216 protein-coding genes, 3 tRNA genes and 2 pseudogenes (2 of these 221 cut by a window edge) are annotated in these 230686 nt (G+C 34.2%); 99 read left to right on the top strand and 122 right to left on the bottom strand.

Annotation, left to right across the window (positions count from 1 at the left end):
* The 4 genes from MG290_RS04325 to MG290_RS04310 all read left to right on the top strand — a co-directional run.
* On the top strand, positions 1-838 hold the 3' portion of the coding sequence (locus MG290_RS04325) for an MbnP family protein (protein ID WP_264562672.1). 29 nt of this gene lie to the left of the window's left edge; 838 of the gene's 867 nt are visible here — the last part of the coding sequence; its start codon lies off the left edge, out of view; it ends in the stop codon at positions 836-838.
* A gap of 80 nt (positions 839-918) precedes the next feature.
* Positions 919-1983, top strand: coding sequence for a cytochrome-c peroxidase (locus tag MG290_RS04320; RefSeq protein ID WP_264562671.1), 1065 nt, complete (start codon positions 919-921; stop codon positions 1981-1983).
* A 4-nt stretch (positions 1984-1987) separates the two neighbouring features.
* On the top strand, positions 1988-2935 hold the full coding sequence (locus tag MG290_RS04315) for a transporter (protein WP_264562670.1): 948 nt from the start codon (positions 1988-1990) through the stop codon (positions 2933-2935).
* 46 nt (positions 2936-2981) lie between these two features.
* Positions 2982-3914, top strand: a complete 933-nt coding sequence (locus MG290_RS04310) for a peptidylprolyl isomerase (protein ID WP_264562669.1) — start codon at positions 2982-2984, stop codon at positions 3912-3914.
* Positions 3915-4053: 139 nt separating this feature from the next.
* Here the strand turns inward: MG290_RS04310 and MG290_RS04305 are convergent, their stop codons facing one another.
* Positions 4054-6462 carry an outer membrane beta-barrel protein gene (locus MG290_RS04305; RefSeq protein WP_264562668.1) on the bottom strand — a complete coding sequence of 803 codons (2409 nt, stop codon included), beginning with the start codon at positions 6460-6462 and terminating at the stop codon, positions 4054-4056.
* Positions 6463-6655: 193 nt separating this feature from the next.
* Here MG290_RS04305 and argS point away from each other — a divergent pair, with 193 nt between their 5' ends.
* Positions 6656-8443: an arginine--tRNA ligase gene (gene argS / locus MG290_RS04300; RefSeq protein WP_264562667.1), complete on the top strand. Its 1788-nt coding sequence runs from the start codon at positions 6656-6658 to the stop codon at positions 8441-8443.
* A gap of 173 nt (positions 8444-8616) precedes the next feature.
* Here the strand turns inward: argS and MG290_RS04295 are convergent, their stop codons facing one another.
* From MG290_RS04295 to MG290_RS04275, 5 genes are read right to left on the bottom strand one after another with little or no spacing between them, the layout of a single operon-like run.
* Positions 8617-9444, bottom strand: coding sequence for a DNA-methyltransferase (locus MG290_RS04295; protein WP_264562666.1), 828 nt, complete (start codon positions 9442-9444; stop codon positions 8617-8619).
* Between the two features lie 26 nt (positions 9445-9470).
* Positions 9471-9695: a hypothetical protein gene (locus MG290_RS04290; RefSeq protein ID WP_264562665.1), complete on the bottom strand. Its 225-nt coding sequence runs from the start codon at positions 9693-9695 to the stop codon at positions 9471-9473.
* A 12-nt stretch (positions 9696-9707) separates the two neighbouring features.
* The gene (locus tag MG290_RS04285) at positions 9708-10013 is read right to left on the bottom strand and encodes a DpnD/PcfM family protein (protein ID WP_264562664.1); all 306 of its coding nucleotides are present in this window, start codon (positions 10011-10013) and stop codon (positions 9708-9710) included.
* A complete protein-coding gene (locus MG290_RS04280) occupies positions 10000-10779 on the bottom strand; it encodes a DpnI domain-containing protein (RefSeq protein WP_264562663.1) in 780 nt (259 codons plus the stop codon). The genes MG290_RS04285 and MG290_RS04280 overlap by 14 nt, the downstream gene beginning before the upstream one ends.
* Before the next feature lies 1 nt (position 10780).
* Entirely contained in the window at positions 10781-11743 is a 963-nt protein-coding gene (locus tag MG290_RS04275; RefSeq protein ID WP_264562662.1) for a DNA adenine methylase, read from the bottom strand.
* A gap of 310 nt (positions 11744-12053) precedes the next feature.
* On the opposite strand from MG290_RS04275, the gene ffh reads away from it, so the two are divergent.
* Together ffh and MG290_RS04265 are read left to right on the top strand one after the other, a co-directional pair.
* Positions 12054-13397, top strand: a complete 1344-nt coding sequence (ffh, locus tag MG290_RS04270; RefSeq protein WP_264562661.1) for a signal recognition particle protein — start codon at positions 12054-12056, stop codon at positions 13395-13397.
* A gap of 106 nt (positions 13398-13503) precedes the next feature.
* Positions 13504-14391, top strand: a complete 888-nt coding sequence (locus tag MG290_RS04265) for a bifunctional 5,10-methylenetetrahydrofolate dehydrogenase/5,10-methenyltetrahydrofolate cyclohydrolase (protein WP_264562660.1) — start codon at positions 13504-13506, stop codon at positions 14389-14391.
* 281 nt (positions 14392-14672) lie between these two features.
* Here the strand turns inward: MG290_RS04265 and MG290_RS04260 are convergent, their stop codons facing one another.
* The 6 genes from MG290_RS04260 to MG290_RS04235 form a co-directional block, all read right to left on the bottom strand.
* A complete protein-coding gene (locus tag MG290_RS04260) occupies positions 14673-15170 on the bottom strand; it encodes a hypothetical protein (protein WP_264562659.1) in 498 nt (165 codons plus the stop codon).
* Positions 15171-15275: 105 nt separating this feature from the next.
* Positions 15276-16148 (bottom strand): ACP S-malonyltransferase, encoded by an 873-nt coding sequence (gene fabD, locus MG290_RS04255; protein ID WP_264562658.1) that lies wholly within the window; start codon positions 16146-16148, stop codon positions 15276-15278.
* Positions 16149-16241: 93 nt separating this feature from the next.
* Positions 16242-18359 carry a peptidylprolyl isomerase gene (locus MG290_RS04250; RefSeq protein ID WP_264562657.1) on the bottom strand — a complete coding sequence of 706 codons (2118 nt, stop codon included), beginning with the start codon at positions 18357-18359 and terminating at the stop codon, positions 16242-16244.
* A 400-nt stretch (positions 18360-18759) separates the two neighbouring features.
* Positions 18760-19311 (bottom strand): LPS export ABC transporter periplasmic protein LptC, encoded by a 552-nt coding sequence (gene lptC / locus MG290_RS04245; RefSeq protein ID WP_264562656.1) that lies wholly within the window; start codon positions 19309-19311, stop codon positions 18760-18762.
* Positions 19312-20583 carry a hypothetical protein gene (locus MG290_RS04240; protein WP_264562655.1) on the bottom strand — a complete coding sequence of 424 codons (1272 nt, stop codon included), beginning with the start codon at positions 20581-20583 and terminating at the stop codon, positions 19312-19314.
* Positions 20576-21310 (bottom strand): type III pantothenate kinase, encoded by a 735-nt coding sequence (locus MG290_RS04235; protein WP_264562654.1) that lies wholly within the window; start codon positions 21308-21310, stop codon positions 20576-20578. The genes MG290_RS04240 and MG290_RS04235 overlap by 8 nt, the downstream gene beginning before the upstream one ends.
* 119 nt (positions 21311-21429) lie before the next feature.
* Between MG290_RS04235 and MG290_RS04230 the strand changes: the two genes are divergently transcribed.
* From MG290_RS04230 to MG290_RS04220, 3 genes are all read left to right on the top strand, one after another.
* A tRNA-Phe gene (locus MG290_RS04230) sits at positions 21430-21502 on the top strand.
* Positions 21503-21525: 23 nt separating this feature from the next.
* Positions 21526-21598, top strand: a tRNA-Phe gene (locus MG290_RS04225).
* 23 nt (positions 21599-21621) lie between these two features.
* Positions 21622-21694: transfer RNA gene (locus tag MG290_RS04220), tRNA-Phe, on the top strand.
* 36 nt (positions 21695-21730) lie between these two features.
* On the opposite strand, the gene MG290_RS04215 is transcribed toward MG290_RS04220, so the two are convergent.
* From MG290_RS04215 to MG290_RS04170, 10 genes are all read right to left on the bottom strand, one after another.
* Positions 21731-22411 (bottom strand): hypothetical protein, encoded by a 681-nt coding sequence (locus tag MG290_RS04215; protein WP_264562653.1) that lies wholly within the window; start codon positions 22409-22411, stop codon positions 21731-21733.
* 53 nt (positions 22412-22464) lie between these two features.
* Positions 22465-23742 carry a rod shape-determining protein RodA gene (gene rodA / locus MG290_RS04210; protein ID WP_264562652.1) on the bottom strand — a complete coding sequence of 426 codons (1278 nt, stop codon included), beginning with the start codon at positions 23740-23742 and terminating at the stop codon, positions 22465-22467.
* A complete protein-coding gene (gene mrdA, locus MG290_RS04205) occupies positions 23729-25645 on the bottom strand; it encodes a penicillin-binding protein 2 (protein WP_264562651.1) in 1917 nt (638 codons plus the stop codon). The genes rodA and mrdA overlap by 14 nt, the downstream gene beginning before the upstream one ends.
* Entirely contained in the window at positions 25642-26148 is a 507-nt protein-coding gene (locus tag MG290_RS04200) for a rod shape-determining protein MreD (RefSeq protein ID WP_264562650.1), read from the bottom strand. The genes mrdA and MG290_RS04200 overlap by 4 nt, the downstream gene beginning before the upstream one ends.
* Positions 26141-26974, bottom strand: a complete 834-nt coding sequence (gene mreC, locus MG290_RS04195) for a rod shape-determining protein MreC (protein WP_264562649.1) — start codon at positions 26972-26974, stop codon at positions 26141-26143. The genes MG290_RS04200 and mreC overlap by 8 nt, the downstream gene beginning before the upstream one ends.
* A gap of 16 nt (positions 26975-26990) precedes the next feature.
* Positions 26991-28019 carry a rod shape-determining protein gene (locus tag MG290_RS04190; protein WP_150011300.1) on the bottom strand — a complete coding sequence of 343 codons (1029 nt, stop codon included), beginning with the start codon at positions 28017-28019 and terminating at the stop codon, positions 26991-26993.
* A 45-nt stretch (positions 28020-28064) separates the two neighbouring features.
* On the bottom strand, positions 28065-29597 hold the full coding sequence (gene purH, locus MG290_RS04185; protein ID WP_264562648.1) for a bifunctional phosphoribosylaminoimidazolecarboxamide formyltransferase/IMP cyclohydrolase: 1533 nt from the start codon (positions 29595-29597) through the stop codon (positions 28065-28067).
* Positions 29598-29745: 148 nt separating this feature from the next.
* On the bottom strand, positions 29746-30330 hold the full coding sequence (locus MG290_RS04180; RefSeq protein WP_264562647.1) for an HPP family protein: 585 nt from the start codon (positions 30328-30330) through the stop codon (positions 29746-29748).
* A gap of 69 nt (positions 30331-30399) precedes the next feature.
* Complete coding sequence (mutS, locus tag MG290_RS04175) at positions 30400-33006, bottom strand: DNA mismatch repair protein MutS (RefSeq protein WP_264562646.1); 2607 nt, start codon at positions 33004-33006, stop codon at positions 30400-30402.
* A gap of 95 nt (positions 33007-33101) precedes the next feature.
* Positions 33102-33512 carry an FUSC family protein gene (locus tag MG290_RS04170; protein ID WP_336297994.1) on the bottom strand — a complete coding sequence of 137 codons (411 nt, stop codon included), beginning with the start codon at positions 33510-33512 and terminating at the stop codon, positions 33102-33104.
* Between the two features lie 204 nt (positions 33513-33716).
* Here MG290_RS04170 and MG290_RS04165 point away from each other — a divergent pair, with 204 nt between their 5' ends.
* Entirely contained in the window at positions 33717-34253 is a 537-nt protein-coding gene (locus MG290_RS04165; RefSeq protein ID WP_264562644.1) for an RNA methyltransferase, read from the top strand.
* On the opposite strand, the gene folK is transcribed toward MG290_RS04165, so the two are convergent.
* Positions 34243-35391, bottom strand: a complete 1149-nt coding sequence (gene folK / locus MG290_RS04160) for a 2-amino-4-hydroxy-6-hydroxymethyldihydropteridine diphosphokinase (RefSeq protein ID WP_264562643.1) — start codon at positions 35389-35391, stop codon at positions 34243-34245. The genes MG290_RS04165 and folK overlap by 11 nt on opposite strands.
* A gap of 108 nt (positions 35392-35499) precedes the next feature.
* On the opposite strand from folK, the gene sppA reads away from it, so the two are divergent.
* Positions 35500-37275, top strand: a complete 1776-nt coding sequence (gene sppA, locus MG290_RS04155; protein WP_264562642.1) for a signal peptide peptidase SppA — start codon at positions 35500-35502, stop codon at positions 37273-37275.
* A gap of 1156 nt (positions 37276-38431) precedes the next feature.
* Complete coding sequence (gene rocD, locus MG290_RS04150) at positions 38432-39667, top strand: ornithine--oxo-acid transaminase (RefSeq protein ID WP_264562641.1); 1236 nt, start codon at positions 38432-38434, stop codon at positions 39665-39667.
* 443 nt (positions 39668-40110) lie between these two features.
* On the opposite strand, the gene MG290_RS04145 is transcribed toward rocD, so the two are convergent.
* Positions 40111-40518, bottom strand: coding sequence for a CCC motif membrane protein (locus tag MG290_RS04145; protein WP_264562640.1), 408 nt, complete (start codon positions 40516-40518; stop codon positions 40111-40113).
* Between the two features lie 21 nt (positions 40519-40539).
* A complete protein-coding gene (locus MG290_RS04140; RefSeq protein WP_257498998.1) occupies positions 40540-40812 on the bottom strand; it encodes a DUF2752 domain-containing protein in 273 nt (90 codons plus the stop codon).
* Between the two features lie 58 nt (positions 40813-40870).
* Between MG290_RS04140 and MG290_RS04135 the strand changes: the two genes are divergently transcribed.
* Together MG290_RS04135 and MG290_RS04130 are read left to right on the top strand one after the other, a co-directional pair.
* A complete protein-coding gene (locus MG290_RS04135) occupies positions 40871-41062 on the top strand; it encodes a hypothetical protein (RefSeq protein ID WP_257498997.1) in 192 nt (63 codons plus the stop codon).
* Entirely contained in the window at positions 41052-41615 is a 564-nt protein-coding gene (locus MG290_RS04130; RefSeq protein ID WP_264562639.1) for a Smr/MutS family protein, read from the top strand. Before MG290_RS04135 ends, MG290_RS04130 begins: the two co-directional genes overlap by 11 nt.
* A gap of 8 nt (positions 41616-41623) precedes the next feature.
* Here the strand turns inward: MG290_RS04130 and MG290_RS04125 are convergent, their stop codons facing one another.
* The gene (locus tag MG290_RS04125; protein WP_264562638.1) at positions 41624-42049 is read right to left on the bottom strand and encodes an NUDIX hydrolase; all 426 of its coding nucleotides are present in this window, start codon (positions 42047-42049) and stop codon (positions 41624-41626) included.
* A gap of 3 nt (positions 42050-42052) precedes the next feature.
* On the bottom strand, positions 42053-42910 hold the full coding sequence (locus MG290_RS04120) for an EamA/RhaT family transporter (RefSeq protein WP_264562637.1): 858 nt from the start codon (positions 42908-42910) through the stop codon (positions 42053-42055).
* Positions 42911-43054: 144 nt separating this feature from the next.
* On the opposite strand from MG290_RS04120, the gene MG290_RS04115 reads away from it, so the two are divergent.
* The 7 genes from MG290_RS04115 to MG290_RS04085 all read left to right on the top strand — a co-directional run bounded on the left by MG290_RS04115 (position 43055) and on the right by MG290_RS04085 (position 48952).
* Positions 43055-43411, top strand: coding sequence for a hypothetical protein (locus tag MG290_RS04115; protein WP_264562636.1), 357 nt, complete (start codon positions 43055-43057; stop codon positions 43409-43411).
* Positions 43412-43413: 2 nt separating this feature from the next.
* The gene (locus tag MG290_RS04110) at positions 43414-43695 is read left to right on the top strand and encodes a DUF3817 domain-containing protein (protein WP_264562635.1); all 282 of its coding nucleotides are present in this window, start codon (positions 43414-43416) and stop codon (positions 43693-43695) included.
* Positions 43696-43789: 94 nt separating this feature from the next.
* Complete coding sequence (locus MG290_RS04105) at positions 43790-45055, top strand: OmpA family protein (RefSeq protein ID WP_264562634.1); 1266 nt, start codon at positions 43790-43792, stop codon at positions 45053-45055.
* Between the two features lie 84 nt (positions 45056-45139).
* A complete protein-coding gene (gene uvrB / locus MG290_RS04100) occupies positions 45140-47134 on the top strand; it encodes an excinuclease ABC subunit UvrB (RefSeq protein ID WP_264562633.1) in 1995 nt (664 codons plus the stop codon).
* A 41-nt stretch (positions 47135-47175) separates the two neighbouring features.
* A complete protein-coding gene (locus MG290_RS04095) occupies positions 47176-47676 on the top strand; it encodes a hypothetical protein (protein WP_264562632.1) in 501 nt (166 codons plus the stop codon).
* A 7-nt stretch (positions 47677-47683) separates the two neighbouring features.
* Positions 47684-48436, top strand: a complete 753-nt coding sequence (locus tag MG290_RS04090; protein ID WP_264562631.1) for an LVIVD repeat-containing protein — start codon at positions 47684-47686, stop codon at positions 48434-48436.
* Positions 48437-48487: 51 nt separating this feature from the next.
* A complete protein-coding gene (locus tag MG290_RS04085; RefSeq protein ID WP_264562630.1) occupies positions 48488-48952 on the top strand; it encodes a DUF1456 family protein in 465 nt (154 codons plus the stop codon).
* Between the two features lie 9 nt (positions 48953-48961).
* Here MG290_RS04085 and MG290_RS04080 read toward each other — a convergent pair whose 3' ends face one another.
* The 6 genes from MG290_RS04080 to MG290_RS04055 all read right to left on the bottom strand — a co-directional run bounded on the left by MG290_RS04080 (position 48962) and on the right by MG290_RS04055 (position 54750).
* A complete protein-coding gene (locus tag MG290_RS04080) occupies positions 48962-49528 on the bottom strand; it encodes an anthranilate synthase component II (RefSeq protein ID WP_264562629.1) in 567 nt (188 codons plus the stop codon).
* Positions 49529-49542: 14 nt separating this feature from the next.
* Positions 49543-50958, bottom strand: a complete 1416-nt coding sequence (locus MG290_RS04075) for an alkaline phosphatase (RefSeq protein WP_264562628.1) — start codon at positions 50956-50958, stop codon at positions 49543-49545.
* An 81-nt stretch (positions 50959-51039) separates the two neighbouring features.
* Entirely contained in the window at positions 51040-52248 is a 1209-nt protein-coding gene (lysA, locus tag MG290_RS04070; protein WP_264562627.1) for a diaminopimelate decarboxylase, read from the bottom strand.
* Positions 52249-52412: 164 nt separating this feature from the next.
* Positions 52413-53150, bottom strand: coding sequence for a LytR/AlgR family response regulator transcription factor (locus MG290_RS04065; protein ID WP_264562626.1), 738 nt, complete (start codon positions 53148-53150; stop codon positions 52413-52415).
* 3 nt (positions 53151-53153) lie between these two features.
* Complete coding sequence (locus MG290_RS04060) at positions 53154-53450, bottom strand: 2TM domain-containing protein (protein WP_264562625.1); 297 nt, start codon at positions 53448-53450, stop codon at positions 53154-53156.
* Between the two features lies 1 nt (position 53451).
* Complete coding sequence (locus MG290_RS04055; RefSeq protein WP_264562624.1) at positions 53452-54750, bottom strand: histidine kinase; 1299 nt, start codon at positions 54748-54750, stop codon at positions 53452-53454.
* Positions 54751-54935: 185 nt separating this feature from the next.
* On the opposite strand from MG290_RS04055, the gene MG290_RS04050 reads away from it, so the two are divergent.
* Positions 54936-55481, top strand: coding sequence for a plasmid pRiA4b ORF-3 family protein (locus MG290_RS04050; protein ID WP_264562623.1), 546 nt, complete (start codon positions 54936-54938; stop codon positions 55479-55481).
* A 103-nt stretch (positions 55482-55584) separates the two neighbouring features.
* Positions 55585-56643, top strand: a complete 1059-nt coding sequence (locus MG290_RS04045; RefSeq protein WP_264562622.1) for a nucleoid-associated protein — start codon at positions 55585-55587, stop codon at positions 56641-56643.
* Between the two features lie 46 nt (positions 56644-56689).
* Here MG290_RS04045 and MG290_RS04040 read toward each other — a convergent pair whose 3' ends face one another.
* From MG290_RS04040 to MG290_RS04025, 4 genes are all read right to left on the bottom strand, one after another.
* Positions 56690-57040 carry a heavy-metal-associated domain-containing protein gene (locus MG290_RS04040; RefSeq protein ID WP_264562621.1) on the bottom strand — a complete coding sequence of 117 codons (351 nt, stop codon included), beginning with the start codon at positions 57038-57040 and terminating at the stop codon, positions 56690-56692.
* A 19-nt stretch (positions 57041-57059) separates the two neighbouring features.
* Positions 57060-57692, bottom strand: coding sequence for an NAD(P)H-dependent oxidoreductase (locus MG290_RS04035; protein ID WP_264562620.1), 633 nt, complete (start codon positions 57690-57692; stop codon positions 57060-57062).
* A gap of 74 nt (positions 57693-57766) precedes the next feature.
* Complete coding sequence (locus tag MG290_RS04030) at positions 57767-58726, bottom strand: phosphoribosylaminoimidazolesuccinocarboxamide synthase (RefSeq protein WP_264563177.1); 960 nt, start codon at positions 58724-58726, stop codon at positions 57767-57769.
* Between the two features lie 15 nt (positions 58727-58741).
* Entirely contained in the window at positions 58742-60718 is a 1977-nt protein-coding gene (locus MG290_RS04025; RefSeq protein ID WP_264562619.1) for an alpha-ketoacid dehydrogenase subunit alpha/beta, read from the bottom strand.
* Between the two features lie 255 nt (positions 60719-60973).
* On the opposite strand from MG290_RS04025, the gene MG290_RS04020 reads away from it, so the two are divergent.
* A complete protein-coding gene (locus MG290_RS04020; protein ID WP_264562618.1) occupies positions 60974-61633 on the top strand; it encodes a TetR/AcrR family transcriptional regulator in 660 nt (219 codons plus the stop codon).
* A 68-nt stretch (positions 61634-61701) separates the two neighbouring features.
* Entirely contained in the window at positions 61702-62652 is a 951-nt protein-coding gene (locus MG290_RS04015; RefSeq protein ID WP_264562617.1) for an isopenicillin N synthase family dioxygenase, read from the top strand.
* Positions 62653-62831: 179 nt separating this feature from the next.
* On the opposite strand, the gene MG290_RS04010 is transcribed toward MG290_RS04015, so the two are convergent.
* On the bottom strand, positions 62832-63503 hold the full coding sequence (locus MG290_RS04010; protein WP_264562616.1) for a TrmH family RNA methyltransferase: 672 nt from the start codon (positions 63501-63503) through the stop codon (positions 62832-62834).
* 95 nt (positions 63504-63598) lie between these two features.
* Between MG290_RS04010 and MG290_RS04005 the strand changes: the two genes are divergently transcribed.
* Complete coding sequence (locus MG290_RS04005; protein WP_264562615.1) at positions 63599-64282, top strand: SIR2 family NAD-dependent protein deacylase; 684 nt, start codon at positions 63599-63601, stop codon at positions 64280-64282.
* Here the strand turns inward: MG290_RS04005 and MG290_RS04000 are convergent.
* From MG290_RS04000 to MG290_RS03955, 10 genes are all read right to left on the bottom strand, one after another.
* On the bottom strand, positions 64279-64986 hold the full coding sequence (locus tag MG290_RS04000) for a glycerophosphodiester phosphodiesterase (RefSeq protein WP_264562614.1): 708 nt from the start codon (positions 64984-64986) through the stop codon (positions 64279-64281). The genes MG290_RS04005 and MG290_RS04000 overlap by 4 nt on opposite strands.
* Entirely contained in the window at positions 64976-65344 is a 369-nt protein-coding gene (gene mnhG / locus MG290_RS03995) for a monovalent cation/H(+) antiporter subunit G (protein WP_264562613.1), read from the bottom strand. Before mnhG ends, MG290_RS04000 begins: the two co-directional genes overlap by 11 nt.
* Positions 65337-65612 (bottom strand): monovalent cation/H+ antiporter complex subunit F, encoded by a 276-nt coding sequence (locus tag MG290_RS03990; RefSeq protein WP_264562612.1) that lies wholly within the window; start codon positions 65610-65612, stop codon positions 65337-65339. The genes mnhG and MG290_RS03990 overlap by 8 nt, the downstream gene beginning before the upstream one ends.
* Position 65613: 1 nt before the next feature.
* A complete protein-coding gene (locus tag MG290_RS03985; protein ID WP_264562611.1) occupies positions 65614-66093 on the bottom strand; it encodes a Na+/H+ antiporter subunit E in 480 nt (159 codons plus the stop codon).
* A 2-nt stretch (positions 66094-66095) separates the two neighbouring features.
* The gene (locus tag MG290_RS03980) at positions 66096-67607 is read right to left on the bottom strand and encodes a proton-conducting transporter transmembrane domain-containing protein (protein WP_264562610.1); all 1512 of its coding nucleotides are present in this window, start codon (positions 67605-67607) and stop codon (positions 66096-66098) included.
* A complete protein-coding gene (locus MG290_RS03975; protein ID WP_257498963.1) occupies positions 67604-67957 on the bottom strand; it encodes a Na+/H+ antiporter subunit C in 354 nt (117 codons plus the stop codon). The genes MG290_RS03980 and MG290_RS03975 overlap by 4 nt, the downstream gene beginning before the upstream one ends.
* A 6-nt stretch (positions 67958-67963) precedes the next feature.
* Positions 67964-68401: an MnhB domain-containing protein gene (locus MG290_RS03970; protein ID WP_257498962.1), complete on the bottom strand. Its 438-nt coding sequence runs from the start codon at positions 68399-68401 to the stop codon at positions 67964-67966.
* A complete protein-coding gene (gene mbhE, locus MG290_RS03965; RefSeq protein WP_272586119.1) occupies positions 68382-70703 on the bottom strand; it encodes a hydrogen gas-evolving membrane-bound hydrogenase subunit E in 2322 nt (773 codons plus the stop codon). Before mbhE ends, MG290_RS03970 begins: the two co-directional genes overlap by 20 nt.
* Positions 70704-70819: 116 nt before the next feature.
* Positions 70820-71059, bottom strand: a complete 240-nt coding sequence (locus MG290_RS03960; RefSeq protein WP_264562609.1) for a hypothetical protein — start codon at positions 71057-71059, stop codon at positions 70820-70822.
* The gene (locus tag MG290_RS03955) at positions 71052-72206 is read right to left on the bottom strand and encodes a THUMP domain-containing class I SAM-dependent RNA methyltransferase (RefSeq protein ID WP_397376472.1); all 1155 of its coding nucleotides are present in this window, start codon (positions 72204-72206) and stop codon (positions 71052-71054) included. The genes MG290_RS03960 and MG290_RS03955 overlap by 8 nt, the downstream gene beginning before the upstream one ends.
* Before the next feature lie 97 nt (positions 72207-72303).
* On the opposite strand from MG290_RS03955, the gene MG290_RS03950 reads away from it, so the two are divergent.
* Together MG290_RS03950 and MG290_RS03945 are read left to right on the top strand one after the other, a co-directional pair.
* Entirely contained in the window at positions 72304-73035 is a 732-nt protein-coding gene (locus MG290_RS03950; RefSeq protein WP_264562608.1) for an SAM-dependent methyltransferase, read from the top strand.
* Complete coding sequence (locus MG290_RS03945; protein ID WP_264562607.1) at positions 73035-73859, top strand: ZIP family metal transporter; 825 nt, start codon at positions 73035-73037, stop codon at positions 73857-73859. The genes MG290_RS03950 and MG290_RS03945 overlap by 1 nt, the downstream gene beginning before the upstream one ends.
* Positions 73860-73967: 108 nt before the next feature.
* On the opposite strand, the gene MG290_RS03940 is transcribed toward MG290_RS03945, so the two are convergent.
* The 3 genes from MG290_RS03940 to MG290_RS03930 are packed head-to-tail and all read right to left on the bottom strand — an operon-like array spanning position 73968 to position 76200.
* Positions 73968-74615, bottom strand: a complete 648-nt coding sequence (locus tag MG290_RS03940) for an alpha/beta hydrolase (RefSeq protein WP_264562606.1) — start codon at positions 74613-74615, stop codon at positions 73968-73970.
* Between the two features lie 2 nt (positions 74616-74617).
* Positions 74618-74950: a hypothetical protein gene (locus MG290_RS03935; protein ID WP_264562605.1), complete on the bottom strand. Its 333-nt coding sequence runs from the start codon at positions 74948-74950 to the stop codon at positions 74618-74620.
* On the bottom strand, positions 74950-76200 hold the full coding sequence (locus tag MG290_RS03930) for a dihydroorotase (RefSeq protein WP_264562604.1): 1251 nt from the start codon (positions 76198-76200) through the stop codon (positions 74950-74952). Before MG290_RS03930 ends, MG290_RS03935 begins: the two co-directional genes overlap by 1 nt.
* Before the next feature lie 232 nt (positions 76201-76432).
* On the opposite strand from MG290_RS03930, the gene gyrA reads away from it, so the two are divergent.
* Positions 76433-79015 carry a DNA gyrase subunit A gene (gyrA, locus tag MG290_RS03925; RefSeq protein ID WP_272586437.1) on the top strand — a complete coding sequence of 861 codons (2583 nt, stop codon included), beginning with the start codon at positions 76433-76435 and terminating at the stop codon, positions 79013-79015.
* Entirely contained in the window at positions 79005-80249 is a 1245-nt protein-coding gene (locus MG290_RS03920) for a tetratricopeptide repeat protein (RefSeq protein WP_264562602.1), read from the top strand. Before gyrA ends, MG290_RS03920 begins: the two co-directional genes overlap by 11 nt.
* 65 nt (positions 80250-80314) lie before the next feature.
* Here MG290_RS03920 and MG290_RS03915 read toward each other — a convergent pair whose 3' ends face one another.
* From MG290_RS03915 to MG290_RS03905, 3 genes are all read right to left on the bottom strand, one after another.
* Positions 80315-81439 (bottom strand): cysteine desulfurase family protein, encoded by a 1125-nt coding sequence (locus MG290_RS03915; protein ID WP_264562601.1) that lies wholly within the window; start codon positions 81437-81439, stop codon positions 80315-80317.
* The gene (locus MG290_RS03910; protein WP_264562600.1) at positions 81440-82339 is read right to left on the bottom strand and encodes an EamA family transporter; all 900 of its coding nucleotides are present in this window, start codon (positions 82337-82339) and stop codon (positions 81440-81442) included. It lies immediately after the preceding gene.
* A gap of 82 nt (positions 82340-82421) precedes the next feature.
* Positions 82422-84158 carry an MFS transporter gene (locus MG290_RS03905; RefSeq protein WP_264562599.1) on the bottom strand — a complete coding sequence of 579 codons (1737 nt, stop codon included), beginning with the start codon at positions 84156-84158 and terminating at the stop codon, positions 82422-82424.
* Between the two features lie 92 nt (positions 84159-84250).
* On the opposite strand from MG290_RS03905, the gene MG290_RS03900 reads away from it, so the two are divergent.
* Positions 84251-85180, top strand: coding sequence for a hypothetical protein (locus tag MG290_RS03900; protein ID WP_264562598.1), 930 nt, complete (start codon positions 84251-84253; stop codon positions 85178-85180).
* Positions 85181-85219: 39 nt separating this feature from the next.
* On the opposite strand, the gene MG290_RS03895 is transcribed toward MG290_RS03900, so the two are convergent.
* A complete protein-coding gene (locus tag MG290_RS03895; RefSeq protein ID WP_264562597.1) occupies positions 85220-85840 on the bottom strand; it encodes an L-threonylcarbamoyladenylate synthase in 621 nt (206 codons plus the stop codon).
* A 757-nt stretch (positions 85841-86597) separates the two neighbouring features.
* Positions 86598-88934 (bottom strand): ATP-dependent helicase, encoded by a 2337-nt coding sequence (locus tag MG290_RS03890; protein WP_264562596.1) that lies wholly within the window; start codon positions 88932-88934, stop codon positions 86598-86600.
* Positions 88935-89030: 96 nt separating this feature from the next.
* On the opposite strand from MG290_RS03890, the gene MG290_RS03885 reads away from it, so the two are divergent.
* The 3 genes from MG290_RS03885 to MG290_RS03875 all read left to right on the top strand — a co-directional run bounded on the left by MG290_RS03885 (position 89031) and on the right by MG290_RS03875 (position 91093).
* Positions 89031-89588, top strand: a complete 558-nt coding sequence (locus MG290_RS03885; RefSeq protein ID WP_264562595.1) for a DUF7935 family protein — start codon at positions 89031-89033, stop codon at positions 89586-89588.
* A gap of 42 nt (positions 89589-89630) precedes the next feature.
* Complete coding sequence (locus MG290_RS03880) at positions 89631-89828, top strand: hypothetical protein (protein WP_257498944.1); 198 nt, start codon at positions 89631-89633, stop codon at positions 89826-89828.
* A gap of 68 nt (positions 89829-89896) precedes the next feature.
* A complete protein-coding gene (locus tag MG290_RS03875) occupies positions 89897-91093 on the top strand; it encodes an NAD(P)-dependent oxidoreductase (protein WP_264562594.1) in 1197 nt (398 codons plus the stop codon).
* Between the two features lie 41 nt (positions 91094-91134).
* Here the strand turns inward: MG290_RS03875 and hemN are convergent, their stop codons facing one another.
* Entirely contained in the window at positions 91135-92493 is a 1359-nt protein-coding gene (gene hemN / locus MG290_RS03870) for an oxygen-independent coproporphyrinogen III oxidase (protein ID WP_264562593.1), read from the bottom strand.
* Between the two features lie 77 nt (positions 92494-92570).
* Between hemN and MG290_RS03865 the strand changes: the two genes are divergently transcribed.
* From MG290_RS03865 to MG290_RS03845, 5 genes are all read left to right on the top strand, one after another.
* Complete coding sequence (locus MG290_RS03865; protein WP_264562592.1) at positions 92571-92939, top strand: rhodanese-like domain-containing protein; 369 nt, start codon at positions 92571-92573, stop codon at positions 92937-92939.
* 76 nt (positions 92940-93015) lie between these two features.
* Positions 93016-93294 carry a DUF4834 family protein gene (locus tag MG290_RS03860; RefSeq protein ID WP_264562591.1) on the top strand — a complete coding sequence of 93 codons (279 nt, stop codon included), beginning with the start codon at positions 93016-93018 and terminating at the stop codon, positions 93292-93294.
* Between the two features lie 79 nt (positions 93295-93373).
* Entirely contained in the window at positions 93374-95818 is a 2445-nt protein-coding gene (locus MG290_RS03855) for a YfhO family protein (protein WP_264562590.1), read from the top strand.
* A gap of 48 nt (positions 95819-95866) precedes the next feature.
* On the top strand, positions 95867-97150 hold the full coding sequence (locus MG290_RS03850; RefSeq protein ID WP_264562589.1) for a glycosyltransferase family 4 protein: 1284 nt from the start codon (positions 95867-95869) through the stop codon (positions 97148-97150).
* Positions 97151-97528: 378 nt separating this feature from the next.
* Positions 97529-98014, top strand: coding sequence for a hypothetical protein (locus MG290_RS03845; protein ID WP_257498937.1), 486 nt, complete (start codon positions 97529-97531; stop codon positions 98012-98014).
* Between the two features lie 40 nt (positions 98015-98054).
* Here the strand turns inward: MG290_RS03845 and MG290_RS03840 are convergent, their stop codons facing one another.
* The 5 genes from MG290_RS03840 to MG290_RS03820 all read right to left on the bottom strand — a co-directional run bounded on the left by MG290_RS03840 (position 98055) and on the right by MG290_RS03820 (position 106181).
* Positions 98055-98900 (bottom strand): N-acetylglucosamine kinase, encoded by an 846-nt coding sequence (locus tag MG290_RS03840; protein WP_264562588.1) that lies wholly within the window; start codon positions 98898-98900, stop codon positions 98055-98057.
* A 248-nt stretch (positions 98901-99148) separates the two neighbouring features.
* Entirely contained in the window at positions 99149-100150 is a 1002-nt protein-coding gene (gene gap, locus MG290_RS03835) for a type I glyceraldehyde-3-phosphate dehydrogenase (protein ID WP_264562587.1), read from the bottom strand.
* Positions 100151-100153: 3 nt separating this feature from the next.
* Positions 100154-100675: a hypothetical protein gene (locus MG290_RS03830; RefSeq protein WP_264562586.1), complete on the bottom strand. Its 522-nt coding sequence runs from the start codon at positions 100673-100675 to the stop codon at positions 100154-100156.
* A 12-nt stretch (positions 100676-100687) separates the two neighbouring features.
* Positions 100688-101677 (bottom strand): 6-phosphofructokinase, encoded by a 990-nt coding sequence (pfkA, locus tag MG290_RS03825; protein ID WP_264562585.1) that lies wholly within the window; start codon positions 101675-101677, stop codon positions 100688-100690.
* A 49-nt stretch (positions 101678-101726) separates the two neighbouring features.
* Complete coding sequence (locus tag MG290_RS03820) at positions 101727-106181, bottom strand: translocation/assembly module TamB domain-containing protein (RefSeq protein WP_264562584.1); 4455 nt, start codon at positions 106179-106181, stop codon at positions 101727-101729.
* 155 nt (positions 106182-106336) lie between these two features.
* Between MG290_RS03820 and tsaD the strand changes: the two genes are divergently transcribed.
* The 3 genes from tsaD to MG290_RS03805 are packed head-to-tail and all read left to right on the top strand — an operon-like array spanning position 106337 to position 109243.
* Positions 106337-107356 carry a tRNA (adenosine(37)-N6)-threonylcarbamoyltransferase complex transferase subunit TsaD gene (gene tsaD / locus MG290_RS03815; RefSeq protein ID WP_264562583.1) on the top strand — a complete coding sequence of 340 codons (1020 nt, stop codon included), beginning with the start codon at positions 106337-106339 and terminating at the stop codon, positions 107354-107356.
* Positions 107357-107358: 2 nt separating this feature from the next.
* Positions 107359-108063 carry a 16S rRNA (uracil(1498)-N(3))-methyltransferase gene (locus MG290_RS03810; protein ID WP_264562582.1) on the top strand — a complete coding sequence of 235 codons (705 nt, stop codon included), beginning with the start codon at positions 107359-107361 and terminating at the stop codon, positions 108061-108063.
* Position 108064: 1 nt separating this feature from the next.
* Positions 108065-109243: a class I SAM-dependent methyltransferase gene (locus MG290_RS03805; RefSeq protein ID WP_264562581.1), complete on the top strand. Its 1179-nt coding sequence runs from the start codon at positions 108065-108067 to the stop codon at positions 109241-109243.
* A 102-nt stretch (positions 109244-109345) separates the two neighbouring features.
* On the opposite strand, the gene mqo is transcribed toward MG290_RS03805, so the two are convergent.
* The 5 genes from mqo to MG290_RS03780 form a co-directional block, all read right to left on the bottom strand.
* Positions 109346-110836, bottom strand: coding sequence for a malate dehydrogenase (quinone) (mqo, locus tag MG290_RS03800; RefSeq protein WP_264562580.1), 1491 nt, complete (start codon positions 110834-110836; stop codon positions 109346-109348).
* A gap of 42 nt (positions 110837-110878) precedes the next feature.
* Positions 110879-111280 carry a Holliday junction resolvase RuvX gene (gene ruvX, locus MG290_RS03795; protein ID WP_264562579.1) on the bottom strand — a complete coding sequence of 134 codons (402 nt, stop codon included), beginning with the start codon at positions 111278-111280 and terminating at the stop codon, positions 110879-110881.
* Positions 111281-111290: 10 nt separating this feature from the next.
* The gene (locus MG290_RS03790) at positions 111291-112475 is read right to left on the bottom strand and encodes an AIR synthase related protein (protein ID WP_264562578.1); all 1185 of its coding nucleotides are present in this window, start codon (positions 112473-112475) and stop codon (positions 111291-111293) included.
* A gap of 88 nt (positions 112476-112563) precedes the next feature.
* Complete coding sequence (locus MG290_RS03785) at positions 112564-113310, bottom strand: SDR family NAD(P)-dependent oxidoreductase (RefSeq protein ID WP_264562577.1); 747 nt, start codon at positions 113308-113310, stop codon at positions 112564-112566.
* Positions 113311-113346: 36 nt separating this feature from the next.
* Entirely contained in the window at positions 113347-115632 is a 2286-nt protein-coding gene (locus MG290_RS03780) for a DUF748 domain-containing protein (RefSeq protein ID WP_264562576.1), read from the bottom strand.
* Positions 115633-115866: 234 nt separating this feature from the next.
* On the opposite strand from MG290_RS03780, the gene MG290_RS03775 reads away from it, so the two are divergent.
* Positions 115867-116751, top strand: coding sequence for an AraC family transcriptional regulator (locus tag MG290_RS03775; RefSeq protein ID WP_264562575.1), 885 nt, complete (start codon positions 115867-115869; stop codon positions 116749-116751).
* 25 nt (positions 116752-116776) lie between these two features.
* Here MG290_RS03775 and MG290_RS03770 read toward each other — a convergent pair whose 3' ends face one another.
* Positions 116777-117136, bottom strand: a complete 360-nt coding sequence (locus MG290_RS03770) for a DUF983 domain-containing protein (RefSeq protein WP_257498918.1) — start codon at positions 117134-117136, stop codon at positions 116777-116779.
* 100 nt (positions 117137-117236) lie between these two features.
* Here MG290_RS03770 and MG290_RS03765 point away from each other — a divergent pair, with 100 nt between their 5' ends.
* The 4 genes and pseudogenes from MG290_RS03765 to MG290_RS14850 all read left to right on the top strand — a co-directional run.
* On the top strand, positions 117237-118931 hold the full coding sequence (locus MG290_RS03765) for a pseudouridine synthase (RefSeq protein ID WP_264562574.1): 1695 nt from the start codon (positions 117237-117239) through the stop codon (positions 118929-118931).
* 42 nt (positions 118932-118973) lie between these two features.
* A complete protein-coding gene (locus MG290_RS03760) occupies positions 118974-120131 on the top strand; it encodes a hypothetical protein (RefSeq protein WP_264562573.1) in 1158 nt (385 codons plus the stop codon).
* Between the two features lie 69 nt (positions 120132-120200).
* Positions 120201-120347, top strand: a complete 147-nt coding sequence (locus MG290_RS03755) for a hypothetical protein (RefSeq protein WP_264562572.1) — start codon at positions 120201-120203, stop codon at positions 120345-120347.
* Positions 120348-120362: 15 nt separating this feature from the next.
* Positions 120363-120479, top strand: a pseudogene (locus tag MG290_RS14850) (transposase); the annotation flags it as partial.
* A 568-nt stretch (positions 120480-121047) separates the two neighbouring features.
* Here the strand turns inward: MG290_RS14850 and MG290_RS03750 are convergent.
* Positions 121048-121830, bottom strand: coding sequence for a hypothetical protein (locus MG290_RS03750; protein ID WP_264562571.1), 783 nt, complete (start codon positions 121828-121830; stop codon positions 121048-121050).
* A gap of 111 nt (positions 121831-121941) precedes the next feature.
* On the opposite strand from MG290_RS03750, the gene MG290_RS03745 reads away from it, so the two are divergent.
* Positions 121942-123003, top strand: a complete 1062-nt coding sequence (locus MG290_RS03745; RefSeq protein WP_264562570.1) for an endonuclease — start codon at positions 121942-121944, stop codon at positions 123001-123003.
* A gap of 34 nt (positions 123004-123037) precedes the next feature.
* Here the strand turns inward: MG290_RS03745 and MG290_RS03740 are convergent, their stop codons facing one another.
* From MG290_RS03740 to MG290_RS03730, 3 genes are read right to left on the bottom strand one after another with little or no spacing between them, the layout of a single operon-like run.
* A complete protein-coding gene (locus MG290_RS03740) occupies positions 123038-124459 on the bottom strand; it encodes an RtcB family protein (protein ID WP_264562569.1) in 1422 nt (473 codons plus the stop codon).
* 2 nt (positions 124460-124461) lie between these two features.
* The gene (locus tag MG290_RS03735; RefSeq protein ID WP_319800354.1) at positions 124462-125520 is read right to left on the bottom strand and encodes a DNA polymerase beta superfamily protein; all 1059 of its coding nucleotides are present in this window, start codon (positions 125518-125520) and stop codon (positions 124462-124464) included.
* Complete coding sequence (locus MG290_RS03730) at positions 125474-126268, bottom strand: nucleotidyltransferase domain-containing protein (protein ID WP_264562568.1); 795 nt, start codon at positions 126266-126268, stop codon at positions 125474-125476. Before MG290_RS03730 ends, MG290_RS03735 begins: the two co-directional genes overlap by 47 nt.
* A 228-nt stretch (positions 126269-126496) precedes the next feature.
* Here MG290_RS03730 and MG290_RS03725 point away from each other — a divergent pair, with 228 nt between their 5' ends.
* Entirely contained in the window at positions 126497-127519 is a 1023-nt protein-coding gene (locus MG290_RS03725) for a helix-turn-helix transcriptional regulator (protein ID WP_264562567.1), read from the top strand.
* A gap of 40 nt (positions 127520-127559) precedes the next feature.
* On the opposite strand, the gene MG290_RS03720 is transcribed toward MG290_RS03725, so the two are convergent.
* From MG290_RS03720 to MG290_RS03685, 8 genes are all read right to left on the bottom strand, one after another.
* Positions 127560-128864 carry a dihydrolipoamide acetyltransferase family protein gene (locus MG290_RS03720; protein ID WP_264562566.1) on the bottom strand — a complete coding sequence of 435 codons (1305 nt, stop codon included), beginning with the start codon at positions 128862-128864 and terminating at the stop codon, positions 127560-127562.
* A gap of 90 nt (positions 128865-128954) precedes the next feature.
* Complete coding sequence (locus MG290_RS03715; protein WP_264562565.1) at positions 128955-130103, bottom strand: glycosyltransferase family 2 protein; 1149 nt, start codon at positions 130101-130103, stop codon at positions 128955-128957.
* A 6-nt stretch (positions 130104-130109) separates the two neighbouring features.
* The gene (locus tag MG290_RS03710; protein WP_264562564.1) at positions 130110-131150 is read right to left on the bottom strand and encodes a formimidoylglutamase; all 1041 of its coding nucleotides are present in this window, start codon (positions 131148-131150) and stop codon (positions 130110-130112) included.
* 214 nt (positions 131151-131364) lie between these two features.
* The gene (gene hutI, locus MG290_RS03705; RefSeq protein WP_264562563.1) at positions 131365-132597 is read right to left on the bottom strand and encodes an imidazolonepropionase; all 1233 of its coding nucleotides are present in this window, start codon (positions 132595-132597) and stop codon (positions 131365-131367) included.
* 87 nt (positions 132598-132684) lie between these two features.
* A complete protein-coding gene (locus MG290_RS03700) occupies positions 132685-133407 on the bottom strand; it encodes a TIGR00730 family Rossman fold protein (protein ID WP_264562562.1) in 723 nt (240 codons plus the stop codon).
* Positions 133408-133479: 72 nt separating this feature from the next.
* A complete protein-coding gene (gene uvrA, locus MG290_RS03695) occupies positions 133480-136311 on the bottom strand; it encodes an excinuclease ABC subunit UvrA (protein WP_264562561.1) in 2832 nt (943 codons plus the stop codon).
* A gap of 126 nt (positions 136312-136437) precedes the next feature.
* Positions 136438-138246: a chloride channel protein gene (locus tag MG290_RS03690; RefSeq protein ID WP_264562560.1), complete on the bottom strand. Its 1809-nt coding sequence runs from the start codon at positions 138244-138246 to the stop codon at positions 136438-136440.
* 35 nt (positions 138247-138281) lie between these two features.
* Positions 138282-138926: an acyl carrier protein phosphodiesterase gene (locus MG290_RS03685; RefSeq protein ID WP_264562559.1), complete on the bottom strand. Its 645-nt coding sequence runs from the start codon at positions 138924-138926 to the stop codon at positions 138282-138284.
* Between the two features lie 32 nt (positions 138927-138958).
* Here MG290_RS03685 and glmM point away from each other — a divergent pair, with 32 nt between their 5' ends.
* Positions 138959-140344, top strand: coding sequence for a phosphoglucosamine mutase (glmM, locus tag MG290_RS03680; RefSeq protein ID WP_264562558.1), 1386 nt, complete (start codon positions 138959-138961; stop codon positions 140342-140344).
* Positions 140345-140398: 54 nt separating this feature from the next.
* A complete protein-coding gene (locus MG290_RS03675; protein ID WP_264562557.1) occupies positions 140399-140761 on the top strand; it encodes a CoA-binding protein in 363 nt (120 codons plus the stop codon).
* A 58-nt stretch (positions 140762-140819) separates the two neighbouring features.
* On the opposite strand, the gene MG290_RS03670 is transcribed toward MG290_RS03675, so the two are convergent.
* A complete protein-coding gene (locus MG290_RS03670; protein WP_264562556.1) occupies positions 140820-141209 on the bottom strand; it encodes a DUF1398 domain-containing protein in 390 nt (129 codons plus the stop codon).
* A 222-nt stretch (positions 141210-141431) separates the two neighbouring features.
* Positions 141432-142946 carry a sodium:solute symporter gene (locus tag MG290_RS03665; RefSeq protein WP_264562555.1) on the bottom strand — a complete coding sequence of 505 codons (1515 nt, stop codon included), beginning with the start codon at positions 142944-142946 and terminating at the stop codon, positions 141432-141434.
* 91 nt (positions 142947-143037) lie between these two features.
* Between MG290_RS03665 and recR the strand changes: the two genes are divergently transcribed.
* Positions 143038-143655 carry a recombination mediator RecR gene (recR, locus tag MG290_RS03660; RefSeq protein ID WP_264563175.1) on the top strand — a complete coding sequence of 206 codons (618 nt, stop codon included), beginning with the start codon at positions 143038-143040 and terminating at the stop codon, positions 143653-143655.
* An 18-nt stretch (positions 143656-143673) separates the two neighbouring features.
* Here recR and MG290_RS03655 read toward each other — a convergent pair whose 3' ends face one another.
* Both MG290_RS03655 and MG290_RS03650 read right to left on the bottom strand, forming a co-directional pair.
* On the bottom strand, positions 143674-144390 hold the full coding sequence (locus MG290_RS03655) for a hypothetical protein (protein ID WP_264562554.1): 717 nt from the start codon (positions 144388-144390) through the stop codon (positions 143674-143676).
* Positions 144391-144453: 63 nt separating this feature from the next.
* Positions 144454-146046 carry a peptide chain release factor 3 gene (locus MG290_RS03650; protein ID WP_264562553.1) on the bottom strand — a complete coding sequence of 531 codons (1593 nt, stop codon included), beginning with the start codon at positions 146044-146046 and terminating at the stop codon, positions 144454-144456.
* A gap of 132 nt (positions 146047-146178) precedes the next feature.
* Between MG290_RS03650 and MG290_RS03645 the strand changes: the two genes are divergently transcribed.
* The 10 genes from MG290_RS03645 to MG290_RS03600 all read left to right on the top strand — a co-directional run bounded on the left by MG290_RS03645 (position 146179) and on the right by MG290_RS03600 (position 158787).
* The gene (locus MG290_RS03645; RefSeq protein WP_264562552.1) at positions 146179-148125 is read left to right on the top strand and encodes a peptidylprolyl isomerase; all 1947 of its coding nucleotides are present in this window, start codon (positions 146179-146181) and stop codon (positions 148123-148125) included.
* Between the two features lie 71 nt (positions 148126-148196).
* Positions 148197-149561: a peptidylprolyl isomerase gene (locus tag MG290_RS03640; RefSeq protein ID WP_264562551.1), complete on the top strand. Its 1365-nt coding sequence runs from the start codon at positions 148197-148199 to the stop codon at positions 149559-149561.
* Between the two features lie 271 nt (positions 149562-149832).
* A complete protein-coding gene (locus tag MG290_RS03635) occupies positions 149833-152094 on the top strand; it encodes an aconitate hydratase (RefSeq protein WP_264562550.1) in 2262 nt (753 codons plus the stop codon).
* 107 nt (positions 152095-152201) lie between these two features.
* Positions 152202-152531, top strand: a complete 330-nt coding sequence (locus MG290_RS03630; protein ID WP_257499026.1) for a hypothetical protein — start codon at positions 152202-152204, stop codon at positions 152529-152531.
* Between the two features lie 82 nt (positions 152532-152613).
* Positions 152614-153891 (top strand): kynureninase, encoded by a 1278-nt coding sequence (gene kynU, locus MG290_RS03625; protein ID WP_264562549.1) that lies wholly within the window; start codon positions 152614-152616, stop codon positions 153889-153891.
* A 62-nt stretch (positions 153892-153953) separates the two neighbouring features.
* Positions 153954-155030 carry an agmatinase family protein gene (locus tag MG290_RS03620; RefSeq protein ID WP_264562548.1) on the top strand — a complete coding sequence of 359 codons (1077 nt, stop codon included), beginning with the start codon at positions 153954-153956 and terminating at the stop codon, positions 155028-155030.
* Between the two features lie 24 nt (positions 155031-155054).
* Positions 155055-155624 (top strand): L-threonylcarbamoyladenylate synthase, encoded by a 570-nt coding sequence (locus MG290_RS03615; RefSeq protein ID WP_264562547.1) that lies wholly within the window; start codon positions 155055-155057, stop codon positions 155622-155624.
* Positions 155624-157063 (top strand): CCA tRNA nucleotidyltransferase, encoded by a 1440-nt coding sequence (locus tag MG290_RS03610; protein ID WP_264562546.1) that lies wholly within the window; start codon positions 155624-155626, stop codon positions 157061-157063. The genes MG290_RS03615 and MG290_RS03610 overlap by 1 nt, the downstream gene beginning before the upstream one ends.
* 2 nt (positions 157064-157065) lie before the next feature.
* Entirely contained in the window at positions 157066-158091 is a 1026-nt protein-coding gene (locus MG290_RS03605; protein WP_264562545.1) for a COX15/CtaA family protein, read from the top strand.
* 6 nt (positions 158092-158097) lie between these two features.
* A complete protein-coding gene (locus tag MG290_RS03600; RefSeq protein WP_264562544.1) occupies positions 158098-158787 on the top strand; it encodes a DUF2490 domain-containing protein in 690 nt (229 codons plus the stop codon).
* Positions 158788-158803: 16 nt separating this feature from the next.
* Here MG290_RS03600 and MG290_RS03595 read toward each other — a convergent pair whose 3' ends face one another.
* Together MG290_RS03595 and MG290_RS03590 are read right to left on the bottom strand one after the other, a co-directional pair.
* A complete protein-coding gene (locus MG290_RS03595) occupies positions 158804-159463 on the bottom strand; it encodes a DedA family protein (protein ID WP_264562543.1) in 660 nt (219 codons plus the stop codon).
* Positions 159464-159508: 45 nt separating this feature from the next.
* A complete protein-coding gene (locus MG290_RS03590; protein ID WP_264562542.1) occupies positions 159509-159814 on the bottom strand; it encodes a rhodanese-like domain-containing protein in 306 nt (101 codons plus the stop codon).
* 91 nt (positions 159815-159905) lie between these two features.
* Between MG290_RS03590 and MG290_RS03585 the strand changes: the two genes are divergently transcribed.
* Complete coding sequence (locus tag MG290_RS03585; protein WP_264562541.1) at positions 159906-160568, top strand: thiamine diphosphokinase; 663 nt, start codon at positions 159906-159908, stop codon at positions 160566-160568.
* Positions 160569-160621: 53 nt separating this feature from the next.
* Here MG290_RS03585 and aroC read toward each other — a convergent pair whose 3' ends face one another.
* Positions 160622-161665, bottom strand: coding sequence for a chorismate synthase (gene aroC / locus MG290_RS03580; protein ID WP_264562540.1), 1044 nt, complete (start codon positions 161663-161665; stop codon positions 160622-160624).
* Positions 161666-161864: 199 nt separating this feature from the next.
* Entirely contained in the window at positions 161865-162527 is a 663-nt protein-coding gene (gene ung / locus MG290_RS03575) for a uracil-DNA glycosylase (protein ID WP_264562539.1), read from the bottom strand.
* A gap of 87 nt (positions 162528-162614) precedes the next feature.
* Here ung and MG290_RS03570 point away from each other — a divergent pair, with 87 nt between their 5' ends.
* From MG290_RS03570 to pheT, 3 genes are all read left to right on the top strand, one after another.
* Positions 162615-164789 carry an endonuclease MutS2 gene (locus tag MG290_RS03570; RefSeq protein ID WP_264562538.1) on the top strand — a complete coding sequence of 725 codons (2175 nt, stop codon included), beginning with the start codon at positions 162615-162617 and terminating at the stop codon, positions 164787-164789.
* 5 nt (positions 164790-164794) lie between these two features.
* Positions 164795-165217 (top strand): thiol-disulfide oxidoreductase DCC family protein, encoded by a 423-nt coding sequence (locus MG290_RS03565; RefSeq protein WP_264562537.1) that lies wholly within the window; start codon positions 164795-164797, stop codon positions 165215-165217.
* A 66-nt stretch (positions 165218-165283) separates the two neighbouring features.
* Positions 165284-167719, top strand: a complete 2436-nt coding sequence (gene pheT, locus MG290_RS03560; protein ID WP_264562536.1) for a phenylalanine--tRNA ligase subunit beta — start codon at positions 165284-165286, stop codon at positions 167717-167719.
* Between the two features lie 32 nt (positions 167720-167751).
* Here pheT and MG290_RS03555 read toward each other — a convergent pair whose 3' ends face one another.
* The 3 genes from MG290_RS03555 to MG290_RS03545 form a co-directional block, all read right to left on the bottom strand.
* Complete coding sequence (locus MG290_RS03555) at positions 167752-168579, bottom strand: hypothetical protein (RefSeq protein WP_264562535.1); 828 nt, start codon at positions 168577-168579, stop codon at positions 167752-167754.
* 84 nt (positions 168580-168663) lie between these two features.
* Positions 168664-169035: a KTSC domain-containing protein gene (locus tag MG290_RS03550; RefSeq protein WP_264562534.1), complete on the bottom strand. Its 372-nt coding sequence runs from the start codon at positions 169033-169035 to the stop codon at positions 168664-168666.
* A gap of 67 nt (positions 169036-169102) precedes the next feature.
* Positions 169103-169930 carry a CvfB family protein gene (locus MG290_RS03545; protein ID WP_264562533.1) on the bottom strand — a complete coding sequence of 276 codons (828 nt, stop codon included), beginning with the start codon at positions 169928-169930 and terminating at the stop codon, positions 169103-169105.
* 107 nt (positions 169931-170037) lie between these two features.
* Between MG290_RS03545 and MG290_RS03540 the strand changes: the two genes are divergently transcribed.
* Positions 170038-170346: a hypothetical protein gene (locus MG290_RS03540; protein ID WP_264562532.1), complete on the top strand. Its 309-nt coding sequence runs from the start codon at positions 170038-170040 to the stop codon at positions 170344-170346.
* 15 nt (positions 170347-170361) lie between these two features.
* On the opposite strand, the gene MG290_RS03535 is transcribed toward MG290_RS03540, so the two are convergent.
* From MG290_RS03535 to MG290_RS03525, 3 genes are read right to left on the bottom strand one after another with little or no spacing between them, the layout of a single operon-like run.
* Positions 170362-170952 (bottom strand): hypothetical protein, encoded by a 591-nt coding sequence (locus MG290_RS03535; protein WP_264562531.1) that lies wholly within the window; start codon positions 170950-170952, stop codon positions 170362-170364.
* A 47-nt stretch (positions 170953-170999) separates the two neighbouring features.
* Positions 171000-172082, bottom strand: coding sequence for a DNA polymerase III subunit gamma/tau (gene dnaX / locus MG290_RS03530; protein ID WP_264562530.1), 1083 nt, complete (start codon positions 172080-172082; stop codon positions 171000-171002).
* Between the two features lie 39 nt (positions 172083-172121).
* Positions 172122-172814, bottom strand: coding sequence for a DUF4294 domain-containing protein (locus MG290_RS03525; protein WP_264562529.1), 693 nt, complete (start codon positions 172812-172814; stop codon positions 172122-172124).
* Between the two features lie 72 nt (positions 172815-172886).
* Here MG290_RS03525 and MG290_RS03520 point away from each other — a divergent pair, with 72 nt between their 5' ends.
* The gene (locus tag MG290_RS03520) at positions 172887-173981 is read left to right on the top strand and encodes a M42 family metallopeptidase (protein ID WP_264562528.1); all 1095 of its coding nucleotides are present in this window, start codon (positions 172887-172889) and stop codon (positions 173979-173981) included.
* 69 nt (positions 173982-174050) lie between these two features.
* Here the strand turns inward: MG290_RS03520 and MG290_RS03515 are convergent, their stop codons facing one another.
* The 3 genes from MG290_RS03515 to MG290_RS03505 form a co-directional block, all read right to left on the bottom strand.
* The gene (locus tag MG290_RS03515; protein ID WP_264562527.1) at positions 174051-174251 is read right to left on the bottom strand and encodes a CsbD family protein; all 201 of its coding nucleotides are present in this window, start codon (positions 174249-174251) and stop codon (positions 174051-174053) included.
* 65 nt (positions 174252-174316) lie between these two features.
* Complete coding sequence (locus tag MG290_RS03510; RefSeq protein ID WP_264562526.1) at positions 174317-174706, bottom strand: YtxH domain-containing protein; 390 nt, start codon at positions 174704-174706, stop codon at positions 174317-174319.
* Between the two features lie 78 nt (positions 174707-174784).
* The gene (locus MG290_RS03505; RefSeq protein ID WP_264562525.1) at positions 174785-175384 is read right to left on the bottom strand and encodes a cyanophycin synthetase family protein; all 600 of its coding nucleotides are present in this window, start codon (positions 175382-175384) and stop codon (positions 174785-174787) included.
* Positions 175385-176054: 670 nt separating this feature from the next.
* Here MG290_RS03505 and MG290_RS03500 point away from each other — a divergent pair.
* Positions 176055-176738, top strand: a complete 684-nt coding sequence (locus tag MG290_RS03500) for a potassium channel family protein (RefSeq protein WP_264562524.1) — start codon at positions 176055-176057, stop codon at positions 176736-176738.
* Positions 176739-176783: 45 nt separating this feature from the next.
* On the opposite strand, the gene MG290_RS03495 is transcribed toward MG290_RS03500, so the two are convergent.
* Genes MG290_RS03495 through MG290_RS03480 form a run of 4 tightly spaced genes read right to left on the bottom strand, consistent with a single transcriptional unit; the run spans position 176784 to position 180137 of the window.
* A complete protein-coding gene (locus MG290_RS03495) occupies positions 176784-177449 on the bottom strand; it encodes a DUF2461 domain-containing protein (protein WP_264562523.1) in 666 nt (221 codons plus the stop codon).
* A gap of 24 nt (positions 177450-177473) precedes the next feature.
* On the bottom strand, positions 177474-178364 hold the full coding sequence (locus MG290_RS03490; RefSeq protein ID WP_264562522.1) for a bestrophin family protein: 891 nt from the start codon (positions 178362-178364) through the stop codon (positions 177474-177476).
* 3 nt (positions 178365-178367) lie between these two features.
* Positions 178368-178862 carry a metallophosphoesterase family protein gene (locus tag MG290_RS03485; protein ID WP_264562521.1) on the bottom strand — a complete coding sequence of 165 codons (495 nt, stop codon included), beginning with the start codon at positions 178860-178862 and terminating at the stop codon, positions 178368-178370.
* Positions 178863-180137 carry an IgA Peptidase M64 gene (locus MG290_RS03480; protein WP_264562520.1) on the bottom strand — a complete coding sequence of 425 codons (1275 nt, stop codon included), beginning with the start codon at positions 180135-180137 and terminating at the stop codon, positions 178863-178865. It lies immediately after the preceding gene.
* 92 nt (positions 180138-180229) lie between these two features.
* On the opposite strand from MG290_RS03480, the gene truA reads away from it, so the two are divergent.
* From truA to MG290_RS03460, 4 genes are all read left to right on the top strand, one after another.
* Positions 180230-180976, top strand: a complete 747-nt coding sequence (truA, locus tag MG290_RS03475) for a tRNA pseudouridine(38-40) synthase TruA (RefSeq protein WP_264562519.1) — start codon at positions 180230-180232, stop codon at positions 180974-180976.
* The gene (locus MG290_RS03470; RefSeq protein ID WP_264562518.1) at positions 180963-182720 is read left to right on the top strand and encodes an ABC transporter ATP-binding protein; all 1758 of its coding nucleotides are present in this window, start codon (positions 180963-180965) and stop codon (positions 182718-182720) included. Before truA ends, MG290_RS03470 begins: the two co-directional genes overlap by 14 nt.
* 124 nt (positions 182721-182844) lie before the next feature.
* A complete protein-coding gene (gene lpdA, locus MG290_RS03465) occupies positions 182845-184236 on the top strand; it encodes a dihydrolipoyl dehydrogenase (protein WP_264562517.1) in 1392 nt (463 codons plus the stop codon).
* Positions 184237-184628: 392 nt separating this feature from the next.
* Complete coding sequence (locus tag MG290_RS03460) at positions 184629-185009, top strand: hypothetical protein (protein WP_264562516.1); 381 nt, start codon at positions 184629-184631, stop codon at positions 185007-185009.
* Positions 185010-185012: 3 nt separating this feature from the next.
* Here the strand turns inward: MG290_RS03460 and MG290_RS03455 are convergent, their stop codons facing one another.
* Both MG290_RS03455 and MG290_RS03450 read right to left on the bottom strand, forming a co-directional pair.
* Positions 185013-185852, bottom strand: coding sequence for a restriction endonuclease (locus tag MG290_RS03455; protein ID WP_264562515.1), 840 nt, complete (start codon positions 185850-185852; stop codon positions 185013-185015).
* Between the two features lie 119 nt (positions 185853-185971).
* Complete coding sequence (locus MG290_RS03450; RefSeq protein WP_264562514.1) at positions 185972-186496, bottom strand: hypothetical protein; 525 nt, start codon at positions 186494-186496, stop codon at positions 185972-185974.
* A 298-nt stretch (positions 186497-186794) separates the two neighbouring features.
* Between MG290_RS03450 and metK the strand changes: the two genes are divergently transcribed.
* From metK to MG290_RS03420, 6 genes are all read left to right on the top strand, one after another.
* On the top strand, positions 186795-188081 hold the full coding sequence (metK, locus tag MG290_RS03445; RefSeq protein WP_264562513.1) for a methionine adenosyltransferase: 1287 nt from the start codon (positions 186795-186797) through the stop codon (positions 188079-188081).
* A 126-nt stretch (positions 188082-188207) separates the two neighbouring features.
* Positions 188208-189581, top strand: coding sequence for a 30S ribosomal protein S6--L-glutamate ligase (gene rimK, locus MG290_RS03440; RefSeq protein WP_257498739.1), 1374 nt, complete (start codon positions 188208-188210; stop codon positions 189579-189581).
* Positions 189582-189602: 21 nt separating this feature from the next.
* Complete coding sequence (locus tag MG290_RS03435) at positions 189603-190295, top strand: SIMPL domain-containing protein (protein WP_264562512.1); 693 nt, start codon at positions 189603-189605, stop codon at positions 190293-190295.
* Positions 190296-190299: 4 nt separating this feature from the next.
* On the top strand, positions 190300-191484 hold the full coding sequence (locus MG290_RS03430) for an LETM1-related biofilm-associated protein (protein ID WP_264562511.1): 1185 nt from the start codon (positions 190300-190302) through the stop codon (positions 191482-191484).
* A 50-nt stretch (positions 191485-191534) separates the two neighbouring features.
* A complete protein-coding gene (locus MG290_RS03425; protein ID WP_264562510.1) occupies positions 191535-193490 on the top strand; it encodes a sensor histidine kinase in 1956 nt (651 codons plus the stop codon).
* A gap of 3 nt (positions 193491-193493) precedes the next feature.
* Positions 193494-195311: a hypothetical protein gene (locus MG290_RS03420; protein WP_264562509.1), complete on the top strand. Its 1818-nt coding sequence runs from the start codon at positions 193494-193496 to the stop codon at positions 195309-195311.
* A gap of 15 nt (positions 195312-195326) precedes the next feature.
* On the opposite strand, the gene MG290_RS03415 is transcribed toward MG290_RS03420, so the two are convergent.
* The 8 genes from MG290_RS03415 to MG290_RS03380 all read right to left on the bottom strand — a co-directional run bounded on the left by MG290_RS03415 (position 195327) and on the right by MG290_RS03380 (position 201913).
* Positions 195327-196385, bottom strand: coding sequence for an o-succinylbenzoate synthase (locus MG290_RS03415; RefSeq protein WP_264562508.1), 1059 nt, complete (start codon positions 196383-196385; stop codon positions 195327-195329).
* Positions 196386-196439: 54 nt separating this feature from the next.
* Positions 196440-197117 (bottom strand): metal-dependent hydrolase, encoded by a 678-nt coding sequence (locus tag MG290_RS03410; RefSeq protein ID WP_264562507.1) that lies wholly within the window; start codon positions 197115-197117, stop codon positions 196440-196442.
* Positions 197118-197121: 4 nt separating this feature from the next.
* Positions 197122-198027: a 1,4-dihydroxy-2-naphthoate polyprenyltransferase gene (locus tag MG290_RS03405; protein ID WP_264562506.1), complete on the bottom strand. Its 906-nt coding sequence runs from the start codon at positions 198025-198027 to the stop codon at positions 197122-197124.
* Positions 198011-198802 (bottom strand): alpha/beta fold hydrolase, encoded by a 792-nt coding sequence (locus MG290_RS03400; protein ID WP_264562505.1) that lies wholly within the window; start codon positions 198800-198802, stop codon positions 198011-198013. Before MG290_RS03400 ends, MG290_RS03405 begins: the two co-directional genes overlap by 17 nt.
* Positions 198793-200319 carry a PH domain-containing protein gene (locus tag MG290_RS03395; protein WP_264562504.1) on the bottom strand — a complete coding sequence of 509 codons (1527 nt, stop codon included), beginning with the start codon at positions 200317-200319 and terminating at the stop codon, positions 198793-198795. Before MG290_RS03395 ends, MG290_RS03400 begins: the two co-directional genes overlap by 10 nt.
* On the bottom strand, positions 200297-200821 hold the full coding sequence (locus MG290_RS03390; protein ID WP_264562503.1) for a PH domain-containing protein: 525 nt from the start codon (positions 200819-200821) through the stop codon (positions 200297-200299). Before MG290_RS03390 ends, MG290_RS03395 begins: the two co-directional genes overlap by 23 nt.
* 126 nt (positions 200822-200947) lie before the next feature.
* Complete coding sequence (locus MG290_RS03385; protein WP_264562502.1) at positions 200948-201406, bottom strand: META domain-containing protein; 459 nt, start codon at positions 201404-201406, stop codon at positions 200948-200950.
* A 21-nt stretch (positions 201407-201427) separates the two neighbouring features.
* Positions 201428-201913 carry a hypothetical protein gene (locus MG290_RS03380; RefSeq protein ID WP_264562501.1) on the bottom strand — a complete coding sequence of 162 codons (486 nt, stop codon included), beginning with the start codon at positions 201911-201913 and terminating at the stop codon, positions 201428-201430.
* Between the two features lie 74 nt (positions 201914-201987).
* Between MG290_RS03380 and MG290_RS03375 the strand changes: the two genes are divergently transcribed.
* The 3 genes and pseudogenes from MG290_RS03375 to MG290_RS03365 form a co-directional block, all read left to right on the top strand.
* The gene (locus tag MG290_RS03375; protein WP_264562500.1) at positions 201988-203370 is read left to right on the top strand and encodes an MATE family efflux transporter; all 1383 of its coding nucleotides are present in this window, start codon (positions 201988-201990) and stop codon (positions 203368-203370) included.
* A 3-nt stretch (positions 203371-203373) separates the two neighbouring features.
* Positions 203374-203607, top strand: coding sequence for a hypothetical protein (locus tag MG290_RS03370; RefSeq protein ID WP_264562499.1), 234 nt, complete (start codon positions 203374-203376; stop codon positions 203605-203607).
* A 91-nt stretch (positions 203608-203698) separates the two neighbouring features.
* Positions 203699-205210 (top strand): annotated as a pseudogene (locus MG290_RS03365) (IS1182 family transposase); the annotation flags it as partial.
* A gap of 192 nt (positions 205211-205402) precedes the next feature.
* Here the strand turns inward: MG290_RS03365 and MG290_RS03360 are convergent.
* Positions 205403-206275: a nucleoside phosphorylase gene (locus MG290_RS03360; RefSeq protein WP_264562498.1), complete on the bottom strand. Its 873-nt coding sequence runs from the start codon at positions 206273-206275 to the stop codon at positions 205403-205405.
* 1 nt (position 206276) lies between these two features.
* Positions 206277-206627, bottom strand: coding sequence for a translation initiation factor (locus MG290_RS03355; protein WP_264562497.1), 351 nt, complete (start codon positions 206625-206627; stop codon positions 206277-206279).
* An 80-nt stretch (positions 206628-206707) separates the two neighbouring features.
* On the opposite strand from MG290_RS03355, the gene MG290_RS03350 reads away from it, so the two are divergent.
* The 7 genes from MG290_RS03350 to MG290_RS03320 all read left to right on the top strand — a co-directional run bounded on the left by MG290_RS03350 (position 206708) and on the right by MG290_RS03320 (position 213835).
* Positions 206708-206911, top strand: coding sequence for a hypothetical protein (locus MG290_RS03350; protein ID WP_264562496.1), 204 nt, complete (start codon positions 206708-206710; stop codon positions 206909-206911).
* 33 nt (positions 206912-206944) lie between these two features.
* Positions 206945-207790: a substrate-binding domain-containing protein gene (locus MG290_RS03345; RefSeq protein ID WP_264562495.1), complete on the top strand. Its 846-nt coding sequence runs from the start codon at positions 206945-206947 to the stop codon at positions 207788-207790.
* A gap of 9 nt (positions 207791-207799) precedes the next feature.
* Positions 207800-208729 (top strand): transglutaminase domain-containing protein, encoded by a 930-nt coding sequence (locus MG290_RS03340; protein ID WP_257498717.1) that lies wholly within the window; start codon positions 207800-207802, stop codon positions 208727-208729.
* Positions 208729-209106, top strand: a complete 378-nt coding sequence (locus MG290_RS03335; RefSeq protein ID WP_264562494.1) for a DUF423 domain-containing protein — start codon at positions 208729-208731, stop codon at positions 209104-209106. The genes MG290_RS03340 and MG290_RS03335 overlap by 1 nt, the downstream gene beginning before the upstream one ends.
* Before the next feature lie 60 nt (positions 209107-209166).
* Entirely contained in the window at positions 209167-210315 is a 1149-nt protein-coding gene (locus MG290_RS03330; RefSeq protein WP_264562493.1) for a TlpA disulfide reductase family protein, read from the top strand.
* 484 nt (positions 210316-210799) lie between these two features.
* On the top strand, positions 210800-211951 hold the full coding sequence (locus tag MG290_RS03325; protein ID WP_264562492.1) for an ABC transporter ATP-binding protein: 1152 nt from the start codon (positions 210800-210802) through the stop codon (positions 211949-211951).
* A 12-nt stretch (positions 211952-211963) separates the two neighbouring features.
* The gene (locus tag MG290_RS03320; protein WP_264562491.1) at positions 211964-213835 is read left to right on the top strand and encodes a hypothetical protein; all 1872 of its coding nucleotides are present in this window, start codon (positions 211964-211966) and stop codon (positions 213833-213835) included.
* A gap of 62 nt (positions 213836-213897) precedes the next feature.
* Here the strand turns inward: MG290_RS03320 and MG290_RS03315 are convergent, their stop codons facing one another.
* The 4 genes from MG290_RS03315 to meaB all read right to left on the bottom strand — a co-directional run bounded on the left by MG290_RS03315 (position 213898) and on the right by meaB (position 217500).
* Positions 213898-214779, bottom strand: coding sequence for a hypothetical protein (locus MG290_RS03315; protein ID WP_264562490.1), 882 nt, complete (start codon positions 214777-214779; stop codon positions 213898-213900).
* Positions 214780-214844: 65 nt separating this feature from the next.
* Positions 214845-216005 (bottom strand): alanine racemase, encoded by a 1161-nt coding sequence (gene alr / locus MG290_RS03310; protein ID WP_264562489.1) that lies wholly within the window; start codon positions 216003-216005, stop codon positions 214845-214847.
* A gap of 3 nt (positions 216006-216008) precedes the next feature.
* Positions 216009-216143 (bottom strand): hypothetical protein, encoded by a 135-nt coding sequence (locus tag MG290_RS03305; protein ID WP_264562488.1) that lies wholly within the window; start codon positions 216141-216143, stop codon positions 216009-216011.
* A gap of 244 nt (positions 216144-216387) precedes the next feature.
* A complete protein-coding gene (meaB, locus tag MG290_RS03300; RefSeq protein WP_264562487.1) occupies positions 216388-217500 on the bottom strand; it encodes a methylmalonyl Co-A mutase-associated GTPase MeaB in 1113 nt (370 codons plus the stop codon).
* A 103-nt stretch (positions 217501-217603) separates the two neighbouring features.
* Between meaB and MG290_RS03295 the strand changes: the two genes are divergently transcribed.
* Genes MG290_RS03295 through MG290_RS03285 form a run of 3 tightly spaced genes read left to right on the top strand, consistent with a single transcriptional unit; the run spans position 217604 to position 220772 of the window.
* Positions 217604-218812 carry an MFS transporter gene (locus tag MG290_RS03295; RefSeq protein ID WP_264562486.1) on the top strand — a complete coding sequence of 403 codons (1209 nt, stop codon included), beginning with the start codon at positions 217604-217606 and terminating at the stop codon, positions 218810-218812.
* Positions 218812-220218 carry an FAD-binding oxidoreductase gene (locus MG290_RS03290; protein WP_264562485.1) on the top strand — a complete coding sequence of 469 codons (1407 nt, stop codon included), beginning with the start codon at positions 218812-218814 and terminating at the stop codon, positions 220216-220218. Before MG290_RS03295 ends, MG290_RS03290 begins: the two co-directional genes overlap by 1 nt.
* Positions 220218-220772, top strand: a complete 555-nt coding sequence (locus tag MG290_RS03285) for a pseudouridine synthase (protein WP_264562484.1) — start codon at positions 220218-220220, stop codon at positions 220770-220772. Before MG290_RS03290 ends, MG290_RS03285 begins: the two co-directional genes overlap by 1 nt.
* A 42-nt stretch (positions 220773-220814) precedes the next feature.
* On the opposite strand, the gene MG290_RS03280 is transcribed toward MG290_RS03285, so the two are convergent.
* Both MG290_RS03280 and MG290_RS03275 read right to left on the bottom strand, forming a co-directional pair.
* Positions 220815-222449 carry an ABC-F family ATP-binding cassette domain-containing protein gene (locus tag MG290_RS03280; protein ID WP_264562483.1) on the bottom strand — a complete coding sequence of 545 codons (1635 nt, stop codon included), beginning with the start codon at positions 222447-222449 and terminating at the stop codon, positions 220815-220817.
* A gap of 141 nt (positions 222450-222590) precedes the next feature.
* The gene (locus MG290_RS03275; RefSeq protein WP_264562482.1) at positions 222591-223298 is read right to left on the bottom strand and encodes a hypothetical protein; all 708 of its coding nucleotides are present in this window, start codon (positions 223296-223298) and stop codon (positions 222591-222593) included.
* A gap of 158 nt (positions 223299-223456) precedes the next feature.
* Between MG290_RS03275 and lipA the strand changes: the two genes are divergently transcribed.
* The 5 genes from lipA to MG290_RS03250 all read left to right on the top strand — a co-directional run bounded on the left by lipA (position 223457) and on the right by MG290_RS03250 (position 226817).
* Complete coding sequence (gene lipA / locus MG290_RS03270) at positions 223457-224329, top strand: lipoyl synthase (protein WP_264563174.1); 873 nt, start codon at positions 223457-223459, stop codon at positions 224327-224329.
* Between the two features lie 70 nt (positions 224330-224399).
* A complete protein-coding gene (locus MG290_RS03265) occupies positions 224400-224609 on the top strand; it encodes a GldL-related protein (protein ID WP_264562481.1) in 210 nt (69 codons plus the stop codon).
* Between the two features lie 13 nt (positions 224610-224622).
* Positions 224623-225642, top strand: coding sequence for a type I glyceraldehyde-3-phosphate dehydrogenase (gene gap, locus MG290_RS03260; protein WP_264562480.1), 1020 nt, complete (start codon positions 224623-224625; stop codon positions 225640-225642).
* 30 nt (positions 225643-225672) lie between these two features.
* Entirely contained in the window at positions 225673-226254 is a 582-nt protein-coding gene (locus MG290_RS03255; RefSeq protein WP_264562479.1) for a PhnA domain-containing protein, read from the top strand.
* A 128-nt stretch (positions 226255-226382) separates the two neighbouring features.
* The gene (locus tag MG290_RS03250; protein ID WP_264562478.1) at positions 226383-226817 is read left to right on the top strand and encodes a hypothetical protein; all 435 of its coding nucleotides are present in this window, start codon (positions 226383-226385) and stop codon (positions 226815-226817) included.
* Between the two features lie 88 nt (positions 226818-226905).
* On the opposite strand, the gene MG290_RS03245 is transcribed toward MG290_RS03250, so the two are convergent.
* Together MG290_RS03245 and MG290_RS03240 are read right to left on the bottom strand one after the other, a co-directional pair.
* Complete coding sequence (locus MG290_RS03245; protein WP_264562477.1) at positions 226906-229095, bottom strand: glutamine synthetase III family protein; 2190 nt, start codon at positions 229093-229095, stop codon at positions 226906-226908.
* A 103-nt stretch (positions 229096-229198) separates the two neighbouring features.
* Positions 229199-229717 carry a hypothetical protein gene (locus MG290_RS03240; RefSeq protein WP_264562476.1) on the bottom strand — a complete coding sequence of 173 codons (519 nt, stop codon included), beginning with the start codon at positions 229715-229717 and terminating at the stop codon, positions 229199-229201.
* A 118-nt stretch (positions 229718-229835) separates the two neighbouring features.
* Between MG290_RS03240 and MG290_RS03235 the strand changes: the two genes are divergently transcribed.
* On the top strand, positions 229836-230270 hold the full coding sequence (locus tag MG290_RS03235; RefSeq protein ID WP_264562475.1) for an acyl-CoA thioesterase: 435 nt from the start codon (positions 229836-229838) through the stop codon (positions 230268-230270).
* 34 nt (positions 230271-230304) lie between these two features.
* Here MG290_RS03235 and MG290_RS03230 read toward each other — a convergent pair whose 3' ends face one another.
* Positions 230305-230686: the 3' portion of a lipocalin family protein gene (locus MG290_RS03230; protein WP_264562474.1), read on the bottom strand. Its footprint extends 53 nt past the window's final position; only the last 382 of its 435 coding nucleotides appear in the window; its start codon lies beyond the right edge, outside the window; the stop codon is at positions 230305-230307.

The raw sequence follows: 230686 nt of genomic DNA, 5'->3' as shown, positions 1-230686 counted from the left end.
GTTTTTCGCATCTAGTTTATTTCTAACAGCATGTAACAGCGACGACAGTTCATCAATCATTGAAGAAAACACATTTGGCGATGCCGAGTTGTATTTTGATAATGGTGTGAACGGTGACAAACTTATTTTGGGCAATTCTTACAAAAATTCAAACGGCGAAACATTAACTATTAACCGTTTCAACTATATCATTAGTAATGTGATATTGATCAAGGCAGACGGAACCGAATATGTGTATCCAAAAGCAAAAAGCTATTTTGTGGTGAGCGAAGAAGCCGATTTGCACACAATTAGTTTAGAAAACATTCCAGCAGGCGACTACGTAAAAGTAAAATTTGGTTTGGGGGTTGATAACCAACGTTATTTAGAAGGCGAAACCGCTCAGCAAGAGTTTTGGAACTATGCTGCAAGTCATAACTTAACATGGACATGGAGCACTGGGTATCGTTTTATTAATTTTGAAGGAACATTTACCCCTGCAACTGCTGCAAAACATGAAGATCCAGCGCATGAAGAACCAGGTACTGGAACACCAGGAATGTATAACTTTCAAATTCACCAAGGCAGCAACACCGCTACCGATAATTACCGTGAAATTACGCTAAACTTACCAACCACAGCACGCGTGCGAAAAGGCGACAAACCAAGCATACACATTATAACCGATGCCAATAAAATTGCAGACGGAACCAATAAAATTGTTTTAAAAGACAATTTAAATGCAGCTGGAACCAATGCAAGCATCATGGGCGGTGAAAACCTAATTAAAATTGCAGAAAACACACTGCAAATGTTTACAGTAGATCACGTGCACAACGGCGGTGGTACACAGCATTAATAGTTTTTAGTTGTTAATTTAATGGTAGCTATTCCGGGTTTTTTAAAACAACCCGGAATGCTTCTATATAAACCATTCGTATGTTTTATAGTAAATTTTTCAAGAAAGCAGCTGGTGTTTTGTTGGTTTGTGTTTTTATGTCATGCAGTGCCGATGAGGCGTATGAAGATATTCCGGCAGACAGTTTATTTCCGTTAGAAATTCCGGCTAATTTTCCTTCGATAAAGCAAGATATTTCTAATAATATGCCCACACAAAACGGAGTGGCATTGGGGAGAAAATTGTTTTACGATTCGCGGTTGTCTCGCAACAATACCATTTCGTGTGCTTTTTGTCATGAACAGCAAAGTGCATTTACACATCACGGACACGATTTAAGTCATGGTATCGATAATTTAACCGGCACACGCAATGCACCATCGGTTCAAAACATGATTTTTCAAACCGAATATTTTTACGACGGTGCATCTAACAGTATCCAAATGCTGTCTATTGTTCCTATTCACAATCCGGTGGAGATGGACGAGAATTTTCCTGCCATTATTGAAAAGTTAAAGCAAGATCCAACGTATGTGAAAATGTTTCAATCGGCATTTTCTAATGGCGAAGTAAGCTCTGCAAATATGTTAAACGCCTTGGCACAATTCATGACCATTATGATTTCTGCCGATTCAAAATACGATAAATATGTTCGAAATGAACCGGGTGGAGATTTTACAAACCAAGAATTGCAAGGGTTGGCATTGTTTGAAAACAATTGTGCTTCGTGTCATGCAACCGATGTTTTTACCGATAATTCGTTTAGAAACAACGGTTTGCCGCCCAATCCCAAATTAGATGATTTAGGCAGAGAACTTGTTACGGGATTTCCTGAAGATCGATATAAATTTAAAGTGCCAAGTTTGCGAAACGTAGCCCTAACAGCACCTTATATGCACGATGGGCGTTTTGGATCGTTACAATCGGTGTTGAATTTTTATACCGATGGCGTTCAAAACACACCCAATTTGGATCCATTCATGCAGCAACATCAAAAATTAGGTATTCCGCTCACGGCTGAAGAAAAAGAAGCATTGATTGCCTTTTTAAAAACCTTGACCGATGAAGCGTTTATTACCAATCCACTTTTTTATCACAAAACTTAAACAAATGAAAAAAATAATTGTATTTCTGTTGCTTGTTCACCAAACGGTTTACAGTCAATTTACCGCTAATTTATTCACTGATTCACAGCAATCAAATACCTATTTTTTGGAAGATTGCGATGCTTGTGGCTGCTCTGCGAGCGGAGGTAGTATGGGGTTCAACTCCTTAATTGGCGAAAAATTTGTTGGTGTGCGTTATATGTTTCAAAGCTACAAAAGCAAAGACGGGGTTTTTAATAATTCTCCGTGGATTGATGAGAATTTCAACACAGTTCAACTCTGGGCACGTGTTCCCGTTACCCAAAATACCGAATTGATGGTTTTAGCTCCGTATCATTTTTTAAACCGTGTTAAAACTACTGAAAATCAAAGTCTAAGCGGTGTGGGCGATGTAACCATTATGGGGTTTTATAATGTATTGCAAACCAAGAACGATTCGGCAACCATTCAGCAAAAACTATTAATCGGTGCAGGAGTAAAAGCACCAACAGGAAGTTTTGATAATAAAAACAACGGCAGTATTAATCCTAGTTTTCAGTTAGGAACCGGAAGTTGGGATTACAGTTTGGCAACCGAACACATCATTCGTTTCAAAAAATACGGACTCAACACCAATTTAAGTTACATCTTTAAGACCGAAAATGAAAAAAATTATCAATTTGGAAATCAATTCAATTATGGCACCTCACTTTTCTTCAACACCAATTTTAATGATATAGCTTTTGTGCCGCAATTGGGTGTTGCCGGAGAAACTTATCAAGCCAACAAAGAATTTAGCGAAGAAGTACCAAGAACTGCAGGCGACATATTCTTTGGAAAAATAGGGGTAGAGGTAGGTTACAAAAAAATTTCTGCCGGGGTGAATGCCATGTTGCCAATCAGTCAAAATTTAACAGGAGGTAGGGTAGAAGCAAATTACCGTTTGGCGTTTAATATCAATTATGTGCTGTAATGCAGCTATAATTTTATACCTTTGTAAGTAACAATATTAATTTTTTATGGATAACGGTATATACGCAAAATTCACCACGCCAAAAGGTGAAATAGTAGTAAAATTAACACATGATAAAACGCCGGGTACAGTTGGAAACTTTGTAGCTTTGGCAGAAGGAAACTTAGAAAACACTGCTCGTTCACAAGGAAAACCGTATTACGACGGATTAACTTTTCACCGTGTAATCAGCGATTTTATGATTCAAGGGGGCGATCCAACAGGTACTGGTTCTGGTGGTCCGGGGTATAAGTTTGATGATGAGTTTCATCCGGAATTAAAACACGATAAGCCTGGAATTCTTTCTATGGCAAACGCAGGGCCTGGCACAAACGGTTCGCAGTTTTTCATTACACACATTGCAACGCCTTGGTTGGATAACAACCATACCGTTTTTGGTCATGTGGTTGAAGGACAAGATGTTGTAGATGCGGTGGAACCGGGCGATAAAATGGATAAAGTGGAAATTATTCGTGTGGGCAATGAAGCAGAAAAATGGAATGCAGTGGAAGCTTTCAGAACTTTTGAAGGATCTCGTTTAAAAAGATTGGCAGAAGAAAAAGCAAATGTCGAAGCAGAATTGGATAAAATTGCAGCAGGATTTCAAAAAACAGATAGCGGTTTGCGTTACCAATATATTCAAAGAGGATCAGGTAAACAAGCTGCAAAAGGAAGTAAAGTAGCGGTTCATTACAAAGGACAATTAACCAACGGACAAGTTTTTGATGATTCATACAAACGCAAACAACCAATTGAATTTAATGTAGGCGTTGGTCAAGTAATTGAAGGTTGGGATGAAGGAATTCTTTTGTTAAACGTTGGTGATAAAGCGCGTTTTGTAATTCCATCACATTTAGGATACGGTTCGCGTGGTGCAGGGGGCGTAATTCCACCAAATGCCACATTAATTTTTGATGTGGAGTTGGTTGATGTTAAATAACGCGCCACACCCTAAACAATAATAACTAAAAAGCGAGATTCTAGAAATCTCGCTTTTTGTTTATTTTTTTGGAAGGAGTAGTGCAATTTTTAGAATAAAAAAAAAACCGACTGAATTTTCAATCAATCGGTTGGTGTTTTTAAAAAAATCCTCCTGAGTTTTGCACCTCGTTTTTATCGCGGGCTTTACGTTGTAATGCTCGGTTTTTACCTGAACCAAACATGTATTGAAATCCTACGAATAGCGATTGGCTTTCCCAAGTAAATGTACCTGATTGGCGGTAAGGCGCATCGCTTTCAAACCTTGCTCTCATGTTGTTGAACACATCATTAAAACGCAAACTTACATTGGCTGTGTTTTCCCAGAAGCTGTAACGCACTCCGGCATCTATTTTATACATGGCTTTCATGGTTCCGTTTACACCCACTGCATCGCCACGGTAAAAACCAAACAGCGAAGCACGCAACTGGTTGGTTATCTTGAAGTTGTTGTTTAACCTACTGTTAAAAACACCGTTGTCCACCTCGCGTAATTGCAATTCTCCTTCGTTGGTGTCTGGGTTTAAAACGGTTACCACACCACGCTGTTTTCTGTAATAATATTCCACACTTGGTTGCACATCCCACCATTTAGTGATTTTGTAATTTGCAGAAATTTCTGCACCATAAGCAGTAGATTCATCAAAGTTCCCAAAACTCATAACCATTCTTCGGTCTGCAATTGCATCTTCCGATGAGGTATCTAAATAAAACGTACGTTCAATTGGATCGTTGATCATGCGGTAATACGTTCCTAAAGTAGCACTTCCTTTCACACCAAAAATTTTGGTATAGTTAAACTCTACTGAATTGGTAAACTGCGGACGCAACTCAGGGTTACCTATTTGCACCACGCGCGGAGTGCTGTAATCGCGAACCGGTCTGGTTTGCCAAACATTCGGACGATCTACACGGCGGCTGGCACTAATCTGGAAAAAATCTGTCTGTGTAGGCGTATAGCTTAAAAATGCCGATGGATAAATGGTTAAATAATCATCGTTGAAATTGGCAGCTTCTGCGGCAATTAAATAATTTGCCTCTACATTGTACTTTTCTAAACGCGCCCCAATCTGATACCCCCATTTATCGAATTTCGAACCAAAGGTAGCGTAAGCCGATGCTATATCCATTTTGTATTCAAAATCGGTTTGGTTGCCAATAACATTTGTTGTTCTGTAGGTATTGTCTATTGTTGTGGTACGATATTCTGCACCTAATTCTAACTTTGTTTTTTCACCAATAGGATGCACATAATCTAAGTTGGCTTGCACTGCATCTACTGTATTGTCGCTGTTATCATTGTATTGTGTTGGCGAATTTCCTGCAATTCCGAAATTTCCGCTTTGGTCGTTGTTTGTTTTGTTATAATTGACCTCAAAATCTAAAGTTTGCCCTTGTTTAGCAAATAATTTTTTCCAAGCAGCATTATAGATTTGCGATTCATTTGTACCATTGTATTGATCGGTTTGCAAAAACAATGGATTGTTTGGCGCCGAAATGGTATTTGCTACCGTTCCAATTCCGTCTGCATAGGTTTGATTGGTGTAAACAGAGAACGTGTTTTTATCGTTTGCATAAAAATCAAACCCCACTTTGAAAACATGGGTTTTGTTGTCGTTCACAATATCAAAAATTTGCTGACTGTTATCGTCTAATTGCGTCATTGTGCCCCCATTCAGCGTTTTTTGGTCGGAATAATTGTAATTTCCAAAAAAGTTGATTTTTCCTTTGCGAAAATTCAAATCTAAACCTTGATTGAATTTGGGAACTCTTGCAAAGGTAATGTTTCCGTTATAGCTTCCATTAAAACCGTCCTGCATGTTTTTCTTCAATACAAAATTAATCATACCGCTCATTCCTTCCGGGTTGTATTTTGCAGACGGGTTGGTAATCAACTCAATTTTATCGATTGAATTAGAAGGAATCTGTTTTAACAACGTTTTTGGATCTAAATGCGTAGGTTTTCCATCAATCAAAACACGAACATTTTCATTGCCGCGCATGGAGATATTTCCATCTTGATCCACGTTTACCGAAGGAATATTGTTCATAATATCCGATGCTGTGGCACCTGCGGTAGATAAATCTTTCCCCACACGAATCACTTTTCGGTCAACCAATTGTTCCATGGTGCTGCGTTCTGCGTTTATCACAACGGCATCTAAAACTTCCTCATCTACTTCTAACGAAATCATACCAAGATCAATCGTTTTTTGGGTCGATAAATCAATAGTGTTCTTGTAGGTTTTAAATCCGATATATTCTACCGAAACTTCCACTTGAGAATTTGGAAGATTGGTAATAGTGAACGATCCGTCTTCATCGGTTAAATCGCCCGAAATAATTTGTCCGTTTGCCGAAATAGCTACCGATGCAAAACCCACCGCATTTTTGGTCGATTTTTCGGAAACTTTTCCTTTTACGATTCCGTTACCAGTTGCTGGTTGCTGTGCCCAAGAGCTGACTGAAACAGCCAAAAACAACGACAGGGTTACGTACTTCTTTTTCATTTTTGTCTTTATTTTGTAAGAATTTTTAGCGTTCACCAAAACAGGTTGCGCTTAATTTTATTGTTTGATGAATTAGTGTGCGGTTGATTTAAAATGTTACACCAAAACAAAAAAAAATTCTGCACTGTGTTTTAGTAAATTAAAACCAGCCGAAAAGTTTTATCTTTGCACCTTAATTAAAAAATTTAAAACAATGTCTTTACAAGAAATTTTAACGCCGTACATTAAGCAAGCAGTTCAACAATTGTTCGATTTAACGATCGACCGAGTGGAATTTCAGGCTACGCGCAGGGATTTTGAAGGAGACGTTACCATGGTGGTTTTTCCTTTGGTGAAACAATTGAAAGGCAATCCTGCAGAAATAGGAAACAAAATAGGCGAGTACCTTGTAGAAAATGTTGATTTGGTAACAAAATTCAATGTTGTTCACGGGTTTTTAAATATTGTAATTAGCGACAGTTATTACAGCCAGTTTTTTAATGCTATTTTAGATAATAAAACCTACGGATACCAACCAACCAACGCCAATGCAAAAGCGGTAATGGTAGAATATGCGTCGCCAAACACCAACAAACCCTTGCATTTAGGGCATGTTCGTAATGTTTTGTTAGGATATTCTATAGCCGAAATTTTAAAAGCAGCCGGTAAAAAAGTATATAAAACACAGGTTATCAACGATCGTGGAATTCATATCTGTAAATCAATGTTGGCTTGGGAAAAATTCGGAAATAACGAAACACCAGAATCTACAGGTTTAAAAGGCGATAAGCTGGTTGGAAATTATTATGTAGAATTTGACAAAGCGTATAAAAACGAAATCAATCAATTAATAGAAAAAGGCTTAACGGAAGACGAAGCCAAAAAACAGGCGCCGCTTATTTTAGAAGCTCAGGAAATGCTTCGTAAATGGGAAGCAGGCGATGAGCAGGTTGTGGCACTTTGGGAGAAAATGAACCAATGGGTTTACGATGGTTTCGAAGCGACTTATAAAAATATCGGTGTAGATTTCGACTGTAATTATTACGAAAGCAATACCTATTTGTTGGGGAAAGATGTGGTGGAAGAAGGTTTGGCAAAAGGAATTTTCTATAAAAAAGAAGATCATTCGGTTTGGATTGATTTAACTGCTGAAGGTTTAGATGAGAAATTAGTGTTGCGTTCCGACGGAACTTCGGTTTATATGACCCAAGATATCGGAACAGCCATTCAGCGTGTAAAAGATTTTCCTGATGTTGGCGGAATGGTTTACACTGTTGGAAACGAGCAAGATTACCACTTTAAAGTATTGTTCCTGATCCTTAAAAAATTAGGGTACGATTGGGCAGAACATCTGTATCATTTATCGTACGGAATGGTTGATTTACCTTCGGGGAAAATGAAATCGCGTGAAGGAACCGTTGTTGATGCCGATGATTTAATGAACGATATGACCGTGACTGCCAAAGAAATTTCAGAAGAATTAGGTAAGTTAGAAGGTTTATCGAACACAGAAAAAGAAAGTTTGTACCAAACCATTGGTTTAGGTGCGTTGAAATATTACATTTTAAAAGTAGATCCTAAAAAACGAATTTTGTTCGATCCTAAAGAATCGGTAGATTTTGCAGGAAACACAGGTCCGTTTATTCAATATACCTACGCACGTATTCAGTCGATTCTTCGCAAAGCCGATTTTGATTACAGTTTGGTCATACTGAACGATAGCGAAGTAGCTCTTCACGAAAAAGAAAAAGAATTAATTAAAATAATAGCTCAGTTTCCCGAAGTGATTCAGCAAGCAGCCAAAACATACAGTCCGGCATTAATTGCAAATTACACCTACGATTTGGTTAAAGAATACAACTCGTTTTATCAGTCGGTTTCTATTTTAGGAGAATCAAATCACGATAAAAAAGTATTCCGTGTGCAATTATCCAACAAAGTAGGGCAAACCATTAAAAACGCCTTTGCTTTATTGGGAATTCACGTTCCGAATAGAATGTAAAAAATACGAAAACGCCTCTTTTAAAAGGGGCGTTTTTTGTTGTTTTTTTGTTGAATTTTCTTTTTTTAGTATATTTCGAAATAATATTCTTTCTTATTAATTACTTCATTATTATTTTTCCTAAATAGAGATCTTTTAGAGATAAATTATTGTTTTTTTATAATCACTAAAAATTATCGCTTATATAGTTTTAATTCTGTTTTATATTGATCTTTTGGTTCTTCTAAAATAAATAATTCAAGTTCATTTTTGTCATTGAAGCCATTAATTTTTTGTCTGTAAAGAACAGATGTTTTAGGATTCTCAATTTCAATTTTTCGATTCTTACTTATTGCTAAAAATTCTTCTTCTTGGTCAATTCCTAAATATCGTCTATTTGCCAAGTTAGCGGCTATTCCTGTTGTTGAACTTCCAGCAAACGGGTCTAAAATCCAAGCATTTGGCTTTGTTGAAGCCAAAATAAGTCTTGTTAAGACTGACAAAGGCTTTTGTGTTGGATGTTTTCCGCACGATTTTTCCCAAGGTGCAATTGCTGGCAATTTCCATACATCTTTCATCTGTTTGTCGCCGTTGAGTTTTTTCATTAATTCATAATTGAAATAATGAGGAACTTTTTCACTTTTTCTTGCCCAAATAATTTGTTCAGTCGAATAGGTAAAATATCTACATGAAAAATTTGGCGGTGGATTTGACTTTTCCCAAGTGATTACATTCAAAATTTTAAAACCCAATTCATTTAGAATTTGTCCAACCGAAAAAATGTTGTGCATTGTTCCGCTAATCCAAATTGTGGCATCGTCTTTCATTTTGTCACGAACTAATGAAAGCCATTTTCGATTGAAGTCGTTTATATATTCAAATCCTTCAGATTTGTCCCACTTTCCTTTGTTTACGCTTACAATTTTTCCGCTTTGTATTGAAAGTCCATTGTTTGATAAAAAATAGGGTGGATCTGCAAAGATCATATCAAACTTGTGGTCAAATTGAGGTAAAAGATCCATTGTATCTCCGTGAAGAAGATAAAATATTAATCTTCTATTTCAATATCTTCAAATAATTCTCCTGAATAGAACTTTTCAACTATATCAAGTGTCATTTTCTTTGTTATTTTTGAATATTGAAAATTATTTAAATATTCACTATTAACAGAAACTTGAGAACTTCCGGCATCTAATGCGATTACATTTGCATTAATTTCTGAAATACCAACTTTTATTAATTCTTGTTGTAAAATTACTCTTGGATCTTCCATTGTTATGTAAAATTAATCAATTAGTGTTTTTAACCTTTGTAATTTAAGAAAAATATGGTCATTAGGTTCATCTAATTCTTCAAAATGCTTTTTTTCTTCTCGATATAAATAACCAATAATTTCTTTTGTTAAATTAGCTTTTTCCTCCATTAATTCAAATGGGATGATTTCTCTTTTTTTAAAATCATCATAATCCAAAACTATTTCTTCTGAATTGTACATTCCAGTAACTTTCTCTATTGCTTCTTCAATGTTTTGTGCTTTAATATCAATAGTTCTTGATAATAATTCTTGAATTTCAACTTTAAATGTTTCCATAGTTTACTTTTTTATAATTTCCACGTCCCACAAACTCAATAATTCCTTTATCTCTTAAAAGTTGAAGTTGTTGTCTGATTTTGTCTTTGATAAAATTATTATTTGGATATTTGATTTTTAGCTTTTGCTCAAATTTGTAGATTTCATCAAGAGTAAAAGTTTCTTTTTTAATCAAATCAACACAATTCATAACATCTAAAATCCAACCTTTTGCATCTTTACTTTTTGTTCTTAAAAATAATGTTTTGTTGAAAGTTTCTTTTACAAATTCTTGATTAATTGTTTTTGCATTTTTAATCAAAAAGACTTTTCCAGCATCTGCTACTTTTGATATGTCAATATTACAACCAATCCAACCTGCTCTTCTCGCTGTTTCTGCTAATGGTGGTCGTTTGATAATTATTTCAGATGTAAAAAACTGCTTAGGAATGATTAGAAAATCATTTACAGTCCAATTTTTCGTATAAGTTAAAAAGAAAAAATTTGGATTATTATCTGAATTAATTCTTTCAATCATTGTAGAATAGGCTCCATCCGTTATTGTGTTTGATAGTTTACCACTTTTGCTTTTTAATTCAAATTCTTCACTACATTTTTTGCAATAAAAATCTGCAACTGGACGATTGTTTTCAAATTCATTCAATGGAATTTCGCCACAACTTGGACAATACGAATTATTCAAAACCCAATTTTCAGTTAGAAGTCTTGCTATTTGAGAATTACTCGTATATCCGTGAGCTAAATTTGTATTAAACGCTAAATTCATTTTATGCAGCCAATTGCGTTAGGGATTGTAGTGGAAATCCTTTTTGTGAGGAACGAACAAAAAGATTGGAACGGAAAGCCCGACCGAAGGGAACGCCCAAATAAAATTTTTCAGGATAAGCGTTAATGTTCCTTTTCGCATTTACTCTGGAAATCGAAAAATCTGAATATAAATCGTCAAAGAAATTATCATTTGCGTTTTTTCCTTTTACATCTGAATTACTTAAAATCCAAGTATGGTTTAATGCATCTAATTTTGTGCAAAACTCTTTTAAGCGAATTTGTTCGTTATCGTTAAACTCATCTTTTGCGTATGAATTAAAACTTGAAGTTTCGCTCAATGGCTTGTATGGTGGATCAAAATAAAATAATGATTTTTCACAAGTATAATTAAGAGTTTGTTCAAAATCTCCACATAAAATTTCTACTTTTTGTAATGCATTACTAACGGCTAAAATGTTTTCTCTATCACAAATTGTTGGTTTTTTATAACCGCCCATCGGAACATTATATTCATTCTTGCGATTTACTCTGTAAAGTCCATTAAAGCAAGTACGATTTAGAAATATAAACAAAGCGGCTTGTCCGCTTTGTTCTTCTTTTCTCAAATTGTACAACTCTCTTTTTTGGTAGTAATAGAGTTTTTTATTGTCTTCGTTTCCTTCTAAATTGTGGAATTCATTTTGTAGAATTTCAAGAATTGAAATCAATTCTTTTGGATTTGAAGCAATGGTTTTGTATGTATTTATTAAATCTTCATTGATGTCGTTTATTACAGCTTTTTCAAGTTTTGGAAAGTTGTTTAGCATCCAAAAAAGAACTGCACCGCTACCAACAAACGGCTCGATGTATGTGAAGTTTTCTTTTGTTATTTTTGTCGGTAAAGCTTTTTCAATGTCATTTATTAGCTGTGTTTTCCCACCTGCCCACTTTAAAAAAGGTTTTGCTATTTTTATATCTGTCATTGTAATTTAATTCAGTTAAGCGCTTATACGCCTCAAATTTACAATTTAATTTTTTTTAAGAATATAGTTTAGACTTTAATTTTAAGGCATTTGGCTGATAATAGTCCTAAATAATATATTTTACGAATCTTTGGGTTTTAAAAGACAAGATATTACATTAAAAATAATGCTATAAAACTAAAATTGATTATCTAGTTTTCATTCTCATTTGTTTTTTGCTTCATAGATAAAAAAATAGTAACTGAAACAAAATCTTGATACATCTTTTACTTTATTGTATATTTGCACTTTAGTTATAATACCAAAAAGTATGTTTGATAATTTAAGCGATAAATTAGACAAAGCCTTTCATATATTAAAAGGTCACGGAAAAATCACCGAAGTTAACGTTGCCGAGACTTTAAAAGAAGTGCGTCGTGCGTTGCTTGATGCCGATGTGAACTTTAAAATTGCCAAAGAGTTTACCAACAGAGTAAAAGAAAAAGCTATTGGTCAAGATGTTTTAACTACGTTGCAACCAGGTCAATTAATGGTTAAAATCGTTAAAGACGAATTAATCGAATTAATGGGTGGCGATGCTGTTGGGGTCAATCTTTCGGGCACGCCGAGCGTTATTTTAATGTCGGGTTTACAAGGTTCGGGTAAAACCACTTTCTCGGGCAAATTAGCAAACTATTTAAAAAACAAGAAAACCAAGAAACCTTTATTGGTTGCGTGTGATATTTACCGTCCGGCTGCTATTAATCAGTTGCATGTGGTGGGCGATCAAATTGGTGTGGAGGTTTATTCTGAACCAGAAAACAAAAATGCAGTTTCTATTGCAACAAACGCAATTGATTATGCAAAGAAAAACGGTTTTAACGTAGTAATTGTCGATACTGCTGGTCGTTTAGCCATTGATGAAGAAATGATGAACGAAATTGCAAACGTGCATGCGGCTATCAAACCACACGAAACCTTGTTTGTGGTAGATTCTATGACAGGGCAAGATGCTGTGAATACGGCAAAAGCCTTCAATGATCGTTTGAATTTCGATGGGGTAGTGCTTACCAAATTAGACGGTGATACGCGTGGGGGAGCTGCTATTTCTATTAAATCGATTGTAAATAAACCCATAAAATTTATTGGTACGGGCGAAAAAATGGACGCGATAGATGTGTTCTATCCAGACCGTATGGCAGACCGTATTTTAGGAATGGGCGATGTGATTTCGTTAGTAGAACGTGCACAAGCACAATACGACGAAGAAGAAGCTAGAAAAATTCAAAAGAAAATTGCTAAAAATGAATTTGGTTTCGATGATTTCTTAAGTCAAATCCAACAAGTAAAAAAAATGGGTTCGATGAAAGATTTAATGGGAATGATTCCAGGTGTGGGAAAAGCTTTAAAAGATGTAGAAATTGAAGACGATGCTTTTAAACATATCGAAGCAATTATCCATTCCATGACACCGATTGAGCGCAAAAGACCATCGCTTCTAGATGCCAAACGCAAACAACGAATTGCAAAAGGTTCTGGAACCGATATTCAGCAAGTAAACCAATTGTTGAAACAGTTTGAGCAAATGAGCAAAATGATGAAAATGATGCAAGGTGCTCAAGGCAAAAATTTAATGCGCATGATGGGGCAAATGAAAGGCATGGGCATGAAATAATGTGCACCCAAAAACTAAAAATCAGATTCATTGATATAAAATAAACCTGCAAGACGCATCTTGTAGGTTTTTAAATTCATACAATAACTACAAACAACAACACAACATGCAATTATTAGACGGTAAAAAAGTATCGGAAGAAATTAAAAACGAAATTGCAGCCGAAGTAGATCAAATGAAGCAACGTGGAGAAAAAGTGCCTCACTTAGCAGCTGTTTTGGTGGGAAGCAATGGGGCAAGTTTAACCTATGTGGGCAGCAAAGTAAAAACCTGCGAAAAAATTGGTTTTGATTCTACTTTGGTTTCGTTGCCCGAAGAAACAACTGAGGAAGAGCTATTGGCAAAAATCAACGAATTAAATGCCAATGATGCTATCGACGGGTTTATTGTTCAACTGCCTTTACCCAAACACATCGATGAACAAAAGGTTTTAAACGCGGTTGATCCCGATAAAGATGTAGATGGTTTCCACCCTGAAAATTTTGGTAGAATGGCATTGGAGTTAGAATCTTTTATACCAGCAACACCTTTTGGAATTTTACAATTGTTAGAACGCAATAAAATCGAAACTAAAGGTAAAAATGTGGTGGTGATTGGTCGATCTAATATCGTTGGTAAACCAATGAGTTTGTTAATGAGCCGCAAAGCGTATCCGGGAAATGCTACCGTTACTTTAACACACTCTGCAACACAAAACATAGAGGAGATTACACGTGAAGCGGATATTGTGATTACTGCTTTAGGAGTTCCTGAGTTTTTAAAAGCAGAAATGATTAAAGAAGGTGCTGTGATTGTTGATGTTGGAATTACCCGCGTTGCCGATGAAACCAATCCAAAAGGATACGTAATTAAAGGCGATGTAGCTTTTAACGAAGTTGCCGAAAAAGCTTCATGGATAACGCCTGTTCCAGGTGGCGTTGGCCCAATGACCATTGCGATGTTAATGAAAAACACGCTGATTGCAAGAGCGCGCAGAGCAAAGAAAAATAAGTAAATCATAAAAACCATCTTTTTTAAAAGTGGTTTTTTTATTTAAAGAATATTTTATCTTTATTGAAATATAATACTTTTTAAATGAGAAACTGTTTTTTTAATAATAGTCATTCTTTTGATAAATATCGGTTGTAATCGCTCTGAAAAGAATGTTTCAAATGATTATGTATTTAAAGACAACTCCTACAAACTTGAAAAGACTGGTGAAGTATTATAGGATAAATTTTGTCTAGATTGTCATGGTTCTAAAGGAGCTAACGATAATTTTCTAGCGGGAAATATTCAAAACGAAAAAGATTCAATAAACTTTTTATTATGACTTGATTTGGTGTTTTTTTTAATAATCTTTAAAAGCTCATAAACAGCACGTTGATTGTTGTAATCTATAATCAAAAAATCATCAGTAGAAAATTTAATGGTGTCTTTTGCAAAGCTGACTCTGTATCTTGTTTCTTCACCGTATTGGTAACTTAAAGTATCTTTATTTTTACGGAATTCGGTGTTTATTTTTTTAATTTCAGAAGCAAAGATCTTTCCAAACAATACCTTAGCATGATTGAAATCAGAGTCATTCAAATGAATATATTCAAAATCCACAGAAGGGTTTAGGGTTTCAAAGGCACAAGCACAATCTTCTGGAATAATGGTCATTTGTGTTAAATCGCTAAATGAAATAGATTTACTTTTAAAATCAAGTGTTATAGATGCTGGAATATGCTGTTGAATTGCTAAAATATCTATTTTTACAAAATCTAAACTCGTTGTATCTTCTTTAGGCACACAGCTTATGAATAGGAGCAGTGTAAGCAATTTAAAAAACTTCATCTCTATTTTTTGTTAAAGATAAAAAAAAACGACTTCTTTATCGGAAGTCGTTTGGAGTGATTATGCTTTTATAGTTTCCACCTCTTTGTTGATTTTATTGATTAAACCCATTAGCACTTTTCCTGGACCTACTTCGGTAAAAGATGTAGCACCATCGGCAATCATTTGTTGCACCGATTGCGTCCAACGAACAGGTGCAGTAAGCTGTGTGATTAAGTTTTTCTTGATTGCTGCTGCATCTGAAACGGCACTAGCAGTTACGTTTTGATACACCGGACAGATAGGCGTGTGAAAAGTAGTGGCTTCAATAGCTGCGGCTAATTCCTCACGAGCAGGCTCCATCATTGGTGAGTGAAATGCACCGCCAACCGGTAAAATCAATGCACGTTTTGCACCGGCTTCTTTCATTTTTTCACAAGCTAATTCAACCGCTTTTGCTTCGCCCGAAATAACCAACTGTCCTGGGCAATTGTAATTAGCTGCTACCACAACACCGTCAATAGAAGCGCAAATGTCTTCAACTACTTTGTCGTCTAAATTTAAAACGGCAGCCATTGTTGATGGTGTCATTTCGCAAGCTTTTTGCATAGCCATAGCACGTTTTGATACCAATTGCAAGGCATCTTCAAACGAAAGTGTTCCGTTTGCAACCAAGGCAGAAAATTCTCCTAAAGAATGCCCAGCAACCATCTCTGGTTTGAAATCGATTAAAGTTTTTGCTAAAATCACTGAATGTAAAAACACCGCTGGTTGTGTTACTTTGGTTTGCTTTAATTCTTCTTCGGTACCGTTAAACATAATTTCAGTTATATTAAACCCTAAAATTTCATTGGCCTTATCAAATAATTCTTTTGCTATTTCAGAAGATTCATATAAATCTTTTCCCATTCCTACAAATTGAGCTCCTTGCCCTGGAAATACGTATGCTTTCATTTTTAATTAGTTTGTTGGTACAAAAATAGCAAATTTACCCATAAAAAAAAGCCCGTTTTTTAAACGGACTTTTTCAAGAGTTTTTTGCTTTTATTATTGCAACAATACTTTCGCACGGTTGTCTTCTATTTTTGCATTTTGATACATAGCGCTAAACACCATGTTTTCTGCCATTTGGCGGTTGTTTGTACCTACTTTTTGTTTATAGGTTAAGTAGTTTGGCAAATCGGTAGCTTTTGTAATGTTTTTTGTTTTAATCATATAAACACCGTTGCGGCCATCGATTAATGGAGAAGTTTCGTTTGGTTTTCTTCCTAAAGCATTCCCCACAACCAAAGGTTCTTGGAAACCGTTTACCATTGGGTTTGCGCCTGTAACATCAATCGCATTTACCACACCCACTTTTGCATTTTTAGCAACTTCTTCTAACGTTTTACCGTTCATTTTTTCACGGATGATTGCTGCTTTTTTCTCGTTGATTAAGATTGGTTCTACCATTTGGCGTGCATCTTCAGCCAACATTAATTCGGTATCATTGATAGATGCCACTTTAATGATTAAAAAGCCATCTGCAGAATCAAATTTCTTAATATCACCCACGCTGGAGTTTTTGCTCGATGCCCAACGAACAGCTTCTGTTTGCGCTCCTTCAACGCCTGTTAATTGATCGTCAAAAGCATCTATTTTTGTAGCTGGGAAAGATACCAAACCTTGCTCAGTTGCTTCTTTAGCAAAGTCTTTTCCGTTTTGCACGCTTTCTAAGAACTTATTTGCTTGTGCATAAATAGCATCTTGTGTTTTGTTTGACGATTCAATTTTCTTAGCAATAGTTGCCAATTGTACGCCTTCTTTTTCGTTGATTTTATCAACTTTTAAAACATGGTAACCAAAGTCAGATTCTACAATCCCCAATTTCCCTACTGGATTATTAAAGATGTATTGGTCAAAGGTTGGAACCATTTGTCCTTTTTGAATATTTGGATATTTTCCACCTGTAGCTTTTGAGCCTGAATCGTTAGTGTTTTCTGAAGCCAATGCAGCAAAATCAGCACCGCCTTGTGCTTGTTTCAGCAATGCTTCTGCTTTTGCTTTTGCTTCGTCTTTTGTTAAAGTAACCGTTGCGTCGGCTCTTTGAGCACCTTTATATGCTATTAAAATATGCGATGCATCAACTGTTTCAGCTGTGTTTTTCTTTGCTACTACTTTAGAAACTGCATAGTAATCATTAAACACATAAGGTCCGTATATGGTACCAACTGGCGTGTTGAAGATTTTTTCAGCATGTTCCACCGGCAATTGTTCTTTTGCATAATAAGTAGAATCAAAAGGCACATCTGAATTTTGGTTTACAAAAGCTTTCACATCTGTTGCTTTTGCAAATCCAGAAATGGTATCATTTTTATTGGTATTTTTATTAAACACCACAGACGGCTTCAATAAATCTTCAATGATTTGTTTTGAAGCAGCTTCATCTTCTTTAGATGGTTTGTTGGCAATAAAAACATATTCTACTTTGCGCGACGGTGTAGCTTTGAATTGTTTTGGATATTTTTTAATGTATGCTTCAATCTCCGCATCCGTAACTTTAACTTGCTCGTCGTTTACAGAAGTGTAAGGAAGTGTTACATAGTCAAAAGAAACTTTTGTAGCCTCATTTTTATAAGCCATTTTAGCTTCTGCAGTAGTAGTTACAATTGCACCTTTAATCATGTTTAAGTACATTTGTTCTTTTGCAAAAATGCCCAATTGTTTTTCGTAATCTAACCAAGCGTTCCATTGTTGAGCGCCTGCTGCTTTCATTTGAGCCAAAAAGCTGTTGAATTTGTTCATATCGAATTGACCAGCTTCATTTAAAAACTGAGGGTTTTGCGAAAAACTTGGGTGTGTTTTAATTACATTGATCAATTGATCTTTGCCCAAACGCAATCCTGCTTGTTCTAATTGCTCGGTAAACAAAATGGTGCGCACTTCGTTGGTCCAAACTTGGTTGTATAATTGTGCGCCTTTTCCTTGACCATTTTTTTCAAGGTTTGCAACCTTATTACTATATTCCATTGCAGAAATATCAACTCCGTTAACTTCTCCCACATTGCGAGAATTAAAGCTTAATCCACCTGTTAATAAATCTCCAGCAACGAATGCTAGTAAACAAAATCCGATTACGCCAATAAGCAAACCTGATCTTTCTCTAATTTTCTGTAAAACTGCCATTTTTATGAATGTGTAATTTTTTCAATGAGCGAAAATACAATTATCTGTCTAATAAAAAAAGAGAATAAAAAAAAATGCACTTTTTTTAGTGCATTATTCTATTTTTGATTGTAAAATCGTTGTAATTCGGGTGTTTGTCGGTAAAAAAAAAAATTTTAGCTGCTATACTGATGATTTTTTTTGCAAAAGGAATCTGTAACTGCCAGCAAAATTGCTATACAAAGTGTGTTATTGTTTATTTTGAGGCAATTTACGCATGCTTCGCAACCTAAATATAAACATAAAAATGGCCATCCCTGCCAAGGCTAATTTTAACCAATAATTTTCGTTTAGAGTATAGGATCTGTATGCATCATAGATAAAAAAAACTCCAAACAACAGATAGATATAGGCAATAAATTTATAAACTTTCATCTTTAACTTCTTTTAATTCTGCACGATTTTGCTGTGCGTTTACAATTTTAAAATTTTGATCGAAATCTACACCAATTCCTTCAAAAAAGCTTTTGTTTTGATCGGTGACTTTAAAGTAATGTTCAGTAAAAAACCAATTATTTTTTTGGTCATAATACATTTGTTGCGTTTGCATTACTTTGCCGTCGTGCGAGGTTATTTTCACATCGCCCACCAAATTAATCATTCCTGTTTTGTTGTAAACCGTGGCTTGTTTGGCGGTGATGTAGTTTTTGTTTCGATTTTTGTCGTAAACAGTCACCTTAACACCTTTAGGAAAATGATTAAAAGGGTATTTTGCTTTGCTATAATCAAGCATTTTCACTGCATACATTTCGGCTTTGATTTTGGCTGAGTCGGTATATTTCACATTGATTGAATCGGCCTCGCCCGTTGCATACAATTGTTTTTTGTTTAGGTTTTGAATGTCTTTTAAATCGTTATTACATGCAACCAAAACAAAAGAAAAAGCGGCAATATGTGTAATTTTTTTTTTCAATTAATCGAATTTTCTGCGTTTAAACCAAACATCGTTAAAAGAAAGCCCAATATTTACGCCGTAATAATTTTCTTTTATCAAGCCCATGTTGGTATTTCCTTTTTGACCGTATTCAAATCCTAAGTTGATATTAGAATTGTATCTTCCCACAGGAAAACCTATACCGATATTTGCATTAATACCTTTAATTTCTTCTTGATTAATAACTAACCCGGTGTTTTCATAATTAAATCCTGCACGATAGGTCATTCGTTCTAAATAACTGGTAAACGAATTGTATTTTGGCGTGTAAAATCCACCAACGCCAATTTTCATATAATCGTTATACGTGGCGTTTTCATACTTGTAAAAGGTGTTGTATTTTGAAGTTTGGTTAGCTGTATATTCTGCTCCCACAAACCATTTTAAATGATTTCCAATACCTGCTCCAAAGGAATAGTTCATGGGCAAAAGCATTTCTTCATTACTATTTTGTGTGGTGGTAGCATCAATTTCTTGTAAGCCAGTCTGAGTGCTTAATCGAACAGTTGCTAGTGTTTTGGTTTGGTCGTTTTTTAATTGCATTTCCGGACTAAACGTGGCACTTGCATACAATTTAAGTTTATTCTTTAAAGGTTGTTCAAAATTCAATCCTCCGGTTACCGAAAACCCACTGTAATTGTTTAAGTTTCTAATACGGCTGCCACGGTCAAACGCTACACCTTCGCCATTATCTGCAATAAATTTGGTAAGGCTGGTTTCGGTATCTCCAAAAATATACGCTCCATTAACACCTATACTAAAGTTTTTGCTAATTTTATAACTAAGACCTAAAAATGTACGGTTTAAGCCCCCTTCACCCACATATTGGCGCGAAATGGTCATTCCATTATCGTTAATATTTGTGTTTTGTATATTGTATCCCACAAAAGAATACGGCATAATCCCCACAGCAACATTAAAATCCCCAGCCGGAAAAGCAAGTGCTAAATAATCGAAAGATCCACTTGTGGTTTTTTCTTTGCTGTTTGCATTTTGTAAGTTGTTTCCTTTGTATGAAGCACCCAATGAAAAAGTGGTGGTTTGCAATTTGGCATACGAAGCGGGGTTTAACGTATTTATGTGCAAGCTATCGCTATAAACCGCTAAGCTACCCATTGATTTTATTTCGTTTGCCCCTTTAAATTGTTGGTCACCAAAACCATAATAAGAATAAGGAGAAGCAGTACCTTGCTGCGCAAAAGTGTGGCATGTGCTTGCCAAAGCAACTCCTAATACAATTTTTCTAATCATTTGATACAATGTGTTGATATAACAAAAATAAACTTTCTAGCAGAAAGTTTGGATTTGCAAAGATGCTATTTTTTAAACGGTTTACCAAAAATTCAGAATTTCCGCCTGTTAAAATTACTGTTAAATTCTCATCTTGATGTTTAAAGTGTTCGATAAACGCCTCAATTTCAGCCACAACGCCGTTCAAAACACCTGAATGAATAGCAGTTGCTGTTGAATTTCCTACAAACGGGTGCAGTTCCGAAATTTTTTCCAAGGGAAGATGGGCGGTGTGATCGTTTAAACTTTTATAGCGAAGTCCGATACCTGGTGAAATGGCGCCTCCGTGGTATTGATCCAAACTATTAACAAAATCATATGTGATGCAAGTTCCGGCATCAATCACCAAACGGTTTTGCTTAGGATATTTCAAAACCGATCCGGCTGTTAGAACAATTCGGTCTATTCCCAAAGTGTTAGGAGTGGTATAAAAATTTTTAAAAGGAATAGGTGAATTATGGCTAACTGTGATTAAATTGCCTATTTTTTTTAGTCCTTCAATGGTTGTTGAGGGTAAATTACCTACCGATGAAAGAATAATATCCACGCAATTTTCGATTCCTTGAATTTGTTTTGAAATATTTTTTAGCAATTTTTCATTGTTGGTAATAAGCAATTGCTGCAACGTACTGTTTTCATACACAGCTACTTTAGTTCGGGTATTACCAACATCGATACAAATAATCATAATTTATTGGGCATATATCAACAAAGGTAGTTAAAATTTTTTTTGAAAAGATTAGGAAATGTTTAAAAAAAGCTACTATATTTGCAATCGCTTTTGAAAGGTAATACACCTTGCAAAACGGTACCTTAGCTCAGTTGGTAGAGCAACGGACTGAAAATCCGTGTGTCCCTGGTTCGATTCCTGGAGGTACCACAAATTATTGAGTTTAATTACTCGGTACCTTAGCTCAGTTGGTAGAGCAACGGACTGAAAATCCGTGTGTCCCTGGTTCGATTCCTGGAGGTACCACAAATTATTGAGTTTAATTACTCGGTACCTTAGCTCAGTTGGTAGAGCAACGGACTGAAAATCCGTGTGTCCCTGGTTCGATTCCTGGAGGTACCACAAAAAAAACGACCTGAATTTCAGGTCGTTTTTTTGTTATTTTAACTGTGCTTTTTTAAGATCTAATTCTTCTTGGTTTACTTTTAATTTCAACTCTGAAATTTTGGTTTCCATTTTTACTAATTTAGACTTCTCTTTGATTTCTTTTTCAGCGTCTAATTTGTTTTTTAGTTTTTTACGCTCAAAAGAGTTTGTGGCTTCTTCATATTTCATTTCCGCCTTTCTAAGGTCGTTTTGTGCTTTCTTAAGCTTGTCTTCGGCCTTTGCAATTGCTTTTGCTTTTTTTGCTTCTTTTTTTTCTGCTTTAGCAATAGCTTTTTGTTCTTTTTCGTGTGCTTTCTGCTTTTTCTGAGCTGCTTTTGCTTCAGCTTCGGCTTTTTTCTTTGCTCTTTTTGCAGCTTGTGCTTCTTGTTTGGCTAATTTTTCTTCAGCTTTTTGTCTGGCTTTTTCTGCTTTTAAAATCTCCTCTTCATAAGATGCTTTTGCCGCTTCAGCAGTTCCGATTGTAGTTGCAGTAGCAGTAGCTACATTGGAGTTGTTTTGAACCGTATTGGTGGTGGTTGTATGAACGCTATTGGTGGTGGTATTTAAGCTGTCTGTTGCTACTTGTGTGGCAATTGGTTGACCAGCTGGTGTTGGCTTAGGTTCATTCACTTGAGCATTCATTGACAAACCTGCGCCCAAAATCAAAGAAGATAATAATACAATTTTTTTCATTATAATAGATTTTTATTAATAATTCAGTAAAAATAATCAAATTTTATGCCATATTACCATTCGTTTACTTTATTGGCATCTAATTTTAAAAATATAAAAAGCAGTAAAGTAAAGGCTATTAAGCTTGATCCTCCGTAAGAGAAAAACGGCAATGGCACACCGATTGTTGGGAAAATTCCAATAAGCATGGAAACATTTACAAAAAAGTGCATAAATAAAATAGCTGCCACGCAATATCCGTAGATTCGTGCAAAATTATTTTTTTGATTTTCCGATAAGTAAACAATGCGTAGTATCAACGTAATAAAGCAAGCTACCACAAGAAGAGAACCGGCAAACCCCCATTCTTCTCCCACAGTTGTGAAAATATAATCGGTGTGTTGTTCAGGAACAAATCCGCCTTTTGTTTGTGTGCCTTCTAAAAATCCTTTGCCAATCCAACCGCCTGATCCAATAGCAATCATGGCTTGGTTGAGATTGTAACCTTCTTTCTTCATGTTCACATCATCGCCACCGAGCAACACATTAATACGGTCTTTTTGATGCGATTCTAAAACATTTTCAAATACATAATCTACCGAAAAAACAAACGCGCTCATTGCAACTGCCAAGAGAACATATACAATCGGGTTTCTATGAATGCTTTTGTTGTAGAAATAGTGAATAATGCATCCTAAAAGAATAAAGATGATTAAAATAACAGGTTGCATGGTTAAAGCTAGAATAAACAGAAGTATGGCAATAAATCCAGTCCATAAGTACCAAGCGGGAAATCCTTCGCGGTATAAAACTAAAAAAAGTACAGCAAATATCATGGCTGATCCCGTATCGGGTTGCAACATAATGAAGGCAACGGGCAACAGTATGATTCCCAATGGAATGGCTTGCTCTTTTAAGGTTTCGTATAATGTTTGATTTTCGCTAATGTATTTTGATAAAAACAATGCTGTTCCAATCTTTGCAAACTCTGATGGCTGCATACTAATACCTCCAAACTGATACCAGTTGGTTTGTCCTTTGATGGTTTTTCCAAACACAAACAACCCCATTAAGAGCAATATGCCTATGAAATAATAGATGATGGAATATTTTTCATAAACTTTTGCATCTAATGATAGAATAACAATGATTACCGGAATGGTAATTCCAATAAACAATAATTGTTTCCCAAAAATTTGGCTAAAATCAAAAACAGAGGTGGGTTCAAGCGGCAATGAGGCAGAATAGATATTCATCCATCCAAAAATCACTAGCACTGCGTACAGAAATATACTCAACCAATCTACGTTGGATATTACGCTTTGATTTGCTAAATGTTTAGTTTTTACCATTTTGCTTGGCTTTTAGTTTTAATAAACGTTCTTTTTCTAAACGTCTTAAACGTTCTTTTTCTTCTTGCTGTTTATCTGAAATATCTTTAAGGATATAATTTGCAGATAAATCACCTTCTAACATGCGTTTTTCTAAATCGGTACGTGTAATTTCGTTTTTTATATATTTTTCGATCATTAACGATGCGATTGGTCCTGCCCATGTTGCTCCAAAGCCACCATTTTCTATAAAAACGGCTATAACAATTCTGGGATTTTCTTTGGGGGCAAAAGCTAAGAAAACCGAGTGGTCTTGTAGTTTTACTTTTTCGCCGTCAACCGTTGCAAAGTTTTCGACCGTTCCGGTTTTACCACAAATAGTAATATCTGGAATTCGCAATCTGCTTGCTGTTCCTGACAAGTAAACCTCTTCTAAACCATCGATAACCGGGCGGAAATGTTGCCTATCAATTGTGGTTTGCTTTTTCTGAATGAAGGATTTGTCAATTTGTTTATTTTCTATTTTTTTGATGATGTGCGGCGTGTAATAATACCCTTCATTTGCAACGGCACACATCACATTTGCCAATTGAATAGGGGTCATCACGACTTCTCCCTGACCAATAGCATTTGAAACGATGGTTGTGCTTTTCCAGTTCCAGCCTTTATATTGCCTGTTGTAATAGTCTGATGTGGGTATGCGACCCTTTTGCCCCGAAGGTAAATCGTATCCCATGTAATCGTCTAAACCAAAGCTTTTTAAATGGTTATACCAAGCGTCAACACCTTGCGACGATGTAGGATATTTGTTAATAATTCGCATATAAGTTTGCGCAAAATAGGTGTTGCACGATTTGGCAATGGCTGGATGCAAGTTCCATGTACCGGCATCGTGACATTTCATAAAACGCCCGCCTACATAAAATCCGTGACTACATGAAAATCCCGTTTGTGTATCAATAACTTCTTCTTGCAAACCAATTAATCCGGTTAAAATTTTAAAAGGTGATCCCGGAGGAAACTGTCCTTGCAACACTTTATCGAAAAATGGTTTACCAGGAATACTGTCTATTCGTACATAATTTTTGGAACGGTCGCGACCAACTAACAAACTAGGGTCATAAGACGGAGCTGTGACCAATGCCAGAATTTCACCGGTTTTGGGTTCAATGGCTACAATACCGCCGCGTTTGCGAATCATTAATTCTTCGCCGTATTTTTGCAACTCTTTATCAATTGTGATGGTCACATCATTTCCTTTCACGGCAACCGTATCGTAAATTCCTTCTTTAAAAGAGCCTATTTCTTTGTTGAATTTATCTTTTTGAATGTAATGAACACCACGAACACCTCGCAGATCTTCTTCGTATGCTTGTTCCACACCGCGCATACCGATTAATTCACCCGATTTGTAATAAGGTCTTTTTTTCAGTTCCATTTCATTGATTTGGCGGATGTATCCAAACACATTGGCACCAAAGTCCACCTGATAATCGCGTAAGTTTCGCTTCTGAATATAAAATCCTTTAAAATGACGGATTTTTTCTTGAAAAGCAGCAAATTCGGTTTTGGTTAATTGTGCCAAAAATACCGATGGTAGGCGAGGGGAATATACTTTAGCTTTTTCTAATTTTTTGATATAATCTTCTTTGGTGATTTCTAAAATGTTGCAAATTTCTAAAGTATCAATATTTTTAGCTTCATTTGGAATCACCATGATATCATAACTGGGCTGATTGGCTACTAAAAGTTGTCCATTTCTATCATAAATATAACCGCGCTCTGGATAATCGTAAACAATCTTTAAAGCATTTATATCTGCTTTTTTTAAGAAAGAATCATCTATTACTTGTAAATAAAAAAGCCTTGCCACAATAACAATTGCAGCCAAAATGATGATGATGGGAAATAACAGTTTTCTCATTTTCGTGGCGATTTAATTAATCCTATTATAAGAAAAATTAAAAGGATTGTAAAAGCAGCTGAAGTTACAATTCGCAATAAAATCTCCAAAATAAAGCTAAAGTTAAAAACTTCTAGTGAAATAAGTACAGTATGATGTATTAAAACCGAGGTGATAGCGTAAGTAACCAATTCAGAAGAAAACTTATCGGTGATATGCATCATGTGGAATTCATAACTGTAGCCAAATGCCATTTTTAACAAATTTTCACGAACAAACGCCAATGTTATACAGGCTGTGGTATGCACACCGCCCGAGTTGTTGAAAATATCGAGAATTAATCCCAAAACAAAACTTAAAATCAAGAATAAATGTCGGTTGGTGTTTAAAGGATATAATAAAATAAATAAAATATAAGGGTATGGGGTTACAAATCCAAAAAAATGAATATTGTTGAATACTGTTACCTGAAAAAATACAAGAACAATAAAACGAAAAGTATTGAGAAGTGTGGTGTTATTCATCGCTTACTGTTTCTTCTTCGAGTTGTGAAATTTCTTTTATGTGCACATGCTCGATTAAATAAACCGAACTAATATTAGTCATATCGTTAAACAAACGCACGTTGATAGTGTAAAAATTTGAATTTTTAGACGTAAACACTTTGTCAACCACTCCCACAGGAATATTTTCCGGAAAAATTGTAGAGATACCGCCGGTAACAATAGAATCGCCTTTGCGCAGTGCTGCCAATTTAGGAATATCGGTAAGTTGAACAAATCCGGTGTTTTTTCCGTCCCAAGTAATGGTTCCAAAGTGGTTGGTGTTGCTCACCTTTGCACCAATTTTAGTGTGTCTGTTTAAAATGCTTTGCACGGTGGCATAATTTTTTGAAACATTTTCCACAATGCCAATTACGCCTTTAGCGTTTATCACGCCCATGTCTTTTTTAATTCCGTTTAATTTTCCGCCTTTTATAGTGAGGTAATTTTCTTTTTTAAAAAAAGAATTTTTAATGATTTTTGTCTTAAACATTTTATAGTCTTGGGCAATACGCATTTCTGGATTCACCGCAAAAGTACTGTCAACAATCAATTGGCTGTTGTACAGAATTTGTTTCATTTTCACGTTTTCTTCTGCCAAACGTTCGTTTTCTTCTTTTAAATGCAAATATTCGGTGATGCTATTTGTTTTTTCATAAATAGTTCCCGAAACAACATTTGCACTGTGAAGCACTTGGCTTTGGTGGTACGAATGGCTTTGTACGGTTAAGTATAATGAAACTACTAAAAGCAGCAAAAACAGTAACTTTGTACTGTTTTTTGTTATAAAATAAATGATTTGCTGCATACTAAATTGGCGTTTTTTATTTTATAAGAATGCTTTTAAACTTCTCTATGTTTTTGATAACGATTCCTGTTCCGCGAACCACAGCTCGTAAAGGATCTTCTGCGATATAAACGGGTAAATCGGTTTTTTGAGAGATGCGTTTATCCAAACCTCTTAACATTGATCCACCACCTGCTAAATAAATACCAGTATTGTAAATATCGGCAGCCAATTCTGGAGGTGTTTGTGACAAGGTTTCCATTACAGCATCTTCAATACGCTGAATAGACTTGTCTAATGCTTTGGCAATTTCTCTGTATGAAACATTTACTTGTTTTGGTTTCCCTGTTAACAAGTCACGCCCTTGCACCATTAAATCTTCTGGTCCTTGATCTAAATCTTCAATAGCTGCGCCAATTTCAATTTTAATTTTTTCTGCTGTTCCTTCACCCACAAATAGATTGTGTTGGGTACGCATGTAATAAATGATGTCGTTTGTAAACACATCACCGGCAATTTTTACCGATTTGTCGCAAACAATACCGCCCAATGCCAAAACGGCAATTTCTGTAGTACCACCACCAATATCAACAATCATATTTCCTTTGGGCTGCATGATATCTACACCAATACCAATCGCTGCTGCCATTGGTTCGTGTATTAAATAAACTTCTTTACCGTTCACACGTTCGCATGATTCTTTCACCGCACGCATTTCCACTTCTGTAATTCCCGATGGAATACAAACCACCATGCGCAATGCAGGTGTAAATAAGCGTTTTTTTAATGCGGGAATGCTTTTAATGAACAAACTGATCATTTTTTCAGAAGCATCAAAATCTGCAATAACACCATCTTTTAACGGACGAATAGTTTTAATGTTGTCGTGGGTTTTTCCTTGCATTAAGCTGGCTTCTTTACCCACAGCAATTATTTTTCCAGAAACACGGTCGCGGGCAACAATCGAAGGACTGTCAACCACAACTTTTCCGTTGTGTATTATTAACGTATTTGCAGTACCAAGGTCCATAGCGATTTCCTCGGTCATGAAATCAAAAAATCCCATATAATTTTTAAAATGGTGTTAAGTTAAACTATTCCGTTCTATTTTTTAATGTTTAAAGTGACGGATACCTGTGGTTACCATAACCATTTGGTTTTCGTTACAATAATCAATGCTTAAATTGTCTTTAATTGATCCGCCTGGTTGAATAACTGCTGCAATACCGGCTTTTTTAGCAATTTCCACACAATCTGGGAATGGGAAAAATGCATCGCTTGCCATTACTGCATCGGTTAAATCAATACCAAACGCATTTGCTTTGTCAATTGCTTGTTTCAATGCATCTACGCGAGATGTTTGCCCGGTTCCTGAAGCACACAACTCTTTGTTTTTTGCTAAAACAATTGTGTTTGATTTGGTGTGTTTACAAATTTTCGATGCAAACAATAAATCTTCAATCTGTTTTGTATCAGCCACTAAAGTGGTAACGTTGGTTAAATGTTCTTTAGTATCTGTTACGTTGTCTTTATCTTGAAACAAAATTCCGTTTAAACACGTACGAACTTGTGTTTTTGGCAATTCAATATCTTTGATAATTAATATAATTCTATTTTTCTTTTCTTGTAAAATTACCACTGCGTCTTCGTCATAACTAGGAGCGATTACAATTTCACAGAACAAGTTGTTAATTTCTGTTGCTGTTTCTTTATCAATATTGCCATTTGCAATTAAAACACCGCCAAAAGCAGATGTGGGATCGCCAGCCAAAGCAGCCAAATAAGCTTCTTTCATAGTTGGTTTTTGTGCCACACCACACGCATTATTGTGTTTCAATATAGCAAAAGTAGGAGCATCACCTTTAAATTCGTTCATTAAGTTAACGGCAGCATCCACATCTAATAAATTGTTGTAAGATAACTCTTTTCCGTGTAACTTTTCAAACATTTCATCAAAATTTCCAAAGAAAATTCCTTTTTGATGTGGGTTTTCTCCATAACGCAATGTTTGTGCTTCGCCTTGGCTTATTTTTAACACAGGTTCGTTGATTTCTTGATTGAAATAATTGAAAATAGCACCATCGTAATGCGATGATACATGGAATGCTTTTGCCGCCAAATATTTGCGTTGAGCCAGCGTTGTAGCTCCATTTTCTGATGTGTAAAAATTCAAGAATGTTTCATATTCATCAACCGATGCAACAATCACTGTGTCTTTAAAATTTTTAGCACCTGCACGAATTAACGAAATACCCCCAATATCAATCTTTTCGATAATTGCTGCTTCATCAGCACCCGATGCAACTGTTTTTTCAAACGGATACAAATCAACAATAACTAAATCAATCTGTGGAATGGCATAATCGATCATTTGTTGCACGTCGGTTTCATTGTCCTGACGGTTCAAAATTCCACCAAAAATCTTAGGGTGCAATGTTTTTACACGTCCGCCTAAAATCGATGGATACGATGTAACGTCTTCTACCGGAACAACAGGAATGCCCAAATCTTTGATAAACGTTTCGGTTCCGCCTGTTGAATAAATAGTTACGTTGTTTTTATGCAATTCTTTTACAATCGGTTCTAATCCATTTTTGTCAAATACTGAAATTAATGCCGATTGAATTTGTTTAGATGTACTCATTATTGTTGTATGTTGTTTTTAAGCTGCAAAAATAGTATATGTAATTGATTTAATGAAAATTATTTGAGATGATTTTTTGCCATTTTAAAATATTTTTCAATCCCTTTTTTTTATTGTTTAAGGTATCAATAGAAGCTAATGCAATTAATTATTTAGATATTACCTTTTTTCGATACAAACGCGGAAACGATTTAACCGGATATTGTCTTTTGTGCGGGATATTGTTGAAAATCACAGCAGCAATAAATAAAATAAGTACACCAGTAAAAACCGGGGAAATAACGTATTCGTAACCCAAATTAGTGATTGATGGACCACCGGTTACGGCAATTAAAGCTGTTGCTCCACCAGGCGGATGCAGCGATTTTGCCATTTGCATACCAATAATAGAAAGCGAAACCGCCAGCGGACCGGCAATCCAAACGTACTCGCCTAAAATTTTATAGCATGTAACGCCGATAATTGCTGAAATTAAATGTCCGTTAAAAAGGTTTTTGGGTTGTGCTAACGGACTTCCAATTGCGCCATAAATCAGTACACAACTTGCTCCGAAAGATCCAATCATGAGCGTTAAATCATATTTTGACAATGCTTCGAAATGTAGAAAGCTTATGGTACCCAAACCAACGAAAGATCCTACAAAAGCCCAAAAATGTTCTTTAAAATCAACTAATGTTTCTTTGTACAGCAAGTAACGCGTTCTGCGGTAGGTTTTGTTTTTTTTAATTGACATATTATTAAAGTCAAAAGTCTTAAAGTCGAAAGTTTTAAGGCTAAAAACCCACAACTAAAAACTATATTACTATTTCTTTTTGGAAACCATTTTTTTTATTTCGTTTAATTTCATCAAGGCTTCAACCGGAGTAAGGGTATTGATGTCTAGATGAGTTATTTCATCGCGAATTTCTTCTAAAATTGGATCATCTAATTTAAAAATTGATAATTGCAAGTCGTCTTGTTTTAACGCTTCAGTCGTATTTTCGGTTTTGTGACTTGCTTCTAATTTTTTTAATATTTTTTGTGCTTTTTGAACCACTAAATTAGGCATTCCAGCCATTTTTGCTACATGAATACCAAAACTGTGTGCACTACCGCCGGGGATTAACTTTCTTAAAAACAGCACGTTGTCTTTGAGTTCTTTAACCGATACATTAAAGTTTTTAATTCGGTGGAATTGCTCTTGCATATCGTTTAATTCATGATAATGCGTTGCAAACAATGTTTTTGCTTTTTGCGGATGTTCGTGGATGTATTCTGCAATTGCCCAAGCAATAGAAATTCCGTCGTAGGTTGATGTTCCGCGGCCAATTTCATCTAACAAAACCAAACTGCGATTGGTTAAATTATTAAGAATTGATGCGGTTTCGTTCATTTCCACCATAAAGGTAGATTCACCCATTGAAATATTGTCTGAAGCACCCACACGCGTGAATATTTTATCAACAATCCCCATTGTTACCGCACTTGCCGGAACAAAACTTCCCATTTGCGCCAACAAAACAATTAAGGCGGTTTGACGCAAAATAGCCGATTTACCCGACATATTAGGCCCCGTAATCATGATGATTTGCTGCGAATGCGTATCTAAATACACATCATTTGAAATATAGGGCGTGCCTACAGGTAATTGTTTTTCAATAACCGGGTGGCGTCCTTCTTTTATATCCAACACATGATTTTCTTCAATAATTGGGCGTACATACTGATTTTCGGTAGCCAATTGGGTATATGATTGCAAGCAATCTAATTGTGCCACTAGGTGGGCGTTCATTTGAACCGGCTGAATATACTGTGCGCACCACATGATGAATTTTTCGTAGATTTCGGCTTCGATTTTAGAAATGCGTTCTTCGGCACCCAAAATTTTTGCTTCGTATTCTTTTAATTCTTCAGTGATGTATCTTTCGGCACTTACAAGCGTTTGTTTTCTAATCCAAGTTTCGGGAACTTTATCTTTGTGTGTGTTTCGCACTTCGATATAGTATCCAAAAACATTATTAAAAGCCACTTTTAGCGAAGGAATTCCAGTTGTCTCGCTTTCGCGCTGTTCTAAGGCTTCTAAAAATGACTTACCCGATTGGGAGATATTTCGCAATTCGTCGAGCTCTTCATTTACGCCATTTGCAATGGCATTTCCTTTGTTCAAAGCAACCGGGGCATCGGAAGAAATGGTTGTAGCAATTTTTTCACGAAGCAGTTCGCAGGCATGCAAATTATCGCCAATCACTTTCAACGCATCGTTTTTAGACTTCAAGGCGGTTTCTTTTAAAGGAATAATCGCATCTAAACTTTCTTTTAAAATAACGAATTCACGAGGTGAGATTTTTCCGGTAGCTAGTTTTGAAATCAATCGTTCCAAATCGGAAATCTGTTTGATTTGGTATTGAAAATTTTGTAAAATATCGGCATTCGATTTAAAATAATCGACCACATCAAAGCGTTTGTTAATGGCATCAATATCCTTTAAAGGCAGAGCCAGCCAACGTTTCAACAAACGACCGCCCATTGGCGACAAGGTTTTATCAATAACATCTAAAAGGGTAGTGGCATTTTCGTTTGCAGAACCGTACAATTCTAAATTTCGAATGGTAAATCGATCCATCCACACATACGCATCTTCGGCAATTCGCTGAATATTAGTAATGTGTTGAATTTTATTATGCTGTGTTTCAGATAAATAGTATAAGATAGCGCCACAAGAAATAATGCCTTCTTGCAATTCATCAATTCCAAAACCTTTCAACGAATTGGTTTTAAAGTGATTGGTTAAGCTTTCGTTGGCATAATCGTCTTTAAAAATCCAATCCTCTAAATAGAATAAGTTAAAATCGCTTCCAAAATGATGCAAAAAATGGTTTTTATTCCCTTTTTGAACCAAAACTTCGCTGGGTTTGAAGTTTTGCAGTAATTTATCAATGTATTCTTCGTTCCCTTGTGAAGTTAGAAATTCGCCGGTTGAAACATCTAAAAAGGCAATTCCGATATTCTTTTTTCCAAAATGCAAAGCAGCTAAAAAGTTGTTGCTTTTAGATTGCAACACTTCATCGTTAATCGCAACGCCGGGTGTAACCAATTCGGTAACGCCACGTTTCACAATGGTTTTAGCCATTTTGGGATCTTCTAACTGATCGCAAATAGCTACCCGCAATCCCGCTTTGACCAACTTGGGCAAATATACATTTAAGGAATGATGCGGAAAACCAGCAAGTTCGGTTTCGCTTGTAGAACCAGCTCCGCGTTTGGTTAAGGTAATGCCCAAAACTTTTGCCGTTCGCACCGCATCTTCGCCAAAGGTTTCGTAAAAATCGCCCACTCGAAAAAGCAAACAAGCATCGGGATATTTTGCTTTTATCTGATTATATTGTTGCATTAATGGGGTTTCTTTTTTTACTTTTTCCTTTGCTGACATGTTTTTTTATTTATTAATTTACAAATATATCATTTCTACCACAGAAAAAAAATCAACTTAATCGAGTTGCTTTTTATAGATTTTTCGATAACAAATTAAATATTATAATGTTTGCGTAATTTTTGAATAACAATTGAAGTGGAAACAGTGATAGATAAGCCTATAAAACACCCGAATGCTACTGTAAGAAAACGAAAAATGGGCGCAATTGATTGCTCTAAAGTATGCGATTGTAGCATCACTATTAAAAATGCGACAATTGCCACTCGGCTCATATTCATTACTTTAAATAGATAACAAATAACAATGGTTGCCACAATTCCTAAAAGCAATACATATATATTGGTTGCGTGGATTAAAAAACAAAGCAAACCTACTATTGAACCAATAAAGTTAGACCGAACACGTTCTAAAGTTAACTTCTGTGAATCTTTACCTTCTGGTGAAATCACTAAAATTATGGATAGCAACGTCCAGAAAAGTTCCATTTTTGGGAATTGTAACATTAAAAGGTATCCTGCCAAAAAACCAAGCACACACCGAAAGGTATAAATGATGATAGGCGACGTTATAATGTGTTTTACAACATTTTTCAACTTTTTTTTCTTTTGTGTTGCAAATTTATTCGCTGTGGTATTTATATGAAAATATTCTAAAGGATTTTTTTTAAAACTTGTAAATTGGGTATCTTTGGATTTTTAAAAAGAAGCATGAAAAAACTGATTTTAGACGAATTGAACCGAAAAAACACAGATGAATTTAAACTAGCAACAAAAACGCCTATAATTGTGGTGCTTGATGATATTAGAAGTTTACACAATATTGGCTCGTTTTTTAGAACCTGCGATGCTTTTTTAATTGAAAAAATTTATTTGTGTGGAATTACCGCAACACCGCCCAACAAGGAAATTCATAAAACAGCTTTAGGAGCTACCGAAACCGTGGAATGGGCACATGAAAAAAACGTGGTTGAATTGGTGCAACGATTGAAAGCAGAAAATGTGCGAATTGTTTCTTTAGAACAAGTTGAAGGTTCGGTTATGTTGCACGATTTCCAGCCAGAAAAGCAAACAAAATATGCCTTGTTTTTTGGTAACGAAGTGAAAGGTGTGCATCAAGAAGTTATCAACCAAAGCGATTATGTGGTTGAAATTCCGCAATTTGGTACTAAACATTCTTTAAATGTATCTGTAAGCGGGGGTATTGTGATATGGGATGTTTTTCAGAAAATGCAAGCTAATTCATAGCTTTATTTCGCAATTTTTCATTTATTTTTTCTAAAATATATAAATAATCTTCGTGATTGTTTACAAAATCTTTGTTGGTAACATCAATTATCAACACATTTTCTTTGGGCAATGTTTTTATAAATGCGCGATAGCCTTGGGTGATGCGTTCTAAATAATTCGCTTGAATGTCTTTTTCGTAAGATCGGCCTCTTTTTTGAATGTTTTGCAATAAATTTTCGTTGCTTTGATGCAAATAAATATACAAATCGGGTGTTTTGACTTGATTAGTCATGGCATCGAAAATGGTTTTATATAAAAAAAATTCATCTGTATCAAGCGTTACCTCTGCAAAAATCAGCGACTTATAAATGTAATAATCAGCAATCAATAAATTGTTTTCAGCTTTATAAAGGTGTAATTGTTCTTTTAATTGCGCAGTTCTGTCAACCAAAAAAGATGTTTCTAACGCAAAAGCGTATCGCTTAGAATCGTTATAAAACTTAGGTAAAAACGGATTTTCAACAAAACGCTCTAAAAGCATTTTTCCATTAAAATCTTGCGCTATTTTTTCTGCTAGTGTTGTTTTTCCCGCACCAATATTTCCTTCAATTGCTAAAAAATGAATTGTTTCAAAAGCAAAATCCTCAATAGGTAATTTTATGTAATCTACTTTTTTTATTTCCGATGCATCAGCACATTCCATCAATAATTCTTGGGTTGTTTTATCTAAGACAGGATGTTTCCAATCGAAAACCAAATCATTTAAAGGCACCAAAACAAACTGCCGATTTTGCATTTCATTGTGCGGAATCTGTAAATTGGGATTTTTTAAAACTTCATTGTTAAAATAAATAATGTCTATATCCACCGTTCGGGCTTCGTAATTTGCACTTGTTTTAACAGTTCTGCCCAATTTTCTTTCAATTTGTTGTAAGGCAGCCAACAATTCTTCGGCTACTAAAGTTGTATGCACAAGCACACACATATTATAAAACGGAAAGCTATTAAAACCCCATGCAGGCGTTTCATAAACTGCCGAGGTTTGTGTAACAATCCCTATATGGTTGTGAATAAGGCGAATAGCATCTTCTAAATGGCTTTTTTTATCGCCCAAATTACTTCCTAATGCTAGAATAACTTTATGATATGTGTGCATATTGCAAAAATAATAATTGTTTCATTTCGTTCCCCTAAAAAAAGAATCCAATTTTTGTAACATTTTATACAATTATACTACTAATACAGAAAGATTAAATTTACAACAATGAATTTTTTAAAAAATGTATTAGCAACATTCGTAGGTATCATCTTGTTTTGCATGATGTCTTTCTTTTTGCTGTTGATTGTAGGTGTGGTTGCATCGGCAGGTGGTTCGTCTTCTTCGTCAAAATCAACCAAAAATAATTCGGTGATAAAGTTAGATTTAGCCGATGTTACCAATGATTACGGAGGCAGTGTCTATATTGAAGAATTTGATTTCCGAGAAACCAATAACGATGGATTAATCAATGTGTTACAGGCGATTGAATATGCTAAAAACGATGATAAAATCAAAGGAATTTCTATTGAAAATAACAGCAGCAGTTTAGGTGTTACCCAGCGAAAAGCTATTATGGAACAATTGGAAGCTTTCAAGAAAACGGGCAAATTTGTGGTGGCTTATGCCGATTATTATTCGCAAGGAGAATACTATTTGGCTTCGGTAGCAGACACCGTTTATATGAACCCAATGGGAAGTATTGATTTTAAAGGTTTGGCATCGGAAGTCTTGTATATGAAAGATTTACAAGAAAAAACCGGAATCCACATGGAAGTAATTCGCCATGGAAAATACAAAAGTGCCGTGGAACCTTTTTTACAGCAAACCATGAGCAATGAAAACAGGGAGCAGTTAACCGTTCTTTTAAATTCGATTTGGGAATCGTATGTTGGAGACATTTCTAAGAATAGAAAAATTTCGGTAGAAACACTCAATAATGTTGCTACTAATTTGAATGCACGCAATGCTAATTTGGCATTAGAAAATAAATTAATCGATAAAATTGCTTATTTAGATCAATACCATAACGGCATTAAAAAAGCTTTAGGTGTTAAGATAGATGAGGAAATCAATGAAATAGACATTTTAGATTACATAAAAGATACACATTTAAGCATTACTAAAATATCGGCTAAAGATCAAATTGCAGTAATTTTTGCGCAAGGTGAAATTCAAGGAGGAGAGGGAAGCGTGAACACCATTGGAGAAAAGTCCATAAACCGAGCATTGAAAGAAGCACGAACCAATGACAAAATCAAAGCGGTAGTGTTGCGTGTAAATTCGCCAGGCGGAAGTGCATTGACATCTGATATTATTTGGAGAGAAATTGAATTAACCAAAAAAGTGAAACCCGTAGTTGTTTCTATGGGCGATGTTGCTGCTTCGGGCGGATATTATATTGCATGTAATGCCAACAGAATATTTGCAGAACCCGGAACAATTACCGGTTCAATAGGTGTTTTTGGAATGGTTCCGAATTTCAAGAAAGTAGCCGATAAATTTGGGGTGAATGCAGAAACGGTAAAAACACACGAAAATGCAGATGGATACAGTGTTTTTGAAGAAATGTCGCCAAAATACCGCCAAACACTTACCGAAAGTATAGAAATTATTTATGATACTTTTATTTCGCGTGTAGCTGCTGGTAGAGGCATTGATAAAGCAAAAGTAGATGAAATGGCACAAGGACGTGTTTGGACAGGAACCATGGCAAAAGAATTAGGCTTAGTTGATGAATTAGGAAGCTTAGATGATGCCATAGCCTATGCAGCCAAATTGGTAAAAACCGATGATTACAAAGTAAAACTTTATCCAGAATATGAAATTGAATTAGCCGATTTGTTCCGTAAATTTTTAGGAATGTCTGTTTCAACAGCAGGACAAGATGCTATTAAAAAAGAAATAGGTATAGAAAATTACGAATTATTACAACGAATGAACTATTTAAAACAATCACAAGGCGTACAAGCAATGATGCCTTATCATTTGAATATTAAATAATTTATTGTTTACTCCCTGATATCATCTTAGGATATATCGCAAATAAAATCAAGGCTTACTTTTTTGGTAAGCCTTGATTGTTTATCAGTTATTATAATTTCTCCATCTCTCTTTTGATGTTTTTTCTTGTTTGTAGTTCGTACTTATTGTAATATAAATCGTCAGCAAAAAGCGGACAGTTTAAATACATAATTTAATTTGTTTAGTTTAATAATACGTTACAGAGGGACACCTTTAATACAATAATTCGGAAGTTTTTAATATTATAATCTGTCCCATTCGTTACTTTAAAACCATTGTTAAAGATAACAAATTTAATTGTTTGATATTTTTAAAGTTATTGACTAAAAAAGTTGATAGTTTGATTAAATGAATTTTAACATATTTGAATTATTTTTATATTTTTAGAAAATATAAACACTAAACACAATTATTACTTTCGCATGGTTTAATGAGCCAAGATATATTAGAAATAAAGAAAAATCCTCTACCCTTGATTTTTTCTCAGATATAAAAAGAGTAACTCTATCAGAAGCTCTGATAGATCATAATAAAATTGTTTTGTTAGGAAATCCTGGTATAGGTAAATCTACTGAATTAATCATTCTTATGCAACAACTTCTTGAATTACATAAAGGTGATACTCAATATCCTTTATTTATTAATTTAAAAAATTACAGAAGTAAACATCAATTAGAAGATTTAATTACTAACAAGAACTGGACATCTTATAACAAAGTTTGTCTAATATTCGACAGTCTTTACGAAATACCCCAGATATACAGGATTTTATAAGTGATTTAAATATATTACTGAATAAATATTCAGAGAAAGACTAAGTTACCCTCATTTGTTTAAAAACACTTTAAATAATTAAAGAGAAGTAGAAATACTTCAACGCAGACAACAATAATTTACGATTAAGATACAATTTTAGGTTATATTGGTTGTCAAATTAAAATAGTGCAAAATATCCCACCAAAAAATTTCTAAAATAGCAACTCAGTCACTTTTTTTTATCCCACTTTCTTATGGGTGTGATAAAATTAACCACTAAAATTTTTAGAAAGATTTTGTTTTCACTAACTTGCACCTTTGGATGATTTCTCTCCGTTAAGAAGGAATGGCTTATTTTAAAATTTATAAACTAATAATAATGAATAGTTTATTAACAAGTAACGATGCAATTGCATTAGAAGAAAAATACGGAGCGCATAATTACCATCCGCTTCCGGTAGTACTTACAAAAGGTGAAGGTGTTTATGTTTGGGATGTAGAAGGAAAAAAATACTACGATTTTTTGTCGGCATATTCGGCAGTAAACCAAGGGCATTGCCATCCAAAATTGGTGGAAGCAATTACAAAACAAGCGCAACAACTTACACTTACTTCACGTGCTTTTTACAACGATAAATTAGGCGTTTACGAAGAAAAAATCACCAAGTTGTTTGGTTTTGATAAAGTATTACCAATGAATTCGGGTGCTGAGGCTGTGGAAACAGCAATTAAGTTGACCCGCAAATGGGCTTACGAAGTAAAAAATATACAAGAAGAAGAAGCGGTGATTATTGTATGTGAAAACAATTTCCACGGACGCACAACTACCATTATTTCTTTTTCAAACGATCACAACGCCCGTAAAAACTATGGTCCTTATACCGAAGGTTTTGTGCGTATTCCATATAACGATATCAATGCGTTAAAAGAAGTAATCACCAATAAAAACGTAGCAGGATTTTTAGTAGAACCTATTCAAGGCGAAGCTGGAGTTTATGTTCCGGATAACGGATATTTATCTGCAGCATTTGAATTATGTAAGCAGAATAATGTATTGTTTATTGCAGACGAAGTGCAAACAGGAATTGCACGTACAGGAAAAATGTTAGCGGTTGACCATGAAAACATTAAGCCCGATGTGTTGATCTTAGGAAAAGCATTGTCTGGGGGAATGTATCCGGTTTCGGCTGTTTTGGCTAATGATGAAGTAATGAACGTGATTAAACCAGGTCAGCATGGATCTACCTTCGGCGGAAACCCAATGGCAGCAGCTGTTGCAATGGCTGCTTTGGATATTGTGAAAGAGGAAAAATTAGCAGAAAATGCAGAAGCGTTAGGGAATTTATTCCGTGAAAAACTAAACGATTATATTCAAACATCAAACATTTGTTCGTTGGTACGTGGAAAAGGTTTACTGAATGCTATTTTAATTAACGACAGTGAAGACAGCGACACCGCTTGGAATATTTGTTTGCGCTTGCGCGATAATGGCTTGCTTGCAAAACCAACCCATGGAAACATTATCCGTTTTGCACCACCATTGGTCATGAACGAAGAGCAATTGCTTGATTGCGTTAGAATTATCACAGAAACGTTGAAAGAGTTTGAAAGATAAATACAAGCCGTCTCAATACCAAATTAATGAGGCGGCTTTTTATTTATAGTTTGTCTTTTCTTGAAATTGCGATACATAAACTTTATCTTTATGTAAAACCTTCAGGAAAATCGCTATGTTAAGCAAACTCAGAAAAACTGCTCGATGCCTTTAAAGCTTAAAATTGTTCAAACAATAGAGCAATGAAAATCTACAATTAACCAAATACGAAAGTAATATGGTTCGGGATAGATAGACAGGTTTATTATAGAAAGATTAAGCGTCGTTATAACAAGCAAAACCAAGCCACACCTAAATCAAATGCATCAAAAAATAAATTGAAAATGAAAACCAATAAAACTAAAAACACTTGCAAAAACGTTTTTGCAAGTGTTTATTTTATTTTTGTCTAATAATCTGTATCGATTATTTAGGACTAATCATTATTTTCTATTATTTACTGATTACTGATTTTGTTGCATCCATTCTTCCATGCGTTGTTTTGCTAATTCTTCATTAAATAAAGCATCCCAACCAACAATAGATCCCATTGCCACAAAAATTATAATTGAAACCACAAATAATACAATTCCAATAATTGCTAAAATTCTACCCGTATTTAACGTTGAATAGTTCGTGTAAGCATTTGGATTGCTTTTATATAATTTCATATCCTTGCTTGCTAGAACTAATGCAATAATTCCAAAAACAACACCTATACCATAAAAACAACATCCAATGATAGATAAAATACCTAAAACTAAAACGGCTGTTGCATTTGGCAATTTTGTAGGTATAAAATTTGTATTACCATTGTTAAAACCAGGGTTTTGATAATTTTGTGGATCACTTGGGTTTTGATAATTTTCCATAGTTATTTTAAAAGTTAAAATTTATATTCGTTTGTAAATATAAGCAAATACCATAATAATTGCGTTGAGTATCGCTAGAAAAATAATTATTTTATGGTATTTTCTTTTCTTGTCAATAAAATGCAACAAGATAAAAGCAAATAACAAAGCAGTAGTGTAAATAGCCGGATACATTTTAAAAGCTCCAACAAAATCACCTTGAGTAACCATATAAGCAGCTCTTTGCGTGCCGCACCCCATACATTCTACGCCAAAAAGTTTTTTGTGCATGCAAGGCAACATGTATTCTTCCATTTTGCTTCTGATTTTTTCTCGAAAGTATAAATTTCTTATCTTTGAAAAAAGTTTTTCTATGAAAATTATTCTTTACGTGGTTGCATTTGCATTAATGATTTGGGCGCTGGTGGAACAAACACTTGCTAAACCCAATTTATATGTACAAATAATTGCAATTATTGTTTTTTTCTTTGTTATGAAAGATTTATTAAACAAAACACCGAGTAATTTTGATAAAGATAACAACGATACAAACCATGAATCATAATATTGAAATTGGAAGCTTTGTAGAAGTTTTAGATGAAAATTTTAAGGGGAAAGTTGTACAAATAAATAACAACGAAGCCGTTATTTTAACAAATGATGGGTTTGAACTTTCGTACTTTTTGCATCAACTAATTCCTGCTGTTGATGATATTTTGATAAAACAAGGGTCAAGCTACGGAGCTATTGAGTCGGCCAAGATGCAAAAAATCACTAAAAATCATCATAGAGTTAATACCGATAAAAAAACAAAAAAAGACGAAGTTGTTTTAGAGATCGACTTGCATATTGAAAAGCTTGTAAAAAGTTTTAAACACTTAACCAATTTCGATATTCTGAATATTCAAGTTGATACCGCTCGTAGGCAATTAGAATTTGCTATTGCAAACCGCATTCCCAAAATAGTTTTTATCCATGGAATGGGCGAGGGGGTTTTGAAAACCGAATTAGAGTATTTGTTTGGTCGATATCCTGAAATTTCTTTTCAAGATGCCAACTACCGCAAATACGGTTTAGGAGCAACTGAAATATACATTAAACAAAATGTCAATCTATAAAGAATCGTTTATCGAATTAAAAACTTTTCCTCTGCATCGCGAATTATTTCTGCATGATCAAATGCTAAAACGGGCAGTTCATGGATTGGAAACCATTTTACATTTTTAGCATCGTCTTTTGCTTTTGCCACCGCCAAGCTATCAATTTCTCCGTAAAAAGCAATGGATATGGTGTGGCTTCTGGGGTCACGCTGTGGGCTTCCATAAGCTTTTATTTGTTTTACTTGATAAAGTTGTATATCGGTTTCTTCGAACAATTCTCTTTTGGCTGCCACTTCCAATTCTTCGTTTTCATCTACAAAGCCGCCTGGCAACGCCCAATAATTTTGAAAAGGCTCATTTAATCGTTGAATGAGTAAAATTTCATACTGATTATCAATCTTTCGACATAAAACTACATCAAAAGTAACAAATATTTTTGGTGTATATTTCATTATTTAAAGAATATTAAGTTGGATTAATGCTAATAAAACAACACTAATTACTGCTGTAAATATACCTATTAAAGCGGATTTAGATATTTTTTCTTTGAAATAAAATTTTCCTATAAACGTTCCGCCAATTATTACACCCAAATTCATCGTGATAAATACTAGAGTAGGGGTTTCAAAGAAAATTTTGTGAGCTTTCATATAAAAATAGATATTGCTGAAATTTAAAAGTCCGAGCAAAGTTCCATAAAGGAAATTTCTAAAATGTGTACTTCCTTTACTAAAAAGCAAGTATAATAAAGAAACAAAACCACAAATTATAAATATTACAAATAATGATACAATATAAGGTATGGTTTTATTGGTGGCTAAAATTTTAAATAATGTATCAATTATTCCGTATCCTATGAAAACTGCTAAAAGGTAAATAATGTTGAATTTTCCATCTTTTGTGGATTTTTTATACAAAAGCAACACAATACTAATAAAAGATAAGGCAATTGCAACAAATTTGTTCCATGTAAAAATTTCATTAAAAATAAAAAAACTCAGCAATACCGGTATAATAAGCGACATTCTTTGAAAAATATCAGTTTTGGCTAAACCAGATAACTGCAAAGATTTGTTGAGAATAAAAAAAATAGTCGGCATTAACATTCCTAAAACAACAGTGTTTACTGAAAATGCTTCGATAATGTTTGTAGTATTGATTTGTGCATTAAAAAGTACGAATGTTAAAACAATTGCAACAATATAATTTGCAAAGACCAACAAAAATAAATCTTTTATATTATTGATTTTCAAATATTTGATATAAAAACCGACAGCTAATGACGAGAGCAGGCTTATGATTAAGGCATACATAATATTTTCTATTAAAATGTTAAAATACTATTTCTATTTTACATAATATATATTATCATTCAATTAATATACATAATTAAATGATATAGTTTTTTAAATTCAACAAATATCATTATTTTTGCACAGTTTTAAAAAAATATACAAGTGGAAAATTCAAACGCACAGAAGATTATCAAAGCCTTGCAAGCAGATGTTGTAGCAAACGGAATTGTAGCTGACAATTTAGTTCCAGAATTAAAAAAACTGAGAGAATTTGCTTTACTTGAAGAAAAACCATTTTTAGTAAAAGCTTTGCGATTAGCTTACGAGCATATTGAAGAAAACAATGATTTTCTGGTAAATATACCATCTGATGAACCAATTGAAGATGAAATGGAAATCAACTCAGAAAACACTGCTACTGAAAGCTTTAACTATTTTTTGTCTTTAATGTTAGATCTAGACAACAAGCACAATGTTGCAGATTTAAAAGAATATAATGTACAATTTCAACAATTTTAAAAATGTTACAATTATTTAGAATAATAGCCGCTTTAGAAGGAATTTCTTATATAACATTATTCTACAATATGTTATACAACAAACCAAATAATCCAGAATTGTATCATCAATTATTGTATCCTTTGGGAATGATTCATGGCATGCTTTTTGTTCTATACGTTGTGTTAGCAATTTATCTAAAGTTCGAGTATAATTGGTCTTTCAAGAAGTTAGGATTAATTTTAATAGCTTCCCTCCTGCCTTTTGGAACTTTTTATTCAGACTATAAATGGCTAAAAAATTAAATAAAATTTGGTAATTCATAAAAATATATTACTTTTACCAAAAATTTATAAATACGAGTATTCTGTTTTACTAATAATTTAAAAAAAAAGTTTTATGAAAAAAATAACTTTACCTTTAATCGCTGCAGTATTAGGTTTTTCTAATATGAATGCTCAAGAAGGGTTACCTTACAACAAATGGTCTATTGATGTTAATGGAGGTATTACAAAACCATCTCAACCAATGACACCTGGTTACTACAGTGAAACTTTCCCACAATTTTTTCATGCTGACGCTGGCGTTCGCTACATGTTTAATAACAAATTCGGTATTAAAGCTGATTACGGTTATGATTACATGAGAAACGGAGATGAGTCACAATACTTCAGAACTAAATACAACCGTGTGAATTTACAAGGGGTTGCAAACTTAGGACGTATTATGAACTTCGAAGAGTGGACTAGAACTTTAGGTTTACAAGGTCACACTGGTGTTGGTTACTCTTGGATGCAAGCTGGTAAAGACGATGTGGTTAGCTTTACTGGTAATGATGAAATGGTTAACTTTATTATAGGTTTAACAGGTCAAATTAGATTAGGTAACCGTGTTGCATTAAATGCTGATTTCAGTATGATCAACAACATCAGTCAAAACTATACTTTTGATGGTTATTCTGTGGCAGATCAAGAAATGGATCGTTCTTTCAATGGTACTTTGTATAATGCTACTTTAGGTTTATCTTTCTACTTAGGGAAAAACGAACAACATGCTGACTGGTATGCAAACGATGGTTTAACTAACAGAGTTGAAGCATTAGAAAACCGTGTTACAGATATCGAAAACAAAATGATCGACTCTGATAACGATGGTGTTGCTGACTATTTAGATTTAGAACCAAATACTCCAGCTGGAAACATGGTGGATACTAAAGGTCGTTCAATTGACTTAAACAAAAACGGTATTCCTGATTCTTACGAAGATTATTTCGATTCAAGATATGCTAAGAAAGGTGATACATTCTCTTCTGCTGATTCAAACACAGCTAAAGATTTGATCAACCAAGGTTATGTAGCTGTTTATTTTGATTTTGATAAATCAACTCCTAAAAACGCAGAAGCTACTAATTTCTTAGTTACATATTTACGTTCTAATCCAAGTGCTACTGTTGATGTAAACGGTTTTGCTGACTCAGTTGGTAATGCATCTTACAACCAACGTTTATCTGAAAAACGTGCTAAAAACGTAGCTAAAATTTTAGAACAAGCTGGAATTTCTAGCTCTAGAATTAAAACTACTGCTAACGGTGAAGATTCTTCATTCGACGGTGCAAACAAAACTACTTCTAAATTCGCTAGAAGAGTAACTTTCAAAGTAAACTAATTTAGTTTATATATATTAATAAAAAGAGAGGTTTATGCCTCTCTTTTTTTTATTCCTATATTTGTAAAAAAAGTAAACTAAACTATGAAATTCCACGTAGTATCCGATTATAAACCCATGGGTGACCAGCCGCAAGCTATAAAAAGTCTTTCAGAAGGTATTTTAAATAATGAACCTTACCGAACACTTTTAGGTGTTACGGGCTCAGGAAAAACTTTTACGGTAGCAAATGTGATTCAAGAAGTACAAAAGCCCACTTTGGTATTAGCGCATAACAAAACATTGGCTGCACAATTGTATTCAGAGTTTAAGCAATTCTTTCCAAATAACGCAGTTGAATATTTTGTATCGTACTACGACTATTATCAACCCGAGGCTTATTTGCCTGTTACGGGAACCTATATTGAAAAAGACTTATCAATCAATGAAGATTTAGAGAAAATGAGGCTTAGCACCACTTCTTCCCTCCTTTCCGGTCGAAGAGATGTGTTGGTCGTAGCTTCTGTATCGTGTTTGTATGGTATCGGAAACCCAACTGAATTTCAAAAAAATGTAGTTACTATTGAACAAGATCAAATTATTTCGCGTACTAAGTTCTTACAACAATTGGTGCAATCGCTTTATTCACGAACCGAAGCAGAGTTTTCTCATGGTACATTTAGAATAAAAGGAGATACTGTTGAAGTATATCCAAGTTATGCAGATGACCCTTTCCGTGTCCATTTTTTTGGTGATGAAATCGAAGCAATTGAGTCTTTTGATAGCAAAACATCAAAAGTGATTGAAAAATACCAATTGCTTAGCATTTATCCTGCTAATATGTTTGTTACTTCTCCAGACGTTCTTCAAAATGCCATTTGGCAAATCCAACAAGACATGGTTAAACAAGTGGAGTATTTTAAATCAATCGGAAAACATTTAGAAGCCAAGCGGTTAGAAGAACGCACCAATTTTGATTTAGAAATGATACGGGAGTTAGGTTATTGCTCGGGCATTGAAAACTATTCACGCTATTTAGATGGTCGCGAGCCTGGAACTCGCCCATTTTGCTTAATTGATTATTTTCCTAAAGATTATTTAATGGTGATTGATGAAAGCCACGTTACGGTTTCGCAAGTACATGCCATGTATGGCGGCGACCGCTCAAGAAAAGAAAATTTGGTAGAATACGGTTTTCGCTTGCCCGCTGCAATGGACAACAGACCGTTAAAATTTGAAGAGTTTGAAGCATTGCAGAATCAAGTACTATACGTTTCGGCTACCCCAGCCGATTACGAATTACAGAAATCGGAAGGTATTTATGTGGAACAAGTCATTCGTCCTACTGGTTTATTAGATCCGATTATTGAAGTGCGTCCTAGTCAAAATCAAATCGATGATTTAGTTGAAGAGATTCATCAACGGGTGGAGTTAGACGAACGTGTTTTGGTTACCACACTCACCAAGAGAATGGCTGAAGAATTAGCCAAGCATTTTACTAAGATAGGTATTCGTTGCCGTTACATTCATTCCGATGTTGATACTTTGGAACGAATTGAAATTATGCAAGACCTTCGTAAAGGCTTATTTGATGTGCTTATTGGTGTGAATCTTTTGCGCGAAGGACTCGATTTGCCTGAAGTTTCTCTGGTTGCAATTCTAGATGCAGATAAGGAAGGATTTCTTCGCAGCAACCGATCACTTACGCAAACGGTGGGGCGTGCTGCACGAAATATTAATGGTAAAGCGATTATGTATGCAGATAAAATCACCGATAGTATGAAGCGAACAATCGATGAAACGACTTACAGAAGAAGTAAACAAATGGCGTTTAACGAAAAACATGGTTTAAAACCAAAAGCGTTGAACAAAAAAATTGAGAAATCACTGGCAGATCAATTCAAAACCTACGAACAGCAAACCGAATTAAAAACAGTAGCAGAGGAAGAAACAGCATACTACTCAACAAAAGATATTGATAAGGCAATTAAAGATAAGCGCAAAGAAATGGAAAAGGCAGCGAAAAATTTAGATTTTATTCAAGCTGCTAAGCTAAGAGATGAAATACAAAATTTAACAAATAAAAAATCAAATATGTAAAATTATTTTATATTTTTAACCAAAATTACAACTTATAAACAATGAAAAACTTAATAAAATATCGGTTTATTTTTCCTTTTCTGGCGATGTTGTTGTTGCAAAGTTGCTGGTACACGAGCGGAGTGGACGATTTTCCTGAACCACGATATTCACAATACACGCCCATTACATTATCGCGTGCACAATTAGAAGGTTCGATAGGTATGAGTGGACCAAGGGCCATGATAAAAGCGGGAAAAATTTATGTAAAAGATTCCTTTATATTTATTACAGATGAAAATAAAGGTTTTCATATTTATGATAATTCCAACCCGAATGCGCCGCAGTTAACAGGTTTTTTGTATGCGCCTGGTGCAACTGACATGGCTATAAAAAACAACACTATTTACATCAATCAAGCGGTAGATTTAGTAGCAATTAGCTTAAATAATAACGAAGTTACTGTTCACAAGCGTATTCAGAATACTTTTCCGCAGAAACTAAGTCCAGATGGTTGGCAACATCAAGTGGGCGAAAATGAAATTATTGTTGATTGGAAATAAGTTAGCTATGAAAAAAATTTTAAAATTTAGTTGGGTTCTTGCTACCTGTTTTACCCTGTCATTTTGTAGCAGCGATGGTTCAGATGGTGCCAATGCTCCAACTGCCGAAGGTGTTGGAAAAGGTGGATCAATGGCTGTTTTTGCCATCAAAGGCAACTATTTATATACCGTAGATTATCAAACATTACACGTTTTTCAGATTAGCGATACAAACAATCCTGTGAAAGTGAATGATGTGGTGATTGGTAGAGATATAGAAACCATTTATTCATTAGAAAACCTAATGTTTATGGGTTCTAGAAATGGGATGTTTATATATGATGTATCTAATCCAGAAAACCCAAAATACTTGTCGCAAGCAGAACATTTTACAGCCTGTGACCCCGTTGTAGCGAATGAAACGCACGCATTTGTAACCTTGCATTCAAACACCGGATGCGGAAATAATTTGAATACTTTGATGGTATATGACATTGCCGATTTAAAAAATCCGTTGCTTATACATCAGCGTAATTTAACATATCCCCGTGGCTTGGCCTTATATGAGAATTATTTGATTATTTGCGATGATGAATTGAAAATTTTTGATACCACAAATCCTGCAGAGCCTGTTCTGGTGAAATCGGTAAATTATAAATTTAAAGACATTGTGATTTATAATGACATTCTCTATGCGTTTGGTGAGCAAAAAGTGACCCAATTCAAGTGGAATAGCGGTGATTTTCTAAGTCTTGCTCCTATTAGCGATATTACTTATTAAGCTTTCTTTTAGAAAGCTTTTTTAATGTATCTTTGATAAAATTTAAGAACAATGACAAATAATGATATTTTAAAAAAACTGCGTGTAGCCTTGCAACTTCGAGATGACCAAATTGTTGAAATTTTAGAATTGGTTGATTTTCGTGTTTCAAAAGGTGAAATTGGCAATTTTTTTAGAACTGAAGATCATCCCAAATATGTGGAATGTAAAGATCAAATTTTGCGAAATTTTTTGAATGGTTTAGTAATTTATTTACGAGGAACTAAAGAAAATCCTAAAAATCCGAAAGATGTTTTGGCAGGAATTTCCGCTTCAAAAATACCGTTAACAAATACGCAAAAGATTGATGATAAACCAAAAGTTGCTTCAACTGCAAAAGTTGCTTCCACTGCAAAACCAGCTTTTAAAAGTAAAAAAAATGTAGCAACCAAAAAAGCGCTGCCTCCTACCAAAAAAGATGTTTTAGGAAATGTGAAGTTTAATAATGGAAAACCTAAGAAGAAAAACGATCAATAGGTCGTTTTTTTAGTTTTTCAACCAATTCTCAATTATCTTTTTCCCTTGTGGAGTTAAAACCGATTCCGGATGAAATTGAACACCACAAATAGCATATTCTTTGTGTTTTAGCGCCATTATATGTCCTGATTCATTAATTGCAGCTACTAAAAGTTGATTTGTAACAGTTGCCGGATTTACTACCCACGAATGATAATGTCCTATAAAAATATCGTTTGTTAAATCATTCCATAAAAAATCGTCTTCTATGATTTGAAGTTTGGTTGCAATTCCGTGCAGTGGTTGTTTCAGATTTAAAAGTTCGCAACCAAAATATTCGGCAATTGCCTGATGCCCTAAACAAACACCCAAAATACTTTTTTTGTCTTTATAAAAATCAATTACATCTAATAAAAGACCGGCTTCTTTTGGGATTCCCGGACCAGGCGACAACACAATTTTATCAAAATCTTGCAATTGTTCTAAGTAGAAATCATCGTTTAAAAAAACAGATACCTCTACTCCATCAAAACTTTCAAGATAATGAATAATGTTGTGTACAAACGAATCGTAATTGTTGATTACTGCAATTTTCATTCAGCAAAAATACACTAAAATTTGTTTTCTATTTCGGCAGCATCTAACAATAAATAGTGCATATCGGTATTTTTCATAAAGGGTTTGTGCAAATGATTTCCCGGACCAAACATGGCTACTTCAACATAATCGGCGGAATGATCCATTGAAATCCATCCCACGGAATTGTATTTTTTTTGAATTTCGGCTAAAGCCTTAAAAGGCAGATGTTTATAATTATACAAACCGTTGTCGCCTTTTTTTAAACCATTGTAGTAAGATGCTATGTTTTTCGTTTCTTCGTCGGTCAACTCTACATTTATGCAACTTTTAATAAATTCTTTGATTTGACTTTCAGATTGATTGCTCTTGATGTTGTTTAAAATATATTCGTTGGTAAAATTATATTTCGCCAAGCAATCAAAATGATCGTTGGCATATTTACCATAAATCATTCCCGGATTGGCATTTCCGTGATCAGTAGTAATTACAACCAATGTATTTTGGTCTTGTTCGGCAAATTTTATTGCCACTGCAATTGCTTCATCAAACTGTAATTGTTCGTGAATCAATGCTGAAACATCGTTCGCATGTGCTGCCCAATCTACTTTTCCAGATTCAACTTGCAATACAAATCCTTCTTTATGATCTTTCATTTGATTGATGGCAATTTCGGTCATTTCTGCTAAAGTCGGAATATTATTGGTTAATTCTGTAGATTGTTTGCGATCTATTTCATAAGGAAGCGCATCAAAATCAAAAACACCTAATAATTTTTTTGATTTATCGGTATTTTTTAAATCAGTTTTAGTTTTAGCAACAAGATAATGCTGTTTTTCAAAAGCAGCATACATATCTTTCTTGTCTTTACGATGTTCTGCTGCAAAATATTTTTGTCCGCCCCCCATTAACACATCATATCCTAATCGCAAATATTCTTCAGCAATTGCAGACTGATCGTTCCTACTTTTCATTGCAACTGTAAAGCCTGCAGGAGTTGCGTGTGTGATTGGAACTGTTGTAACACAACCTGCTTTCTTGCCTTTTGCTTTGAACTTTTGCCAAATAGGCTTATTTTCATCGCCAGAAGCATTCATGTTCAATGCACCGTTTTTTACGCGAACACCGCCGCCCCACGAAGAACTTGCTGCTGCCGAATCGGTAACAATTGACGATGCTGAGGCCATATCCATTATTCCGCGAGAAACCTTATTTTCTGTATATAATTGTAACCAATTTGTAGATCTGCCTAAAATACGATTGGAATATAAGTTAGCAAGATTAAGCGTTCCCGAACTCATTCCATCGCTAACCATAAAAATGATGTTTTTTGCTTTTTTGTTGGTTGTATTTAATGATGTATTGCTATTTCCTGCAAAAGTATCAATTGGATTTATTAAAGTTGATCCTACTGCCAAACTTCCTAATTTAAAAAAACTTCTTCTTTTCATGGTTGTAAAAAATTTATACAAAAATAGGCAAACGAACCGTTTGCCTAAAGAATCTCTGTTAAATATTTGTTATTTTGAGTTTTAGTCGAAATCTACTGCAACCTGATTGTGCAATAAATCGGCCATGGTTTCGTGTTTTCTAATTAAATGCGTTGTATCGTTATAAACTAAAACTTCAGCAGGTTTAAATCGAGAGTTATAATTCGATGTCATGGAGAAACAATAAGCACCGGCATTGTGAAAACACAAAATATCTCCTTCACTTATTTCAGCAATTTTACGGTTGCTTGCAAAAGTATCGGTTTCACAAATGTATCCCACTACCGAATAAAAACGCTCTTTACCATTATTGTTAGAAATATTGGTGATATGATGGTATGCGTTGTACAACATGGGGCGGATTAAATGATTAAAACCAGAATCTACACCAGCAAATACGGTAGATGTTGTTTGTTTCACCACATTTACTTTTGCAAGAAAATACCCCGCCTGTGACACTAAAAATTTACCAGGTTCAAAAACCAAGGTTAAATCTTTGCCATATTCATTACAAAATTCATTGAAGCGAAGTGTTAATTTTTCTCCTAATTCTTCAATATCTGTTTCCAAATCCCCTTCTTTATAAGGTACTTTAAATCCGCTTCCGAAATCAATAAAATCAAGGTTTTTAAATTGTTTAGCAGTATTAAATAGAATTTCAGATGCGTATAGAAACACTTCGATATCTAAAATATCAGAGCCTGTGTGCATGTGAATTCCATTGACTTTCATTTTGGTATTTTCGATAATTCTTAAAATGTGCGGTGTTTGATGCACCGAAATTCCGAATTTACTATCAATATGTCCTACTGAAATATTACTGTTTCCACCAGCCATCACATGCGGGTTGATACGAATACATACCGGAATATTTGGATGTTTCGCACCAAACTGTTCTAAAATCGAAAGATTGTCTATATTGATATGTACCCCTAATTTTACTGCTTCTTCAATTTCTTCCAAAGAAACTCCATTTGGCGTAAACATGATGTCATCTGCAGAAAAACCAGCTTCTAAGCCTAATAAAACCTCTTGTATAGATACGGTGTCTAACCCACTGCCCTTCTTCTTCAACAACTTTAAAACGGAAATGTTTGTTAATGCCTTTGCCGCATAATTTATTTTTAGCTTTTTAACCTGTTTAAACGCATCTTGTAAACGTTGAAACTGTGACTCGATTTTGTTGCCGTCATACACATACACAGGGCAACCATATTGCTGTGCAATGTTTAATAATAAATTTGTATCCATTTTTTAAAATTGTTGTTGAAGATGCAAATTTAAAATTATTAGGCAAAATGGTAGGTTTTTTATTAATATTCTTTACAAATTAATTCTATATGTATTTTATTTGAATTATTGTTAATCAATAAGTACTCCACCTCTGTTAAAAAATGAATATTTTTCTTTAAAATCTATCGATTAATCCATTCTTTAAAAGCTTGTACGCGCTCTCTGCTCACAATGATTTCTTCATCTTTATAGGTTTGCAGGCTAATTTTTAATCGAGAATTGCTGTAAACACTTATATCTTTAATGGCTTTTAATGCAATGATGTATTGGCGATTCACTCGGAAAAATGCAGATGGATCTGTTTCTTTTTCAATTGCTTCTAAACTTTCATCTATTGGAAACGACCTGCCCTGGTTCGTAGCTAAAAAACTACTTTTAAAAGCGCTGTAAAAACATTCAATATCTGTGGAATCAACAATTTTTAAACTGTTGCCTGTTTTTACAATATACCTTTTTTTATACTCAGTTGGGTAAAAATTCTTTAATACATCAGTAGTAAAAGTTGTTTTTTCATGCCAAGCTCTAAATTTTTCTAAAGCAGCTTGTAGCTCTTTTTCATCAATTGGTTTCAGCAAATAATCAATACTGTTTAGTTTAAAGGCTCTTAACGCATATTCATCATAAGCAGTTGTAAAAATAATGGCACTAGCTATGGAAACATGATCAAAAATTTCAAACGAAATACCGTCTTCTAATTGAATATCAACCAAAACCAAATCGGGATGTGTGTTATTTGCAAACCACTCCACACTTTCGGTGACCGATGCCAAAACAGCCACCACTGAACAATTCATTGGCTCAAGCCGCCGTTTTAATAAACGAGCTGCTGGTTTTTCATCTTCAATAATAACTACGTTCATCTGTTATTTATTTTTAAAAGCATTTCGTTCTTCATCCATGTATTGTTTTATCTTTCGGTTTTCCCAATCTTTGTTTAAAAATGGAATTAAATTAAAAACGCCTACTGCATGTGAGAACAAGCCTATTCCCCATCCGATTAAAGGAAATATAAACCAATATCCGCTATTTGGAGTCAGCAAATTTAAAATAATTAACACCGTGTTTACGCTTATATATGAAATGCAATGTATATAAAAGCCTTTTACTTCTTTCACGCGTTTTTTGGCTTTTAAAAGCTCTAATTGACTATAATTTTCCATTTTATTTTTTATTTAGTTGTTTTTGTATCATTTTTTGTTCCCACTTGTTAAAAATGTTTAATGCTTTCACACCGTTTATTATCAATGCAATGAGCATGAAAAATGCAATCACAATCCACCAATCTTTGGCAGGAAAAGCCCATTTATTCAGTGCGAAGAATGTAGGAATTGTAACAATTGTGAGGAATAGTGATTGATAAAACTCTTTGAGTTTTTTCATTCTGCTGTAAGCGTTCTCAAAAAGTGTTTCGGTGATGTTATCTTGTTGAAAATCAAATAAAGAATCACTTGATATTAAAGGTAATTTTACTTTATAAAGATCATTTGTTTGCATTATTTCTACATTTGTATTTGATACCAATTCATAGCGATAGATAATATTTGACAAGCCAATACCGCTCGATTTTTCAAAAGTTTGCTTTTTTTGTAAAGAATTTTGAACAACCAGATAGTTTTCTTCTTGATAAATTTTGATTAATAGCGGTTTTTTATCTGAAATGCTATTATGTTTTATGGCATTTTCAAGCAAAAGTTGTAGGCTTAATGGTACAATTTTGTAATCAAAAACAGATTCGTCAATCAAAAAATTGACAGAAATTCCATTTTCAAATCGCATTTTTAATAAAGAAATATAAAGTTTTGCAAAATTCAATTCTTCTTCAACCGATATTAAGTTTTTATCTTTTTGATCCAATACATAACGATAAATTTTTGATAAAGCCACAGTAAACTCCTGTGCTTTTAAAGGATTTTCCTCGATTAAAGAGCTTAAAACATTCAACGAATTAAACAAAAAATGCGGATCCAACTGATTTTTAAGTGTTTCAAACGAAGCCGTTGCTTTTACAGCGATATCCTTTTGCTGGGTAACTTCAATTTTATCTTTTCTGCGAATCAATAATGCTACATATACCGTTGTTGAAATCGTCATAGAAAACCAGCTTGAAAACACAGCAGTTTTAAGTGATAATTTAAAAGATTCTATTATTTGAAAGTCGGTATAGAACAAATTCCCAATAATATTTATTAAAAAAACCACAGTAACTGTTAGCAAATTAACTAAAAGTCCACCTATAATAATATTTTTAAGATTTTTTTCTCGTTTCAAATAAAAGTCAGACAAAACTAAAGCGTTCGCTACATAAATACTTAATGTATAACTGAAAACCACAGCAAATAATCTTAATAAAATATATTCATCATAGGTTTCATTAAGGTTATAATTAATAATAGCTACTAAAATGAAACATATTATTAGAATAATGCCGAATTGTTTTAAGTGTCTTAGAAATGTTTTCATAATCAATTGGTTTAATTACACCTCAAAAGTAGCATAGCTTTTTTTGTAAAAAAACTAAAAGTCGCTGAACTGTTGATTTTAGCTACCGAACCGTAAATTTCATCATCATAAGCAAAAAAAAGAACTTTTAAAAACTATGAAAACCTAATTAAAATAGTAAATTTGCTATTAAATATTTAAGACACATGGTTTACAAATTTCGCGTTATTTTAGATGCTGAAGATGATGTTTTAAGAGACATCGCCATTAAAGATACAGATACTTTAGAAGATTTACACAACACCATCATCAATGCGTTTGGCTTTGACGGCACCGAAGGCGGATCGTTTTTCTTGTGCGATGACAACTGGCAACAAGAAGATGAAATTCCGCTGTTTGATATGGGCGATGTGCCTGGTGAACAAAAAACGATGGTCGATTTTAAATTGAACGATTTGTTGTACGAAGACCAAACCAAAATTCTTTATATCTATGATCCGTTTGTAAATTGGACATTTTTTGTGGAATTGGCTGCGATTGAAAGCGAAGACGATTCTGAAGAAAAAGAATTGCCTGCATTGCTTTTTGCACACGGAGTTTTACCTGAAGACGCTCCTGTAAAAACGTTTGGTGATCCCATTTCTAAAGAGGACATTTATGGGGATTTTGATGACGATTACGACGATGAAGATTTTGATATGTTTGATGGTGATGACAGTTTTGAAGATTTTGGTTACGACGACAGTTATTAACTAAATACTTTAAATAAATACACCCTATTGATTAATAAACAATAAATTAAAGAAAACTGAAAGGTTTTCTTTTTTTACCTAATAAAAATACACAAACCCTATTATGATTAATTTATTTAATACCCACATTGAATCGTTATCTATTCACCGTGTGGGAAATAAAAGCCGTGCCGAGGCGATATTTTTATCGGAAAACACTTTCAACGTAAACGATGAAATCACGCCGCTTTTAAAAGAATATTTTTTCAAACCTTTTCGCGAAAAAGAAGAAAGTTACTACCAATTTGCACACGATGTGGATTTAGATTACAACGAAATGTACAATTTTGCCAACGAAATTTTTGCAAATCCAAGCAATGTTCACGAGGTTTCTAAAAAAATTACCAAACATTTATACGAACAATCAAATCACCCACATATTAAAAACGGGGAAGTTTATGTGACTTATTTAACGCATATCACTATTGACAATAATCCAGTAGATGCAATTGGTATTTTTAAAAGCGAGCTAAAATCTGATTTTTTACAGTTTGAAGAAAACAACAGCAACCTAGAAATGGTGCTTCAACAAGGAATCAACTTAAATAAATTAGACAAAGGCTGTATCATTTTTAATTATAAAAAAGAAGAAGGTTATAAAATTTTGACTATTGACAGTAACCGTTACGATGCGCGTTATTGGTTGGAACATTTTTTATCGGTTGATGCTTTTCAGGACGAAAACTTCATGACCAAGAAGTATTTGAAGTTTGTTCAGGATTTTGCAAAAGATGTGGTTTTGCCTGCCGAAGATAAAAAAGAAGAAGTGATGTTTATGAACCGTTCTGTGAATTATTTTGCAAAAAATGACGAGTTTGAAGAACAGAATTTTATTAATGATGTAATTGATAATCCTGATTTGCAAACAGAATTTAAGAACTACAAAACCGATCGCGCGGAAAAATACAGCATTGAAGATGTATCGAACTTTCCCATTGCAAATAACGCCGTTTCTGATGTTCGCAAAAAAATTAAAAACGTTATTAATTTAGATACCAACGTACAAATTAAATTGGATTTCATTAACCCCGAATCTGCCGAAAAATTCATTGAAAAAGGTTGGGACGAAGAAAAACAAATGTATTACTACTTGGTTTATTTCAATAAAGAACAGAAACAATAATATCCAAATTACATAAAAAATCTTCCCAGTGGAAGATTTTTTTTATTTAAGCTTTGCAACAACCGTCTAAATTTTCATAGGCAACAGGGTCAGCTTTTATTTCATCGGCATCAAAACCTAATTTTGAAATGGCTGTTTTAATGGTTTGCAAATTTGTTTTTTTAGGGTTGAAGTAAACCGTAATGGTTTCTTTTTCTTCGTCTAATTCATACATTTTTACACCTTTAATTTTCAGCATTTCGGTTTGAAACATTTTTCCGCAAGTTTCACACGCTTTACAATGATCACAAACAATGTTTGTCTTAATCACTGCTTTTTCCGATTTTTTGTTTTGTGCATGCGCTATTGTTGAAAACGCGACAAACAAAATAATTAATAAAGTTTTTAAATTTTTCATCTTATCTATTTTAAATTAATTAATCAATATACGAAATCATGTAATCATTTGGTTTTCTTACCTTTTTTAGTTCAGCTTGCCAATCGTTTTCGGCATCACGGTAACCAATCGGTAAAATAACAACGCTTTTTAATCCTTTTTCTTCTAAATTCAACAGTTTATCAACTTCGTGGTTTATAAAACCTTCCATTGGTATCGAATCAACTTCTAGAGCTCCGGCTTCTGTCAGTGCCATTCCCAATGCAATATACACCTGGCGAGCAGCATGTTCAAATTGACGTTCGGGTGTCATAGACGTTAATTGTTTAATGACGTTGTTCTTATAACCGTTTGAAAAACCTTCGGGCAAATTACGTTCTGCCTCGTAATAATCAAAATAATAACTTATTTTGGCAACATCATATACACTCCAAGCTGCAAACACCAATAAATGGGAACAGTCTGTAATTTGTGATTGATTGAAAGCGAAAGGTTTCAACTGCTCCTTTAATAATTGATTGGTAATAACCAGTATTTCAAAAGGTTGCAAACCTGATGATGTGGGCGCCAAGCGTGCGGCTTCTAAAATGCTGTTTACTTTATCTTGAGAAACTTTTTCGCCGTTCATTTTTTTGGTAGCGTAACGCCACTGCAATGCGGGAATAATACTCATGATTTTTTTTTTATAATTGTTTCAACTTTACTATTCGTCGGTTCGATTTGATAAATAGAACCGACGATCATAAATTATTTTTTATATGATGCCAAAAAAGCATTTACGTTTTGTTCGATACGTTCGTGAATGTTGGAAACATCGGCTTTTTCAAATTTTTCACCAATGATATTTTCATATAATTCAATGTATCTATCTGAAACGGTTTCAATGTATGCATCGGACATTTCAGGAATTTGCTGACCATCTTTCCCTTGAAAACCATTTGTAATTAACCACTGACGTACAAATTCTTTCGATAATTGTTTTTGAGCTTCGTTGTTATTCTGACGCTCTTGGTATCCATCTGCATAAAAATATCGAGAAGAATCAGGTGTATGAATTTCATCAATCAATACAATTTTACCGTCTTTTGTTTTACCAAATTCGTACTTTGTATCGACCAAAATCAGTCCACGAGCGGCTGCAATCTCTGTTCCACGCTGATATAAGGCGTGTGTGTATTGTTCCAAAACTTCGTAATCTTCTTTAGAAACAATCTCTTGAGCCAAAATGTCTTCCTTAGAAATATCTTCATCGTGTGTGCCAACAGCAGCTTTGGTAGTTGGTGTAATAATTGGCGTTGGGAATTTATCGTTTTCTTTCATACCTTCTGGCATTTCAACACCACACAAAATGCGTTTTCCTGCAGCATATTCGCGTGCTGCATGCCCCGACAAATAACCGCGAATCACCATTTCAACCTTAAAAGGTTCACACAAATGCCCCACTGCTACGTTTGGATCAGGATTTGCGATTAGCCAATTGGGTACAATATCTTGAGTAAGTTGCATGAATTTCGATGCAATTTGGTTCAAAATTTGACCTTTATAGGGAATTCCTTTTGGCATAATTACATCAAAAGCCGATAAACGGTCGGTTGCAATCATCACCAATAAATCATCGTTAATTGTATAAACTTCGCGTACTTTTCCTTTGTAAACTGCTTTTTGACCCGGAAAATTAAAGTTAGAAGAAGTTATGGTTTTCATTATAATGTTGTGTTTGTTTTAAAACTGTAAAAGTACTAATAATTCTTGTTCAAAACGTTCTTTTGGCAAATATTGCGCTTCTAGATGATCCATAAAAGGTATAGGTGTTTCAATACTTGCTACACGTTTTACTGGTGCATCTAAATATTCAAAACAATTTTCCATAATCCAAGCCGATAAATCACTGGCAATGCCTCCAAAAAGCGTGTCCTCTTGCAAAATAATTACTCGATTTGATTTTTGTACCGATTTTCTAATCGTTTCGTAATCTAAAGGTTGCAATGTTCTTAAATCGATCAAATCGGCTGAAATATCTGCATGTTTTTCTAAGGTATCCAACGCCCAATGAACGCCCGCTCCGTATGAAATAATCGTTACATCGTTTCCTTCTTTAATTAATGAAGCCTGCCCAAAAGGAATGGTGTAATAATTTGCCGGAACATCTTGCGATTTACTACGGTACAGATTTTTATGTTCAAAGAAAATTACCGGATTGGGATCATTAATTGCTGTGTTCAACAACCCTTTGGCATCGACAGGAAAAGCCGGGTAAACCACTTTTAATCCCGGAGTTTTAGTGAACCAAGCTTCGTTTGTTTGCGAATGAAACGGACCAGCGCCCGAACCTGCGCCACAAGGCATGCGCACCACCACATCGGCATGTTCGCCCCAACGGTAATGCTGCTTTGCCAATAAATTTACGATGGGATTAAAACCTGTTGAAACGAAATCGGCAAACTGCATTTCTACAATTGCTTTGTATTTATTGATTGACAATCCGGCAGCCGATGATACAATAATACTTTCGCAAATTGGCGTGTTGCGCACGCGCTCTTTTCCAAAAGCATCAACAAAACCTTCGGTTACCTTAAAAGCACCTCCGTATTCGGCAATGTCTTGCCCCATGATTACTAAATTTTCATGACGTTCAAACGATTGTTTCAATCCTTCAGAAATCGCATCAATAAAACGGATATTTTTCGTTTCGGTCAATACTTCAAAGTGTTGATAATCAAAAGGTTTATACACGTCATTCAATTCTGTTTCCAAATGAGCCTCTAAACCAGCTTCATCTTGCGTAATTTTCCAATGTGTATCAATTTCCTCTTTAATTTCTCTTCGTATGTGTGCGTCTTGTTCATCAGACAAAATACCCATTTCAAATAAATAGTTCTTTAATCGGGCAATTGGATCTTTCAGTTTCCACTCTTCAAAAAGTTCTTGTGGCACATATTTGGTACCACTCGCCTCTTCGTGTCCACGCATTCTAAAGGTTTTCATTTCAATTAAAACCGGATGCGGATTTTGGCGCATATCATTGGCAATTGCAGAAAGTTTGGTATAAACTTCCACAATATTATTCCCATCAATTATATGACTTTCCATACCATAACCAATGCCTTTATCGGCAAGATTTTCGCACTTATATTGTTCGTTAGTAGGCGTTGAAAGTCCGTAACCATTGTTTTCAATAATAAACATAACCGGCAAATCCCAAACCGCAGCAACGTTTATAGCTTCGTGAAAATCGCCTTCAGAGGTTGCTCCTTCGCCTGTAAAAACCGCCGTAATTTTGTTTTCTTTTCGCAATTTATGTGCCAGCGCAATACCATCGGCAATACCCAATTGCGGTCCCAAATGCGAGATCATGCCCACAATATTAAATTCTTGGGTACCAAAGTGAAACGAACGATCGCGTCCTTTTGTAAATCCGTTTGGTTTGCCTTGCCATTGCGAAAATAATCTGCTTAAAGGAATATTTCTACTTGTAAAAACACCAAGATTTCGGTGCATTGGCAAAATGTATTCATCATTGTGAAGAATAGATGTTACACCAACTGCAATGGCTTCTTGCCCCATGCCTGAAAACCATTTTGATACTTTTCCCTGACGGATCAAAATCAACATTTTTTCCTCTATTAATCGAGGTTTCAATAATTTCTTATAAAGATCTAATAATAGCTCTTGCGATAAAATTTCTGTTTGAACTTCCATAAAATGGGTTGTGAAAATTTTTGTCTAAAAGTACAAATTTTATTTATTCCTCCTAATTGAATTTTTTTTTTTTCACTACTATGTGATTTTTTTTGGATTATAAAATTTTTTTATATAATTTTGATACTAATCATTTTAAAGACACCTTGAAATTTTCAATTTTAACCTTTAACTATGGTTATGTTGTTTGTTATTAAAGAAACTGATTTATAATTTTGTAAATCAGTTTTTTAATTTAATCTAAAAACTTTACCTATGGACGATAAACCCAAAAAACGCAAGCGAACATCGGGTGTATTGCGCGATAAAGACCGAACAAAAGCAAAAATGGTTCAAGCAGTGGGAAAAGTTCTGCTAAAAAAAGGTTATACCGGACTGAATGCTAGTGCTATTGCAAAAGAAGCCGGTATTGATAAAAGTTTGGTTTGGACCTATTTTGGCAGTTTAGATAATTTAGTAGAAGAATACATCTTACAACGCGATTTTTTGAATACTGTTGCCAAAAACGATGTATTATCGCTGCTTGAAAGTACAAACGGAATTCCCAAAGAAGCTATTTATGGCATTCTACACAATCAATTAGAAACTTTGCTAAAAGATAAAGTGCTTCAAAAAATCATTCATTGGGAAATTGGTGAAAGCAAACCTTTTTTACGCAATTTAGCCGATAAACGCGAAGAATTGGGCGAAGCTTTCTTTGAAGTAGTCGAACCTGCTTATAAAAATGCAAATGTAGATTTACGAGGAATTTTGGCGGTTTTAATTGCCGGTGTTTACTATTTGGCACTTCACGGAAAAACCAATGGCAGTTTATTTTGCGGAATTGATATCAACGAACCGGCAGGAGAGCAACGTATTAAAGAGGCTATTTATACGGTGATTGAAATGGCACATCAAAAAGCGCAACTTGATTAACAATTTACAGCAAACGGTTTTATTTAACTACCTAAAATAGTTAACTTTGTTAATCAAAGTTTATAAAAATGCAAAATATACCCAGTGTTAATTTGCGTGATTTCCTATCGGATGATCCGGTACGCAAACAAAAATTTGTAAATGAAATCGGTAAAGCTTACGAAGAAATTGGTTTCGTAGCTTTAAAAGGACACTTTTTAAGTGAAGAATTGGTTGCAAAATTATACCAGCAAGTTCGCACCTTTTTTCACCTTCCACTAGAAGTTAAGCAAAAATATGAAATTTCCGGAATAGGCGGTCAACGTGGTTATGTTTCCTTTGGAAAAGAATCTGCAAAAGGAAGATCCACAGGCGATTTAAAAGAGTTTTGGCATTTTGGACAATATGTTGAAAACAATGACAAATTGGCAAACGAATATCCTGCAAATGTAACGGTTACCGAACTTCCTGAATTTAATTCAACAGGAAAAGAAGCTTACAAAATGCTCGAAAAAACGGGAGTTTACGTATTGCGGGCTTTGGCTTTATATTTGGATTTAAGTGAATTTTATTTTGACGATTTTGTTAAAAACGGAAACTCAATATTACGCCCAATTCACTACCCTCCTATTCTTGATGAACCAAAAGATGCCGTACGAGCAGCTGCACATGGCGACATTAATTTAATTACACTTTTAATGGGCGCACAAGGAAAAGGTTTGCAAGTTCAGAACAACAATGGCGAATGGATTGATGCAATTGCCGCCGAAGATGAATTGGTTATAAATGTAGGTGATATGTTGTCGCGACACACCAATAATAAACTAAAATCTACTATACATCAAGTGGTCAACCCGCCACGGGAATTATGGGGAACTTCGCGCTTTTCAATTCCATTCTTTATGCACCCAATAAGCGAAATGCCTTTAAATTGTTTGGATAACTGTGTGAACGAAGAAAATCCTAAACTTTATGAAGATATAACTGCAGGTGCTTTTTTAACGGAAAGGTTAATAGAATTGGGTTTGATTAAGAAATAATTTTTTTTAGCAAAAAAAAGCAAAGTATTTGTATAATTAAAAAAACTTCGTATATTTGTACCAACTCATCTACTACATGACAAGTGAATGTTTTAGAATTTTTGAGTTTTTCATAAGTGTTTTTTTTGGTTATTAAAGTGGGTTTATTTCGGTAAACCCACTTTTTTTGTGGATTACTCTTATTTATTAATAAAACGTTCGGTTATAAAATCAATATCTTTTATAGATTTGCGTGCCCAATCTATTTTTTTTGCTAATAATTCTTCCTCTGTAAGTTGCCAATTAATAGCAGTTTTTTTCAAGCGTGTTGTGATATTATTAATAATGATAGCTGCAGAAACTGAAATGTTTAGACTTTCCGTGAAACCACACATGGGTATTTTGATGAATGTATCTGCTTGATCCATAATTTCAGGTGACAAGCCATCTTTTTCAGTTCCAAAAAAAATAGCCGACGGTTTTGTTACATCAAAATCATCTAATAAAAAAGCATCTTTGTGGGGTGTGGTTGCAACAATTTGATAGCCTTTTTGCTTTATAGCATCTATACAATTCTGCGTGGTGCTGTGCGAATTAATATCTACCCATTTTTCCGCTCCCATAGCAATTTGCTTATCAATTGTTTTACTAAATTTTTGCTCGATTATATGCAAATTCTGAATACCAAAAACCTCACAGCTACGCATCACAGCACTTGTGTTATGCAACTGATAAACATCTTCCACAGCTACACAAAAATGATTGGTTCTTTGGGCCAACACTCTTTCAAAACCCAACATTCTATTTTTGGTGATAAATCCTTCTAAATAACTTAAATATTCTGTATTTTTATATAAATCTAACGAATGCATTTTTTTATAATTTTAGCAAAGATACTCGTATCATTGAAAAAGTGCTATTGCTTTGTTTTTAATTTAGGATGTGTTAGAAAAATATTTGTATGCGCATGAAAAATTTAGTTTTTTTAACCGGAGCAGGAATTTCGGCTGAAAGTGGATTAAAAACCTTTAGAGATGCTAATGGATTGTGGGAAGGACATGATGTGATGAAAGTGGCAAGTTATGAGGGTTTTCAGCAAAATCCAGAATTGGTGCTTGATTTTTATAATCAACGTCGCCGTCAATTACTAACGGTGCATCCAAATGCGGCACATGAACAAATAGCTGCCTTTCAAAAAGATTTTAATGTGACCGTTATCACTCAAAATGTGGACGATTTGCACGAACGTGCAGGCAGTAAACACATTATTCATTTACACGGTGAACTCTTAAAAGCTCGAAGTTTAGTAGAAGATCATTTAATTTATGAATGGAAAGAAGATATTTTAATAGGTACTACAAATAGCAAAAATCAGCAATTAAGACCGCATATTGTTTGGTTTGGTGAAGCTGTTCCAGAAATGCAATCTGCTGTCTCAGTGGTAGAAAAAGCGGATATATTGGTAATTGTTGGAACATCACTACAAGTTTATCCGGCAGCCGGATTGATTGAATATGCTTCTAATGCTCAACAAATTTTCTATATTGACCAACACCCTGCCGACACCAAATATTTTAATAAGAACATACATATAATTGCTGAAAAAGCTACAAAAGGATTGTCTATTTTAAATCAATTGCTTGGTTATTAGTACATTCCATCATTTCTCATAAAAAACTGCGGGCAATCTGTGGTTATGAAATCAATTCCTTGGGCGATTAATTGATGGGCAACTTCGAGATTATTAACTGTCCAAGTGTTTGTTTGTAAGTGCATTTTTTTGAATTCCGGAATAATTCCTGAGTTTTTTAGCAATAAATCAAACGGGTAATCCATACCGTTTAAACCGCTTTCAAAAATTTGTTGTGCTGTTTTATCTCCTTCCAAATAATGCACCTGAAATAAGGGCAATTGCTTTTTTAAATAAATCGCAGCCGCAAAATCAAATAAGATAAATTCGGTGTTTTGCACAGTAGTTTTCAGTGGAAGTTGCTCTGTAAGTATATCAATAAGCTTTTGGGTTCTCTTAGGCGATATCTGTGATGTTTTGATTTCTACAATCAGCTTGGTGGTATTTTGATTGTTTATTTGTTTGAAAAATTCGGCTAATAATGTTAATTTTTCACCGTTTGGATGTGTCTTTGAAAGTAAATCGGAATAGTTAGTGATTTCAATTGGCAATCCATAAAAATCATGGTCGTGGTTTACAACGATGAAATCATCTTTGGTTAAGTGCACATCAATTTCGCTGCCTATGCACTGCAATTCAATGGCTTTTTGTAGGGATGCTATTGAATTTTGAGGTAAATTGAATTCTTTCCATGCACCGCGATGCGCAATGACTTTATTTTTCATTTTGTTCCTTATTTTTTTGGTGTAAATCTTCTGCATCTTTATCGTTTTTAAGCTCATCGATGATGGAGTTTTTCCACAACTTGGTGCCGGTGAGATAAGCAACTTTACTTATTAAAAAGCCTGCCACGGGCGAGGTGATGAATAAAAAGAAAATAATGGCTATTGCTTTTGTTGTAACCGAAAAATCTGAAAAATGCAAGGCGGCAGCAATCAAGATGCACCCAATACCCAAAGTAGCTGCTTTGATGGTAACAGATAAACGGGAATAAAAATCGGGCATTTTAAGGATACCCCAAGAGGCTATCAATATAAAAATAGCTCCTAGTGTGCTTAAAAACATTATTAAAAAATCATTCATCTCTTTTGCGTTTATAAATATAATATGAAAAGGCTACGGTGCTTAAAAAGGCGATTAGTGCCAAAATCATTGCTTCGTCTAGAAATAATGAGTTGTTTACAATGATGCTGAACAAGGTAATAAATGCCACACCCACAGTGATGAGCAAATCTAGCGCTACTACCCGATCTACTACTTGTGGGCCTTTTATAAATCGCAACATTATAAAAAAAATAGACAAACAAATAATAGGCATTACTACATATCCTAAATAACTTTCAACACTCATATTATCGTATTATTTCTAGTAATTTTTTTTCAATTCTATTGTTCAATCTTTTTACAAATTGTTCTTTATTGGTAAGATACATTACATGTATGTACATAAATTTTTTATCCTTTGAAAGATCAATCACAACTGTTCCTGGTGTTAAGGCAATCATGTTTGCAAGCATAGTGATTTCAAAATCGGTTTTTGCTTCCAATTCATATTTAATAATTCCGGGCCTCATGTTGTAATTGGGGGTGATTACGTCCATTGTTACTTCATAATTTGCTTTTAAGAGATCATAAAAAAACAATAATATAAAAGCAAATATTTTCGGAACCCTATAAAAATACTCAGTATTGCCTCGAACAGAGCGGTTGATCATCCACAAAATAAAAAAGCCCACGGCATATCCAAATATAAAATTGGCATAGTCTAAGTGTCCGGTGAGCGCCACCCAAACAAACGTAAGCAATATGTTTAATAAAAAATTTTGTAACATAATTATTGTTTTGCTCCTAAAACATTTTCAATATAAATTTCGGGATTTTTCATTTCATACGCTGCCTTTTCTGATAATTTCATAAAGCTGTTTGCACTTAATCCAATATATAAAGATACAAATGCTAAGCCAACAATAGGTGCAATTAATGCAATTTTTCCTGAAAAGGGAAAGGATTCAAAATGATCTATTTCTTCGGTGATGGGTTTGGGAGATTCTTTCCAAAATGCTTCAGACCAAATTCTTACAATTACAAACAAGGTTACAAAGCTGGCAATGATGAGTGCAGCAAGTAACAAATAGTTTTCTTGTTTAAAGGTTTCTTGAAACAATAAAATTTTAGGCCAAAAACCAGACAAAGGCGGAATTCCTACCAATGAAAAAAGCACCAACGCAGCGACAAATGAAAATTTAGGATAATCTTTTAATAAACTTCCCAAACGCGTCATATCAACCGTTTCGCGCATTTTTACAATAACACCCGAAATCATAAAAACATTGCTTTTTACAATAACATCGTGTATCAAATAAAAAACAATTGCCACAAATGCCCATTCTGTATTTAAACCCATACCGGCAATAAAAAAACCAATATGACAAACAATTAAATACGATAAAACCCTTCGGATACTTTTTTTATTAATAGTTCCTAACGCACCTGTTAACAAGGTTAAAATTGCAATTACAGAAAAGAGCACGAGCGTAAAATAATCGGGTTGAAAAATTACGGTAAAAACGCGCAACATTGCATAAACCCCCATTTTTGTTAACAAACCTCCAAAAATGGCTGCAATGGCAGATGGTGGTGTGTGATAAGCAGATGGCAACCAAAAATACAAAGGAAATACCGCCGATTTAATTCCAAATGCCACAAAAAACAATAAAGATGTTACTGTTACCAAACCCGTGTTTTCAACTTGTGCTACTTTTAGAGCTAGGTCGGCAATGTTTAAAGTTCCGGTAATTCCGTATAAAATACCAATTGCGGTAAGAAAAATAACCGAGCCCAGCATATTCATGGTTACGTACTTTATGGCACCTTCCATTTGTCTTTTTTTTCCACCAACCGTTAATAAGATAAAAGATGATATAATAACCACTTCAAACCACACATATAAATTAAAGATATCACCTGTTAGAAAAGCTCCTAAAAGTCCCATTACTAAAAAGTGAAAGATAAAGAAATATCCAAATCTAATACGGCTTTCGTTTAAACTTGCTGTGGAATAAATGCCTACTGCCAACGATACCAAAGCCGTTAAAAGTACCATAATGGCACTGAGGGTATCAGCAATAAATGTGATACCAAAAGGTGCTTGCCAACTGCCCAACTGCAATGTGAGATACCCGTTGGACATGGTCATTTCGAACATTCGCAAACAAAGTAAAAATGCAATGCTATTGCCCACAATGCTAATTATTTTCTGAACAAGTACTTTTTGCCAGAAAAAAAGAAGCACAATTGCCGTGAACATGTGCATTAATATGGGGGCAAGTATAAAATTTGTAATCATATATCTAAATCTTGAACATTTAACGAATCCAAATCATCGGATCCTGTGGTTGTGTAAACCCTTTTGAGCAAAACAATGGCAAAAGCTGTTAGTGCAAAACTGATTACAATTGCAGTAAGAATTAACGCTTGCGGCACCGGATCTGCATAAATTTCGTGAAATGCATTGTTTTCAGGTTTTATGATAGGGGCTTTGCCTTTGGTGATTCCACCAATAAGAAAAATGAGTAAGTTTGCACCGTTTCCTAACAGCAATAATCCCAACAAGAGTTTCACCATGCTGCGGCGAAACATCATATAAATGCCCGATGAATAAAAAGCACCTACTAAAATAACCAATAGTAATTCCATAATTTTTTATGTGTTTTCTGAAATTGTAAATAAAATGGTTAATACCACGCCAATCACGACCATATACACACCAATATCAAATATTAAAGCCGAACCCAATGCACCAATCACCACAACCGAATCGGCAAACCAAACTACGCTCATAAACGGATAACCTAACAAAACAGGCAGCAAACCGCTTAAAAAGCAAATTATCAAACCGGTTGGTATGACAAAAAAGGGTTTTATGGCAAACATTTTTACAGTTTGATACGGACTGTATGCAAACGAATGCAACACAAATGCAATGGATGCCACTAAGCCGCCAACAAATCCTCCACCAGACAAATAATGTCCGCGAATTAATAAAAATATTGAAAACAAAATCAACAACGGAAGCAAATAGTTTGTAGATGTCCGTAAAATGGTTCTGTCTAAACGTTCATTATTCCGATTTTTCTCCATCTTTCGTTTTATATTTTAAAATACTATATACGCCAATTGCAGCAATTGCAAGTACAATTGTTTCAATAAACGTGTCAAATCCCCTGTAATCCACCAAAATAACATTCACCACATTTTTTCCTTTAGCCAATTTGTAGGCATTATCTGCATAAAATTTACTAACACTTTGGTCGGAAGGTGATACCAATGCTTGCAAAGTGATCAGTGCGATTAAAATTCCAAAAGCCACAGCAATTACACCATCTATAAACTGAATTTTAGGGTTTGTGAACCGTAAAAATGGCGGTAATTTGAAAAGAACCAATACAAATAAAACCACTGTTAGCGTATCAATTGCAAACTGCGTCATCGCCAAATCGGGTGCACCATAAAAAACAAAAATCAAACAGATAGAATAGCCAATAACTCCGAGTGCTGCAATTGATGTTAAGCGCGATGTGGTTGTGGTAATGAAATATATGGCAATAATTGTAATGACAAATACGAGAAATTCATAAATCCTAAATTCTGATAAACCTTCGGTATTTACCCGTAAAGGAACATCGGCAAAAAGTTTGTAACCCACAATTCCCATAAAAAACAAAATGATAAACATAATGTAGATACGCAAATAGCCATTGTGAAAAAAGCGGGTATATTTAAAAGCAAACCTTTTAATAGCTTGTGTAGTTGCAGCAATGAATCGTTGAGGAGCAAACCGGCGGATAATCTCTAAACTTTTTTCACCTTTTTCTGATGGTTTTATAGAAAAATACAATGCGGTTCCTACCACAATAGTAATGGCACTTAAAAGTAAAACCGTGTTAAAACCATGCCACAACGAAAGATACATTTCGGGTAGTTTTCCTAACACCGATCGCACAGAAGCTTTTAAAAAAAGCGTGTTAGGAAGTACAGGAAACACACCAAACAAAACAGTAAAAACCGATAACAAAACCGGTGGAAACCACAACAAGAAATGAGGTTTTTGAACCGATTGAAAACGCTCGGGTAGTTTACCAAAAAAGGGTCTTATACCGGCAAGAAAGCCCGAAGCAGTAAGAAAAACATTGGTTATCAGTGCCGCTCCTGTCAATAAAACGATAGATTCTTGGGTAAACATAAAATCGGTTGTAACACCGTAAATCAGTTCTTTACTTAAAAATCCAAAAGTTAGCGGAATACCTCCACTTGAAAGCGCCGCGATAAATCCTGCAACAGCAACTAAAGGCATTATTTTTCGCAAGCCTCTCAATATCGATAAATCACGGGTGTGCGTTTGGTGGTCCACAATTCCTGTTATTAAGAATAATGAAGCTTTGTACAAAGCATGAACCAAGATAAAAGTGCACGCAGCATAAATGGCAGCCTCGGTGCCTACTCCTAATAAAAATACAATAATTCCTAATGCAGAAATGGTTGAATAAGCAAGCAATCCTTTCATATCTTTATAAAAAACACTTAAAACGGCTCCCATAACCATTGTGAGTGCACCAACAATCATAAGTGTGTAATTCCACACCACATCACCACCCAAAATAGGTGAAAAACGCGCTAGTAGATAAATACCAGCTTTTACCATTGTGGCGGAATGTAAATAAGCCGAAACTGGCGTTGGAGCTTTCATAGCACCCGGTAACCAAAAGTGAAATGGAAACTGTGCCGATTTAGTAAATGCACCGCCAAAAAGTAAAAAGATAATAATGTAATAAAACGAATTGTTTACCAATACATCTGACTGTGTAAGTAGTTGATTAATAGAGTAAGTTCCTGCAACGGTACCAATGAGTACAAAGGCAGCCAAAAGTAAAAATCCGCCTAAACCCGTGATGCTCAAAGCCCACAATGCACTTTTTCGCGACTCTTCTTGCGTGGTATTAAACCCTATCAAGAAAAAAGAGCTAATACTGGTTAATTCCCAAAAAATAAATAAAGTTATTAAATTGTCTGAAAGCACCAAGCCCAGCATAGCCCCCATAAACATGGTTAGATACGAAAAAAAGCGGTGCAAGTTAGCATCTCTTTTTAAGTATTGTGCTGCATATAAATAGATAAGTGTTCCAATGCCAGTAATCATTAATGAAAAAAGCATTGAAAGACCGTCTAATTTAAAGTCTAATGAAATTCCTAATGACGGAATCCATGAGTTTCGAAAAAATACTACCTGCGAACCTTCGTACACCGATGGCAAATACCCTGAAAAGTAGAATACCAATAAAAGAGGTAATACCCATAGAAATTTAAAAAAACTTAAAATTTTTTGCGGTTTTAGGAGTAATAATCCAAATGCCAACAAAAAAATGAGAATAATGGGTAAAAGCATAATATGTATTTTTAAAAAAACCTTTCTCTGATATAATATTTTTTAGATCAATTTTCGTAAAAATAGCAAAATAAAATGGAAAAAGGAAATGTGAAAAGCACATAAATGATAGGTTTTCACAACCAATTTACAGGTTTTCCTTTTTTGCTAAAAAGCCATGCCACAAAAACCGTTTCTTTTCCATCAATTTTAAAAACTTTGAATTGTGGTGCTAAAAGGATGGCAGCAACGCCACTCACAATGGGTATCCATAAACCGCTTAACAGATTAAAGTTTACAATGATTACACGTGCTGCTAAAAAGATTACTGCAAAACACAAAAACTGAATAATTAAAATTTTAGTAGCTTTATTCATTACTGTTTTTTATTTGAAATTTTGTTCGTTTACTGCCTTCATACATTTCATATTTTACTAAACGGGCTTCTAATTTTCCGTTGAATAACTTTATTTTTCGTGATGGTTTTAATCCCACAAATTTTAAAGCTTCCACATTTCCGGTAATAAACCAAGCATTCGTTCCAGGATAATTCTGCTTTAGCGTATCACCCATTTCACGGTAAAAACGTTCCAAATCAATATCTAATCGCTCTCCATAGGGCGGATTAAAAACCATGTGTAAGTGTCCGTTTACTTCTTTTTCAGTTTCGAAAAAATTGCGTTGTTCAATTTTTATATATTCCTCTAAATTAGCGTTATAAGCGTTATCTTTTGCTTTTGCAATGGCAGAAGGTGCTTTGTCATAACCAAAAATATCATAATGAAAATCGGTGATTTTCTTTAACAATGATTCTTCTACTTTTTCAAACAAATCCGCATCCCAATCGTTCCATTTTTCAAAAGCAAACTCTTTTCTATTGATATTGGGCGGAATATTGCATGCAATCATGGCTGCTTCCACCAAAAAAGTACCTGAACCGCACATTGGGTCTAAAAAATTTGATTGCCCAGACCATCCGCTTAAAATTAAAATTCCGGCTGCTAAAACCTCATTAATTGGTGCGATATTAGTGGCTGTTCGGTATCCGCGATGGTGCAGTGATGCGCCCGATGTATCTAGTGAAACCGTACAAAGATCTTTTTGAATATGAATATTTATTCGTAAATCGGGATGATCTTTATCAATATTGGGGCGGTTGTCAAACTTCTTCTTAAATTGATCCACTATAGCATCTTTACTTTTCAAGGCAACAAATTGAGAGTGATTAAATTGCTCTGAAAAAATGGTAGCATCTATCAAAAATGATTGGTGCACGCTTAAAAATTCGCTCCAATCAATGCTTTGCATCCCATTATATAAGCTTGTTTCATTATAAACTTTGAATTGTTTTATGGGTTTTAATATTTTTAAGGCAGTTCGCAAAGCTAAATTTGCTTTGTACATAAAACCTTTATCACCGTAAAAGCTCACCATGCGCGTTCCTTGTTCCACGCGTTGTGCACCAAGCTTTATTAATTCATTTGCTAAAATTTCTTCAAAACCAAAGAAGGTTTTAGCCACCATTTTAAAATTTTCCATAGACAATTCCTTTCCTTCGGGAACGATAAATTTATTTAATTCTACAAAAATAGTGTATTTTTGCGTTTCCAAAATTTCTAAAATGCAAGAATCTCAAAAAAATTGGTTTAAAAATTGGTTCAACAGTCCCTATTATCATATACTTTATAAAGATCGCGACTATACAGAAGCACAATTGTTTATTGACAATATTACCAATTATCTGAATCTTCCTGAAGCGGCAAAGGTGCTTGATTTAGCATGCGGACGTGGAAGACATTCTATTTATCTAAATCGATTGGGCTATGATGTAATGGGGGCAGATTTATCTGTAAACAACATAGAATTTGCAAAACAATTTGAAAATGAAAAATTGCATTTTCAGGTGCAAGACATGCGCGAACCATTTGAAGAGAAGTTTGATGCAATTTTTAATTTTTTTACAAGTTTTGGCTATTTTGAAAACGAAGCAGATCATTTAACTGCTTTAAAAGCTATAAAAGCAAGTTTGAAAGAATATGGTTTTGCCGTAATCGATTTTATGAATGTGCATAAAGTGATGGATAATTTAGTGGAAAAGGAAACTAAAGTGGTTAATGAGATTACTTTCAACATCAAACGCTGGGCAGAAAACGGCTATATTTTTAAAAACATTGCTTTCGAGCACGATAATGAATCGTATGATTTTACTGAAAAAGTAAAAGCTTTTACTTTAGAAGATTTTGAAACCATGATGCATCAAGCAGAAATATTCTTATTGGATATTTTTGGCGATTATAAATTGAATAAATTTCACAAAAGCGAATCGGACCGTTTAATCATGATTTTTAAATAATGGATACCTATTTATTACCCTTTTTGGCAGTAATTCTTGGCTATTTTTTGGCAATTATTGTAAAGCCAGCCAAAAAGAAAACCATTAAATTGTTGTTAGCATTTAGCGGTTCTTTTTTATTGACCATGACCGTTTCGCACTTGTTGCCAGAAGTATATGCGTATGTTATTGAAGGAAATCATTCAGAGGTGGTTGCTGAACCAATAAAGTCTTCAATGGATCACTATTTAAATGATCACCCCCATGATGCCGTCCATACAGATCATCACCATCATTCAAACGCTACTCCATCAGTAACTCATAATCACGATCATGGAGCCATGAAAGAAATCGGTTTGTTTATAATGTTGGGAATTATTTTCCAGATTATTCTAGAATATTTCTCAAAAGGTGCAGAACATGGACACGTGCACGTACATGAAAAGATGACTTCAATGCCGTGGTTATTATTTGCCAGTTTGTGTTTGCATGCTTTGTTTGAAGGAATGCCCGTAAGTCAGCACACGCATTTGGCTTGGGCAATTGCCATACACCATTTTCCAATAGCCATAATTTTAACATTATTCTTTTTACAAGCAGAATTAAACAAAAAATTTGTTTTTCTGTTCATGACTGTTTTTGCGTTAATGACACCATTGGGAACTTATCTCTCTGCCAACTTATCTGTTTTAACAGCATATTATGTTCCTATATCTGCTTTTGTAATTGGTATTCTTTTCCATATATCATCAACCATAATATTTGAAAGCAGCGAAGGACATAAGTTTAATTTAGCAAAACTTTTAGCAATACTTATAGGAATTGCTTTTGGATTTTTTGTTTAAAAACCAATTAAAATATTCAAAAAGTTTACGTTATAGGCTTGTTTTAAATGGAGATTACCAATCTTAAAACGCTAAAAAAACTTATTGAATATATTGATCATTATAGAACTATTTCATCAAAAACTTCTTAAAAGCATAAAAATTTTGAGGTGACACACCATGACCAACCGGGTATTCTTTATATTCAAAAGATATGTTAAATGGTTTAAGAAAATCGGTGGTTTTTCTTGCCCATTCCACCGGTATTACTTGATCTACCGTTCCGTGTGAACCAAATATTTTTAAATGATTGTATGCAGAAACATCTGTTTTTGGCGTCATGATTTCGGGGTTAAAATAACCACTAAGTGCCACAACTTTATTAATTTTTTCTGGATAAGTAACCGCAATGGCATAACTTAAAATAGCTCCCTGACTAAAACCTACTAGGTTGATGTTTTTAGTGTCAATGGGATATTTTACTACTAATTCATCTATAAATTCCACCAAAAGATCTCTTGAAGCTATCGCTTGATTATCATCGCTGAATTTATTCATATCTGCATCAAAACTAATCGCATACCAAGCAAATCCATAAGGAGGCAGTTGATAAGGCGCTTGAACCGAAACCACATAGTAATCATCAGGTAATTCAGTAGCAAATGTGAACAAATCTTCTTCGTTGCTGCCGTAGCCGTGCATTAACACGATAAGTGGATTTTGTGCTTGAACAATCTTTGGCTCTTTTATCAAATAATTTAAAATTCCTGTTTGCATAATTACTTTTTAGATGAAAATATTTTTTGAATAAAACCTCCAATAATAGGTAGCAATTTGTATTCGTTTGCAACAGCGCCTGAAAAACTGTAAACCCACAAAATAATAATAAAGGCATAAAAACCATAAGCGGCATAAGCGTTGGGAATGGCTCCAACCAAACTACCCAATAGCAGAAAAACACATGTTAATCCAATGTTTTGTTTGATATAAAATTTTCCGTAAGGATCTTTTTCTTCTTGGTTGATAAAAAAAGCAATCACTAGCCCTAGAATAAAAAAGTGCGCAATAATTGCAGCCAATTTACCGTCTTTTGAAATATTATTTGCTTGCATTACTTAATTATTAATTGGTTGTTATGACAAATTCCGTACACATAGCCTTTCATTTTATGGTTTAAAAAGGCCGAGTTTTTAGATTTTGACAAGATATCATTTTTAGTGAACGTCCATTCTTTTGAAGGATTAAATAAGGTTAAATCTGCTTTATCCCCTACTTTAATCGTTGTTGAATCATTCAAGAAAATCGATTTTGCTGCTTGAAGTTTTTCTATAACAACATCTAAAGGAAGTATTTCAAATAGTGCACCAAAAGCCGATTCCAACCCAATAGTTCCGTCTTTCGCCATATCAAACTCCATTTTTTTATGCTCTATATCCATTGCACAATGATCCGATGTAATCACATCAATCGTTCCATCTACAACTCCGTTTATCAAAGCTTGTTGATGAAATGCATCTCTTAAAGGTGGATTTACTTTAAAACGCGTATCAAAATCAGATAAAACAGCATCGGTTAAAGCCAAATTATGCACCGCTACACTGCAAGTAACCTGTAAACCTTTTGCTTTGGCTTCTTTGATCATTGCTACCGATTTTGCCGTAGAAATAGTAGGCACGTGCATTTTACCGCCTGTATATTCCAGTAAAAATAAATTTCTAGCTAACACAATTTCTTCTGCCAATGGCGGAATTCCCTTTAAACCTAAAAGTGTAGATTGAACACCTTCGTGTACAACTCCTTTACCTTTAATTAAAGAATCGTTACAAAAAGCAATTACCGTGGCATTGAAATCTTGGGTGTACTGTAAACCAATTTTCAACAAATTTGCGTTAGCTGTACTTTTTTTATAATCGCCAAAAGCAATTGCCCCGGCATTTTGCATATCAAACATTTCAGCTAAGTCGGTTCCTTCTTCGCCTTTGGTTAATGCGCCAATGGGGTGCAAAGTGGTAGCCGAAGATGCGGCTTTGGTTTTTACAAAGCTTACAATAGATTGATTATCAATCACAGGAAAAGTATTTGGCTGATATGCAATTTGAGTGAACCCACTTTTTGCTGCTACATTTAAACCGTTTGCGATGGTTTCACGATCTTCAAAACCAGGCTCTCCAAACGAAACCGAAGCATCCATCCAGCCACTCGAAACATGCAGATTGTCTAAAGAAATCATTTCATATTGGTCAGCAGTAATGTTTGATGCTATTTCGGTAATCACACCGTTTTCGATTTTTATATCAACTTTTTGGTGATTAAATGCACTTGAAGAATCTACAATTGTAGCATTTTTTATAACGATATTCATTGTGTGAATGGTTGTGTTGTTTAAAATTGTACAAAATTAATCAAAATATCTAATTAATAAATCACATATTGTAATTATCAATTTTGTATTTCCCAAAATCTTTTAAAAAGATAACCTTTTAAATATCAATAGCTAACAAATATTAAGTATTCTATTTAAAACATAGATTAGGATATCCCGCAAAAAAATAGTATATTAGCACGTTAATTTTGAACTAAAAATACGAAATATGATCTCTGAAGGAGAAAAGTTAATTCCTATTAACATCGAGGAAGAAATGAAATCGGCATACATTGATTATTCAATGTCGGTTATTGTTTCAAGGGCATTACCAGATGTTCGTGATGGATTAAAGCCAGTTCACCGCCGTGTACTTTTTGGAATGTACGAATTAGGTGTTACTGCAACCAAAGCCCATAAAAAATCTGCCCGTATTGTTGGGGAAGTTTTGGGTAAATACCACCCACATGGCGATTCATCGGTTTACGATGCCATGGTGCGTATGGCGCAAGAATGGAGCATGCGTTATTTATTGGTTGATGGACAAGGAAACTTTGGATCGGTAGATGGCGACAGCCCTGCAGCGATGCGTTATACCGAAGCCCGAATGAAAAAAATTTCAGAAGAAATTTTAGCCGATATCGACAAAGAAACGGTTGATTTTCAGTTGAATTTCGATGATACTTTAGAAGAGCCTAAAGTAATGCCTACCAAAATCCCTACCTTGTTAATAAACGGAGCATCGGGAATTGCAGTAGGTATGGCTACAAATATGGCACCACATAACCTTACTGAAGTTATCAATGGTACATTAGCATATATTGAAAACAACGAAATTGAAATTGACGAATTACTGCAGCATGTAAAAGCGCCCGATTTTCCAACCGGTGGTATCATTTACGGATACGAAGGTGTAAAAGAAGCTTATAAAACCGGACGTGGACGTGTGGTGATGCGTGCGAAAGCTAATTTTGAAGAAATAGACGGTAGGGAGTGCATCGTGGTTTCTGAGATTCCTTATCAAGTGAACAAAGCCGAAATGATTAAAAAAACGGCAGAACTTGTTAACGATAAAAAAATCGAAGGAATATCAACCATTCGCGATGAATCAGACCGTAAAGGTATGCGCATTGTGTATGTGTTGAAGCGCGAAGCTGTTCCAAACATTGTAATGAACATGTTGTATAAATTCACACAATTACAATCATCGTTCAGTATCAATAACATTGCTTTGGTTAATGGTCGTCCGCAGCTATTAAATCTAAAAGAATTAATACATTACTTTGTTGAGCACCGTCATGATGTAGTTACACGCCGTGCGGAATACGAATTAAGAAAAGCACAAGAACGTGCACATATTTTAGAAGGATTAATTATTGCTTCGGATAACATCGATGAAGTGATACAAATTATCCGTAGTTCTAAAAATGCCGATGAAGCACGTGAACGTTTAATTGAGCGTTTCTCTTTATCGGAAATTCAAGCACGTGCCATTGTAGAAATGCGTTTACGCCAATTAACAGGTCTTGAGCAAGAAAAACTTCGTGCAGAGTTTGATGAAATAATGAAGTTAATTGCTCATTTACAAGAATTATTGGCAAGCAAAGAATTGCGAATGAACTTGATTAAAGAAGAGTTAACCGAAATTCGAGATAAATACGGCGATGCCCGCAGATCACATATCGAATATGCCGGTGGCGAAATGAATATTGAAGATTTAATTGCCGATGAGCAAGTGGTAATCACTATTTCTCACGCAGGTTATATCAAACGTACACCTTTAAGCGAATATAAAACGCAAAACCGTGGTGGCGTTGGTCAAAAATCAGCAGGAACCCGCGATCAAGATTTCTTAGAACATATGTATGTGGCAACAAATCACCAATATATGTTGTTCTTTACCCAAAAAGGAAAATGTTTCTGGCTGCGCGTTTACGAAATTCCTGAGGGAAGCAAACAAGCAAAAGGTCGTGCAATTCAAAACTTAATCAATATTGAAAACGACGATAAAGTAAAAGCTTTTATTTGTACCCAAGATCTGCGCGACGAAGAATACACAAGCAATCACTATATTGTAATGTGTACAAAACAAGGTCAGGTTAAGAAAACATCACTTGAGCAATATTCTCGTCCACGCCAAAATGGTATCAATGCCATTACCATTAAAGAGGGCGACGAATTGTTAGAAGCAAAATTAACCGATGGAAATTCTAAGGTATTAGTTGCTGCCAAAAATGGTAAAATGGTTCGTTTTGATGAATCAAAAACCCGCCCAATGGGTAGAACAGCATCTGGTGTACGTGGTATTAAACTAGCCGATGAACAAGATGAGGTAATTGGTCTGGTAACGGTATCCGATTTAGAATCAGAAATTTTAGTGGTTTCAGAAAATGGTTACGGTAAACGTTCGTCTTTAGATGCTTATCGCGAAACAAATCGTGGTGGTAAAGGTGTGAAAGCAATGAACATTACTGATAAAACTGGTGCATTGATTTCCATTAATTCGGTTACAGATAACGATGATTTAATGATTATCAACAAATCCGGATTAACCATTCGTTTGCGCGTTTCCGATTTACGCGTTATGGGTCGTAATACACAAGGTGTGCGTTTAATCAACATTAAAGGGAACGATTCAATTGCAGCGGTTGCAAAAGTAATGCGCGATGAAGACGAAGAAGATGAAATGGATGATGAATTGAAAAAAGATCTTTTAGCAGTTGATGAAAACGACATTTTAGAAGATGTAGTTGATGAGGTTGAAGAAGAAGATGACGATATTGTAGAAGACGAAGAAGATACAAATGAAGAATAAATTAATGATAATGAGCATGTTTTTATTAGCATGCTCTTCTTCTTTTGCTCAAAAAAATGAGTTAAAAGAACTGGAAAAACTGATCAAAAAAAACAACACTACCGAAACGACAGCTTTACTTGCTAGTGTTGAAAAATTATTGCCCAATGCCACAGAAGATCAAAAGGCAGCTTATTATTATTTCAAAGCACAAAATGAATTAAATTTGGCAAAAAGTGGTGTTGATTTTAATGAAAACCGCAGCAAAGCAATTGAATCAATCAATCAATTAATCAAGTTTGAAAACGAAACCAAAAGCAAAAAGTACACTTTAGAAATAATGCCTGTAAAAAATGCTTTATTGGCAGATTTGGTAAACGAAGCAGTAGAAAATAATCGCAATAAGAATTATAAAAAATCAAGCAGGTTATTTGAACAGGCATACGATTTGAATACAACGGATACTATTTATTTATACAATGCTGCCAACGATGCTGTAAACGCAAAAGATTTTGATTATGCCGAAACCAAATTAAAAGAATTGATTAAACTGGATTACAATGGCGCATCTAAAACTTTTGTGGCCACTTCTCAAGTAAACGGAAAAGTAGAATCGTTTGGAACCGATGAAAAAGCGCGCGATATGGCTGTTAGAAATGGTTCGCATTCTAAGCCCGAAACTATCGTAAACAAAAGCGCAAAAGCGAGTATTTATAATAACTTGGCGCAAATTTTGTTGAATAAAGAAAACTATTCAGAAGGAGAAAGTTATGCTTTAAAAGCGTATGAGCTAGACAAAGACAATATAAATAATTTGCTGAATGTTTTATATGTTTTTTATAACACAAACCGCATTTATAAATATGAAGAATATGCTTTAAAAGGTTTAGAGCGATTTCCCGAAAACGAAAATCTGCTTTTTAACCTTGCAGTTATCAAGTTAAAAGACGGCGAAACCGAAAAGGCTGTTGACTTTTTAAATAGAATTTTAAAGTTGAACAAAAATCATTTTGAAGCATTGAAAACCTTAGGAAATATTGAGCTTCAGAAAGATGCAGAGGTTACCAATAAAATCAATGCCTTACCCAATACCGCTTCTTCCAACAAAAAAAGGGAAGAATTAATGAACGAAAAAAAACAAGTTTATACAAACACTCTAGCCTTCTACAAAAAGGCGCAAGCAGTGAACCCCAAAGATGAAAGTTTAAACGAATTGATTAAACAAATTCAAGACTTTTTAAATACGAATAATTAAAATTTTTGCATATAAAAATGAAGCCTTGCATACTTGCTAGGCTTCATTTATTTTATGTAAGGATATTAAATCGCTTTTAAAACATCAATTAAATAATCTATTTCTTCTTCTTTGTTTTCGTGTCCGAATGATAAACGCAAACTTGGTTTTTTAATTTCCACATCGTCTAAAAATTCTGCTAAAACATGCGATGGTTTTTGGCTGCCCGATTGGCATGCACTTCCTCTTGAAACTGCAATTCCTTTCATATCTAATTGAAAAAGCATCATTGCAGCTTTTTCTGGTGAAAAAGGCAAACGAATATTTAACACGTTGTAAAAAGTAGATCCGTTTCCATTAAATTGCACATCTGCAAAGGTTTCTTGCAATTTCGCTTTACAATAATCGCGAAGTTTGGTGATTTTTTCACGGTCTTTATTTAGTTCTTGATACGATAATTCCAATGCTTTTGCCATACCAACCACTTGATGAGGAGCTTCGGTTCCTGCACGCATGCCTTTCTCTTGTTCGCCGCCCACAATTAATGGTTTTAAAACATTCTTTTTTCTAATAAATACAAAACCTGCCCCTTTTGGACCATGAAATTTGTGTGCCGAAGCAACAATGAAATCAATTGGAATTTCATCTAAAGGAATTTCTACTTTTCCTACAGATTGCACGGTGTCTGAATGAAACAAAGCATTATGGTTTTGGCATAAATCGGCCACTTTTTTTAAATCTAAAACAGTTCCCACTTCATTGTTAACATGCATTAAACTTACTAAAGTAGGCGTTTCATCTTTTAATAATGTTTCTAAATGATTGTAGTCTATTTCACTATTCGGCAACACGTTCACATAGTCAATTTTGGTGTTGTATTCTTTCTGCATTTCCTTTACAGCGTATAGGGTGCAATGATGTTCCATTTTGGTAGTAATGATTCTTTTAATACCTAAATCGCGAACACACGAGCGAATAATCCAGTTGTTTCCTTCCGTTCCGCACGAAGTGAAAATTATTTCACTTGCCGTTACATTAAATTGTTTTGCGATAGACTTTCGAGATGCTTCGATCAATGCTTTTGTATGCCTGCCTATTGCATAAGTTGATGATGGATTTCCAAAATCATTGGTAAGAATTTTCACCATTTCTTCTACAACTTCTGGTCTTACAGACGTGGTTGCTGCATTATCAAAATATATCTGGCTCATTTATTTTATTCGTTTCTTTGTTAGATTAGTTAAAATATGGTAGTTAAAAATAAAAACCGATAGCAAAATTAAGAAATATGAAACAATTTGTAAAGTGTTTATATGTTCTTTATAATAAAAGATTGCCAAAGTGAATGCAATTAACGGATTTATATACAACATGATCCCTACATTGGAAGCTGGCGCACCTTTTAATGCATATAAATTCATATATAAAGGTAAAAGTGTAAAAAGCACTGCAATGATTAATATATATCCGTAAAAAGAGGGCGCTCCTGGTACACTAAATCCATTAATGAAATAATAAGGTAAGGAACAAATTAAGATGATAATGATTTGGAAAACCAGATTATTGAACTTATCAAAATAGTTATTTCTGCGCTGCGAAATTAAATAAAAGGAATATGTCAAAGCCACTACGATAGAAAACAACAGATTATTTGCATTGCTTAAAAAGCAAATTATACAACCAATTAAACTAATGCCAATTGAAAGCCACTGCATTTTGAGCAATTTTTCTTTTAAAATAAAATGGGCTAAAAAAGTGGTGATAATGGGGCAAATAAGGTATGCAAACGAAGCCGATTGCACATTTACTTGATTCACTACATAAATAAACAAAAACCAGTTTAAACCTAATAAAAGTCCGCCGGTTAGTGTTAAGGATAATGCTTTTCTTTTATCTGCTTTATCAAGATTTTTAAAATGATTGATATCGCCCATAAAAATTTTTCTTCTAAAAAGAAGTGTAAACAAAACAATGATTACAAACGAACATAAAATTCGGTAGAATAAAATATCAAAAGCCGGAACGTATGATATTGGTTTTAAGGCCAAACTGAAAAAACCCCACAACATAAAAGCCAATAAGGCAATCATGTAATACTTTAAGTTTTGCATTGCACAAATAAAAATGCAAATTTAGTTTAGTTTTTTTGATATGTGGGGGATATTTCACTTATTTAACAAAACTGTTTCTTGGTTAATCAATAGTAATGTTTTGCTTCCTTAAAATCCGAACTACAACAAATGCAAAAATCAATAGGTATATAAAGCAAACTAATGACACAATGTATGAGGAATGCACACCAATAATATCGGCTACTTTTCCTTGGATGGGTGGAATGATACCTCCGCCCAAAATCATCATTACTAAAAAAGCAGAGCCCTGTGCGGTATATTTTCCTAAACCCATTAAACTTAAATTATAGATGGCCGGCCACATGATGCTACACGCCAATCCACCGCACAAAAATGCATAAATTGCAACGGTTCCTGTGGTATTTAAACCTACCAACATTGCTGCGATGCCAAATAAACTAAATGCAAACAATGTTTTTGAAGGACTGTTTTTTGTAAGAATAATCAGCGCAATTTGTAGCAGTACACAAACGATAAACAGATAGAAATGCTGCATATTATATGCTGCCAATGTGTTTGCGGTGAGTATGATTCCAAAAGCTATTATGGGCAACACAATGGTTAATAGTAACTGTTTATTTTTTGAAAGATTAAATGCGCTCACTGCACCCGCCCATCGACCAATCATCATACTGCCCCAATAAAGTGAAATATAGGGAGCTACTTCTGAGGAAGAAAGTGCTCCAAATTCGTTTGATTTTAATAATTCCCCTAAATTGCTACCAATAGCTACTTCTACTCCAACGTACATAAAAATGGCCAACATTCCCAAGACCAACTGAGGGTATTTCATTGCTCCCCAACCTTTTGGTGATTTTGTTGCAGAAAAATAGGCAAAAAAGATTCCTGATAAAACGACAATAAACGCTACACTTAGCCATTTAAAACGATTGTTATCCAAAGGCTTTTTCAAGGTTTTTATTTCGGTTTCAACAGATTCTATTTTCGTTTTATAGGTAACAAACTCCGTTTTTGAAAGCTGATTTACTTGCTTTTCACTTAATTTTTGTTTTTCAAGTTGTTCAATTTTTAGAGCAGCTTCGCTTCGGTAACTATTAAATATAGGTGCAAAAGCTAAACCTAGCAAAACCGTCATTAGCAACAAAATGTTTAATGCTTTTGGAGCTTTTTCAATAGATTCACTACTTTTTCCTTCGGGAAGTTTGTTAGAAAAATAAAAAAGTGCGGCTGCGCCCACAAACAATAACCCCACACAGATATATAAAAGAATAACTTTATCTAAACTCAATGCTTTGATTTGTTCGTCACTTACGGCAGCCGTTGTTCCAAAAAGTGCAAATGCCACCACCAATGGTCCAATGGTAGTACCTAATGAATTGATTCCACCGCCCAGATTTACTCGGCTTGCTCCTGTTTTTTCATCGCCCAACAAAATAGCAAACGGATTTGCGGCTGTTTGTTGCAACGAAAAACCCAATGCAACAACAAATAAACCAATCAGCATACCGTAATAAACATTCGCCTCAACAGCCAAAATCATTGCAACTGCGCCAATGGTAGAAAAAAGCAAACCAAACACAATACTGCGTTTATAGCCCCAATGCGTAACTAAATCTTTACCTTTTACGTTGCTTAAAGCAAACAAAATCAATGCCCCCACATAATATGCTGTGTAAAAAGCAAAATCAATTAACTGTGATTGAAATTGATCTAAATGAAAATAATCTTTACAAAAAGGTATAAAGATATTGTTGCCAGCTGCAATAAATCCCCAAAAGAAAAAAACCACAATAAGGGTGTAAAGCGCCGGATAGTTTGTTTTTACAGATTGATTCATATTTTTTAGAATAAAAATCAAATATAAAAATTTAATGGATAACAGCTGTTTTGCTGCTAAAAAAGTTATTTTTGTAGCAAACTTTGTATTCTATGAAAAAAATAGTGGGTTTATTGGTGCTTGCTTTAAGCGTAACTGCTTGTAATGACGGCGATTTGGTTTTTGAAAACTTGAATTTTGATGGCAAAGAAATTCAAAAGTGTGCTGATAAAGAGCTTTATTTTAAAACAAATAATAGCGAATTGCTACTGATTGATTTTTCTAACGGAACAAATGGAACAGATTTAGATACCTTATCTGATTTTAATGTGCGCAGAACATTGAATACTTCCAATTCACAAATTTATTACCGAACATATGACAGTGCAATTAACTCAAATGCCATTTGTGCATTGCTACCACCTGCAAATCCTAAGGTAACTTCGGAATATACCTCACTTCCTGGCGGGAGCATTCATTATACCCGCACAATGGTTCCAGTGGTTACAGAAACATCGGTAAACATAAGTTATGCATATACCATAAATTTTGAGAATATTACTTTATCTAATGGTACTTCCGAAATTAAATATACTACATTGCCTTATGGAACCTATGTGTATCGTGTTAACCGTATGGGCTTTAATTTTACTACAAATTTCGGAAATTGCGACAATGTTTTAACAGGAAGAAATTTAAACGAAATTGTGCATTTACAGTTGCCAGAAGGTTTTGTTTTTCCAACAAGCAATCAAACACAAACGATTACTTTAAGCAACACCAATTTTTTAAGATATTTTGTTTTTGGTAGTAACATTCCGGGCGATTTAGGTTTTTGTGAATTTCCTTCACAAACCATTAATGAAGATTGGTTGGCAACAAACGGAACCGTTCAAATTGATTCGAGTGTTCAAACAAATGCAAACGGACAAGTAACCAGTTATCAGCATACTATTCAAATTATTCAAGCCCGATTTATAAAAGATGACAATTCATTTGTGGTGAACAATAAAACAATAGGCTCCTTTTCACCAGAACAATAAAAAAATCCAAATGTTTAATAATACATTCGGATTGGAATATTAAAGCATATCAATAGCACCTTTACCTTCACGAATAACTTCTGGTTCAGAGCCTGTTAGATCAATAATAGTTGATGCGATGTTGTCACCATAGCCACCGTCTATTACTGCATCTACTTTGTTTTGCCATTTTTCAAAAATCAATTCTGGGTCTGTTGTATATTCAAGCACCTCGTCTTCATCATAAATAGAGGTTGAAAGAATAGGATTTCCCAATTGTTTTACCAGTTCTAATGCAATGCTGTTATCGGGTACACGGATACCAACTGTTTTCTTCTTTTTAAACTCTTTTGGTAGATTGTTGTTTCCCTCTAAAATAAAAGTGTAGGGACCGGGCAATGCTTTTTTCAGAATTTTGAACGATGATGTATCTAAATTTTTTACATATTCAGAAATATTGCTCAAATCATTACATACAAAAGAAAAATTGGCCTTTTCTAGTTTAATTCCTTTGATTTTTGCAATACGCTCCAGCGCTTTGCTGTTGGTAATGTCGCAACCCAAACCATAAACAGTGTCGGTGGGATAAATTACCAAACCGCCTTCTTTTAATATTTTAACGACTTTCTGAATTTCCTTTTCGTTAGGATTATCAGGATATATTTTTATAAATTTTGCCATAATTTTAATTTTTAGATTGTACTTAAAATATTTAAATTACTTCAATTCAATATTCCAATGATTTATAATATAATGATTCCAAATGCCTTTTTTAACACCTATTTTAATAATATAATTATTTGGATCTTTATCTATATATAGGTTTATTGTTTTTGAGTTAACTTTTATACTCTCTGTTCGATTTTTAAATTTAAAATATATCTTATTTGAATGTCTAGATTTTGTAAAATTGTCTATTGGAATTGAAATAACTTCTGTATTTTTTTTCTAGCTTCAATTTTATTTAATACATCCCAAATTATATTTGAAGGAATCCAAAACATAATTATAGAAAAAATAAAAAAAATTAAACTTATTAGTAAACTGTAAATAATTTTAATGTGAATCTTTTCCTTTTTTATATTTGAATTAATTTTCTTATAATCCAGCTCTAATAGGTTAAATCTTATAGCAATGAATAACCCAATTAAAATTGGTATACAAAATACAAATATATCGTATCTGTAATCTTTGCCGATATATGATGACTCAATAAAAAATCCATATAAAACAAAAATAATAAGTAGAACTATTATAGATTCATACATAATATTTTTTCTTTTTTTTTGGTTATTTTTATGTTGATATTTAGAACTTTGAAATATCATTTATAATTTTGCCAATTTTATACAATTAGATAATTTGAAAATGAGTTGTTTAGTAAATTGTTCAGAATAAAAGCTTTCAAAAAATTTTAAACTTTAAACTTTAAACGAACCTACCCTATTGGTTTTAATTTTGCAAAACGCAGCAGCAATTTTTTAATTCCGCCTACTTCAAAATGAATTTCAGCTTTTTTGTCTGCTCCGGCTCCTTCTAAGTTAAGAATTTTTCCTTTACCAAAACGTTCGTGCATGATAATTTGTCCTTCTTGTAACGAAGAATTTTCGTTTGATGAAGCATTTGAAGTTGAAATCTTACTCATATCTTTCAATCTTCTGATGTCATGATTGGGTTTTGGGTCTTCGTTTTCTTTGACCCATTTTGGTGGAATGCCTGCCACGGGTTTGTTTAAGCGCAATTTAGATTTATCTACATCTCCAAAAATATCTTCATTGATACTTGATTTGTATCGGTAGTTGGTTTCAGGTGCAGAAAGAAATTCTATATACTGCGGATCTATTTCTTGAATGAAGCGCGACGGATCACAATCTACTAATTTTCCCCATCGGTAACGCGATTGTGCATACGTTAAATATGCTTTGTGCTCGGCACGTGTTAATGCCACATAAAACAAGCGGCGTTCTTCTTCTAATTCGGCACGAGAATTCACGCTCATGGCACTTGGGAACAAATCTTCTTCCATACCAACTACAAAAACGGTGGGAAATTCCAATCCTTTTGCCAAGTGAATGGTCATTAATGCCACACGGTCGTCATCGCCTTTGTCATTATCCAAATCGCTTGCAAGGGCTACATCTTCTAAAAATTCAGCCAAACTTCCTCGTGCACCATCTACTTCTTTTTGTCCTTCGGTGAAATCTTTAATACCGTTTAAAAGTTCCTCAATATTGTCTAAACGGGTAATACCTTCAGGAGTGCCGTCTTTTTTCAATTCTTGGATCAATCCTGTTTTTTTTACCACATAATCTGTTAAATAATACGCATCGTTATTTTGATTAATGATTTGAAAGTTCTTAATCATGGTAACAAAATCGCTTATTTTACTTTTTGTGCCGGCGTTCAGTTTTAAATCGATTTTATCAATATGCTCCATCACTTCAAAAATACTTCTTTTGTAATGGTTGGCAGCAATATTCAGTTTTTCCACCGTAGTGTTTCCAATTCCGCGGGTTGGATAATTTATCACGCGCACGAGTGCTTCTTCGTCTTTTGGATTTACAATCAGTCTTAAATATCCTAAAACATCTTTAATTTCTTTGCGTTGATAAAACGATAAACCGCCGTAAATTCTATAAGGAATATCTTTTTTTCGCAACGCATCTTCCATTGCACGCGATTGGGCATTGGTTCGATACAAAATTGCAAAATCGCCATTCTGCATTTGATGGGTCATTTTTTCTTCAAAAATGGTTGATGCCACAAAGCGTCCTTCTTCTGCATCGGTAATTGATCGATGAATTTTAATTTTGGAACCATCGGGATTTTCGGTCCATACCAATTTATCTAATTTGGTTTTATTTTTGTCGATAACGGTGTTTGCAGCTTCCACAATATTTTTTGAGGAGCGATAATTTTGTTCCAATCGATAGGTTTGTACGTTATCAAAATCTTTCTGAAAATTGAAGATATTATTGATATTCGCCCCTCGAAATGCGTATATAGACTGTGCATCATCGCCCACCACACAAATATTTTGAAAACGATCTGCCAAGGCTTTCACGATTAAATATTGCGAGTTATTGGTATCCTGATACTCATCAACCAAAATATACCTGAAGCGATCTTGATATTTTAACAAGACTTCCGGAAAACGAATCAATAATTCGTTGGTTTTCAACAACAAATCGTCAAAATCCATCGCACCTGCTTTAAAACATCTTTCCACATAGGCTTGGTAAATATCCCCAATTCGTGGTTTTTTTGCCATTGCATCGGCCTCCATCAGTTCGGGATTGTTGAAATAAGCCTTAACTGTAATCATATTATTTTTGTAGTTGGATATACGGCTAAGCACCTGATTGGGCTTGTAAATATCCTTATCTAACTGCATTTCTTTGATGATTTGTCCAATTAACCGCTGAGAATCTTGCGAATCATAGATGGTGAAATTAGAAGGATATCCCAATTTGTCTGCTTCGGCTCGCAAAATTCGGGCAAAAACTGAGTGAAAAGTTCCCATCCACAAATTTTTGGCTTCTGCCGAACCCACAATCTTAGAAATACGCTCTTTCATTTCTTTGGCCGCCTTGTTGGTAAATGTAAGTGCCAAAATATTAAAAGCATCAACCCCTAAGTGCATTAAATAAGCAATTCGCAGCGTTAACACACGTGTTTTACCCGAACCTGCACCCGCAATGATGATCATAGGTCCATTTTTTTGCAGTACGGGAGCACGCTGTGCTTCGTTTAACTGATCGATATATTGTTGCATAGATTTATTTTCAGAAAAAACAAAGTTACTACTACTAAAAATAAGTAGCAAATAATATTATTTTAGGTTTATATTTGTTTTTTAAAATGCATTAAAATGATCGATTTAAAAGTAGATTGGAAAGAATCATTACTTATTTTACTAGGTTTGGTTGTAATTGTTCTGTTGTTCTATTTGTTTAACAGAAAGTCAATTGCGCGCGAGAAACAAACCGAAGCGTTTTTACGGGAACGCTTACAGCACCAAGGAAATGCCTTTGCACCGCAAGAACCAGCCCGAAAAGCTACGCCACAAATTGTGCAGGCTTATGAGCGATTAATTATTTTGATGGAACGTATAGATTTACAAAAATTAGTGGTTCGAGTGGCACCTATTTCAGAGTTGAAGCAAGATTATGCCTCATTTCTAATTCAAAATATTGAACAAGAATATGATTTTAATATCTCGCAACAATTGTATGTTTCCGAAGAAGCATGGGCATTGATTGCTACCGCGAAACAAACCATTATTCAACAAATTTTAAAAACAAGTTTAAAAGAAGAGGTGCAAGATGCCCATACATTACAACAGAAATTATTGCAAGTAAGAGAATCGAATTCTGTTACCGACTTGGCAAAAAACAGATTAAAGCAAGAATTTAAAGATTTGGTTTAATTTTTGATAATAATTAGTCGTAAAATATTAAAAATAAGAATGATGAAAAAGTTTTTAACCCTTTTAGGAATTGCTTTTTTAGCAAGTTGTGAATCGTCGGACACTTGTCATTGCGAAGTGTATGAAAATATAGGCACCGAAGAACAGCCGCAGTTAAGATACATTGGCAGTTTAGACGGAAATTGTGACGATAAAATTAAAGAAGAAGACAAAATATATCAAAACGTAAGTTGCGATTAATCCTTATGAACAGCCTGTTTGGGCTGTTCATTTAATTTTCATATATTCGCTAAAATAAAACATAGTATATGAAATTTGGAATAATACGCGAAGGGAAAACACCACCTGACAAAAGGGTAGTTTTTTCGCCGCAAGAATTATTAATCTTTAAAAACACCTATCCTACTGCAACTTTTAAAGTAGAATCTTCACCAATTAGAGTTTTCAAAGATGAAGAATACGAGCAATTAGGTTTTGAAATAACAGAAGACATGGCAGATTGCGATGTGCTTTTTGGCGTTAAAGAAGTGCCTATCGAAAAATTAATTTCTAACAAAACGTATTTCTTTTTTTCACATACCATAAAAAAACAAATATACAATCAAAAGTTGCTTAAAGCTTGTTTAGAAAAAAACATTCGTTTAATTGACCATGAAACATTGGTTGATAATAAAGGAACACGCTTAATTGGTTTTGGTAGATATGCCGGAATTGTTGGCGCTTATAATGCTTTTAGAGCTTTTGGAATAAAGTTTGATTTGTTTAATCTCAAAAAAGCCGAAGAATTAAAGACTCAAAAAGATTTAATTGATCGCTTAAACAAAGTGTTTCTTCCTCCTATCAAAGTGGTTTTAACAGGAAAAGGCAAAGTAGGATTTGGTGCGAAAGAAATTTTAGACGGAATGAAGATGAAAGAGGTTTCAGTTGAAAAATTCTTGAATAAAGAGTTTGATGAGCCTGTTTATGTGCATATCGATGTTGAAGATTACTATAAAAAAATTGATGGAACAACCGGTTCATTTGAAGATTTCAAGAAAAATCCTTTGGATTACACCAGCGATTTTGAAAAATTTTCGAAAGTAGCCGATATTTTTATTGCCGGACATTTTTATAAAGATGGGTCGCCAAAAATATTAACAAAAGAAATGCTGAACCATGCAAACAATGCCATAAAAGTAGTTGCAGATATTTCTTGCGATATCAACGGACCCATTGATTGCACTTTGCGAGCTTCAACTATTGCCGATCCAATTTACGGATATTATCCGCGAGAAAACAAAGAAGTAGCAATTGATCATCCTGCGGCGGTAGTGGTAATGGCAGTTGATAATTTACCGTGCGAGTTGCCAAAAGATGCAAGCGAAGGCTTTGGAGAAATCTTTTTAAAAGAAATCATTCCTGCTTTTTTTGATAACGATAAGGAAGGTATATTGGAAAGAGCCACTATTTGCGAAAATGGAAAATTAACCGAACGATTTTCCTATCTAAGTGATTTTGTACAATAATTATACACAAACATCCTGAGTTTTTGCTCAGGATGTTTTGTTTAAATAGTCATTGAAAACAATTGGGTTGAAGGTGTGTTTTGAATTAAATATTCATCAAAAGCCATACAGATATTGCGTACAAAAGTTTTACCCAAATGAGTAACCGTTAATTGATTGTTTTCAATTGTAATCAATTCATCGTTCAAAAATTCATTCAAACGATTTTGCAATTCCTCTTTAGGAATTATTGCATAAACAGCCGTTAAATCGGTACTGTATCGGCAAATGATATCTGTGATACAATGGCGCAAAACTAAATCATCATTTGATAAAACATGCCCTTTAAAAACAGGAATTTCATTTCTTTCGATAGAAGCTAAATACAAAGGAATTTGTTTTTCGTTTTGTGCAAAAGCATTTCCACAATCGCTGATTGCCGATGCTCCCAAACCAATCAAAACTGTTGTTTTAGAAGGCGTGTATCCCATAAAATTTCTGTGCAATTGCTTATTCTTAGATGATTTATACAAATCATCTGTTGCTTTTGCAAAATGATCCATCCCTATTTCGTAATAACCAAATTGCTGCAATAACGTTCTTCCCTCTTCATAGAGCTGTCGTTTATATTCGCTTTTCGGAAGATCATGGTTTTTAAAACCCCGTTGCCCATTTCCTTTCATCCATGGCACGTGTGCATAGGAATAAAAGGAAATTCTATCGGGCATTATCTGTGCTGTTTTATAAATAGTGTCTTTTATACTTTCAATTGTTTGAAACGGCAATCCATAAATAATATCATGAGTTATAGATTGATAGCCGATTTCTCTGGCTTTCAAAGAAACGGCACTCACTTGGTTAAAAGCCTGGTTTCTGTGAATTGCTTTTTGCACTTTTTCATCATAATCTTGCACACCAAAACTCACTCGCTTAAAACCTAAATCAAACAAAACTTGCAAATGTGTTTCTGAAGTATTATTAGGATGTCCTTCAAAACTCATTTCTAAATGCTCATGTTTTACAGATTTTTCAAAAATTCCATCAACCAATCTTTTTAATTCCGTACTACTAAAAAAGGTAGGCGTACCGCCACCCAAATGCAACTCTTTAATAATAGGCTTACTTCCAAACAGATTCAAATACAAATTCCATTCTTTTAAAACAGCATCGATATATGGTTGCTCTACTTTGTGCTGCTTTGTAATGTGTTTATGACACCCACAAAAAGTACACAAACTTTCACAATATGGCAGATGAATATATAACGATATGCCTTCAGTGCTATTGGTTAAATCAAAATTTTGTTGCAAACGAGCGATCCATTTATTACTTGAAAAATAAGCTTGATTCCAAAAAGGAACAGTTGGATAACTTGTGTATCGGGGGCCGGGAACATTATATTTGTTAATTAAGCTATTCATTACAAAACTTTTAAACAAAAATAATAAGAGGCAAAAAAATAAATTCTGATATTTGTCATAAATAAACAATTCGTACTATGAAAAAAGTCATTTTAGTTTTAAGCATTCTTTTAAGTGGATTATCGGTTCATGCACAAAATATCGAAATGGATCAATTAATGAAACTCACAGAAAAAACACCTATTTTAATAGATGTGAGAACCACTGAAGAATACAAAGAAGGTACAATACCTGGCGCAATGAATTTGAATATTCATGAAGAAGAATTTACAAGAACCATACGTCATTTTCCAAAAGATAGAGAGCTAATTGTTTTTTGCCAGTCCGGTGTAAGAAGTACAGAAGCTTATGAGTTATTAAAATCACTTGGTTTTGAAAAAGTTTCGCAGTTAAGTGGTGGTTACGAACATTGGAAAAAGCGTACGGAAGATAGTGCTGATAAATAATTTTTAAGATTTCTATAAGAATTTATCACGGGAAAAGGTGCTATATTTGAAATTATATCTAAAAAAATAAATAAAAATGGACCAAGCGTCTTTTCAAAGTTTTATAAAAACCGTTTTAATTATTGTATTGGTTTACTATCTATTTAAGTTTACCTTTAAGTTGCTAGCACCCTATTTACTCAACAAAGCGGTTAATAAAGTTTCTGAAAACTTTCAAAAACAACAGCAAGCCTATCAAAATCAACATAATCACCAAACACAAAAACCTGATTTTGAAAGTGAATTAAAACAGAATAAAATTCCGAAAGAAAAAAAGAAAGTTGGTGAATATATCGACTTTGAAGAAGTAGAATAATATTTAAGTCTTGCAATGCAAGACTTTTTTTTCTTCAATTCCTAAATAATAAGTACATTTAGCATCAAATTTATGTACTATGAAAAATTTTAAAAACTATGTACCTCATATTTTAGCAATATTGGGTTTTGTAGTTGTGGCTTTGGCATACTTTTATCCGGTACTTTCGGGCAAGCAAATCATGCAATCCGATATTGTGCAATACACCGGAATGGCTAAAGAATTAAACGATTTTCGACAAACAAATAACGAAGAAACTTATTGGGTAAACAATGCTTTTGGCGGTATGCCCACTTATCAATTAGGCGCAAAATATCCACATAATTACATAAAAGAATTAGATTATGTGATTCGTTTTCTTCCGCGTCCTGCCGATTACGTTTTCTTATATTTCATAGGATTTTATATACTGCTTTTAACCTACAAAGTAAAACCTTTAAAGGCTTTTATTGGCGCGTTATTGTTTGGTTTTTCCACCTATTTAATTGTGATTTTAGGAGCCGGACACAATGCCAAAGCTCACGCAATTGCTTATATGCCATTGGTTTTAGCTGGTGTGCATCTGGTTTTTAGGAAAAAATATCTTTTGGGAGGAATTCTTACAATGATTGCTGCTGCGCTGGAAATTTCGGCTAATCACTTCCAAATGACGTATTATCTATTGCTATTTTTAGTGATTGTATCCATTTATTATTCCGTATATTATATCAAACAGAAAGAAGTTTCTTCTCTACTAAAAATGTTTGGAATATTTGTTGTTGCTGGAATTTTAGCAATTGGTTTGAATGCAACCAATTTAATGGCTACATCAGAATATGCAAAATTCAGTACCAGAAGCGATAGCGAATTAACAATAGCTCCAGATGGTTCACCGAAAGCATCAACCAACGCAATGACCCATGAGTACATCACAGAGTATAGTTACGGTAATTTTGAAACCTTTAATTTACTCGTTCCCCGAATTATGGGCGGTGGTAATGGCGAAAAAATTGGTACACAATCAGAAACCTATCAATTTGTATTTAATTTTTTACAATCGCAAGGATACGATCCAGCTCCGGCACAACAATTTGCCGACCATGCGCCTACCTATTGGGGCGAACAGCCAATTGTAGCTGCACCAGCATATATTGGAGCTGTGGTGTTGTTTTTAGCGCTCTTGTGCTTTTTTGTAGATGATAGAAAAGCAAAGTATTACTTGGGTGCGGGGGCTGCTGTTTCCATTGCTTTATCTTGGGGACACAACTTCTTTTTAACCGATTTTTTGATTGATACGTTGCCACTTTACAATAAATTCCGTGCCATAACATCTATTCAAGTAATCGCTGAATTATGTTTTCCAGTGCTGGCAATTTTAGGTTTACAGGCATTTTTTAATGCGTCTAAAGAAAAACAGTTTAAAGCTTTAAAAATGTCGGGAATTGTTTTTGCAACACTTCTTGTTGTACTATTTGTTTTAAAAGGAACTTTAGGCTTTGAAGGAACAAACGATTCGTATTATGCGCAAGTTTTTCAACAAGCCGGATCTGATTTTTTGGCTGCTTTAATAAACGACCGCAAGGCAATGTATTCAAAAGATTTATTGCGAACTTTTATCTTTATAGCTTTGGCTTTCGGAGCATTATTAGCATTCAATAAAGAAAAGTTAACTGCAAAAGTTACCGTAATTATCGTTGGTTTTTTAGGTGTGATTGATTTAATTTCTATTGATACCAACTATGTAAACAAAGATAACTTTGTAGCAAAATACATGGTAGAAAAGCCTTTTCAGCAAACACCAGCAGATCAGCATATTTTAAAAGATACTACACATTTTAGGGTTTTTGAACAACAAGGCGGTTTTAGTAGCGCGCGAAGCTCCTATTTTCATCATTCTTTAGGTGGATACCATGCGGCAAAACCTAAGAAAATTCAAGATTTGTTTGACTATCAAATTGCACAGCAAAACATTCAAGTTTTAAACATGTTGAATGTAAAATATGTGATTAATAAAAACGAAGAAGGAGCTGATATTGCCTTAGAAAATCCGGATGCAAACGGAAATGCTTGGTTTGTTAAAAACATTCAAAAAGTAGCAAATGCAGATGAAATGATGACAGCAATGAAATCATTCCAATCAAAAGAAACAGCGTTGGTGTATGATGCAGCACAAGTATCGAAAACAAATTTTGAGGTAGATAGTTTGGCACAAATACACTTATTGCATTATCAACCTAATAAATTAGTATATAAATCACAAAACAAAGCAGATGGTTTTGCGGTATTCTCTGAAATTTACTATCCAAAAGGATGGAATATTTCAATCGATGGAAAACCTATGGAAATGATGGAAGTGAATTACACCCTACGCGGATTATATGTTCCTGCTGGTAATCATGAAATTACATTTGCTTTCGAACCAGAAGTGATACAAAAAGGTAGCACCGTTTCATTAATAACCTCGATCATAGCATTATTAATTGTAATTGCGGGTGTTTTTTACATCTGGAAATCTGCTACGAAAAAAGAGGAAAACCCGAATTAAATCAATAGTAAATAAATCTATTTTAACCAATAAACTACTTTCAAAGCTATGAAAAAAGTGCTCATTATTGCTTATTATTGGCCGCCAGCAGGAGGTCCGGGCGTGCAGCGTTGGTTAAAATTCGTGAAATATCTACCCGAATTCAATATAGAACCAATTGTCTATGTGCCTGAAAATGCGTCCTATCCCATTATTGATAATGATTTAGAAAACGATGTTCAAAACCGCACAATTGTGTTAAAACAACCAATTAATGAGCCTTATAAAATTGCATCGTTTCTATCAAAAAAAAATACCAAAACAATCAGTTCTGGAATTATTAAAGCAAAGAAAAAACAAACATTTGTAGAAAAATTGTTGCTTTATATTCGCGGTAATTTTTTTATTCCAGATGCGCGAGTTGGCTGGGTAAAACCCTCTGTGAATTACTTGTCTAACTATATAAAAAAGAATGCTATTGATATCATTATTACGACTGGACCGCCACACAGCATGCATTTGATTGGTATGGAATTGCAGAAACAATTGTCTGTAAAATGGATTGCTGATTTTCGGGATCCATGGACAAATATCGGCTATCATAAAGAATTAAAACTAAGTGCTAAATCGGCTCAAAAACATAAATATTTAGAAAAGGAAGTTTTAACAAAAGCCGATACTGTTATTACTACAAGTTACACAACTAAGAAGGAATTTGCAGAAATAACATCAAAACCAATTCATGTAATTACCAATGGATACGATGTGGAGACGGTTGAAAAACCAGCTTTAGATACCAAGTTTACTGTAAGTCATATCGGTTCGTTGCTTTCCAAACGAAACCCCAAAATTTTATGGCAGGCATTGAACGAAATTTTAAAAGAAAATGAGCAATTCAAATCCGACTTCCAACTGCAGTTGATTGGTAAAGTGAGTCCTGAAATTTTAGATAGTCTAAAAGAATTTAATTTACAAAATCATACAAAAACAATAGGATATATACCCCATTCAGAAGCATTAAAATACCAACGAAGTGCTCAGGTTTTGCTATTGATTGAAATTGATTCTTATGAAACAATAGGCATCATTCCGGGAAAATTATTTGAATATATGGCTGCCGAAAGGCCCATCTTGGCAATTGGGCCGGAAAAAAGTGATGTGGAAAAAATTATAAAAGACACCAACACAGGTAACTATTTTATTTACAGCGACTTAGGAAGTGTTAAAAAATATATTTTAGATTGTTATTATAAGTACCAACAAAACCAACTAAAAGTAAATGGTATTGGCTTGCAATATTTCAGCCGAAAAAAACTTACCGAAAAATTGGCAGAGGTTATAAACCACCTCTAAAAATCAAAGGAGTTTACTCCGAAAAGTAAACTCCTTCTTTTAAACACACTTTTGCGAAAAAATGAATCTAAAAATTAACTAACCAAAATAACCTTATATTTCGTTTACTTTCTTTTAATTTATAGAATGATTATAGATTGTATTGATATACATTAATCATTAATATTTTACTTACTGTGTTTATCTATTGACTGCTGGCACAAAATTGAACCTTTAAAATGAACTAAATATTACTGTAATATTAAGATAATGTAAAGTTTTATAATTTTTTTTAGCATTGAAAGAGCTTTAAAAACACACAGAATGAGTATAAATTACCGCCATTTTTTGGAATGTATGTCTAATTATATTATTTTTACTAAAAAAGAATATAATATTATGAAAAGAATTTTTTTAGTGAGCTTTTTAGCTCTTACAGGGCTTGCTTCACAAGCGCAAGAAAACGTTTCTAAAAACGCACTTGGTTTACGCTTTGGTGATAGCGATGGTTTTGGTGCTGAAGTTTCGTACCAACGTTTACTTTCTGAAAATAACCGTTTAGAAATTGATTTAGGCTGGAGATCATCTAAAAACTACGATGCTATCAAGGCTACAGGTATTTACCAATGGTTATGGAATATTGACGGTGGTTTTAACTGGTATGCTGGTGTTGGTGGTGGATTAGGTTCATGGTCATACAGTTTACCAAACTACAACGAAAGTGATTTATTTATTTTTGCTGCTGGGCAAATTGGTATTGAATATAATTTCGATATACCGCTACAAGTTTCGCTTGATTTTAGACCAGAGCTTTATCTAAATGGAAACGATTATCACGACAATTTTGGTCCTGATATCGCTTTAGGCGTTCGTTATAAATTCTAATTGCAAATATTTAAAAAGGAGTCTATTTATTTAGACTCCTTTATTTTTGATGTAATTTTATTAATCCTTCTAATGGTTTTTGATAAAAAACACCTGCTTTCAAATGATTTTTGCTTAGTATCGATTCAAATTCTTCTTGCAAAAGAAATGCTGTGGATCCAATGAAATGTATTGGAACATCTGCGTGATTTGCATATTGTTTAATGTAATAATCTATAAAAAATTGAAAACTTTCAGTAATCATCTTTTGCAAAAAAGAATGATTTTTATGCGCAATTAAAAATGGAAGAAATGAAGCCAAATAAGCATTAGGATTAGGTTCTTTATAAAAGTTTTTCTTTATATAATCGGCATCAAGATTGTAAGAAATTTCAAATTCATGCTTTAAATCTGCGGGCATGGCATTGAAATAATAGGCACGAATTAAACGGCGGCCAAAATCTACCCCAGAGCAATCATCCATAGCTAAATATCCCAACGAATTTACTGCCTGCTCTACTTCTTTACCATTAAAAAAACTGCAATTTGAACCCGTACCGTTAATGCAAACAATTCCCGGTTCCAAATCATGGCAGGTTGCATAAACTGCGGCATATGTATCCTCTAAAATTTCAAAAAATTCAGCATTCTCAAAAACGTGCACCAAAGCATCCTGCATTACTTTTTTAGAATGAACGGTACTACAACCCGATCCGTAAAAATATATTTCTTTTAGAGATGTGCGCAAATTGGCAATTTCTTCGTTCGCCAAAATACGTTCTACCAATACATTTGTATTTAAAACTTCAGGGTTTAACCCCAACGTATTATACACCCCTAAATGCTGTTTATTGTTAAACAACAACCAATCTGCTTTGGTAGAACCACTATCAACTACGAATTTCATAAAAATGTCTGAATTAAATTCAAGCACAAAATACGTTATTTTATACAATAATACCTAAAGAGATGGTAGAAAAAATTATGTTGATATTGTATTTTGATATTGTATTTTGATATTTTATTTTGATATTGTATTTTGATATTGAACCGTTTCTCTTTAGTGTCTTACATTTCGTGGGAATTCTCTAAAAACAAAAAACTGTGCCTAAGTTTTAAACTTTGACACAGTTTGAGAAATACTTTCAATTTTTTCTATAAACCATTTGCATATACAATCTGGTCTAAAAGTTTGGCAGAATAACCATATTCGTTATCATACCACGATACAATTTTAAAAAAAGTATCATTTAAGGCAATTCCGGCATCGGCATCAATGATGGATGTTCGAGTGTCCGAAAGAAAATCTTGAGAAACAACCGGTTCGTTTGTAAAACCTAAAATTCCTTTATAATGGGTTTCTGATGCTTTTTTGAAAACATTCATCAAGTTATCATAGGTTGTTGGTTTTGCCAGTTTCACAGTTAAATCAACCACCGAAACATTTGGTGTGGGTATGCGAAAAGCCATTCCTGTTAACTTACCATCTAATTCCGGAATAACTTTTGCTACTGCTTTTGCTGCTCCTGTACTTGCAGGAATAATGTTGTTTAAAGCAGATCGACCACCGCGAAAATCTTTCTTTGAAGCACCATCTACAACCAATTGAGATGCTGTGGCTGCGTGAACAGTGGTCATTAATCCTTCCAGAATTCCAAATTCATCGTTTAATATCTTAGCAATGGGTGCTAAGCAGTTTGTGGTGCAGGAAGCATTTGAAAGAACAACATCATTTGCTGTGATTTTTTCGTGATTTACGCCCATGACAAACATTGGAATATCATCTGATGGCGATGAAATTACTACTTTTTTAGATCCTGCCTGTAAATGTAAACTTGCTTTATCCATTGTTTTAAAAACTCCTGAACAATCTGCAACTACTTCAACGCCCACTTCATTCCATTTTAATAAAGAAGGATCTTTTTCAGATGTAACTCTGATTTTCTTTCCATCGATTACTAAATTAGTTCCATCAATTGCAACTTCTTTTTTGAAAGTTCCGTGAACCGAATCGTACTTTAATAGATAAGCCAATAAATCAATTTCCATTAAATCGTTTATGGCTACAATTTCCACATCGTTTCGCTCGAATGACTCCCGCAAAACCAATCTTCCGATTCTTCCAAAACCGTTTATTCCAATTTTTACTTTTTTCATAACTTATTCTTGATTATATTTTTGTTCTGTTTCTCTTTTTAGATCGTAAATCCATTTTTTGTTATGCGAAATAATTCCACTAGAAAATTCTTTATTACTTGTTTTATACAACTTTTTATTAACGAAAGATTTAAAGCTGCTATTTTTATAATCATAAACATAAATGGTATCTCCTTCAAGTTTATTTAAGTCTCTGCCAGCGGTTCTTCCACCATCATTTCCTCCATATGTTGTAAAATGTTCAACAATATTTACAATAGAATCATTTTCAAATTTTATTAGACTTATTGATGTTGAGAGTTCTCCTGATAAATGAATCTTTAAATATTTAATTTTTGAATTTAGAAAATATGATGATTGAGGCGAAAATGGATCATATTGAAATTTGAATAATTTTGCACCTTCTTTTTCTATTTCAGCCTCAAATTGTTTTTCAAATGTTTTAAAAAATAAAGATTGTTTATTTTCACAACTCAATAAAGTAAAAAACGATAATAAGAGTAAAATATTTTTTGCGTTTGCCATTCAATTATTTATCTATATTGATAATATATCTGATATTCTTATTAATTCTTCATCGATTTTGGCTTCGCCTTTCACTGCTTTTTCCAGCGGTGTGTATGCCATTAAATCGTTTTGCAATCCAATCATTACATTCTTTTTTCCTTTTAATAAAGCTTCAACCGCTGCCACACCAGATCTGCTTGCTAAAACGCGATCAAAACAGCTGGGCGAACCGCCCCGTTGAATATGTCCGATTACCGACACCCGCACATCATATTCCGGTAAATGTTCTTCGACATAATCGCTTAATTCATACACATTTCTGCCTGATTTTTCGCCTTCGGCAACTATAACAATGCAACTCGATTTTCCGGAAGCTTTGCTTCGTTTCAGTTTTTCTAACAATTTCGGTAAACCGATATTTTCTTCAGGAATTAAAATTTCCTCTGCTCCTGCTCCTATTCCTGAATTTAAAGCGATAAAACCTGCATCGCGCCCCATGACTTCCACAAAGAAAATACGTTTGTGCGAGGTGGCTGTATCTCGAATTTTATCAACCGCATCGATCACCGTATTCAAAGCGGTATCATAGCCCAAAGTGTGCGATGTGCCATAAATATCGTTATCAATCGTGCCGGGAATGCCAATAATGGGAATGTCATATTCTTTAGAGAGTTGCATTCCACCGGTAAAACTTCCATCACCGCCAATAATAATCAATGCATCCAATTGATTTTTTTTAAGCGTTTCAATGGCTTTTTGTCGGCCTTCAACGGACATAAATTCTTTAGAACGAGCCGATTTTAATATGGTTCCGCCTTTAGACACTATATATTTTACATCGCGAGGTCCCATTTCTTTTAAGTCGCCTTCTATTAATCCTTGAAAGCCACGAAAAATACCAAAACAAGCTACTTCGTAAAAAGTACAAGCCCTTACTACTGCCCTAATTGCAGCATTCATTCCGGGTGCATCACCACCTGATGTTAACACGCCGATTCTTTTTATTTTGTTTGATTTCATATACCTGCTTATTCAACTAAAGATACAAAAAAAAATGATAAAGCCAGAATCAATTTGGTTCTGGCTTTTTATTATTTTCTTCGGTGGTATCCTCTCTTCTTTTTTCCTGAAATTTTAAGAATTCAATACCGTAATCATCATCTTCCGGAAAGTTTTCATTGTCTGTTTTCTTTTTCTTGTTTTGGCTTCTTTTATTGGCATTTACTAAGATTTTTTTGATTAATTCTTTAAATGTATTAAAATCTACTTCGTATGTTAACCCAACACCCTGTTTATAGCCAATTCCTTCCCCAATATAGTTGATCTCGTTTTCGCGATTAAAAACTCTTGCTCTTAGTGAACCGTCATCGTTTAGCAAAAGTTGCACTTCCACATCGCCCACAATCACGTTTTCTTCACGACCACCAACAGGTACACCTAACTTACTGTTTACCAAAATACGGTCGCTAATTTGGGTAGAAAAAGTAACTCCAACTCGCGCAGATAGATTATCTACATCTCGGTTTGGATTCACTTCGGTTTGGGAATAATTTAACCCTACGCGAAACTTGCCTTCATCGTCTGAAAATAAATCATCGAATAAACTACTTGCGCGTTCAAATAAACTTCCGTAAACAGCACTTCCGCCCGTTCCTGCTGTGATAAATCCGCCTGTTGCTAGCAATGCCATTGCTTGGGTTTCGCGCATATCTTTATCAGCCAAGCGGTATTCAATTTCCGATTTTATACTAGAACTTACATTAGGAAAATCAATCAAGAAATCGATTTCTGGGGTGCTTAAATTTCCTTGTAGGGCAATGGTTACCTTTGTATCAATTTTGCGGTTGATTTCTGAACTTTCTACAATAATTCCTGGGTTTGCTTGGGTTCTATATACAGCTTGCAAATCTAAAATGGCATTTAATGGTTCGCCGTCCCAACGAATGGTTCCGTATTTCACCACATCGAGTTTCTTATCAATAATTCCGCCGTATTTAAAATTGTATTCTCCGTTGTACACCTGAAAATCGCCCCACATATTAAATCGTCCCAAAGTATTGATTTCCATTGTTATAAAACCGGCACCGTTGCCTTTCATTCCATGACCAGAATCGCGGTCTAATAAAATTTCAATTTCGGCATCGGGCGTTATATAAAATTCAAAATTGAGCTGCACTCCTCCAAAACGTGTATTGATTGGCGATGTGTTGATGCCTTTTAAACGGTCTGCTTTTTCCTGAGGAGATAAAAAATGAACAAAGTTGTTATCGCCTAAACCACCTGCATCGTCTAAAGGAATTTTAATATTAGTGCCCTTGTTTGATTTTGCTTCAATTGTCACTACTAAATTTTCTACAGGACCTAATATAGTGGCGCTGCCATCGATAAATGCAGTTCCATAATACGGAGTTCCTTCTTTGTATTCACTATCTAAAGCCAAAAGATTATTGGAAGACAAACGTGCATCAATGTTCCAATTTTTTAATTTGTTGTGCGAAATGGTTCCATTCAGCAAACCTTTTGTTTTATGTTTAGAATCGGTGATGTTTACGTTTCGAAGGATGAATTGGCTTTCGGTTACATCTAACGGTGCATTTTCATCAAAAACATAATCAACACCAGTAAAAACAGGACGCATTCCGGCATTTGATAGATATAGCTTTCCTTCGATATCAGGATTTGTGTGTGTGCCTTGAATGGTTGCACGCCCAGAAGCATCGCCACGAACATCACTCATAATGGAAGATAAAAACGGAGCGATTGCTTTTAGGTTGAATTTATTAAAACCTGCGTCAAGGTTTAAACGGCTTTTGCCTTTTGCAACAGAAATGGCTCCGTTCATATAAAAATTCTCGGTGAAATCGTTTACTATATTCGATTTTACATTAAAATTTTGAAGCGATTCATCGCCAACCACCTCAAAATTGAACAATCCCAGCAACACTTCGTTTATTTCTAAATCTTCAACGGTTATTTTTGATTTTGGCTTAAAAATTTGATCCTCTTGCACAAAAGAAACAGTTCCGTTGATCAAACCTGCAAAAGTTAAATTATTTAAATCGGGCGTGATTTTATCTAATTCCACATTTTTAAAATCCAGCTCTAAATCTTTATAATTTTTGCCGTTCATGCTTCCATTTAATAAAACCGTTTGATCTTTATGAGAAAGTTCAATATCTTCTATTATAAAATCATTTATTTCTTTATTAAAAATAATGCGGTTTTTATTATTGTTGAATTCATTTAAAAACCAAACAGATTCTTTAAACTGAATTTCAGATTTTTGGATGCCCACAACCGATTTATTTTCTTCGTTTATGGTGTGGTAAAAATTCAGGTAGTATTTGTCAGCCGCTTCTGTTCCTCCTTTAAATTGGGTATCGGCATAAAGTGTATCGTTTTTCTTGGCATTGTTCAGCACAAAATCATATGCTTTGTAAAACTTTAAATCAATAGTATCAATAGCGATAAATGCATTCTGATTTTCGCGCAAACTGTTAATATCAATTTGAATATTACTGAATTTATTGTTGTCGTATTTTACAAATGGCGCATTCATGTTTAAGATAAATTCACCGGTATCTGCAGTAATTTTACCAGAAAAAGACGTTTCATTTGCAATTTCGAGCTTCGGAACTAATAAATCGATGATTTTGTTTTGAAATTGCAAATCGTATTCAATATAAGAATTTGTTGCAATGGGATTAGGAGAATAGTTTTGGTACAAGCTTCCCAGCGAATTTTCTACAATTCCTTTTAACTGGTTGAATTTAAAATTTCCGCGAATAAATCCGTTTACAATATCGGTGGATTCTATATCAATTTGGCGGATATTATTCGGTTCAAAAGAAGATTTCACCAAAAAGTGATCAAAAATATAGGTTGCGTTTGCGTTGGTATAAGTGGCGTTATCGGCAAGAATTGTTCCTTCAAAGGTATCTAAGTTTTCGCCCGTTCCCATCAATTCAAAATGTCCGTTAAATACACCCAAAGAATCTTTAACAATATGCAAAGCATTCATGTTTAAATGCTGCACATCTACTTTAAAATCAACCGCCGTTTTATCTTTTGACAGATCTAAAGTTCCGTTGAAATCGAGCAGTGCATTTGGATCGTTACTAACCAAAGTTCCAGTATATGCGGGCAGCTTCAGGTTTCCATCGATCGTAATATCTTTGTAAGAATAGTTGTTAAACGTAAACTGCTGCACCTGACTTTTGATGATTGTGTTGAAAGATTCCGGATCGAAACTTTTACCATCAACACTTGCTGTTAAAGTAGCTGTGCCAATTTTTTCGTTTTCGATCAATCCGCCAATATCAAAATTATCAAGCGTAATATCGCCTTTATAAGTAGCATTTTGCTTTTGGTTAACGTTCCATAATTCCACATCGGCTTTGGCAAAACCGAGATTTGTGATGGCTTCGAGATCAGCATCCACATAAAAATTTTCATAAGCTACGAAACCTTGTAGATTTAAAAGTCCTAATTTTTCTAACTGAACGGGCAACGATTTTCCTAAAATATTTGGAAGCAGTGCCACAGCATTTGAACGCGTAATATTCATGCGATTCAAATTTGCTTCCACCCGAAACGGATTTTTCTTTACAAAAAGGTTTTTTAAGGTAAAATTGCCAATAATTTCTGAACCTAATTTATCAGACAACTGGGTGTTTTCCAACTTAATATCATTTAAAGTACCGGTTGCTTTTGTATTGATATACAATGTATTATCAGTTCCGAATTCTTTATAAAAATACTTTAAATCGTTAGTAGCAATTTTAGATTTATTCAGATCAACTGCCAAATTTACCTTTTCGGTAAAATATTTCAAATCGCCTTCGGCATAACGCATCGCGATATTTCCTTTGATATACGATTCTTCGGTTTCAACAGCAAACGGTCTTAAATCCATACTCGTTTTCGTCATAGAAAAGCTCGTAACCAGATCTTTAATGTAAATTCCGCGTTTGTCTTTTAACGATAATTTGCTAATATCTGCACTAATATTTGCACCTTGAACCAGCAACTTGTCTAAAGAACCGTTCATTTCTTTGAAATCAATTGGGGTGTTGCCGGTATGATCATCGGTAATTTTAAAATGACCATTTGTTAGGTCTAAATGATCAATTTTCATCAAAAAAGTACCTTTTCCAGGTTTTCCGTCATCAAAAACGGCAATAAATTTATCTAAATTGGTAAGCGAATCGCCTTTGTATTTGTGAATAAAAAACTTAACATCCTGAATTTCGGTGCTTCCAAATAATAATTTACCTTCCGTAAGTTGCTTGAAATCAGTAATATCCGTATAAAGTCGGTCAATGTAGGCTAGATCATTATTTCGGTCATCTAAAACGTGTATCTGCTTTAAAAGTACATTTCCATCTAACTGCACAGCAACTTGACCGATAGATGTTCGAATATTAAATTGTTCGTTAATTTTTGTGGTTGCGTAATGCGCCAGTTCTGTTTGAACAATTGGAGTGGTAATGATAACTGCCACCAATATAAAAACCAGTGCCACGCCCAACAACAATGCAAACAGTATTTTAAAAAGTTTTTTGATAGCCGTATTTGTTTTAAATTTGCTTATTAAAATTGAAACAAAAATAATTAATTTATATAAAGTTTATGTGCAATTTTTACTCTTTTACGCATAAACTGTACCATTTTTTTTTAATGAAAAACAAAAACTACATATTAGCGATTGAAAGTTCGTGCGACGATACCGGTGCTGCCGTATTATGCAATGATAAAGTATTGAGCAATGTGGTGGCAAAGCAGGAAATTCACGAGCTGTACGGCGGTGTAATTCCCGAACTGGCATCGCGTGCGCACCAACAAAACATTGTGCCTGTTGTAGAAGTTGCGTTACAAAAAGCCGGCATACAGAAAACCGATTTAAGTGCCATTGCATTTACGCAAGGTCCTGGTTTGATGGGATCGTTGTTGGTAGGTGGTTCGTTTGCAAAATCGTTAAGTATGGCTTTGAACATTCCGCTGATTGCCGTAAACCACATGCACGCTCATATTTTGGCTCATTTTATTGATGAAGAAGGATTTGACAAACCGACTTTTCCGTTTTTAGCGATGACCATTAGCGGTGGACATACACAAATTGTGAAAGTGAATTCTTTTGTTGATATGGAAATTTTAGGTGAAACAACCGATGATGCTGTTGGCGAGGCTTATGATAAAACGGCAAAAATATTAGGTTTTCCTTATCCTGGCGGACCTTTGATTGACAAACACGCTCAAAACGGAAATCCAAAAGCTTATGCTTTCACGAAACCAAAAGTTGATGGATTGAATTTTAGTTTTTCGGGATTAAAAACGCAGATTTTATATTTTATTCAGAAAGAAGTTCAGAAAAATCCAGATTTTATCAAAGAAAACATTGATGATATCTGTGCATCTGTTCAAAACATCATTATTAAAATTTTGATGGATAAAATTAAGCTTGCGGTTGAACAAACCGGAATTACACAGATTGCAATTGGCGGCGGTGTTTCGGCAAATTCGGGGATTCGCAAAGCCTTAAAAGAAACCGAAACCAAATACGGCTGGAAAACTTTTATTCCTAAATTTGAATATACCACTGATAATGCCGCGATGATTGGTATTGTGGGGTATCACAAATTTCGTTTAGGAATTTTGAGTGATGATGAAGTAGTTTCTAAAGCAAGATTAGAATTTTAATTATGCAATTATTTTACGCTCCAAATATAGACAATGATACAAATGAATTTACTTTTGATAAAGAAGAAAGTAAACACATTGTTAAAGTTTTACGTAAATTAGAAGGTTCTATTTTGCACATTACCAACGGAAAAGGTTTTTTATTTGTTTGCGAAATTATTTTAGCATCAGAAAAAAAATGTGTGGTTACAATAAAAGAATCACAATTTATTAAAGCAAGAAACTTTAAAATTCACATGGTAGTTGCACCAACTAAAATGAACGATCGTTACGAATGGTTTTTAGAGAAAGCTACCGAAATTGGTGTGAATGAAATTACACCGATTATTTGCGATCACTCCGAAAGAAAAATTATTAAAACCGAACGTTTTGATAAAATTTTAATCAGTGCCATGAAACAATCTAACCAAATGTATCTCCCTGTTTTAAACGAGCCAATAAAACTGACTGAATTTTTATCGAAAGAAATCAGCGGACAAAAATTTATTGCACATTGTGAAGAAACCGATAAAGTGGAATTAAAAGATCGAATGGAAAAAAAGCAGCATTACACTTTATTAATTGGTCCGGAAGGTGATTTTTCTACCAACGAAATTAATAAAGCAATTGCGAATGGTTTTTTGCCCGTTGCTTTAGGAAACACACGCTTGCGTACCGAAACTGCTGCCATTGTTGGTTGCCATACGTTTGCCTTATTAAATAATTAAAATGAATTTATCAGCTGATTTAAAGCAATTTATAAACGATAACTTAAAGAAAGACATTAATACTTTAGCTTTAAAGAAAAATCCGTTTCCAGATTGTGAATGGTCGTGGATTTTAAATCAGATACAAGCAAAACAGAAAGCCGAAAAGAAATTACCCACTTGGTTTGCAAATAATGATATTGTTTTTCCCAACACATTATCTATCGAACAAACTTCATCGGAAGCCTTGGCAAAGTTTAAAAGCGAATTAATTTCAGGAGAAAAACTAATCGACTTAACTGGAGGTTTTGGTGTGGATGCTTTTTATTTTGCCAAACGATTTAAAAAAGTAATTCATTGTGAATTTCAAGAAGATTTATCGGCAATTGTTCAGCATAATTTCAACGTTTTGAATGTTGATAATATTGAAGCTATTTCTGGCGACAGTATTACTTACCTTAAAAAATCGACTGAAAATTTCGATTGGATTTATATTGATCCTGCACGAAGAGATGATAAAAAAACAAAAGTTTTTCTATTAAAAGACTGTACACCAAACATAGTTGAATTGCATGATTTGTTGTTTGAAAAATCAGATAACATCTTAATTAAAGTTGCTCCGCTACTTGACATTTCGTCTATATTAAACGAATTAAGTAATGTTAAAACCATTTACGCGATTGGTTTACAAAACGAAGTGAAAGAGCTTTTAATTGTTTTGCAGAGAGATTTTATAAAAGAACCAGAGTTGATCGCAGTTAACATCTCAAACGATGGAACCTTTCATCAAGATACATTTCCTTTAAATGATGCTATGGATTGCCAATTATCGCTTCCGTTCAATTATTTGTATGAACCATTCAGCAGTTATTTAAAAATAGGTGTTTATAACCATCTTACCATTAAATTTAAGGTGCAAAAGTTGCATAAACATTCGCATTTGTACACTTCCAACGAATTAATTGATTTTCCAGGAAGATCTTTTAAAATTGAACAAATTATTCCGTACAATAAAAAAGAAATTAAATTTTTAGAAAATACAAAGTGTAACATTACTACTCGAAATTTCCCTTTAAAAGTAGAAGAAATCCGTAAAAAACATAAAATTAAAGATGGTGGCGACTTGTACGCATTTTTCACAACCGATTTAAAGAATGATAAAATAGTGGTGATTTGTAAAAAAATAACGACCGATAGTTAGTCGGTCGTTATTATTATTTCTAACTTATTTATAATACTGAAATTATCTTTTAGATTCCTACGGAATGACAAAAATACTGTAAATATAATGATATACTTATTTTTAATATTTTAACTCTAATGTTTTAGAAGTTTCTGCTCTTAATTCTTTTAATAATTCCGGATGATCGTTTAATTTCAATCCAAACGAAGGAATCATTTCTTTGAATTTTGCCTGCCATTCTGCTGACTTATACTCATTTGGGAAACATTTTTCAATCAATTGCAGCATAATGGTAACGGTTGTAGAAGCTCCTGGTGAAGCACCTAATAAAACCGCCAAACTTCCATCTGCAGCATTCACCACTTCGGTTCCAAAAGCCAACTCTGCTTTACCATTTTTATCGCGCTTCATGGTTTGCACACGCTGACCGGCAATTTCCAATCGCCAATTTTCTTGTTTTGCATTAGGAAAATATTGTCTTAATGACGCCAGTTTCTTTTCAGGTGAAGCCAACACTTCAGAAATTAAATATTTGGTTAATGCCATATTGTCTAAACCAGCACCAACCATCGTTCCGATGTTTCCTGTTGAAATAGATTTGAACAAATCCCAATACGATCCGGTTTTTAAAAATTTGGTTGAAAAACCTGCATACGGCCCAAAAAGTAATGATTTTTTACCATTTACAAATCGAGTGTCTAAGTGTGGAACCGACATGGGTGGTGCACCAACAGATGCCAATCCGTACACTTTTGCAAAATGCTGTTCTGCCAATTGCTCGTCTTCGCAAACCAACCATTGACCAGAAACTGGAAATCCGCCGTAGTGTTTTCCTTCGGGAATTCCCGATTTTTTTAATAATAAAATAGAGGCTCCACCTGCACCAATAAATACAAATTTTGCTGTTATGGTACGTTTTTTCCCGGTTTTTATATCTTTAACAAAGATGTTCCATTTACCATCTTTTGTGCGTTTTAAATCGTAAACCTCTGTATTAAAAGTAACACTTACACCATTTTGGTTTACCTGATGCTTGATCATTCGGCGGGTTAATTCACCAAAATTCACATCGGTTCCCAAATTCATATACGTTGCGGCAACTTTATCGTTTTCACTGCGATTTTGCATGATAAGCGGTGCCCATTCTTTAATGGTTGCTTTCTCTTCGCTGTATTCCATTGCTTCAAAAAGAGGTTCTTTCTTTAAAGCTTGGTATCTTTTTTGAAGGAAGTTTACATTTGCATCGCCCCAAACAAAACTCATGTGCGGCACCGAATTCACAAACGTTTTAGGTGATTGAATAATGTTTTTTCGAACAAGATACGACCAAAACTGACGCGATTCTTCGAACTGTTCGCAAATATTCAAAGCTTTTGTTGTATCAATCACCCCATTTTTTTCGGGTGTATAGTTCAATTCACAAAAAGCTGCATGACCGGTTCCGGCATTGTTCATGGCATCAGAACTTTCTTGAGCAGCACTGTCTAAACGCTCAAAAATCTCAATGGTGGCATCGGGATTTAATTCTTTTAACAATAATCCAAGCGTAGCACTCATGATTCCAGCACCAATTAATACGATGTCGCTTTCTGTACCTTTGTTTGTTGACATTTTAAAATGATCTATTATTTTAAACTTTTGTTGTGTGTTCTATTAGCGGTTGCTGTTCATATAATCTTGCAACAAAATAGTCGCTGCAATTTCGTCAACCAATGCTTTATTTTGGCGTTGCTTTTTCTTTAATCCGCTGTCAATCATTGTTTGAAATGCAATTTTGGATGTAAAACGCTCATCCATTCTAATAATTTCAATTTGCGGATACAAGTTAGCTAATTTTTCTACAAATTGATTAATTTCAGCTCCGATACTTGACGCCTCATTGTTCATGCGTTTTGGTTCACCCACTATTATTTTTGCAACTTTGTCTGTTTTAAAATAGTTTTCTAAAAACGGAAAAATATTTTTTGTTTCAACAGTTGTCAATCCCGATGCGATGATCTGCATTTCATCTGTCACGGCAATTCCGGTACGTTTTCCACCGTAATCAATTGCCATAAGTTTGAAATTATTTGTATTCAAACGTTCTGTAATTAGATTGTATGGTTAACTTTTTAGAATTAGAAGCTTCTACCCTTCCAACAATTTGCGCATTAACGTTAAACGATTTAGAAATGGCAATAATTTCTTCGGCAATTTCTGGGTTCACATACAATTCCATTCTATGGCCACAGTTAAAAACCTGATACATTTCTTTCCAACCAGTTTGCGATTGTTCTTGTATCAACTTAAATAACGGCGGAACATCGAACAAATTGTCTTTAATTACGTGGACATTATCTACAAAATGCAAAATTTTTGTTTGTGCACCACCCGAACAATGCACCATTCCGTGCACATCATTTGCGTTGAATTTTGCTAAAATTTCTTTGATAATAGGTGCATAGGTTCGCGTAGGTGAAAGTACTAATTTTCCTGCATTTACGGGAGCTCCTTCCACTTCATCGGTCAATTTTTTGGCACCCGAATAAATCAAATCTTTTGGAACAGATGGATCAAAACTTTCCGGATAATTTTCTGCCAGATAATGTGCAAAAACATCATGACGAGCAGATGTTAAACCGTTGCTGCCCATACCGCCGTTGTACTCATTCTCGTAAGTTGCCTGTCCGAAAGATTCCAAACCAACAATAACATCGCCCGGTTTAATATTGGCATTGTCAATAACATCGCTGCGTTTCATTCGAGCTGTAACGGTAGAATCTACAATAATTGTTCGAACCACATCACCAACATCAGCCGTTTCGCCCCCTGTAGAATGAATGGTAACTCCGAATTTCTTTAAATCACCGATTAGTTCTTCTGTTCCGTTGATGATAGCCGAAATGACTTCGCCCGGAACCAGATTTTTATTTCTACCAATTGTAGAAGATAACATGATATTATCTGTTGCACCAACACATAATAAATCATCGATATTCATAATTAAAGCATCTTGTGCAATGCCTCTCCAAACAGATAAATCGCCGGTTTCTTTCCAATACAAATAAGCCAAAGACGATTTTGTTCCAGCGCCATCGGCATGCATAATCAAACAATAATCTTCATCATTTGTTAAATAATCTGGAACAATTTTGCAGAAAGCTTTAGGAAATAAACCTTTATCAATGTTTTTTATAGCGTTGTGCACATCTTCTTTTTGGGCAGATACCCCGCGCTGTGCATAACGATTGGTGCTATTATCTGAATTCATATTTTTGTGTGTTGTTGTGCAAATTTACATTTAAAAACAATGTTTTGCAATGGAATTAATAACAAATATATAACGATTGTACAATTTGTTATAAACTACGCAAAATCGTAGTAGCGTCGGCTTGTGTTTGGGGTAAAATAGTTATATCGGCAACTTGAACATGTTTCGGTTGATTTACTGCAAAAGCAATGGTTTCTGCTATATCTTCAGCTTTTAGTGGTTGGTAGCCTTGATAGACTTTATTTGCAATAGCTTCATTACCTTTAAATCGAACCAAAGAAAATTCTGTTTCAACGGCTCCTGGTGCAATTCCGGTAACTTTTATTCCCAAAGGAAGAAAATCTAATCGCATACCTTTTGTAAGGGCTTCTACTGCCCATTTTGACGCACAATAAGTTGTTCCGTTTGCATAAATTTGCTTGCCGGCAATCGATGAAATGTTGACAATATGTGCTTCACTAGAAGTTTTAATAAAAGGCAAACATGCTTTGGTTACATAAATCAATCCTTTAACGTTGCTGTTTATCATTGCGTCTAAATCATCTAAATCGGCATCTTGAAAACTTGCCAAACCATGTGCATTTCCGGCATTGTTAATCAATACATCGATGTTTTGCCATTCAACAGGAATTGTATCAAAAGCATTAAAAACTTCTTCTTTTTGGGACACATCAAATGTTAGTATTAAAGTAGGTGTATCGGCAAGTTCGGTTTGTAGTTTTTGCAATCGTTCCACTCTTCTTCCACAAAGTATCAATCGGTTGCCTGCAGCTAATTTTTTGGCAGTTGCATAGCCAATTCCTGAACTGGCGCCCGTAATGAGAATTGTTTTCATTTTAATCTGGATTTTTTGTAAAGATAAAACACATTTTTAAATAACCGTTTGCTTTAGCCCTTGCATAATGCATTGCCACAAATAATTAAAGAACGATTTTTCTTTGATGCGGTCCACTGGTTTTATTGCTACTTTTTTAAATCCATCGGTATCAGTTCGCACCACCAAATTGGCAGCAGCCGTTAACAGTTTCCGTTCTTTGTTTTCTTTATTGAACAGTTTCATTTTCAGGTTGTTGAAATCCATAGCATAATGTCCGTTTGCGGTATTGTTGTTTCCGCTGAAGTTAAATGCCATGTGGTCAATTGTACCGTTGGCCTGCACCTTTAAATAAGGTTTTAAGAACGGATTCATAGCTGTGGCAGGAAAATTCTTTAAATCGCCATTGATATTGAATCGTTCTGATCGATCCATGATGTCAAATTGCCAACTTGCCACCAAATCTCCTTGTTGCATGAATTTTGTACGCACGTTTATTTGTGTTTTGGGTCCTGATGAACGCTTGTAACCACTATAAAGATTTTTAGCAGTAAGATTAAAATCACTAAAAGTGAGCTTGCCCGGACTGGTTGTGTTTTGGGTGTCTTCTGAATAAGAAAGTTTAGAATTTTTAATTTTCAAAGTGGCTACTTCAAACGGAAATTCTACATTTCGCAATCTGTAACTGTACAAGTGATTTTCCTCTGGGTTGAGCGGAACGGAAACATCGCGATAAATAGCAGCATCCATATTGTTGAGCACCACTTCGTTAAATTTAATAAAAAATGCTTCTTGAGCATCGAATCCCCACGTAAAATTATGGAGCAACAAGTTGTTAACCGAAACATTGTAATAATCTTGGGCGTATTTTAGTTGGGCTTTATGCTGCGCTTTTGAAATCTTAGGTATCAATTTAAAATGAGTAACCGAAGCATTTTTTTGTTGAATTTTGGTAGATTGCGCCTGTATTTTGTAGATTCCATTGGTGTCAAAATCAATTTTTCCTGTGGTTAGCAAAGGATTTTCATAGGTAAACGGAACTTTTTGTGCCAGCGTTTCATCATCCACCCGAATATTATTCAATGATAAATTAAAATTTTCCACACTTAATTTATCGGCAGCGCCTGAAGGCTCTTTTAATGTGTAGTGGGCATTGTTTACGGTTACTTTTTTAATAAAAACCAAATCGTTCAATTCATTGTTATTGTTTGATTTTTTTGAAGGCTGTTTCTTAGGAATATGCACAAATTTGGGATTATTTAACTGAAATTCATCAATTGAAAGTTGCTGGTTTACTCGGTTTGAAAGTTTTTTTATTGTGATATTAACGTTGTTCACCATAAACGATTCCAAAGAATTAAAAACCGATTTATTGATGTGTATTTCGTTAATATCCAGCTTAAAAGGAATAAGTGATTGATTGCTTTTTGAATAATCGGGCAATTTATTTTGAACCGTTTTTTGGTCTTTTTGATCTAAGATATGCACCTTTATAGCATCAATTTCAATTGTATGTACTTTTACAAACAAGTCAAAACCATGATATCCCCAATCGGTATTTTTTAAATGCAATTTGGGAACTTCCACTAAAATTCGGGTGCTTGATTGCAAGTCGTTTTGTTTGAATTCTTTAGAAGATTTAAAAGGAAGCATTCTAAAATTTGTAACCGAAATTTGATCTTTATCAATTGCAATTTCTTCAGATTTCACCATCTGCAAATCGTTCACCCTGCTGTAAAGCGAATCGATCTTAAAAGTGTAATCGGTATAAGTAAACGGAATGTCTTTTTGCGCCGTATATTCACCCATGTGAATCCCGTTTATTTCTGCATTAAAATTAAAAACTTCGTGAAAAAGCGTGTCGTTTGTAGCATCTACCATACGCAAATGAGCTTTTTCCACGCTAATTTTATCAATATCAATAACCGAAGAAAGTTTGGAGGTGCTCTTTAAAGTGTCGCGTTCTTGTGGTTTTATAACTGTTAAATCCGGACCAATCACCGAAATGGTATAAGCTTTTAAATTTTTATCTTTTATCAATTCAAAAAAATTGACACCGGTTACGCTGATTCGTTCAATTTTTCCATAGAAATCAATATCTTTCTTAATATTGTGCTCTTTTTTGGGCGATATTGCTGCATTTTCAATCGAAATACTATTATTAAAAATCGAAAAACTTAAGTCTTCGTAAGTTAAATCATAAGCTGTATCGTTTTGCTTATTGATAATCGCAGGAAGCTGGTTTTTTATCAGTAAATTTATTGCGATGTTTGCAATAAAGGCAAGCAAGAGAATACTTATAACAACAATTCCTATCGTTTTTATTGGTTTAGAAAGTTTCATATAGTTGCAATTTGCAATAAATGTAGTGAAAATTACATAAATATGCTATGAAGCGGTATAAGTATTCTTAAAGAAAAAATCAGTATATTTATACCTAAGTATTTGGTTTCATCGCCAAAAAAAGATTGCCCAGTAGGTCTAAGCAATCTTAAAAAAATAAATATGAAATACAAAGTTCTGTTTTGTAATGATTCAAAGTTATTGATTTATAATTAATTACACAAAATATTTAACATGTCTGAAATTACACTGTTAAAAATTAACGATTTTAAAACAACAAATAGTCCCAATTCATTTTACACCAATACCATTGCAAACCACTTGCAGTTGCATCATTCGCGGATAGAAAAACCACATAGACACAATTTTTATGCAGTTTTTTTATTCACCAAAGGCACCGGCACACACGAGATTGATTTTAATAGATATGATGTAACGGCAGGCTCGGTTTTTTTTCTTTATCCCGGACAAACGCATTCATGGGAATTGTCTGATGATGCCGATGGATACATTTTCTTTCATTCAGAAGATTTTTACGAAATGATTTATTTGAATGATTCCATTAAAGATTTTCCGTTTTTTGAATCGAACTTCTCTGAAAAATGTATTTATTTAAAAGAACATCAATGCAAGCAAATTCAGACTTTGTTCGAGCAAATTATTAACGAAACTACTAATAAACAATTGAAAAACAAACAGTTGATGGTGGCTTATCTTACCCAAATGTATATTCATTTGAACCGGTTTCACGAAAAACAAAACCCCATAAACCTAACCCATTTAAAACATTATCAAACCTTGTTTTCAAACTTTGAAAAATTGGTAGATTTGCATTTTAAAGAAAACAAATCGGCATCACAATATGCTGATTTATTGAATATTACCCAAAAACATTTAAACCGTATTGTGCAATCTGTTACTCAAAAAACCACTACGCAAATAATCACCGAACGCGTGATTTTAGAAGCAAAAAGACAGTTGCTTTATACCGATTTAACCTTAAACGAAATTGCTTTAAAACTCGGCTTTAACGATTATACCTATTTTTCGCGTTTGTTTAAAAAAAACACGGGAATCAAGGCATCAGATTTTAAAAAGCAATATCAACAAGACCGTTAATTACCTTTTGCAAGGCAAAAATTAACTATTCTTCTTGATCGTTTTTGTAAAATAAATTCAACCACATTAAGCGCGACATGCGGTAATTAAAAGTAGATAGCAAAATAATTACTACCACAACGGCAATAAAAATGCTAAAAAAGTTTAGTTTAAATAATAAACCCAACACAAAAACGGCTACCATTTCTGCAACAGTCAACGCATAACTCATATACATACCGCCAAAATAAAAACCAGGTTCACGGTGAAACGAATAGTTGCAATTTGCACAACGCTCGTTCATAACGGGCATTGAAAACAAAAACGGGTTTCCTTTCTTTTTAAACACTTTGGTTTGACCGCATTTTGGACAAGTTCCCTTCAAAACTTTATTAACGTAAGACATTTCTTATTAATTTTGTATGCAAATATACAGCTAATTGCCTTTGCAGTGATTTAATAATAAACGCAAAAAGTTGTACTTTTCAGACATTAATACTTTGTAAATGACAACAGCAAAAAAACAAAATACAAGTTGTTTTATTTCGTTTACCGAAGATGTTTCACATATACCTCTTCCTGAAAAACTAAACTTTCCGTTTTATTATAATGTGCATCCGTTGTGCGAGATAGCTGCAAAGCAGGTACAGCTTTTTTTAGAGAAAAATGAAAATTTGAATCATAATTTTGGTTTAAATAATCATTCTGAACTAGCGCCAATTGGTAAAATGTTTGGTGTTTTAGTGGTTCAAAAAGATGATGAATTTGGTTTTTTGGCCGCTTATTCAGGAAAGTTGGCAAACAGCAATTCGGTTGCATTTTTCGTACCTCCGGTTTTTGATATGCTTAAAAACGATGGATATTTTTTAAAAGAAGAAGAAAAATTGAATGCACTCAACCGTCAAATTGATGCTTTTGAGAATAATGAAGAATTACAACTTCTTAAAAAACAATTAGTTGCTATAAAAAATACAGCGCAAACTGAAATAGAAGCATATAAAAAACAAATGAAACTTCATAAAGAGCAACGCAAGCAAAAGCGAATTGCTTTTAAAGAAACTGCAACTGCAGAAGAGTTTCAGTTAATTGAAGCCGATTTAATTAAACAAAGTTTGCATGAAAAACACTTGTTAAGAGTATTAACAGCAAACTATCAATCTAAGGAAAATGAAATAAGCAATCAAATAGCTGGTTTTCAAGACAAAATCAATATTTTAAAAGAGCAACGCAAAGCACAATCAAACGCCTTACAGCATTGGCTTTTTAACAATTATACTTTTTTAAATGCCCATAACAAAGAAAAATCATTAGTAGCTATTTTTAAAACAGCACTTCACTCCCAACCTCCTGCAGGTGCAGGTGAATGTTGTGCGCCCAAATTGTTTCAATATGCTTTTCAACATCAATTAAAGCCTATTGCATTGGCCGAATTTTGGTGGGGAATACCGCCTAAATCCGAAGTGCGAAAACACAAACAATTTTACCCATCGTGTTGGGGTAAGTGCGAACCCATTTTGGCTCACATGATGCAAGGTTTACAGGTTGAAGAAAATCCTTTTTTGCAAAATCCCGCTGCAGGAAAAGAGTTAGAAATCGTTTATGATGATGCTTATTTGGTAATTGTGAATAAACCCGCAGAATTTTTATCGGTTCCGGGCATCAACATCAGCGATTCAGTTTATGAACGCATTAAAAAAAGATATCCACAAGCTACCGGACCTTTAATTGTGCATCGATTAGATATGTCCACATCGGGTTTAATGGTGCTAGCAAAAAACAAAGAAATACACGAAAATTTACAAAAACAATTCATAAAACGCCGTGTTAAAAAAAGCTATATTGCTTTGCTTGACGGAGTGGTGCAAAACAATTCGGGAATAATTGAATTGCCTTTACGTGTTGATTTAGATGATCGCCCGCGCCAAGTTGTTTGTTTCGATTATGGAAAAATGGGAATTACAAATTTTAAAGTATTAGAACAAAATGAGAAAACAACACGCATTCAATATGTTCCCATAACAGGTCGCACACACCAATTACGTGTTCATTCAGCGCATAATTTAGGTTTAAATGCACCCATCAAAGGCGATGATTTGTATGGAACAAAAGCCGATCGATTGTATTTGCATGCCAATATGTTAGAATTTCATCATCCCATACGGAATGAAAAAATGTGTTTTGAGTTGCCGCCCGATTTTTAACCCTAACAAACTTTTATTACATTTGTTTTCATATTGACGCCCATGTACACAGTTGAAGTAAAAAATAGCAAAACACGCCGACAGTTTTTAAACTTTCCGGCAAAGCTTTATGCCCACGACAAAAATTGGATTCACCCGCTAGACCAAGATATCGAAAAGGTTTTTGATACCGAAAAAAATAAATTGTTTAAGCGTGGTGGAAAAGCCATTCGCTGGGTGCTTTTCAATGGAAACGATGAAATAATAGGACGAATAGCCGCTTTCATAAACCCAAAATATGAAGGAAAAAACCCAGTGGGTGGTTTTGGTTTTTTTGAATGTATCAATGATCAAAAAGCAGCTAATCTTTTGTTTAATCAGGCAAAAAAATGGTTGGAAGAAAACGGTATGGAAACCATGGACGGTCCTATAAATTTTGGGGAACGTGATCAATGGTGGGGATTATTAGTAGAAGGTTTTCATGAACCTCTTTATAATATGAATTACAATTTTCCATATTACGTGGAATTATTCGAAAACTATGGTTTCAAAACCTATTTTAACCAAGAGTGTTATTCCCTACCCTTTAATCAACAATTGCAGCCTAAATTGTATGATCGACATGCCAATATTGCAAAAGATCCTGCATTTAAAGCCGAACATATAAAGCTAAACAATTTAGATAAATATGTAGCCGACTTTGTAACGATTTACAACAAAGCATGGGCAAGTCATGGCGGCGGAAAAGATATGCCGCTTTCCCAAGGCAAACTCATTTTTAAAACCATGAAACCCGTAATTGATCCAAAAATTGTGTGGTTTGTGTATTATAAAGAGCAACCTGTAGCTTTTTGGCTAAACTTACCAGACCTTAATCAATATTTTAAACATTTAAACGGAAAGTTTGGTTTGCTAGAAAAAATTAAATTTTTATGGTATAAAACCTTTCAAAAAAGCAAGCGTGTTATTGGAATTGCTTTTGGAGTTGTACCCGAATGGCAAGGAAAAGGCGTTGATAACTTCATGATTATCGAAGGTCAGAAAGTAATCAAACAACAAAGTGGTTACACCGATTATGAAATGCAATGGATTGGTGATTTTAACCCAAAAATGATTAATGTAGCCAAAAGCTTAGGAGCCAATTTAAGCAGAAAATTACGAACCTATCGCTATCATTTTGATCCTTCTAAACCGGTAGAAAAACATAAGATTTTGAGATAATAAAACCCGTCTTACAATTAGAGACGGTTTTTTTTGTATGTTTATGCCACGATTTACAGATGATTATACATGAAATTCAAGCATTACAATCAACGTCAAACCACACTTTTACCTTATTCGGTTGACGATTTTATTTCAGAGAAACATCCCGTTCGAGTAGTTGACCAAATTGTTGAGTCAATAAATATTCAGCCATTTTTAAAAGCATACAGTTAAGAGGGTAATCCAGTTTATAATCCAAAAATGTTGCTTAAAGTAATGTTGTATTCTTATATGACTAACACCTATTCCTCTCGAAAGATAGAATTAGCTGTTAGAGAGAACATCAATTTTATGTGGTTAACCTGAAGACAATAGTTGATCATAACACTATTAATAGATTTTGAAGCAATAAATTAAAAGATAGTTTTAAAGAGATTTTCAAACAAGTAGTACTAATGTATGCTTCTGAAGGATTCATTTCATTAAAACAAATTTATACCGATGCCACAAAAAATAGAAACACAAAATACTTTTGACAAAGTGCAAGACAAAAATTATCAAAAAAAGCACAAACCTTTTAGTAAAGAAAATCTTCATTACAACCAATAAGATGATTATTATGTGTGCCAGATGGAACCAAAAAATCAGAGAACTACTAACAAGCGAGACTGGATTGCAGAAAAGAAAAAAACGGACCGCTGATGTAGAACATGTATTCGCTCAACTTAAATACAACCATAAATTTAGATGATTTTCTTTAAAAGGAAACCAAAAAACAGGATTAGAATTTGGGTTAATGACTTTAGCACACAACTTAAGAAAGAAAATTGCTGCTTAAAGACAATTTTAACCTCATTTTAAAAAAGTAACTTTTTTATAAAAGTTTAATCAAATAAAAAACCGCCGAAAATTTTAGTATTGAGAAGGCTTCATTTTAGTATCCTAAAACTTCAAATATTTGAGCTAAAATTAAATTCTTGCGCTTATCGTAGTCTGCTAAAGCATCACTTTCTAATGAAGTATAAGTTCTAAGCGAAAAATAAATCGGTTTGCTTTGTTTAAGATAAATACCCACTGTCCAATCTATTTTTTTTCCTAAATAACTCGTTGTGGTGGTATGAAGGGCTAACTGTTGATTTGCCAGAAGTTGATTGAATAAAAATTGCTGGCTTTTTTTATGAAAAGGTAATTTATTATCGTGCAAATCTTTTAGAAATAAAATCATAGAATTTGGATTTGTAAAAGCTGCATAGTTCCAAAAATACTCCCATTCATTATTTTTAACTTCTTTCAGAAATGAAGCATTTTTAATATTTTTCTCATAACTTTCAGCTGATAATTTATCTTTTAACACATTAAAATACCAATCATTTTGATTTTTTAAAGCATCAATCAAATTAGTATCGGCATTCCACTCGGGCATTCTTCCTTCAAATGAAGATCTTTTTACACCGTCCCATTTTAGTTTTTCATTTACATCAATTTTAAAAATCTTTTCTTCTAATCCTACCAAAGCTTGCCACAAATGAAAATGTGCGCCCGCCGGTGTATTGTAAAAAGGTTCACTTTCTGTGTTAAAAAGCCATTCATCTTTGTTTGCGTCATAAATCACAATTGCACCATTTATATTATTGGCCTTAAAATAATAATCTAAATAGCTTTGAGCTTTTGCATTAAAAAACATAAAAAAAATAAAAACTGCTGTAATTGATCTCATTCGTTGAATTTTTTTCAAAAATATAAAAAGTAGTACGAAGAATGGAATTGTTTCTATAAAAACATTTTATTCAAAGATATTTCATTAATTTTGCATTGTTATTTACAAGCAATGAAATCAGTCTTTCATACCCTTTTTTTCTTTATATTTTGTGTCTCCAATGCACAGATTCCTACATATTATCAATCAATTAATTTATCTTTGAAGGGTGATGCTTTAAAAAGCGAACTTGCAACTTTAATTACTAACACTCACACAACGGATTTAATTTATTCGCCCCAAGTTTGGGATGTTTTAAAAGATGCAGATGTGGATCCTACAAATAGCAATAAAATTTTACTAATTTATGGTTGGAACGATACTGATTTAATAAAAAATAATGATTTAACGCGCGACAGAAATGCAAGTTGTCATAGTGCAAATTGCGAGAATAAATGGGTGCGCGAACATGTTTTTCCTCGATCAAAAGGTACGCCCAATCTAGAATTTGAAGGTCCAGGTGCTGATGCACACCACCTGCGTGCTGCTGATTATGATCGTAATAGTTTAAGAAGTAATTTTAAGTTTATTGCAAATCCCACTTCATATATCACCTATTCCCGTGTGATTCAGCAAAACGGTATCGAATATTTTTATCCTGGAAACCAATGGAAAGGCGATATTGCTCGAATGATCATGTACATGTATGTGCGCTATGGCAATCGCTGCCAACCTATAAATGTTGGTCATGGCGCAACTTCATTTTCGATGAATGGTGATATGCCAAACATTTTTTTACAATGGAATGCAGAAGATCCGGTTTCTGCACATGAAATAAACAGAAATGAAACTATTTATAATGCTCAAGGAAACCGAAACCCATTTATTGACAATCCTTATCTAGCAACCCTAATTTGGAATGGGCCTGCTGCTGAAAACAAATGGAACAGTTTAACCGTGGCGAATGAAAATTTGAATATGGTAAAGGTGTATCCTACATATACTTCAGACATTGTAAATATTGAGAACAACTCAGAAAACTATAGCTATAAAATTTTTGATGTATCAAACAAGTTGATCGAACAAGGAAAAAATAAAAACAAAATTAATGTTTCGCATTATGCAAACGGTATTTATTTTTTAAATATTTCAATAGAAAATCAGTCAAAAACGTTTAAGTTTATAAAAAAATAAACCGCAAATTTAATTGCGGTTTATTTAATTAAAACTAATCTTCCCTACTTCCATCGTCTGCCATACGCACCATTTTGGGCGTAAAAGTTGCCACAACATCAATTAAATGTTCTTGTGCTTGCATCACCTGATGAATATCTTTATAAGCCATTGGCGCTTCATCTAAACCCGCACCAATTAAAGTAACGTTATGGTCTTTTAAAATGGCTTTGAAATCGGTTTTAGTAATTTCTTTTTTCGCTTGGGTTCGGCTCATTTGACGTCCGGCACCGTGCGATGCAGACTGAATGGCTTCTGGTGCACCTTTTCCACGAACTAAAAAACCAGGTGCTGTCATTGATCCCGGAATTATACCCATTACATCCTTGCTGGCAGGTGTGGCTCCTTTTCGATGAACAATCACTTCTTCGCCGTTCCACTGCTCTTTCCACGCAAAATTGTGATGATTTTCAACTTTAGCTAAAACTTGAACTCCTAAAGCTTTTTGCATTTTTAAGTGAATCACTTCATGGCAAGCCGAAGCGTAATCGCCAGCCAAATTCATTGCCAGCCAATATTCTTGACCTTCGGTTGAATTCAAATCAAAATAAGCCAGGTTTTTAGCTTCGCGTGGCAATTTGCAAACTTTCTTTGCCAATTGGGTGTAATGACTGGCAATAGTAGCACCAAAACCTCGTGAACCGGAATGGGTTAATAGGGCAACATATTGGCCTTTTTCAATATTTAGCATTTCGTCGCGCTCTGAAAATTCAATGATACCAAATTCCACAAAATGATTTCCTCCACCAGAGCTTCCTAATTGTGCCCAAGCTTTATCTTTTAAACTTTTTAAAAATGGATTTTCGTGGAACAATTGATTTTCTAAAACTTCGTGATCCAATCGGTACTGTCCTTTAAAACCATTTCCCGCACCAAAATTTGATTGTGCGATTAATTCGCGTTTAAATTTCGATTGGTTTTCTTCAAAAAAAGATGCTTCCATATCGTAAATTGAAAGTGCCATTCTGCACCCAATATCCACACCAACTCCATACGGAATAATGGCATTTCGGGTAGCCAAAACACCGCCAATTGGCAATCCATAGCCTTGATGTGCATCGGGCATTAAAGCTCCGGCTACCGAAACAGGCAGTTTCATCGCAACTTCCATTTGTTTTTTTGCACCATCCTCGATATGTTCGTTTCCAAAAACGGTATATTCTTTTGGTTCAGTCGCTAGTGGAATAGTAGCACTATCTATCTCGTTTTGCAATGCAATAATCTGCTGTGCCAATGGGTAAAATTCAGATGCTTCAAAGGTTTCATGTGGGGTCTCAATAAGTTTTTTTAAAATATTTAATACCTCGCCTTTGTTTAATGCACCCTGATAATTCTCGAAAAATTGTAATGTTTTTCCTAAAATGATATTTTCTTCAAAACCTATACGCAATAGGTCTTTTCCTGTTATTTTTTTCATGATTAATTGTATAGTTTTAGACGAAGTTCAATCAATAAATTTTCTATTTTATTTAAATCGGGTTGTTTCATTAGTATCGATTTTTTATAAAATTTTTCTATATCAACTATTAAATCGTCTGCCATTTTTATTACTTCTTCATAACTCAAAACACCCGATTTTATAGCTAATAATTCTTCTCGATTTTCAACTTCAATTGTTAATTTATTATTCTTAAAAATGTTTAAAGCTACTTGCAACAATCGAATGGTATGCATCATGTTTTTAGTATCATACCCTTTCCCATGCAATTTATTTGTTTGAAATCTATCGATATTTCTTTTAGAAACCCATTCCCAATATTCGCTATATTTTTTACAATAGGTGGAATAAGCATCTTTATTAAAATACAGTAAAATAGATGATGTTGCAGTTTTTGGAATCCTACTTAGTGTAACTTCGTTTGAATCTTTCCCAACACATATTCCGCTATAAACATCCTCATTTATATTATAGAAAAGGTTATAAGTATCTTTTAAATGATTGATTTTTGCTAAACCACAATTTTCTTGCTTCAATTTTTTAGCAATTAACCATTTTTGCAACTCATGTGTTTTTCCATTTTCTACAACGTAACAGAATGCTAAAGCTGTTTTTCGTTGGGCGTTCATAGGATGAAACATTTTTTTATTAAGACCTCTCGCTTTTTTTATTTGTGATAAAGCATACCCAACAAAAGTATCTTTCGTTAGCAGTGAAAGAAAATCAGCGATTTTTATTTCATTCATCAGTTCAATTTTATATATAACGCAATGCGCTGGTGTTGCAAGCATTTCTAAAATATTAGGATTGTTTTTAGAAAGAAGCTCAATAAATCTTCCCAATTCATAGTAAACAATGTCGTTGGTTTCGTTACTCACCTGCGGAACATAATTAAGTCCGTAAAAATCTTTTTTGGGCATATAGAAAACTCCGCGAATATCCGTATCAGATTTTTCAGTATGTAAACCGTAAGCTTTACTTCCTGAAATACATTCAAAAAGTATTAGGTTGTTTTTCTTTAAAATATCTATTGTCAGCATCTGTTACTATTTTATAAAATGTTTCATTTAATATTTCTAAATCTAACGTTCCTTTGCGTTTAATTTTTTTCGATTCTGAGAGTTCGTTATGAGTATTTTCAAGGTAATCAATTAATTCTAGATTGATTGTGTCTATGTATTTTTCACTCATACTTTTCTTTAAACATACCAATTGTTTTGTTTCATTAAGTAGTGATTGCATATCTATTTGAATCATCAATTTTGAAAATTCCATAGGCGGAAATTGATTGTTTTTTAATGCAAATCTCGCTGCTAATAAGGATCTATAGATATAAAAAAAATCTTTTAGTCGCATATTTTCTGTTCGAAGCATTTCTATTTTTTTATGAACCAAACCTAAATAATGTTGCACTAAAGTTTGTTGGCAAAAATAATTTGGTAGTACCTTCACAATCATTTTAAAGATAGATTCATCTTTTTGGTAAACGATTGGTGATTGCATCCATTCAAATGGTGTAGCATTTGAAGCATACAACAGCTTCAAAAATTTTCTAACATCCCAACCATTTATATCAAGTTCATTATTTATGGGAAAATCTAAAAAATCACTTTGCTCATTAATATGTAAATAGTCCTTTTTAGGTCGTACATAAACAAATCGAACATCATAATCACTATCAGCAGAAGAAAATCCCCAACCTCTGCTACCAGATTCTATTGCAAAAAGTATTTTTATTCCTTTTTCTTGTTCTATTGTATTTAGCTTTTCAACAATTATTTTTTTCATGATTAATGTTTTTAATAATCTAATATATTATTTCAACATCACAAAGATGCAACTGTTACTACGCAATCAAAATGCGCAAATGAAAAAAAATTTAATTTATTTATAAAAAACTAATTATCAAATAAATAAAACCATTTAAAAAGATTTTATTTATAAATTTGTATTTAACTACGCAGATATATTGCGTAATTAATGCTATATTTACTTGATTTTTAATACTAATTGGTCATGGCTACTAACAAATCTGCGTTAATTCGCTATAAAACAATCAATGAATGTTTGCAAAATCGCTTCAGAAAATGGACGCTGGAAGATTTAATGGAAAAGGTATCCGATGCATTGTATGAATTTGAAGGTATTACAACCGGTATTAGCAAACGCACTATTCAGGCCGATATACAGTTTATGCGCAGCGATAAATTGGGATACAACGCACCAATTGTGGTTACCAATCGCAAATTTTATTGTTATGAAGATCCGGAATATTCAATTACAAAGTCGCCGATAAAAGAGGAAGATGTGCATAAAATGAAGGAAGTTGTATCACTTCTAAAGCAATTTAATGGTTTTCAATATTTCGATGAAATGAGCGAACTTATTGCTAAATTGGAAAACAACATCTATAAATCTTCCAAGAAAACTCCAAATTATATTCAGTTTGAAGATAATAAACAGTTAAAAGGAATTGCTCATCTAAGCCGGTTATACAAAGCTATTTTGAATAAAAAACCACTTTATATTGAGTATAAATCGTTTAAATCAAAACAAGCTATAAAAGAAATTTATCATCCGTATTTGCTGAAAGAATACCGCAACCGTTGGTTTTTAATCACTCGAAGCAATAAAGGAAAACTTTTGGTTACTTTGGCTTTAGACCGTATAGAGGCTTTTTATGAATTGGAAGCTTCTGCTTTTAAACCTTACGAAGGTATTGATTTTGAAAGATATTATAGCGAATGTATTGGTGTAACACGTTCGGAAAAAGATCGACCGCAAAAAATTATTTTAAAATTTAATGTGAAAAATGCGCCCTATGTAAAAACCAAACCCATTCATCATTCGCAACAAATTCTACAAGAAAATGAAAATGGAATTGTTATACGAATAGATGTGATTCCTAATTTTGAACTAGAACGTGAAATCTTAGGTTTTGGAGAAAATGTAATGGTTTTAGCCCCCAAAAACCTGAGAAAACAAATCAAAAACCGCATAAACAGAACAGCTACAATGTATCAGATAGAGGAAATGTAAAAAAAATCCCGAAGATAACAACCTTCGGGATTTTGTATATTTAAATAGCTCTGTTCGGATCAAAAGATTCTAAATATTGTGCCACTCTTTGAACAAATTGTCCGCCTAAAGAACCATCAACCACTCGGTGGTCATAAGAATGTGACAAGAACATTTTTTGACGAATACCTATAAAATCACCTTCTGGAGTTTCGATAACCGCAGCTACTTTTCTAATAGCTCCTAATGCCAAAATTCCTACTTGCGGTTGATTGATAATTGGTGTTCCAAAAACAGAACCAAACGTTCCAACGTTGGTAACAGTGTATGTACCGCCTTGTGTGTCATCTGGTTTTAATTTTCCATTTCTTGCGCGATTTGCTAAATCGTTAACTGCTTTTGCCATTCCTACCAAATTCAACTGATCGGCATTTTTAATTACCGGAACAATTAAATTTCCGTTGGGCAAAGCTGCTGCCATTCCCAAATTGATGTTTTTGCGTTTAATGATGTAATCACCATCAACCGAAATATTCATCATAGGGAAATCTTTTAATGCTTTTGCAACAGCTTCCATAAAAATAGGTGTAAATGTAAGCTTCTCTCCTTCTCTCTTCTCAAAAGCATTTTTATTTTTATTTCGCCAATTCACGATATTTGTAACGTCCACTTCGATAAACGATTGCACGTGCGCAGAAGTTTGAACCGATTGCACCATGTGATGTGCAATCATTTTGCGCATACGATCCATTTCTACAATTTCGTCTTGTCCGTTTACAGAAACTGGTGCTGCTTTGCTTGCAACTGATTGTGTTGGTTGAACAGAAGGCGCAGTTTGTTGAACAGGAGCTGCTACCGATTGTGAACCTCTGTTTTTAACGTAATCTAATATATCTGTTTTGGTAATTCTTCCGTCTTTTCCAGTGCCGTTGATTGCTTCGAGTTCGGCAATAGAAACACCTTCTTCTTTTGCAATATTTTTTACTAAAGGTGAGAAAAATTTATCTGAAGAACCGAAATCTGCAACTGCAACTGTTTCTTGTGCCACTGCAACTGTTTTTTCAACTTTTTCTACTGAAACTTCCTCGTTTGCAGGTGCATTATTAGCTGGTGCAACATCGGCACCCTCTGTTTCAATGATTGCAATTGTTTGTCCCACTTGCACTACATCATCTTTCTGAAACAAAATTTCCACGATTTTTCCGCTTACTTCTGTCGGCACTTCGCTATCAACTTTGTCGGTTGCTACTTCAACAATTGTTTCATCTTGTTCTACTGTATCACCAACGTTTTTTACCCAATTTGTAATGGTTGCCTCTGCAACACTTTCACCCATTTTAGGTAATTTTAATTCAAACTTTGCCATATTTCTAATAAAAAGTTGTGTATAGATTAAAGTAGTACAAAAGTAGTAATTTTTAAGAGTATTTTGCTGTTTATTTAAAATTTTTAATTTCTAGAAAGATAAAATTTCTCCCCTTCCATTTTTATCATTGCTTCCGATAAAAAAATCAGAGTTTATAGAACGAATTTTAAACGTTTTGTTTGTTTTTTGGTTTTGATTGATAAAGGCTATGTAGTCTTTATAGGAAATAGATTCGTTATCAATTAAAATTTCAATGTTTTTCTCAGGCTGATTTATTGTTTGAATATCTTCTAAAAAATATACCCAATCTAAAGGCTTATCGATTTTATTTACAACTTTTTGATAAAGCGCAGCATTATTAGTTACCAATATATAATGATTTATAGAATGTTGGTCACTACTTTTTTCAGATTGCTTTTTTAAGGCAAACAATGCTATCCCCATATCCATGACCGCATTGAACCAAGGTGATTTTTTAAAATGCTTTTTATAGAAAAACTGCATGGCTTCTTTAAAACGCAGCATATACTTTCCATCTTTAAGTGTGCTTTCTCCTTTAAAATGAATTACAGTAGTTTTTGGAACGTAATAATTCTGCAAACCAGTTTTTGAAACCATGTAGCTTAAGTCGATATCGTCTGCATACATAAAACATCCTTCATCAAACCCGCCTACTTCCATATACAAGTCACGTTTCATAAACATAAAAGCGCCTACCAAAATAGCAACTTTTCCTATTTGGTTTTCAGATATATGCTGTGCGTAGTATGTATTAAACCATTTCGATTTGGGAAAGATTTTATATAATGATGCTACTTTTGTGAAAGCAACCCAAGGAGTAGGAACACCGCGTTTGCTTTCAGGAAGAAATTTACCAGAGCCATCAATTAATTTACAGCCCAAAACCCCAGGATTTTCAAGTGTTTGATAAGTTTTTAATAAAATTTCAAATGTGTCTTCTGCTACGATTGTATCAGGGTTTAAAATACAAATAAATTCACCTTTTGCAGCCTCCACGCCGATATTATTTCCCTTAGGAAAACCTAAATTTTCAGTCTGATAGAAATAATTAACATCCGGAAATAATTGCTGTATCATTTCTTTTGATCCATCGGTTGAAGTATTATCCACAACAATAATTTCAGCCTTGATATGCTCAACAGCTTTTTGAACACTTTTTATACAAACCTCTAAAAAATGCTTTACATTATAATTTAAGATTACGACGGATAGTTGCATATTTTTTTATTTTACCACACTTAACTGTGCCTTTATAAAATCGGTTGTTAAATAGGTTAATAATTTACCCAACATGTTGTCTGCTGCTGTGCTAAAACTTGGTGAACCTTCGCATAAATGCAAATAAGATGCATTACTGCTTGTTGCGGTTTGATTTATAAACTGACGCGCTTCTGTAACAGAAAATCCACTGGGCGACATTGCGCTGCTTGGTGTGTTTTCAATAGCATCCACATCAATTTCGATACCATAAGGTTTACTTTTTATGGCACGCTGAATATTGTTGATACTGGTTTGAAAATCTTTCTCAAATCGAACTTTCACTTCTTCAAAGGTATAAAGTTTTAATCGTTCGGGTTGTTCTTTAAATTGATGCAACATAAATTTATTCAGGTAGTTTTCATGTGCACCAAACATACAATATGTGTTCAAAAATCCTTCGTGGAATGCGTAAGAAAAACCGTTACCGCTGTGTCTGCCTTCTAAAGCTCTAAAATCGGTGTGGGCATCAAAATTCACCACATTCACCGCAGCTCCTTTTGCTAGTGCCAAACCTTTTATATTTCCATAGGCATTGTTGTGCCCCCCACCTATCACAATGGCTTTTTTACCAGCTCGATGAATCAAAGTATTAAGATAGGTTACTTCTTTGTCTATTTCCGAAACAATTTCAAACAAACGGTTTAATTGCCTAGGTTCAGATGGGTTTAATTGCTGAATTTCTTCTTCATAAACCTTAAAATCAAAGCAACCTATAACAGCCACATGATGCGCTTTTAAAAATTTGTTGTGTTGGATATTTAGGAAAACTGGTAGAAAAACATCCCAAGCATGCTTTTGCCCAATTCTTCCAAAATTGGCCTTAACACCGGCAAATTCTTTTATTCCATAAACAATAAACTTAGCATCGGTATTTTTAAGAAAATCGGCAAATTGTGCAGATTCTTGACTAGGAATGGCTATTTTTTCGCCAAATTTGGTTTCATCTTTTCTTAAAATTAAAAGTTTGTTTAATGCTGTTTTGTTAAAGTATTCAAAATTTTCCATCAGTTGTTTTATAAAATCGCAGTAAAATCAATATCTATAAGTATTATTTATATTATTTTAGAATTTAACATACGGTTTTTTATTTAAAATTAAGGAATTATTACTAACTTTGTAATAGGTAAATATATATCGATAAATTAATTTTCGATCTATAAAATCTTTTTCATAACTATTTTTTTTCACACCGTTTACTTTTGGTATTCGGTGTGTTTTTTTATTGTTTTTTTCCGTTTAAATATACAGTTTCTACTAAATCACTACCAAAATTATACGGAATTGCGTAAATGGAATGGATAGGTTTGGTAATAAAAAACGATGCTTTTTTGCCTTTTGTGATACTACCGTATTCGTTTTGAACTTCCAAAGCATAAGCAGCATTTAAAGTAGCTGCGTTAAAAGCTTCCTCGGGGGTCATCTTCATTTTTATACAAGCGGTTGCCACCACAAAATTCATATTTCCGCTCGGTGTGGTTCCAGGATTATAATCTGATGCGATTACCAAAGGTAAATTGGCTTCTAGCATTTTTCGTGCGGGCGTGTAAGGGATCGATATAAAATACGAACAAGTGGGCAGTGCCACAGGAATGGTGGTTCCTTTTTGCAATGCCGCAATGTCTGCATCGGTTACAATTTCTAAATGATCTACTGAAAGTACGTTTTCTTCCACACACATTGCAATACCATTGATTGCAGTGAATTGATTTACGTGTATTTTTGCCTTTAAGCCATGTTTTGTTGCTGCTTGAATAATTTTTTGGGTTTCTTCTACGGTAAAATAGCCGGTTTCTAAAAAAGCATCTACATAATCTGCCAAGCCCGATTGTGCTATTTCAGGAATCATTTCATTGCAAATTGCAGTTACAAATCCTGATTGATTGCCTTTAAATTCTGGTGGAATGGCATGTGCACCTAAAAAAGTTGCTTTTATTTTAACGGGATACTTTTCTTCTAATTTTTTAATTACACGCAACATTTTCAATTCCGATTCTAAGCTTAAACCATAACCAGATTTAATTTCGATAACGCCCGTTCCTAAAGCAATTAATTCTTCGAGGCGGTTTGCAGCATCGATGTACAATTCGTCTTCAGAAGCCTTGCGCAATTTTTCTACCGAATTCAAAATACCACCGCCTCGTTGGTAAATTTCATCGTAACTTAAACCGTTGATTCGATCTACAAATTCTTGTTCACGGTTGCCTGCATATACAATGTGCGTATGACTGTCGATATAACTGGGCATAATCATTCTTCCCGAAACATCAACCGATTCATCATATTCGGTTGGTACATTCTCCATAGCGCCATAATCTGTAATCAAATCATTTTCAACTACTAAAAAGGCATTTTTTATAGAAGGAAGTTCTTTCATTTGGCTTCCCTTTAAAATTTCGGTATTGTTTTCGCGAACCTGAAAAAGTTCTTTTATATTGTAAAATAAAGTTTTCATTTTTTTGTTTTGATTACTTTTCAAAGATAGATAGTTCTTACAAATTAGCATAAAAAAATCCGTTTCTTTTGAAAACGGATTGGTTTATTAAAAATTCGGACTTAAGTTGTATTTTTTGTAGAATGTATCGATAATAGTTACCACTTCGTCAGCGGTATCAACTACTTTTATCAAATTCATATCTTCGGGCGATGCGTTGAAATATTTTTCAAGCAAAACGGTTTTTACCCAATCAATTAATCCCGACCAAAATTCAGAGCCCACTAAAATAATAGGAAATTTACCAATTTTTTTGGTTTGAATTAATGTGATTGCTTCAAACAATTCATCTAATGTTCCAAAACCACCCGGCATTACCACAAACCCTTGTGAGTATTTTACAAACATTACTTTTCGCACGAAAAAATAATCGAATTGCAGGTTTTTATCATGATCGATATATGGGTTAAAATGCTGTTCAAAAGGCAAATCGATATTTAAACCAACCGATGGTCCACCGCCCAAGTGTGCCCCTTTGTTGGCTGCTTCCATAATTCCGGGACCTCCGCCCGAAATGACACCATAACCTGCTTTACTAATTTTGAAGGCAATTTCTTCTGCCAATTTGTAATAAGGATTATCGTTCTTTGTTCGTGCCGATCCAAAAATGGAAACACACGGCCCAATACGCCCCATTTTTTCATATCCATTTACAAATTCAGACATGATTTTAAAAATGGCCCAAGAATCGTTGGTCTTAATTTCGTTCCACGATTTTTGCGATAGTTTTTCTTTGATTCTGATATCTTCTTCTGATAAATTTTCTTCCATCTTTTTTGTTTGATTTGTTTAACGTTTAATATCTGTTTTAAGTTTTTGATTCTAAAATCGATACCTATATTTCTAACTTAATTCTTTCTTTAAAAAACGTGCAGTATGGCTTTTTTTGTTTTTAGCAACTTGCTCTGGTGTTCCTTTTGCTACCACTTCACCCCCATTTTTTCCGCCTTCTGGACCAATGTCAATAATGTAATCGGCCATTTTAATCACATCTAAATTGTGTTCAATGATCAAAACGGTATTTCCTTTATCAACCAACTGTTGCAAAACTTCCATTAACACGCGAATGTCTTCAAAGTGTAAACCGGTGGTGGGTTCGTCTAAAATATAAAACGTATTTCCGGTATCTTTTTTAGACAATTCACTTGCTAATTTTATACGTTGTGCTTCACCACCTGAAAGTGTGGTGCTTTGTTGACCTAAGGTTAAATAACCCAAGCCTACATCTTGAATGGTTTTTACTTTTCGATATATTTTTGGAATATTTTCAAAGAAATGTACGCTTTCATCAATGGTCATATCCAAAATATCGGCGATTGATTTTCCTTTGTAACGAATTTCTAATGTTTCGCGATTAAAACGTTTTCCTTGACAAGTTTCGCATTCCACATACACATCAGGCAAAAAGCCCATTTCAATTGTTCGCAAGCCCGATCCTTCACAGGTTTCGCAACGACCACCTTTCACGTTAAAGCTAAATCGTCCGGGTTTGTACCCCCGAATGCTTGCTTCTGGTGTTTTGGTAAACAATGTACGTATTTCGGTGAAAACTTCGGTATAAGTAGCCGGATTGGAACGCGGTGTTCTTCCAATCGGACTTTGATCAATACCAATTACTTTGTCGATATGCTCTAAACCTTTTATTTTATCATAAGGTTGGGGCACTTTAACCGCATTAAAAAAATATTCGTTTAAAATGGGATAAAGGGTTTCGTTTATCAACGTAGATTTCCCCGAACCCGACACGCCTGCCACGCAAATTAAAGCCCCCAAAGGAAATTCTACCGAAACATTTTTTAAATTATTGCCTTTTGCGCCAGTAAGTTTTAGTTTGTTTCCATTGCCTTTTCGTCTTTTTTCAGGAATAGGAATTTCTAGTTTTCCGTTCAGGTATTGCGCCGTAATGGTTTGTTCTTTTAAAAGCTGTTTTGGAGTGCCTGCACTAATGATTTGTCCGCCGTTTGCACCTGCTTTAGGTCCAATATCAATTACATAATCGGCTTCCACAATCATATCTTTATCGTGTTCTACCACCAAAACCGAATTGCCCACATCGCGCAATTGTTTTAAAGACGTAATTAGTTTTTCATTATCGCGTTGGTGCAACCCAATACTAGGTTCATCTAAAATATAAAGCACTCCAACTAACTGCGAACCAATTTGCGTTGCCAAGCGAATGCGTTGTGCTTCGCCCCCTGAAAGGGTTTTTGAAGATCGGTTCAATGTAAGATAATTTAAACCCACATCGAGCAAAAAAGATAAACGCGTAACAATTTCTTTCACCACTTCACCAGCAATCATTTGCTGTTTGCTGCTCAGATGATTGTTTAAATCGCCAAACCATTCGCCTAATTGATCCAAATCCATTAAAGCTAAATCAGCAATATTTTGGTTATTGATTTTGAAATTCAATGATTCTTTTCGCAAACGCGAACCGTTACATTCCGGACACGTAATTTCGTCCATAAAATCTCCCGCCCATCTTTTGATTGCTGCGGTTGGTGCATCATTGAACTGATTTTTAATAAAGTTTGATATTCCTTCAAAATCAATTTTATAATCTTTAGTGATACCCAAAATTTTCGATGATACAGAAAAACTTTCTTTTCCTCCGTTTAATATCATATCCAAACCTTCTTTTGGAATGTTCTTGATAGGGTCTGAAAGTTTAAAATCGTAGCGTTGGGCAATAAGTTCTAATTGTTTAAAAATCCAGCTGCTTTTTTGCTCGCCAATAGGCAGTAAACCTCCAGATTTAATAGAAAGCTCATTATTTGGTATGATTTTTTTTAGGTTGATTTCATTAATCGTTCCCAAACCATTACAAACCGGACAAGCACCTTTGGGTGAGTTGAACGAAAAACTGTTTGGTTCAGGAATAGGATACGAAATTCCTGAGCTGGGACACATTAAATGACGACTGAAAAATCGGGAATTTTCACTTTCATGTGGAAGCACCATTAAAATATCATCGCCATGATACATGGCTGTTTTAATGCTTTCTGCCAATCGTTTTTTTGTATCGTCGGTGTCGTCAATGGCCAAACGGTCAATTACAATTTCTATATCGTGGGTTTTATACCTGTCTAAACGCATTGCCGGAACAATGTCGCGAATTTCACCATCAATACGCACTTTCACAAAACCTTGTTTGGCAATTTGTTCAAACAACTCGCGGTAATGTCCTTTTCGCGAACGAATTACGGGCGATAGTATATTGATTCGTTGTCCGCTGTAGTTTTCAATGATTAAATCTAAAATTTGTTCATCGGAATAGCTGACCATTTTTTCGCCTGTTTCATAAGAATAAGCATCAGAAGCCCTTGCAAACAACAAACGAATGAAATCGTAAATTTCGGTAATGGTTCCAACAGTTGATCGGGGATTTTTGTTAACAGTTTTTTGTTCAATGGCAATAACCGGCGAAAGTCCGTCGATTTTATCCACATCTGGGCGTTCCAAACCACCTAAAAATTGTCGTGCATACGAAGCAAATGTTTCAATATATCGGCGTTGACCTTCGGCATAAATGGTATCGAATGCCAAAGACGATTTTCCAGAACCCGACAAGCCAGTGATAACAACTAGTTTTTCGCGGGGAATGGTAACATCTATATTTTTTAGGTTGTGAACGCGTGCGCCCAAAACCTGTATATTATCATCGGTATTTTGCATATAAAAAGTCAAAGTGCAAATATACAAATTGCTTTGCTTTTAAAATATTAATGCATTGGTAAAATGATTTTATTTCTGCCAAAGATGTACAGGTTTTATTGATTCAAATACACTAATTAGAATAATCTACTCAATTCTTAAATCTTTTAGATTTTCGCGATATACCTCTAAAATTTTCACTTTTGTAACATATCCCACCAATTTATTGTTTTGAGTAACCAATATTTCAGAAAGGTGTTGGTCATCGATAATTTTAATTACATTGCCTGTGTTTTCTGACAATGAAACTGAAAAAGCCGGTTTCATTTCTTCCGAAATGGCCGCAGCTCCTAATTGATATTGGTTAAATAATATATGGCGCACATCATTCAAATAGATGATACCTTCGATGGTTTGATCTTCGTTAACAATGGGTATAAAAGTTTGTCCGGTAGCTAAAAATATTGTTTTTGCTTGATACATGGTATCGGCTGTTGTTAAGGTTTCAACCGAATTATTGTAAATGGTGTGCAGTTCAATTTTGTTTAAAATATTTTTGTCTTTATCTGATGTAAACACCATGCCTTTGTCTGCAAGGGTATAAATATCCATGGAATGTTTATCATAATGTTTAGAAATGGCAAAACTGATTGAAGAAACAATCAACAAAGGAACCATTAAACCATAGCCACCCGTAATTTCTGCAATCAGGAAAATGGCTGTTAAGGGCGAGTGAAACAAACCACTTAAAAGACCTGCCATACCTACAACCGTGAAATTGGTTATAGGCATTTCTTTGAAACCAATCAATTCAAAAAATTTTGCGAAGCAAAAGCCCAAATAAGATCCCGCAAAAAGCGATGGCGCAAAATTACCACCGTTTCCGCCCGCACCAAGCGTTAATCCTGTGGCAATACTTTTAAAAAACAAGGTGAACAATACAAAAGCAAAAACCACCCATTTGTTTTCATTAAAGCGTTCGATTAAAGAATTGTCGAGCACATTTTCAGCACTATTATTTGCCAGCGATTTAATACTTTCATATCCTTCCCCAAAAAGTGTGGGAAACAGAAAAATTAAAACGGCCAACATTAAAGCGCCGATCAATGCTTTGCGGTAGGGTTTGTAAGGCAAATTTGCTGTTAAATGTTCAATTTTTCTAAACATTCGGGCATGATATAAGGCAAATAAACCACAAATCACACCAAGAATAACATAATAAAATGTGTTGGAATAGTCGAAGGTTAATTGCTCTTTAAAGTGTAATAAAATACTTTCTTTTAAAACCACTGCCGAAACAATTGCTCCAGTAGCCGAAGAAATCATCAATGGTATAAAAGCAGTGACACTCATATCTGCCAAAATTACTTCAATAGCAAAAAGAACACCTGCTATGGGTGCGTTAAAGGCCGCTGCAATTCCGGCAGCCACCCCACAAGCTAAAAGCAAGGTTCGATCTTTATAATTAAAACGGAAATTTTGTGCATAGTTTGATCCAAAAGCAGCTCCTGTAATGGTTATGGGCGATTCTAATCCGGCAGATCCACCCAAACCAACCGTTAATGAACTGGTTATAATTTGAGCATACATTTGTTTGCGCGGCATAAAACCAGAGCGTTTTGCCACGGCAATCATGATTTGGCTTGTTCCTTTTTCAAGAGAACCATCTAAAAATTTTCGAATTACAAAAACAGTAAGTAAAATACCAACCACTGGCAAAATACTGTTTGAAAAAGGAAGTTTGTAAAGCGTATCCAAATAAGTGGCTAGCTTAAAAACGCCATGTGCAAATGACTTTAATAAAATTACCGCTAATGCAGAAGAAACACCAACCAAAACGCATGATAGATACAAAAATTGCCTATCTGAAATGATTGTTTTCAGCAAATAAACAATTCCTTCTATATATCTAAAAGCTTTTCTAAACCTTGTATTTCCGTTTTTTACTGCATCCATGTTGCAAAAGTAACGCACTAAAAATTAAAAGACAATCATTTTTTAAATTCGTTTACAAGGCGTTGCAACTCTTTATCTGAATGAATCATTAAATCCTTAAAAAACAAGTGAAATTCGCGCTGAAAATCATCATAAAAAGTATGTAAGTCGTCCACAGAGTCGCTCATGTTCGATTTCATAGCGAAGCGATTGTCCATTTGTTGCAAAATCTGCTGTAAATCGGTTAAATGTGCATAGCGTTCCAGCCAATTTTGATGTGTTAAATAAGGAAGTAATTGTTGGGTTTTCAGGTTTAATTCGTCTTGATGATTTTCCAGACTTTGATAGAATCTTTGGGTAAAAAACTGCAAATCTTCGTGGTGATACATTTTCCATTCTTTCGCCAGAAAATGATCGTAAAACATATCCACAATAATTCCAGAAAAGTGATTGTATTTTGGAACCAATCTGTGTTTTGATTGACGAAAAATCGGATGAAAATCAGTAAAACTATCAATAGACCGGTGCAACAAAACCCCAATTTGAATATCATTGTGATAATTTTTATAATCTTTACCACGAATACCATCGCCCATAAAATTGCCAATTTGTATGCGTTCGTTCGTTCCCGATAAATAAATATGCGCTAAAAAATTCATGATATAAAAATAGCGTAAATTGTACTTATCTAATATAATCATTCTTATATTTGTTTGTTAAAAAATGTAAATAAATGACCTTAATAAAATCTATTTCCGGAATTCGCGGTACCATTGGCGGCAACGTGGGCGAAAATTTAACTCCGATCGATGCTGTAAAATTTGCATCGGCTTACGGAACATTTCTTAAAAACAGTCTTCAAAAAGATAAATTAACCGTTGTAATTGGTCGTGATGCCCGCATTTCGGGCCCAATGATTCACCAATTGGTAATGCAAACGTTGGTAGGTTTAGGGATCAACGTAATTGATTTAGGCTTATCAACCACACCAACTGTTGAAGTGGCTGTTCCTCTAGAAAAAGCTGATGGCGGAATTATTCTAACGGCATCGCACAATCCAAAACAATGGAATGCATTGAAATTATTGAACAATAAAGGCGAATTTTTAAGCGGAGCCGAAGGTGCTTTGATTTTAGAAATTGCAGAATCAGACAGTTTTGACTTTGCCGATGTGGATTCGTTGGGAACCATAACCGAAATCACTGATTATATGGACAGACATATCGATGAAGTTTTAAACCTAAAATTAGTTGATGTAGAAGCTGTTAAAAGTAAAAAATTCAAGGTAGTTGTTGATGGTGTAAATTCTTCGGGCGGAATTGTAATTCCTGCTTTATTGAAGAAAATGGGCGTTGAAGTGGTGGAATTGTATTGTGAACCAAACGGACATTTTCCGCACAATCCAGAACCTTTAAAAGAACATTTAACCGATATCTGCGAATTGGTTGTAAAAGAAAACGCCGATTTTGGTATTGTGGTTGATCCGGATGTGGATCGTTTGGCTTTTATCAGCAATAATGGCGAAATGTTTGGAGAAGAATATACCTTGGTAGCTGTTGCAGATTATGTGTTGAGCAAAACTCCGGGCAACACGGTTTCCAACATGTCGTCTTCTCGCGCGTTGAAAGATATTACCGAAAAACATAACGGAATCTACGAAGCATCGGCAGTTGGCGAAGTAAATGTGGTGGAATTAATGAAGAAAAACAATGCCATAATTGGTGGCGAAGGAAACGGCGGAATTATTTATCCTGAAATTCATTATGGTCGCGATGCCTTGGTTGGTGTAGCTTTGTTTTTAACACATTTGGCAAAACAAGATTTAGATGTAGCGGCTTTAAGAACTTCTTACCCGGCCTATTTCATGAGTAAAAACAAAATTGAATTAACACCTGAAATCAATGTAGATGCCATTTTAGAAGAAATGCAAAAACGATATGCCAACGAAAAAATCAGCACTGTTGATGGTGTTAAGATTGATTTGGCAGATTCTTGGGTGCATTTGCGAAAATCGAATACCGAACCCATTATTCGAATTTATACCGAAGCACCGACACAGCAAGCAGCCGATGATTTAGCACAAAAAATTTTACAAGAAATTCAAGAAGTAGTTGGTTAATTTTAAATAGCTTTTTAAGTAAAAAAGTGGTAACTTAGTTACAAACAATTTACTATGAAAGAATATACATTAGTTATGGGCGCATCAGAAAATGAGCAGCGGTATTCCAACATGGCGATAAAAAAATTATTAAACCACCAGTACAAAGTAAAAGCTTTTGGAAACAGAACCGGCGAAGTAAACGGAGTTCCCATTCATAAAGAATTGATTCCTTATGACGATATCGATACCGTAACGATTTACCTGAATCCTACCAACCAAAAACCTTTTTATGAATATATTTTAAACCTGCAACCTCGCCGAGTGATTTTTAACCCGGGAACCGAAAATAAAGAGTTTCAGGAAAAACTCACGCATGCAGGAATTGCTTACGAAGAAGCATGCACTTTAGTTCTTTTAAGCATCAATAAATATTAAAAACACAAAACCGAGCCTTACTTAGACTCGGTTTTTTTGTATCAAAAAAGGTATATTTTTATTGCGGAATCGCTTCTACCAACACTTCATTACCTGCTTGGTCAAAATACGTGCACGTCATTTTTTCCATGCAAACCGCCCATTTTTCAATGCCCGACTTTGCACAGTCACTGCAAAAAGTAGGATAATCGGTTTTTCCTTGCTGGTGTGCTTTTAAATCAGCAACAAATTGTTCCATATTCGAGGCATCGGCAATCACAAAAGCATTGTATTTTGCTTCCGTCGAAGTTTTATAATCATTTGCCCCAAAATAATCGGTATGCCCATCGGTCACAAAAGTTTCATAATACGTCACCCCTAACCCTTTCAAATCCTGAATATAAGCCGGAAAATCCGCACCCGTTTGCACCTTACTGTGCGCTGCCTTAATTTGTTCTACTGTAAACATTTTTCTCTATTTTTAATTTCTATGCAAAGTTGCATCCTTTAAAGCTACTTTCATTGTAAAAAATCGTTTTTTTTTATTTTTTGGGCGTGCCCCCGGCGCAAAGAAAATTTCAGTATAAAAAAAAATTTGTTCGCCGGGGTCGGGCTTTCGGCACTCGCTTTTTTTGTTCCACTTCGTTCCACAAAAAAGAGCTCAGACAAATGCCTCAATCCCTCACGCAAGCTAGTATTTCACAAAAATCGTTTTAGTAAGCTTTTTGCTTATTGCCAAAAGCAACAGCACGGTAATGCCTGCATTTACTATAATCAATTCGTTATCAAAAACATAACCATTCAAAAAGGTAGCAGAATAATTACTAATTAAGAGTGTAATAAACGGAGCGGCTAAACAAATCAATGGCACCCATTGATCGTGTACTGTTCTGTTTTTAAAGAAAATCCCAAAAGTAAATAATCCCAACAAAGGACCGTATGTGTAAGAAGCTATTCTAAAAATCATGCTTACAACCGATGCATCATTTATGGCATTAAAAAGCACAATAACTCCGAACATAATCAAGCAAAAAACAAAATGAACCATTTTCCGAACCTTTACATTTTTTGGTTTATGAACATTTTCGGGTTTATCCATTCCTAAAAAATCAATACAAAAAGAGGTGGTTAATGCCGTTAAAGCAGAATCGGTTGTGGCAAATGTGGCAGCAATTAATCCCAATAAAAAGACCACAGCAGGTACTAATGCCAAATGGTGAAAAGCTATTTCAGGGAATAATAAATCGGTTCGGGGCTTTCCAGTGATTAAATCAGCAGGCACTTGCACGCCATTGGCATCGGCATAAATGTAAAGCAACGCACCAACTCCCAAGAAAAAGATATTAATCAACACAAAAATGCCGGTAAACGTAAACATGTTTTTTTGTGCATCTTTAATATTGGCGCAACTTAAATTTTTCTGCATTAAATCTTGATCTAAACCAGTCATGGCAATGGTTACAAACATTCCACCTAAAAATTGCTTTGCAAAATGAAATTTACTACCCATGAAATCTTCCCAAAAGAAAATTTTGCTGTAACTGCTGTTTTTTACTGTTTCAAAAGCTTCAATGGCGTTTAAATCTAAACTAGAACAAATAAAAATGATGGTTAAAATAACCGAACTCACCAAGAAAAAAGTTTGCAGCGTATCGGTAATAATGATGGCTTTCAAACCCGATTTATAGGTATATGCGTAAATTAAAGCAAGTGAAATTAATCCGGTTACTGCAAAAGGAATTCCGAAAGCATCAAACACAAATCGCTGAAAAACAATCACTACCAAATACAATCGAAAAGCCGATCCAATGGTTCTACTGATTAAAAATATGGCTGCGGCGGTTTTGTAACTGTAAAAACCCAATCGCTTTTCAAAATATTCATAAATAGAAACCAACTGCAACCTATAATATAAAGGTAAAAGTACCGTAGCCGTGATTATAAATCCAACAGCATTTCCCAAAACAAATTGAAAATACTTGAATTGTTCACCACTTGGCGCGCCCACTTCACCAGGCACCGATATAAAGGTAACGCCCGAAAGTGCGGTTCCAATCATTCCAAAAGCCACTAAATACCATTTAGAGTTTTTATTGGCAGAGAAAAAAGCCGAATTACTGCTGTCTTTTCGGCTCACAAAACGAGATATTCCTATTAAAACAGCAAAATATAAAACTAAAATGGTTAAAATTACAGTTGGAGTCATTGGTTTAAATTTTATCAAAAATAACTATTTTATGATAGCTGAAACAAATCCCGCCTTAATTTTCTTTCAAAAAAATTACTACTTTTGCAGTATGGATTTTCCTTCGAAATTATTAGAAAACGCAGTAAACGAAATGGCACAATTACCAGGCATTGGTAAGCGTACTGCTTTGCGTTTGGTTTTGCATTTGCTGCGCCAGCCGATAGCGCACACAACTGCGTTAACCACATCGTTAGATTTATTGCGAAACGAAATTAAATACTGTAAAAGTTGCCATGCTATTTCGGATACGCAATTGTGCGAAATTTGTGAAAAACCATCGCGCGATCATTCGATAATTTGTGTGGTGGAAGATGTTCGCGATGTTATGGCATTAGAAAACACACAGCTTTACAAAGGGATTTATCATGTTTTAGGTGGAAAAATTTCTCCGATTGATGGCGTTGGTCCCAGTCAATTAAATATTAAAACTTTGATTGACAAGGTAAAAAATGGCGGTGTGAAAGAAATTATTTTTGCATTGAGTTCTACTATGGAAGGCGACACCACCAATTTTTATATTTACAAACAGATTAAAGATTTTAATATCACCACATCGACCATTGCACGCGGAATTGCCGTTGGCGATGAGCTGCAATATGCCGATGAAGTTACTTTGGGTAGAAGTTTAATGCACCGCGTACCTTTTGAAAGTAGTTTGAAGATTTAAAAAAATATAGCATCGATTTTATTTTTTGAAAAACAAGTCTATTTTATTTTCAACAATTAGGATATATCCCGAATTTTTAAAATCACTGAAGGGAATATAAGTTGCTCCATTTTCTAGTTTGTAATGAACATTAGAAACAGAAAAAAGTTCCTGATTGAAAATTTTTTGGATAAGTTTAAATTTTTTATTTTGAATTTGTGCTACAAATGTTTCATTACTATCACATATAACAAAATACAAGTTATTGTTATTTATGAAATTGCCTAATGTTTTATATCCATAAGTTTTAATTAATTCTTTACTCCCTTTAGTGGAAACTCGTTCAAAATTGATATCTTTTAAATCTATATTTTCAATTTTCGTAATATGTTCAACATTTTGTATTTCTAGAACAGTTGAACTTAACCCCAAGTGATTTAGTGTATTAGAGATAATATATGCTTCATTAAAGCGAATAACATTTACTGCACAAGTGGATTTACAAATGAACTTATTATTGGAAATTTTATTTGTAAAAACAACAGCACCACCCCACTCTCCTTTACAATAGCTTTCTACAAAATAAGTTTCGTCCTCGTAAAAAGGCTTATCATTATAAATGAGAAAAATAGAATCTTTAGTTTTATCAATAATTTCTTTATCCAAATAATGTGTTTTAACTGTAAATTTTTGCGCCGCACAATTTGTAAACACACCAAACAAAAAAAGCAAATTAAATAAAACTTTAACTTTCATAAATATTATTTTAGAGTAAATATAAACAAAAAATCAACCCAAATTTGGATTGATTTTTTTATGCTATAAAATTCGTTCGGAAACGTAATCTAGTTTTACGGTTGGATATTTGCTTTGCGTCATTTGAATAGAAAATTCAGAATCGGCTAGGAAAACCAATTGTCCCGATTTGTCTTTTGCTAAGAATTTTTGTTTTACGCGTTTAAATTCGGCAAACTCTTCGTTTTTAGGGTCTTCCGGTCGCACCCAACATGCTTTAAAAGCTGGGAAATTTTCGTAAGTACATTTTGCACCGTATTCGTGTTCTAAACGGTATTGAATAACTTCGTATTGCAGCGCACCAACGGTTCCAATTACTTTTCGTCCGTTTAATTCAAGGGTAAACAACTGTGCCACTCCTTCATCCATCAATTGGTCAATTCCTTTTTCCAATTGTTTTGATTTCATTGGATCGGCATTATTAATGTAACGGAAATGTTCCGGTGAAAACGATGGGATCCCTCGGAAATTCATCAATTCGCCTTCTGTAAGCGTATCGCCAATTTTAAAGTTTCCGTTATCGTGCAAACCAACAATATCTCCGGCGTATGAAATATCAACAATTTCTTTCTTTTCGGCAAAAAACGCATTCGGACTCGAAAATTTTAAATTCTTACCTAAACGTACATGCGTGTAAGGTTTATTACGTTCAAAAGTTCCCGAAACGATCTTGATAAACGCCAAACGATCGCGGTGTTTTGGATCCATATTGGCGTGAATTTTAAATACAAAACCTGCGAATTTATTTTCATCAGGAAGCACGGTTCGGGTATCTGAATCTTTTGCTCGGGGCGATGGCGCAATTTCTATAAAGCAATCTAACAATTCGCGCACTCCGAAATTGTTTAAAGCAGATCCAAAGAAAACAGGTTGTAAATCGCCGTTTATATAATCTTCCCGGTTAAATTCTGGATATACTTCAGCAACCAATTCCAGTTCTTCCCGCAATTTTGCAGCGGGTTTTTCACCAACCAATTGATCTAAAGCTTTGTCTTCTAAGTCTTCAATTGTAATTACATCATCGATATTTTTGCGACTGTCTTCACTAAACAAATTAATGTTCTTTTCCCAGATGTTATAAATTCCCTGAAAATCATAACCCATACCAATTGGGAACGACAACGGCGTTACTTTTAATCCTAATTTTTGTTCTACTTCATCCAGCAAATCAAATGCATCTTTTCCTTCACGGTCTAATTTGTTAATAAACACAATCATAGGAATATTGCGCATTCTACAAACTTCAACCAATTTTTCAGTTTGCTCTTCTACCCCTTTTGCAACGTCGATTACCACTATAACCGAATCAACCGCTGTAAGTGTTCTAAAAGTATCTTCGGCAAAATCTTTGTGTCCGGGTGTATCTAAAATATTGATTTTCTTATTTTTATAATTAAACGCAAGCACCGATGTTGCCACCGAAATTCCTCTTTGACGCTCAATTTCCATAAAATCGGATGTAGCTCCTTTTTTAATTTTATTGCTTTTTACCGCACCTGCTTCTTGAATAGCACCACCAAATAAAAGCAATTTTTCGGTTAGGGTGGTTTTACCGGCATCGGGATGGGCAATAACACCAAAGGTTCTTCTGCGTAAAATTTCGTCTTTAAAACTCATTTTAATTTCTTTAAAGGTGCAAAAATAGGATTTTATTGTGGTATTTTAAAACAAATAAAGCGTTGGTTTTTGTAATCGTTTTATGTTCTATCGCAAAAAAGTTTAACTTTGTGCAAACAATCAAAAATGGTAATGAAGCGTATAAAAAAACATTTTCTTTTTCTTCTTTTTTCTTTTTCAACCTTTATGTATGCGCAAAAACCAACCGATGTTTTGGTTACAATTAACGACAGTATATACACTGTTGCTGATTTTGAGCGTTTGTACAATAAAAATATTGATGTAATTGCGGATGAATCTCAAAAAGACATCGACAATTATTTTGAATTGTATAAAACCTATAAATTGCGTTTGCAACACGCATACAGCTTGGGAATTGATCAATCTCCAAAAGTGCAACAAGAATTTGTAATGTACCGAAAGGAATTGGCAGAAAAATATTTTATAAACGAAAAAGAATTAAACCGTTTATTGGATGAAGCTTTAGAGCGAAATAAGTGGGAAGTAAACGCCTCGCACATTTTAATTACTGTTGATGAATTTGCTGCATCTGCTGATACTTTAAAAGCTTATAACCAAGCTATTAACGTTAGAAACGAAATTTTAAAAGGGTTGCCTTTTGAAGATGCCGCTGTTGCCTATTCCAATGATTTAAGTGCAAAACATAACAAAGGCAATTTGGGTTATTTTAGTGTTTTTAAAATGGTTTATCCGTTTGAAAGCGGTGCTTATAACACACCAGTTGGAGCTATTTCAATGCCGATTCGAACAAAGTTTGGTTACCATTTAATTAAAGTTCATAAAAAAAGACCCGCTCCAAAAACAAAGCGAATTGCACATATTTTAGTGGAAACAAAAGACAAAGAACAAGGCGATGCTCAAAAGAAAATCAACGAAATCTATAAACGTTTAGAAGTTGGTGATTCTTTTTTCGATGTTGCTTTTCATTTCTCGGAAGATATTCACACGCGAGACAACGGAGGCGATTTGGGTATTTATAACGAAGGAACACTCAACATTGATGGTATTTCGGATATTTTATATGAGTTGAATTTTAAAGATGCCTATTCAAAACCGTTTACAAGTCAGTATGGATGGCACATCGTTGCAGTCACCGATATCAAAGAACAGCCCGAAGAAGAAGATTTAAAGGCTAACTTTCTCCGAAAAATAAAGTCAGACGAACGCTCAAAAGTGCTTGAAAAAGACTTAATGGATCATTTAAAAGAATTGTATCAATTTAAAGTAAATACCGAAAATCTATCGAAAACCGTATCGCTTTTAAATCGAACCGAATTGATGAACCAACCAAAAGTGGAGCAAACAAAAGAAACCGAAAGCGTGGTAGCTGTTTTTACAGATAATCAAATTACGGTAAAAAATATTTTGGAACATATTTATTCCTTTCCAAACAAATACGCAGCCACACCAACCGATGAATTGCTTGTGAAAAAAGCATTTAATTTTTATACGCTTCAAAAATTAAAAGAAACGTACAACAGTAATTTGGAACGTAATTTTCCTGAGTTTGCACACACTTTACATGAGTATAAAGAAGGTTTAATGTTATTTGATTTATTAGAGGAAAAGATTTGGAATGCAACTGCAAATGATACCGTAGCACTTCAAAATTATTTTGAACAGCACCAATCTAATTACACGCAACCGGCACATTTTATTGGGGAAGTTTATGTTTTCAACAATAAATCTGATGCTAAAACCTATCATAAATTGTTAAAGAACAATTATACAGTTAAAGAAGCAGATTTTCCGATGGTTTATAAATACCAAGGGCGATTTTATAGAAATGATAAACGTTTACCCGAAAATTTAGATTTTAATTCACTGGGAAAAAAGATAATAAAATGGAACAATTTGTACTATGTTTTTTATTTGCGCGATAAAAAAGACAGCTATGAACCTGCATTTGAAGAAGTGAAAAGCAAAGTAATCACAGACTACCAAGTATTATTCGAAAAACAGTTCAATGAGCAATTAAAAGAAAAAGCATCAATAGAAGCCAATCAAGCTGTTTTGAATCAATTAAAAGCCAAATACAACAAAAAAAATCTTAATTAAAATTAAAAATAGACAAAAGTTTGCTGTAGCTATGTATCTTTGTTGCAGTTTGTAAAAATTAATACACAAATATGAAATTATTTCTTAAAAACATTTTAATGACAGTTTTGGCTGTTGTTAGTTTTGTAAGCGTACAGGCACAACAAACAACCAAAAAACGTATCGATGGCGTTGTGGGTGTTGTAGGTAACTACGTTATTTTAGATTCTGATATAAACAATACCCTCATCCAAGCAAAAGCAACCGGCTACGATGCAGCTAAACTAACCCGCTGTGAACTTTTGGGAACACTTTTAGAAAATAAATTGTTCACACACCAAGCCATTCAAGATAGTATTGTGTTGACAGATGAGGAAGTGAATAGTTATATGGATGGACAGATCGACCGTATGGTTGAACAAGCAGGTTCAATTGATAATGTGGTGCAGTTTTACAACAAAAAAAGCTATGAAGAATTAAGAGAAACGTTTTTCGACATTACAAAAGAAAATCTTTTGGCATCGCGTATGCAAGATAAGTTGATAAAAGAAGTAACCATTACCCCAGAAGAAATTCGCCAGTTTTACAATAAAATCCCAAAAGATTCATTGCCAATGGTGGGCGATCAAATAGAAATGGCAGAAATTGTTATAAAACCCGAAATTACCAAAGAACAGCGCCAAGCAGTTATTGATAAGCTCAATGAAATCCGTCAAGACGTTATAGACGGCTCATCGTTTGCCAGCAAAGTGTATATGTATTCTGAAGATAAAGGGTCTATACAAACAGGTGGTTTATATACCATCGACAAAAAAACACAATTTGTAAAAGAATTTAAAGATGTGGCTTTTTCATTAAGAGAAGGCGAAATATCAAAACCTTTCGAAACAGAACACGGGTATCACATTATTTTATTAGAAAAAATTAAAGGGAAAGATTTAGAGCTTCGCCATATATTAATAAAACCAAAACCAACCGCAGAAGCATTAGAAAAAGCAAAAACCACTTTAGATGAGTTGCGCATTCGTATTTTAAACAAAGAAATTACCTTTGCCGATGCAGCTCGCCAATATTCAGAACAAAAAGAAACCAAACAAAGTGGAGGAATTTTATTAGATCGTTCGGGAGAATCTCGATTTGAATTGAATAAAATGGAAGACAGAATGTTGTATGAAATGGTTTCAAATTTAAAAGTAGGTGAAATTTCAAACAACACTTTGGTAACAGATTCCTCAGATAAACAATACTACCGAATTGTTCAAATAACCAATAAAATACCCCAACACCTTGCTGATTTTTCAAAAGATTATATGCAAATACGTTATGTGGCACTCAAATCAAAACAAAACGAGGTGATTGGAAAATGGATAGCAGATCATATAAAAGATACCTATATCTATATCAATGATGATTATCAAAACTGCAACTTTAAAAGCAATTGGCTTAAAAACAGATAATATGCACACAAAAAGCTCTTCTATATGAAGGGCTTTTTGATTATTTAGCAGATATTTGAAAAGAAATGTATCTATATAGCAAAAAAACAATTATTTTTTTTAGATAATGATACGCAGTTTATTAAAATATTGACTTAAAACCACTAAAATAGAATAATTATAAATAATAATTCTTAGAATTGATGAATTTATTAAAAATTTTTTAATTCAAATTGAATTTTGTATTTTTGTAAAAATTAAACATTAAATAACTAAACACAATTTATAAAGTATGGCTTTTGATATTGAAATGATTAAAAAAGTGTACGAAAACATGCCTGCACGTGTTGACAAAGCACGCGAATTAGTAGGTCGTCCGCTAACACTTTCAGAAAAGATTTTATATTCTCATTTATGGGAAGGAACACCTTCACAAAAATTTGAAAGAGCAAAAGATTATGTAGATTTTGCTCCGGATCGTGTAGCATGTCAAGACGCTACTGCCCAAATGGCTTTATTGCAGTTTATGCATGCTGGTAAAGAGCAAGTGGCAGTACCAACAACCGTTCACTGTGATCACTTAATTCAAGCAAAAGTAGGTGCAGAAAAAGATTTAGCTGTAGCAAACAACCAATCAAAAGAAGTTTTTGATTTTCTTTCATCTGTTTCCAATAAATACGGTATTGGCTTCTGGAAACCAGGTGCTGGAATCATTCACCAAATTGTTTTAGAAAACTACGCATTTCCTGGCGGTATGATGATCGGAACCGATTCTCACACAGTAAACGCAGGTGGTTTAGGAATGCTTGCTATTGGTGTGGGTGGTGCAGATGCAGTTGACGTGATGAGCGGTATGGCTTGGGAATTAAAATTCCCTAAACTTATCGGAGTAAAATTAACAGGAAAATTAAACGGATGGACAGCTCCAAAAGATGTTATCTTAAAAGTTGCTGATATTTTAACTGTGAAAGGTGGAACAGGTGCTATTGTTGAGTATTTTGGCGAAGGCGCACTTTCAATGTCTTGTACAGGTAAAGGAACCATTTGTAATATGGGTGCCGAAATTGGTGCTACAACATCTACCTTTGGGTACGATGATTCCATGAGAAGATATTTAACAGCTACCGGTCGTGCAGATGTGGTTGAAGCAGCTGATAAAGTAGCTTCATACTTAACTGCCGATGCAGAAGTATATGCAAACCCAGAGCAATATTTTGACCAATTAATCGAAATTAATTTATCAGAATTAGAACCATATATCAACGGACCTTTCACTCCGGATAGAGGAACACCTGTATCAAAAATGAAAGAAGAAGCCGCTAAAAATGATTGGCCGGTAAAAGTAGAATGGGGATTAATCGGTTCATGTACCAACTCTTCTTATGAAGATATGTCTCGTGCAGTATCAATCGTTAACCAAGCTGTGGAACTTGGCATTACACCAAAAGCCGAGTTTGGTATCAACCCAGGTTCTGAACAAATTCGATACACCATTGAAAGAGACGGTATGATTGCTGCCTTTGAAAAAATGGGAACAAAAGTTTTTACAAATGCTTGTGGACCTTGTATTGGGCAATGGGATCGTGAAGGAGCAGACAAAGGTGAGAAAAACACTATTGTACACTCTTTTAACCGTAACTTCTCTAAACGTGCCGATGGAAATCCAAATACGCATGCGTTTGTAACTTCTCCAGAAATGGTTGCAGCATTGGCAATTTCGGGTCGATTAGATTTTAACCCAATTACCGATAAATTACTAAACGATAATGGCGAAGAGGTAATGTTTAAACCGCCATTTGGCGATGAATTACCAACAAAAGGTTTCGATGTGGAAGACGCAGGTTATCAAGCGCCTGCAGCAGACGGATCTAGCGTGAATGTAGTGGTGAATCCAGATTCATCTCGTTTACAATTGTTAGAACCTTTCCAACCTTGGAACGGTCAAAATATTACAGGAGCTAAATTGTTAATCAAAGCTTTTGGAAAATGTACCACCGACCACATTTCAATGGCAGGACCATGGTTGCGTTTCCGCGGACACTTAGACAATATTTCAAACAATATGCTAATTGGTGCAGAAAATGCGTTTAACGGAAAAGCAAACCTTGTTAAAAATCAATTAACAGGTGAATATGCAGAAGTTCCGGCAGTTCAACGTCAATACAAAGCGGCAGGAATTCCATCGATCGTGGTGGGTGATCAAAACTACGGTGAAGGATCATCGCGTGAGCACGCCGCAATGGAACCTCGCCACTTAGGTGTAAAAGCAGTTCTAGTAAAATCGTTTGCTCGTATCCACGAAACCAACCTTAAAAAACAAGGTATGTTGGCATTGACATTTGCAAACGAAGCAGATTACGATAAAATTCAAGAAGACGATACCATCAACTTTTTAGATTTAACCGAATTTGCTCCAGGAAAACAATTAACTTTAGAATTCGTTCATGCAGACGGTTCTAAAGACATCATCATGGCAAATCATACCTATAACGACAGCCAAATTGAGTGGTTTAAAGCAGGTTCTGCATTAAATTTAATTGCAGCAGGAAAATAATTTCTTGAAAATACACACATAAAAAATCCGACTAATTCATATAATTGGTCGGATTTTTGTTTTAAAATATCTAAAAAATAACCGATATTTACCCTACATTTTTATATATGACTTTTTTAGAAGCAATTATCGCAGTAGTAGCAGTTTCCATGATTTGTTTTTTGGTGACTGTTATTGTGTTGGCAAATCGCAAAAAATTTTTTCGTGTGATTACCATCAACACCTTACTTTTTGTAGGATATTGCTTTGTTGCCTACCATTACGAAACTCTTTTCAATAAAGATGTTTTTGGGAAAGGCAGGATTATATTCTTGCTCACGTGTGTGTTTCTTCATGCAGTTATAGCATTAATCCTTGTAATAAAAAGTGAACGAATCTATGTTCCTTTTTTAAATGAAAATATTGATAAAAAAGTTGAAAAACCAGATGATGAGTAGGTACATAAATATTCTGTACTAAAGACTTTGTTCAACACATTTATTATAAGTAAATTTATCTTTTAAAAATAAAATCAACATAATGAACTTTCAAAATACACAAGAATTTGCACAATCTTTAGATGCGCAAGACGAATTAAAGAAATACCAAAGCGAATTTGTTTTCCCACAAGTCAACGGAAAAAAAGCAATCTATTTTACGGGAAATTCATTGGGATTAATGCCAAATCGCGCCAAAAAATATGTAGATGAAGTGATGAATGATTGGGCAAATATGGCTGTTGAAGGACATTTTTATGCACAAAAGCCATGGTGGGATTACCATGAGCGTTTTTCAAATCCGTTATCAAAAATTGTGGGAGCAAAACCTAGTGAGGTTTCTGTAATGAACACCCTTACTGTGAATTTACACATGATGATGGTTTCGTTTTATAACCCAACACCTACCCGATTCAAAATTATTTGCGAAGAAAAAGCTTTTCCTAGCGACCAGTATATGTTGCAAACCCAAGTTAAATTTCATGGTTTCGATCCAAAAGATGCTATTGTTGAAGTACAGCGAAGAGCAGGTGAGCACAATCTGCGCAACGAAGACATTATCGCTAAGATTAATGAAGTAGGCGATGAATTGGCTTTGGTTTTAATCGGTGGAATCAACTATTACACTGGTCAGGTTTTAGATATGGAAAACATCACAAAAGCGGGTCATGCGGTTGGTGCAAAAGTAGGTTGGGATTTGGCACATGCTGCCGGAAATATCGAGCTCAAATTGCACGATTGGAATGCAGATTTTGCATGTTGGTGTAGTTACAAATACATGAATGCAGGTCCAGGAAGTGTTGCCGGATATTTTGTACACGAAAAACATCACAACAATCCTGATCTAAATCGTTTTGGAGGATGGTATGGTCACGATAAAGAACGCCGTTTTTTAATGGAGCCGGAATTTACACCAAATGAAGGAGCATTGGGTTGGCAAAGTTCATGTACGGGTGTTTTAGCAATGGCACCTTACTTGGCATCTGTTGAAATGTTTGATGAAATTGGTATGGATGCCCTTATAAAAAAGCGCAATTTAATAACCGCTTATTTAGAGTTTATCGTAAACGAAATAGCCAAAGAAACCAATACCAATTTAGAAATTATCACTCCAAAAAATCAAACAGAACGAGGATCGCAGCTTTCTGTGGTTTTACACGGCGAAGGAAAAGAACTTTTTCATTATTTAATGAAAGAAGGCGTGATTGTAGATTGGCGCGAACCAGCAGTTATTCGTTTAGCTCCGGTGCCATTATATTCAACCTTTGAAGATATGTATCATTTTGGACAAATTTTGAAAAAAGGAATACAAACAACTTAATATATTTAGCCAGCTTTACGCTGGCTTTTTTTATATTTGTAACGCATAAAAAGAAATAAAAAATGCTTACTAAACAACAAAAAATAGAAAATTTTGATCCATCGCAACCCGGTTCGGCTGATGCATCTATTTATGGATTACCTTTCACAGCAAACGAAAGTGAAATAATCATTTTACCAGCACCTTGGGAAGTAACGGTGAGTTATGGAAGTGGTGCCAGTGAAGGACCTGAAGCAATTTTAAACGCTTCCTTTCAAGTTGATTTACTGCATCAAGAATTTCCAGATTTATGGAAATTAGGAATTTATATGGACGAAGCGCCGCAACATTGGATGGAAAACAGCGAAAAATATAAAAATTTAGCCCAACCTATCATTGAAGCGTTAGAAAATGGTGAAGCCATAGAAACATTCCCACAACTACAGGCCGATTTAGATAAAATTAATAAAGCATCGGCTCAATTCAACCAAGAAGTGAAAGAGCGCACACTTTATTGGATGAATAAAGGTAAAAAAGTAATTCTTTTGGGTGGCGACCATTCAACCCCAATGGGTTATTACGAAGCTTTGGCAAGTAAAAACGACCATTTTGGTATTCTGCACTTTGATGCCCACATGGATCTGCGCGAAGCTTACGAAGGTTTTACCTATTCGCACGCTTCCATCATGTACAATGCGATTAAATTACCACAAATAGAAAAAATTGTGCAAGTAGGTATTCGTGATTTTAGTGAAGGCGAAGTAAGCGTGATTAAAAAATCTAACAAAGTAAAAGTGTATACCGATACCGATTTAAAAGCAAATCAATTCACAGGAACAACTTGGCAGGATCAGTGCAATGAAATAATATCGCAGTTACCTGATAATGTTGCAATTAGCTTTGATATAGATGCTCTTTATCGTTGGTATTGTCCCAATACAGGTACACCAGTTCCGGGTGGTTTAGCTTACGAGCAAGCTACTTACTTATTGAGCAGATTGGCAGAATCAAACAAAAATATCATCGGAATTGATTTGGTTGAAGTTGCTCCGGGATCTGATGATTGGGACGGAAATGTTGGTGCACGCTTATTATTTCATTTATGTGGTGTTTTCGCTAAAAATTCTGGAATGAATGTAGGCGAAAAGATTGAGTTTTAATTAGAATTAAATTTATTCCTTTTTATGGAAGACATTAATAAAGAAGTACATCAAGCATTTGAAGTAATTAAAAACGGAGGAATTATCCTTTATCCAACCGACACTGTTTGGGGATTGGGCTGTGATGCAACCAACGAAGAAGCTGTGAAGAAAATTTACGAGCTTAAAAAACGTGCGGAAAGCAAAAGCATGATTGTTTTGGTGAACAACGACCGCTTACTTTACCATGTTTTTAAAGACATTCCACAAGTGGCTTTTGATATTTTAGATTGTGCCGAAAAACCAACAACTTTGGTTTTAGATGAGCCCAGAAATGTAGCAAAAAACTTAATTGCCGAAGACAATTCATTGGGAATCCGTATTGTAAATACCCCTTTTGTTTTCAAATTGGTAGAGCGAATGAAGCGTCCGTTGGTATCCACATCGGCTAATATTTCTGGCGATGTCACTCCTACCCGGTTTTCAGAAATCTCTCAAGAAATAATAAATGGAGTAGATTATGTGGTACAATTAGATCAAGATAAAATCTGTAAAAAATCATCAACAGTAATTAAACTTACAAATGATGCTCAAGTAAAAATTTTAAGAAAATAATGATTCATTCATCCAATTATAAAGAAGCCTTACAAGATCCCATTTTTGAAATAATAAAACAAGCTGCCGAAGCATTGAAGGTAGATGCTTATGTGATTGGTGGATTTGTACGCGATTACATTTTGCAACGCAATTCTAAAAAAGATATTGATATTGTGGCTGTTGGAAGCGGTATTGATTTGGCTTTGAAAGTTTCGGAACTGATTCCGCACCACCCAAAAGTACAGGTTTTTAAAAATTATGGCACAGCTATGCTGCGTTTTAACGATATTGATATTGAATTTGTTGGCGCAAGAAAAGAATCATATCGAGCTGATAGTAGAAATCCATTGGTTGAAAACGGAACACTTAAAGACGATCAAAACCGACGAGATTTTACCATAAATGCCATGGCTTTTTCATTAAACGAAGACCATTTTGGTGATTTGGTGGATCCTTTTGATGGAATGATCGATTTGCAAAATCAAATTATTCGCACACCACTTGATCCAGATATCACTTATTCTGACGATCCCTTGCGAATGATGCGCGCCATTCGGTTTGCCACTCAGTTACATTTTACCATTGAAGAACAATCGCTGGATGCAATTGCAAAAAATGCCGATCGTATAAAGATTATTTCGGGCGAGCGAATAGTGGAAGAATTACATAAAATTTTAATGACTGAAAAACCATCTACAGGCTTTTTACTGTTGTACAAAACAGGGTTACTCGATTTAATTTTACCTGAATTAACTGCCTTAAACAATGTGGAAGAAGTGGAAGGTCACACACACAAAAACAACTTTTACCACACCTTAGAAGTGGTTGATAATATTTGTCCGAATACAGATGATTTATGGCTGCGTTGGGCTGCTTTGTTGCACGATATTGGAAAAGCGCCTACCAAAAAATTCAATAAGAAGAACGGTTGGACATTCCATGGGCACGAATTTTTAGGCAGTAAAATGGTGAAGCGAATTTTTCAGCGTTTACACATGCCTTTAAACCAAAAAATGCGTTTTGTGCAGAAAATGGTGGCGATGAGTTCTCGACCAATTGTAATCGCAGAAGATACAGTCACCGATTCGGCAGTTCGCCGGTTGGTGTTTGATGCAGGCGAAGATGTGGAAAATTTGTTAACCTTGTGCGAGGCAGATATTACTACGAAAAATCAAAAGAAGTTTCAAAAATACCATAACAATTTTAAAATTGTTCGCCATAAAATTGTGGAAGTTGAAGAGCGCGATCATGTACGCAATTTTCAGCCACCCATTACTGGCGAAGAAATAATGGAAATTTTTGATCTAAAACCTTCAAGAGAAATCGGACAAATTAAAGATGCCATTAAAGAGGCTATTTTGGAAGGTGATATTGCTAATGAGTATGCTGCGGCGTATCAATTTATGTTAAAAAAAGCAGATAGTTTAGGGTTAAAACCCGTTAATCCAAAGTTATAATTATGGAAAGCAAATCGTTTATTCGTTGGGCAAAAATCACACTTGTATTGGTTTATTTGGTCATTATTGCAGGAGCAACTGTCCGCATGACTGGTTCGGGAATGGGATGTCCTGATTGGCCAAAATGCTTTGGATATTATATTCCACCCACACAAGTGGAAGAATTGCTTTGGAAGCCCAATCATGCTTATAATAAAGGACAAGTAATCATCAACAGCAATAAATTGTGGGTTGCAAATAGCGATTTCACTACAAATGATGTGTACAATCCAAGCCATTGGAACGAATATACAAAACACGATTATGCTGTTTTTAACCCTTACCACACTTGGGTTGAATACATCAATAGATTGTTTGGCGCATTGGCCGGTTTGGCTTGTTTGGTGTTATTTATTCATTCAATAATTTCTGTAGCATTTTTTAAAGCAAATTATAAGCTAATTATTTGGTCGGCAATTGTGCTGTTTTTATTAGGATTTAATGCTTGGTTAGGTGCAACGGTGGTTTTTTCGGTATTAAATCCGGTAAGAATTACCACACACATGATTGCCGCATTATTAAATGTTGCCGCGTTAATTTATTTGATCCATTTAGCCAGAATCAACAAAAAATATGTTGGTAAATACGACGCCGTTTTTCATATTTTCACTTGGGTTGCGATGCTTTTTTCGTTGATACAGATTGGTTTAGGAACGCAAGTTCGCCAGTTTATAGATATACAAACAAGAAGCGGAATCACCGATGTATCGCTTTGGTTACAAAATCCGGATTTAACTTTTTATATCCACAGAACATTTTCGTTTGTGATATTTTTTGTAAATCTTTACCTGTTTTTAAGAAATAAACGATTGAATTTAGGAAACACCAAAGTGAACTGGATCATGTTTTTACTGATTTTAGAAATCATTACAGGCATATTAATGTACTACATACATTTTCCGTTTGGTACACAAGCTGCGCATTTGGTTCTTGCGGCTGTTATGTTTGGCTTGCAATTTGCCATTATTTTAGAATCAAAAAAGAATTAATTCCTCATGAAAAAAATCGTTGTATTAGTTGCAATTTTGCTCACAACCATAAAAGGTTTTTCAATCACTACTGAAAAAGGAGATCCAAAATTAGGGGCATGGTATATGTATTTTGGAAATGCTCGATTTCAAAATACCAAGTGGAACCTTAACTACGATGTGCAATATCGAAATTATGAAGTTTTTTCTGATTTAAACCAACTTTTAATTCGGGGTTCTGTTCAATATATGCTGCTTGATAATCTTACATTGGGCGCAGGGTATGGTTTTGTGAACACAGAGCAATACTTAAAACCCGATGTTCCAGTTATCGAAAACCGAATTTTTCAGGATGTGATTTCCCAACAAAAAATTGCAACTGCTACTGTGAGGCATCGATTCAGGTTTGAACAGCGTTTTGTTGAAAATCAGGATTTTAAATCAAGGTTTAGGTATTTATTAGGAATAGATGTTCCGATTTATCAGAATACCGAAAAAAATCAAAGCTTGTATGCAAGTTTCTACAATGAACTTTTTATGAATACCGATGAAGCTTCAAGAAAAAATAATGCATTCGACAGAGATCGCTTATATATTGGTGCGGGTTATAAATTCAATAAAGATCTAGGAATTCAAGTTGGTTGGATGAATCAGATGCTTCAAAAAACATCGCACCAGCAATTAATGTTTTCATTGCATCATAATTTGAAAATATAAAACAGAAACGCTTTCATTACGAAAGCGTTTTATTTTTGTTACTACTTAATTTTTCTTTAATAACCGAATAAATAATCGGAAGCACCGAAAGTAAAATAATCAGCAACACTACTTTTGAAAAATTGTCTTTTATCAATGGAATGTTTCCTAAAAAATAACCTGCCAAAGTAATACCAAAAACCCAGATAAATCCGCCTACAAAATTATAGGTTAAAAAGGTAGCGTAATTCATTCTGCCAATACCTGCAACAAACGGAGCCAAGGTTCTAACAATTGGAACAAAACGTGCAATAACAATGGTTTTGCTGCCGTATTTTTCGTAAAACGAATGGGTTTTATTAATATGTTCAATCGTAACCGGCTGTTTGCCCAATATTTTAAAATTGATGATGCGCATGCCGATTTGTTTCCCAATTGAATAATTAACGGTATCGCCCAAAACTGCTGCAATAAACAATAAAATCATTACTAACCAAACATTTAAACTTTCGGGAAACTGTGCTGCCAACATTCCGGTTGCAAACAACAAAGAATCACCCGGTAAAAAAGGCATTACAACCAAACCGGTTTCAACAAAAATAATTAAAAACAATATGGCATAAACCCACACGCCATAATCTTGTAAAAAAACCTCTAAATATTGGTCAATGTGTAATATAAAATCGATTAATTCCATTTTAAAATCTTGAAAAAATACATAAAAAAAAGGCTTTCGCCTTCCTTATTCCGTTGGTCCTTCCCACTCGTTCATTCCTCCAACCAAGTTAAAAGTATTTTGAAAACCCAATTGGTTCATCAATAAACACGTTTGTCCGCTGCGGTTTCCAGAACGGCAATAAACATAATAATTTTTCGATTTATCTAAGTTTTCTAACGCGTTTAAAAAATCTTGTCCTTGGTAAAAATCATGATGAACAGCTCCTGGAATAGTTCCTTCACTTACTTCCTCTTCCGTGCGAACATCTAACAAAACAGCGTTTTCATCGTTTTGAAAATCGCTCCACCATTGTTCTTGTTGTAAATCCATGTTTTTAGAATTTTATTTTTTTTCAAAGATAATTAAATCCTTTTAAAATAAAGAAATCTTACTAATTTAGTAATCTTAAAAATTTATCCCAATGTCTTCACACCACATAGTACGCGATGATCAAGAACCTGCTTTAATAATTGCCAATGGCGAAACTTGTTCAATGGATTTGCTGAATCAATTATTAGAATGGAATCCGCTGGTGGTTGTGTTAGACAGCGCCATTACGCGTGTTTTGGAATTAGGAATTAAAGTAGATGTTTTAATTGGTGATTTTGATCGGAATTTTGATTACGAATACTACAAGAATTTACAGTATCCTATTGAAATTGTGAAGTTAGAGGAGCAGGATTCGTATGATATCGACAAAGCCATCAATTATTTAATTAATCGAAAAATACCTGCAGCAAATATTTTGTGGGCAACTGGCAAAAGAATGGATCACACGTTTACTAATATTACTAATTTGGTTAAATATCAAGCCCTGATAAAACTTGTTATTATTGATGATTACTCGAAAATTTTTCCGTTGCAGAAAAACTTCGTGAAATGGTATCCTAAAGAAACTATTTTATCTTTGATTCCTGTTGGAACGGTTGACGGAATTTCAACTAAAAACCTTAAATACGAACTTAAAAACGATACCCTGATTTTAGGTTTCAAACCAGGAAGCAGTAATGAAGTATTAACAGATGGTTTGGTGGAAATAACGTATGAACACGGACATTTAATCCTTATGGAGTGTAACGATTAAATTTGATGACATATTAAAATTATTCACATTTTAATAATCATCTGTTCAAAAAATCAAACCATAAAATCAGCCAGCACCAAAGCAGCCATAGCTTCTACAATCACAACTGCGCGGGGAACAACACACGCATCATGACGGCCTTTTCCTTTAATAATTTCCAATGTTCCGTTTGTGGTTAGCATTTCTTGAGGTTGTAGTAAAGTAGCGACTGGTTTAAAGGCAACATCAAAATAAATATCCATTCCGTTGCTTATTCCACCTTGAATTCCGCCTGAAAAATTGGTCTTTGTAGATCCGTCTTCATTAAAATAGTCGTTATGTTGCGATCCAAACATTTTAGTTCCTTCAAAACCACTGCCAAAACTAAATCCTTTGCACGCATTGATAGACAGCATTGCCTTTGCCAAATTAGCTTCTAATCGATCAAAAACCGGTTCGCCCAAACCAATGGGTACATTTTTTATTACACAAGTTACAATACCACCTACTGTGTCACCTTTCTTTTTGGTGTCAAGGATTAGTTGTTCCATTTGTTGCGCAATTACTGGATCAGGACAACGAACATCGTTGGTTTTGGTTAAAGATAAATTAAGTTCGGTGTATTTTTTGTTTACCGAAATAGTTCCCACAGAAGAAACGTAAGCGGTAATTTCTATTGGTTTGATGATTTGTTTTGCGATTGCACCACCAACCACCCGAGCAGCAGTTTCGCGAGCAGAACTTCTTCCTCCTCCCCTATAATCACGGTGTTTGTATTTTTGTTGATACACATAATCGGCATGACTGGGGCGAAATGCATCTTTTAGTAAATCGTAATCACCAGACTTAGAATTGATATTGTTTATTTGAAAAGCAATAGGCGTTCCCAATGTTTTTCCTTCAAAAACTCCAGAAAGAAAAACCACTTCGTCTGCTTCTTTTCTTTGCGTCACCAATTTAGATTGTCCGGGTTTTCTGCGATTTAATTCTGCCTGAATAAACGCCTTGTCTAAAACAATGTTTGATGGGCATCCATCAATAATTCCTCCAATAGCATCGCCATGGGATTCGCCAAAAGTGGTTAATCTAAATTTTTTACCAAAAGAATTTCCTGCCATTGTATTAATTTTATGTAAAAATACTAAAAGCTGCCTAAATTCGTTAGACAGCTTTTAAAATTTAAGTAAACAACAAACAAATTTTTGTTTTAATAATAAAAACAAATTTTATTCAATAAATATAGTTTTATTACAAAAGGACTACAAGTTAAATTTAATTTTTAACATTATTTATTAAATTTTAACAATTATGCAATAATTAAAAACTCAATTGCCAATTAATAGGCTGCTTTTCTTGTTGTAATAAAAAATTATTGGCTTGCGAAAAATGTTTGTTGCCAAACCATTTACCTTGATTGGCACTCATTGGAGACGGATGCCCGCTTGTTAAAACCAAATGTTTCGAACGGTCTATATTTTTACCTTTTTTTTGTGCATGATTTCCCCACAACATAAAAACCAAACCACTTTTTTCGTTCGATAAAAAACTAATCACATTTTGTGTAAATTGTTCCCAGCCCAATTTTTGATGGCTTGCAGGTTGACCTGCCTTCACAGTTAAAACATCATTCAACAACAAAACGCCTTGTTTGGCCCAGTCGGTTAAATCGCCATGACCCGGATTAGAGAAATTAACATCGGTTTGTAATTCACCGTAAATATTGCGTAACGATGGCGGCAAAGCAATTCCTTTATTAACAGAAAAACTTAATCCATGCGCCTGACCTTGACCGTGATAAGGATCCTGACCCAAAATAACTACCTTAACTTTATCTAACGGACAATATTTAAATGCGTTGAAAATATATTCTTTTGGCGGATAAATTGTATCTTTTTCATAATCAGCATCAACAATTTGTTTTAATTTCGTATAATAATCTTTTGTTGATTCCAAGGCGATAAATTCTTTCCAACTATTCATTTTATTTTTTTTATTCAAATGTAGTACATATTCCTTTAAATGATAAATTGTTTGTAAATTTGAATCTTGAACAGACAGCATGTACCAATGAAATTGATTGCAAAAAAAACATTACAAGATTTAGAATTCAGCACGATATTAGAGCAGATAAGCGCGTTGTGTACTACCGAGATGGGCAAAGAACAGGCATTGCTTATTGAGCCAATTCCCAGCAAAAACGAATTGATGCAACATTTGCAGCAAACATCTGAATATGTTTCATCGTTTAGTAATCAAAATGCCATTCCGTCGCATTATTTTGATTCAATTGGTTTCGAATTAAAAATGTTGCGCATTGAAGACAGTTTTTTAGAAGCATCGAGCTTTAAGAAAATAGCCACATTGGTCCAAACGGCCAACGAATTAATATTTTTTTTAAAGAAATTTCAAGAATATTACGGTGCCTTGTATCAGGCAACAACCATTACCCAGCCCAACAAAATCATTTTGCAAAAAATAGAACAAGTGCTGGATAAATATGGTGAAATTAAAGATACTGCTTCGGTTGATTTAAAAGCAATTCGGCAAAATATTCAAATTCTTCGCGGAAAAATCAATCAAAGCTTTGGTGTTGCTTTGCAACAATACAACAATGCAGGTTATTTAGATGATATTAAAGAATCAATCGTAGAAAACCGACGGGTTTTGGCAGTTATGGCCATGTACCGCAAAAAAGTAAAAGGCACTGCTTTAGGCCAGTCAAAAACAGGGAGTATTGTTTATATGGAACCTGAAAGTACGTTTAAATTCTCGCGCGAATTAAGCAATTTAGAATATGAAGAACGCGAAGAAATCATGCGTATTTTAAAAGTTTTAACCAACGAAGTGCGTCCGTTTCACGATGATTTATTGGTGCTTCAAAATTTACTGTGTCATGTCGATATAGTGGCTGCAAAAGCAAAGCATGCCCAAAAAATCAATGGTATTTTGCCAGCTATCACAACCGAAAAAAAGCTGTTTTTTCGAGAAGCATTCCACCCAATTTTACTGCTAAACAACCAAGCAAAGAAAAAAATAACCTATCCGCAAACCATAACACTGCACAACCAAGAGCGTATTATAGTGATTTCGGGTCCGAATGCCGGCGGTAAATCAATAACCTTAAAAACAATTGGTTTGTTGCAATTAATGTTGCAAAGCGGTATGTTGATCCCCGTACACGAACGCAGCGAAACCTTTTTGTTTGATCGCATTTTAACCGATATTGGCGATAACCAATCCATAGAAAATCATTTAAGCACATACAGTTATCGTTTGAAAAATATGAACTATTTTTTAAAGAAATGCAATGATAAAACTTTGTTCTTAATTGATGAATTTGGTACAGGATCCGATCCGGAATTGGGCGGGGCTTTGGCAGAAGTGTTTTTAGAAGAATTTTATGAGCGTGAAGCTTTTGGTATCATCACCACACATTATACCAACCTTAAAATTCTGGCAAACGAATTGCCCCACGCAACCAATGCAAACATGATGTTTGATGAACATTCGTTAGAACCCATGTACAAGCTAAGTTTAGGGCAAGCAGGAAGTTCTTTCACCTTTGAAGTTGCTCAAAAAAACGGCATACCGTATAGTTTAATTAATCGGGCAAAGAAAAAGGTAGAAACTGATAAAGTTCGGTTTGATAAAACCATTGCAAATTTGCAAAAAGAACGCTCGCGCTTAGAAAAAACTTCCGAAAATTTGCGGGAAGAAGAAAAACGTGCACGCGAAGAAAGCAGTAAACTGTCAAACATTAACACTAAAATTCAAGATAAATTAGAACGCTATCAAGAATTGTATGATTCCAACCAACGTTTGATTTATTTAGGACAACGTTTAGATGATCTTTCCGAAAAATATTTCAATAATAAAGATAAAAAAATGCTTATTGGCGAATTACTAAAAACAGTGGAGATTGAAAATTCAAAGCGAAAAAAAATCACGCTGAAAGAGAAAAAAGTTAAAGGGCAAGAAGAATTGAAAATCAAAGTGGAAGTAGAACAAAAACTAGATAAAATTCGTCAAGAAAAGAAAGAAAAAAAGATTAAAGAACAGCAAGTACAACAAGCCAACAAAACCAATTTTGTATTAAAAGTAGGCGATCGCGTTCGTATGATTGATGGAAAATCGGTAGGAACAATTGATGTTATCGAAAAAAATAAAGCTACGGTAAACTATGGTTTTTTTACATCAAAAGTAGCATTAGAACAATTAGAAATGGTAGAACGAAAAAAGTAAATGTAATGCGTGTAATTGATAAAATACCCGAAGGAAAACAATTGATTTTGTTTGATGGCGTTTGTAATTTTTGTGATGAAACGGTTCAAAAAATCATTAAAGCAGATTCAAAAAATATATTTGTTTTTGCTTCGCTCCAATCCGATTTTGGCAAAGAAGTGGTGCATTATATCGGCATAAAACCCGAAACCGATTCTATTGTTTTGTATCAGCCCGGCATTGCATATTACACCGAAAGCAGTGCAGCCATAGAGATAGCTAAACAATTGAGCGGTTGGTATCCGTTGTTGCAAATTGGAAAAATTGTTCCTGCTTTTTTACGAAACAAAATCTATCAATACATCGCAAAAAACAGGTACAAATGGTATGGAAAAAAGGAAGCTTGCAGCATACCACCACCGGAAACCCGAGCAAAATTTTTATCATAATATAAAACAAATAATTTCTTCAAACGTACAGCAATCTGTATATTTGTGCTTTTAAACAACAAACCAATGCAAATATCATATAACTGGTTAAAACAATTCATTAAATTAGAAATTACTCCTGAAGAAACAGCCGAAATACTTACCAATTTAGGTCTAGAAGTAGAAGGTATTAATGCATACGAAAGCTTAAAAGGCGGTTTGAAAGGCGTAGTGGTTGGGCATGTACTTACATGTGAACAACATGCCAATGCAGATAAACTTCGTATTGCCAAAGTAGATTTGGGCAATGGTGAACCACCTGTTCAAATAGTTTGCGGGGCACCTAACGTAGCAGCCGGTCAAAAAGTACCAGTTGCCACTATTGGTACGGTATTATATGATAAAGAAGGAAACGAATTTGTAATTAAAAAAGGTAAAATTCGCGGCGAAGAAAGTTTTGGAATGATTTGTGCCGAAGACGAATTGGGTATAGGCGAAAGTCATGAAGGTATTATGGTTTTAGACGAAAAACTGAAACCGGGTACGCCAGCAGCTGATATATTTGAAATTTATACCGATACTGTTTTTGAAATTGGTTTAACGCCAAACCGTGCAGATGCAATGAGCCATTTAGGTGTGGCTCGAGATTTGCGTGCCGGTTTAATTCAAAACAAACCCAATAACAGCTATTCCGAATTAATCACTCCTAGTGTTAGTAAATTCAACGTGGATAAACGTACGCTTCGATACGACATTGTAATTGAAGACAGCAAATTGGCACCTCGTTATGCGGGCGTTACCATTTCGGGTATCGAAGTGAAGCCATCGCCAGCTTGGTTGCAAAATACCCTGAAAGCTATTGGCATTACTCCGAAAAACAATATTGTTGATGCTACAAATTATGTTTTGCACGAATTGGGGCAACCTTTACACGCATTTGATGCCGCACGTATTAAAGGAAACAAAATCATTGTAAAAAATGCCGAAGCAGGCACAAAATTCATCACATTAGACGGAGTTGAACGCATTTTGCATGAAGACGATATCGTTATTTGTGATGAAAACCAACCGTTGTGTTTAGCTGGTGTGTTGGGTGGATTACATTCGGGTGTAAGCGAACATACAAGTGCTATTTTCTTAGAAAGTGCCTATTTTAATCCAGTGAGTATTCGCAAAACTGCCAAACGTCATGGAATTTCAACAGATGCTTCTTTCCGATTTGAACGCGGCATTGATCCAAACATTACTAATTACGCATTAAAACACGCAGCTATTTTAATTGCAGATATTGCAAACGGAGAAATAACTTCGGATATAACCGATATTTACGCAAAAAAAATAGAGGATTTTTCGGTTTTCTTGAATTATAGTAATGTTAACAAAATTTTAGGTGAAAATATTCCAAACGAAACCATCAAGAAAATATTGGTTTCTTTAGACATAAAAATTACCAATATTACCGATAAAGGCTTAGGATTATCAATTCCGGCTTATCGTGTAGATGTGCAACGTGAGATTGATGTGGTCGAAGAAATTCTGCGTGTATATGGCTTCAATAATATCAAAATTGGTTCAAAAATCAATGCAACTATTGCTTATGGCAGCAAAACCGATGACCATAAAGTGCAAAATATTGTGGCAAACCAATTAGTGAGCCAAGGTTTCTATGAAGCCATGTCTAACTCATTAACCAGCACAGCTTATTCTGAATTTATATCAGAGCAAAACCGAAACCAACAAGTAGCAATTGTGAATCCATTGAGCCAAGACTTATCAGTGATGCGACAATCGTTATTATTTGGTGGATTAGAAGCGATAGCCTATAACATCAACCGAAAAAATAGTGATTTAAAACTTTTTGAATTCGGTAAAACCTATGCAAAACCACTTTCAGGTTACGAAGAATACAAACATTTAGCGCTTTTTGTAACGGGAAACACCAGTGCAGCCAATTGGAATGTTGCCACTACAAGTACTGATTTCTTTTTGTTTAAAGGATATGTAGATGCCATTTTACTGCGTTTAGGATTGAAAAATGTAGCTACCAAACCCAATGAAAGCGAGCAGTTTTCTGAAAGCATTTCCTATTATTTGGGCGACCGTTTAGTGGTTTCATTTGGATCGGTTAAGAAAAGTATTTTAAAGCATTTTGATATCAAACAAGAAGTTTTTTATGCCGATTTTAATTGGAGTACGATTTTGAATGTGGTTTCAAGCAAAATTAAGTTTACAGAACTATCAAAATATCCGATTGTAAAACGTGATTTGGCATTGTTGATTAAAAACGAAGTTTCGTTTGCAGATATTTACAAAACGGTAAAATTAGCCGATAAGAATTTAATTTTAGACATCTCTTTATTTGATGTGTATCAAGGCGATAAATTACCCGAAGGAACAAAATCATACGCAATCAGCATGAAATTGCAGGATAAAGATAAAACCCTAACCGACGCCGAGATAGACAAAGTGATGCAGAAAGTACAAAAACAACTGCAAAGCGAAGTAGGTGCAGAATTAAGATAAAAAAAAGGAGCTTTAAATTAAGCTCCTTTTTTTTACATCTTTTTAAAAATTAAATCTGATTTAAAATCTAAATCAATATCTTTTATCACCACACCGCCTTGCGAGTCAAAACGGGTAAAATTATAATCTTTAATTTCTTCTGTGGCTTTTAATTCATCTACATAATTCTTTCCTTCGGCATTTGTTTTTACAGTAATCGCCACTTTTTCTTTGGTGTAAATCCAATTTTTTTCAAACATAAATTTACCGTTTTTCGATTGGCTGTGATCAATTACATAAGGTTTTATCAAAGTAAATTCTAAACGTTTTAAGTTAAAATTAGTATCATATTGAAAAAAGCCTTCGTAAAACTGTTCCGAATAAAATTCAATAATATAATCTCCAGATTTTGTTCTAGATCTTGAAAACGAATAATCTTTGAAATTATTAAAAAAGTCTAATTCAGGTATGTTCACGTATTTTCTGATTACTACTTCCGTTAACCAATACATGGGCGAATCGTTACCACTGTATCGGTCAAAAAAAACGGTATCCATAGAAACAACATTCTTTGGATGGTTTAGAACGCTTTTATTAATTTTTTTGTTTTTTAAATTGATAGAAACATCATACATTAAAGCAGATTTAAGCAATTCTGTACTATCATTCATCGCTGCTTGGTGCGACACAAAGTACTGGTAATTATCATACGAATAATTATTATACATTTGGTTGCGTACTTTTTTAATAATATCAATAATACCTGCCCGAGATAACTTGTCGATAACCATTTCTTCTAAATCGGTATCTTCAATCTGTGCCTGTGCGTTCCATGTATTAAAACACAGAAAAGCAAAAAGTATAATGATGTTTTTTTTCATTTGTATAGTATTAAGGTGCAAAATTAATGCATTATTATAGAATAACAATGTTCGCTTTAATATTATACAACTAATGTACCATTTTTATTGTGCTGGTTTTAAATTGAACGGATATCTGTTTACAAGGTTTGAATTATAGTACGATCCTTTTGATGATGATGTGGATAATTCTTCCCAGATTTTAAATGGTACATGTGCGTGAATATATTCTTCAGACCGAGTAGTATATACAATTAAATAACCATCTTCTTCGTTGCAACTGTAATATTCAATTCTTTTAATCCAAGAACTTTCAGGGGTTAGTTGCATTCTTTTTATGGGATAATTGGCTTTTGTGATTTCTTTTCGGGCTTCAACAAAGGTGCTGTAGCTACCTTTTAGTTCATCACACTCTTTTTTATTGTTGCACGCTAAGAAAGATGCCGCTACAAATGCTAAAAGTAAAATCTTTTTCATACTATTTAGTTTTTAAGATGTATTATAAAATTAGCATTTTTTATTGAAGTTTTAAAATTTTTAACAATTATACTTCATAAATACCATCTTCTTTAATGATGATTTTCTTTTCTTTGTAAAGCACACCAATAGTTTGCTTGAAAGTTTTTTTGCTCATCTCCAACACACTTTTAATTTCATCGGGATGACTTTTATCGTTCAAACCTAAAAATCCGCCGCTTTTTTCTAATTCATTTAAAATTTTGGATGCAGCATCTGATACTTTTTCAAAACCAATTTTGGTTCTTGAAACATCGATTTTTCCATCGGGGCGAATGTTTTTAATGTAACCAATAATACGATCTCCGGTTCTAAAATCTTCAAAAACTTCGCTTTGATACATCAATCCCTTGTGTTTTTCGTTGATGATTATATTGATGCCGGCATCGGTTATGTGTGATACAATCAAGTCAACCTCCTCGCCCACTTTCACTGTAATGGGATCGTTGCTTAAAAATTGATTAAGTTTAGACGAACCTACCAATCGATTGGTTTTTTCATCTAAATACATATATATCATATAATAGTTGCCTTCGGTCATGGGGCGTGCTTGCTCTCTAAAAGGCACAAACAAATCTTTTTCTAATCCCCAATCCATAAAAGCACCGTATTGATTGATGTAATTTACCTTTAAAAGCGCAAATTCATTTAAAAAAATATATGGTTCAATGGTTGTGGCTACAGGGCGTTCTTCTTGGTCTAAATAGATAAAAACTTCTATTTCGTCGCCAATTTCAAAATGCTCTGGTAAATATTTTTTGGGTAATAAAACATCTTGTGAACCATCGGTTAAATACAATCCAATGTTTGTGCGGCGAGCAATTTCTAATTTATTAAAGGTACCTATAGCTATCATAAAATTTTATTTTTACAAAAGTACAAACAATATTCGTAATACTTTTTAAGAATACTTTTACAATTGGTTTAATTTATTTTTTGTATCTTAGAAATAAAAAAGAAACTATGAAGAAAATGTATCACTACGCAACTGTTGAAAAAGCGTTAACCGAATTGAAAGAAAAAGGATTTACTACAGATTTTAATGTGGAAGAAAGCAAAATCCTTGCGAAACCCAATGATTTTGAGATTGTTGAAATTTACCGATACGAAGGTATGAGCAATCCCGATGATGAATCTACGGTGTATGGTATTAAAAACACCAGAACTAATGAACGAGGTGTGTTTGTTGCTGGAAATTTATCTTTTGCAGAAAATGAAGTGGCAAAAATTTTATTAAAAATTGAAATCGATGACAGAAAAAATGAAGACTAAAAAGTCTTCATTTTTTTATGGTTTTATTTCCAAATCGAATGTTTTTATGAGGACATCCAACGCCGGATTCAGTTCTTTTAGATAATCTAATTTGTCATTTATGGTGTATGCTTTTTTAATTTCAGCTTTTTCATTCACTTTCACCTCTATTTTTAAATGATAATTATTCAATTTTTTATGAATGAAAGATACTAAATCATACAAGTTTTCTTCAAAAGACAGTTTGCTTCCTTCGTTTGGAAATTCAACAGTCAACAAACAATCGTCTAAGGAAAGCTGTGCCATATTCATAGTGCTCGACATCAACATTCTACCGGTTGCGTAATATTGTTTAGAGCAATAATCCCAATATTCCTTTAGTTGTTCAAAAGTAAACGAATCTTTTGGTAAATCTTCTTGATTGATCGCAACCGGATTAATCGAGGCTTCCAATTCTCTTTTCTTGCGAATACTTTTTAATGATAAAGCCGAAACTTGATACTCGTTTGTTTCTTTAGAAATAATTACTTTTTGAGTTTCTAATTCTTCTTTTGGCGATGTATTATTATCTGTTTTTTCCGGCTCTTTTTTAGGTTCGGTACCACGCACAACTTTCGCATCTTCCACAACAATTGTATGGTTTTTTGATGCGTTTTTAAAGAAAGAAGCTGGAATTAGGTGTGAACTAAATTTTTTTTTTCAGGATGTGTTAAAGTAGCCAATTGCATTAAACAAAGCTCTACCAGCAAACGTTGATTTGCCGAAGCTTTGTATTTTAAATCGCAACTATTGGCAATGTTTATCGCTTCGATTAAGGTTTCTTGATTGAATTTTTCTGCTTGTTGATAAAATAATTTTTTATTTTCATCGCTCACATCAAGTAAATTTAATGTGTGTGGATTTTTACAAACCAACAAGTTTCTAAAATGAGTTGCCAAGCCCGATACAAAATGATTGCCATCAAAACCTTTTGCCAAAACCGAATCAAAAGTAAGTAACAAATTTGGAATATCGCTTGCCAGAATAAAGTCGGTAACGCGCAAATAATAGTCGTAATCTAAAACATTTAAGTTTTCTGCAACTGCTTGGCGAGTTAAATTGGTTCCGCAAAACGATACCACTCTGTCAAAAATTGAAAGTGCATCACGCATGGCTCCATCTGCTTTTTGGGCAATAATTTGCAAAGCATCTTCTTCAAAGGAGATGTTTTGGCTGGTCGCTACTCCCTTCAAGTATTCCTTTGCATCATTAACTGTAATTCTTTTAAAATCAAATATTTGACAACGAGATAAAATAGTAGGAATAATCTTGTGCTTTTCGGTAGTTGCCAAAATAAAAATGGCGTGTTTTGGTGGTTCTTCCAACGTTTTTAAAAATGCATTAAAAGCCGCTGGAGAAAGCATGTGCACCTCATCTATGATATAAACTTTGTAAATACCGGTTTGCGGAGGAATACGCACTTGATCAATCAGATTACGAATATCCTCTACCGAGTTGTTAGAAGCCGCATCTAATTCAAACACATTAAAAGCAAAATCTTCGTTAGGATCATCATAACCAATTTGATTGATTTTTCGTGCTAAAATACGTGCACAAGTAGTTTTTCCCACTCCGCGCGGACCGGTAAAAAGCAGTGCTTGTGCCAAATGATTGTTTTCAATGGCATTCACCAATGTACTTGTGATGGTTTGTTGCCCCACAACGTCTTTAAAGGTTTGCGGGCGGTATTTTCTTGCCGATACAATAAATTGTTCCATGAATTAAATGCTTACTGCAAATATATCAAAAATGTTTGATTAATCTTCTTTTGGATAATATCCAGAATCGCCCAACTTTTTTTTCCAGTTGGCTTTCACTTGTTCCATTTTTAAATCGCGTGCCGCTTTTTGGTAGTCAATTTTTCCTTCCGCAGCCAATTCTTTAATAATGGTTTCGATATAAAAATCTTCTAAAACTTCAGCCGGATCATATTTTGTTTTTAGCTGAATATCAAAAAGTTTTGCCGTTTGATTGCTCCAAAAAGCACTCCATCCACTTTTTAAATCTTTCACCAATTCAAAAGTAGTTTTGTTTGTTTGGCGATTGATCAGTTTTACTAAAATTTGGCCATCTTTGCGTGACAATTTTTTTAATCGGTCTTCAAATTGCTCTTTTAAATACTTCTCAGATCGTTTTAAATATTTTCTTTTTTGTGAATTACTCTCCATTTTCGCCATATTCTCGTTCATTACGGTTAAGTTTTCACTTGTTAAAACCGCATACGGATACACGCGCAAAATGCGACGTCTTAAAATACTTTGAATTTTGATGCGCTCTAATTCTTCTTTCGAAAAATTGATGTGCATTTCAGGTAAAAGAAATTCTTTTTCAATCTCGCCATCCTCCAAAACATTGGTTCTTAGAGAGTCGGCATACTTTTCCCAATCATGAACTTGTGCAGTCATTTGCAAGGCAAAAAAGGAAAAAAACAACATTAAAATTTTTCTCATGTTAATTCGTGTAATTAAAGGTAAATATAGAACAAAATTATTACTATTTTCGTTTAAAATTATATAAAAATAATGGAAACAAAAACCGTACTAAAAACCGAATCTTTAGCATTTTTAGAAAAATATTTAAACAACGCCTCGCCAACCGGCGTTGAAAAAGAAGGACAAAAATTGTGGATGGATTACATAAAACCTTATGTAGATACCATTTTTACAGATACTTATGGAACATGTGTGGGTGTAATAAACCCCGATGCCGATTTTAAAGTGGTGATTGAAGGGCATGCTGATGAAATATCGTGGTATGTGAACTATATTACCGACGACGGAATGATTTATGTGATTAGAAACGGTGGCAGCGACCATGTAATTGCTCCTTCAAAACGTGTGCATATCCATACAAATAAAGGAATTGTGAAAGGTGTTTTTGGTTGGCCTGCTATTCACACACGTTTGCGAACTGGAAAAGAAGAACCAACGCCTAAAATTGAAACCATCTTTATTGATTGCGGATGCGAATCAAAAGCCGAAGTGGAAGCTTTGGGTATTCATGTAGGTTGTATTGTGACTTATCCGGATACTTTTGAGATATTAAACGGCAACAAGTTTGTTTGTAGAGCGTTAGACAACCGAATGGGTGGTTTTATGATTGCCGAAGTGGCTCGATTATTAAAAGAAAACAATAAAAAGTTACCTTTTGGTTTATATATCACCAATGCGGTGCAGGAAGAAGTGGGCTTGCGAGGCGCTGAAATGATAACGCAAACCATTAAACCAAATATTGCAATCGTTACCGATGTTTGTCATGACAGCACTACCCCAATGATTGATAAAAAAGTAGAGGGCGATACCAAAATTGGCGCTGGTCCTGTGATAACTTATGCACCCGCGGTTCAGAATAATTTGCGCGATTTAATTATTGACACAGCAGAAAAGAATAAAATACCGTTTCAGCGTGCAGCTTCGTCACGCGTTACCGGAACCGACACCGATGCGTTTGCATACAGCAATGGCGGTGTGGCCTCGGCTTTAATTTCATTACCGTTAAGGTATATGCATACAACTGTTGAAATGGTACACAGAAACGATGTAGAAAATGTTATTCAACTCATTTATGAAACGCTTTTGAATATTGAAAATAAGTACGATTTTAATTATTTTAAATAGTTTTTAATGAAATAAAGAGGCTGTCCAAAAATTGGGCAGCCTTTTAATTACTTTGTATTAATAGAAAATTTAGATGGTACGCTCGTCCCAATCTCTAATTTCACGCTCGATATCTTCTCGCGTTCTACCAGATTTTTCTTGGATTTTTCCTAAAACTTCATCAAATTTTCCTTCTGTGAAAGCTTTATCGTCTTCAAACCATTCTCCATATTTTTGTTTAACGGCTCCTTTTACACGATTCCATTTTCCTTCTAATTCTAATCTGTCCATAGCATTACATTTTTAAAAATTATATATTAAATTTATTTTGATTCTTAATGATTTAAAATAATTGTCTAAAATCCTGTTTTTGTTTCATAAGCAGCTTTGTAAACAACATCTTCTTTTTCGTTTGTATTATTGTTTGCGTTTGCAGGAGTTTCATTTTGTGATAATTCGGATATTTTATCTTCTAAAGTGGCAATGACTTTATCCTTTTGGTGTGCGAAGCGGTTGGTGATTTTTTGAAGCTTTTGCTCGAAATTATTAGGCTCTTCAGAAACCTTTTCCAACAAAATGTTTTTCAAATTATCTGTTGATGTATCAATTGCCTCAACACCCTTTTTAAAGTTATTCAATAATTTGTGACGAATTTTTTCTCCTTTTGCAAGAGCAAGTAACAACCCGACTGTAGCTCCGGTTGCAGCTCCGGCAAGTATGCTTCCAATTTTTATAAAATGTTTCATATTATCAATTTTATGGTTTCTTGTTTAAATATTTTTGGATAATAAATGCTAAAATTCACTTTAAAGCCTTTGCATGTGCTAGGTTGCTTGTTGCACTTGCGAACTATTTGGAACATTTTGTTTTACAGCTCTATATTCAAACTGGGCATTTTTTTGAGGGCTTATTTTAAAGTAGTTAATATTTGGCAAGTTGTTTTGTTTGAGCTGATTTTCCGCATACACTTCTTTTAAGCGTTGAATATCATACTTGACAAAGTACGGTTTTCCGGCAAGCAAGTTTTCCACAATTTCAACAGCAGCAAGTGCGGCACAAGTACCAGCATGTTCATCTATATAAGGAATGGTCAGTATATTCATTCCCGTTTCATTTGATGTGCTATTTTTAATAAAATGTACCTTCATCCCTGCAAGAATTTGAAGTTCAACAGCAATACAACAAATAAGCTCTGATATTGGCATACCACTCTCTAATTTTCTGAAAATCGCTCCCACATTTTCATCGTGATACTTATGCAAATAAAGACCTGGCAAGATTGTTTTAATTCGATTTGAAAAACCTTCGATTTGATTAGTCATCTTCGCAGATTTTTCCAATTTTAGTGTCATCTCTAAAAAATTCATTGCATTTGAATAGCAATTGTTTGAATTTCTTAATGCTTGTATTTTTACGATTTCCATAGCTTTCTTTTTTAATTAAAATCTATAAAAAATTGTGCCAATAGAAATGCGAAATAAAATTCATAATACTACGAAAAATCAATTTTGTGATTGGATCCAAAAATTTCAAACCTCCCCTAACCCACTTATTATCTGCAAATAATTAGAATTAAAAACAATAATTACTAAATATTTAAACTTGAAAAAAGATATAAAAAATTGGACTTTTTAATGCAAGAAAAGATAATAGCTCTCTAAAATAAATTGATAAGAAATTTAATTTTATAGAAATAGTTCACAACATGTGGATATTTTCACTTACATTTTTATTTAAAGTTCATAAATTCCATATTCCATTGTTCTTAGTATATCATTATCCTTAGTTCAATATAAAATTCCATCAGACAAAATCATTTTATTCATAATTCAAAATAAATCATGAAAATTAGGTGACTTGTTGAAGGCAAATCTTTCAAATCTCTAAATAATATGTTATTGAAATCTTTTATGCAGTGAACCAATTCTTAACTATTATTCTGGTAGTCTGTCAACAAAAAATACATTATTTCAATAATAGTTAATTTTTTATATCTATATTCCGAAAGCTAACTATACAAGTCACAAATTTAAAGAATAGATGTAGTTTTTTAATTAAAATAGTATCTTCGCAACAAACAATTAAAAATATTTTATGAAAAGATATATCAATAAATTACAATCTTATTGGTTAGCCGATGTAAGTTTTGCCACGCTATTAGTAATGCTGATTGCTGTTGTGTTTGTGCTACCCATCGTTATGCAAAACAACAATCATGGGGTTTTGGTATTCAACATACTTTTGTTAAGTGTGTTCTTGACAGGGGCTTTTTCCACATCTAACAAATGGCTGATTTTTATTAGTATTACGTTATTTAGTGTACACCTTATTTTGAGAGCAGTTCGCTTTGGCAATAATCCTTATTCCTATTATGTATTGGAAAATGTCATTGCTATTGCAAATACTTTTTTATTCATTATCATTAATTTACGCCTTTTATTCCGTGACCAAAGTATTAATGCTTATCGAATAATCGGAGCTATAAACGTGTATCTGCTTATTGCGCTGATGGGTGCACTGGTGTTGGAAGTAATTCATGCAACTGTGGGTTCATCTATCGCAGGAAATGTAAACTTAATTGGCAGTGATATTGATTATATACATTTTATTTACTTTAGTTTATCTTCGTTAACTACGGTTGGTTTTGGTGATATTTATCCTGTAAATGTTTTTTCTAAAATGCTGGCTACCTTTTTATCATTGCTGGGTGTGCTTTTTCCTGCTGTAATCATTGCTCGATTGGTGGGAATGGCTGCAAACACAAAAGATTTTAAGTAGCTCTTGACAACAAAATCCCCTAGAATGGTTTAAAAAACAATGCTTTTAAATCATTCTTTCACCATTCAAATCGCTTAGTAACACGTCGGTCATATAATCAACAAACGGCTGTGCTGTTTTAAAAACAGCAACGGCTTTCTTGTTAAAGTCCTTTTGCAAAATTTCCTCATCGGTTAGCGAATGTGTCAGTAAAAACTGTTTTTTCTTTATAAGGTGGATACGTTCATGGTTTTTATCAAAGCCTTTGGGTGCTGTTTTTACTTCTTCACCTTCCAATTCGCCAAAAACTTCCTTAATTTCTTTCGTATTAAGAATGATTTCTAGCTCATCATCTAATTCAATTTCTTTTCTAATTCTTAATAAATCTTCTTTGTTAGGTCCAAAAAAGCCAACCCCAATAAATGACTGGTTATTCGGTTCGATATGCAAATAATAACCACCACGCAAATCAGGCTTTACTCTTCCCACCGACATGGAAAAGTGTGCCTTATAAGGTGTTTTGTCTGGTGAAAATCGAACGTCGCGGTAAATTCTATATATTTTAAGAGGTTCTAAGTTACTGTCTATACGCTGAAATTCATTATATACTTCTTCAAATAATTGATTAGCTTCAGCCTTAGCAGTTTCAAACAGCTCTTTATTTTCTAAAAACCATTCGCGGTTATTATTTGCTTTTAGCTTTTTAAGAAATGTAAAGATTTTAGTATTCATGATTTTTGTTTTAAAGATAGCATTTTAATTCGTATGCACTAAAACATTTGATGCGTTTTTGCCTATGTTTTTTGCAATTTTTGCCGTTGGTAAATCATTTGCACCTCCATTGAATGGGTCTTCAATTTCTTCTGCAATTAATTCAATACTCAATAAAACGTAGAAAATAATCATTACCAAAGGTACTATATAGTAGCCGGTTGAAAACACATAACCAATAGGCAAGGTTAACACATACATAAAGATGAATTTTTTAATAAAAGCTGCATAAGCCATCGGTATTGGCGTGTTTTTAATACGTTCACAAGCACCGGCAACATCTAACAAACCATTTAAATTTTGATCAATTATCAGTTTATCTTCAAAGGAAATAACTTTATCGGCAGCTAGTTTTTGCAACATTACATACATTCTGCTCACTACTTTTGTAGGCGGATGTTGTGCTTTTAAGTACTCGTCGTATTCTGGATGTTCTTCCTCATCCAACATATATTTTGTTGATTCGCTTGTTAAGTGGGTGTGTAATACTTTTGCAAATAGCTTTATTTTATTGCTGAAAAATACGCGATTGGTTTTATCTTCCTCAGGCAATAAGGCATTTAGTTTCACGGAGAGATTTCGGGAGTCGTTTACCAATTTCCCCCACATTTTTCTGCCTTCCCACCATCTGTCGTATGCGGTGTTTGTTCTAAAAACCAACAAAAGCGACAATACAAAACCAATTACACTGTGCATAATTGATGCGTTTTTTAAGGCAGAATTCTGTCCTAAATCAAAATAATCGAGTTCTAAATAAGCCACTAACCATGACAAAGCACCCATTAATAAAATAGAAGGCCACAATTGCCGAATGGTATCAGACTTGTGTACCTTAAAAATAAATCCTAACCAATCTTTTGCATTATATACTTTCATGTGCTATCGTTTTCCTAATTCTATAACTTCTAAATTTTTTATCTTTCTTTCTTCTATTTCAAAACGCAACATAGTCCGCATTTGATGAAACCCATAAATACCTGCTGCGCCAGGGTTTAATGTTAAACAATGAAATTGTTGATCAAATTGTACTTTTAGGATATGCGAGTGTCCGCATATAAAAATATCGGGTTTGTATTTTAGAAAACCTTCTTTAATTCTTGCAGGATACTTTCCCGGATAACCACCAATATGCGTTATCCAAACTGTCATTCCTTCGCATGTAAAAACAGCATCTAACGGAAATTCTTTTCGTGCTTCTGCATCATCAATATTTCCGTAAACAGCCTGCAAAGGTTTGCGCTTTTTTAATGCATCGGTCACCTTTAAATCGCCAATATCGCCCGCATGCCACACCTCATCTGCTTGTTCTGTATAGTGCAATATTCGGTCATCAATGTAGCTGTGTGTGTCAGACAGTAACAAAATTTTCTTCATTTATTTGGTTTGATTTGTGGTGTAAAATAAAATCATTTCTTCGATGGCGTTGCTACAAACCGGGCAAAAATCTTTTGTATTATTAATTTTCATTCGGCAAGTTAATGTAGGAATATACAATCCGTTGCCTTTTAATCCTTCAAATGCACCTATCACACCTTCTTTATATCTAGAATAAGGCGTTGGAACCGGCATTTTATCGCTCAATAAATACTTCCATTTAGATGAAAAATCAACCAATGATGTGATATTTTTCTCCCAAGGTTCCACACTTAAGGTTGCTTTATTTTCAAAAACATCTTCTTCGTAAAAATATTCATCTGCCAAACCTGCAAAACTATGACCGAATTCATGAACTACAACCGGTGCAAATTCTTTGTTCTTCGTAGTTGTTAAACTGTACGAATTCAAAATTCCGCCACCGCCATAAAAGTCGGTGTTCGCCAAGATAATAATGTGCTGATACGGAATATTTTCCAATTGGGTGTGCAATAATTTGGTGTGAAGCGTGGTTAAATATCTTTCTGAATAAAACGTATCAAAATTTGATTGAACCGCCGTATTCAGCCAAATATTTTTTGATGGAATACTTATGCCTGACTGTTTTGAAACGGTTTTCACGGCTACAATTTCAAAATAATCTTGGTATTTTTTTAAAACCTGATGTTTAAATAAATTTTCAACCGTTTTGTGGGCGTATTCCATGAAAAGATCTAATTCGGCTTCAGTATATCCTTCGGCAACCAACGCTATTTTAATAGGATTTTTTACTTTAGAATGATGAACAATTTCATACGGATTGTTAACATCTTTAGCTTTTCGAATCAAAATATCTTTTGGATCGATAAATTGCTGCGATACTATTCGTTCATGTCTATCTGCTGTGAAAAAAGTAACATCAACCCGAATTGGTTCTTTTGGAAAAGGAATTAAAAAAGAGTTTTCAAAACTTTTAAATTGTTTTTTTGCATCTTCCAAGGTCAACCATTCCTGAAACAAACTTCCAAATGGCAACACATAGATTAATTGATTATTTGCTGTGCTATAAACCTTAATTTGACCGTTGCCTTGAATGGGCGTAACAGACAGATTATCAACCCGTCCGTGCCATTTATCTAACTGTATCTTATCTCCTAAAAAAGCTTGCTGATTTTCGTGGTTTCCTGCAAAAATATAATCCAAACGCAAGGTTTTATCAACAAAATAATCATCGAAATGCTGTGCATTTGCTACAAAATGTAGCAGCAAAAAGAATAGAAATAATTGTTTTTTCATGAAAATATTGTTTCTACAAAAATATTTAGTTTTTTGTTAATACACGCATTCTGTGAAATTAAAGTATATTTGTATGTTTAAAATTTTAATAATTGAGGTACTTTATTCAGTTTGCATATAACGGTACAAATTACCACGGCTGGCAGTTTCAACCAACCGCAATCAGCGTACAAGAAGTGTTAACCAAAGCTTTAAATATTTTGTTTAAAGACCCATTTGAGTTAATTGGTGCTGGCAGAACCGATGCCGGTGTGCACGCAAAATTAATGTATGCTCATTTTGATACCGATGTGGTTTTTGATGCAGCAAAAATGGTTCAAAAATTGAATTCGTTTTTGCCTGAAGATATTACCGTTTTTAATTTCTTTGAGGTGGATAAGGAGGCACACGCCCGTTTCGATGCCGTTTCGCGTTCGTATGAATATCATATCCATACATTCAAAAACAGCTTTTTAAAGAATTTAAGTTATTATCAGTTTAAAAATTTAGACATTGATAAAATGAACGAAGCAGCGAGAATTTTGCTGCTATATGAAGATTTTGAATGTTTCAGTAAAACACATACCGATGTTTTTACGTTTAATTGCAACATCACCACTGCTTATTGGGAAAAAAACGGTTCACAATTGATTTTTCATATTTCTGCAAATCGTTTTTTGCGCAATATGGTTCGCGCCATTGTGGGAACGCTGATTAATGTGGGTATCGGAAAAATCTCGGTTCAAGATGTTCATGAAATCATTCAAAGTAAAAATCGTGGCAATGCAGGTTTTTCAGTACCTGCTCACGGATTGTATTTAACAAAAGTAGTTTATCCATATATAAATGAAACAAACTAAAACTTCTACACTAAAAAAAGTAATGCACTACGCCCAACCCTACAAAGACAAAATTTTTTGGGTGGTTGTAACAGTTATCACGCTTTCTATTTTCGGAGCGTTGCGCCCTTACATGGTTAAAAACGTTGTAGATGTGTATATTGCAAAAGCCGATTTAAACGGACTGAATATTTACGTTGCGTTAATGGCTTTGGTACTTCTTTTAGAAGTGTGTTCGCAGTTTTTCTTTACCTATATTGCAAGTTGGTTGGGACAAAACATTATTAAAGATATTCGTACCAATTTGTTTCAAAAAATGCTTAAATTTCGATTGAGCTTTTTTGATAACGAGCCCGTTGGTAAATTAATAACTCGAAATGTATCCGATATTGAAAATATTGCAAGTATTTTCAGCCAAGGACTCTTTATGATTGTGGGCGATGTTTTAAAAATGTTGGTTGTTTTGGGCATTATGTTGTGGATGAATTGGAAACTAACACTCATTGTGATTGTAGCCATGCCCATTTTACTGTATGCTACCCGAATTTTTCAAAAACACATGAAAGTTGCTTTTGAAGAAGTGCGTTTACAAGTTGCCAATTTAAACACGTTTATTCAAGAACGTTTAACGGGGATGAAAATTGTTCAACTGTTCAACCGTGAGCAAATTGAATACGAAAACTTTAAAAAAATCAACCAAAAACACAACGATGCCTGGCAGAAAAACATTCTGTACAACTCCATCTTCTTCCCTATTGCCGATATTGTATCGGCGGTTACATTGGGTTGCGTAATTATTTATGGTGGATTTACCATTGTTCAAGGCGATAATTTAACCACAACCGGAGATTTGTTTGGATATACCATGATGATTTCGATGTTGTTTAACCCGTTGCGACAAATTGCCGATAAATTCAATGTGATGCAAATGGGAATTGTAGCTGCAGATCGAGTTTTCGAAATTTTAGACCGTGATGATTTAATTCAAGAAGAAGGCAAACTTACAGCTCCTGCTTTTAATGGTGCGATCGATTTTAAGAATGTAGCTTTTAGTTACAGCAACGGCAAAAAAGTAATTAACAATATCAATCTGAACATTAAGGCAGGGCAAACAGTCGCTTTTGTTGGAGCTTCGGGTGCAGGAAAATCAACCATTGCCAATCTTTTAAGTCGATTTTACGATATAGAATCGGGCGAGATTTTGATTGATGGAAGAAATATTAATGAATTTACTTTAAGCAGTTTAAGAAATCAAATTGCAGTGGTTTTGCAAGATGTTTTCCTTTTTTCAGATTCTATTCTAAACAATATTCTTTTAGATAATCCAAGTGTCAGCAAAGAAGATGTGATTGCTGCAGCAAAAAAGATTGGGATTAACGATTTTATTGAAAAACTTCCCGGCGGATACGATTACAACGTAAAAGAACGCGGTGTGATGCTGTCATCGGGTCAGCGACAATTAATTGCATTTTTACGTGCATATATGAGCAATCCAAGTATTTTGATTTTAGACGAAGCCACTTCTTCTATTGATACGTATTCAGAAGAATTATTACAAAATGCAGTGGAAATCGTAACAAAAGACCGTACATCAATCATCATTGCGCACCGTTTGGCAACCATTGTAAATGCCGATTTAATCGTGGTAATGGATCAAGGTGCTATTTTGGAAACTGGCACACATGCCCAATTACTTGCAAAAGAAAGCGGTGCTTATAAAAATCTGTACGAATCGCAATATGCAAGTTCAACATCAGTCAATTAACAAATAAAAAAGCGTATAAAAGTTTTAAAAAAATTCTTAAATTCGCAACACAAATATAGCATATTTAATATTAAAAAAAATCAACGCTGAAAAGCTGTATGCTTAAAGCTAAAAACAAATAAAAATGAAATACGACATCATCATCTTAGGTAGCGGTCCAGGCGGATACGTAACAGCTATTAGAGCTTCGCAATTGGGTTTTAAAGTTGCCGTGGTAGAAAAAGAAAATTTAGGCGGAATCTGTTTAAATTGGGGGTGTATTCCTACCAAAGCTTTGTTGAAATCTGCACAAGTTTTCGATTATTTAAAACACGCTGCCGATTATGGTTTAACGATCAATGGCGAAGTTGACAAAGATTTTAATGCTGTTATTGCACGTTCTCGCGGTGTTGCAGAAGGAATGAGCAAAGGTGTTCAATTTCTAATGAAGAAAAACAAAATCGAAGTGATTGATGGTTTCGGAAAAGTAAAACCAGGCAAAAAAGTAGATGTGACAGATAAAGACGGCAACGTAACCGAAATTTCTGCAGATCACATTATTATTGCAACAGGTGCTCGTTCGCGCGAATTGCCAAACTTACCGCAAGATGGTAAAAAAGTAATTGGTTACCGCCAAGCAATGACGTTACCAACGCAACCAAAGAAAATGATCGTTGTTGGTTCTGGAGCTATTGGGGTTGAGTTTGCTCATTTCTATAATTCAATGGGAACTGATGTTACGATTGTTGAGTTCATGCCGAATATTGTTCCGGTGGAAGATGAAGATGTATCAAAACAATTTGAACGTTCTTTGAAAAAATCGGGCATTACAATCATGACCAATTCATCTGTTGAAAAAGTTGATACATCGGGCGAAGGCGTTAAAGCTACTGTAAAAACGGCTAAAGGAGAAGAAATTTTAGAAGCTGATATTTTACTTTCAGCAGTGGGTATCAAATCAAACATAGAAAACATAGGGTTAGAAGAAACAGGAATTGCTACCGATCGCGATAAGATTTTAGTAAACGATTTCTATCAAACAAATATCCCGGGTTATTATGCCATTGGCGATGTAGTTCCAGGACAAGCCTTGGCACACGTTGCATCAGCTGAAGGAATTTTATGTGTAGAAAAAATTGCAGGTTTGCATGTGGAGCCGTTAGATTACGGAAACATTCCTGGTTGTACCTATGCGACACCGGAAATTGCATCGGTTGGTATGACCGAGAAAAAAGCAAAAGAAGCGGGTTACGAAATTAAAGTTGGTAAATTTCCGTTCTCTGCATCAGGTAAAGCAAAAGCTGCCGGAACTCCGGATGGTTTCGTAAAAGTAATTTTCGATGCGAAGTACGGTGAATGGTTAGGTTGCCACATGATTGGTGCCGGCGTTACCGATATGATTGCAGAAGCAGTTGTTGCCCGTAAGTTAGAAACTACAGGTCACGAAATTTTAAAAGCAGTACACCCTCACCCTACTATGAGTGAAGCGGTTATGGAAGCTGTTGCTGCTGCTTACGACGAAGTGATTCACTTGTAAGATTTTGTTTTAAGTTTAAGGTTCAATGTTTAAAAAGTTGAACTGAATAATAAACCTCAAAGGAATTAATCTTTTGAGGTTTTTTTGTATGTTTATTTTTTAAAATGATACTTATGCTTTTCCGAATTTCAGTTACATTCTGTTTGTTTATTTCATTTGCAAAGACTTTTGCTCAATAAGAAGAAAGATGTGTTCGAATTAATAATTTTTCTATTGAAGAACGAAATCAAAACTATCCTTTTAATAAAGCAGCACGAATTGTTTTTGCTTCGTTTGAAGAAGATCCAAAAAAATTATCAAAAAAGCAAATTAACAAATTAATAAAACAAAGTCTATTAGAATTAGACAAAAGTGGAGAAATAGAAGCATTTATACACGGTTCTATCATAAAAATGTATTTTGATGAACTAAAAAATAATTTTTCATATTATAACCCTGCTGATTTTGAAGAAAAAATTGATTTAAACGAGGAACAGAAAAATGAATTAACTGATTTGATTTACAATTTCGGAAATAATCATAATAATGCTGTAATGTGGGCTGCTAAATGTTATATGCCTAGAAATGCCATTTTATTTTTTGATGATAGGAACAATTTATTTGAATTTATTGAGATATGCTTTGAATGTAGCAGATATAGAACTAGCGATGATAATGTTGATTTAAATAATAATTGCGCAGAAAAATTATATCTATTAAAGGAACAATTTGCCAAAGCAGGTATTCAATATGGGGTGAAAAAAGAAATGATGTATCCTCCATTCACCCCTTAGTCCTTATGTTATTCCTAATAAATCCGTTGCTTCTTGTAAAATAATTTGTTTGCGTTTTTTGTTGAATTTAAAATGGTCTAACAATACCGGGTTTTTGACTAATTCGCGTACCAAAATACAATTTTTAGACAATAATTTCTGCTCTTCTTCATTGGTTAATGTTGTTAAGCAGGTGATGGGATACAAACCAAATTGATCTGTTAATCGCTTAATGCTATTCTTTTCTGGATAATTCCAACCAATTAATTGAATACGATAATGTTTGGCAAAAGCAATACTATCGGTTGTAAAAAATGCATTTGTAATTAAAAAGCCTTTGGTGGGTTTAAAAGGTCTGCCAAAAAATGTGAAATCTGCTTTTTTTAAATCGTTAAATCGCGATAAAAAATACATCGAAGTGGTTACACTTATTTTGGCATCCATATCGTTTCGGAACTTACATTCACAAACAATATCTGTTTTTCGGTTCGAAACAATTACAACAATCTCATGTGTAACTGTAGATTTTCCTTCTAAAACCTGACTAGTAATGGTATCAAAACCTTGAACCTCAAAGATTTTTGCGACCCATTTTTCAAAATAAAAACCTTCTGGACCTAAATCTTTTAAAGCTCTTTTTAAACTGTAGCGTGCCGCTACCGAAGATTTTATGGTTTTTAACAATGCAAAAGCCTTTTCATACAGTTCTTTTGTTGTAATTCCGTTATAAATTTCTTGGGTTATGGTAGTGCAAATTGCTTGTGCATCTTTCTTATCTGCTCCTGAATTTACCAAGGAACGGTATAAACTTTCTTTAGAAAAAACAGCTGTTTCTCCAGACTGCTTTTTAATTAGTATTTCCATCTGTTTTATAAAGGTTGCTATTTGAGATAAAACTAATAAATTATTTCAATTTTAACTTATAAAAAACCTCTTTTTGAGGAAAAAGAGATTTTTTGGTATGAAATACAATCGTGCGTTTTTTATTTTAACACATCAAAATATAATTTTTGTTCATAAAGTATATTTCCGTGTTTATTTTTTAGAGTCGTAAAAGCGGGCTCTGTTGTTTTTGTTTCTGCTATTTGATCCATAGCTTTTGAAAGAAAATCTTTATAATACAAAAGAAAAACTTTATCGTATCCCTTTGTATCTGCAATAGCTAGTTTATAAACATCTTTTTGCAACTCTTCAGAAATTGGTTGCATATCGATTTGGTTAGCTGCTGCTGCACTTTTATAATCGTTTTGTAAGGTTTCTAAATCCTGTAAATGATCGCTCAGATATTTTTTCAGTTCTGGGTTTGCAACTTTTTCTTTTCCAATTTTAAAAGCTTCGATTTGATATTGCAAGTTCGATATCTGTTGGTTGACAAAAGCAGCTTCTGGATGTTCTTTCGCTTTTTTGTTTTTTGTTACAACGGGTTGATCTGCTGTTTCAGAATTGGGTTGTTTGTTGCAACCGATAAGTAAAAGTACGGCAAATAATAAAATATAGTTTGTTTTCATAAAGCAGTTAAATTTTTTAATAAAAATACAAACTTTTATTCAATTAATTAATTTTTAGATAAAAAAATTAAAAATAATTTTATTTTACTATAAAATCAATTCAAATAAGCCACTTTTCTTCCTCATAAAATATTGTAGAAGGTTGGCTTTAATAAAAATCTTAATTGTATATTTGTGGCGTTATTCGCGAGGAAAAATTTGACTGATTGCAACCTCTTTAAAAAATGCTAAAGCAGAAAACTACTTTAGTAAAAGGCATGCAATTTAGTTACCTCAATTAATTTTTTAAAACTAAATTATGGCATATTATTTTACATCAGAATCTGTAAGTGAAGGACATCCAGACAAAATCGCAGATCAAATTTCAGACGCATTAATTGATAATTTTTTAGCTTTCGACGAGGAATCGAAGGTTGCCTGCGAAACATTAGTAACAACAGGTCAAGTAATTTTGGCGGGCGAAGTAAAATCAAACACCTATTTAGACGTACAGCAAATTGCACGCGATGTGATTAAAAAAATTGGGTACACAAAAAGTGAATATATGTTTGATGCCAATTCGTGCGGTATTTTATCGGCCATTCACGAGCAATCGGCAGAAATTAACCAAGGTGTTGACAAGGTGAACAAAGAAGAACAAGGTGCAGGCGACCAAGGAATTATGTTTGGATATGCCACCACCGAAACCGAAGATTATATGCCATTGGCTTTGGATTTATCGCATAAATTGTTGCAAGAGCTGGCAGATTTGCGCCGTGAAAACAGTGAAATTACCTATTTGCGACCAGATGCTAAATCACAGGTAACTTTGGAATATGATGATGACAGCAAACCCAAACGCGTGGTAACTATTGTATTATCAACCCAACACGATGATTTTATTAAGCCCGAAAATGCATCTTTAGAAGCCAAAAACAAAGCAGAAAAAGCGATGCAAGATCAAATTAAAAAAGATATTGTTTCGATTTTAATTCCTCGATTATTAAAAAAATATCCGCAATACCAAGCGTTTTTCAATGATGAAATTACTTATCATGTGAATCCAACAGGTGTTTTTATTATTGGCGGACCACACGGAGATACTGGCTTAACTGGCAGAAAAATCATTGTGGATACTTATGGCGGCAAAGGTGCACACGGTGGTGGTGCTTTTTCAGGAAAAGACCCAAGCAAAGTAGATCGTTCTGCTGCGTATGCTGCGCGATACATTGCAAAAAATTTAGTGGCTGCTGGTGTGGCCAATGAATTGTTGGTTCAAGTTTCGTATGCGATTGGAATTGCAGAGCCAATGGGTGTTTTTGTAAACACTTACGGCACTAAAAAAGTAGATGCTAGCGATGGCGAAATTGCAAAAAAAATCACTGAATTATTTGATTTACGTCCGTATCATATCGAACAAACGCTAAAATTAAGAAAACCAATTTACAGTGAAACTGCAGCTTACGGACATATGGGGCGAAAAAACCAAACCGTTACCAAAACATTTAAAAGTCCAAATGGTGATGAAAAAACCATGGAAGTTGAGTTATTTACTTGGGAAAAGTTAGATAAGATTGATGCCGTAAAGCAAGCTTTTAACTTATAATCAACCTAAAAAAAAGACTATTTCAACCGCTTTCGTAAAAAAAAGCGGTTTTTTATTTTACAAAATGCATTAATCATTCGATTTTTTTAATACATTAGTTGTATTAGTTGTACACAGAAAAAAATTATGATTGACAAAATTATTGTTGGTAGCGAAGAATGGTGTTCTTTACCCAATTTAAAGGTTCCGGCTATAAAAGTGCGCGTAGATTCAGGTGCAAAAACTTCTGCTTTACATGCCGAACAAATTGTTCCTTTTGAAAAAAATGGTGAAAAATGGGTGAAATTTGTCATTCATCCCATTCAAAGAAGTGCAAAAAGCACCATAAATTGTGAAGCAAAAGTTATTGATAAACGTGTTGTTAAAAGCAGTACTGGAACACGTGAAAGCAGATATGTGATTCAAACCGAGCTTTCCTTGGGAGAACAGTCATGGAATATTGAACTTACCTTAACAAACCGCGATTCTATGGGCTTTAGGATGCTTTTGGGCCGCGAGGCGATGACGGGCAGAATCATTGTGGATCCTGATGAGCATTTTAAATTTGGCATCGTTACCCCAGAAAAACTAAAAGAATATTACAGCACATCGCACTTGGGTGATAAAAAAGGTTTGCGAATTGGTGTTTTGGCAAGCAATCCAGAGCTGTATTCCAACCGACGCATTATGGAAGCAGGTGAATTACGAGGTCATGAAATGCACTTTCTAAACATTAAACATTGTTATATGAAATTAGATGCCGATCATCCGGAAATTCACTACCGTGGCGGTCGAATTTTAAATGATTTTGACGCTGTTATTCCTCGAATTCGTCCAAGTATGACCTATTATGGTTGCTCTTTAATCCGTCATTTTGAGTCGTTAAAAGTATATAGTTTGAACAATGCCGCATCAATCACACAATCGCGCGACAAATTGTATTCTTTGCAAATGCTTTTAAATCACGGAGTTGACATTCCAACAACTGGTTTTGCAAATTCGCCTTTAGATACCAACGATTTGATAAATATGGTGGGTGGTTCGCCATTGATTGTTAAGCTTTTAGAAGGGACCCAAGGAAAAGGGGTGGTTTTGGCTGAAACCAAAAAAGCAGCCGAATCGGTAATTAATGCCTTTAAAAGTGTGGGAGCCAATATTTTGGTTCAAGAATTTATAAAAGAAGCAAACGGAAAAGACTTGCGCTTATTTGTGGTTGACGGAAAAGTTGTGGCAGCTATGCAGCGCGAAGCTTTGCCTGGAGAGTTTAGAGCCAACATTCATTTAGGTGGAAAAGCATCGATTGTAAAAGTTACGCCCGATGAAAAGAAAATTGCCATTAAAGCAGCAAAAGCCATGAATTTAAAAGTTGCCGGAGTTGACATAATTCGCTCAGCCAAAGGACCTTTGCTTTTAGAAGTAAATTCTTCTCCAGGTTTAGAAGGAATTGAGGGTGCAACTGGCAAGGATATTGCAGGGGAAATGATAAAGGCCATTGAAAAAAACTTTAAATGGCTTCATTAATAACTGTAAACAAAAAATAAAATGAAAAAGATTCTTTATTTATTCTCATTAGTATTAGTAACTTTTACTACTATGGCACAAAACAACAGCAACAGCATCACACCTCAAGTAAATGTTAACGGCGAAGGTTCTATAAAAATTAAACCAGATTACGCAGTTATTACAATGGGTGCAGAAATTAAAGACCTGGATTCTGCAAAGGCAAAGAAACAAAACGATGAAATTATTGCCAAAATGATTCAAGTAATCAAAAAAAGCAATATTGCCGAAAAAGATTATCAAACACAGCGTGTGAATCTTTACAAAACAAGAGAATATCAAGAGAAAAAAGACTATTTCGTAGCGAGCCAAACAGTTACCATCACGTTGCGAAATTTAGATCATTATGAAAAATTAATGGCCGATTTAATGGAAGCTGGGGCAAATACAATCAACGGAGTAGAATTCAAATCAACCCAAACTGAAAAGTATGCTACTGAAATTAGAGCAAAAGCCGTGCTTGATGCCAAGAAAAAAGCACAAGACTATGCGGCTGCCTTGGGACAGAATATTGGTAAAGCATTAATTATTAACGATCAATCGTCAATCAATAATCCGCGCGTATATATGATGAAAACGGCAATGGCCGATGAATCAGCGGGCATGAATCAAACATTGGCAGTGGGCGAAATTGAAATTTCTACCAATGTAAATGTAGTTTTTGAATTGAAATAAGTATATGAACCCATCAAAAGAGTTATGGATTACTAAATTTTTTAAATTGAGTAATCCATCTTTTTTTACTGCATTTAGCGAAGAAACATTTTACGAAACAATTCGTGAAACAGGCTTTGTATATGGTTTTACGACCAAAACAATACAACCTATCTTTAATTCATTTGATCTTACACAAGAAGAATTCACCAAAATTGTGCTTTTAGAAGCTTTGTACGGAACATTTGTGCTTACTAAAAAACAAACCGATTTTCACGAATTTACCAAACAAGCCGAAGATTTTTATGCAAAAATAAAGAATGCCAAAACCGAATCTTATTTTTCATTCATAACCTTTCCCTCAAAAAAAGCATTTGCTTCACTTGAAAAAATTTTAAATGACCGTACACATCGTTCTGCTAATTATTTAAACAAAACATTTTCAGAGCATTTATCAAACTTTTTAATATTTACAGATGTTTTGTGTTTTAGACGATTTTTGATGAATGAAACTGAAATTCTGAATTATTACCACTACTTAGAACACACTATTTCGCATTTGGTGGTGATTAGTTTTCATCAAAAACAGAATGTAACTAAATACGACCAAAAGATACAGCAAATCATGCAAACCTCTTTGAAATATGTTGACAAAGCACAATTTACCCCTGATCTTTTAGCCTTAAACACACAAAATATTAAAACTTTTTATGGCAAAAGTTACTTGGCAGATATTGCGCTAATGGTTTTATGGAACGATGAAAAAATCGATCGTAAAGAGTTTAAATTTATACTAGAACTCAACAAAAAATTGGAACTGCAAAAAGTAGTCACTAAAAAAGCACTGCGATTTATGTTGGAATTCATCAACGCACACAAACAAGAAATTCCCTATTTTCAGTTTTCGCATCCTTTAAAAAAGCTGTACAAAAACACCAATAAAAGCGTTGCTTTATTTATTAAAAGAAACAAGAAAAGCTTAATTAAAGAATTGGAAAACAACAAATTACTTATGCAACTTCTTGTTAAAGCCACATACAGTAATCTTTCTAAAAAAGAAAAGCAACAGCTTAAAAATCAGTTTATTGAACTGGGTAAAACAGTACCTGCGTTTACTATATTTTTAATTCCGGGCGGCAGTTTACTTTTGCCAATTCTTATTAAATTATTACCTGAATTACTTCCAAATTCGTTCAATGAAAACAAATAAATTCCATAAAAGCACATATTTTTGTTACATTTGGATTTAAAAATGGTAAGGTGCGTATAGTTCGTTTTATTGCAACGGTAATTTTATTAATTGTTGTTTTTTCATGTAAAAAGCAACCTAATGTATACGACCATGTAAAAATTCACACGCAAATCACCAATAAAAACTATACCGATTTTTCGTTAGATGATTTGTATTATGATCTACTATATGATATCAACTTTGCTGAAAATTCAAAAAATGCTGCCTTAAAAATAAATTATTTTGAAGAAACAGCTTTCAAAAATACTGATTCACTTGCAATATTTCGGGCAAATAATCTACAAATAGCCTTAACAGCGCACCACTCTGTAAGTAAAGAACGTTACAAAACGCTGTTCAGTGCGGCAAATTATTTTGAAAACAACAATTCACTTTATGATGCCTACTTGACCAATTATTTGATTGCTGAATATTATTTTTATTTGCAATATTTTCAGTTGGCGGAAAATTATGCCTACAAATCCATTGAAAATTTGGGTACTAATAACAATGAATATGCTTTTGAGAAAGCCTCTACCCTACTTTTAATCAGTAACATTCATTGGCAACAAAAAAAATTTCAAGAAGCCTTTAAAGCGCTTAAAAATTATGAATCGGTAGCTGAATATTTCAATACAAAGCTGATTCATCAAGAAAAAATTAAACTCATTGAAAGCCGATATGCCAATCATTTTGTGGTGGTGGAAAGTAAAATTGGAACTACCGATTACACCCAAGCCATAAAAAAATTAGCACTAACATATCATGTCAATAGTAAAAGCAGTGGTAAAAACAAAAAAATTCATCAACTGAATACGTTGCATAATTTAATTTTACACAAAATTGAAGCCAACGATTTAGACAGTTTAGATTTTTATTTGAACCAGTTAAAAAACGAAAAAGAATTTTTGTTCAGCATTCCGGTATTGCAATTAAATTACACCGTTATCAGTGATTACCTCGTAAAAATTAAGAAAGATACTGTGGCGGCAAAAGAATTTCAAAAAAATCTTTTGATTGAAAATAAGCAAAAATATCAAAATGTATTTTTAGAAAAACGTGTTTTAGAACAATTGATTCAACATTCAGATTCGTGTTCGGTTGCCATTAATCAACATTATTTGGATGTTGTGGGAAAAATAAAAAAAGAAAACGATCAAAAATTATTGGTGAACCAAAAAGTGGTTTATGAAAACCATGTTTTGCTTCGGAAAAATGCACAATTGAAACGAGAAATATATTTTGTGGTTGCCACCATTTTAACGGTTTCGCTCTTGGTTTTATTAGTGATTTTCAACATTATACAAAAGATAAATCTAAAGAAAATAAAACTAAAAAATAATTATATCGAACAAGATACCCAAGCATTAGAAGTAACATTGAACTATAAAAATGCAATTGAAAACAAGCTGAATGAAAGCAAAAAGCAGATTTTCATGGAATTGCATGACAATATCGTGAACAAATTATTTTCAACCCGTTTTTCTTTGCATAAAGATTATATGAATCCGAATAGCTTGGCTGTTGCTGCAAATACCCTCCTAGATGTGAAAAAAACCTTGATCGGAATTTGTGATAATTACAGTGAAATAAACAATTTGTTTGAAAAAGATTCATTTCACAAAATGCTGATTGAATTAATTGAAAATCAACCAAATAATTTTATTTCTTTTCAATATGAGTTTGATCAATCCATAGAATGGTTCAAAACGCATCCAAAAGTGCGCTTTCATTTGTATCGGGTATTGCAGGAATTACTGCAAAATATTCACAAACATTCTTCGGCAACTAAAGCAAAAATTCAGATTTTTAAAGAAGGCGAACATGTAAAGTTAGTCGTAACCGACAATGGTAAAGGCTTTACAAAAACTGCCAAGAAAGGTTTGGGAATAAGCAATATTTCCAACCGATTAAAAGAAATTGATGCCGATTTTAAAATGGAAAATAATAACGGTATGCGATTTATTATAACTGTTAAATTTTAAGCCATGCACCAATTCATTAAAGTATTTATTTTCGTAGGAATGCTTGCAATGCTGACTAATTGCAGAGAGAAAAAAGTGCATTATACCGGCAATTACAAAATTGATAGCATCACTATGCGCAAAAAATACAACCGTGAATATGCTGCGCATCCAAACAATTTAAAAAAATTACACTCTTTATATCAACAAGAAGGTGATAGCATTTTGTTGGGCATTAACCATCAACTGTACAGCGATTATTTGGTTAAAAACACCAAGTACGACAGTGCTTATTACTACTTAACCCTGGCTCAGAATTTGTTTAAAAACAACAGCGAAAAACGCTTTTTTAACTCCATAAGAAAAGTTGCCATTACCAACCGTTTAGAACTTTTAACCCAGTCTAGAATCGAGCTTGAAAAAGCAGAAAATTTAAGGCTGAAAGATAAACAGTTGCAAAAATTGTATGTAGATGTTTTTAGTTTGCCGCTTTTACAACAGCATGATTCATTGGATTACAACCAAAAAATGCAGTTTTATATAGAAAACAAAGCTTCTTTTGATGAAATTCTAGATAAAAATCCATTTTTAGAAAACTATTTAACCAGCGAAATCAGTAAATTTTTAATGCGAAAAGCACAGCATGATGATGTAGTTATGCGCACCGGCCAACGCATTGAGCAGTTATTAAAAGAAAAACGCACCAGCGAAGATGTTTTTTTTACCAATTTATTCTACACCATTTTTGCAAAAATAAACAATCCAGATGCCCGTATTCAAAAAGATTTTGATCTATACAAAGCGCATTTGGCCTCTATTCCCACCAAAGAAACCGAAGCTTTGTATTACTATTTAAAAGCAAAATACTTTCAAAAGCTACAAACAAAAGATTCCGTTTACAGCAATTATTTGAAAGCATTGGAAATTAGTCGCGAAACCAACAATTTCATGTATGAACACCACATTTTAGAGCAGCTAATCGTGACAGACAAAGCGCTTTCGAAAAAATATATGGCAGACTATATAAAAATGAACGATTCGCTGCTTTCCTATAAAAACTATATTGATGATTTTATTTTCAGCAATAATTCAAACACGTTTTCATTAAAATCAGAACAACAAAACATTCAAAAACGCAATTTGAATATCATAGCTTTTACCTTTTTGGTGCTGTTTTCCATGGTGCTTTATTATTTTATTTATCGAAACGTAAATATGAAACAATTGGCACACAAACACCGAGATTATTTAGATGAAAAAACAAAAATGTATAAATATCTGATTGATATTAAAGAACAAATGGATGCGTCTATTTTAAAAGAAAACAACAACACCAAGCAGCTCATCTATACTAAAACCATTAGTAAAATAGATGATTTAATGATTTATTTTAACGATCCTCAACCCGATTTAAACCTTTTACAGAATAAAATTAAGGAGATTGAAGACGAATCGCGCCGTATTTCTCACATCATTTCGGCTACTGAATACCATATTGTGGATCTTAATTACATCATCAATGATATTAAAAACCATTATTCAGATTTTATAAAGATGGAAACATTTATCGATCATAAAATTATTTTAAACGACGTGGAGTTTAAAACTTTGTTGCGCATTACACTTTTTACCCGCAAATTCATCGATCGAGTGAAGTTTAAAGAAAATCTAACATGTTTTCTATCCATTTATAAGAAAAACCACAAAACCATCTACAAAATTTGGCTAAGCAAACCTATTGTCTTAAATAAAGAACAAATCAGCTTTTTAAAAGATCGAACTATTTACTTTGAATCAACAATCAGCGATACAGAAAGCACATTGCTTCTTTATATTGCGTAATTAGGTGCAAAAAAACTATTCCTTTTTTAATTGATTTAAGATGTTTTCGATAGAAACATCAATTGCATCATCAAACCACAAATGTCCGTTTTTTACATATAAATTACTTTCAAAATTATTGGTAAACAAACCGCCTGTTCCTAAACCTTGTGGCATTTTGTTTTCTAACGTAAAAGTAAACTGAGCAATTGCATTTAAACCAATATTGCTTTCTAAAGCTGATGTAATCCACCAACCAATACCTAATCGTTCAGCAATTTCGATCCATTCTTTTGTACCTTTAAAACCACCTACTAAACTAGGCTTCAAAATGATGTATTTTGGCTTGATTTTAAGCAATAGATTTTCTTTATCGTTCACTTCTATCACACCAATTAATTCTTCATCCAACGCAATTGGAACAGGTGTAGTTTTGCACAAATCTGCCATACTGTCATATTGCTTTTGTTTAATTGGTTGTTCAATACTATGTATTTTGTATTCAGATAATTGTATTAACTTATTTAAAGCTTCACTTTTACTAAAACCACCATTAGCATCAACCCTAATTTCAATCATTTCGGGCGTAAAATGGGTTCTGATACCGGCTAATAAATTCATTTCTTCTTCAAAATCAATGGCTCCGATTTTAATTTTAATGCACTTAAATCCGTTTGCAATTTTATCTTGAATTTGTTGTTGCATAAATTCAGGAGTACCCATCCAAACCAAACCATTTATAGAGATGGCTTTTTTACTTTCGGTAAACAAACTTGGGAATAAAACAAATGGGTGCTTACTCTGCAACGACAAAAACGCTTGCTCTATTCCAAATTGAATGGAAGGCCACTCTCGTAATTCATTCCAAAGCGCATCTACACCTAAATGAATATGATCACACACCCATTGCATTTTGTCTGAATAATCCAATCGGTCGTCATAACTCAATCCTCTAAACAAACCGCACTCACCTATTCCGATTTTATCATCATCTTGAATAATTAAAAAATAAGTTTCCTTTGTATGCATCACTCCTCTTGATGTTCCCGATGCTTGTTTAAAGTTTAATAGGTATTTTTTAAATGTTGCTTTCATGGAAAATGTATCATTAGTTTTCAAAAAAATACCCTGAAAAAATCAGGGTTTCTTTTATATTACAATTGAATCACCCACAGGCAATAAAATCAGTTCTTTGTGTTTGTTTGCGAATTTTTGTTTTGCCACTTCGTGATCGATTTTAATGTATCCAAAAGTATCATAATGATAGCCTAATACTTTTGTTACATCTAAAAATTCAGCAGCCACAGCAGCGTCGTCAACATCCATTGTAAAGTTGCTTCCTATTGGTAAAATGGCTAAATCTAAAGGATTTCGCATAGAAACCAGTTTCAAATCATAAGTCAACGCCGTGTCACCGGCAATATATAAATTTTTATTATCGGCTTCAATTACAAAACCTCCAGGTTGTCCGCCATAAGTTCCATCGGGAAAACTACTTGAATGAATGGCATTTACATATTTTAAACGCCCAAAATCAAAATCCCAGCTTCCCCCGTGATTCATTGGATGTGCTTTAAAACCTTTTGCTTCATAATACCCTGCAATCTCTGCATTTGACACAATCGTAGCACCTGTATTTTTTGCAATAGTTTCCACGTCTAAAATATGATCGCCGTGTGCATGTGTAATTAAGATATAATGGGCCTTTAAAGAGTTTACATCAATATGTTTTGCCAATTCGTTTGCCGAAATAAAAGGATCTACAATAATATGAATGTCGTTTATTTCGATTCCTAAGGACGCATGTCCGTAATACGTTATTTTCATAGTTTTAATTTAAAATGATTGCAATTGAGAATAATAAAGATACAAAAAAAGTAATGAGTGCAATGCGTTTTAATTCGGGATCTAACTTTCGAGCATTTTTTGTTTTTGCCACAACGGCTAAATTTTTAAACAGCGGAATCAATGCCAAAACATATGCAAATTGATACCATTTTGTGAAGGTTTCAAAAGCAAAAATATTGAACGCAATAACAGCAGTAATGATTAAAAAAAAGTGGTAATTTTTAGCTTTTGCATATCCCATTTTCACTACAAGTGTGTTTTTATTCATGGCGGCATCGTTTTCAATATCGCGCATATTGTTCATGTTTAATACAGCTGTACTTAGCAAGCCAATTGCAACTGCTGGAAACAATATTTTTAAATCGATGCTATGCAAATATAAATAATACACCCCTAAAGTGCTTACCAATCCAAAAAACACAAACACAAACACATCACCCAACCCACGATAACCGTAAGCAGATGATCCAACTGTATATTTTATAGCAGCACCAACGCAAGCCACAGCTAAAACCAAATAAATTATTGCTTGAAAAAACTGTTCTTTACCAAACGAACAATAGATTACAGCCACCGATGAAAGCAATCCCAGTACCGAAGTGATTATAATCGCTTTTTTCATAGCTTGTTTGGATATTTCGCCGCTTTGAATGGCTCTTTGGGGTCCTACTCTATTATCGTTATCGGTACCTTTTACTGCATCGCCATAATCGTTGGCATAGTTAGAAAGCACCTGAAAAAACAACGTGGTTAGCAAACACAGTCCAAAAATTAACCAAAACGAAGCGTGTGATGGAACGGCGTGATAGGCACATGCACTGCCCAAAATAATACCGGAAACCGACAATGGCAACGTACGCAAACGTGCAGCTTTAATCCATTTTTTCATGAATATGTGTGTTTACAAATTGAGTGATAGTAGAAAAAACAAATGCTTTTTCTTCTTTATGTGCGGTGTGTTTGGCACCTGAAACAATACATTTTTGAACAATTCCCGAAGCCTTATCAAATGCATTGACCTGATTCATAGAACCAAATTCATCTAATTCGCCTTGAATAACCAAAATTGGAACGGTGATACGGGGAATAAAATGCTCGATATTCCAACTTTGATGCGCACTAGAAAGCCAAGTTTTGGTCCACGCGTAGTATAAATCATATACTTTATCGCCGTGGTATTTTTGTAAAGCCTTTGCAATTTGTGTGTTGTGTAACATTTCTTCTGCTTCGCGAACACCTTGCAAAGTTTCTTTTTCAATCAGCACGTGAACTCCTTCAACAATCAACAATGTTGTATTCTGTGGATACATTCCGGCATAAATTGTTGCCACCGATGCTCCATCTGAAAAACCAAACAAAACAGGTTGTTCCACTTGCCAATACTGCAACAAATCATTCAGAATAACCGCTTCTTGTTCTAGATAATCTATAGGTCGTTTTACGGTATAATTTTCCGAATTGCCGTAACCTCGTCGGTCATAAGAAATCACATTACAATTCAAAGCCATTGCCAATTCCTCTGGCCATTCTCTCCACAAAACGGTACAACCTAGCGAATCGTGCAATAAAACAATGGTTTTTAGTGGGTTTTCAACCGACCATTTCTTGTAATAAAGCTTTGATGTTTGTATAAAAACGGTTTCTTCACTCGTTGTTACATCCATGAATGTTTATTTTTTTCTATTTTGTAAAGAATTTCATTTGCCATTTGTTGCAACAGTGTAAAATCATAATAAAACAACGTTACCGTTCCGCCGGCAGTATGCAAAATTAGTGAACCTATTTGATTTTTTTCTTGAAAATAACTTTGTGAAATAGAAACTTTTTGAATTTTATAGATAGGCAGATTAATGGTAGCAATATCCCAAACACCTTTTTTTAGAACAATAAAATCATCTTGATACATCAATTTTTCGTTTTTGTAGCCCAGATACATCAATAGATAAATTGCAAAAAAAGCAAGAACCACCACCCATGAATAATACAAAGAATCGGTTGCATACAACACTCCCATAGCAATGAAAACTGGTAAACACAACCACAACATTTTTAAAAGCAAAACCCGTTTATTCGGTTTGAAATAATGCTGGTTATCTATCAAATTTTTGCTAAAAATAACTTGAAATAATGCGTTTAATTCTAAATAGTTAGCTCCAGGAACAATCAATCCTTTTTTGTTTTTATTATCTTCTGTTGATGCAACTTGTTTTATTTTTACTTCAAAGAGATTCATGAGCCTTTGAAAATAATTTTGCTGAAATAAAAACATTTGCACCTTGCTTGATTTTACGGATACAATATGCGAATCGGTCAAACCATAAGATGCTGTGATGTTTTGTTTTTTAAAATTGATTTGGTAATTGTAATAAGTGAGCAAGGTGCGTCCTAAATTAAAAAGAACAATTAACACAATGAGCGCTAAAATCATGAGAAGACCCACAAAACCAATATATTGCTCATAGGAAGCATCAAAAATATCATCGTAAACCGTGGAGTTGTCATCTAAGTAAAAAAGATCTTGCAATTGGTCTATAATTTGAAAAGAAATGGCAATCATTAAACCCAACGTTTGGAAATAATTGCGTGTTAGACCAATTTTTATAAGACTTGGCAAACCAATATTTATGGTGTTTGATATTGTATTAGCTTGCTTTTTTGTTTCTTCTTCAGGTGATTCATCCGTATCAAAACTATGAGTTGTTAACACTTCGGTTGATTCGTAGTTTGTAATTACTTCTTTAAATGCTAAAGCTTTTTTATAATCAACACCATTGATTTCGATTTCGGTTTTAGAGCTTCCGGCTGTGTCAATACTTATCAAATATAAACCAACTAATTTATGTACGAATTTCTGGTTTAAATTTACTTCGTGAATTTTATCTAAACTCACAACTGTAGTTGATTTGCTTAGCCAGCCTTTTTTTATAATTAATTCATTATGAACAACTTCATACGAAAAATAAAAAAAATCGACCAATTTTCTTAGAAAAGTAAAAAACGTAATTACTGCAATTCCCGCCAATAAATACCAGCTTTTTTCTCCTTTTCTAACAAACATGATGGCTAAAATGGGCCACGATGCCCGAACAACAGTCCACAAAGAGGTTGCTAATACCAAAAACAAGGCTTTGCGGTCTAATTTATTGGGTTGACTAAAATTATAGTTCGTTTTCTGACTCATTGTTTAAATCTTCCATTCGATTCATTAAAAAACTTTTCCAACGTTCAGCTTCTTCCAATGTGAGCCCAGGAATAGATATATCTGAAAAATTGTTTGCAGCGGTATATAAAGCCAATGTTGCCAAACCTAATTTTTTTGCATACCATCCTTGTTTGATTACCACGTGTTGCAAACGAATATATGGCGAAATGTGGATGCTTTTAACAATTAAACCTTTTTTAAAAATGACATCGTGCTGGCGAAAGGCATATCGTTTCTTTTTGTAGGAAATTAAGGGAAATATAGCCAAAAGCAAACAGATAAATAGGATTCCACTAATAAAATACCACTTTTCTACTTCCTCAAAAATAAAAAAAAGAGCTGTAGCACCAGCCGCGCCTAAAAACAAAATAATCAAGGAATTTAGCCATACTATTTTTCTGTAATTGTGATGCAATGGCTGTGTTTCCACCTCTTGATATGTGGGTATTTCGTTTATTGAAATGGTATTGTTTTGAAACATGGTTTTAAATTTTCAATAAGTGTAAAGTTAAAGAAACTTCTATTAAAATAATATGGATTTCGTATTTATTACAAACAAAAAAAGTTTAACAAAATGCTAAACTTTTTCACAAAACATACCTTTCAATTATACGTTTTTCTTCAGATAAGTAGCAATCACCTTTTTTTCGGCATCTAACAATTGTAATTCGTCTTTTTTAATTTGGATCGATTTTACACTTCCAAAAGGTACGCTGTATATTAAATGTTTCATTTCATCACCGCAATAACGCATGGTTGACATGCCTTTATCAAAGCTCACTTTATTGTCTGTGATATTAAATTCGCCACCTTGTCCATTACAGCCGTCGCTAGAGCTGTAGTAGTTGTCATTAAAAGACAACACCAATTCTTTTTGCTCATCGGTTGGAACAAAATCACGATTTTGAACATCTAATCGCTTCAAAACCCAAGAAGTATTGTTTAATGTATTTTTTATTTGTTCCGATGTTGCTTTCTGCGAATCGAACTTATTTTGAGAACATACACACGACATAATTCCTAAATTAAACATTAAAACGATTGCTAAAAATATGATTCTTTTCATTTGATTTTTATTTCAAATATACTACTTTTTCTTCTTTAAACTAAATCCATACGCCAATCTTAATGCAATTTGATCGGTTTCGTAGTCGCTGTAATGTTCATATCGCAAGCTGGCATCTAAATATTTATTGGCAAAACCAAAAACTGGTGCCAATATTAAAGAATTATCAAGAGCACCGTTTACACCAAAAGCTGCACCCGCTTCGCCCATCGTATAAAATTGATTTCCAAAAAAATACTTTACACCTAATTTTGCAGGTATAAAACCAACATCTTCTGGTTCTGTAAATAAATGTGTGTAACCCGATGTGAGTGTTAATGATGTTTTTCTGCTCATATCATATTGTGTACGCACGTCTATTCCCACACTTCCATCATAGGCACCGTCTGTTGGAAATCCGCCATTTAACCCAAAACCTAATCTAAAACCTCTGTTGTAATTGGTTTGACTAAACGCCATTGCGCTTAAAAATAATGTTGTTGCTGTTGTTAAAAGAACTTTTTTCATACTATTTTTATTTTTTTTAGGCAATAGCAACAAATGTTGTGCCAGCGAGTGCCTATCTTTGCAAAAAAATTGGAATGACGCTTAAAAAGTACACACAAGAATTTGGCTATAACTTTAAATTGGCTTACCCAATAATTTTGGCGATGCTTGGCCACACCATTGTTGGAATTATAGACAATATTATGGTTGGGAAAATTGGCGCTACTCAACTGGCAGCTGCTTCGCTTGCAAATAGTTTTGTGTTTATTGCTTTATCAATTGGCGTGGGATTTTCTTCTGCAATCACGCCATTGGTTGCTGCAGCCGACACTGAAAATGACACCGCTAAAGGTAGATCTGTTTTTATAAACGGAGTGTTTCTATGCACCGTTTTAGGATTGATTTTGTTTGCACTTTTGTATTTCTTTAAGCCTTTTATTGATTTGATGAATCAGCCAGACGATGTAGCACAAATGTCTAAACCATTTTTAGATATCGTTGCGTTATCACTAGTTCCTTTGGTAATTTTTCAAGGTTTTAAACAATTTGCCGATGGAAAATCGCAAACCAAATATTCTATGTATGCCACAATTATAGCCAATATCATAAATGTGCTTTTTAATTATCTATTGATATATGGTGTGTGGATTTTCCCCGAAATGGGTATGATGGGTGCTGCTTACGGCACTTTAATTTCGCGCGTTGTAATGCTTGTTTACTTTGTATATATCATGTACAAATTACCTGCTTTTAAAATTTATTTAGAAAAAATAGCGTTCAAAGAAATCAACCTAAAAATGAGCAAATACATTAGTGCAATTGGTATTCCATCATCGATGCAATCATTGTTTGAAGTGGCTTTGTTCACAGGTGCTGTTTGGCTTTCGGGAATGTTGGGAACTTCTTCACAAGCAGCCAATCAAATTGCTTTGTCTATGGCTTCAATGACTTTTATGTTTGCTTCGGGGTTGAGCGTTGCAGCCATGATACGTGTGGGCAATCAAAAAGGTTTGAAAGATTATGTGAAAATGGAAACCGTTGCCAAATCAATTATGTTAATGACCTTGATTCTTTATTCAGGCTTTGCATTGTTTTTTGTGTTATTTCACAACTATATTCCCTTGCTTTTTTTAGATAATACCGATATAAGCCAAGCAATTACAAACCAAGAAGTAATCGATATTGCTGGAAAATTATTACTGATTGCCGCGATTTTTCAAATATCAGATGGTATTCAGGTAACCGCATTGGGCGCTTTAAGAGGTTTGCAAGACGTGAATTTACCCATGATTATTACTTTTATATCCTATTGGGTAATTGGTTTTCCGCTGTGTGTTTATTTAGGGCTATACACCCCTTTACAAGCAGAAGGTATTTGGTATGGATTGTTGGCAGGATTAACTGTGGCTGCAATTTTTTCGTATCTTCGCTTCCATTTCATGTCAAAAAGATATATTAACAATAACATAAAAATTTAAACAATGGATTTACCAAAATTTGTTTTAGCCGATAACACCGATTTTCCTGATCATTTATTTGTGATACATTTAGAATATCCGCGTTTCATTATTGATTTAGAAACAGAAAACATTGAATTTTTAGAGGAATTAGACGAATCTGAAGAAATAGAACTTAAAGAAGAAATGGATCGTTTAATTGATCTTGCTGGTGAATTTTACGAAAGAGAAATTACCCGTTTTGCCGAAGATGAATAAAACAAAGAAGCTGTCCGAAAAGTCGGACAGCTTTTTTTTGTTGTATTTTTTCTCCAAAATAATTATCTTAGAGTTGCACAAAAAACCAACAATGGCTAAGGTAGTTTTTAAAAATCAAACAGGCAATAGTCCTGAACTTTTTCCGATTAATATTTTTGATAAAATCCCTAATAATCACCCTGTTCGATTAATCGAAGAGGTCGTTAACTCGTTGGATATTAGCAATATAATTAAGTTGTACAAAGGAGGTGGTACCTCTGCATATCATCCAAGAATGATGATTAAAGTGTTGTTTTACAGCTATTTGTCAAACGTTTATTCTTGCCGGAAAATAGCTAAAGCACTCACCGAAAACATCTATTTCATGTACATTTCGGGCAACTCTACGCCCGATTTCCGAACCATTAACGACTTTCGAGGGAAAATATTAAAAAATCATATTCAACAACTATTTGCCGAAGTAGTGAAAATGCTGGTTGAAATGGGCTATGTAAGTCTTGATATTCAGTACATTGATGGAACAAAAATCGAAGCCAAATCGAATCGTTATACTTTTGTTTGGAGAGGTTCGATTGAAAAATACAAGGAAAAATTAGAAGTTAAAATCAACACGATTCTTTCAGATATCGAAAGTGCTATTCAGTCTGATAATCAAGAAATTAACAAAGAAGAATTACCTAAAAGCATCAATTCGGAAGAACTTCGGGAGAAGCTATCGATCTTGAATAAAAAGCTGAAAGAACCCACTAAAAAACAGGCAAAAGAGCTACAAAAACTTCAGGATGAGCATCTTCCAAAATTAGAAAAATACGAAAAAGACCTAGAAACTTTAGGCGATAGGAATTCTTACAGCAAAACCGACCCTGGCGCTACTTTTATGCGGATGAAGGAAGATCACATGAAAAACGGACAGCTTAAACCGGCTTATAATACGCAGATTTCAACTGAAAATCAGTTTATTACCCACGTTTCCATCCATCAAAAACCGGGGGATACCACGACTTTGGAATCGCATCTCGATGGTTTTGAAAATCTCTATGGAAAACAAAGCAAAGATGTGGTTGCCGATGCAGGTTATGGAAGCGAAGAAAATTACGAAATGCTTGAAAATAAAAGCATTAAAGCCTACGTGAAGTACAATTATTTTCACAAAGAAGCGAAACGGACGATGAAAAATAATCCGTTTTTGGTTCAGAATTTATTCTACAACAAAGAACAAGATTTTTACGTTTGTCCGATGGGTCAACGAATGGAAAATGTTGGCAAAGGAAAACGAATTTCGAGCAACGGACACGAATCGCAAGTGTCTTATTATCAGGCAAAAAACTGTAATAATTGTCCGCTTCGAGAGGAATGTTTCAATGCAAAAGGTAATCGCAGAATAGAAGTCAATCACCGGTTGAATGAGCTTAAAGAAAGGGCTCGAAATTTATTAACGAGCGAGAAAGGGCTGGAACATCGCAGTAAACGCCCTATAGAAGTAGAGGCTGTTTTTGGGCAACTCAAGTACAATAATGATTTTAATAGATTTACATTCAAAGGCTTAGAGAAAGTAGAATTAGAATTTCTACTGATGGCTCTTGGACATAATTTTAGAAAAATGGTGGCTGTAGCAGTTGCGGGAAGAAAAACGGTATTCAAACGCCGTATTTTTGGTTCTAAACTTGTCATTTTTGTCGAATTTAGATGCTATCAGCGGTCTTTATTTCAAAAAAAGCAAGAAATTAACTTTAGTGATGATGTTGAAAAGTTAGTAGTATAACAAAGAGGCTATCCTTTTTGGACAGCCTCTTTTTTATGCGAGTATTCGATCTAATGTAAAACGTATCAATTCATCGATTGTTTTGTACGGATCAGCGCTAAAAGTTCCGTTTTTACGATTGGCAACAATAGCATTTAACGAAAGTGCTTTGTGCCCTAATAATTTCGATAAGCCGTAAATTGCTGCGGTTTCCATTTCTAAATTGGTGGCTTTTAATCCTTCATAAGCAAAAGAATCTATTTTATCATTCAAAAATGCATCTTGCAGGGGTAATCGTAAAATTCTGCCTTGTGCACCATAAAATCCGGGTGCTGTTATGGTAATTCCTTCAAAAATTCTATCAGGTTGAAACTTCTTCAATAAATCATTATCAGCAGCAATAACATAAGGCAACCCTTTAGAAAGATCCCAATTGGTGTGGTTTACAAACGCTTTTTCTATGGATTGATTTTGAATATTTTGTAGCTCATAACTGCGCAACATATTGTCGGTACCAATAGCAAATGCCGACATTAACAAAGAATCAACAGGAATATCTGCTTGCAACGAACCTGATGTACCAACCCGAATAATATTTAAACTGGTTAAATTAGGTTTTACTGTTTTTGTTCTAAAGTCGATATTCACCAAAGCGTCTAATTCGTTCAGCACAATATCGATATTATCAGGACCAATTCCAGTTGAAATCACGGTTAGCCGCTTGCCTTTATACAGTCCGGTTTCGGTTTTGAATTCGCGTTTTTGCGTAGAAAATTCAATCGAATCAAAATATTTTGTTATAGATGATACCCGATCTTGATCGCCAACAAAAATAATATCATTGGCAATATTTTTGGGTTTTAAATTCAAATGATAAACACTGCCATCCGGATTTAAAATAAGTTCTGAATCTTTTATCTTTTGCATATCAACCTCCCACTCTTTTTACTTTATATCCCTCATTTTTAAGATAATCCATTATTTTATCCCGAAAATTTCCTTGAATAATAATTTCACCATCTTTTGCACTTCCACCCACACCACACAAGTTTTTTAATTCTTTAGCTAAAACCTTTAAATCATCGGCAGATCCAACAAAACCTTTAATAACAGTTGCTACTTTTCCACCGCGGTTTTTCTTGTCTAAATGTGCTTCTAATAATTGTTCGTTGGGTGCTAATGTTTCTTCGTTTTCAGAATTTTGTTCTAAATCGAAATCTTTATTGGTTGAAAAAACAAATCCACCTAAATCTTCTAAACTCGATATTTTTTTTGCCATTTTTTAACGATAAATTTTGATAATCAAATATACATAAACTATATAGAAAGCTTATTTTTGTAAGAATAAAATTAACAATTTTGAAGATATCTGATTTACATCAACTTACACAAGAAATTATCGATGCCATTGCCACCAAACAACCGTTGCTTGCAAAAAACCGAATTTCAAAAATTCAAGAATTAATCGATTCTTTAATTGATTCTACCACAAATAACGAGGAATTGGTTGAGCTATCGAAATATCAAACCTTGATTACCGTGCTAAATAATAAATTAAAATAGTACATTTACTTAAATTTTTAATTACAACTTTTTATGAAAACCGTTAGAATTGTTGGCGTACCCGAACATTTTAATTTTCCTTGGCAATTATCGATTGATGAAGGAATGTTTAATGAAATAGGTATTGATTTACAATGGACAGATATACCCGAAGGCACAGGAAAAATGTGTAAAATGTTGCGCAAAAATGAAACCGATTTAGCCGTGATTTTAACCGAAGGAATTTTAAAAGACATTGCCAATGGAAACGAGTCGGTTATTTTGCAAACCTACGTGCAGTCGCCTTTGCAATGGGGAATTCACGTAAATGCGAAGAGCAATTACCATACGGTTGATGATTTGTATGGAAAAAAGGCAGCCATTTCACGCTATGGTTCTGGTTCTGAATTGATGACTTATGTGAATGCAGCCAATCAAAAATGGAGTTTCGATTCCCTGTCATTCGAAATAATTAACACCTTAAGCGGTGCTGTTGAAGCATTAACCAACAACACAGCCGATTATTTTATGTGGGATCGTTTTATGACGCAACCCATTGTTTATCAAGGTGTTTTTAGAAGAATTGGTGTGTGCCCCACTCCCTGGCCATGTTTTATGATTGTTGCCCGCAAAGATTTTTACAACCAAAACAAAGCTTTGGTAAACAATTTGATAGAAACCATAAATCAAACCACGGCCGAGTTTAAAATGATACCGAGTATCGATAAAACCTTGGCAAGTGTTTTCAACCAAAAATTAGAAGATATTCAGCAATGGTTGCAAATAACCAAATGGTCGCAAAAAAAACCAACAGAAACGCAATTTAATCAAATTATTGCCGATTTAATACAGTTTAAAATTATAAACCAACCATTGAGTTATTCTGAAGTTGTTGTTTAAAAATAGTTAATGAAAATAGCCAACATCAAATTATTGCGTACTCTAAATAAGCTTAGCCTACCTAAGCCTTGGGATACTATTATAATTTTATTGTTGACTATTTTAACTTTAATACCGGTTTTCATTATTCTGCATCAAAATTTAATCGATCCAGAATGGCCCATACACTTAGACCGCATTTTATTATTCGTAGTAATTACAGCAGTTGTAACGTATGTTTTGCATTACATTAAACGTTTTTTGTTCTTTGCGATAATTACCTATTTACTGGTACTTTTATTTGGCACTTTATCGACAGGTTACGGTTTTAAATCGGTTTTCGAAGATTACCGTTCCATGATTTATGCCATGAGCGACAACCCCAATCCACAAGACATTATTGTATCAAAACTGTTGCCTTTTCCCAACAAATCAAAAATTATTAAGGCAATAGAATACGATAATCCCAAAGTGCGCAACTTTGCAGTGGGTGCAACTGCTAAACATTTTAGAAATATCAAAGGATACAAAGAATACCGACAAATTATTCAATGTTTTGCCATTTTTAAAGAAATTCAAGACAAATGGAACTATGTAAACGATCCTAAAAACCGGGAATATATTGCCACTGCTTCTGAATCATTACAGCATTTTTCGGGCGATTGCGACGATCACTCTATTTTAATGGCGGCATCTATACGGGCAATTGGTGGAACTCCGCGATTAATACACACAAAAGAACACATGTATCCCGAAATGCTTATTGGAACAAAAGCCGATTTAGAAAACATTGTGTATTTAATTAAAGAAGTTCTGTTTGTAAAAGAATCAAAAGGAAAAACGATACATTACCATATAGATGAACGCGGGCAAGTGTGGTTAAATTTAGATTATACCGCAAAATATCCAGGCGGACCTTTTATGAGTGAAGAAATTTTAGGAGAATTAACCTTGAACTAATGACCAATATATTTATAACAACCGGTGCTGTTTTTGGCGCTTTAGGAATTATTTTCGGAGCCTTTGGTGCACATGCTTTAAAAAAGATTTTTAACAAGGAGCAACTAAATAACTTTGAAACAGGTGTGAAATATCAAATGTATCATGCTATTTTGTTAATAATTGTAGGTTTCAACCTTAATTATATCACAAAATTGCAAACCTTGTTATACTATTCATTAACTTTCGGAATTGTTTTATTTAGTTTTAGTATTTATGCACTTTGCATAAGCAGTGCATGGAATAAAAAAGTTAAAATACTTGGACCCATTACGCCGATTGGAGGATTAATGCTACTAACAGCTTGGGTTTTGCTAATTTTAAACTCTATAAATTAATTTTATTTTTATTAACATTAAATTTTATACATTTACACAGAATTAAATTAACTATTTTAAATGAAAAAATTATTTGCACTTGCTTTTACTGCAGCAGCTTTAGTTTCTTGTAATAAAGACGGATACACGATTAAAGGTGAAGTAAAAGGTTTGGAAGACGGAACAAAAGTTTATATTAATAAACAAGACGAAAACGGATTTACAAAGATTGATTCAACCGAAATTAAAGGTGGTGTTTTTGAATATAAAAGCGAAAAAACACCCGAAACCGATTTATATTTTATTGAGTTAGGAAAAACTCAAGAATTTATGTTTCCTTTTGTAGTTGAAAATGGAGACATTAAATTTACTTTTGATAAAGCAAAACCAGAAGATGCAAGAGTAAAAGGTACTAAAAATAACGATTTACTTGCATCATATAACGAAGAAGCTTACAAAATTCAGACTGAAATAATGGATTTTCAAAAGCAAAACCAAGCTAAATTCATGGAAGCGCAGCAAAAAGGCGATCAAGCAACTATGAAGTCTTTAATGGATCAAATGACGAAAATTCAAGACAAATATGTAGATCAAAACAAAAAATTCATCACTACCAATAAAGATTCTTATATTTCATTATTGTTGTTGTCGCAATTGGCAATGTCTGATGCATTAAAGTCAGAAGAAATCAGTAAATATTTCAACGATTTAGATGCATCGGTTAAAGAAACGAAAAAAGGGAAAGAGTTTGCCGAAAACTTGAAAAAGATGGAAACAAACCAAAAAGAAATGCAAGCAAAACAGCAAAAAGTAGCTGTTGGGCAAAAAGCACCAGACTTTTCTGCAACAACACCTGATGGTAAAACAGAATCGTTAATGGCCAATTTAGGTAAGGCAACAATCATTGATTTTTGGGCTTCATGGTGTGGACCTTGTCGTAAAGAAAATCCAAACGTGGTAGCACTTTACAACAAATATAAAGACAAAGGTTTAAAAATAATTGGTGTTTCATTAGACAAAGAAAAAGAAGCTTGGATGAAAGCAATTGCCGATGATAAATTAGCTTGGATGCATGTATCAAACTTAAAATTTTGGGAAGATCCAATTGCGAAAGAATATGCTGTTGAATCAATTCCTGCAACATTTATCTTAGATGCAAACGGAACAATCGTAGCAAAAGATTTAAGAGGAGCAGAATTGGAAGCAAAAATCGCAGAAATTTTAAAATAATTTATTGTGAAAATATTAGAAAAGGTCGGTATATTGTTACCGACTTTTTTTGTTTATATGATTCAACTAACCGAAGTGATTTAAACTTTTTATTGCCAAATAAATAATGTGTAATTAAATGATAATTAATTATTTAACCACATAGATTCGCAGAAAATATAGACTTTGGAATGTGCATAAGTACACGTAGTTTTTTAAGCGACGCTTAAAAACTATGTGTTCCTAAAGTTTTGTCTATGAATTAAGTCAGGAGAGTTATGTTTCTGTAGTTTATTGAATTTTTCATGTATTCTATTACCACAAAAGTTTAAATGAGTTCACCAATAAATACAATAACTACAAAGATAATTTCGTTTTTTATAATAAGCTGAACGAAATTAAATGAACCTACACTAAATCTTATCATTATGCGGAGCGTAAATATTTATATGTTTTTCCACCGCTATCTAAAAGATATTTATACATTTACAAAAAAAATACATAAATGACTAGTCACCAACAACGTGTACAAGAGGCAGTACACTTTTTTGTCAATAAAGACACTTTCTTAGGCTTTAGAAAATTGTTAGATTGTGCGATGGATACGCAAAACATGCATATTTATCAAGATGCAATTGCGCTCACTGATTGGAAAGAGAAAAACCCAAAGGAAATCGAAGCTTTTAGTGCTAAAGCAAAAGAATTACTAGAAAAAATAGCGCAAATTCATGTGGAACCCCATACAGCAAACGAATTGGTGTTAGAAGCTAATGACCTTACGAAAAGCTATGGTTCACAGAAATTTTCTTTGGGTCCGGTTTCGTTAACCCTTACAAAAGGTCAGGTATTTGGCTTAGTGGGTGAAAACGGAAACGGAAAAACCACTCTTTTGCGCATTTTGGCGAAAGAAATTGCTCCTACAAACGGAACATTGCGCTATCAATTCAGCACCAAAATTCAGAGCGATTACGACTTGCGGACTAAATTGATTTACATTCCACAACGAACCGATAAATGGTATGGCAGCTTGCTGGACAACTTGCGCTTCGTGTTGGCTAATTACGGCGAGCGTCCCGAGGAAATTGAAACCCGGGTTTTATTGATGGTTGCTCGTTTAGGCTTGTGGAATTACAAACACTTAAAGTGGAGCGAACTTTCATCGGGCTATAAAATGCGTTTTGAATTGGCTCGTACTTTATTGAGAAAACCCGAAATTTTGTTATTAGACGAACCTTTGGCAAATCTTGATGTGTTGGCGCAACAAATTATTTTGGAAGATCTAAAAGCAATTTGTAATTCGGTAAATAACCCCATTGCATTAATTCTAAGTTCTCAACAATTGTTCGAGGTTGAAAAAATTTCTGATAAAGTAATTTTCCTTAAAAACGGACAATACAATCCATTGGCAACTGCTGAAAACGACTCCGAAAAACCATTAATCATGGAAATTGACACTTCGGCCAGTCGTGAAGAGTTACTATCTATTTTTGAAAATTTTGCTTTAACAAAACTTACTTTTAACGGTGGAGTTTATACTGCATACTTCAACGCAGAAACACTATTTTCAAACGCAATCGTGGCATTGGGCGCAGCTAACATTCAACTTACATATATCCGTGATATATCGGCATCAACCCGCAGATTTTTTGTAAACTAATAAATCACTCTTATGAATTTTATCAATAAAATAAATAAATACCTTATCGACCGCTATCCAACTATTTGGAACACACGCATTGTTTGGATGCTTGCATTAAGCATGCTGCTACACATACTGTTTTTCTTTATTGGATACGTTTCGCACAACAATCCCGTTTCTTTGCAAAATAGCGGTGTAATTGATGACTTTTTTTCCAGCGGATTCATTCTGGTAAACATCATTATTTCGGTGCTCTTGCTTGTGGGGTGGTTGGTTTATATGTTTAAAAACAACGGTTTCAAGAATTTTTATCCAACCAGCAATTGGAAACTTTTCGGTCAATTTGTTTCCTATCTAGTAATTATTTTTGCGTCGATTACCTTTTATTTTTCGTATATGTTTGGTTTCAGAACATATATTAATCAGGCTTATCCAAATAATGAATTCGTAAAAGATGTTGCAATAATAAACAAAGCTTATCCCTTTTTATCGCTCGAGTATCAAGATTTTGAGTTGGATAAAAAAGCCTATCCAAAAATGTTTATGGATTTGTATTGCGAAACCAATAGCAATTACATTCATTACAGCGAACCTTTTTATACATTAAAAGATAAAAATTATCAATTTTTTCGATTGTATGAAGTAGCCGTTACTGAACGCGATGTAAACAGAGATTTTAAATACCCTGCTGCCGAATATAAAAAAGGTACGGAATTGGCATACAAAAATATTGTGGCAGATACTTGTTTTTATTATTTTAAGAAAGAAGTGGTTGATGTATCTTCTCATGTAAAAAGCGCAGAATTCAGCTATTATAATTTTTCGAGAGCATTTTATACGGTTGATTTTAACACTGTTGATTATTTTGATCGATACAATAACTCGTACAAATATCCCGAGCCTACTTACAACGGAATGTACGGAGTAAACCTGAATGCAAACAAAAACTACAATTTTAGTAAGGATTTTGCCGGTATTTTAAATCGAAAAAATCCACAGGAAATCAAAAAGATTTTAAACGATTTTTTAGAAGTTTCAAAAAAATATCAAATTAAAACCGATTTATCAGCAGATACTTGGTTTAAAATGGTGTATCATCCCACCGATTTTGAAGTGAAACATTTTATCGCATCAGAAAAACCAAGTCCAAGAACGTATTACACTGCCACTGCTGATTCTGCTGCTGTTGTAATCAATTCTGCCTATGAAGAAGTGGAAGTTGCACAAGATGCAGCAGCTACTGTTTCAGCTGCCGTTGCCACAGAAAATGAAAATTTGTTAAGCAATTATTACTATAAAAAACTCAGCAAAAATTATTACGAAATTAGTAATCTTAACTATTTATTGCGAAGCGTAGAACTTGTAAAAACGGTAGATTTTGTTTCAAGAAGCATTCATGTATATATATGGATGGCTTTCTTTTTATCTACTTTAATTTTTTGTTTTAGAGTTACCAATTTGCGTGCAGTGCTGTTTTCAGGAGTTACTGCTGGTGTGTTATCTTTGGTGGTGGGACTCATTTCGCTGTTGTATGCAATGGGCGTTTCAAATGATGAAGAATATTTTGTAGCATATTTGGTGTTAGCCATTTCAACCATCGTTTTATTAATTCCATTACTGTTCGTAAACTTCAGAAATAAATTATTTACTGCTATTTTTATGAATATAAGTATTAATGGATTTGTTTTGTATGTGTTGTTGATTTTAGGCATTATCAGCATGCACCAAAACGATGCTTGTCGCGAGATGCCTGGTTATTACGATAGTTATGCTGCCCGAACTTGTACTACTTTGTTAGAAGATTTAGACATGAATACCAGTTACATACTGTTAGCAGCCGGATTAATTTTTATATTTTTATACACTGCTGTAATTAAAAAGTGGCGTGCTGTGCCTGAATAATTTCAAAATAAAAGTGAAGCTTTTGGGCTTCACTTTTTTTCTTAATAATTGATTTTAAAATACTATTTAACTTCTTGTTTTTCTAATTCAGCAATTACAGCGCGCAAACAACTTTCGTTATAAAACAACCAATTGTCGATAAATTCAGGAGCCTCAGCAACTTTAAATGTATTTCGTACCATTTTATATGCTTTTTCAGCATCTTTTTCATCATAAAAAACATGTTTCCAAAAATAAGGCACGCGTTGCCATTCATATAAAAACAAACCGTTTCGGGCATAGAGAAATGGCGAATGAATACCATCGGTATGAATAAGATCGTAGCCACCATACATGTGCACACGCATGTAAGCAGCAATGTATTTTAAGTTGGCAATAAGTCGTTCTTTTATTTGCTGATTGGTTTCTTTTTGTATAGCCGGAAAGCGCCATTTGTTAAAAGCCAGCGAGCGAATATCATTTTCTTTATCAAGCTTTTCAAAATCGGTACTTAAATTAATGTAATAGTTGGTATTACCTTCCAATTCAAGCATAAAATCGCTTTTATAACCTTTAAAATCTCCATGAATTTGAATGCATCCCTCCTCTTCTTTTAAAATTTTTAAAGGTAAATCACCATAAAGAGCGGATTGCAAAACGATTTCGTCTTTATTCACCAATTTATAAGTGCCATGCATGAAATGATTGCCTATAAGAAACGTGAAATCTTTATTTGGTTTCAACGACAAATAGGAATAAAATGCATAAGGTTCCGTACTTTCTGCAATGGGCAATACCTTGTCAGGAAGTCTTTCCGAATATTCATTGAATCGCTGTTCATTAAAAACATTGATAATTCTGAAATCTTGATCTTTAGAAAAATCGATCGTTTGTATGTTAGGATTCCATTTGCTGCAGGCAATAAAAGCAAAGCACAAGAAATATAAAGTGATTTTTTGGTACATAGAAACAAATTTAAAAATGCAAATATAAAAAGTCGGTGAAAAAATGAATCATAAAATGTAGAAAATTAATCCACCACGATTCGTTTGATGTCTTTGGGCAAACGTGCCAATAATTCATAATTCAACTGGTTGCTGTTTTCGCTAAACGAAGCCAACGAAATTGTCTGTTCGGCTTGACTTCCGATCAGTACCACTTCATCCCCGATTTGCACATCGGGCAGGTTGGTCACGTCCAGCGTTAGCATATTCATGTTCACACTTCCGATTACATCTACCCGAAATCCATTGACCAATGCTTTTCCCTGATTGCTCAGTTTGCGACTGTATCCATACGCATATCCAACCGGAACGATGGCGATTTTCGTCGGAATATTCGTATAAAAAGAAGTACCATAACCGATGAATTCTCCGGCATTTACTGTTTTCACTTCGATTACTTTACTTTTCCATGAAATCACTCTTTTCAGCGGATTGGGTTCTTCGGGATGTTGCAAATAATGGTGAACGTAGGTTTCGTTATTTGGGAAAAATCCATACTGTAAAATCCCTACTCTTACCATATCAAAAACATATTTCGGATAACGCAAAACGGCTGCCGAACAAGCAATGTGGTATTTTGGAGCATGATTTTCCAGCAACTCAAATTTCTTTTTGATTTTTTGAAATTGTTGGATCTGGTCTTTGATTCGTTTGTAATTGGCAATGCTTTCCGAACCCGCCAAATGTGTACAAACGCCTTTTATTTCGATTAAATACGTTTCGTTAATTTTTGACATAATTGGTTTGAAATCTTTCGGTGCAAATCCGGTTCGATTCATTCCAGTTTCAAATTCCAAATGGATTTTTGCATTCAGATTTGATTTTTTTACACAATTCAACACATTCTCCAACGAATGGAAATTGGGAACGTAAAATTCAATATTGTGTTCAATTGCCCACATCATTTCGTGGTGGTTCAGGGTTCCCATGATCATCAAAACAAATTCACCACGCACCGATTGCAAAAGTTGATAGGCTTCTTGCGCACTGTAAACACTGAAATGGCGGATGCGGCATTCATACGCCAGCGGACCATAGGTTTCTATGCCATGACCATAAGCATCACCTTTGACCACAGCTGAAAAAATGGTTTTTTCGGGGATGGATTTTTGTATGAATTTTATATTTTGTGCTAAAGCTGATTTGGAAATTTCGATCCAGGAAGCCGGTTCCGGTTTATAGTGCATTTTCTAAAATTTTGTAAAACATTTTGAAGCGGTTAAGGTAATTTCATCTGGAAAATCATAGTCGGGATTGTGAAGCGCCGGACAATTTTCGCCCGAACCAATCCCAAACATGGCACCCGGAATCAATTGCGTAAACAAGCCAAAATCTTCGCCCCATTTAAACGTTTTTTAATCTTTTTGATTTTCAAAAGTAAGGGCTTAATATGATTTAACTTTACGACTTTCCACATTCACATAAAAAAAATGCCACCCTAGCTGCGCAAACATAAGAGCCTACTACTTTGAGCCATTTTCAATAACACAAAGATTGCAAAATCTATCGGAGCAATGTAGTGTTTTAAATAGCTATACACTAACTAAAAATTAAAATTTAAGTATGCTACTAATCGTTCTTATTAAATGTGCGGTGTTCTTTGTATAAAGCCAACAGTTCATTTGCAGCAGTAAACGGCGATTTTTCATTGTTTTGAACGGCATGCTCTGCGCTTTTTAAATATCGATTAATCTCTGTATTTTGATAAAAATTTGAAAGCAATTGCTCATTGATTGTTTCTTTTAACCAATAAGCATTTTGATTATTTCGGTTTTCTTCAAAAAAATTATTTGCTTTTACCAACTTAAAATAAGCTTCTAAAAGTTGCCAAACCTCTTCAATTCCTTTATTGTAAAAGGCGCTAACGAGTAATACTTTTGGTTGCCATTTAGAGTCTTTTAAGGGAAATAAATGCAACGCACGATTCATATCGAGTTTTGCATTTTGTGCATGTTTTAAGTTATCTCCATCGGCTTTATTAATAATTACGGCATCGGCCATTTCCATGATTCCGCGCTTAATTCCTTGTAATTCATCACCTGCTCCCGCAAGGTTTAAAAGTAAAAAGAAATCGGTCATGCTGTGTACGGCTGTTTCACTTTGTCCCACGCCAACGGTTTCTATAAGAATGATATCAAATCCGGCAGCCTCGCACAAAATAATGCTTTCGCGGGTTTTTCTCGAAACACCTCCTAAACTTTCCCCCGAAGCTGATGGGCGAATGAATGCGTTTTTATTTTTCACCAAATCTTCCATTCGGGTTTTATCGCCCAAAATACTGCCTTTACTAATACTACTGCTGGGATCAACTGCTAATACCGCAACTTTTTTTCCTATCGAAGTCAAATAGGTTCCAAAAGCTTCAATAAACGTACTTTTGCCAACTCCTGGAACACCAGTAATGCCTATTCTAACGGAATTATTAGCATAGGGCAAACATGCTTGAACAATGCGGTTTGCTTGTTCTTTGTGAGCTATATTGGTGCTTTCAATCAATGTAATTGCCTTACTTAGTGAAGGAATATCGCCTTGTATCAATCTTTGAATCAAAACATCAACATCTATTTTCTTTTTACGGAAATTTTGAATGTTTTTTATGGAATTTTGATTCACATGATTGGGTTGTGCAATTCCATCCTTTTCATGTAAAGATTTTTTTTGGGGAAACTTTTCGTTTGGCATGATGAATCGTTTTAACAAACTTACAAAATTGTTCTAAAAAATTCTTGAAATAGCCTATTGATTGTTTGTGTTTGGGTAAATTTGTAATTTCAATTCACAAAAAATGTCTGTAATAAACAAAGCTGGAAATCAAAAACCAGTTTATGCCATATTGCTTGCCATAAGTGCAGCCCATTTGCTCAACGATTTACTGCAAGCAGTGATTCCGGCTATTTACCCAAAGTTAGAAGCTGCATACGATTTGTCATTTGCACAAGTGGGTATGATTACACTATGTTACCAATTGGCAGCTTCGATATTTCAGCCAGTTGTTGGTGCATATACCGATAAAAATCCTAAACCCTATTCGCAGATTTTTGGAATGTTTTTTACCATGGCAGGAATTGCTTTGCTTGCTTTTGCGCCGAATTATGAAGTGATTTTAGTTTCGGTATTTTTAGTAGGTATTGGTTCTTCTATTTTTCATCCCGAATCATCACGCGTGGCGTTTATGGCATCAAATGGAAGAAGAAGTTTTGCACAATCGGTTTTTCAAATCGGCGGAAACACCGGAACAGCTCTGGCTCCGTTATTAATTGCATGGATTGTATTGCCCAACGGACAATTGTATATCCTTTGGTTTGTGGGATTTGCTATTTTGGCTCAATTTATTTTAAGCTACATTGCCAAGTGGTATCAAAACAAATTAAAAATTGCATCAAGATCAACCAAAAAAGTCATTCAAGTGCCCGATTTGTCTGCTTTTAAAATAAATGCAGCAATTACTATTTTATTGGTATTAATTTTCTCGAAATATTTTTATGTGGCCAGTATCACCAGCTATTTTCAGTTTTATACCATGGATAAATTTGGTTTGAACGAAGTTCAGGCACAAGTGTATTTGTTTTATTTCTTGATTTCGGTGGCAGTTGGCACCTTGTTAGGCGGAATTTTCGGAGACCGCTTCGGTCGGAAATACGTTATTTGGTTCTCGGTTTTGGGTGCAGCTCCGTTTACCTTGGCATTGCCTTACGTAGATTTTCAGTTAACCGGAATTTTAATCGTGATCATTGGCTTGATTATTTCATCAGCATTTCCTTCAATTTTGGTTTATGCGCAAGAATTATTGCCAAAGAAATTAGGAATGGTTTCGGGCTTGTTTTACGGTTTTGCATTTGGAATGGGCGGAGTAGGATCGGCAGTTTTAGGACTTTGGGCAGATGCAACTTCTATTGAACATATTTACAATATTTGTTCGTATCTTCCATTAATAGGCGTTATTGCTTATTTCCTTCCGAATATGCAGAAAATCAACTATAAAAACATTGAATAATGATTACAACTGAAATCAAAAATAAAATAATAGAAATTGTTGGTACATCATACGTTTTTACCGATGAGGAAACCTTGAACGAATACGGAAAAGATCATACCGAAGATTTGGTTTTTCCGCCTTCCATTTTGGTGAAACCGGCTTCAACAGAAGAAATCAGCGCTATAATGAAAATCGCTTTTGAATACGCTATTCCCGTAGTTCCAATTGGAGCTAGAACGGGTTTAAGTGGCGGTATTTTAGCGGTTCATAAAGGTATCGGACTTTCGTTGGAACGATTGAATAAAATAGAAAAAATCGATGAAGAAAATCTGCAAGTAATTACACAACCTGCTGTTATTACCGAAGTTTTGCAACAAGCCGTTGCCGAAAAAGGATTGTTTTATCCGGTGGATCCAAGCAGTAAAGGCAGTTGTTTTATTGGTGGAAATATTGCTGAAAATGCAGGTGGTGCTCGGGCTGTGAAATACGGCGTTACGAAAGATTATGTGTTGAATTTAGAAGTGGTTCTCCCGAATGGAGAAATTATATGGACGGGTGCAAACACGCTTAAAAATTCAACCGGATACAATTTAACGCAGTTAATGGTGGGCAGCGAAGGCACTTTGGGCATTGTTACAAAAATTGTTTTAAAATTGACACCAGCTATTCAGCACAACGTATTGCTATGGATTCCATTTTTTAAGATGGAACAAGCAGCAGCGGCAGTTTCGGCTATTTTTAAGGCAGGAATTGTTCCAAGTGCGTTAGAATTTATGGAGCGCGATGCTATTTTGTGGACCAGTAAATTTGTTGAAGTGCCCGATGTTTACTTAAAACCCGAAAACGAAGCACATCTGTTGGTTGAAGTAGATGGTAATTATCCTGAAATATTAATGAATGAAGCGGAAAGAATACTTGCTGTAGTTGAACAGTATGAAGTGGACGAAGTGCTTTTTGCAGACACAACCGATCAAAAAAACACACTTTGGAAATTGCGCAGAAACATTGCCGAAGCTGTGAAACAAAACACCGTTTATAAGGAAGAAGATACCGTGGTTCCTCGCTATGAATTGCCAAAATTATTGATGGGAATTAAGGCTATTGGTGAGAAATATGGCTTTAAAAGTATTTGTTACGGACACGCTGGCGATGGAAATTTGCATGTAAACATTGTAAAGTTAGATATGACCGAAGAAACTTGGAAAAACCAAGTTCCAAAAGGAATTAAGGAAATTTTTGAGTTAACAAAATCATTAAACGGAACCATTTCGGGCGAACACGGTATTGGTCTGGTTCAAAAAGAATTTATGTCGATTGTTTTTACTGATGTTGAACTGCATCTAATGTATCAAATCAAAAAAATATTCGATCCAAAAAACATCATGAATCCTGGAAAAATATTTCCTTCAAAATATGCTCATTAATGCATAAACATTTTTTGCTTTATAAACCCGCAGGTTATATTTCCCAGTTTGTTTACGAAAAAAAACGAAACAAAAAAAAACTCGGCGAATTGTTCAATTTTCCCGAAGGAACAATGGCGATTGGCAGGTTAGACGAAAATTCGGAAGGTTTGCTAATGTTGACAACCGATGGCAAAATAAGTGAAGAAATTCGCAGTGCACATTACGAAAAGCAATATGTGGTTCAGGTCGATGGAATTATCACCGAAGAAGCGATTGAAAAATTGCAAAAAGGTGTTGAAATTGGAGTTAAAGGAGTTCGAGTAACCACCAAAAAATGTTTTGCCGCAATTATTAAAAAACCCGATTATGTGGGTGAAGGTTACCGCATTCGCAGCGATCGTCACGGTCCCACTAGTTGGCTGACCATTACATTAACGCAAGGAAAATTCCGTCAGGTTCGCAAAATGACTGCGGCTGTTGGTTTCCCAACGTTACGTTTAATCCGCATTCGTATCGGTAATTGGACTTTGGAAGGAATGAATGTAGGTGAAGTTGTGCAAATCCAACTATAAATGCAACAAAAAATCCCACCAATAATGATGGGATCAATTAGGTTATCTTTCAATTTCTTTTAAGCTTTCCATTTTTTTGTTTGCCAAGAAACCTTTAATATCTTCAAAATGTTCTTTCACGCGCTTGTTTCCAAATTCAAAAACTTTTTCTGCCAAACCATCTAGAAAATCACGGTCGTGGGAAACTAAAATCAACGTTCCGTCAAAATCGCGCAACGCATCTTTGATGATGTCTTTGGTTTTCATATCCAAATGGTTCGATGGTTCATCTAAAATCAGCAAATTCACCGGTTCCAACAATAATTTAATCATTGCCAAACGTGTTTTTTCGCCACCCGAAAGTACTTTTACTTTCTTTTGAATGTCATCACCTTGAAACATAAATGCACCCAAAATATTTTTGATTTGTGTACGAACATCACCAACGGCTATTCGATCAATCGTTTCAAAAATTGTCGCGTTTTCATCTAACAATGCGGCTTGGTTTTGAGCAAAATAGCCAATTTGTGCGTTATGTCCAATTTCTACCGAACCACCATTGATTTCAATTTCTTTCATAATGGCTTTAATCATGGTTGATTTTCCTTCTCCATTTTTACCTACGAAAGCTACTTTTTGTCCCCGTTCGATCACTAAATTAGCATCTTTAAAAATCAATTTATCGTCATACGATTTTTCTAAATCTTTCACAATCACTGGATATTGACCTGAACGAACCGATGGTGGAAATTTCAACTTCAATGCCGAATTATCTACTTCATCTACTTCAATCGGAACTATTTTTTCTAACATACGAACGCGCGATTGCACTTGTTCTGTTTTGGAAAAAGTACCACGAAAACGCTCAATAAACGCTTGGTTATCAGCAATAAACTTTTGTTGTTCTTCATAAGCTTTTTGTTGATGAATGCGTCGTTCTTTTCGCAATTCCAAATAGTGAGAATATTTCGCTTTGTAATCGTAAATTCTTCCCATGGTAACTTCAATAGTTCTGTTGGTAATGTTATCAACAAACGCTCTATCGTGCGAAATGACCATTACGGCTTTTGCCTGATTGATTAAGAAATCTTCCAGCCATTCAATACTATCCATATCCAAGTGGTTGGTTGGCTCATCAAGCAAAATTAAATCGGGTTTTGTCAATAAGATTTTAGCCAATTCGATACGCATTCTCCATCCACCCGAAAATTCTTTGGTAGGGCGATTGAAATCTTCTCTTTCAAAACCTAAACCTTTTAAGATTTTTTCTACTTCTGCTTCGTAATTTACTTCTTCGATCGAATAATATTTTTCAGATAATTCTGAAACTTTTTCGATCAATTTCATGTATTCATCGCTTTCATAATCGGTACGGACAGTCAATTGCTCATTGATTTCGTAGATTTCCTTTTTCATATTCAAAACACCTGAAAACGCTTTTGATGTTTCTTCCATCACCGTACAATTATCTTCGGTCAATAAATGCTGTGGCAAATAGGCAATAACGGCATCACTTGGTGCCGAAATATTGCCGCGAGTAGGTTTGTTTACACCCGCCACAATTTTCAATAAGGTAGATTTTCCCGCACCATTTTTACCCATAAGGGCAATTTTATCGGTTTCGTTAATGGCGAAAGTTACTTCGCTGAAAAGTGTTGTTCCGCCAAATTCTACGGCAATATCGTTTACTGTAATCATTTTATAAAAATAAGTTGTGCAAAGATAAAATAAGATGTGATAAAAAAAAGCTAACGGTTTGTTAGCTTTTAAATATTGTATTACTAGGTATACTGATTATTGTTTAGAACTGTACAATTAAGAGATAATGTTTTATTAAAATTAATGGTATGAGAAAGTACCTATAACTTCTCCATCAATTGCCAATTTAACTGGATATTTTTTAGCATTAAATTCAATATCGAATTTCAATCCAGTATCTTCAATAACTACATTATCGCCCCATGTAAATATTTTTTTTATCTCTGGTGTTTCTGAATATTTAGTAGTTTGTACAGAATTAAGATCAAATTTATAAATATTAGTAACAATAGTTCCATCAGACATTGTTACATCCTTTCTTGTACAATTGTTTCCTATATGCTGATATTGTGTTGAGAAAGATAATACATCATTTGAATAATTTTCAGACTTAATTAAAACTTTATTACTATCATATTCGTATCTAACCTTTACAATAGGATTGATCCCTATCGTAACAGTTTCACTAATTAGACCTGCAGAATTGTAAAAGAAATCCATCCCACCATTAGCTTGACCGTCCTTATAATATCTCTTATTAATAATTTTATTACCATTATAGTTATATTTAGTCAAGATATCGCTTCCTTGCTGTACAGATCTAATTTCGCTTACATAACCATTCTCCCCATAATAATAATATAAATCACCATTATATATACTAGTTTGTTTAGCTATTTTTAAGATAGGCTCTGATTGCGAGTCATTGATTGGGTCTTTTTGATTGTTATCATCACTCGAACATGATGCAAAAACTGCTATAGCAGCAAAAAGAAGTAATTTCTTCATTAGTGATTTAATTTTAAATTTAACTAGCAAAATTACTAATTTTCAAAGTATTCAGCAACATAAATATCCTAACAAAACCAAGCTTTCACAAATTGCACATTTTACAATTATATACCATCAAATTTCATTAACTTTGCTTATTAGAATTGAACAAAATGATGGAATCGGTTTTAGACACAAACAAACCGGCTACTGGTAAACCAAAATGGTTACGCGTAAAATTACCAACCGGAAAAAAATATACAGAATTAAGAAGTTTAGTTGATAAATACAAGCTAAACACAATTTGCACTTCAGGAAGTTGTCCAAACATGGGCGAATGTTGGGGCGAAGGTACAGCTACTTTTATGATTTTAGGAAACATTTGCACACGTTCTTGCGGATTTTGCGGTGTAAAAACCGGTCGCCCTGAAACGGTAGATTGGGACGAACCTGAAAAAGTTGCCCGTTCTATTAAACTAATGAACATTAAACATGCCGTATTAACCTCTGTTGACCGCGACGATTTAAAAGATGGCGGTTCCATTATTTGGGCAGAAACCGTTAAGGCGGTTCGCAGAATGAGCCCGGGAACTACAATGGAAACATTAATTCCTGATTTTCAAGGTATCGAAAGAAATATCGACCGTATTTTGGAAGTGGCTCCTGAAGTGATTTCGCACAATATGGAAACCGTTCGCCGATTGACCCGAGAAGTGCGTATCCAAGCAAAATACGACCGTAGTTTGGAAGTTTTACGTTACCTAAAAGCAAACGGAGCTAAAAGAACCAAATCGGGTATTATGCTTGGTTTGGGCGAAACCGAAGATGAAGTAATTCAAACCATGCACGATTTGCGAAATGTTGGTTTAGATGTTTTAACAATTGGGCAATATTTACAGCCTAGTAAAAAACATTTACCAGTGAAAGAATTCATTACGCCGGATCAGTTTAAAAAATACGAAGAAATTGGATTGAACCTTGGTTTCCGCCATGTTGAAAGTGGTGCTTTGGTTCGATCTTCTTATAAAGCACAAAAACATATTTTGTAAATTAGTTTAATGCTTAAGGTTTAAAGTTACAGATAGAAACGTTAAACTATAAATTTTAAACCTATCAATAATGAAAACAAAACACACCTTAATTATTTTAGCAATTGGCTTCTTTGTAATTTTAATTGGAGCGGTTTTAAAGATTACCCATTTAGAAATTGGTCCTTTAAATGGCAATAGTGTTTTAACAGTAGGTATGTTGGTTGAAATGATCGGTGGAGTTTTACTTATATATAAATTGATTACTGCTAAAAAATCAAATGATTTTTTAAATTCATAAAAATCCAGGAATTTTGAAACCTGAACAAAAAATAAAAATCGCTATTAACGGATTTGGTCGAATTGGTAGAAACCTTTTCCGTTTGCTGCTTCATCATCCGCTCATAGAAGTGGTTGCTATTAACGATTTAGCCGATACCGCTACAATGGCGCATTTGTTAAAGTACGACAGTGTGCATGGAAAATTATCTGAAAACGTATCGTATAATGAAGATCATTTAATTGTAAATGATACCCAAATTGTGTTTTTGCACGAAAAAGATATTGCAAAATTAAACTGGAAACCTTTCAATGTTGATTTTGTAATTGAAGCTACCGGGAAACACAAAACCGCAGATTTATTGCAGTATCACATAAGAAACGGAGCAAAACGAGTCATTCTTTCGGTTCCGCCTGATGACAACGAAATTAAAACTGTTGTTTTGGGTGTGAACGAATCTATTTTGAATGGTTCAGAATTAATTGTTTCAAACGCAAGTTGTACTACCAACAACGCAGCGCCTATGGTTAAAGTAATTGATGAATTATGTGGATTAGAAAAAGCTTTCATCACCACGGTTCACTCCTACACCACTGATCAAAGTTTGCACGATCAACCTCATAAAGATTTACGCAGAGCGCGTGGAGCAGCACAATCGATCATTCCAACAACAACAGGTGCAGCAAAGGCATTAACCAAAATTTTTCCTGAATTTGAAGGGAAAATCGGCGGTGGCGGAATTCGCGTTCCTGTTCCCGATGGTTCTTTAACCGATATTACCTGCTATGTAAACCGCGATGTTTCGGTGGAAGAAATCAACGAAGCATTTAAAAAAGCAGCCGAAAATCAATTGAAAGGAATTATGGAATATACCGAAGATCCAATTGTGTCGGTTGACGTTTTAGGAAATACGCATTCTTGTTTGTTCGATGCTCAATTAACAGCTGTTTTAGGACGAATGGTAAAAATTGTTGGTTGGTATGATAACGAAATTGGATATTCTTCCCGATTGATTGATTTAATTCTGTTTATGCAAAATAAGAAACAGAATTGATATATTTGCAAAATTTATAACTTATACTCCATGAAAACATTAGACAAATTAACGGCACGCAGCGGAAATCAATGCGAATTATGTTCTGCAACAGAAAATTTATCCATTTACGATGTTCCGCCAACAGCAAGTAATTTATCAGACCGCGAAATTTTAGTTTGCGAGACGTGTTTAAATCAAATCGAAAAGAAAGAAGAATTAAATGCAAACCATTGGCAATGTTTGTCCACTTCTATGTGGAACGAAAATATTCCGGTACAGGTTGTAAGCTGGCGCATGTTGAACCGCTTTAGAAACGAAAGCTGGGCTGCCGATTTACTAGATATGATGTATTTAGACGATGACACCTTAATTTGGGCAAAGCAAACCGGAGATCATGAAGGCGACGGAAGTATTGATTTACACAAAGACTGCAACGGAAATATTTTAGTAGGTGGCGATACGGTAACACTTATTAAAGATTTAGATGTTAAAGGGTCAACTTTAAATGCAAAAATTGGTACTGCAGTTAGAAATATCCGCTTGGTTCATGATAATACCGAACAAATTGAAGGTAAAATTGATGGTCAACAGATTGTTATTCTTACAAAATATGTAAAAAAGCAAGCGTAAATAGTAAAAAAATTATCATTTTAAAGATGTTGTTGTTAAAACAGCATCTTTTTTTATGTTTAACATTTTCTGGCACATCATTTGAAAAGCTATTCATATCAAACAATAATTTTAAAACAAATTGTATTATGAAAGCATTATTCACCTTAGCACTCATAGCCGTTACAACAATTGCAAGTGCGCAACCGGGACACCACAGAGGGAGCCACAAACATAAAAAACACCACAAAAAGCATTATACACATAAACATCACAGAGATGATGACCGCTATTATCGCCACAATCAAAGAAGAGTGGTACGATACGACCGCCAAAGAGATGCGCATTATTACGTTAATCGAGAAATGAGTCGTTATGACTTTTTGAGATTATCTCGTGCACAAAGAGCTAAGTTACAAGTTTCTTTAAATTATATGATTGTAAATAATTATGGTCCAACAGCTTACGAAAGAAGACTACGTGCCGATTTAAGAAATATTTTAACACGCAACCAATACAGAATGTGGCAACGCAATGCATACAGAGGCGGCGGAAATACATTTGTTTTTAATTTTAACCGATAATTTCACTAAAATACATCCAATAAAAACGAAAACCTCCGAATTGATGATTCAAAACGGAGGTTTTCTATTTATTAAACTAAACTATTTATTATCTAGTAAATAATAATTCGCGGTATTTTGTCAACGTCCATAATTCATTATCAACCATCAATTCTAATTTATCAGCATGGTAGCGAATTTCATCAAAATACGGTTTCACGTTATCGCAATACGCATGTGCCATTTCTTCAATAGTGGTTAAATTATTTGCATCTTTACGAGCATCCATCATCGCGTGTAATTTGGCATTTAGCTCGTTAATATGCATCGAAATTTTCTTTAAAATCAAAATTTGTTCAGTTGCATAATCTTCATAATCTTTACCAAAAATTTCTTTTAAGCCTTTGATGTTTTCAATCAATAAATTTTGATATTTAAAAGTAGTAGGAATGATGTGGTTGCGAACAATATCACCCAAAACTCTGCCTTCAATTTGCACTTTTTTCACATATTCTTCCAATTCAATCTCGTAACGTGCTTCCACTTCGGTGTGGTTCATCACGTTCAATTCAGCAAACAAATCCAATGCTTTTTTAGAAACCTTTGCCTTAAGAGCATCCGGAGTCGTTTTGTGATTTGATAAACCTCTGCGTGCAGCTTCTTCTTCCCATTCTTTGCTATAACCGTCGCCTTCAAACAAAATATGTTTGGTTTCTTTAATGTATTCGCGCAACACGTTAAAAATAGCTTCGTCTTTTTTCAATCCGTCTTTTTCAACCAAAGCTTCTACTTCTTTTCTAAAATCGTTCAACTGTTTTGCCACAATGGTGTTCAAAGTGGTCATAGAAGTAGCACAGTTTGCTGTTGATCCAACGGCACGAAATTCAAATTTATTCCCTGTAAACGCAAAAGGTGAAGTTCTGTTACGATCGGTGTTATCCAACAAAACATCTGGAATTTTGCCCACAACATTCAACTTTAAATCGGTTTTTTCAGCTGGTGATAATTTTCCTGTAGATACCCCTTCTAAATATTCTAAAACTTTTGTCAATTGTTGCCCGATAAAAATCGAAATAATTGCTGGTGGTGCTTCATTTGCACCCAAACGGTGATCATTGGAAGCCGATGCTATCGACGCACGCAACAATTCTTCATAATTTGAAACCGCTTTAATAGTATTAATGAAAAACGTTAAGAATTGTAAATTGCTTGTTGGTGTTTTTCCTGGTGATAATAAATTGATACCAGTATCGGTTGCTAATGACCAGTTGTTGTGTTTACCCGATCCGTTTACGCCTTTGAATGGTTTTTCGTGAAATAGCACTTTAAAGTGATGACGCTCTGCTACTTTTTGCATTACATCCATCAATAAAGAATTATGATCTACTGCTAAATTGGTTTCTTCAAAAATCGGTGCCAACTCAAACTGATTAGGTGCAACTTCATTATGGCGTGTTTTTACCGGAATTCCCAACAACATACACTCGTTTTCTAAATCGCGCATATAGTTTAAAACTCTTGTAGGAATCGATCCAAAATAATGATCTTCTAATTGTTGTCCTTTAGCCGAAACGTGACCCAACAAGGTTCTACCCGTTTGCAAAATATCCGGACGCGATGCGGCCAATGCATCATCAATTAAGAAATATTCTTGTTCCCAACCTAATGTTGGTGTTACTTTTTTAACGTTTTTGTCGAAGAATTTAGCAACTTCAGTCGCAGCTTCATCAATAGCAGATAATGCTCTTAACAAAGGCGCTTTATTGTCTAATGCCTCTCCCGTGTAGGATACAAATACAGTTGGAATACATAGCGTTGTTCCAAAAATAAACGCAGGCGATGTAGGGTCCCAAGCAGTATATCCACGTGCTTCAAATGTGTTTCTAATACCTCCGTTTGGAAAAGAAGATGCATCAGGCTCTTGTTGAACCAATTGAGATCCACCAAATTTTTCTACTGGATCAGACCCATCGAATGAAGTTTCAAAAAAAGCATCGTGTTTTTCTGCAGTAGTTCCTGTTAATGGCTGAAACCAGTGTGTGTAATGTGTTACACCTTTGCTCATAGCCCATTCTTTCATACCCAATGCAATATAATCTGCCATTTTACGGTCGATTTTTATTCCATGATCAACTGCAGAACGAACTGCTTTGTACGCTTCAGGGGTAAGGTGCTGGCGCATTGCTTTGTCATTGAAAACATTGCTTCCAAAAATTTCTGATTTCTTACCAATTTCTGATACCGGAACTGCCGGTCGATTGCTTGCTGCTTTTAAAGCTTCAAAACGAAAAGTTGCCATAATTCTTTATATGTGTTGTTTGAAGGAACAAAAATAATAAAAAAAATAAACAAAAATAAAAACACCCCCTAAAATTTAGGGGGTGCTTCACAAAACAATTAATTTATTTTTTCAATTTCAAGGTTTTTATTGGTGCGTTTTCCAATCCTAATGCCGAAATAGTGGCGTTATAATCATTATAGTTTATTTTCTGAGCGAATCCACCAGGAACCACTACTACTCGAAAAGTTTGACGGTACACAAATTCATTGTATTCTGCGTTTGATAGTTCATTAACAGGAAAATTAGCTGAAAAATATACTTTTACATCAAATCGCGTAAAATCATAATCGTATTTCACCATATCGTTTCCTCCTAAATTATAAGAAACAGGAACTAATGTCCAAGAATTTCCTTGCCATCTGTAAACCAACACGTTATCGCTGTCAAAAATCGGAGTTGTAAAATTCCAAGTTGCTGAATAGGTATAGGCATCTTCTTGTGTGCTGATTGTTTCATTGGTTAGTTCAAAAACTTGTGAATATCCATCAACATAGTTTTCATCGTAATATTCTTCGATAGTACAGCTTTGCAGTGCTGTTAATCCTATGAATGCTGCTAAAAGTAATGTTATCTTTTTCATAATATATGTTGTTTAAAAATCTTAATTAATTACATAATACCTAATTTCATTAATCGTGCCAAAAATGCAATTTTAAGTAAGTATTTTGTAAATTTGAGTAAATTTATTTTAAAAAATTATGGAACACATCTTTTTCAAGGGCCAGGTTTTATGGAGTATGATTGATGCCAACCGACACCTTCGACATTCGGCATACAGCGATTTTTGTACACAAGCCCGCAACAATTTAATGGTTCATATAGGTTTATCGGTTAATGAATGTGCAAAATTTGGTATTGCACCGATATTATTTAGGGAAGAAACTATTTTTCACCGAGAAATTAAGATGGATGAAGAAATTGAAGTTGCAGTTGAAATGACCAAACACAATAAACTAAACAATCGTTTTTCAATTGCTCATACAGTTTATAAGGCAGATGGAACTAAAAGTGCAACAGTACACGTGGACGGCGCTTGGTTTGATTTAAAAACCCGTAAATTAACTGCTTTGCCGCCCGAAGTGGTGGCGATTGTAAATAAAATTCCTAAAAGCAGGAGTTTTATTGAAGAATAAAAAAAAATCGAACGTATGTTCGATTTTTTTGAGTTTATTTTACAAATACTTCTATTACTTCGTCATCGGTTCCATCACCATCCACATCAATCATTCGTTTTAGTTGCAGCTTGCTTGCTGACTTTTCAATAATTGTTCCTCCTTGGAAAAAGTTAGAGCCGTTTAATTTCAATTCATTGTCAACAACCGTGTACGAACCATAAAACTTTTGTATGGGACATGGATCTACTGGTGTTGTTGAAGGCTCTGCTTCACTTTGGGTGTAATCGCCAATTTCAAAAGAATTAAATTCATTCAACTGCAAATAGTCTTTTCCGCAGTCTGAATTGCCTTGATATGGTTGGCTTTCTCCATTAATGATTACTGCCTCAGGAAACCATTTTCCTACTAAAACATCAACTGCCTGATCATCGTCA

Source organism: Flavobacterium sp. CBA20B-1, assembly GCF_028473145.1.
In the GTDB taxonomy this organism is placed as follows: domain Bacteria; phylum Bacteroidota; class Bacteroidia; order Flavobacteriales; family Flavobacteriaceae; genus Flavobacterium.
Note: the sequence above shows the minus strand (reverse complement) of the source record. Positions and strands in the feature narration are given on the sequence as shown.

Bases quoted from the DNA above. Each gene is read 5' to 3' on its own strand.
- MG290_RS04320 (WP_264562671.1), top strand. From the start codon at position 919: ATGTTTTATAGTAAATTTTTCAAGAAAGCAGCTGGTGTTTTGTTGGTT.
- MG290_RS04315 (WP_264562670.1), top strand. From the start codon at position 1,988: ATGAAAAAAATAATTGTATTTCTGTTGCTTGTTCACCAAACGGTTTAC.
- MG290_RS04310 (WP_264562669.1), top strand. From the start codon at position 2,982: ATGGATAACGGTATATACGCAAAATTCACCACGCCAAAAGGTGAAATA.
- MG290_RS04305 (WP_264562668.1), bottom strand. From the start codon at position 6,462: ATGAAAAAGAAGTACGTAACCCTGTCGTTGTTTTTGGCTGTTTCAGTC.
- argS (WP_264562667.1), top strand. From the start codon at position 6,656: ATGTCTTTACAAGAAATTTTAACGCCGTACATTAAGCAAGCAGTTCAA.
- MG290_RS04295 (WP_264562666.1), bottom strand. From the start codon at position 9,444: ATGGATCTTTTACCTCAATTTGACCACAAGTTTGATATGATCTTTGCA.
- MG290_RS04290 (WP_264562665.1), bottom strand. From the start codon at position 9,695: ATGGAAGATCCAAGAGTAATTTTACAACAAGAATTAATAAAAGTTGGT.
- MG290_RS04285 (WP_264562664.1), bottom strand. From the start codon at position 10,013: ATGGAAACATTTAAAGTTGAAATTCAAGAATTATTATCAAGAACTATT.
- MG290_RS04280 (WP_264562663.1), bottom strand. From the start codon at position 10,779: ATGAATTTAGCGTTTAATACAAATTTAGCTCACGGATATACGAGTAAT.
- MG290_RS04275 (WP_264562662.1), bottom strand. From the start codon at position 11,743: ATGACAGATATAAAAATAGCAAAACCTTTTTTAAAGTGGGCAGGTGGG.
- ffh (WP_264562661.1), top strand. From the start codon at position 12,054: ATGTTTGATAATTTAAGCGATAAATTAGACAAAGCCTTTCATATATTA.
- MG290_RS04265 (WP_264562660.1), top strand. From the start codon at position 13,504: ATGCAATTATTAGACGGTAAAAAAGTATCGGAAGAAATTAAAAACGAA.
- fabD (WP_264562658.1), bottom strand. From the start codon at position 16,148: ATGAAAGCATACGTATTTCCAGGGCAAGGAGCTCAATTTGTAGGAATG.
- MG290_RS04250 (WP_264562657.1), bottom strand. From the start codon at position 18,359: ATGGCAGTTTTACAGAAAATTAGAGAAAGATCAGGTTTGCTTATTGGC.
- MG290_RS04240 (WP_264562655.1), bottom strand. From the start codon at position 20,583: ATGATTAGAAAAATTGTATTAGGAGTTGCTTTGGCAAGCACATGCCAC.
- MG290_RS04235 (WP_264562654.1), bottom strand. From the start codon at position 21,310: ATGATTATTTGTATCGATGTTGGTAATACCCGAACTAAAGTAGCTGTG.
- MG290_RS04215 (WP_264562653.1), bottom strand. From the start codon at position 22,411: ATGAAAAAAATTGTATTATTATCTTCTTTGATTTTGGGCGCAGGTTTG.
- rodA (WP_264562652.1), bottom strand. From the start codon at position 23,742: ATGGTAAAAACTAAACATTTAGCAAATCAAAGCGTAATATCCAACGTA.
- mrdA (WP_264562651.1), bottom strand. From the start codon at position 25,645: ATGAGAAAACTGTTATTTCCCATCATCATCATTTTGGCTGCAATTGTT.
- MG290_RS04200 (WP_264562650.1), bottom strand. From the start codon at position 26,148: ATGAATAACACCACACTTCTCAATACTTTTCGTTTTATTGTTCTTGTA.
- mreC (WP_264562649.1), bottom strand. From the start codon at position 26,974: ATGCAGCAAATCATTTATTTTATAACAAAAAACAGTACAAAGTTACTG.
- MG290_RS04190 (WP_150011300.1), bottom strand. From the start codon at position 28,019: ATGGGATTTTTTGATTTCATGACCGAGGAAATCGCTATGGACCTTGGT.
- purH (WP_264562648.1), bottom strand. From the start codon at position 29,597: ATGAGTACATCTAAACAAATTCAATCGGCATTAATTTCAGTATTTGAC.
- MG290_RS04180 (WP_264562647.1), bottom strand. From the start codon at position 30,330: ATGTCAATTAAAAAAAACAAAACCTACCGCAGAACGCGTTACTTGCTG.
- mutS (WP_264562646.1), bottom strand. From the start codon at position 33,006: ATGTCAGCAAAGGAAAAAGTAAAAAAAGAAACCCCATTAATGCAACAA.
- MG290_RS04170 (WP_336297994.1), bottom strand. From the start codon at position 33,512: ATGTTACAATTCCCAAAAATGGAACTTTTCTGGACGTTGCTATCCATA.
- MG290_RS04165 (WP_264562644.1), top strand. From the start codon at position 33,717: ATGAAAAAACTGATTTTAGACGAATTGAACCGAAAAAACACAGATGAA.
- folK (WP_264562643.1), bottom strand. From the start codon at position 35,391: ATGCACACATATCATAAAGTTATTCTAGCATTAGGAAGTAATTTGGGC.
- sppA (WP_264562642.1), top strand. From the start codon at position 35,500: ATGAATTTTTTAAAAAATGTATTAGCAACATTCGTAGGTATCATCTTG.
- rocD (WP_264562641.1), top strand. From the start codon at position 38,432: ATGAATAGTTTATTAACAAGTAACGATGCAATTGCATTAGAAGAAAAA.
- MG290_RS04145 (WP_264562640.1), bottom strand. From the start codon at position 40,518: ATGGAAAATTATCAAAACCCAAGTGATCCACAAAATTATCAAAACCCT.
- MG290_RS04140 (WP_257498998.1), bottom strand. From the start codon at position 40,812: ATGGAAGAATACATGTTGCCTTGCATGCACAAAAAACTTTTTGGCGTA.
- MG290_RS04135 (WP_257498997.1), top strand. From the start codon at position 40,871: ATGAAAATTATTCTTTACGTGGTTGCATTTGCATTAATGATTTGGGCG.
- MG290_RS04130 (WP_264562639.1), top strand. From the start codon at position 41,052: ATGAATCATAATATTGAAATTGGAAGCTTTGTAGAAGTTTTAGATGAA.
- MG290_RS04125 (WP_264562638.1), bottom strand. From the start codon at position 42,049: ATGAAATATACACCAAAAATATTTGTTACTTTTGATGTAGTTTTATGT.
- MG290_RS04120 (WP_264562637.1), bottom strand. From the start codon at position 42,910: ATGTATGCCTTAATCATAAGCCTGCTCTCGTCATTAGCTGTCGGTTTT.
- MG290_RS04110 (WP_264562635.1), top strand. From the start codon at position 43,414: ATGTTACAATTATTTAGAATAATAGCCGCTTTAGAAGGAATTTCTTAT.
- MG290_RS04105 (WP_264562634.1), top strand. From the start codon at position 43,790: ATGAAAAAAATAACTTTACCTTTAATCGCTGCAGTATTAGGTTTTTCT.
- uvrB (WP_264562633.1), top strand. From the start codon at position 45,140: ATGAAATTCCACGTAGTATCCGATTATAAACCCATGGGTGACCAGCCG.
- MG290_RS04095 (WP_264562632.1), top strand. From the start codon at position 47,176: ATGAAAAACTTAATAAAATATCGGTTTATTTTTCCTTTTCTGGCGATG.
- MG290_RS04090 (WP_264562631.1), top strand. From the start codon at position 47,684: ATGAAAAAAATTTTAAAATTTAGTTGGGTTCTTGCTACCTGTTTTACC.
- MG290_RS04085 (WP_264562630.1), top strand. From the start codon at position 48,488: ATGACAAATAATGATATTTTAAAAAAACTGCGTGTAGCCTTGCAACTT.
- MG290_RS04080 (WP_264562629.1), bottom strand. From the start codon at position 49,528: ATGAAAATTGCAGTAATCAACAATTACGATTCGTTTGTACACAACATT.
- MG290_RS04075 (WP_264562628.1), bottom strand. From the start codon at position 50,958: ATGAAAAGAAGAAGTTTTTTTAAATTAGGAAGTTTGGCAGTAGGATCA.
- lysA (WP_264562627.1), bottom strand. From the start codon at position 52,248: ATGGATACAAATTTATTATTAAACATTGCACAGCAATATGGTTGCCCT.
- MG290_RS04065 (WP_264562626.1), bottom strand. From the start codon at position 53,150: ATGAACGTAGTTATTATTGAAGATGAAAAACCAGCAGCTCGTTTATTA.
- MG290_RS04060 (WP_264562625.1), bottom strand. From the start codon at position 53,450: ATGGAAAATTATAGTCAATTAGAGCTTTTAAAAGCCAAAAAACGCGTG.
- MG290_RS04055 (WP_264562624.1), bottom strand. From the start codon at position 54,750: ATGAAAACATTTCTAAGACACTTAAAACAATTCGGCATTATTCTAATA.
- MG290_RS04050 (WP_264562623.1), top strand. From the start codon at position 54,936: ATGGTTTACAAATTTCGCGTTATTTTAGATGCTGAAGATGATGTTTTA.
- MG290_RS04045 (WP_264562622.1), top strand. From the start codon at position 55,585: ATGATTAATTTATTTAATACCCACATTGAATCGTTATCTATTCACCGT.
- MG290_RS04040 (WP_264562621.1), bottom strand. From the start codon at position 57,040: ATGAAAAATTTAAAAACTTTATTAATTATTTTGTTTGTCGCGTTTTCA.
- MG290_RS04035 (WP_264562620.1), bottom strand. From the start codon at position 57,692: ATGAGTATTATTCCCGCATTGCAGTGGCGTTACGCTACCAAAAAAATG.
- MG290_RS04025 (WP_264562619.1), bottom strand. From the start codon at position 60,718: ATGGAAGTTCAAACAGAAATTTTATCGCAAGAGCTATTATTAGATCTT.
- MG290_RS04020 (WP_264562618.1), top strand. From the start codon at position 60,974: ATGGACGATAAACCCAAAAAACGCAAGCGAACATCGGGTGTATTGCGC.
- MG290_RS04015 (WP_264562617.1), top strand. From the start codon at position 61,702: ATGCAAAATATACCCAGTGTTAATTTGCGTGATTTCCTATCGGATGAT.
- MG290_RS04010 (WP_264562616.1), bottom strand. From the start codon at position 63,503: ATGCATTCGTTAGATTTATATAAAAATACAGAATATTTAAGTTATTTA.
- MG290_RS04005 (WP_264562615.1), top strand. From the start codon at position 63,599: ATGAAAAATTTAGTTTTTTTAACCGGAGCAGGAATTTCGGCTGAAAGT.
- MG290_RS04000 (WP_264562614.1), bottom strand. From the start codon at position 64,986: ATGAAAAATAAAGTCATTGCGCATCGCGGTGCATGGAAAGAATTCAAT.
- mnhG (WP_264562613.1), bottom strand. From the start codon at position 65,344: ATGAATGATTTTTTAATAATGTTTTTAAGCACACTAGGAGCTATTTTT.
- MG290_RS03990 (WP_264562612.1), bottom strand. From the start codon at position 65,612: ATGAGTGTTGAAAGTTATTTAGGATATGTAGTAATGCCTATTATTTGT.
- MG290_RS03985 (WP_264562611.1), bottom strand. From the start codon at position 66,093: ATGTTACAAAATTTTTTATTAAACATATTGCTTACGTTTGTTTGGGTG.
- MG290_RS03980 (WP_264562610.1), bottom strand. From the start codon at position 67,607: ATGATTACAAATTTTATACTTGCCCCCATATTAATGCACATGTTCACG.
- MG290_RS03975 (WP_257498963.1), bottom strand. From the start codon at position 67,957: ATGGAATTACTATTGGTTATTTTAGTAGGTGCTTTTTATTCATCGGGC.
- MG290_RS03970 (WP_257498962.1), bottom strand. From the start codon at position 68,401: ATGGAGAAAAATCGGAATAATGAACGTTTAGACAGAACCATTTTACGG.
- mbhE (WP_272586119.1), bottom strand. From the start codon at position 70,703: ATGCTTTTACCCATTATTCTCATTTTTTTGTTGGCATTTGGATTATTA.
- MG290_RS03960 (WP_264562609.1), bottom strand. From the start codon at position 71,059: ATGAATAAAGCTACTAAAATTTTAATTATTCAGTTTTTGTGTTTTGCA.
- MG290_RS03955 (WP_397376472.1), bottom strand. From the start codon at position 72,206: ATGGTGGCTAAAACCTTCTTTGGTTTTGAAGAAATTTTAGCAAATGAA.
- MG290_RS03950 (WP_264562608.1), top strand. From the start codon at position 72,304: ATGCAAGAATCTCAAAAAAATTGGTTTAAAAATTGGTTCAACAGTCCC.
- MG290_RS03945 (WP_264562607.1), top strand. From the start codon at position 73,035: ATGGATACCTATTTATTACCCTTTTTGGCAGTAATTCTTGGCTATTTT.
- MG290_RS03940 (WP_264562606.1), bottom strand. From the start codon at position 74,615: ATGCAAACAGGAATTTTAAATTATTTGATAAAAGAGCCAAAGATTGTT.
- MG290_RS03935 (WP_264562605.1), bottom strand. From the start codon at position 74,950: ATGCAAGCAAATAATATTTCAAAAGACGGTAAATTGGCTGCAATTATT.
- MG290_RS03930 (WP_264562604.1), bottom strand. From the start codon at position 76,200: ATGAATATCGTTATAAAAAATGCTACAATTGTAGATTCTTCAAGTGCA.
- MG290_RS03920 (WP_264562602.1), top strand. From the start codon at position 79,005: ATGAAGAATAAATTAATGATAATGAGCATGTTTTTATTAGCATGCTCT.
- MG290_RS03915 (WP_264562601.1), bottom strand. From the start codon at position 81,439: ATGAGCCAGATATATTTTGATAATGCAGCAACCACGTCTGTAAGACCA.
- MG290_RS03910 (WP_264562600.1), bottom strand. From the start codon at position 82,339: ATGCAAAACTTAAAGTATTACATGATTGCCTTATTGGCTTTTATGTTG.
- MG290_RS03905 (WP_264562599.1), bottom strand. From the start codon at position 84,158: ATGAATCAATCTGTAAAAACAAACTATCCGGCGCTTTACACCCTTATT.
- MG290_RS03900 (WP_264562598.1), top strand. From the start codon at position 84,251: ATGAAAAAAATAGTGGGTTTATTGGTGCTTGCTTTAAGCGTAACTGCT.
- MG290_RS03895 (WP_264562597.1), bottom strand. From the start codon at position 85,840: ATGGCAAAATTTATAAAAATATATCCTGATAATCCTAACGAAAAGGAA.
- MG290_RS03890 (WP_264562596.1), bottom strand. From the start codon at position 88,934: ATGCAACAATATATCGATCAGTTAAACGAAGCACAGCGTGCTCCCGTA.
- MG290_RS03885 (WP_264562595.1), top strand. From the start codon at position 89,031: ATGATCGATTTAAAAGTAGATTGGAAAGAATCATTACTTATTTTACTA.
- MG290_RS03880 (WP_257498944.1), top strand. From the start codon at position 89,631: ATGAAAAAGTTTTTAACCCTTTTAGGAATTGCTTTTTTAGCAAGTTGT.
- MG290_RS03875 (WP_264562594.1), top strand. From the start codon at position 89,897: ATGAAATTTGGAATAATACGCGAAGGGAAAACACCACCTGACAAAAGG.
- hemN (WP_264562593.1), bottom strand. From the start codon at position 92,493: ATGAATAGCTTAATTAACAAATATAATGTTCCCGGCCCCCGATACACA.
- MG290_RS03865 (WP_264562592.1), top strand. From the start codon at position 92,571: ATGAAAAAAGTCATTTTAGTTTTAAGCATTCTTTTAAGTGGATTATCG.
- MG290_RS03860 (WP_264562591.1), top strand. From the start codon at position 93,016: ATGGACCAAGCGTCTTTTCAAAGTTTTATAAAAACCGTTTTAATTATT.
- MG290_RS03855 (WP_264562590.1), top strand. From the start codon at position 93,374: ATGAAAAATTTTAAAAACTATGTACCTCATATTTTAGCAATATTGGGT.
- MG290_RS03850 (WP_264562589.1), top strand. From the start codon at position 95,867: ATGAAAAAAGTGCTCATTATTGCTTATTATTGGCCGCCAGCAGGAGGT.
- MG290_RS03845 (WP_257498937.1), top strand. From the start codon at position 97,529: ATGAAAAGAATTTTTTTAGTGAGCTTTTTAGCTCTTACAGGGCTTGCT.
- MG290_RS03840 (WP_264562588.1), bottom strand. From the start codon at position 98,900: ATGAAATTCGTAGTTGATAGTGGTTCTACCAAAGCAGATTGGTTGTTG.
- gap (WP_264562587.1), bottom strand. From the start codon at position 100,150: ATGAAAAAAGTAAAAATTGGAATAAACGGTTTTGGAAGAATCGGAAGA.
- MG290_RS03830 (WP_264562586.1), bottom strand. From the start codon at position 100,675: ATGGCAAACGCAAAAAATATTTTACTCTTATTATCGTTTTTTACTTTA.
- pfkA (WP_264562585.1), bottom strand. From the start codon at position 101,677: ATGAAATCAAACAAAATAAAAAGAATCGGCGTGTTAACATCAGGTGGT.
- tsaD (WP_264562583.1), top strand. From the start codon at position 106,337: ATGAAAAACAAAAACTACATATTAGCGATTGAAAGTTCGTGCGACGAT.
- MG290_RS03810 (WP_264562582.1), top strand. From the start codon at position 107,359: ATGCAATTATTTTACGCTCCAAATATAGACAATGATACAAATGAATTT.
- MG290_RS03805 (WP_264562581.1), top strand. From the start codon at position 108,065: ATGAATTTATCAGCTGATTTAAAGCAATTTATAAACGATAACTTAAAG.
- mqo (WP_264562580.1), bottom strand. From the start codon at position 110,836: ATGTCAACAAACAAAGGTACAGAAAGCGACATCGTATTAATTGGTGCT.
- ruvX (WP_264562579.1), bottom strand. From the start codon at position 111,280: ATGGCAATTGATTACGGTGGAAAACGTACCGGAATTGCCGTGACAGAT.
- MG290_RS03790 (WP_264562578.1), bottom strand. From the start codon at position 112,475: ATGAATTCAGATAATAGCACCAATCGTTATGCACAGCGCGGGGTATCT.
- MG290_RS03785 (WP_264562577.1), bottom strand. From the start codon at position 113,310: ATGAAAACAATTCTCATTACGGGCGCCAGTTCAGGAATTGGCTATGCA.
- MG290_RS03780 (WP_264562576.1), bottom strand. From the start codon at position 115,632: ATGAAACTTTCTAAACCAATAAAAACGATAGGAATTGTTGTTATAAGT.
- MG290_RS03775 (WP_264562575.1), top strand. From the start codon at position 115,867: ATGTCTGAAATTACACTGTTAAAAATTAACGATTTTAAAACAACAAAT.
- MG290_RS03770 (WP_257498918.1), bottom strand. From the start codon at position 117,136: ATGTCTTACGTTAATAAAGTTTTGAAGGGAACTTGTCCAAAATGCGGT.
- MG290_RS03765 (WP_264562574.1), top strand. From the start codon at position 117,237: ATGACAACAGCAAAAAAACAAAATACAAGTTGTTTTATTTCGTTTACC.
- MG290_RS03760 (WP_264562573.1), top strand. From the start codon at position 118,974: ATGTACACAGTTGAAGTAAAAAATAGCAAAACACGCCGACAGTTTTTA.
- MG290_RS03755 (WP_264562572.1), top strand. From the start codon at position 120,201: ATGAAATTCAAGCATTACAATCAACGTCAAACCACACTTTTACCTTAT.
- MG290_RS03750 (WP_264562571.1), bottom strand. From the start codon at position 121,830: ATGAGATCAATTACAGCAGTTTTTATTTTTTTTATGTTTTTTAATGCA.
- MG290_RS03745 (WP_264562570.1), top strand. From the start codon at position 121,942: ATGAAATCAGTCTTTCATACCCTTTTTTTCTTTATATTTTGTGTCTCC.
- MG290_RS03740 (WP_264562569.1), bottom strand. From the start codon at position 124,459: ATGAAAAAAATAACAGGAAAAGACCTATTGCGTATAGGTTTTGAAGAA.
- MG290_RS03735 (WP_319800354.1), bottom strand. From the start codon at position 125,520: ATGCTGACAATAGATATTTTAAAGAAAAACAACCTAATACTTTTTGAA.
- MG290_RS03730 (WP_264562568.1), bottom strand. From the start codon at position 126,268: ATGAAAAAAATAATTGTTGAAAAGCTAAATACAATAGAACAAGAAAAA.
- MG290_RS03725 (WP_264562567.1), top strand. From the start codon at position 126,497: ATGGCTACTAACAAATCTGCGTTAATTCGCTATAAAACAATCAATGAA.
- MG290_RS03720 (WP_264562566.1), bottom strand. From the start codon at position 128,864: ATGGCAAAGTTTGAATTAAAATTACCTAAAATGGGTGAAAGTGTTGCA.
- MG290_RS03715 (WP_264562565.1), bottom strand. From the start codon at position 130,103: ATGCAACTATCCGTCGTAATCTTAAATTATAATGTAAAGCATTTTTTA.
- MG290_RS03710 (WP_264562564.1), bottom strand. From the start codon at position 131,150: ATGGAAAATTTTGAATACTTTAACAAAACAGCATTAAACAAACTTTTA.
- hutI (WP_264562563.1), bottom strand. From the start codon at position 132,597: ATGAAAACTTTATTTTACAATATAAAAGAACTTTTTCAGGTTCGCGAA.
- MG290_RS03700 (WP_264562562.1), bottom strand. From the start codon at position 133,407: ATGGAAGAAAATTTATCAGAAGAAGATATCAGAATCAAAGAAAAACTA.
- uvrA (WP_264562561.1), bottom strand. From the start codon at position 136,311: ATGCAAAATACCGATGATAATATACAGGTTTTGGGCGCACGCGTTCAC.
- MG290_RS03690 (WP_264562560.1), bottom strand. From the start codon at position 138,246: ATGGATGCAGTAAAAAACGGAAATACAAGGTTTAGAAAAGCTTTTAGA.
- MG290_RS03685 (WP_264562559.1), bottom strand. From the start codon at position 138,926: ATGATTATATTAGATAAGTACAATTTACGCTATTTTTATATCATGAAT.
- glmM (WP_264562558.1), top strand. From the start codon at position 138,959: ATGACCTTAATAAAATCTATTTCCGGAATTCGCGGTACCATTGGCGGC.
- MG290_RS03675 (WP_264562557.1), top strand. From the start codon at position 140,399: ATGAAAGAATATACATTAGTTATGGGCGCATCAGAAAATGAGCAGCGG.
- MG290_RS03670 (WP_264562556.1), bottom strand. From the start codon at position 141,209: ATGTTTACAGTAGAACAAATTAAGGCAGCGCACAGTAAGGTGCAAACG.
- MG290_RS03665 (WP_264562555.1), bottom strand. From the start codon at position 142,946: ATGACTCCAACTGTAATTTTAACCATTTTAGTTTTATATTTTGCTGTT.
- recR (WP_264563175.1), top strand. From the start codon at position 143,038: ATGGATTTTCCTTCGAAATTATTAGAAAACGCAGTAAACGAAATGGCA.
- MG290_RS03655 (WP_264562554.1), bottom strand. From the start codon at position 144,390: ATGAAAGTTAAAGTTTTATTTAATTTGCTTTTTTTGTTTGGTGTGTTT.
- MG290_RS03650 (WP_264562553.1), bottom strand. From the start codon at position 146,046: ATGAGTTTTAAAGACGAAATTTTACGCAGAAGAACCTTTGGTGTTATT.
- MG290_RS03645 (WP_264562552.1), top strand. From the start codon at position 146,179: ATGAAGCGTATAAAAAAACATTTTCTTTTTCTTCTTTTTTCTTTTTCA.
- MG290_RS03640 (WP_264562551.1), top strand. From the start codon at position 148,197: ATGAAATTATTTCTTAAAAACATTTTAATGACAGTTTTGGCTGTTGTT.
- MG290_RS03635 (WP_264562550.1), top strand. From the start codon at position 149,833: ATGGCTTTTGATATTGAAATGATTAAAAAAGTGTACGAAAACATGCCT.
- MG290_RS03630 (WP_257499026.1), top strand. From the start codon at position 152,202: ATGACTTTTTTAGAAGCAATTATCGCAGTAGTAGCAGTTTCCATGATT.
- kynU (WP_264562549.1), top strand. From the start codon at position 152,614: ATGAACTTTCAAAATACACAAGAATTTGCACAATCTTTAGATGCGCAA.
- MG290_RS03620 (WP_264562548.1), top strand. From the start codon at position 153,954: ATGCTTACTAAACAACAAAAAATAGAAAATTTTGATCCATCGCAACCC.
- MG290_RS03615 (WP_264562547.1), top strand. From the start codon at position 155,055: ATGGAAGACATTAATAAAGAAGTACATCAAGCATTTGAAGTAATTAAA.
- MG290_RS03610 (WP_264562546.1), top strand. From the start codon at position 155,624: ATGATTCATTCATCCAATTATAAAGAAGCCTTACAAGATCCCATTTTT.
- MG290_RS03605 (WP_264562545.1), top strand. From the start codon at position 157,066: ATGGAAAGCAAATCGTTTATTCGTTGGGCAAAAATCACACTTGTATTG.
- MG290_RS03600 (WP_264562544.1), top strand. From the start codon at position 158,098: ATGAAAAAAATCGTTGTATTAGTTGCAATTTTGCTCACAACCATAAAA.
- MG290_RS03595 (WP_264562543.1), bottom strand. From the start codon at position 159,463: ATGGAATTAATCGATTTTATATTACACATTGACCAATATTTAGAGGTT.
- MG290_RS03590 (WP_264562542.1), bottom strand. From the start codon at position 159,814: ATGGATTTACAACAAGAACAATGGTGGAGCGATTTTCAAAACGATGAA.
- MG290_RS03585 (WP_264562541.1), top strand. From the start codon at position 159,906: ATGTCTTCACACCACATAGTACGCGATGATCAAGAACCTGCTTTAATA.
- aroC (WP_264562540.1), bottom strand. From the start codon at position 161,665: ATGGCAGGAAATTCTTTTGGTAAAAAATTTAGATTAACCACTTTTGGC.
- ung (WP_264562539.1), bottom strand. From the start codon at position 162,527: ATGAATAGTTGGAAAGAATTTATCGCCTTGGAATCAACAAAAGATTAT.
- MG290_RS03570 (WP_264562538.1), top strand. From the start codon at position 162,615: ATGAAATTGATTGCAAAAAAAACATTACAAGATTTAGAATTCAGCACG.
- MG290_RS03565 (WP_264562537.1), top strand. From the start codon at position 164,795: ATGCGTGTAATTGATAAAATACCCGAAGGAAAACAATTGATTTTGTTT.
- pheT (WP_264562536.1), top strand. From the start codon at position 165,284: ATGCAAATATCATATAACTGGTTAAAACAATTCATTAAATTAGAAATT.
- MG290_RS03555 (WP_264562535.1), bottom strand. From the start codon at position 168,579: ATGAAAAAAAACATCATTATACTTTTTGCTTTTCTGTGTTTTAATACA.
- MG290_RS03550 (WP_264562534.1), bottom strand. From the start codon at position 169,035: ATGAAAAAGATTTTACTTTTAGCATTTGTAGCGGCATCTTTCTTAGCG.
- MG290_RS03545 (WP_264562533.1), bottom strand. From the start codon at position 169,930: ATGATAGCTATAGGTACCTTTAATAAATTAGAAATTGCTCGCCGCACA.
- MG290_RS03540 (WP_264562532.1), top strand. From the start codon at position 170,038: ATGAAGAAAATGTATCACTACGCAACTGTTGAAAAAGCGTTAACCGAA.
- dnaX (WP_264562530.1), bottom strand. From the start codon at position 172,082: ATGGAACAATTTATTGTATCGGCAAGAAAATACCGCCCGCAAACCTTT.
- MG290_RS03525 (WP_264562529.1), bottom strand. From the start codon at position 172,814: ATGAGAAAAATTTTAATGTTGTTTTTTTCCTTTTTTGCCTTGCAAATG.
- MG290_RS03520 (WP_264562528.1), top strand. From the start codon at position 172,887: ATGGAAACAAAAACCGTACTAAAAACCGAATCTTTAGCATTTTTAGAA.
- MG290_RS03515 (WP_264562527.1), bottom strand. From the start codon at position 174,251: ATGGACAGATTAGAATTAGAAGGAAAATGGAATCGTGTAAAAGGAGCC.
- MG290_RS03510 (WP_264562526.1), bottom strand. From the start codon at position 174,706: ATGAAACATTTTATAAAAATTGGAAGCATACTTGCCGGAGCTGCAACC.
- MG290_RS03505 (WP_264562525.1), bottom strand. From the start codon at position 175,384: ATGGAAATCGTAAAAATACAAGCATTAAGAAATTCAAACAATTGCTAT.
- MG290_RS03500 (WP_264562524.1), top strand. From the start codon at position 176,055: ATGAAAAGATATATCAATAAATTACAATCTTATTGGTTAGCCGATGTA.
- MG290_RS03495 (WP_264562523.1), bottom strand. From the start codon at position 177,449: ATGAATACTAAAATCTTTACATTTCTTAAAAAGCTAAAAGCAAATAAT.
- MG290_RS03490 (WP_264562522.1), bottom strand. From the start codon at position 178,364: ATGAAAGTATATAATGCAAAAGATTGGTTAGGATTTATTTTTAAGGTA.
- MG290_RS03485 (WP_264562521.1), bottom strand. From the start codon at position 178,862: ATGAAGAAAATTTTGTTACTGTCTGACACACACAGCTACATTGATGAC.
- MG290_RS03480 (WP_264562520.1), bottom strand. From the start codon at position 180,137: ATGAAAAAACAATTATTTCTATTCTTTTTGCTGCTACATTTTGTAGCA.
- MG290_RS03470 (WP_264562518.1), top strand. From the start codon at position 180,963: ATGAAACAAACTAAAACTTCTACACTAAAAAAAGTAATGCACTACGCC.
- lpdA (WP_264562517.1), top strand. From the start codon at position 182,845: ATGAAATACGACATCATCATCTTAGGTAGCGGTCCAGGCGGATACGTA.
- MG290_RS03460 (WP_264562516.1), top strand. From the start codon at position 184,629: ATGTATTTTGATGAACTAAAAAATAATTTTTCATATTATAACCCTGCT.
- MG290_RS03455 (WP_264562515.1), bottom strand. From the start codon at position 185,852: ATGGAAATACTAATTAAAAAGCAGTCTGGAGAAACAGCTGTTTTTTCT.
- MG290_RS03450 (WP_264562514.1), bottom strand. From the start codon at position 186,496: ATGAAAACAAACTATATTTTATTATTTGCCGTACTTTTACTTATCGGT.
- metK (WP_264562513.1), top strand. From the start codon at position 186,795: ATGGCATATTATTTTACATCAGAATCTGTAAGTGAAGGACATCCAGAC.
- rimK (WP_257498739.1), top strand. From the start codon at position 188,208: ATGATTGACAAAATTATTGTTGGTAGCGAAGAATGGTGTTCTTTACCC.
- MG290_RS03435 (WP_264562512.1), top strand. From the start codon at position 189,603: ATGAAAAAGATTCTTTATTTATTCTCATTAGTATTAGTAACTTTTACT.
- MG290_RS03430 (WP_264562511.1), top strand. From the start codon at position 190,300: ATGAACCCATCAAAAGAGTTATGGATTACTAAATTTTTTAAATTGAGT.
- MG290_RS03420 (WP_264562509.1), top strand. From the start codon at position 193,494: ATGCACCAATTCATTAAAGTATTTATTTTCGTAGGAATGCTTGCAATG.
- MG290_RS03415 (WP_264562508.1), bottom strand. From the start codon at position 196,385: ATGAAAGCAACATTTAAAAAATACCTATTAAACTTTAAACAAGCATCG.
- MG290_RS03410 (WP_264562507.1), bottom strand. From the start codon at position 197,117: ATGAAAATAACGTATTACGGACATGCGTCCTTAGGAATCGAAATAAAC.
- MG290_RS03405 (WP_264562506.1), bottom strand. From the start codon at position 198,027: ATGAAAAAATGGATTAAAGCTGCACGTTTGCGTACGTTGCCATTGTCG.
- MG290_RS03400 (WP_264562505.1), bottom strand. From the start codon at position 198,802: ATGGATGTAACAACGAGTGAAGAAACCGTTTTTATACAAACATCAAAG.
- MG290_RS03395 (WP_264562504.1), bottom strand. From the start codon at position 200,319: ATGAGTCAGAAAACGAACTATAATTTTAGTCAACCCAATAAATTAGAC.
- MG290_RS03390 (WP_264562503.1), bottom strand. From the start codon at position 200,821: ATGTTTCAAAACAATACCATTTCAATAAACGAAATACCCACATATCAA.
- MG290_RS03385 (WP_264562502.1), bottom strand. From the start codon at position 201,406: ATGAAAAGAATCATATTTTTAGCAATCGTTTTAATGTTTAATTTAGGA.
- MG290_RS03380 (WP_264562501.1), bottom strand. From the start codon at position 201,913: ATGAAAAAAGTTCTTTTAACAACAGCAACAACATTATTTTTAAGCGCA.
- MG290_RS03375 (WP_264562500.1), top strand. From the start codon at position 201,988: ATGACGCTTAAAAAGTACACACAAGAATTTGGCTATAACTTTAAATTG.
- MG290_RS03370 (WP_264562499.1), top strand. From the start codon at position 203,374: ATGGATTTACCAAAATTTGTTTTAGCCGATAACACCGATTTTCCTGAT.
- MG290_RS03360 (WP_264562498.1), bottom strand. From the start codon at position 206,275: ATGCAAAAGATAAAAGATTCAGAACTTATTTTAAATCCGGATGGCAGT.
- MG290_RS03355 (WP_264562497.1), bottom strand. From the start codon at position 206,627: ATGGCAAAAAAAATATCGAGTTTAGAAGATTTAGGTGGATTTGTTTTT.
- MG290_RS03345 (WP_264562495.1), top strand. From the start codon at position 206,945: ATGAAAACCGTTAGAATTGTTGGCGTACCCGAACATTTTAATTTTCCT.
- MG290_RS03340 (WP_257498717.1), top strand. From the start codon at position 207,800: ATGAAAATAGCCAACATCAAATTATTGCGTACTCTAAATAAGCTTAGC.
- MG290_RS03335 (WP_264562494.1), top strand. From the start codon at position 208,729: ATGACCAATATATTTATAACAACCGGTGCTGTTTTTGGCGCTTTAGGA.
- MG290_RS03330 (WP_264562493.1), top strand. From the start codon at position 209,167: ATGAAAAAATTATTTGCACTTGCTTTTACTGCAGCAGCTTTAGTTTCT.
- MG290_RS03325 (WP_264562492.1), top strand. From the start codon at position 210,800: ATGACTAGTCACCAACAACGTGTACAAGAGGCAGTACACTTTTTTGTC.
- MG290_RS03320 (WP_264562491.1), top strand. From the start codon at position 211,964: ATGAATTTTATCAATAAAATAAATAAATACCTTATCGACCGCTATCCA.
- MG290_RS03315 (WP_264562490.1), bottom strand. From the start codon at position 214,779: ATGTACCAAAAAATCACTTTATATTTCTTGTGCTTTGCTTTTATTGCC.
- alr (WP_264562489.1), bottom strand. From the start codon at position 216,005: ATGCACTATAAACCGGAACCGGCTTCCTGGATCGAAATTTCCAAATCA.
- meaB (WP_264562487.1), bottom strand. From the start codon at position 217,500: ATGCCAAACGAAAAGTTTCCCCAAAAAAAATCTTTACATGAAAAGGAT.
- MG290_RS03295 (WP_264562486.1), top strand. From the start codon at position 217,604: ATGTCTGTAATAAACAAAGCTGGAAATCAAAAACCAGTTTATGCCATA.
- MG290_RS03290 (WP_264562485.1), top strand. From the start codon at position 218,812: ATGATTACAACTGAAATCAAAAATAAAATAATAGAAATTGTTGGTACA.
- MG290_RS03285 (WP_264562484.1), top strand. From the start codon at position 220,218: ATGCATAAACATTTTTTGCTTTATAAACCCGCAGGTTATATTTCCCAG.
- MG290_RS03280 (WP_264562483.1), bottom strand. From the start codon at position 222,449: ATGATTACAGTAAACGATATTGCCGTAGAATTTGGCGGAACAACACTT.
- MG290_RS03275 (WP_264562482.1), bottom strand. From the start codon at position 223,298: ATGAAGAAATTACTTCTTTTTGCTGCTATAGCAGTTTTTGCATCATGT.
- lipA (WP_264563174.1), top strand. From the start codon at position 223,457: ATGGAATCGGTTTTAGACACAAACAAACCGGCTACTGGTAAACCAAAA.
- MG290_RS03265 (WP_264562481.1), top strand. From the start codon at position 224,400: ATGAAAACAAAACACACCTTAATTATTTTAGCAATTGGCTTCTTTGTA.
- MG290_RS03255 (WP_264562479.1), top strand. From the start codon at position 225,673: ATGAAAACATTAGACAAATTAACGGCACGCAGCGGAAATCAATGCGAA.
- MG290_RS03250 (WP_264562478.1), top strand. From the start codon at position 226,383: ATGAAAGCATTATTCACCTTAGCACTCATAGCCGTTACAACAATTGCA.
- MG290_RS03245 (WP_264562477.1), bottom strand. From the start codon at position 229,095: ATGGCAACTTTTCGTTTTGAAGCTTTAAAAGCAGCAAGCAATCGACCG.
- MG290_RS03240 (WP_264562476.1), bottom strand. From the start codon at position 229,717: ATGAAAAAGATAACATTACTTTTAGCAGCATTCATAGGATTAACAGCA.
- MG290_RS03235 (WP_264562475.1), top strand. From the start codon at position 229,836: ATGGAACACATCTTTTTCAAGGGCCAGGTTTTATGGAGTATGATTGAT.